Origin of the sequence: Actinosynnema sp. NPDC002837, assembly GCF_040295345.1 — a bacterium.
GTDB lineage: Bacteria > Actinomycetota > Actinomycetes > Mycobacteriales > Pseudonocardiaceae > Actinosynnema.
In genome coordinates this window covers 1-228,232 of the sequence record NZ_JBEOVG010000001.1, presented here as the reverse complement: position 1 = coordinate 228,232, position 228,232 = coordinate 1, and the positions used below count along the sequence as shown (strand labels likewise).

At 72.1% G+C, this 228,232-nt stretch carries 217 protein-coding genes and 2 tRNA genes (1 of these 219 cut by a window edge); 137 read left to right on the top strand and 82 right to left on the bottom strand.

The genetic code is table 11. The features are described 5' to 3' along the window. On the top strand, positions 1–1,322 hold the 3' portion of the coding sequence (locus tag ABTZ99_RS01095; RefSeq protein WP_499607178.1) for an aldehyde dehydrogenase family protein. The gene continues 184 nt to the left of window position 1, outside the view; 1,322 of the gene's 1,506 nt are visible here — the last part of the coding sequence; the start codon falls outside the window, past its left edge; the stop codon is at positions 1,320–1,322. Positions 1,323–1,577: 255 nt separating this feature from the next. On the opposite strand, the gene ABTZ99_RS01090 is transcribed toward ABTZ99_RS01095, so the two are convergent. Continuing rightward, on the bottom strand, positions 1,578–2,582 hold the full coding sequence (locus tag ABTZ99_RS01090; protein ID WP_498775061.1) for an ABC transporter substrate-binding protein: 1,005 nt from the start codon (positions 2,580–2,582) through the stop codon (positions 1,578–1,580). 131 nt (positions 2,583–2,713) lie between these two features. Between ABTZ99_RS01090 and dhaK the strand changes: the two genes are divergently transcribed. The 5 genes from dhaK to ABTZ99_RS01065 all read left to right on the top strand — a co-directional run bounded on the left by dhaK (position 2,714) and on the right by ABTZ99_RS01065 (position 7,550). After that, positions 2,714–3,715 carry a dihydroxyacetone kinase subunit DhaK gene (gene dhaK, locus ABTZ99_RS01085; protein WP_499607174.1) on the top strand — a complete coding sequence of 334 codons (1,002 nt, stop codon included), beginning with the start codon at positions 2,714–2,716 and terminating at the stop codon, positions 3,713–3,715. Beyond that, complete coding sequence (gene dhaL / locus ABTZ99_RS01080; protein WP_498775057.1) at positions 3,715–4,341, top strand: dihydroxyacetone kinase subunit DhaL; 627 nt, start codon at positions 3,715–3,717, stop codon at positions 4,339–4,341. Before dhaK ends, dhaL begins: the two co-directional genes overlap by 1 nt. Beyond that, positions 4,338–4,994, top strand: coding sequence for a dihydroxyacetone kinase phosphoryl donor subunit DhaM (gene dhaM / locus ABTZ99_RS01075; protein WP_498775055.1), 657 nt, complete (start codon positions 4,338–4,340; stop codon positions 4,992–4,994). Before dhaL ends, dhaM begins: the two co-directional genes overlap by 4 nt. A 135-nt stretch (positions 4,995–5,129) precedes the next feature. After that, the gene (locus ABTZ99_RS01070; protein ID WP_499607169.1) at positions 5,130–6,908 is read left to right on the top strand and encodes a 3-hydroxyacyl-CoA dehydrogenase family protein; all 1,779 of its coding nucleotides are present in this window, start codon (positions 5,130–5,132) and stop codon (positions 6,906–6,908) included. Between the two features lie 60 nt (positions 6,909–6,968). Beyond that, on the top strand, positions 6,969–7,550 hold the full coding sequence (locus ABTZ99_RS01065; RefSeq protein WP_498775051.1) for a DUF3558 family protein: 582 nt from the start codon (positions 6,969–6,971) through the stop codon (positions 7,548–7,550). Positions 7,551–7,953: 403 nt separating this feature from the next. On the opposite strand, the gene ABTZ99_RS01060 is transcribed toward ABTZ99_RS01065, so the two are convergent. Both ABTZ99_RS01060 and ABTZ99_RS01055 read right to left on the bottom strand, forming a co-directional pair. Continuing rightward, positions 7,954–8,166, bottom strand: a complete 213-nt coding sequence (locus ABTZ99_RS01060; protein ID WP_498775049.1) for an FmdB family zinc ribbon protein — start codon at positions 8,164–8,166, stop codon at positions 7,954–7,956. 5 nt (positions 8,167–8,171) lie between these two features. Then, positions 8,172–8,588: a hypothetical protein gene (locus ABTZ99_RS01055; RefSeq protein ID WP_499607165.1), complete on the bottom strand. Its 417-nt coding sequence runs from the start codon at positions 8,586–8,588 to the stop codon at positions 8,172–8,174. A gap of 52 nt (positions 8,589–8,640) precedes the next feature. Here ABTZ99_RS01055 and ABTZ99_RS01050 point away from each other — a divergent pair, with 52 nt between their 5' ends. After that, complete coding sequence (locus ABTZ99_RS01050; protein WP_498775045.1) at positions 8,641–8,934, top strand: Rv1322 family protein; 294 nt, start codon at positions 8,641–8,643, stop codon at positions 8,932–8,934. Positions 8,935–9,396: 462 nt separating this feature from the next. Then, positions 9,397–10,155 (top strand): alpha/beta hydrolase, encoded by a 759-nt coding sequence (locus ABTZ99_RS01045; RefSeq protein WP_499607162.1) that lies wholly within the window; start codon positions 9,397–9,399, stop codon positions 10,153–10,155. On the opposite strand, the gene ABTZ99_RS01040 is transcribed toward ABTZ99_RS01045, so the two are convergent. Continuing rightward, positions 10,131–10,667, bottom strand: coding sequence for a GNAT family N-acetyltransferase (locus ABTZ99_RS01040; RefSeq protein ID WP_499607158.1), 537 nt, complete (start codon positions 10,665–10,667; stop codon positions 10,131–10,133). The genes ABTZ99_RS01045 and ABTZ99_RS01040 overlap by 25 nt on opposite strands. Before the next feature lie 37 nt (positions 10,668–10,704). Here ABTZ99_RS01040 and ABTZ99_RS01035 point away from each other — a divergent pair, with 37 nt between their 5' ends. Continuing rightward, positions 10,705–11,415, top strand: coding sequence for an alpha/beta fold hydrolase (locus ABTZ99_RS01035; protein WP_499607155.1), 711 nt, complete (start codon positions 10,705–10,707; stop codon positions 11,413–11,415). Between the two features lie 20 nt (positions 11,416–11,435). Here ABTZ99_RS01035 and ABTZ99_RS01030 read toward each other — a convergent pair whose 3' ends face one another. Further along, positions 11,436–12,665, bottom strand: coding sequence for a chromosome segregation protein (locus tag ABTZ99_RS01030; protein WP_499607151.1), 1,230 nt, complete (start codon positions 12,663–12,665; stop codon positions 11,436–11,438). Positions 12,666–12,734: 69 nt separating this feature from the next. Further along, entirely contained in the window at positions 12,735–14,048 is a 1,314-nt protein-coding gene (ccrA, locus tag ABTZ99_RS01025) for a crotonyl-CoA carboxylase/reductase (RefSeq protein ID WP_498775035.1), read from the bottom strand. 214 nt (positions 14,049–14,262) lie between these two features. On the opposite strand from ccrA, the gene ABTZ99_RS01020 reads away from it, so the two are divergent. After that, positions 14,263–14,625 (top strand): SPW repeat protein, encoded by a 363-nt coding sequence (locus ABTZ99_RS01020; protein ID WP_498775033.1) that lies wholly within the window; start codon positions 14,263–14,265, stop codon positions 14,623–14,625. A 67-nt stretch (positions 14,626–14,692) separates the two neighbouring features. Continuing rightward, on the top strand, positions 14,693–15,250 hold the full coding sequence (locus ABTZ99_RS01015) for a TetR/AcrR family transcriptional regulator (protein WP_498775031.1): 558 nt from the start codon (positions 14,693–14,695) through the stop codon (positions 15,248–15,250). A gap of 32 nt (positions 15,251–15,282) precedes the next feature. Here the strand turns inward: ABTZ99_RS01015 and mce are convergent, their stop codons facing one another. Then, complete coding sequence (gene mce / locus ABTZ99_RS01010) at positions 15,283–15,726, bottom strand: methylmalonyl-CoA epimerase (protein WP_498775029.1); 444 nt, start codon at positions 15,724–15,726, stop codon at positions 15,283–15,285. Between the two features lie 125 nt (positions 15,727–15,851). On the opposite strand from mce, the gene ABTZ99_RS01005 reads away from it, so the two are divergent. From ABTZ99_RS01005 to ABTZ99_RS00990, 4 genes are read left to right on the top strand one after another with little or no spacing between them, the layout of a single operon-like run. After that, positions 15,852–17,048, top strand: coding sequence for an acetyl-CoA C-acetyltransferase (locus tag ABTZ99_RS01005; protein ID WP_498775027.1), 1,197 nt, complete (start codon positions 15,852–15,854; stop codon positions 17,046–17,048). An 11-nt stretch (positions 17,049–17,059) separates the two neighbouring features. Then, a complete protein-coding gene (gene meaB, locus ABTZ99_RS01000) occupies positions 17,060–18,025 on the top strand; it encodes a methylmalonyl Co-A mutase-associated GTPase MeaB (RefSeq protein WP_498775025.1) in 966 nt (321 codons plus the stop codon). After that, positions 18,022–18,606: a hypothetical protein gene (locus ABTZ99_RS00995; RefSeq protein ID WP_498775023.1), complete on the top strand. Its 585-nt coding sequence runs from the start codon at positions 18,022–18,024 to the stop codon at positions 18,604–18,606. The genes meaB and ABTZ99_RS00995 overlap by 4 nt, the downstream gene beginning before the upstream one ends. Then, positions 18,603–19,127 carry a hypothetical protein gene (locus ABTZ99_RS00990; RefSeq protein ID WP_498775021.1) on the top strand — a complete coding sequence of 175 codons (525 nt, stop codon included), beginning with the start codon at positions 18,603–18,605 and terminating at the stop codon, positions 19,125–19,127. The genes ABTZ99_RS00995 and ABTZ99_RS00990 overlap by 4 nt, the downstream gene beginning before the upstream one ends. Here the strand turns inward: ABTZ99_RS00990 and ABTZ99_RS00985 are convergent. Next, the gene (locus ABTZ99_RS00985) at positions 19,099–19,971 is read right to left on the bottom strand and encodes an arylamine N-acetyltransferase family protein (protein ID WP_499607144.1); all 873 of its coding nucleotides are present in this window, start codon (positions 19,969–19,971) and stop codon (positions 19,099–19,101) included. The genes ABTZ99_RS00990 and ABTZ99_RS00985 overlap by 29 nt on opposite strands. Before the next feature lie 115 nt (positions 19,972–20,086). Between ABTZ99_RS00985 and ABTZ99_RS00980 the strand changes: the two genes are divergently transcribed. The 3 genes from ABTZ99_RS00980 to ABTZ99_RS00970 are packed head-to-tail and all read left to right on the top strand — an operon-like array spanning position 20,087 to position 22,769. Beyond that, complete coding sequence (locus tag ABTZ99_RS00980; RefSeq protein WP_498775017.1) at positions 20,087–20,485, top strand: pyridoxamine 5'-phosphate oxidase family protein; 399 nt, start codon at positions 20,087–20,089, stop codon at positions 20,483–20,485. Positions 20,486–20,531: 46 nt separating this feature from the next. Continuing rightward, positions 20,532–22,112, top strand: coding sequence for a sensor histidine kinase (locus ABTZ99_RS00975; protein WP_498775015.1), 1,581 nt, complete (start codon positions 20,532–20,534; stop codon positions 22,110–22,112). A 9-nt stretch (positions 22,113–22,121) separates the two neighbouring features. Beyond that, positions 22,122–22,769: a response regulator gene (locus ABTZ99_RS00970; RefSeq protein ID WP_498775013.1), complete on the top strand. Its 648-nt coding sequence runs from the start codon at positions 22,122–22,124 to the stop codon at positions 22,767–22,769. A 3-nt stretch (positions 22,770–22,772) separates the two neighbouring features. On the opposite strand, the gene ABTZ99_RS00965 is transcribed toward ABTZ99_RS00970, so the two are convergent. Beyond that, on the bottom strand, positions 22,773–24,266 hold the full coding sequence (locus ABTZ99_RS00965; RefSeq protein WP_499607139.1) for an alpha/beta hydrolase: 1,494 nt from the start codon (positions 24,264–24,266) through the stop codon (positions 22,773–22,775). Between the two features lie 129 nt (positions 24,267–24,395). Here ABTZ99_RS00965 and ABTZ99_RS00960 point away from each other — a divergent pair, with 129 nt between their 5' ends. Next, positions 24,396–25,394 (top strand): hypothetical protein, encoded by a 999-nt coding sequence (locus ABTZ99_RS00960; protein ID WP_498775009.1) that lies wholly within the window; start codon positions 24,396–24,398, stop codon positions 25,392–25,394. A gap of 144 nt (positions 25,395–25,538) precedes the next feature. On the opposite strand, the gene ABTZ99_RS00955 is transcribed toward ABTZ99_RS00960, so the two are convergent. Together ABTZ99_RS00955 and ABTZ99_RS00950 are read right to left on the bottom strand one after the other, a co-directional pair. Then, complete coding sequence (locus ABTZ99_RS00955; protein WP_498775007.1) at positions 25,539–26,195, bottom strand: response regulator; 657 nt, start codon at positions 26,193–26,195, stop codon at positions 25,539–25,541. Next, positions 26,183–27,394 (bottom strand): sensor histidine kinase, encoded by a 1,212-nt coding sequence (locus ABTZ99_RS00950; RefSeq protein WP_499607135.1) that lies wholly within the window; start codon positions 27,392–27,394, stop codon positions 26,183–26,185. Before ABTZ99_RS00950 ends, ABTZ99_RS00955 begins: the two co-directional genes overlap by 13 nt. A gap of 279 nt (positions 27,395–27,673) precedes the next feature. Between ABTZ99_RS00950 and ABTZ99_RS00945 the strand changes: the two genes are divergently transcribed. Then, the gene (locus ABTZ99_RS00945; RefSeq protein WP_498775003.1) at positions 27,674–28,813 is read left to right on the top strand and encodes a serine hydrolase domain-containing protein; all 1,140 of its coding nucleotides are present in this window, start codon (positions 27,674–27,676) and stop codon (positions 28,811–28,813) included. Between the two features lie 145 nt (positions 28,814–28,958). Next, positions 28,959–30,182 carry a serine hydrolase domain-containing protein gene (locus ABTZ99_RS00940; protein ID WP_498775001.1) on the top strand — a complete coding sequence of 408 codons (1,224 nt, stop codon included), beginning with the start codon at positions 28,959–28,961 and terminating at the stop codon, positions 30,180–30,182. 219 nt (positions 30,183–30,401) lie between these two features. Here the strand turns inward: ABTZ99_RS00940 and ABTZ99_RS00935 are convergent, their stop codons facing one another. The 5 genes from ABTZ99_RS00935 to ABTZ99_RS00915 form a co-directional block, all read right to left on the bottom strand. After that, positions 30,402–31,349, bottom strand: a complete 948-nt coding sequence (locus ABTZ99_RS00935; protein WP_499607132.1) for an ABC transporter substrate-binding protein — start codon at positions 31,347–31,349, stop codon at positions 30,402–30,404. 72 nt (positions 31,350–31,421) lie between these two features. Continuing rightward, on the bottom strand, positions 31,422–32,414 hold the full coding sequence (locus ABTZ99_RS00930; protein WP_499607129.1) for an ABC transporter permease: 993 nt from the start codon (positions 32,412–32,414) through the stop codon (positions 31,422–31,424). After that, complete coding sequence (locus ABTZ99_RS00925) at positions 32,411–33,172, bottom strand: ATP-binding cassette domain-containing protein (RefSeq protein WP_499607126.1); 762 nt, start codon at positions 33,170–33,172, stop codon at positions 32,411–32,413. Before ABTZ99_RS00925 ends, ABTZ99_RS00930 begins: the two co-directional genes overlap by 4 nt. Before the next feature lie 3 nt (positions 33,173–33,175). Next, a complete protein-coding gene (locus ABTZ99_RS00920) occupies positions 33,176–34,180 on the bottom strand; it encodes a class I mannose-6-phosphate isomerase (protein ID WP_498774993.1) in 1,005 nt (334 codons plus the stop codon). Beyond that, positions 34,177–35,160 carry a LacI family DNA-binding transcriptional regulator gene (locus tag ABTZ99_RS00915; protein WP_498775219.1) on the bottom strand — a complete coding sequence of 328 codons (984 nt, stop codon included), beginning with the start codon at positions 35,158–35,160 and terminating at the stop codon, positions 34,177–34,179. Before ABTZ99_RS00915 ends, ABTZ99_RS00920 begins: the two co-directional genes overlap by 4 nt. 264 nt (positions 35,161–35,424) lie before the next feature. On the opposite strand from ABTZ99_RS00915, the gene ABTZ99_RS00910 reads away from it, so the two are divergent. The 5 genes from ABTZ99_RS00910 to ABTZ99_RS00890 all read left to right on the top strand — a co-directional run bounded on the left by ABTZ99_RS00910 (position 35,425) and on the right by ABTZ99_RS00890 (position 43,408). Continuing rightward, positions 35,425–38,646 carry a GH92 family glycosyl hydrolase gene (locus ABTZ99_RS00910; protein WP_499607123.1) on the top strand — a complete coding sequence of 1,074 codons (3,222 nt, stop codon included), beginning with the start codon at positions 35,425–35,427 and terminating at the stop codon, positions 38,644–38,646. Between the two features lie 15 nt (positions 38,647–38,661). Continuing rightward, positions 38,662–40,896, top strand: coding sequence for a GH92 family glycosyl hydrolase (locus tag ABTZ99_RS00905; RefSeq protein WP_499607120.1), 2,235 nt, complete (start codon positions 38,662–38,664; stop codon positions 40,894–40,896). Between the two features lie 117 nt (positions 40,897–41,013). Continuing rightward, positions 41,014–41,928 (top strand): ABC transporter ATP-binding protein, encoded by a 915-nt coding sequence (locus tag ABTZ99_RS00900; protein WP_498774987.1) that lies wholly within the window; start codon positions 41,014–41,016, stop codon positions 41,926–41,928. Continuing rightward, on the top strand, positions 41,925–42,968 hold the full coding sequence (locus ABTZ99_RS00895; RefSeq protein ID WP_498774985.1) for an ABC transporter permease: 1,044 nt from the start codon (positions 41,925–41,927) through the stop codon (positions 42,966–42,968). The genes ABTZ99_RS00900 and ABTZ99_RS00895 overlap by 4 nt, the downstream gene beginning before the upstream one ends. Before the next feature lie 119 nt (positions 42,969–43,087). Further along, positions 43,088–43,408: a DUF3817 domain-containing protein gene (locus tag ABTZ99_RS00890; RefSeq protein ID WP_498774983.1), complete on the top strand. Its 321-nt coding sequence runs from the start codon at positions 43,088–43,090 to the stop codon at positions 43,406–43,408. Here the strand turns inward: ABTZ99_RS00890 and ABTZ99_RS00885 are convergent. Further along, positions 43,390–44,454 (bottom strand): phosphotransferase, encoded by a 1,065-nt coding sequence (locus tag ABTZ99_RS00885; RefSeq protein WP_498774981.1) that lies wholly within the window; start codon positions 44,452–44,454, stop codon positions 43,390–43,392. The genes ABTZ99_RS00890 and ABTZ99_RS00885 overlap by 19 nt on opposite strands. A 58-nt stretch (positions 44,455–44,512) precedes the next feature. Further along, a complete protein-coding gene (locus ABTZ99_RS00880) occupies positions 44,513–45,016 on the bottom strand; it encodes a MarR family winged helix-turn-helix transcriptional regulator (protein WP_053721863.1) in 504 nt (167 codons plus the stop codon). A 41-nt stretch (positions 45,017–45,057) separates the two neighbouring features. Between ABTZ99_RS00880 and ABTZ99_RS00875 the strand changes: the two genes are divergently transcribed. From ABTZ99_RS00875 to ABTZ99_RS00865, 3 genes are all read left to right on the top strand, one after another. After that, positions 45,058–45,375, top strand: a complete 318-nt coding sequence (locus tag ABTZ99_RS00875) for an MTH1187 family thiamine-binding protein (protein ID WP_498774979.1) — start codon at positions 45,058–45,060, stop codon at positions 45,373–45,375. Positions 45,376–45,400: 25 nt separating this feature from the next. Next, positions 45,401–46,246: an SCO6745 family protein gene (locus tag ABTZ99_RS00870; RefSeq protein WP_499607114.1), complete on the top strand. Its 846-nt coding sequence runs from the start codon at positions 45,401–45,403 to the stop codon at positions 46,244–46,246. Between the two features lie 75 nt (positions 46,247–46,321). Continuing rightward, positions 46,322–47,278, top strand: a complete 957-nt coding sequence (locus ABTZ99_RS00865; RefSeq protein ID WP_498774975.1) for a co-chaperone YbbN — start codon at positions 46,322–46,324, stop codon at positions 47,276–47,278. Positions 47,279–47,991: 713 nt separating this feature from the next. Here ABTZ99_RS00865 and ABTZ99_RS00860 read toward each other — a convergent pair. The 4 genes from ABTZ99_RS00860 to ABTZ99_RS00845 form a co-directional block, all read right to left on the bottom strand. Further along, the gene (locus ABTZ99_RS00860; RefSeq protein WP_498774973.1) at positions 47,992–49,428 is read right to left on the bottom strand and encodes a neutral zinc metallopeptidase; all 1,437 of its coding nucleotides are present in this window, start codon (positions 49,426–49,428) and stop codon (positions 47,992–47,994) included. A gap of 172 nt (positions 49,429–49,600) precedes the next feature. Continuing rightward, a complete protein-coding gene (locus tag ABTZ99_RS00855) occupies positions 49,601–50,014 on the bottom strand; it encodes a nuclear transport factor 2 family protein (protein ID WP_499607109.1) in 414 nt (137 codons plus the stop codon). 81 nt (positions 50,015–50,095) lie between these two features. Further along, entirely contained in the window at positions 50,096–51,472 is a 1,377-nt protein-coding gene (locus tag ABTZ99_RS00850) for a neutral zinc metallopeptidase (protein ID WP_498774969.1), read from the bottom strand. A 26-nt stretch (positions 51,473–51,498) separates the two neighbouring features. Next, the gene (locus tag ABTZ99_RS00845) at positions 51,499–52,698 is read right to left on the bottom strand and encodes an MFS transporter (RefSeq protein ID WP_499607106.1); all 1,200 of its coding nucleotides are present in this window, start codon (positions 52,696–52,698) and stop codon (positions 51,499–51,501) included. Positions 52,699–52,807: 109 nt separating this feature from the next. Here ABTZ99_RS00845 and ABTZ99_RS00840 point away from each other — a divergent pair, with 109 nt between their 5' ends. Next, positions 52,808–53,524: an ArsR/SmtB family transcription factor gene (locus ABTZ99_RS00840; RefSeq protein WP_499607104.1), complete on the top strand. Its 717-nt coding sequence runs from the start codon at positions 52,808–52,810 to the stop codon at positions 53,522–53,524. Here the strand turns inward: ABTZ99_RS00840 and ABTZ99_RS00835 are convergent. The 5 genes from ABTZ99_RS00835 to ABTZ99_RS00815 form a co-directional block, all read right to left on the bottom strand. Further along, positions 53,508–54,305, bottom strand: coding sequence for a class I SAM-dependent methyltransferase (locus tag ABTZ99_RS00835; RefSeq protein WP_498774963.1), 798 nt, complete (start codon positions 54,303–54,305; stop codon positions 53,508–53,510). The two genes, ABTZ99_RS00840 and ABTZ99_RS00835, sit on opposite strands and share 17 nt — an antisense overlap. Before the next feature lie 118 nt (positions 54,306–54,423). Further along, positions 54,424–56,658 carry a 1,4-alpha-glucan branching protein GlgB gene (gene glgB, locus ABTZ99_RS00830; RefSeq protein ID WP_498774961.1) on the bottom strand — a complete coding sequence of 745 codons (2,235 nt, stop codon included), beginning with the start codon at positions 56,656–56,658 and terminating at the stop codon, positions 54,424–54,426. Further along, positions 56,655–57,995, bottom strand: a complete 1,341-nt coding sequence (locus ABTZ99_RS00825) for a maltokinase N-terminal cap-like domain-containing protein (RefSeq protein WP_498774959.1) — start codon at positions 57,993–57,995, stop codon at positions 56,655–56,657. Before ABTZ99_RS00825 ends, glgB begins: the two co-directional genes overlap by 4 nt. Before the next feature lie 5 nt (positions 57,996–58,000). Further along, complete coding sequence (treS, locus tag ABTZ99_RS00820; protein WP_498774957.1) at positions 58,001–59,812, bottom strand: maltose alpha-D-glucosyltransferase; 1,812 nt, start codon at positions 59,810–59,812, stop codon at positions 58,001–58,003. 101 nt (positions 59,813–59,913) lie between these two features. After that, positions 59,914–61,893: an alpha-1,4-glucan--maltose-1-phosphate maltosyltransferase gene (locus tag ABTZ99_RS00815; RefSeq protein ID WP_499607099.1), complete on the bottom strand. Its 1,980-nt coding sequence runs from the start codon at positions 61,891–61,893 to the stop codon at positions 59,914–59,916. Positions 61,894–62,381: 488 nt separating this feature from the next. Between ABTZ99_RS00815 and glgP the strand changes: the two genes are divergently transcribed. From glgP to ABTZ99_RS00800, 3 genes are all read left to right on the top strand, one after another. Beyond that, positions 62,382–64,952: an alpha-glucan family phosphorylase gene (gene glgP / locus ABTZ99_RS00810; RefSeq protein ID WP_498774953.1), complete on the top strand. Its 2,571-nt coding sequence runs from the start codon at positions 62,382–62,384 to the stop codon at positions 64,950–64,952. A gap of 134 nt (positions 64,953–65,086) precedes the next feature. Beyond that, entirely contained in the window at positions 65,087–65,593 is a 507-nt protein-coding gene (locus tag ABTZ99_RS00805) for a hypothetical protein (RefSeq protein WP_498774951.1), read from the top strand. A 13-nt stretch (positions 65,594–65,606) separates the two neighbouring features. Next, a complete protein-coding gene (locus ABTZ99_RS00800) occupies positions 65,607–65,921 on the top strand; it encodes a hypothetical protein (protein ID WP_498774949.1) in 315 nt (104 codons plus the stop codon). An 86-nt stretch (positions 65,922–66,007) separates the two neighbouring features. Here ABTZ99_RS00800 and ABTZ99_RS00795 read toward each other — a convergent pair whose 3' ends face one another. The 4 genes from ABTZ99_RS00795 to glgX all read right to left on the bottom strand — a co-directional run bounded on the left by ABTZ99_RS00795 (position 66,008) and on the right by glgX (position 70,670). Beyond that, a complete protein-coding gene (locus ABTZ99_RS00795) occupies positions 66,008–67,132 on the bottom strand; it encodes a hypothetical protein (protein ID WP_499607096.1) in 1,125 nt (374 codons plus the stop codon). Positions 67,133–67,339: 207 nt separating this feature from the next. Next, positions 67,340–67,726 carry a rhodanese-like domain-containing protein gene (locus ABTZ99_RS00790; protein WP_498774945.1) on the bottom strand — a complete coding sequence of 129 codons (387 nt, stop codon included), beginning with the start codon at positions 67,724–67,726 and terminating at the stop codon, positions 67,340–67,342. Beyond that, positions 67,723–68,301: a cysteine dioxygenase gene (locus tag ABTZ99_RS00785; RefSeq protein WP_498774943.1), complete on the bottom strand. Its 579-nt coding sequence runs from the start codon at positions 68,299–68,301 to the stop codon at positions 67,723–67,725. The genes ABTZ99_RS00790 and ABTZ99_RS00785 overlap by 4 nt, the downstream gene beginning before the upstream one ends. A gap of 260 nt (positions 68,302–68,561) precedes the next feature. Further along, a complete protein-coding gene (gene glgX / locus ABTZ99_RS00780; RefSeq protein ID WP_498774941.1) occupies positions 68,562–70,670 on the bottom strand; it encodes a glycogen debranching protein GlgX in 2,109 nt (702 codons plus the stop codon). Positions 70,671–70,846: 176 nt separating this feature from the next. Here glgX and ABTZ99_RS00775 point away from each other — a divergent pair, with 176 nt between their 5' ends. The 4 genes from ABTZ99_RS00775 to ABTZ99_RS00760 are packed head-to-tail and all read left to right on the top strand — an operon-like array spanning position 70,847 to position 74,536. Further along, positions 70,847–71,623: an ABC transporter ATP-binding protein gene (locus tag ABTZ99_RS00775; RefSeq protein WP_498775216.1), complete on the top strand. Its 777-nt coding sequence runs from the start codon at positions 70,847–70,849 to the stop codon at positions 71,621–71,623. 39 nt (positions 71,624–71,662) lie between these two features. Further along, positions 71,663–72,442: an enoyl-CoA hydratase/isomerase family protein gene (locus ABTZ99_RS00770; protein ID WP_499607091.1), complete on the top strand. Its 780-nt coding sequence runs from the start codon at positions 71,663–71,665 to the stop codon at positions 72,440–72,442. Beyond that, entirely contained in the window at positions 72,432–73,385 is a 954-nt protein-coding gene (locus ABTZ99_RS00765) for a class I SAM-dependent methyltransferase (RefSeq protein ID WP_498774937.1), read from the top strand. The genes ABTZ99_RS00770 and ABTZ99_RS00765 overlap by 11 nt, the downstream gene beginning before the upstream one ends. Next, entirely contained in the window at positions 73,385–74,536 is a 1,152-nt protein-coding gene (locus ABTZ99_RS00760; protein ID WP_499607088.1) for a THUMP-like domain-containing protein, read from the top strand. The genes ABTZ99_RS00765 and ABTZ99_RS00760 overlap by 1 nt, the downstream gene beginning before the upstream one ends. On the opposite strand, the gene ABTZ99_RS00755 is transcribed toward ABTZ99_RS00760, so the two are convergent. Together ABTZ99_RS00755 and ABTZ99_RS00750 are read right to left on the bottom strand one after the other, a co-directional pair. After that, positions 74,510–75,457 (bottom strand): nucleoside hydrolase, encoded by a 948-nt coding sequence (locus ABTZ99_RS00755; RefSeq protein WP_498774933.1) that lies wholly within the window; start codon positions 75,455–75,457, stop codon positions 74,510–74,512. The two genes, ABTZ99_RS00760 and ABTZ99_RS00755, sit on opposite strands and share 27 nt — an antisense overlap. 14 nt (positions 75,458–75,471) lie before the next feature. Continuing rightward, the gene (locus ABTZ99_RS00750) at positions 75,472–76,290 is read right to left on the bottom strand and encodes a hypothetical protein (protein WP_499607085.1); all 819 of its coding nucleotides are present in this window, start codon (positions 76,288–76,290) and stop codon (positions 75,472–75,474) included. A gap of 79 nt (positions 76,291–76,369) precedes the next feature. Between ABTZ99_RS00750 and ABTZ99_RS00745 the strand changes: the two genes are divergently transcribed. Further along, positions 76,370–77,116, top strand: coding sequence for an acyltransferase (locus ABTZ99_RS00745; protein WP_498774929.1), 747 nt, complete (start codon positions 76,370–76,372; stop codon positions 77,114–77,116). Here ABTZ99_RS00745 and ABTZ99_RS00740 read toward each other — a convergent pair. Then, the gene (locus tag ABTZ99_RS00740) at positions 77,113–77,520 is read right to left on the bottom strand and encodes a winged helix-turn-helix transcriptional regulator (protein WP_498774927.1); all 408 of its coding nucleotides are present in this window, start codon (positions 77,518–77,520) and stop codon (positions 77,113–77,115) included. The two genes, ABTZ99_RS00745 and ABTZ99_RS00740, sit on opposite strands and share 4 nt — an antisense overlap. Before the next feature lie 66 nt (positions 77,521–77,586). Here ABTZ99_RS00740 and ABTZ99_RS00735 point away from each other — a divergent pair, with 66 nt between their 5' ends. After that, complete coding sequence (locus ABTZ99_RS00735; protein ID WP_499607082.1) at positions 77,587–78,534, top strand: NADP-dependent oxidoreductase; 948 nt, start codon at positions 77,587–77,589, stop codon at positions 78,532–78,534. Between the two features lie 136 nt (positions 78,535–78,670). Here ABTZ99_RS00735 and ABTZ99_RS00730 read toward each other — a convergent pair whose 3' ends face one another. Further along, positions 78,671–79,921, bottom strand: coding sequence for a glycosyltransferase family 4 protein (locus tag ABTZ99_RS00730; RefSeq protein ID WP_499607079.1), 1,251 nt, complete (start codon positions 79,919–79,921; stop codon positions 78,671–78,673). Between the two features lie 63 nt (positions 79,922–79,984). Here ABTZ99_RS00730 and ABTZ99_RS00725 point away from each other — a divergent pair, with 63 nt between their 5' ends. Next, positions 79,985–80,215 carry a hypothetical protein gene (locus ABTZ99_RS00725; protein WP_499607076.1) on the top strand — a complete coding sequence of 77 codons (231 nt, stop codon included), beginning with the start codon at positions 79,985–79,987 and terminating at the stop codon, positions 80,213–80,215. Here ABTZ99_RS00725 and ABTZ99_RS00720 read toward each other — a convergent pair. Further along, positions 80,208–81,680 carry a 1,4-alpha-glucan branching protein domain-containing protein gene (locus tag ABTZ99_RS00720; RefSeq protein WP_499607073.1) on the bottom strand — a complete coding sequence of 491 codons (1,473 nt, stop codon included), beginning with the start codon at positions 81,678–81,680 and terminating at the stop codon, positions 80,208–80,210. The two genes, ABTZ99_RS00725 and ABTZ99_RS00720, sit on opposite strands and share 8 nt — an antisense overlap. Continuing rightward, positions 81,677–82,423 (bottom strand): class I SAM-dependent methyltransferase, encoded by a 747-nt coding sequence (locus tag ABTZ99_RS00715; RefSeq protein ID WP_499607070.1) that lies wholly within the window; start codon positions 82,421–82,423, stop codon positions 81,677–81,679. The genes ABTZ99_RS00720 and ABTZ99_RS00715 overlap by 4 nt, the downstream gene beginning before the upstream one ends. A gap of 314 nt (positions 82,424–82,737) precedes the next feature. On the opposite strand from ABTZ99_RS00715, the gene ABTZ99_RS00710 reads away from it, so the two are divergent. Together ABTZ99_RS00710 and ABTZ99_RS00705 are read left to right on the top strand one after the other, a co-directional pair. Continuing rightward, on the top strand, positions 82,738–83,892 hold the full coding sequence (locus tag ABTZ99_RS00710; RefSeq protein WP_499607067.1) for a hypothetical protein: 1,155 nt from the start codon (positions 82,738–82,740) through the stop codon (positions 83,890–83,892). Positions 83,893–83,935: 43 nt separating this feature from the next. Next, positions 83,936–84,562 carry a hypothetical protein gene (locus ABTZ99_RS00705; protein ID WP_498774913.1) on the top strand — a complete coding sequence of 209 codons (627 nt, stop codon included), beginning with the start codon at positions 83,936–83,938 and terminating at the stop codon, positions 84,560–84,562. 41 nt (positions 84,563–84,603) lie between these two features. Here the strand turns inward: ABTZ99_RS00705 and ABTZ99_RS00700 are convergent, their stop codons facing one another. Further along, complete coding sequence (locus ABTZ99_RS00700; RefSeq protein ID WP_498774911.1) at positions 84,604–84,747, bottom strand: hypothetical protein; 144 nt, start codon at positions 84,745–84,747, stop codon at positions 84,604–84,606. 58 nt (positions 84,748–84,805) lie between these two features. Further along, a complete protein-coding gene (locus tag ABTZ99_RS00695) occupies positions 84,806–85,648 on the bottom strand; it encodes a DegV family protein (protein WP_498774909.1) in 843 nt (280 codons plus the stop codon). A gap of 279 nt (positions 85,649–85,927) precedes the next feature. Between ABTZ99_RS00695 and ABTZ99_RS00690 the strand changes: the two genes are divergently transcribed. From ABTZ99_RS00690 to ABTZ99_RS00675, 4 genes are all read left to right on the top strand, one after another. Further along, a complete protein-coding gene (locus ABTZ99_RS00690; protein ID WP_498774907.1) occupies positions 85,928–86,710 on the top strand; it encodes an electron transfer flavoprotein subunit beta/FixA family protein in 783 nt (260 codons plus the stop codon). A 14-nt stretch (positions 86,711–86,724) separates the two neighbouring features. Beyond that, a complete protein-coding gene (locus ABTZ99_RS00685) occupies positions 86,725–87,684 on the top strand; it encodes an electron transfer flavoprotein subunit alpha/FixB family protein (protein WP_498774905.1) in 960 nt (319 codons plus the stop codon). A 158-nt stretch (positions 87,685–87,842) separates the two neighbouring features. After that, positions 87,843–88,613, top strand: a complete 771-nt coding sequence (locus tag ABTZ99_RS00680; protein ID WP_498774903.1) for a GNAT family N-acetyltransferase — start codon at positions 87,843–87,845, stop codon at positions 88,611–88,613. Beyond that, positions 88,610–89,476, top strand: coding sequence for a lysophospholipid acyltransferase family protein (locus ABTZ99_RS00675; RefSeq protein ID WP_499607062.1), 867 nt, complete (start codon positions 88,610–88,612; stop codon positions 89,474–89,476). Before ABTZ99_RS00680 ends, ABTZ99_RS00675 begins: the two co-directional genes overlap by 4 nt. Before the next feature lie 57 nt (positions 89,477–89,533). Here ABTZ99_RS00675 and ABTZ99_RS00670 read toward each other — a convergent pair whose 3' ends face one another. After that, on the bottom strand, positions 89,534–89,866 hold the full coding sequence (locus ABTZ99_RS00670) for a hypothetical protein (protein WP_498774899.1): 333 nt from the start codon (positions 89,864–89,866) through the stop codon (positions 89,534–89,536). Between the two features lie 147 nt (positions 89,867–90,013). Here ABTZ99_RS00670 and ABTZ99_RS00665 point away from each other — a divergent pair, with 147 nt between their 5' ends. From ABTZ99_RS00665 to ABTZ99_RS00650, 4 genes are read left to right on the top strand one after another with little or no spacing between them, the layout of a single operon-like run. After that, positions 90,014–91,384 (top strand): MFS transporter, encoded by a 1,371-nt coding sequence (locus ABTZ99_RS00665; RefSeq protein ID WP_498774897.1) that lies wholly within the window; start codon positions 90,014–90,016, stop codon positions 91,382–91,384. Next, entirely contained in the window at positions 91,384–92,571 is a 1,188-nt protein-coding gene (locus ABTZ99_RS00660) for a cysteine desulfurase family protein (protein WP_499607058.1), read from the top strand. The genes ABTZ99_RS00665 and ABTZ99_RS00660 overlap by 1 nt, the downstream gene beginning before the upstream one ends. A gap of 5 nt (positions 92,572–92,576) precedes the next feature. Then, positions 92,577–93,662 (top strand): tRNA 2-thiouridine(34) synthase MnmA, encoded by a 1,086-nt coding sequence (mnmA, locus tag ABTZ99_RS00655; protein ID WP_498774893.1) that lies wholly within the window; start codon positions 92,577–92,579, stop codon positions 93,660–93,662. A 45-nt stretch (positions 93,663–93,707) separates the two neighbouring features. Then, on the top strand, positions 93,708–94,091 hold the full coding sequence (locus ABTZ99_RS00650) for a hypothetical protein (protein WP_498774891.1): 384 nt from the start codon (positions 93,708–93,710) through the stop codon (positions 94,089–94,091). 285 nt (positions 94,092–94,376) lie between these two features. Here ABTZ99_RS00650 and ABTZ99_RS00645 read toward each other — a convergent pair whose 3' ends face one another. Continuing rightward, positions 94,377–95,249, bottom strand: coding sequence for a serine/threonine dehydratase (locus ABTZ99_RS00645; protein WP_498774889.1), 873 nt, complete (start codon positions 95,247–95,249; stop codon positions 94,377–94,379). A 15-nt stretch (positions 95,250–95,264) separates the two neighbouring features. Further along, on the bottom strand, positions 95,265–95,771 hold the full coding sequence (locus ABTZ99_RS00640; protein WP_499607053.1) for a DUF6584 family protein: 507 nt from the start codon (positions 95,769–95,771) through the stop codon (positions 95,265–95,267). 115 nt (positions 95,772–95,886) lie between these two features. On the opposite strand from ABTZ99_RS00640, the gene ABTZ99_RS00635 reads away from it, so the two are divergent. After that, on the top strand, positions 95,887–97,062 hold the full coding sequence (locus tag ABTZ99_RS00635; RefSeq protein WP_499607050.1) for a hypothetical protein: 1,176 nt from the start codon (positions 95,887–95,889) through the stop codon (positions 97,060–97,062). Between the two features lie 63 nt (positions 97,063–97,125). Next, entirely contained in the window at positions 97,126–97,506 is a 381-nt protein-coding gene (locus tag ABTZ99_RS00630) for a hypothetical protein (protein WP_498774883.1), read from the top strand. Here the strand turns inward: ABTZ99_RS00630 and paaI are convergent. Further along, positions 97,469–97,882 carry a hydroxyphenylacetyl-CoA thioesterase PaaI gene (gene paaI, locus ABTZ99_RS00625; RefSeq protein ID WP_498774881.1) on the bottom strand — a complete coding sequence of 138 codons (414 nt, stop codon included), beginning with the start codon at positions 97,880–97,882 and terminating at the stop codon, positions 97,469–97,471. The genes ABTZ99_RS00630 and paaI overlap by 38 nt on opposite strands. A 122-nt stretch (positions 97,883–98,004) precedes the next feature. Between paaI and ABTZ99_RS00620 the strand changes: the two genes are divergently transcribed. Then, positions 98,005–99,762 (top strand): serine hydrolase, encoded by a 1,758-nt coding sequence (locus ABTZ99_RS00620; protein WP_499607047.1) that lies wholly within the window; start codon positions 98,005–98,007, stop codon positions 99,760–99,762. A 65-nt stretch (positions 99,763–99,827) separates the two neighbouring features. Here ABTZ99_RS00620 and ABTZ99_RS00615 read toward each other — a convergent pair whose 3' ends face one another. After that, entirely contained in the window at positions 99,828–101,162 is a 1,335-nt protein-coding gene (locus tag ABTZ99_RS00615; protein WP_498774877.1) for a glycoside hydrolase family 18 protein, read from the bottom strand. A gap of 205 nt (positions 101,163–101,367) precedes the next feature. Between ABTZ99_RS00615 and ABTZ99_RS00610 the strand changes: the two genes are divergently transcribed. After that, entirely contained in the window at positions 101,368–102,378 is a 1,011-nt protein-coding gene (locus ABTZ99_RS00610; RefSeq protein WP_499607043.1) for a methionine synthase, read from the top strand. Positions 102,379–102,384: 6 nt separating this feature from the next. Here the strand turns inward: ABTZ99_RS00610 and ABTZ99_RS00605 are convergent, their stop codons facing one another. Both ABTZ99_RS00605 and ABTZ99_RS00600 read right to left on the bottom strand, forming a co-directional pair. Next, positions 102,385–102,888: a GNAT family N-acetyltransferase gene (locus ABTZ99_RS00605; RefSeq protein ID WP_498774873.1), complete on the bottom strand. Its 504-nt coding sequence runs from the start codon at positions 102,886–102,888 to the stop codon at positions 102,385–102,387. Between the two features lie 11 nt (positions 102,889–102,899). Then, entirely contained in the window at positions 102,900–103,805 is a 906-nt protein-coding gene (locus ABTZ99_RS00600; protein WP_498774871.1) for a LysR family transcriptional regulator, read from the bottom strand. Between the two features lie 72 nt (positions 103,806–103,877). On the opposite strand from ABTZ99_RS00600, the gene ABTZ99_RS00595 reads away from it, so the two are divergent. The 3 genes from ABTZ99_RS00595 to ABTZ99_RS00585 are packed head-to-tail and all read left to right on the top strand — an operon-like array spanning position 103,878 to position 107,165. Beyond that, complete coding sequence (locus tag ABTZ99_RS00595) at positions 103,878–104,507, top strand: succinate dehydrogenase cytochrome b subunit (protein ID WP_498774869.1); 630 nt, start codon at positions 103,878–103,880, stop codon at positions 104,505–104,507. A 1-nt stretch (position 104,508) separates the two neighbouring features. Further along, entirely contained in the window at positions 104,509–106,422 is a 1,914-nt protein-coding gene (locus ABTZ99_RS00590) for a fumarate reductase/succinate dehydrogenase flavoprotein subunit (protein WP_499607038.1), read from the top strand. Beyond that, positions 106,419–107,165, top strand: a complete 747-nt coding sequence (locus tag ABTZ99_RS00585) for a succinate dehydrogenase/fumarate reductase iron-sulfur subunit (protein ID WP_498774865.1) — start codon at positions 106,419–106,421, stop codon at positions 107,163–107,165. Before ABTZ99_RS00590 ends, ABTZ99_RS00585 begins: the two co-directional genes overlap by 4 nt. Here ABTZ99_RS00585 and ABTZ99_RS00580 read toward each other — a convergent pair. Next, positions 107,141–107,989 carry a YeiH family protein gene (locus ABTZ99_RS00580; protein WP_499607035.1) on the bottom strand — a complete coding sequence of 283 codons (849 nt, stop codon included), beginning with the start codon at positions 107,987–107,989 and terminating at the stop codon, positions 107,141–107,143. The genes ABTZ99_RS00585 and ABTZ99_RS00580 overlap by 25 nt on opposite strands. 11 nt (positions 107,990–108,000) lie before the next feature. On the opposite strand from ABTZ99_RS00580, the gene ABTZ99_RS00575 reads away from it, so the two are divergent. From ABTZ99_RS00575 to ligA, 3 genes are read left to right on the top strand one after another with little or no spacing between them, the layout of a single operon-like run. Next, complete coding sequence (locus tag ABTZ99_RS00575; RefSeq protein WP_499607032.1) at positions 108,001–108,933, top strand: LysR substrate-binding domain-containing protein; 933 nt, start codon at positions 108,001–108,003, stop codon at positions 108,931–108,933. A gap of 12 nt (positions 108,934–108,945) precedes the next feature. Then, positions 108,946–109,596 carry a hypothetical protein gene (locus ABTZ99_RS00570; RefSeq protein WP_498774859.1) on the top strand — a complete coding sequence of 217 codons (651 nt, stop codon included), beginning with the start codon at positions 108,946–108,948 and terminating at the stop codon, positions 109,594–109,596. Positions 109,597–109,627: 31 nt separating this feature from the next. Further along, on the top strand, positions 109,628–111,829 hold the full coding sequence (gene ligA / locus ABTZ99_RS00565) for an NAD-dependent DNA ligase LigA (RefSeq protein WP_499607029.1): 2,202 nt from the start codon (positions 109,628–109,630) through the stop codon (positions 111,827–111,829). 610 nt (positions 111,830–112,439) lie between these two features. Here the strand turns inward: ligA and ABTZ99_RS00560 are convergent. Further along, positions 112,440–112,892 carry a phosphatase domain-containing protein gene (locus ABTZ99_RS00560; RefSeq protein WP_498774855.1) on the bottom strand — a complete coding sequence of 151 codons (453 nt, stop codon included), beginning with the start codon at positions 112,890–112,892 and terminating at the stop codon, positions 112,440–112,442. Positions 112,893–113,033: 141 nt separating this feature from the next. On the opposite strand from ABTZ99_RS00560, the gene ABTZ99_RS00555 reads away from it, so the two are divergent. Then, the gene (locus ABTZ99_RS00555; RefSeq protein WP_498775214.1) at positions 113,034–113,540 is read left to right on the top strand and encodes a GNAT family N-acetyltransferase; all 507 of its coding nucleotides are present in this window, start codon (positions 113,034–113,036) and stop codon (positions 113,538–113,540) included. On the opposite strand, the gene ABTZ99_RS00550 is transcribed toward ABTZ99_RS00555, so the two are convergent. Then, positions 113,521–113,931 carry an SWIM zinc finger family protein gene (locus ABTZ99_RS00550; RefSeq protein ID WP_498774853.1) on the bottom strand — a complete coding sequence of 137 codons (411 nt, stop codon included), beginning with the start codon at positions 113,929–113,931 and terminating at the stop codon, positions 113,521–113,523. The two genes, ABTZ99_RS00555 and ABTZ99_RS00550, sit on opposite strands and share 20 nt — an antisense overlap. Positions 113,932–113,957: 26 nt before the next feature. Between ABTZ99_RS00550 and ABTZ99_RS00545 the strand changes: the two genes are divergently transcribed. After that, positions 113,958–114,665, top strand: a complete 708-nt coding sequence (locus tag ABTZ99_RS00545) for a 3-keto-5-aminohexanoate cleavage protein (protein WP_498774851.1) — start codon at positions 113,958–113,960, stop codon at positions 114,663–114,665. Between the two features lie 50 nt (positions 114,666–114,715). After that, positions 114,716–115,354: a LysE family translocator gene (locus ABTZ99_RS00540; protein WP_499607024.1), complete on the top strand. Its 639-nt coding sequence runs from the start codon at positions 114,716–114,718 to the stop codon at positions 115,352–115,354. A gap of 81 nt (positions 115,355–115,435) precedes the next feature. Here ABTZ99_RS00540 and ABTZ99_RS00535 read toward each other — a convergent pair whose 3' ends face one another. Then, positions 115,436–116,089, bottom strand: coding sequence for an ACT domain-containing protein (locus tag ABTZ99_RS00535; protein ID WP_498774847.1), 654 nt, complete (start codon positions 116,087–116,089; stop codon positions 115,436–115,438). Positions 116,090–116,314: 225 nt separating this feature from the next. On the opposite strand from ABTZ99_RS00535, the gene gatC reads away from it, so the two are divergent. The 7 genes from gatC to ABTZ99_RS00500 all read left to right on the top strand — a co-directional run bounded on the left by gatC (position 116,315) and on the right by ABTZ99_RS00500 (position 125,874). Continuing rightward, entirely contained in the window at positions 116,315–116,614 is a 300-nt protein-coding gene (gene gatC, locus ABTZ99_RS00530) for an Asp-tRNA(Asn)/Glu-tRNA(Gln) amidotransferase subunit GatC (RefSeq protein ID WP_015104569.1), read from the top strand. 34 nt (positions 116,615–116,648) lie between these two features. Next, positions 116,649–118,163, top strand: a complete 1,515-nt coding sequence (gene gatA, locus ABTZ99_RS00525) for an Asp-tRNA(Asn)/Glu-tRNA(Gln) amidotransferase subunit GatA (RefSeq protein WP_498774845.1) — start codon at positions 116,649–116,651, stop codon at positions 118,161–118,163. Beyond that, a complete protein-coding gene (locus tag ABTZ99_RS00520; RefSeq protein WP_498774843.1) occupies positions 118,160–118,351 on the top strand; it encodes a hypothetical protein in 192 nt (63 codons plus the stop codon). The genes gatA and ABTZ99_RS00520 overlap by 4 nt, the downstream gene beginning before the upstream one ends. Beyond that, complete coding sequence (gene gatB / locus ABTZ99_RS00515; protein WP_498774841.1) at positions 118,348–119,850, top strand: Asp-tRNA(Asn)/Glu-tRNA(Gln) amidotransferase subunit GatB; 1,503 nt, start codon at positions 118,348–118,350, stop codon at positions 119,848–119,850. The genes ABTZ99_RS00520 and gatB overlap by 4 nt, the downstream gene beginning before the upstream one ends. A gap of 470 nt (positions 119,851–120,320) precedes the next feature. Then, positions 120,321–120,602, top strand: coding sequence for a hypothetical protein (locus ABTZ99_RS00510; RefSeq protein ID WP_499607018.1), 282 nt, complete (start codon positions 120,321–120,323; stop codon positions 120,600–120,602). Between the two features lie 212 nt (positions 120,603–120,814). After that, positions 120,815–123,310: a CHAT domain-containing protein gene (locus ABTZ99_RS00505; protein WP_499607015.1), complete on the top strand. Its 2,496-nt coding sequence runs from the start codon at positions 120,815–120,817 to the stop codon at positions 123,308–123,310. Between the two features lie 95 nt (positions 123,311–123,405). Next, positions 123,406–125,874 (top strand): M14 family zinc carboxypeptidase, encoded by a 2,469-nt coding sequence (locus tag ABTZ99_RS00500; protein WP_499607012.1) that lies wholly within the window; start codon positions 123,406–123,408, stop codon positions 125,872–125,874. 168 nt (positions 125,875–126,042) lie between these two features. On the opposite strand, the gene ABTZ99_RS00495 is transcribed toward ABTZ99_RS00500, so the two are convergent. Both ABTZ99_RS00495 and ABTZ99_RS00490 read right to left on the bottom strand, forming a co-directional pair. After that, positions 126,043–127,227 carry a PQQ-dependent sugar dehydrogenase gene (locus ABTZ99_RS00495; RefSeq protein ID WP_498774833.1) on the bottom strand — a complete coding sequence of 395 codons (1,185 nt, stop codon included), beginning with the start codon at positions 127,225–127,227 and terminating at the stop codon, positions 126,043–126,045. 10 nt (positions 127,228–127,237) lie between these two features. Further along, positions 127,238–128,107: an alpha/beta fold hydrolase gene (locus tag ABTZ99_RS00490; RefSeq protein WP_499607010.1), complete on the bottom strand. Its 870-nt coding sequence runs from the start codon at positions 128,105–128,107 to the stop codon at positions 127,238–127,240. A 30-nt stretch (positions 128,108–128,137) separates the two neighbouring features. On the opposite strand from ABTZ99_RS00490, the gene ABTZ99_RS00485 reads away from it, so the two are divergent. The 3 genes from ABTZ99_RS00485 (at position 128,138) to ABTZ99_RS00475 (ending at position 130,104) form a co-directional block, all read left to right on the top strand. After that, positions 128,138–129,052, top strand: coding sequence for a 2-hydroxyacid dehydrogenase (locus ABTZ99_RS00485; RefSeq protein WP_499607008.1), 915 nt, complete (start codon positions 128,138–128,140; stop codon positions 129,050–129,052). Between the two features lie 72 nt (positions 129,053–129,124). After that, the gene (locus ABTZ99_RS00480) at positions 129,125–129,859 is read left to right on the top strand and encodes a DoxX family protein (protein WP_498774827.1); all 735 of its coding nucleotides are present in this window, start codon (positions 129,125–129,127) and stop codon (positions 129,857–129,859) included. Then, positions 129,859–130,104: a hypothetical protein gene (locus ABTZ99_RS00475; RefSeq protein WP_498774825.1), complete on the top strand. Its 246-nt coding sequence runs from the start codon at positions 129,859–129,861 to the stop codon at positions 130,102–130,104. Before ABTZ99_RS00480 ends, ABTZ99_RS00475 begins: the two co-directional genes overlap by 1 nt. A gap of 57 nt (positions 130,105–130,161) precedes the next feature. Here the strand turns inward: ABTZ99_RS00475 and ilvD are convergent, their stop codons facing one another. From ilvD to ABTZ99_RS00460, 3 genes are all read right to left on the bottom strand, one after another. After that, on the bottom strand, positions 130,162–132,006 hold the full coding sequence (gene ilvD, locus ABTZ99_RS00470; protein ID WP_498774823.1) for a dihydroxy-acid dehydratase: 1,845 nt from the start codon (positions 132,004–132,006) through the stop codon (positions 130,162–130,164). 82 nt (positions 132,007–132,088) lie between these two features. Continuing rightward, the gene (locus tag ABTZ99_RS00465) at positions 132,089–132,523 is read right to left on the bottom strand and encodes a vitamin K epoxide reductase family protein (protein WP_498774821.1); all 435 of its coding nucleotides are present in this window, start codon (positions 132,521–132,523) and stop codon (positions 132,089–132,091) included. After that, complete coding sequence (locus tag ABTZ99_RS00460) at positions 132,520–132,969, bottom strand: PH domain-containing protein (RefSeq protein WP_499607002.1); 450 nt, start codon at positions 132,967–132,969, stop codon at positions 132,520–132,522. Before ABTZ99_RS00460 ends, ABTZ99_RS00465 begins: the two co-directional genes overlap by 4 nt. 287 nt (positions 132,970–133,256) lie before the next feature. Between ABTZ99_RS00460 and ABTZ99_RS00455 the strand changes: the two genes are divergently transcribed. From ABTZ99_RS00455 to cimA, 13 genes are all read left to right on the top strand, one after another. Beyond that, complete coding sequence (locus tag ABTZ99_RS00455) at positions 133,257–135,095, top strand: acetolactate synthase large subunit (RefSeq protein WP_498774817.1); 1,839 nt, start codon at positions 133,257–133,259, stop codon at positions 135,093–135,095. 6 nt (positions 135,096–135,101) lie between these two features. After that, positions 135,102–135,608, top strand: a complete 507-nt coding sequence (gene ilvN, locus ABTZ99_RS00450; RefSeq protein WP_077009444.1) for an acetolactate synthase small subunit — start codon at positions 135,102–135,104, stop codon at positions 135,606–135,608. Between the two features lie 31 nt (positions 135,609–135,639). Further along, positions 135,640–136,653, top strand: coding sequence for a ketol-acid reductoisomerase (ilvC, locus tag ABTZ99_RS00445; RefSeq protein ID WP_498774814.1), 1,014 nt, complete (start codon positions 135,640–135,642; stop codon positions 136,651–136,653). Positions 136,654–136,716: 63 nt separating this feature from the next. Further along, on the top strand, positions 136,717–136,986 hold the full coding sequence (locus ABTZ99_RS00440) for a DUF397 domain-containing protein (protein WP_396541985.1): 270 nt from the start codon (positions 136,717–136,719) through the stop codon (positions 136,984–136,986). Positions 136,987–137,196: 210 nt separating this feature from the next. Beyond that, positions 137,197–137,811, top strand: coding sequence for an RNA polymerase sigma factor (locus ABTZ99_RS00435; protein ID WP_499606998.1), 615 nt, complete (start codon positions 137,197–137,199; stop codon positions 137,809–137,811). Continuing rightward, on the top strand, positions 137,804–138,877 hold the full coding sequence (locus ABTZ99_RS00430; RefSeq protein WP_499606994.1) for a CU044_5270 family protein: 1,074 nt from the start codon (positions 137,804–137,806) through the stop codon (positions 138,875–138,877). The genes ABTZ99_RS00435 and ABTZ99_RS00430 overlap by 8 nt, the downstream gene beginning before the upstream one ends. Positions 138,878–139,199: 322 nt before the next feature. Continuing rightward, positions 139,200–140,789 carry a phosphoglycerate dehydrogenase gene (gene serA, locus ABTZ99_RS00425; protein WP_498774807.1) on the top strand — a complete coding sequence of 530 codons (1,590 nt, stop codon included), beginning with the start codon at positions 139,200–139,202 and terminating at the stop codon, positions 140,787–140,789. A 317-nt stretch (positions 140,790–141,106) separates the two neighbouring features. Beyond that, positions 141,107–144,397: a S8 family peptidase gene (locus ABTZ99_RS00420; RefSeq protein WP_499607270.1), complete on the top strand. Its 3,291-nt coding sequence runs from the start codon at positions 141,107–141,109 to the stop codon at positions 144,395–144,397. A gap of 228 nt (positions 144,398–144,625) precedes the next feature. Then, a complete protein-coding gene (locus tag ABTZ99_RS00415) occupies positions 144,626–145,663 on the top strand; it encodes a 3-isopropylmalate dehydrogenase (RefSeq protein WP_073891631.1) in 1,038 nt (345 codons plus the stop codon). A gap of 437 nt (positions 145,664–146,100) precedes the next feature. Further along, on the top strand, positions 146,101–147,108 hold the full coding sequence (locus tag ABTZ99_RS00410; protein WP_498775209.1) for a FecCD family ABC transporter permease: 1,008 nt from the start codon (positions 146,101–146,103) through the stop codon (positions 147,106–147,108). Further along, on the top strand, positions 147,108–147,845 hold the full coding sequence (locus tag ABTZ99_RS00405; protein WP_498774805.1) for a heme ABC transporter ATP-binding protein: 738 nt from the start codon (positions 147,108–147,110) through the stop codon (positions 147,843–147,845). The genes ABTZ99_RS00410 and ABTZ99_RS00405 overlap by 1 nt, the downstream gene beginning before the upstream one ends. A gap of 13 nt (positions 147,846–147,858) precedes the next feature. Continuing rightward, positions 147,859–148,836, top strand: coding sequence for an ABC transporter substrate-binding protein (locus ABTZ99_RS00400; RefSeq protein ID WP_498774803.1), 978 nt, complete (start codon positions 147,859–147,861; stop codon positions 148,834–148,836). 187 nt (positions 148,837–149,023) lie between these two features. Next, complete coding sequence (gene cimA, locus ABTZ99_RS00395) at positions 149,024–150,619, top strand: citramalate synthase (RefSeq protein ID WP_498774801.1); 1,596 nt, start codon at positions 149,024–149,026, stop codon at positions 150,617–150,619. Here the strand turns inward: cimA and ABTZ99_RS00390 are convergent. Continuing rightward, on the bottom strand, positions 150,600–151,229 hold the full coding sequence (locus ABTZ99_RS00390; RefSeq protein WP_499606990.1) for a S1 family peptidase: 630 nt from the start codon (positions 151,227–151,229) through the stop codon (positions 150,600–150,602). The two genes, cimA and ABTZ99_RS00390, sit on opposite strands and share 20 nt — an antisense overlap. A gap of 57 nt (positions 151,230–151,286) precedes the next feature. On the opposite strand from ABTZ99_RS00390, the gene ABTZ99_RS00385 reads away from it, so the two are divergent. Then, positions 151,287–152,057, top strand: coding sequence for a fumarylacetoacetate hydrolase family protein (locus ABTZ99_RS00385; RefSeq protein ID WP_498774797.1), 771 nt, complete (start codon positions 151,287–151,289; stop codon positions 152,055–152,057). A 2-nt stretch (positions 152,058–152,059) separates the two neighbouring features. Here the strand turns inward: ABTZ99_RS00385 and ABTZ99_RS00380 are convergent, their stop codons facing one another. Then, positions 152,060–153,307, bottom strand: coding sequence for an FAD-dependent oxidoreductase (locus ABTZ99_RS00380; protein ID WP_499606987.1), 1,248 nt, complete (start codon positions 153,305–153,307; stop codon positions 152,060–152,062). Positions 153,308–153,397: 90 nt separating this feature from the next. Here ABTZ99_RS00380 and gltX point away from each other — a divergent pair, with 90 nt between their 5' ends. The 4 genes from gltX (at position 153,398) to ABTZ99_RS00360 (ending at position 156,070) form a co-directional block, all read left to right on the top strand. Continuing rightward, on the top strand, positions 153,398–154,888 hold the full coding sequence (gene gltX, locus ABTZ99_RS00375; RefSeq protein WP_498774793.1) for a glutamate--tRNA ligase: 1,491 nt from the start codon (positions 153,398–153,400) through the stop codon (positions 154,886–154,888). A gap of 104 nt (positions 154,889–154,992) precedes the next feature. Beyond that, positions 154,993–155,730, top strand: coding sequence for an HAD family hydrolase (locus ABTZ99_RS00370; RefSeq protein ID WP_498774791.1), 738 nt, complete (start codon positions 154,993–154,995; stop codon positions 155,728–155,730). Positions 155,731–155,843: 113 nt separating this feature from the next. Next, positions 155,844–155,915 (top strand) — tRNA-Gln (locus tag ABTZ99_RS00365). Between the two features lie 82 nt (positions 155,916–155,997). After that, a tRNA-Glu gene (locus ABTZ99_RS00360) sits at positions 155,998–156,070 on the top strand. A 332-nt stretch (positions 156,071–156,402) separates the two neighbouring features. On the opposite strand, the gene ABTZ99_RS00355 is transcribed toward ABTZ99_RS00360, so the two are convergent. Beyond that, positions 156,403–157,104, bottom strand: coding sequence for an IclR family transcriptional regulator (locus tag ABTZ99_RS00355; RefSeq protein ID WP_230567757.1), 702 nt, complete (start codon positions 157,102–157,104; stop codon positions 156,403–156,405). Between the two features lie 71 nt (positions 157,105–157,175). On the opposite strand from ABTZ99_RS00355, the gene leuC reads away from it, so the two are divergent. From leuC to ABTZ99_RS00340, 3 genes are all read left to right on the top strand, one after another. Then, entirely contained in the window at positions 157,176–158,579 is a 1,404-nt protein-coding gene (gene leuC, locus ABTZ99_RS00350) for a 3-isopropylmalate dehydratase large subunit (RefSeq protein ID WP_498774789.1), read from the top strand. Between the two features lie 17 nt (positions 158,580–158,596). After that, positions 158,597–159,199, top strand: coding sequence for a 3-isopropylmalate dehydratase small subunit (gene leuD / locus ABTZ99_RS00345; protein ID WP_498774788.1), 603 nt, complete (start codon positions 158,597–158,599; stop codon positions 159,197–159,199). A 209-nt stretch (positions 159,200–159,408) separates the two neighbouring features. Next, positions 159,409–160,086: an HU family DNA-binding protein gene (locus tag ABTZ99_RS00340; protein ID WP_498774787.1), complete on the top strand. Its 678-nt coding sequence runs from the start codon at positions 159,409–159,411 to the stop codon at positions 160,084–160,086. A 627-nt stretch (positions 160,087–160,713) separates the two neighbouring features. Here ABTZ99_RS00340 and ABTZ99_RS00335 read toward each other — a convergent pair. The 4 genes from ABTZ99_RS00335 to cofC are packed head-to-tail and all read right to left on the bottom strand — an operon-like array spanning position 160,714 to position 164,851. After that, positions 160,714–161,625: an NUDIX hydrolase gene (locus ABTZ99_RS00335; RefSeq protein ID WP_498775207.1), complete on the bottom strand. Its 912-nt coding sequence runs from the start codon at positions 161,623–161,625 to the stop codon at positions 160,714–160,716. Positions 161,626–161,632: 7 nt separating this feature from the next. Next, positions 161,633–163,933 carry an RNA degradosome polyphosphate kinase gene (locus tag ABTZ99_RS00330; RefSeq protein WP_499606980.1) on the bottom strand — a complete coding sequence of 767 codons (2,301 nt, stop codon included), beginning with the start codon at positions 163,931–163,933 and terminating at the stop codon, positions 161,633–161,635. Positions 163,934–163,992: 59 nt separating this feature from the next. Further along, positions 163,993–164,202 (bottom strand): hypothetical protein, encoded by a 210-nt coding sequence (locus tag ABTZ99_RS00325; RefSeq protein ID WP_498774783.1) that lies wholly within the window; start codon positions 164,200–164,202, stop codon positions 163,993–163,995. A 40-nt stretch (positions 164,203–164,242) separates the two neighbouring features. Continuing rightward, positions 164,243–164,851, bottom strand: coding sequence for a 2-phospho-L-lactate guanylyltransferase (gene cofC, locus ABTZ99_RS00320; RefSeq protein ID WP_498774781.1), 609 nt, complete (start codon positions 164,849–164,851; stop codon positions 164,243–164,245). A gap of 108 nt (positions 164,852–164,959) precedes the next feature. Here cofC and ABTZ99_RS00315 point away from each other — a divergent pair, with 108 nt between their 5' ends. The 4 genes from ABTZ99_RS00315 to ABTZ99_RS00300 all read left to right on the top strand — a co-directional run bounded on the left by ABTZ99_RS00315 (position 164,960) and on the right by ABTZ99_RS00300 (position 168,391). Beyond that, complete coding sequence (locus ABTZ99_RS00315; protein WP_498774779.1) at positions 164,960–165,661, top strand: lysophospholipid acyltransferase family protein; 702 nt, start codon at positions 164,960–164,962, stop codon at positions 165,659–165,661. Between the two features lies 1 nt (position 165,662). Beyond that, complete coding sequence (locus ABTZ99_RS00310; RefSeq protein ID WP_499606976.1) at positions 165,663–166,667, top strand: NAD(P)H-dependent glycerol-3-phosphate dehydrogenase; 1,005 nt, start codon at positions 165,663–165,665, stop codon at positions 166,665–166,667. Further along, complete coding sequence (locus ABTZ99_RS00305; protein WP_498774775.1) at positions 166,664–167,722, top strand: cystathionine gamma-lyase; 1,059 nt, start codon at positions 166,664–166,666, stop codon at positions 167,720–167,722. The genes ABTZ99_RS00310 and ABTZ99_RS00305 overlap by 4 nt, the downstream gene beginning before the upstream one ends. A 201-nt stretch (positions 167,723–167,923) precedes the next feature. Then, entirely contained in the window at positions 167,924–168,391 is a 468-nt protein-coding gene (locus ABTZ99_RS00300) for a cysteine dioxygenase (RefSeq protein WP_498774773.1), read from the top strand. On the opposite strand, the gene ABTZ99_RS00295 is transcribed toward ABTZ99_RS00300, so the two are convergent. Further along, positions 168,375–169,022, bottom strand: a complete 648-nt coding sequence (locus tag ABTZ99_RS00295; RefSeq protein ID WP_498774771.1) for a pyridoxamine 5'-phosphate oxidase family protein — start codon at positions 169,020–169,022, stop codon at positions 168,375–168,377. The two genes, ABTZ99_RS00300 and ABTZ99_RS00295, sit on opposite strands and share 17 nt — an antisense overlap. A gap of 67 nt (positions 169,023–169,089) precedes the next feature. Here ABTZ99_RS00295 and pdxR point away from each other — a divergent pair, with 67 nt between their 5' ends. After that, complete coding sequence (gene pdxR / locus ABTZ99_RS00290; protein WP_499606971.1) at positions 169,090–170,481, top strand: MocR-like pyridoxine biosynthesis transcription factor PdxR; 1,392 nt, start codon at positions 169,090–169,092, stop codon at positions 170,479–170,481. Positions 170,482–170,587: 106 nt separating this feature from the next. Next, complete coding sequence (locus ABTZ99_RS00285) at positions 170,588–171,655, top strand: D-alanine--D-alanine ligase family protein (RefSeq protein ID WP_498774767.1); 1,068 nt, start codon at positions 170,588–170,590, stop codon at positions 171,653–171,655. A gap of 6 nt (positions 171,656–171,661) precedes the next feature. Here the strand turns inward: ABTZ99_RS00285 and ABTZ99_RS00280 are convergent, their stop codons facing one another. Together ABTZ99_RS00280 and ABTZ99_RS00275 are read right to left on the bottom strand one after the other, a co-directional pair. Further along, a complete protein-coding gene (locus ABTZ99_RS00280; RefSeq protein ID WP_499606968.1) occupies positions 171,662–172,222 on the bottom strand; it encodes a DUF3515 domain-containing protein in 561 nt (186 codons plus the stop codon). Positions 172,223–172,242: 20 nt separating this feature from the next. Beyond that, a complete protein-coding gene (locus tag ABTZ99_RS00275; protein WP_015104517.1) occupies positions 172,243–172,476 on the bottom strand; it encodes an Lrp/AsnC family transcriptional regulator in 234 nt (77 codons plus the stop codon). Between the two features lie 97 nt (positions 172,477–172,573). Between ABTZ99_RS00275 and ABTZ99_RS00270 the strand changes: the two genes are divergently transcribed. The 4 genes from ABTZ99_RS00270 to ABTZ99_RS00255 are packed head-to-tail and all read left to right on the top strand — an operon-like array spanning position 172,574 to position 175,251. Beyond that, positions 172,574–173,539 (top strand): thiamine-phosphate kinase, encoded by a 966-nt coding sequence (locus tag ABTZ99_RS00270; RefSeq protein WP_498774763.1) that lies wholly within the window; start codon positions 172,574–172,576, stop codon positions 173,537–173,539. Between the two features lie 14 nt (positions 173,540–173,553). Next, positions 173,554–174,024, top strand: a complete 471-nt coding sequence (locus ABTZ99_RS00265; RefSeq protein WP_498774761.1) for a GNAT family N-acetyltransferase — start codon at positions 173,554–173,556, stop codon at positions 174,022–174,024. Positions 174,025–174,040: 16 nt separating this feature from the next. Beyond that, a complete protein-coding gene (locus ABTZ99_RS00260; protein WP_230567739.1) occupies positions 174,041–174,562 on the top strand; it encodes a gamma carbonic anhydrase family protein in 522 nt (173 codons plus the stop codon). Positions 174,563–174,576: 14 nt separating this feature from the next. Further along, entirely contained in the window at positions 174,577–175,251 is a 675-nt protein-coding gene (locus ABTZ99_RS00255) for a uracil-DNA glycosylase (protein ID WP_498774758.1), read from the top strand. Positions 175,252–175,430: 179 nt separating this feature from the next. On the opposite strand, the gene rpmB is transcribed toward ABTZ99_RS00255, so the two are convergent. After that, entirely contained in the window at positions 175,431–175,622 is a 192-nt protein-coding gene (rpmB, locus tag ABTZ99_RS00250; RefSeq protein ID WP_033437952.1) for a 50S ribosomal protein L28, read from the bottom strand. Between the two features lie 145 nt (positions 175,623–175,767). Here rpmB and ABTZ99_RS00245 point away from each other — a divergent pair, with 145 nt between their 5' ends. From ABTZ99_RS00245 to ABTZ99_RS00235, 3 genes are all read left to right on the top strand, one after another. Next, positions 175,768–177,360, top strand: a complete 1,593-nt coding sequence (locus ABTZ99_RS00245; protein ID WP_498774756.1) for a DAK2 domain-containing protein — start codon at positions 175,768–175,770, stop codon at positions 177,358–177,360. A gap of 14 nt (positions 177,361–177,374) precedes the next feature. After that, entirely contained in the window at positions 177,375–179,594 is a 2,220-nt protein-coding gene (recG, locus tag ABTZ99_RS00240) for an ATP-dependent DNA helicase RecG (protein ID WP_499606961.1), read from the top strand. Positions 179,595–179,943: 349 nt separating this feature from the next. Continuing rightward, positions 179,944–180,753, top strand: coding sequence for an SCO4651 family lipoprotein (locus ABTZ99_RS00235; RefSeq protein ID WP_499606958.1), 810 nt, complete (start codon positions 179,944–179,946; stop codon positions 180,751–180,753). A gap of 45 nt (positions 180,754–180,798) precedes the next feature. On the opposite strand, the gene ABTZ99_RS00230 is transcribed toward ABTZ99_RS00235, so the two are convergent. Next, on the bottom strand, positions 180,799–182,151 hold the full coding sequence (locus ABTZ99_RS00230; RefSeq protein ID WP_499606955.1) for a hypothetical protein: 1,353 nt from the start codon (positions 182,149–182,151) through the stop codon (positions 180,799–180,801). 444 nt (positions 182,152–182,595) lie between these two features. On the opposite strand from ABTZ99_RS00230, the gene ABTZ99_RS00225 reads away from it, so the two are divergent. The 11 genes from ABTZ99_RS00225 to mutM all read left to right on the top strand — a co-directional run bounded on the left by ABTZ99_RS00225 (position 182,596) and on the right by mutM (position 192,723). Continuing rightward, entirely contained in the window at positions 182,596–185,973 is a 3,378-nt protein-coding gene (locus ABTZ99_RS00225; RefSeq protein ID WP_499606953.1) for a pyruvate carboxylase, read from the top strand. A 419-nt stretch (positions 185,974–186,392) separates the two neighbouring features. Continuing rightward, a complete protein-coding gene (locus ABTZ99_RS00220; protein ID WP_499606950.1) occupies positions 186,393–187,481 on the top strand; it encodes an MBL fold metallo-hydrolase in 1,089 nt (362 codons plus the stop codon). 4 nt (positions 187,482–187,485) lie between these two features. Then, positions 187,486–188,052: a 16S rRNA (guanine(966)-N(2))-methyltransferase RsmD gene (gene rsmD, locus ABTZ99_RS00215; protein ID WP_498774744.1), complete on the top strand. Its 567-nt coding sequence runs from the start codon at positions 187,486–187,488 to the stop codon at positions 188,050–188,052. Between the two features lie 54 nt (positions 188,053–188,106). Next, positions 188,107–188,589: a pantetheine-phosphate adenylyltransferase gene (gene coaD, locus ABTZ99_RS00210; RefSeq protein ID WP_498774742.1), complete on the top strand. Its 483-nt coding sequence runs from the start codon at positions 188,107–188,109 to the stop codon at positions 188,587–188,589. A gap of 65 nt (positions 188,590–188,654) precedes the next feature. Then, complete coding sequence (locus ABTZ99_RS00205) at positions 188,655–189,083, top strand: guanyl-specific ribonuclease (protein ID WP_498774740.1); 429 nt, start codon at positions 188,655–188,657, stop codon at positions 189,081–189,083. 87 nt (positions 189,084–189,170) lie between these two features. After that, complete coding sequence (locus ABTZ99_RS00200; protein ID WP_498774738.1) at positions 189,171–189,887, top strand: DivIVA domain-containing protein; 717 nt, start codon at positions 189,171–189,173, stop codon at positions 189,885–189,887. 105 nt (positions 189,888–189,992) lie between these two features. Then, positions 189,993–190,580, top strand: a complete 588-nt coding sequence (locus ABTZ99_RS00195) for a YceD family protein (RefSeq protein WP_498774736.1) — start codon at positions 189,993–189,995, stop codon at positions 190,578–190,580. Between the two features lie 2 nt (positions 190,581–190,582). Beyond that, the gene (rpmF, locus tag ABTZ99_RS00190) at positions 190,583–190,765 is read left to right on the top strand and encodes a 50S ribosomal protein L32 (protein WP_053720453.1); all 183 of its coding nucleotides are present in this window, start codon (positions 190,583–190,585) and stop codon (positions 190,763–190,765) included. A gap of 30 nt (positions 190,766–190,795) precedes the next feature. Further along, positions 190,796–191,617 carry a ribonuclease III gene (gene rnc, locus ABTZ99_RS00185; RefSeq protein ID WP_498774734.1) on the top strand — a complete coding sequence of 274 codons (822 nt, stop codon included), beginning with the start codon at positions 190,796–190,798 and terminating at the stop codon, positions 191,615–191,617. Positions 191,618–191,624: 7 nt separating this feature from the next. Then, on the top strand, positions 191,625–191,855 hold the full coding sequence (locus ABTZ99_RS00180; RefSeq protein WP_498774732.1) for a hypothetical protein: 231 nt from the start codon (positions 191,625–191,627) through the stop codon (positions 191,853–191,855). Between the two features lie 10 nt (positions 191,856–191,865). Further along, positions 191,866–192,723, top strand: a complete 858-nt coding sequence (mutM, locus tag ABTZ99_RS00175) for a bifunctional DNA-formamidopyrimidine glycosylase/DNA-(apurinic or apyrimidinic site) lyase (RefSeq protein WP_499606943.1) — start codon at positions 191,866–191,868, stop codon at positions 192,721–192,723. Between the two features lie 9 nt (positions 192,724–192,732). Here mutM and ABTZ99_RS00170 read toward each other — a convergent pair whose 3' ends face one another. Next, positions 192,733–193,167: a MarR family winged helix-turn-helix transcriptional regulator gene (locus tag ABTZ99_RS00170; RefSeq protein ID WP_498774728.1), complete on the bottom strand. Its 435-nt coding sequence runs from the start codon at positions 193,165–193,167 to the stop codon at positions 192,733–192,735. 254 nt (positions 193,168–193,421) lie between these two features. On the opposite strand from ABTZ99_RS00170, the gene ABTZ99_RS00165 reads away from it, so the two are divergent. Continuing rightward, positions 193,422–194,099: a response regulator gene (locus tag ABTZ99_RS00165; RefSeq protein ID WP_499606940.1), complete on the top strand. Its 678-nt coding sequence runs from the start codon at positions 193,422–193,424 to the stop codon at positions 194,097–194,099. Between the two features lie 144 nt (positions 194,100–194,243). Here the strand turns inward: ABTZ99_RS00165 and ABTZ99_RS00160 are convergent, their stop codons facing one another. Further along, the gene (locus tag ABTZ99_RS00160) at positions 194,244–195,350 is read right to left on the bottom strand and encodes an NAD(P)/FAD-dependent oxidoreductase (RefSeq protein ID WP_499606937.1); all 1,107 of its coding nucleotides are present in this window, start codon (positions 195,348–195,350) and stop codon (positions 194,244–194,246) included. A 69-nt stretch (positions 195,351–195,419) separates the two neighbouring features. On the opposite strand from ABTZ99_RS00160, the gene ABTZ99_RS00155 reads away from it, so the two are divergent. Beyond that, the gene (locus tag ABTZ99_RS00155) at positions 195,420–195,977 is read left to right on the top strand and encodes a GNAT family N-acetyltransferase (RefSeq protein ID WP_498774722.1); all 558 of its coding nucleotides are present in this window, start codon (positions 195,420–195,422) and stop codon (positions 195,975–195,977) included. Here ABTZ99_RS00155 and ABTZ99_RS00150 read toward each other — a convergent pair whose 3' ends face one another. The 3 genes from ABTZ99_RS00150 to ABTZ99_RS00140 all read right to left on the bottom strand — a co-directional run bounded on the left by ABTZ99_RS00150 (position 195,978) and on the right by ABTZ99_RS00140 (position 197,842). Beyond that, positions 195,978–196,457, bottom strand: coding sequence for a hypothetical protein (locus ABTZ99_RS00150; RefSeq protein ID WP_499606934.1), 480 nt, complete (start codon positions 196,455–196,457; stop codon positions 195,978–195,980). Positions 196,458–196,593: 136 nt separating this feature from the next. Continuing rightward, positions 196,594–197,094, bottom strand: a complete 501-nt coding sequence (locus ABTZ99_RS00145) for a hypothetical protein (RefSeq protein ID WP_499606931.1) — start codon at positions 197,092–197,094, stop codon at positions 196,594–196,596. 19 nt (positions 197,095–197,113) lie between these two features. Next, positions 197,114–197,842: a CAP domain-containing protein gene (locus tag ABTZ99_RS00140; RefSeq protein ID WP_498774717.1), complete on the bottom strand. Its 729-nt coding sequence runs from the start codon at positions 197,840–197,842 to the stop codon at positions 197,114–197,116. Positions 197,843–197,879: 37 nt separating this feature from the next. Here ABTZ99_RS00140 and ABTZ99_RS00135 point away from each other — a divergent pair, with 37 nt between their 5' ends. The 5 genes from ABTZ99_RS00135 to ABTZ99_RS00115 all read left to right on the top strand — a co-directional run bounded on the left by ABTZ99_RS00135 (position 197,880) and on the right by ABTZ99_RS00115 (position 205,780). Next, positions 197,880–198,176, top strand: coding sequence for an acylphosphatase (locus ABTZ99_RS00135; protein ID WP_498774715.1), 297 nt, complete (start codon positions 197,880–197,882; stop codon positions 198,174–198,176). A 33-nt stretch (positions 198,177–198,209) separates the two neighbouring features. Beyond that, the gene (locus ABTZ99_RS00130) at positions 198,210–198,716 is read left to right on the top strand and encodes a sigma-70 family RNA polymerase sigma factor (protein WP_498774713.1); all 507 of its coding nucleotides are present in this window, start codon (positions 198,210–198,212) and stop codon (positions 198,714–198,716) included. After that, the gene (locus ABTZ99_RS00125) at positions 198,713–199,357 is read left to right on the top strand and encodes an anti-sigma factor family protein (protein WP_499606926.1); all 645 of its coding nucleotides are present in this window, start codon (positions 198,713–198,715) and stop codon (positions 199,355–199,357) included. The genes ABTZ99_RS00130 and ABTZ99_RS00125 overlap by 4 nt, the downstream gene beginning before the upstream one ends. Before the next feature lie 58 nt (positions 199,358–199,415). Next, positions 199,416–203,168: a chromosome segregation protein SMC gene (gene smc, locus ABTZ99_RS00120; protein WP_498774709.1), complete on the top strand. Its 3,753-nt coding sequence runs from the start codon at positions 199,416–199,418 to the stop codon at positions 203,166–203,168. Between the two features lie 122 nt (positions 203,169–203,290). Next, positions 203,291–205,780, top strand: a complete 2,490-nt coding sequence (locus tag ABTZ99_RS00115; protein ID WP_499606922.1) for an Ig domain-containing protein — start codon at positions 203,291–203,293, stop codon at positions 205,778–205,780. Between the two features lie 183 nt (positions 205,781–205,963). On the opposite strand, the gene ABTZ99_RS00110 is transcribed toward ABTZ99_RS00115, so the two are convergent. The 4 genes from ABTZ99_RS00110 to ABTZ99_RS00095 are packed head-to-tail and all read right to left on the bottom strand — an operon-like array spanning position 205,964 to position 208,817. Further along, entirely contained in the window at positions 205,964–206,662 is a 699-nt protein-coding gene (locus tag ABTZ99_RS00110; RefSeq protein WP_498774705.1) for a lysophospholipid acyltransferase family protein, read from the bottom strand. 15 nt (positions 206,663–206,677) lie between these two features. Next, the gene (locus ABTZ99_RS00105) at positions 206,678–207,013 is read right to left on the bottom strand and encodes a hypothetical protein (RefSeq protein ID WP_053720469.1); all 336 of its coding nucleotides are present in this window, start codon (positions 207,011–207,013) and stop codon (positions 206,678–206,680) included. A 45-nt stretch (positions 207,014–207,058) separates the two neighbouring features. Further along, positions 207,059–208,228 (bottom strand): cytochrome P450, encoded by a 1,170-nt coding sequence (locus tag ABTZ99_RS00100; RefSeq protein WP_498774703.1) that lies wholly within the window; start codon positions 208,226–208,228, stop codon positions 207,059–207,061. Positions 208,229–208,238: 10 nt separating this feature from the next. Continuing rightward, the gene (locus ABTZ99_RS00095; protein ID WP_498774701.1) at positions 208,239–208,817 is read right to left on the bottom strand and encodes a maleylpyruvate isomerase family mycothiol-dependent enzyme; all 579 of its coding nucleotides are present in this window, start codon (positions 208,815–208,817) and stop codon (positions 208,239–208,241) included. Between the two features lie 48 nt (positions 208,818–208,865). Here ABTZ99_RS00095 and ABTZ99_RS00090 point away from each other — a divergent pair, with 48 nt between their 5' ends. Continuing rightward, positions 208,866–209,798 carry a GNAT family N-acetyltransferase gene (locus ABTZ99_RS00090; RefSeq protein WP_498774699.1) on the top strand — a complete coding sequence of 311 codons (933 nt, stop codon included), beginning with the start codon at positions 208,866–208,868 and terminating at the stop codon, positions 209,796–209,798. A 17-nt stretch (positions 209,799–209,815) separates the two neighbouring features. Here ABTZ99_RS00090 and ABTZ99_RS00085 read toward each other — a convergent pair whose 3' ends face one another. Both ABTZ99_RS00085 and ABTZ99_RS00080 read right to left on the bottom strand, forming a co-directional pair. After that, positions 209,816–211,375: a sodium:solute symporter gene (locus ABTZ99_RS00085; RefSeq protein ID WP_498774697.1), complete on the bottom strand. Its 1,560-nt coding sequence runs from the start codon at positions 211,373–211,375 to the stop codon at positions 209,816–209,818. Then, a complete protein-coding gene (locus ABTZ99_RS00080; protein WP_498774695.1) occupies positions 211,362–212,498 on the bottom strand; it encodes an anhydro-N-acetylmuramic acid kinase in 1,137 nt (378 codons plus the stop codon). The genes ABTZ99_RS00085 and ABTZ99_RS00080 overlap by 14 nt, the downstream gene beginning before the upstream one ends. Before the next feature lie 114 nt (positions 212,499–212,612). Here ABTZ99_RS00080 and ftsY point away from each other — a divergent pair, with 114 nt between their 5' ends. Continuing rightward, a complete protein-coding gene (gene ftsY / locus ABTZ99_RS00075) occupies positions 212,613–213,956 on the top strand; it encodes a signal recognition particle-docking protein FtsY (protein ID WP_499606916.1) in 1,344 nt (447 codons plus the stop codon). A gap of 43 nt (positions 213,957–213,999) precedes the next feature. On the opposite strand, the gene ABTZ99_RS00070 is transcribed toward ftsY, so the two are convergent. Continuing rightward, positions 214,000–214,752, bottom strand: a complete 753-nt coding sequence (locus tag ABTZ99_RS00070) for an IclR family transcriptional regulator (RefSeq protein ID WP_498774691.1) — start codon at positions 214,750–214,752, stop codon at positions 214,000–214,002. 84 nt (positions 214,753–214,836) lie between these two features. Between ABTZ99_RS00070 and aceB the strand changes: the two genes are divergently transcribed. The 3 genes from aceB to ABTZ99_RS00055 all read left to right on the top strand — a co-directional run bounded on the left by aceB (position 214,837) and on the right by ABTZ99_RS00055 (position 218,114). Then, a complete protein-coding gene (gene aceB, locus ABTZ99_RS00065) occupies positions 214,837–216,369 on the top strand; it encodes a malate synthase A (protein ID WP_498774689.1) in 1,533 nt (510 codons plus the stop codon). A 2-nt stretch (positions 216,370–216,371) separates the two neighbouring features. Further along, a complete protein-coding gene (locus ABTZ99_RS00060; protein WP_499606911.1) occupies positions 216,372–217,568 on the top strand; it encodes a DUF6986 family protein in 1,197 nt (398 codons plus the stop codon). 75 nt (positions 217,569–217,643) lie between these two features. Then, positions 217,644–218,114, top strand: a complete 471-nt coding sequence (locus ABTZ99_RS00055) for an Imm1 family immunity protein (RefSeq protein ID WP_498774685.1) — start codon at positions 217,644–217,646, stop codon at positions 218,112–218,114. A gap of 41 nt (positions 218,115–218,155) precedes the next feature. Here ABTZ99_RS00055 and pucL read toward each other — a convergent pair whose 3' ends face one another. From pucL to uraD, 3 genes are read right to left on the bottom strand one after another with little or no spacing between them, the layout of a single operon-like run. Continuing rightward, positions 218,156–219,034 carry a factor-independent urate hydroxylase gene (gene pucL, locus ABTZ99_RS00050; protein WP_499606908.1) on the bottom strand — a complete coding sequence of 293 codons (879 nt, stop codon included), beginning with the start codon at positions 219,032–219,034 and terminating at the stop codon, positions 218,156–218,158. Positions 219,035–219,037: 3 nt separating this feature from the next. Further along, a complete protein-coding gene (locus ABTZ99_RS00045; RefSeq protein WP_498774681.1) occupies positions 219,038–219,331 on the bottom strand; it encodes a hydroxyisourate hydrolase in 294 nt (97 codons plus the stop codon). Further along, positions 219,328–219,813: a 2-oxo-4-hydroxy-4-carboxy-5-ureidoimidazoline decarboxylase gene (gene uraD / locus ABTZ99_RS00040; RefSeq protein WP_498774679.1), complete on the bottom strand. Its 486-nt coding sequence runs from the start codon at positions 219,811–219,813 to the stop codon at positions 219,328–219,330. Before uraD ends, ABTZ99_RS00045 begins: the two co-directional genes overlap by 4 nt. Positions 219,814–219,971: 158 nt before the next feature. Between uraD and ABTZ99_RS00035 the strand changes: the two genes are divergently transcribed. The 7 genes from ABTZ99_RS00035 to ABTZ99_RS00005 all read left to right on the top strand — a co-directional run. Beyond that, positions 219,972–220,733 (top strand): hydroxypyruvate isomerase family protein, encoded by a 762-nt coding sequence (locus ABTZ99_RS00035; protein WP_499606905.1) that lies wholly within the window; start codon positions 219,972–219,974, stop codon positions 220,731–220,733. After that, complete coding sequence (locus tag ABTZ99_RS00030) at positions 220,730–221,602, top strand: 2-hydroxy-3-oxopropionate reductase (protein ID WP_499606901.1); 873 nt, start codon at positions 220,730–220,732, stop codon at positions 221,600–221,602. The genes ABTZ99_RS00035 and ABTZ99_RS00030 overlap by 4 nt, the downstream gene beginning before the upstream one ends. Further along, the gene (gene gcl, locus ABTZ99_RS00025) at positions 221,602–223,317 is read left to right on the top strand and encodes a glyoxylate carboligase (protein WP_499606898.1); all 1,716 of its coding nucleotides are present in this window, start codon (positions 221,602–221,604) and stop codon (positions 223,315–223,317) included. The genes ABTZ99_RS00030 and gcl overlap by 1 nt, the downstream gene beginning before the upstream one ends. Further along, the gene (locus ABTZ99_RS00020; RefSeq protein ID WP_499606895.1) at positions 223,314–224,321 is read left to right on the top strand and encodes a glycerate kinase; all 1,008 of its coding nucleotides are present in this window, start codon (positions 223,314–223,316) and stop codon (positions 224,319–224,321) included. Before gcl ends, ABTZ99_RS00020 begins: the two co-directional genes overlap by 4 nt. A gap of 5 nt (positions 224,322–224,326) precedes the next feature. Further along, positions 224,327–225,658: an allantoinase AllB gene (gene allB / locus ABTZ99_RS00015; protein WP_499606892.1), complete on the top strand. Its 1,332-nt coding sequence runs from the start codon at positions 224,327–224,329 to the stop codon at positions 225,656–225,658. Further along, positions 225,655–226,653, top strand: coding sequence for an allantoicase (alc, locus tag ABTZ99_RS00010; protein ID WP_499606889.1), 999 nt, complete (start codon positions 225,655–225,657; stop codon positions 226,651–226,653). Before allB ends, alc begins: the two co-directional genes overlap by 4 nt. Positions 226,654–226,777: 124 nt before the next feature. After that, positions 226,778–228,232: alpha/beta hydrolase (locus ABTZ99_RS00005; protein ID WP_499606886.1), on the top strand; the 1,455-nt coding region annotated here is incomplete at its 3' end.

Genomic DNA, 228,232 nt, shown 5'->3' with positions numbered 1-228,232 from the left:
GCAGGCGGGCGCGGCTCGACGCCTGGCGCAAGGTGCTGCTCAAGCGGTTGGACGAGTTCCAGGTGCTGATCAGCGCCGAGACCGGCAAGTCGGCCGACGACGCGCGGGCCGAGCTGGCGCTGGTGATCGACCACCTGCACTGGGCGGCGAAGCACGCGCCCAGGGTGTTGGGCAAGCGCAAGGTCTCGCCCGGGATGTTGATGTACAACCACGCGGCGACGCTGGAGTACCGGCCGCTGGGCGTGGTCGGCGTGATCGGACCGTGGAACTACCCGGCGTTCACGCCGATGGGGTCGATCGCGTACGCGCTGGCGGCGGGGAACGCGGTGGTGTTCAAGCCGTCGGAGTTCACGCCGGGGGTCGGGGTGTTCCTGGCGTCGACGTTCGGCGAGGTGGTGCCGGAGTTCCCGGTGCTGCAGGTGGTGACCGGGTTCGGTGAGACCGGCGCGGCGTTGTGCACCTCCGGGGTGGACAAGCTGGCGTTCACCGGGTCGACGGCGACGGGCAAGAAGGTGATGGCGGCGTGTGCCGGGTCGTTGACGCCGGTGCTGGTGGAGTGCGGCGGCAAGGATCCGCTGATCGTGGCCGAGGACGCCGACGTCCGGGCGGCGGCGGACGGCGCGGTGTGGGGCGGGATCTTCAACTCCGGGCAGACGTGCGCCGGGGTCGAGCGGGTCTACGTGGCCGACGCGGTGTACGACGAGTTCATCGGGTTGGTGGTGGAGAAGGCGAAGAAGCTGCGGCCCGGTGGCGAGGCCGATGCGCACTTCGGGCCGATCACCATGCCCAAGCAGGTCGACGTGATCCAGTCGCACGTGGCCGACGCGCTGGAGCGGGGCGGCAGGGCGGTGGTCGGCGGGTTGGAGTCGATCCGGCCGCCGTACGTCGAGCCGGTGGTGCTGGTGGACGTGCCCGACGATTCGACCGCGGTGACCGAGGAGACGTTCGGGCCGACGTTGGTGGTCACGCGGGTGGCCGACGCGGACGAGGCGGTCCGGCGGGCCAACTCGCTGGCCTACGGGCTCGGCGCGTCGGTGTTCTCGCGCAACCGGGGGGAGGAGTTGGCGGACAGGCTGCGGTGCGGGATGGTGTCGATCAACTCGGTGTTGGCGTACGCGTCCGTGCCCGGGTTGCCGTTCGGCGGGGTGGGGGATTCGGGGTTCGGGCGGATCCACGGGGAGGACGGGCTGCGGGAGTTCGCCTACGCCCACTCGGTGACTCGGAAGCGGTTCGGCGCCCTGCTGAACCCGATGACGTATGACCGCGGGTCGCGGACTCTGCGGCACGTCGTGCGGTTGGTCCGAGTCCTGTACGGCCGCTGACGGTTGGGTTGGGCGGGGCGGTGGTGGTCTCGTTCGGCTCGATTTGACATGGGGCCCTTACGGGCACCCCAGGCAGGCCGAAGCCGGGCAGGCCTGGCGGACGCTTTTCCGCCAGGCCTGCCCGGCTTCGACCAGCTATGGCACCCGAACCCATGTCAAATCGGGCCTGGGTGCGGCGGTTCCGGGTCCGTTGTGGGCGGGTGGGGCAAGTGGACTCGGTGGGTGAGCTGCGGGGCCGTTGTGGTGCGGTGGGGGTCAGGGTGTGAGGGTTTGTTCGAGGTCGGTGAGGACTTCTTCGGCGGCGAGGACGCCCAGGCCCAGGAACCAGGTTTCGTCGGGGACCGGCTTGGCGTGGTTGGACTTGACGGCGTTCAGGGTTTGCCAGAGCGGGCCGCCGAGGACCTGGCTTTGGGCCGTTTTGGTTTGGTCGCCGTAGGTGCCGATGAGGATCCAGTCGGCGTCTGCTTGGGCGATCTGCTCGGTGCTGACCTCGACGGCCAGGTCGTCCACCTGGCTGGCCGGGGGTTGGGGCAGGCCCGCGTCGATCAGGATCGTGCCGATGAAGCTCTTCTTGGCGTAGAGCCTGATCTTGCCCGGCATGAAGCGGAGCATGGTGATCGTCGGGCGCTTGCCCGCCTTGGACTCGATGGTCTCGCCGACGCGCTTGGCGTGGGCCTCGTAGTCGCCGATGAGCTTCTCGGCCTCGGTGGAGCGGTCGAGGGCGGCGGCGTTCAGGCGGAAGTTCTCCTTCCACGTGTAGCCGGGCCGGGCGGCGAAGACGGTCGGTGCGATTTCCGAGAGCTTCGGGTACTGCTGCTCGGCGCGCAGCTGGGAGCCGATGATGAGGTCGGGCTGGAGCTTGGCGATCGTCTCCAGGTTGAGGCTGGTGATGCCGCCGACGTTCTCCGGGTTGCCCGCCTTGTCGCCGATGTAGCCGGGCATGGTGGGCGCGCCGTCCGGGTAGGCGACGCCGACCGGCTTGATGCCCAGGGCGACGACGTTGTCCAGCTCGCCGCCGTCGAGGACGACGACGCGTTCCGGGCGCTTCTCGATCACGGTCTCGCCCATGGCGTGCTTGATCGTGCGGGGGAACTGGCCGGGTTGGGCGTCGGTGCCGAAGCCGGCGCTCTTCTCGCCCGCCTTGCCGAACTCCGAACCGCCCTGGGCCACCGCGGGTTTGTCGGCGGGCGTCTCGGTCTGGCCGCACGCGGCGAGGGTGAGGGCGGCTGCTAGCAGCGCCGCGATCCTGGTGTTCGACACTCCGGGGTTCCTCCACTACTCCAGGTCACTGACCTGCTGTTCTTAGGGTTGCCTCACCGTAGCTTCCGCTTTCGGGGCCGCTCGCGGTGGAGTAGTAATGGGGTGATCAGCGTCGATCGGGAGGTCCACCCGTGAAGAAGGTCATCAACGATCCGGCGACCGTGGTGGTCGACGCGCTGCGCGGCATGGCGCTCGCGCACGCCGACCTGCTGGAGATCCAGTACGACCCGGCGGTGGTGCTGCGGGCGGACGCGCCGGTGTCGCGGAAGGTGGCCGTCATCTCGGGCGGGGGTTCCGGGCACGAGCCGTTGCACGGCGGGTTCGTCGGGCGGGGGATGCTCGACGCGGCCTGTCCCGGCCCGGTGTTCACGTCGCCCACACCCGATCAGGTGGCGGCGGCCGTGGCGCGGACCGATGGCGGCGCGGGCGCGTTGCTGATCGTGAAGAACTACACGGGTGACGTGCTCAACTTCGAGACGGCTGCTGAGCTGGCGGCGGCTGACGGCGTGGACGTGCGGACGGTCGTCATCGACGACGACGTCGCGGTGAAGGACTCGCTGTACACGGCCGGGCGGCGTGGTGTGGGTGGGACGGTCCTGCTGGAGAAGATCGTCGGGGCCGCGGCCGAACGAGGGGTCGACCTGGACGGGTGCGAGGCGTTGGCGCGGCGGGTCGTCGGGCAGGTGCGGTCGATGGGGTTGGCGTTGACGGCCTGCACGGTGCCGCACGCGGGGGAGCCGTCGTTCACGTTGGCCGACGACGAGATGGAGCTGGGGATCGGGATCCACGGCGAGCCGGGGCGCAGCCGGGTCGCGGTGGGCTCGGCGGACGAGATGGTGAAGGCCCTGCTCGACCCGGTGCTGGAGGACCTCCCGCTCGGCGAGGGCGACCGGGTCCTGCTGTTCACGAACTCGATGGGCGGGACGCCGTTGATCGAGTTGTACTTGGCGCACGGGATCGCGGAGCGGCTGCTGGCGGAGCGGGGCATCGTCGTGGAACGGCGGTTGGTCGGGCCGTACATCACCAGTCTGGAGATGCAGGGGATGAGCTTGACGGTGTTGAAGCTGGACGACGAGATGATCGAGTTGTGGGACGCGCCCGTGCACACCCCGGCGCTGCGGTGGGGCGTCTGATGGACTGCACGGCGGAGTCGGTCGCGGAGGCGATGCGGGCGGTGGCGGCGGTGGTGGTCGAGCACCGCGAGGAGCTGATCCGGTTGGACCGCGAGATCGGCGACGGCGACCACGGCGAGAACATGGCCCGGGGTTTCCGGGCGTTGGAGTCCAAACTGGACGAGGTGCCGTCGTCGCCCGGCGGGGTGCTGCGGTTGGCGGCCACGACGTTGATCTCGACGGTGGGCGGGGCCGCGGGGCCGTTGTACGGGACGGCGTTCCTGCGGGCGGCGACGTCGGTGGGCGATGTCGCCGCGATCGACGGCGCGGCGGTGGCGGCGGCGTTGCACGCGGCGTTGGAGGGGGTGGTGGCGCGGGGGAAGGCGTCTGTGGGCGACAAGACGATGGTGGACGCGCTGACGCCCGCGGTGGCGGCCGCGGAGTCCGTGGCGGCGACCGGCGGCGGGGTGGCGGAGGTGCTGGCGGCGGCTGCCGACGCGGCCGAGCTGGGCGCCGACTCGACGGTGCCGATGGTGGCGCGGAAGGGCCGTGCCTCGTACCTGGGTGAGCGCAGCGCGGGGCACCTGGACCCGGGCGCGCGGTCGACGGCGCTGGTGTTGCGGACGTTGGCGGGGAGGGCGCGGTGATCGGGCTCGTCGTGGTGTCGCACAGCCGGCAGCTGGCCGCGGGTGTCGCCGAGTTGGCCGGGCAGATGGCGCCGACGGTGGCGATCGTGCCGTCCGGTGGTGACGGGTCGGGTGGCCTGGGCACGGATTACGTGGCCGTCGGGGAGGCCATCGCGCAGGCCGATTCCGGGTCAGGGGTCGTGGTCCTGTTCGACCTCGGCAGCGCGAAGATGGTGGCGGACATGGCCGCCGAGGAGGCGGAGGGGTCCGTCGTCGTGGTGGACGCGCCGTTGGTCGAGGGTGCGGTGGCGGCGGCCGTGCGGGCGCAGGGCGGGGCCGGGTTGGCGGAGGTGGCCGCGGCGGCGTCGACCGCCGGGACCGTCACGCCGGCGTCGGTGGCGGAGGGCGATGTCGTGCGGGCGGACGTGGAGCTGACGAACTCGGTGGGGTTGCACGCGCGGCCGGCGGCGCTGGTGGTGCGGGCGTTGGACTCGTTGGACGCGTCGGTGGTGGTGCGGTTCGGCGAGGAGTCGGCGGACGCCAAGAGCGTGCTGGCGTTGATGGGGTTGGGCGCGCCGGGCGGTGCGCGGGTGGAGGTGGTGGCGTCGGGCGTCGACGCGGCGGAGGCCGTGCGGAGGGTGGAGGAACTGGCCGCGCGGGGGTTCGACGAATGAGCGGTTGAGACGCGCCTGGACCGATTACTTGCTCGATACCGATGGTGAAGCTCACGCGCACGAAGCGTGACGGCCGTGGGATAGTCGCGGTCAAGTTACCGTCCGGTAGCCACTCCGGTGAGTGGGAGGTCAACAGTGACGCGCCAGTTCAACACGGTCGGTGTCGTCGGTCTCGGCACGATGGGCGCCGGTATCGCCGAAGTCCTCGCGCGGACCGGCATCACCGTGGTGGCGGTCGACGTGGACGAGGCGGGCCTGGCTCGCGGTCGCGGCCACCTGGACCACTCGACGGACCGCGCGGTGGCGGGCGGCAAGCTGTCGTCGGACGAGCGTGACGCGACGTTGGCCCGCATCTCCTACGCCACGTCGCTGGACGCGTTGGCCGGTGTCGACCTGGTGGTCGAAGCGGTGCCGGAGCGGATGGAGCTCAAGGCCGCCGTGTTCGAGGAGCTGGACCGGATCTGCGGCCCGGACACGGTGTTCGCGTCGAACACCTCGTCGCTGTCGATCACCGAGATCGGTGTCCACACCGGACGGCCGGGCAAGGTCGTCGGCCTGCACTTCTTCAACCCCGCGCCGGTGTTGAAGCTGGTCGAGGTGATCCGCACGGTCGTCACCGAGCCGGACGTGGTGACCGACGTGGTCGCGTTCGCCGAAGGGCTGGGCAAGTCGCCGGTCGTCATCGGGGACCGGGCCGGGTTCATCGCCAACGCGCTGCTGTTCGGCTACCTCAACCACGCGGTGCGGATGTACGAGTCCCGTTACGCGACAAGGGAAGACCTCGACGCCGCCATGCGGTACGGGTGCGGCTACCCCATGGGTCCGCTGGCCGTGCTCGACCTCATCGGGCTGGACACGGCGTACGAGATCCTGGACACGATGTACCACCAGTCGCGCAACCGGCTGCACGCGCCGGCGCCGTTGCTGAAGCAGATGATCACGGCGGGGTTGCTGGGGCGCAAGAGCGGGCGCGGCTTCTACACCTACGACGGGCCGGACTCGCCGGTCGTCGTGCCGGACGTGCTCACGCCGGTCGCGTCGGCGGAGGGCGAGCCCGCGCGCGAGGTGCAGCGGGTCGGTGTGATCGGCACCGGGACGATGGCCACGGGGATCGTCGAGGTGTTCGCCAAGCGCGGGTACGACGTGGTGCTGCGGGCGCGTTCGGAGGAGAAGGCCGACGCGGCGGTGGGCAAGGTGCGCAAGTCGTTGGAGAAGGCGGTCTCGCGGGGCAGGTTGTCGGCGGAGGACCGGGACGCCGCGCTGGCCCGCGTGACGCCGGTCGTCGACTTCGCGGGCCTGGCCGACTGCGACCTCGTGGTCGAGGCGGTGGCCGAGGAGCTGTCGATCAAGAAGGCGGTGTTCGAGGCGCTGGACGAGGTGTGCAAGCCGGGTGCGGTGCTGGCGACCACGACGTCCTCGCTGCCGGTGATCGAGTGCGCCGCCGCGACCGCGCGTCCCGGTGACGTGGTCGGGCTGCACTTCTTCAACCCGGCGCAGGTGATGAAGCTGGTGGAGGTCGTGGAGACGATCTCGACGTCGGCCGATGTCGTGGCCACGGCGCGCCGGGTGTGCCTCGACCTGGGCAAGGTTCCGGTGCACTGCGGCGACCGCGCCGGGTTCATCGTGAACGCGCTGCTGTTCCCGTACCTGAACGACGCGGTGAAGATGCTGGAGGCGCACTACGCGACGGCCGACGACATCGACAACGCGATGAAGGTCGGCTGCTCGTTGCCGATGGGGCCGTTCGAGCTGCTGGACGTGGTCGGGCTGGACGTGTCGCTGGCCATCGAGCGGAGCCTGTACCTGGAGTTCCGCGAGGCCGGGTTCGCGCCCGCGCCGCTGTTGGAGCACCTGGTGAAGGCCGGGCGGCTGGGGCGCAAGACGGGCAAGGGTTTCCGCGATTACGTGTCCTGAGGGGCACGTTTGTGCGGGCTGATGGCGTGTCGGGTTTCGGCGTTTGGCATCGTGGTCACCATGCGGCGTGTGGTGATCTCGCTCCTGGTGGCGGCGTTCGGTCTGACGAGCGCCTGCGCGTACACGGTCAACGGCACCCCGGTGGCGGAGCAGTTGCTCGACGTCGACCCGCCGTTCACGTCGGCTCCGCGCACGCCGACGGGGTCCCCGGACCCGTCCGGTGAGCCGAGCGGGGACGTCGGCGACATCTGCGCGTTGATCGGGTGGAAGGACCTGCCCTACGACGTGCCGGACAAGGGCGCCGAGCCGACGGAGACCGGTTACGACTCGGAGTTCGACCAGTCGTGCAAGTGGCAGACGTCGGTCGGCTCGCTGGACGTGGGCGTGACCTTGCGGTTCCGCGAGGGGCGGTCGATCACGTTGGAGCAGAACAACGGCGAGTTCGACCTGGGTGACCGGAAGGTGACCTACTTCGACCGGACGACGGACACGTCCGTGCAGCCGTCGTGCGTGCTGGTGATGGACTACGCCGGTGGCGGGCTCGGGATCATCGTGATCGACGGGTCGGCTCGTTTCGGCGCGATCTGCGACCAGGGCAAGAAGGTGGCCGAGGTGCTGCTGGAGAAGGAACCGACCGTCTGAGCCGCGTTCGGCTTGCTGCGGTGGTCCCTGCCTGTCCCCGCGTGCCTGTCCCCGGTGTCCGGCTTGCTCGGGTGACCACCGGTTCGCCGGCCTGGCTCGCTGGGCGCGGTTCGCTCGCTCGGTCGGTTAGCAGGCGCAGGACCGGCCGAGGCGAGGCGAAGGTCGAGCGGGTTCGACGCGCGTTCGACCGGCCGCACCTTGGCGTGCGGCGACGGCGGTGGTGATCGCGGTGCTCGCGCGCCCGAGCGCGCACTCGGGCCTCGGCTCAAGCCTGGACCCGGACCTGGGCTCGAACCTGGGCTCGAACCCGCCCAGGTCTCCGGCCACTACCCCCTGGCCACCAGCCCTCAGCCACCGCCCACCAGCCACCGGCCCTTAGCCACTGGCCACTGGTCTGACCGGGTTAGCTGCAGCAGCCGCCGCCGCAGCACCCGCCCCCACCACCGGCGCCACCGGCGGGCGCGTTGGCCTTGCCGCCCAGACCGGCCATGGAGAGCAGCTTCACGGTGTCGTCGTGGCCGTTCGGGCACGGCGCGGGCGCGGAGGCCTCGTCCATCGAGCGCTTCACGTCGAAGGTCGAGCCGCACGCCTTGCAACGGAATTCGTAGGTTGGCACGTCGCTCATTGTCCCTGGCGCGGCGGTGCGAGCACCAGCAAGGGCACCCCAACTGCTGACACCGCGGCGAGCAGGGTCAACAGCGGCAGGCCGTGCACCCAACCCAGGCCGGCGGCGGCCAGGTGGGTGCCGGCGAACGTCGCCACCCACATCCGCGAGCTGGGCCGCAACCACACCGGAGCCAGCGCCGACAGTGCCGTGACCAGCATCAACATCGTCGTGCTCAGCAGCACGCCCTGGCGGAGCCAGCGCGGCTGGCCGACCGGCACGTCCCCCTCCTGCAGGACCTGCCGCGCCTCGTCACCGGCGACGATGTCCGGCGGGGACGGCTCGAAGAGCAGGCCGCGCACCACCGGCACCAAGGTCACGGCCACTTCGATCATCAGGAGCAGGGTTAATACGACCCGTTGCCACTTGCTCACCCAGTGGACCGTAGGCGATCACCCAGGGCGAGCCCGGATACCCTCGCTTCTCGTGCCACGTCGTAACCGCCCGCAACGCCCCGACGAGCCCTCACCCATCGGTGGGCACGGTTGGGCGCGCGCCGAAAGCGCCTCGGACGGCGAGTGGCTGGTGCGCACCGTCTCCGGCAGTTCCACCACCAAGACCTACCGCTGCCCAGGCTGCGACCACGAGATCCGCCCGGGCACCCCGCACATCGTCGCCTGGCCCGCCGGCGACTACGGCTCGGTAGAAGACCGCCGCCACTGGCACCAGGGCTGCTGGACCTCCCGCCGCCGCCGAGGCCCCACCACCCGCCGCTGGTAACGCTCTGTACTGACGGACGGGCAGGGGCGGGCGCGGGTGGGCGGGTGAGAGGGCGGGACGGATCACCGTCCGCCCGCCGCCGGAACCGCCGGATGGAAGGGCGGGCAGCGCGACCGCGAGCCGGACCCCAAGACCGCCAGCCGGACAGCGGGGCTGCCAGCTGGGGAGTGGGGGCGGCTGGACGGCTGTGGGCGGCTGGACGGCGGGGCAGGGCGGACGGCGGTGCAGGGCGGCTGGACGGCGGGGCAGGGCGGACGGCGGTGCAGGGCGGCTGGATGGATGCCGGGGCGGCCGGTGGACGGTTCAGCCTGGCCCGGCTCGGCTCGGCTGAGTCCAGCCCAGCCCGGCCAAGTCAGCCCGACCAAGCCCGACCCGGCTCAGCCCGGTTCGGCTCGGACCGGTTCGGGCCGGTTCGAGCCGTGACTCGGCAGTGGTCGGGTTGGGTGGTGGCACGATGTGGCTGTGGGTGGTGATGTGCCGATCAGGGCCAACACCGTGCTGCCGGCACGCCGGGAAGCGGTGAGGTTGTCGACGGCGGATGGGCTTCGGTTGGTTGGTGAGTTGGCGTTGCCGGTCGACCGGGAGCCGTTGGCCACCGTGGTGTTGTTGCACCCGTTGCCGACGCACGGCGGGATGATGGACTCCCACCTCTACCGCAAGGCGGCTTGGCGGTTGCCCGCGCTGGCCGGCCTTGCGGTGTTGCGGTTCAACACGCGGGGCACGGCCAGTGCGGCCGGGTGCAGTGAGGGCGCGTTCGACCACGCCGTAAGCGAACGGCTGGATGTGGCTGCCGCCCTGGCGTTCGTGGCCGAGCGCGGGTTGCCCTCGGTGTGGCTCGTCGGCTGGTCGTTCGGCACCGACCTCGCACTCATGCACGGGTGCGAGCCGGTGGTCGAGGGCGCCGTGTTGATCTCACCTCCCCTGCGGTGGAGCAAGGCCGAGCACTTGCGCACCTGGGCGCGTGCGGGCAAGCCGGTGGTGTGCCTGGTGCCCGAGTTCGACACCTACCTGCCACCAGCCGAGGCCAGGCGGCGGTTCGGCGCGGAGCTCCCGACCGCGGATGTCATCGACTTCCCCGGCGCCAAGCACCTCATGGTCGGGTACACCGAAGAGGTGCTGGACGCGATCGTGTCCGCGGCCGTACCCGAGGTGCCCACGCCACTGCCGCGCACCTGGTCCGGCCCTCACGAGCAGCATCAGACGGCCATCGCGACCTCCTGACGCCGCCAGACCAGCACCGGATCCCCGGCGGCCCGGCTGTCGCCCACGTGCGCGAAGCCCAGCTTCTCCGCGACGCGCTGGGAGGGCGTGTTGCCGGGGTCGGTGATGATCGTGACCGGACGGTCCGGTCGCGCCCGGCGTGCCCAGTCGATGGCCGCGCGCGCCATCTCCGGTGCGTAGCCGCGCCCCCAGTGCCGGGGGCGGAACCGGTAGAACAGGTTCAACGTCCGCTCGCCGTCCAGCTCGTGGTGCCGCAGGCCGCCGAAGCCGATGACCTCGCCGGTCTCCGGCAGCTCCACGGCCCAGTACCCGATGCCGTCGCGCGCCCAGTGGACCTGCCACTCGGCCAGCATCTTCGCCGCCTGCTCCGCCGACGGTGGCCCCGCCGGGTTGAAGCGGTTCGTCCCCGGATCCGACAGCACCGCGATCGCCGCGCGCACGTCAGCGCGGCCGACGCGTCTGAGCAGGAGGCGGTCGGTGCGCATCTCGTCCGGTTCGGGCGTGGAGGTCATGCGACGAAGCTAGCTCCGGGGTCCGACAATTCCGGGTATGGAAACTGCTCCGCTCGTCCTCCTGCACGCCTTCCCGTTCGACTCACGGATGTGGGACGGGGTGGGTGACCTGCTGAAACCGATCACGCCCGACCAGCGGGGCGGCGATCGTTCACCCGATCTGGTGGCTGTTGCGGACGACGTGCTGCGGTTGCTCGACGAGCGCGGGATCGAACGCGCGGTGCTCGGCGGGTGCTCGATGGGCGGGTACGTGGCGATGGCCGTGCTGCGGCGCGACCCGTCCCGGGTGGCCGGGCTCGTGCTGGCCGACACGCGGGCCGGCGCCGACACGGAGGAGGCGCGGGCGAACCGGCTGACGATGGCCGCACGGGTCGAGGCGGAAGGGCTCGGCTGGGTGCCGGACACGGTCGTGAGCGGGCTGCTCGGACCGGAGCCGGACGAGGCCGTGGTTCGGCGGGTGCGTGAGCTGATCCTCGATCAGGACCCGGCCGAGGTCGTGTGGGCGCAGCGGGCGATGGCCGCGCGGCCGGATTCGACCGGGGTGCTGGCGGAGGTGGACGTGCCCGCGTTGGTGCTGGTGGGGGAGCACGACGCGCTCACGCCGCCCGCGTTGGCCCGCGAGCTGGCCGGGGTGCTGCGGCAGGGCGAGTACGTGGAGCTGCCGGGCGTCGGCCACCTGACGCCGCTGGAGGCGCCGGACGCGTTCGCCGCCGCCGTTGTGGACTGGCGACGGCGCGTCGGCGTGTGAGAGCGGTAGGGCCCCGAGGATCAGCGCTTGGTGGGTTGGGCCTTCGGGCGCGCGATCTTCTGGGTCGGGCCGTCCGGGGCCGGAGAAGGTGAAGAGGTGGGAGAGGGGGAAGGGGCGGAGGCGGGGGGCTTGGCGGCGGTGGCGCCGCCGGTGGGGGCGGCGGCCGGGGTCGGAGCGGCAGCCGGGGTGGAGGCGGGGGTGGCGGTGGCCGCCGGGGTGGGAGAAGAGGCGGGAGCGGGCGGCGCTGGGCGTTCCTCCTCCAGCGGGTCCAGGAGGGGGGTCACGTCGTGCAGGGCGGAGCTCACGGCGTGCAGCTGCTGCGACAGCCGGTTGCGGAGCTGGCGGAGGGCGTCCACCTTCTGGGTCGCCTGGGTGACGCGGCGGTTCGCTTCCTCCGTCGCCTCGCGCACCCGGCGGTTCGCCTCGTCGGTCGCCTCCTGCACGCGGGCCGTGGCCTCGCTGACGGAGTCGTGCCGACGCCGGTTGGCCTCCTCGGTCGCCTCGCGCACCAAGCGCTGCGCCTCGGCGTTCGACGCGGCCTGCTCCTGCGCGATCTGGGCACGCACGCGCGCGGCTTCCTCCGCCGCCTCGCGCAACCGCCGCTCGGCCTCGCCCTTCGACGCCGCCTCCTGCTCGGCCAGCGTCTTCATCGACTCGACCCGCCGGGCCGCCATCGCGATCTCGAAGTCCTCCTCGACCGTGGTCCGGCGCTGGAGCGACTCCTCGTCCAACCGCGCGGCCTCGGCGCGGGCCTCGCCGACCGTCCGCTCGGCCTCGGCCCGCGCCTTCTCCAGCACGCCCCGGTGCTCGGCCTCCATGTCGGCGCGCCGCTGGTCCAGCTCGGCGATCAGCTTCTCGTACCGGGTGCGCAGCACCCCGGCGTCGGCCTCGGCCTTGGCGCGGATGTGCCCGCCCTCGGCCTCGGCCCGCGCCTTGATCTCGTTCGCCTCGTCCTGCGCGAGCCGCAGCATCCGCTGCAACCGCTCGCTCAGGCCCTCCAACGTGGTCGGCGGCAGCGACAGCCGCTCCACCTGGCCGCGCAGCTCCGCGATCTCCGACCGCGCCGCCTCGAGCTGACGGGCCAGGTCGTTGGTCTGCGAGACCGCCGCGTCCCGGTCGGCCGCGAGCAGGCGCAGGTCGGAGTCGAGGCGTTCCAGGTGGTCCTCGACCTGGGCGCGGTCGTACCCGCGCTTGACGATGTCGAAGCCGGATCCCAGGGGGACGAGGTCACGGTCGTCGGCGAGGCCCATGCCGCTCACGCTACCCGCTCCCGATGCGCGGCGGTCACCCGAGCGCCGCACATCAGGGGTGATTTCGCTTTAGACGCCCCGGAAACGGTTGATCGCGTCCAGGTGGGTGGCCCGCAGCTCGTGGTCGCGCACGCCGAGGCCCTCCTCCGGCGCCAACGTCAGCACGCCCACCTTGCCCTGGTGGGCGTTGCGGTGCACGTCGTACGCGGCCTGCCCGGTGTCCTCCATGGAGTACACCTTGGACAGTGTCGGGTGGATCTTCCCCTTGGCGACCAACCGGTTGGCCTCCCAGGCCTCCCGGTAGTTCGCGAAGTGCGAGCCGACGATCCGCTTGAGGTGCATCCACAGGTACCGGTTGTCGTACTGGTGCATGTACCCGCTGGTGGACGCGCACGTCACGATCGTGCCGCCCTTGCGCGTCACGTAGACCGACGCGCCGAACGTCTCCCGGCCGGGGTGCTCGAACACGATGTCCGGGTCGTCGCCGCCGGTCAGCTCGCGGATCTTCGCGCCGAGCCGCTTCCACTCGCGCGGGTCCTGCTCGTGCTCGTCCTTCCAGAACCGGTAGCCCTCGGCGCTGCGGTCGATGATCAGCTCCGCGCCCATCCGGCGGCAGATCTCCGCCTTCTCCGGCGACGACACCACGCACACCGGGGTGGCGCCGCCGTTGAGCGCGAACTGGGTCGCGTAGGAGCCGAGGCCGCCGGACGCGCCCCAGATCAGCACGGTGTCGCCCTGCTTCATGTTCGCGCCGTTGGTGGACACGAGCTGCCGGTAGGCGGTGGAGTTCACCAGGCCGGGTGACGCCGCCTCCTCCCACGTCAGGTGGGCGGGCATCGGCATCAGCTGGTTGGCCTTGACCAGCGCGATCTCGGCGAGGCCGCCGTAGTTGGTCTCGAAGCCCCAGATGCGCTGCTCGGGGTCGAGCATGGTGTCGCTGTGCCCGTCGTGGTGCTCCAGCTGCACGTCGAGGCAGTGCGCGACGACCCGGTCACCGGGCTTCCAGGCGTTCACGCCCGGTCCGGTGCGCAGCACCACGCCCGCGAGGTCGGAGCCGACCACGTGGAACGGCTGGTCGTGCCTGCCGCCGTACTTCTTCAGGAACGCGAACGTCGACAGCGGCTCGAAGATCGAGGTCCACACGGTGTTGTAGTTGATGGCGCTCGCCATCACGGCCACCAGCGCCTCGCCGGGGCCGAGCTCCGGGGTGGCGACCTCGTCGACGTGCAGCGACTTGCGCGGGTCCTTGTCCTTGGTGGCCAAGCCCTCGAACATCTTGACCTCGTCGGCGTGCACCGTCACGCCCCGGTAGCTCTCCGGTACGTCCAGTGATCCGATCGCGTCCAGTTCGTCCGCGAGGATCGCGTCGAGGATCTTCTGCACGGCGTTCCCTCCCAATGGGGGCTTCGGGATGGTCGGGTGTGGCGGGCTCTATGAGGTCCACGCAGGTGGCCGGAGGTTACCCACGGGTAACCGATTCAGAACCGGCGCTGTGAGCCACCGCACTGGCATTTCCCCCGATCGGTCGGTCTTGACCGGGCGGCCAATCAAGCGGAGCATCGAAGCCGTCCGATTGATGAGGACGGAGGTACGAGTCATGGCTAAGGCGTGGACCAGGTGGCAGGACTGGGCCGAGGTCGTCATCGGCGTCCTGGTGCTGCTCTCGCCCCTGGTGGTGGAGACGACCACCGGGGCCATGTGGACGATGATCGTGCTCGGCGCACTGATCGCCATCGACGGCCTCGCGTCGCTCGCGATGCCCGGGATGGTGTACGGCGAGTGGTTCCAGATGGTCCTCGGCGCGCTGCTGTTCATCTCGCCGTGGGTGATGGGCTACAGCGACCTGATGGCGGCGTCCTGGATCTCGTGGGTCGGCGGCGCGCTGACCGTCGCGGCGGGCGCCATGGCGGTCCCGCTGGCGAACGCCGCCCACGGCGGCCGGATCGCCGGCACCGCCTGAGAGTGACGACACCCCGGGCCCGCGGCTGGTCGCCGTGGGCCCGGACCAACGGGAAAGGGCGCAGGCATTGGCAGAGGACTCGTCGGCCCGGGAACGGATCCTGCAAGCGGCCGAGGAGTTGTTCGCCGAGTCGGGTTTCGACGCGACGCCGACCTCGCGCATCGCCGAACGGGCCGCCGTGCCCAAAGGGCTCGTGCACTACTACTTCCGCCGCAAGACCGACCTGCTGGCGGCGCTCGTGCAGCGCCTGCCGGACGGCAACGTCGACGCGCGCCGGGTCGTGGTCGTCGGCGACATCGCGGAGAGCCTGCGCAGGCTGGTCGCCGCGCTGGACGCCCGGCTCGACTCGTCGCCGCTGCTCAGCCACCTGCTGTGGCGCGAGGCGGACACGCACAAGGCGGTCCGCGACGCGCTGCACGAGCGCTACCGGTCGGTGGTGCGGCAGATCCGCAACGTCATCGTGGCGGCCGGTGGCGCGGCGGTGGCGGCGAAGGACGTCGACAGCGCCTCCGCGCTGCTCGGCCTCGCGGTCAGCTACCGGCACTCGGTGGCCCGTCACGCGCCGGACGACGACCGGATGGAACTGGAGCTGACGTTCGTGGCCGCCGCCCTGGAACGCCCGTAGCCGGCGACTCCGGAACGCGCCAGGCGGGCGGCTTAGTGGGTCGGCGCGGGCTCGACGAGCTCCACCAGCACGCCGCCCGCGTCCTTGGGGTGCACGAAGTTGACCCGGCTGTCGGACGTGCCGCGCCGCGCCGCCTCGTACAGCAGCCGCAAGCCCTTGCCGCGCAGCGCCTCCGCCGCCGCGTCCACATCGGACACCCGGTAGGCCAGCTGCTGCAGCCCCGGCCCGGACCGGCCGATGAACTTCGCGATGGTCGACTCCGGCGTCAGCGGCGCGAGCAGTTGCACGGCGGTGCCCGTGCCGTCGTCGCCCGGCGCGCGCAGCATCGCCTCGCGCACGCCCTGCTCCTCGTTGACCTCCTCGTGCGCGACCTCGAGGCCGAAGTGCTCGCGGTGGAACGCGATCGCGGCGTCGAGGTCCGGCACGGCGATGCCGACGTGGTCGATGGCTGTGACGAAACCGCGCAGTTCTTCCATGGCCGGATAGGCTAGTGGCCGAATCGGTGCAGGTCGCCCTGTGCGACGCCTCACAGGGCTACCCTGCGGTAACCGTGGGTATCGTGGCCAGTTAACAACCGCTTACACCCGCTGTGGAGGCCGCTGTGTCCGGTTCCGTGATCGTCGCCGGGGCCCGTACCCCGATGGGGCGACTGCTCGGATCGTTGAAGGACTTCTCCGGCGCCCAGCTCGGTGGCGTCGCGATCAAGGCGGCCCTGGAACGGGCCGGAGTCGCGCCCGAGCAGGTGCAGTACGTGATCATGGGGCAGGTGCTGACCGGTGGCGCGGGGCAGATCCCGGCCCGCCAGGCCGCGGTGAACGCGGGCATCCCCATGACCGTGCCCGCGCTGACGATCAACAAGGTGTGCCTGTCCGGCATCGACGCGATCGCGCTGGCCGACCAACTGATCCGCGCCGGCGAGTTCGACGTCGTGGTGGCGGGCGGTCAGGAGTCGATGACCCAGGCGCCGCACCTGCTGCCCAAGTCGCGCGGCGGGTTCAAGTACGGCGACGTCACGATGATCGACCACATGGCGCACGACGGCCTGTTCTGCGCGTTCGACCAGGTCGCGATGGGCGCCTCCACGGAGAAGTTCAACGCCCGCTACGGCCTGACCCGCGAGGAGCAGGACGCGTTCTCGGCCCGGTCGCACCAGCTGGCCGCCAAGGCCGCGGCGAACGGCGTCTTCGCCGAGGAGATCGCGCCCGTCTCCATCCCGCAGCGCAAGGGCGACCCGGTGCTGGTCGCCACCGACGAGGGCGTGCGCGCCGACACCACCGCGGAGACGCTGGCCAAGCTGCGCCCGGCGTTCGCCTCCGACGGCACGATCACCGCGGGCTCGGCGTCGCAGATCTCCGACGGCGCGGCGGCCGTGGTCGTGATGAGCAAGGCCAAGGCCGAGGAGCTGGGCCTGACCTGGTTGGCCGAGATCGGCGCGCACGGCGTCGTGGCGGGCCCGGACGCCAGCCTGCACGAGCAGCCCGCGAACGCGATCAAGGCCGCGTGCGCGAAGGAGGGCATCGACCCGGCCGACCTGGACCTGGTCGAGATCAACGAGGCGTTCGCCGCGGTCGGCCTGGTCTCCACCCGCGAGCTGGGCGTGCCCGAGGACAAGGTCAACGTCAACGGCGGCGCGATCGCGCTCGGCCACCCGATCGGCATGTCGGGCGCCCGCATCGCGCTGCACCTCGCGCTGGAGCTGAAGCGGCGCGGCGGCGGGGTCGGCGCGGCGGCCCTGTGCGGCGGCGGCGGGCAGGGCGACGCCCTGATCGTCCGCGTGCCCAAGGGCCCCGCTGCCTAGGATCTGCAGGAGTGGCCCGAACCGTTGACGTAGCCGAGCTGGTCGACCGCGCGCGCGAAGGGCAGCCGCGCGCGGTCGCCAGGCTGATCTCGCTCGTCGAGGACGGCGGCCCCCAGCTGCGCGAGGTGGCGGGCGCACTGGCGCCGTTCTGCGGCAACGCGCAGGTCATCGGGTTGACGGGCGCGCCGGGCGTCGGCAAGTCCACGTCGACGTCCGCGCTGGTCGCGGCCTACCGCAGGCGTGGCAAGCGGGTCGGGGTGCTGGCCGTGGACCCGTCGTCGCCGTTCTCCGGCGGCGCGCTGCTCGGCGACCGGGTGCGGATGGGCGAGCACGCCACCGACCCCTGCGTGTTCATCCGGTCCATGGCCACCCGCGGCCACCTGGGCGGGCTGTCCTGGGCCACGCCGCAGGCGTTGCGCGTGCTCGACGCGGCGGGCTGCGACGTGGTGCTGGTCGAGACGGTCGGCGTCGGCCAGTCCGAGGTCGAGGTGGTGTCGCTGGCCGACACCACGGTGGTGCTGCTCGCGCCCGGCATGGGTGACGGCGTGCAGGCCGCGAAGGCGGGCATCCTGGAGATCGCCGACGTGTTCGTGGTCAACAAGGCCGACCGCGACGGCGCCGACCAGACCGCGCGCGACCTCAAGCACATGATCTCGCTGGGCCGCCGGGAGCGGGAAGGCGGGCTGTGGCGGCCTCCCGTGGTGAAGACGGTCGCCTCCCGCGCCGAAGGGCTGGACGAGGTCGTGGACGCGGTCGAGGCGCACCACGCCTGGCTCGTCGAACGCGGTGAGCTGGCACGACGCCGCGCGAACAGGGCCGCGGGCGAGATCGAGGCCATCGCGCTGGAGCGGCTGCGTTCCCGGATCGGCGGATTGCGCGGCGCGTCCGCCCTCGAAACCCTGGCCAAACGGGTCGTGGCGGGTGAGCTGGACCCCTACGCTGCGGCTGACCGACTGGTCGAGGGGGTGGGGGCATGACGACGCCGGTGGTGGTGGACATCGGCACGCGGGACACCCGTCGGGTGATCATCGGCGGGGTGGTCGCCGGTGGGCTCGGGGTGCTTGCACTCGTCGGCGCGGTGAGCGCCTACGCCGACGGCGAGGGCGTCGGCGGGACGATCGCGCTGGTCATCGGGCTCGCGTTCACGGGCATCGCGCTGGGCGCGGTGCTCAACTGGAAGAAGATCTCCCGGCCGCGCAAGCTCGTCTTCGAGGCCCCGGGCGTGCGGTGGGACGACCCGCAAGGCGCGCCGTGGGCCGTGGCGTGGCACGAGCTGGGCGCGGTGCGGATCTCGCGGACGCGGGAACGGGTCGTTAACCCGGCCGACGCCGTGCTGCGCAAGACCATGGTCAGGCTGGACCTGCTGCCCGCCGACCACCAGGCTTTCCGGGACCGGCACGCCGACATGGCGCACCTGGCCCGCGAGGACGGCGCCTACCGGCTGCCGCTGGGCGACGCGGCCGCGTTGGTCCCGGTGGTCGAGCGCGCCGTGCTCGGGTTCGCACCGCACCTGTACCGAGGGGTGCAGGACGAGGGTTTCACTGTGGGGTTGTCGTGAGAGAGATCGAGATTCCCTTCGGCAACCAGGCCGAACGACGTGCCGGGCTGGCGGTCCAGCTCGGCTTCACGCTGTTCGGCGTGCTGCTGATGTTCCTGTCGTACTCCGACGGCCACCTGGCCGCGATGTTCGTCGGGCCGGTGGTCGTGCTCGGCGGCCTGATCGGCGGCGGCGTCTGGCGGGGGAAGGCCCGGCTGCGCCGGCTGGTCGTCGAGCCGCAGGGCCTGCGCTGGGTGGAGAAGGGCAAGACGTGGGCCGTGCCCTGGTACGAGCTGGCCGGGGTGTCGCTGTCCTACGACGCCAAGCCCAAGCCCGCGCTGTGGCTGCACCTCGCGCCGAACGACCCGAGGGCCTTCGCCGCCACGTACCGCAGCGTGCCGACGACCCCGTTCGGCCACTGGGTCCAGCTGCCCGACGACACCGGCAACGACCTGCTCGACCTGGCGCTCAAGCGGCACGCGCCCCAGCTGTACCGGGGGTACGTGACCCACTTCAGCGTCGGTCGGGGCGCTGTGGTGTGACCGAACGGGCGGTCGCCGCCAGGTGCGCCTCGTGCTGGGACACCGCCTTGCGCCACAGCGGTTCGCGGTCGGCCTCGGCGAGGACCAGGCCGTAGACGTCGGCCAGGGCGGTGAACCAGTCGGCCCGGTCCTCCAGCACGGTCTTGGTGGTCGTCTCCTCGATCCGGGACAGGGTCAACGCGCGCAGCACGTCCCAGCCCTCGGCGTCGGTCCGCAGCACGCCGAACGTGCGCACGAACCCCGACTCCGGCGACGTGGACAGGTGCACGTGCCGGTCGGTGAAGTGGTCGAGGCCGACCGCGTCCGGCGCGAAGTGCATGGCGTGGAAGCTCCCGCGCACGTCGTGCCCGAACCGCCACGCGCCCGGCGCCGCCGTCGACGGCCCCAGCTCGAACGCGAACGGGCCCTGGCGGTGGACGCCCGCCCGCAGCGGCAGCGGCGAGTGCAGCCCGTCGCCCAGCCCGGCGTCCACCAGCCAGACGTCGTCGGAGTCCGGCAGGTCGCGGACGGTGAGCGCGAGGTGGCTGCGGCAGATCACCGGCTCGTCGTCCGCCGTCATCTGCACGCCGCCGGGATGCCGGGTCACGTGGTAGCCGAGCGCGCTCAGCAGCTCGGCGAACGCGCCGTTGAGCTGGAAGCAGTACCCGCCGCGGCCCGCCAGCACGCGGGCCGCGGAGTCGAGCGGGTCCAGCGAGGTCACGCGACCGAGCTGGATCTCCACCGTCTCGTACGGCACCCGTTCGGCGAACGCCCGGTGCAGCCGGGTCAACGCCGCCACGCCCGGGGGCTCGGCCTCGCGCAGACCGAGGCGGCGCAGCAGTGCGGTTACGTCGAGTGATGGCATCTGGAAATCCCCCATCCGGGTTGGATGCGTGGAAGCCGGGACTTCCGACTCTAGGCAACGACGATCACAGCGCCGAACGTTTATCCCAGCGACTGGGGCGTGACGAAGAGGTGCGATGTACGACTCCGCTGGACTTCAGGTCCTGTCCCGCGAGGAATGCCTGGAGCTGCTCGGCACGGCCGCCATCGGCCGCCTCGTCTACACCCACATGGCCTTGCCGGTGGTGCACCCCGTCGTGTTCGTGCTCGACGGGGAGTGCGTCGTGCTGCGCGTGCCGGACGGCAGCGCCACCCTCGTCGCCCGGGACACCATCGTCGCGTTCCAGATCGACGACGTCGCGCCCGACCTGTCGCACGGCTGGTCGGTGATGGCGGTCGGGCACGTCACCGAGGTCGAGGAGCAGGTGCGGCTGGCCCGGCTGCGGCAGCTGCCGCTGGCCTCGCGCGGGGTCGGCGGCGGCGACCACTACCTGGTCGTCGACCTGGAGGTGCTGTCGGGCCGTCGCATCCCGTAGCCGGAGGCGTTAACCTCGAAACCTCCGACCCGGAGGGTGGTCTCGGGTGGCCGGATCCCCGGACGCGAACGCCGCGACGCGGCTGGACGGCCTGCTGCGCGAGCTGACCGACCGCACCACCGAGGTGGTCGTCTCGCAGGAGCGGCTGCACCGGCTGCTGGCCGCGGTCGTCTCGCTGGCCAGCGACCTGTCGCTGCCGGACGTGCTGCGCCGCGTCGTGGAGTCCTCGTGCGACCTGGTCGGCGCCCGGTACGGCGCGCTGGCCGTGATCGGGCCGAACCGGCAGCTGCTGGAGTTCACCTACGACGACGGCCACCACAACACCGACTACGAGAAGACCGGGTCCGAGGCGACGACGTTCGACCCGTCCGGTCCCGGCTTCCTCGGCGTGCCGGTGCACGTGCGCGGCTCGGTGTTCGGCAACCTCTACCTCAGCGACAAGGCCGACGGCGCCGACTTCACCCGCGCCGACCGCGAGCTCGTGGTGGCGGTGGCCGCGGCGGCGGGCATCGCGATCGAGAACGCCCGGCTCTACGCGCAGTCGCAGCAGCGGGAGGTGTGGCTGCGCGCGTCGAACGAGGTGACGAACGCGCTGCTCACCGGCACACCGGACCGGGACGCGCTGCGCCTGGTCGCGGTGCGCGCCCGGCTGGCCGCCGACGGCGTGAACGCGCTGCTGGCGCTGCCCGACGTGCAGGGTGAGCTGGCCGCTCGGGTGGTGGACGGCGAGATGCGGGGGTTCAGCGCGATCGGCGAGGGCGGCCCGGCCCACGAGGTGTTCGAGACCGGCAAGGCCAAGGTGCTCGACGGGCTGCCCGGCCAGCGCCGGATCGGGCCGGTGGTGTTCGTGCCGCTGGCCGCCGGGCAACGGGTGCTCGGCGTGCTGATGGTGGCGCGTGCGCGCGAGCAGCGGGCGTTCGACGCCTCCGACGTGGCGCTGGTCGAGTCGTTCGCCCGGCAGGCCGCGCTGATCCTGGAGTTCACCAGGGCCACCGGCGCGGGACGGCGGCTGGCCGTGCTGGAGGACCGCGACCGGATCGCCCGCGACCTGCACGACCTGGTCGTGCAGCGGCTGTTCGGGCTCGGCCTGGGCTTGCAGAGCATGAACGGGCTGGTGGAGCAGCCGATGGTGGCCCAGCGGCTGGCGGACTTCGTCAGCGAGGTCGACCAGACCATCCGGGAGATCCGGCGCACCATCTTCTCGCTCCAGGAGCCGCCCGCCGGCGCGGCCGACCTGCGCGCCCAGCTGATGAAGGTGGTGCAGGAGTCGGCCCGGCTGCTCGGCTTCGAGCCGTCACTGGCGATGGACGGCCCGATCGACTCGGTGGTGCCCGACCACGTGCGGCCGGACCTGCTGGCCACGTTGCGCGAGGCGCTGGCCAACGCGGCGCGGCACGCGTCGGCGAAGAACGTCGAGGTCGAGGTGGTGGTCGACCGGGCGGCGACGAACCTGCGGCTGGTCGTGCGCGACGACGGCGAAGGCCTGCCGCGCGGCCGGGGCGGGCACACCGGCGGCCTGGTGAACATGGCGGCGCGCGCCGCGAGGTGGGACGGTTCGTGCGAGGTCGAGTCGGCCGAGGGCCGGGGTGTAACGCTGACGTGGTCCGTCCCGTTGGTATCGGTGTAGGGAGGGTCCATGTCCATCTCGGTGCTCCTGGTGGACGACCACGAGATCGTCCGGCGCGGACTGCAGCAGCTGCTCGCGGTCGAGTCGGACATCGAGGTGGTCGGTGAGGCGGAGAGCGCCGCCGCGGCCGTGTCCGCCGCCGCGTTCCACCGCCCCGACGTGGCCGTGATCGACGTGCGGCTGCCCGACGGCGACGGCGTGACCGTGTGCCGGGAGATCCGCTCGACGGTCCAGCCGCCGCCCGCGTGCCTGATGCTGACCTCGTACTCCGACGACGAGGCGCTGTTCGGCGCGATCATGGCGGGCGCGGCCGGGTACATGCTCAAGCAGGTCTCCGGCAACGACCTGGTGTCCGCGATCCGCACGCTGGCCGGTGGCGGCTCGCTGCTGCACTCGGGCGTGACCGCGACCGTGCTGCAACGGCTGCGCGGCGGACCGGTCGAGGACCCGCGCTACGCGGCGTTGAGCCCGCAGGAGCGGCGGATCCTCGACCTGATCGCCGAGGGCCTGACCAACCGGCAGATCGCGAACCGGCTGTTCCTGGCCGAGAAGACGGTCAAGAACTACGTCTCCTCGCTGTTGCACAAGCTCGGCTTCGACCGCCGGACCGAGGCCGGTGTCTACGCCGCGCGCCGGCGGCAGGCCGGCGGGATCTAGCGGCTACAGCGGCCAGCCGACCAGCGGTCGCGTGCTGGCGGCGGCGGGCGCGGTCGGGTCGGGCAGGGGCGTTCCCGGGCAGGTCAGGTCGGCCGCCGGCACCCTGCCGTCCACGATGAACGCCTCCACGACCTCGTCCACGCACGGGTTGCCGAAGGCGTAGACGCCGTGGTCGCCCTCGTCGGTCACGGTGAGCATCCGTGAGCCCTCGAAGCCGCGATGCGCGCGTTGGGCGCCTTCCACCGGCGTGGCCGGGTCGCGCACCGACTGCACCATGAGCACCGGCGGCACGCCCTTGCCGGTCGGCTTCTTCAGCTCCAGCGGCGGACGGTCCCAGAACGCGCACGGCGCGAGCCGCTGGTAGAAGCCGTTGAGCGGGTACCGCTCGCCCAGCCGTTCGGCTTCCCGCGCCAACGTGGTCCGGTTGTGCCGGAACTTCGTGTCGTTGCACGTGACGGAGTACAGCGTGGCGCTGGGCGCGTCCGGGTACCGGGCCACGAGCGCCGTCGTGCCGGTCCGCGTGGCCTGCCCGAACGTCACCAGGGCCTGCGCCGCGTCCGCGAACAGCAGCTTGCTGTACTGGGCCCGGGTCAGCACCAGGTCGAGCGCGAAGCCGTCGACCACGGTCCCGTCCGGCAGCGCGAGCGGGTCGGCGGCGAGCTTCGCGCGGGTCGCCTCGTAGGTACGGCGCACCTGCTCGGCGGTCGTGCCCAGGTGGTAGGCGCTGTCGTAGCGGGCCACCCAGGGCAGGAAGTCGGTCCGGAACCGGCGTTCGACGGCGTGGCCGAAGTTGTCGAAGATGTCCTGGAACGTCGAGGTGAAGTCCGGGTTGGAGTCGAGCACGACCTTGTCGACCCGGTCGGGGAAGTAGGTGGCGTAGTGCGCGCCCAGCCAGCTGCCGCCCGAGTAGCCGACCCAGTTGACCTTCTCCCGGCCCAGCAGGCGGCGCAGCAGGTCGAGGTCGTGGACGGTCTGCTCGGTGTTGACCACCTTGCCGAACTCGCCGGACCGGGTCTGGCACGCGGTGGCCTGCAGCTGCGCGGCGTCGTAGAGCAGGTCGGTGTTGGCGCGGCTCCGGTCGCGCGGGTCGGCGACCCCGACCCAGCTGTACCCGCCGCAGGTGACGTTCGTGCTCGCGCCCGTGCCGCGCGGGTCGATGCCGATCACGTCGAGGTCGGCCACCAGCTTGGCGCGCTGCACGTAGAGCAGGGGCAGGCCGCGTCCGGGGCCGCCCGGACCACCCGGGTTGGTCAGCACGACGCCCTTCGCCTGGCCGGAGCGCGCCTTGAGCCGGCTCACCGCGATGGTGATCGTGCGGCCGTCGTCCGGCGTGCGCCAGTCGAACGGCGCCTGGAACGTGCCGCACTCCAGCCCGTCGAGCTCGGCGCACGGCGACCAGGTGATGGTCTGGTCCGGTCCCGGCTCCGCCTGCGCGTACGTCGGCAGGGCCGCCCCGATCAGCGCCGCGGTCACGGCGATGGCGGTTCTCGCTCGCATGGATGTCCCCCTCCGTCGAGGGCTCCACCCCATCGCGCACGTAGGCTGGGGGACAACCGCAGAAAGGCCCTGTTCGGCTCTACGAAAGACTTAGGCCACTCGGGCTCGGAGGAAAGTAAGGTCGCTGGAGTGGGGATTTTCCGGAGGAAGCGGCCTGCCGCGATCGCCCGTGAAGTGGTGCGGGACCACACCTACGACGACGCGATCCTGGACATCGCGGCGGAGGAGATGGACGCGGGCCACCTGAGGGCGGCGACCACGGTGCTCGCGGAGTGCCGGGACGACCCCGAGGTGAGGGCGCTGCGGGTCGAGGTGCTCGGCGAGCACGCCATCGGCCACGCCGACGAGCTGCTGGAGCTGGCGAAGAACAACACCGACCCGGACCTGTGGCTGCTGGCCGGCACGGCGTTCATCCGGGAGGCGTGGGCGATCCGCGGCTCGGGGCGGGCCGACAGCGTCGGCAAGGACCGGTTCAAGGTCTTCTTCGGGACCCTCCGCAAGGCCGTCGGCCCGCTGCACGAGGCCGCGAAGCTCCTGCCGCGCGACGCCGTGCCGTGGGCGCAGCTGCAGACCGCGGGCCTCGGGTTGCAGGTCGACCGGGACCAGAAGGACGAGGTGTGGCGGGAGATCGTGGCGCGGTGCGCGTCGCTGTACCCGGCGCACTGGACGCGGTTGCAGATCCTGGCGTCGAAGTGGGGCGGGTCGGCGGAGGAGATGATGGCGTTCGCGCAGGGCAGCGTCGACGCCGCGCCGCCCGGCGACCCGGTGGTGGCCATGCTGCCGCTGGCGCACTTCGAGATCTTCCTGGAGCAGTTCGAGGACGCCGTGCAGGCGCGGTCGGCGTTGAAGATCGCGACGCTGAAGATGCGCTACTTCACCCGGCACCGCGACGAGATCGCCACGGCGGCCGACAAGTGGGACTCGACCCCGACCAAGCCCCACCCGCGCGCGTTGCAGGCCCACAACCTGTTCGCGGCGGCGTTCGCCCTGGCCGACGACGCGCCCCGGGCGAAGCGCCACCTGCTCGGCATGCGCGACCACGTGCACGACGTGCCCTGGGCGTACGTCGCCTACCTGGCCGACGACCTGGAGAAGGAGTACTCGGAGCTGGCCAACAAGTACCTGTGAGCAGCTCACTTGCCCTTCTTCCGGGCCACTTTCGGCGGGGGTCCACCCACCCGATCCTGCTCAACGCAGTCCGCCGGCGGGCGGTCTCCACGCGCCCGTGTGGAACTCGACCGGAGACCGGTCGTCCGGGCGGCTGCGGTGGCATTACTTCGGTCCGACGCCCTTGAGGTAGCGCAGGACCGCGGTGACGCGCCGGTCGGCCCGGTCATCAGGTGCGAGGTCGAGCTTCGCGAAGATGCTGCGGATGTGCTTGTGCACCCCACCTTCGGTGATGACGAGCCGCTCGGCGATTGCGGCGTTGCCCAATCCCTCGGCCATGAGCGCGAGCACGTCCCGCTCCCGGGGGCTCAACCGTCCCAGCGCGCTGGTGTGCGGGTTGCGTGCCAGCAGTTGCCCCACCACCTCGGGGTCCACCGCAGTGCCACCGCCCGCCACCCGGTGCAGCGCGCTCAGGAACTCCTCGACCCGTCCCACCCGCTCCTTCAGCAGGTAACCGAGCCGGTCGGCACCGGCGGCGAGCAACTCCGTGGCGAACGCCTGCTCCACGTACGCCGAGAGCACGAGCACCGCGAGGCCGGGCCGGAGGCGCCGCGCCTCGACGGCGGCCACGATCCCCTCGTCGGTGTGGGTGGGCGGCATCCGCACGTCGACGATGGCCACGTCCGGCTCGTGCTCGACCACCGCGGCCAGGAACGATCCCGGCGTGTCGGTGGTGGCCACCACGTCGAGCGACTCGGCGCGCAGCAGCAGCGCCAACCCCTCGCGCAGCAGCGGGTCGTCCTCCGCGATCACGATCCGCACGGCAGCTCCACCTCCAGCTTCGTAGGCCCGCCGGGCGGGCTGTCCAGGGTGAGCCGCCCGTCGTACGCCTCGACCCGCCGGCGGATGCCGGACAGGCCCGACCCGCCGCGCTCGTCCGCACCGCCCCGGCCGTCGTCGCAGATCCGCAGCAGCAGCCGATCACCCTCGCGGCGCACCGCCAGCACGGCGCTCGCGGCGCCGCTGTGCTTGGCCACGTTGGAAAGGGATTCGGCCACCACGAAGTAAGCGGTGGCCTCGACCGAGGCCGCGCACCGGCCCGGCACGTCCACCACCACGTCACACGGCACGCCGCAGCTCCCCGCCAGACCTGCCAGCGCATCGGCGAGCCCGCGGTCGGCCAACACCGGGGGCAGGATGCCGCGGACCACCGCGCGCAGCTCGGCGAGCGCCTGTTCGGCGGCGTCCTGCGCCCGGTCCAGCACGGCACCGGCCGCGGCCGGGTCCCGGTCCACGGCCCGCCTCGCGGCGCCGAGCAGCACGGTCACCGCGACCAGCCGGTTCTGCGTGCCGTCGTGCAGCGACCGCTCGATGCGGCGCAGCTCGACGGCGTGCGCGTCGAGAGCGGCGGCTCGGGTGGCGGTCAGCTCGGCGACCCGCAGCGACAGGTCCGCGCCTGCCGGCGGCGCCAACAGGTGCCGGCCCGGCCACTCCTGCGCCCGGACGAGCGCCGGCCCGAGCCCGACGATGAAGGCTGCGCAGGACACGCCGGTCAGCGCCACGGCCAGCGCGCCGCCGAGGTCGGTGACGGCCCAGAAGATGAGGCTGGGGGTGTTGTCCTCGGGCGGCAGCAGGTGGTACCAGAACGGGTACGTCGCGTTCTGCAGCGCCGTGGCCGGCATCGCGAGACCGAGGAACCCGGCCGCCAGGCCGATGGTGGCGTGCAGCGGCAGCCAGGCCAGCTCACGGCGCACGGTCACGTCCCGCAGCGCGTCGCGCACCCCACGCGGCACCGGGCCGGGGACGAGGACGTCGAGCCGGGCTCGTTCCCGGTTCGCGGCCGCTCGCAGCACACGCAGGGCAGCGGGCAGCAGGAGAACGCCCACACCGACGCAGCACAACACCGCGACCACGCCGAGCCAGACCAGGGCGGCCAACGCGAGCAGCGCCGTGCCGAAGCCGCCGACCAAGCGCGCGACAGCGTCGAACGACGCCCGCAGGCGCTTCCACACCTGTGCCATGCCACCCCCGGCCGAACCTTAACCGATCAACACAACCCTGTGGAGCACGCGAATCGACCTGCCGTCCTGGCTTGTCCATCCGAACGACGGCCTCGGGGCGCCACCACCACCTCGGTTGTCCAGCAGGCTGGATTGTCCACGTGGGCGCAGGTGAGCAGCCTGGATCCAACCGGTCGTCGCAGGACCGACGTCTTCCGAGCCCAGGAGTTGTCTGCCTTGTTCGTGTTCTCCTTCCACAAAGATCGCCCCTCCTCCTCGCGATATCGCCGTGCGGCCGCCATGACGGCGGCGGTAGCGGTCACCGCGGGTGCTCTCGCGTTCGCCGGCCCGATCCCGGCGGCCCACACCGAACCCCACACCGAACCCCGCGACGCCATCCAGCAGGGCATGGACAAGCTCGTCGGTGTCGACCGGCACCCCGCAGCGCTGGCCTCCGTCCGGGACCGGCACGGTCGGACCCGCCACTACACCGCCGGGGTCGGCGACCTGCGGACCGGTGGAAAGGTGCCGACGAACGGCAGGGTGCGGATCGGCAGCGCGAGCAAGATGTTCGCCTCCGTCGTGGTGCTGCAGCTCGTCGGGGAGGGCAGGGTGGAGCTCGACGCGTCGATCGAGACGTACCTGCCCGGCCTGGTGCGGGGCAAGGGCATCGACGCCGACCAGATCACGGTCCGCCGACTGCTCCAGCACGACAGCGGCCTGCCCGACTACACCGACTCGATGTTCAAGACCAAGGCCGACTTCCTCCCCTACCAGCACGTCTACCTCGAACCTCGCCAACTCCTCGACCTGGCGAACGCCAGGGAGGACGGGCGTCCCGCCGGCGGTGGTTGGTCCTACAGCAACACGAACTACCTCCTGGCCGGCCTGATCGCCCAGCGGGTCACCGGCCGCCCGTTCGACGAGCTGGTCACCACCCGGGTCATCCAGCGGATCGGCCTGCGCGACACGTACGCGCCCGAAGTCGGCGAGGAGGACATCCGCGGCCGGCACCCCAGGGGTTACCAGCGTGATCCGGCGACTGACGAGCTGGTCGACTTCACGCGGATGGACCCGAGCTGGGGCTGGGCGGCCGGCCACCTGGTCTCCACCCCGGGCGACCTCAACACCTTCCTGCGCGCGCTGCTGGACGGGAAGCTGCTCGAACCGGCCCAGCTGGCGCAGCTGCGCACCACCATCCCGACGGATCCGGAGTCAGGCCGGGGATACGGGCTCGGCGTGTTCAGCACGCCGTTGAGCTGCGGAGGGGTCGCATGGGGCCATGGCGGTGACATCCCGGGCTACTCGACCGTCAACGCGGCCACCGACGACGGTCGCGCGGCGACCGTCGTGGTCACCTCGCTCACCGGGTCGGTGAAGGACGAGTCCGTCGCCGCGGACCGGGGCGCACTCGTCGACGCCGCACTGTGCGCGAACTGACGCCCAGCCGTTCCCCCGACCTCCGCCGGGCATCGACGGGGTAGTGCCAGCTGTACCGGAAGTGTGCAGCACAGGGGATCGTGAGGCGCCGAGGCCGTCACGACACTGGGCGAGTCAATGCAGAACATCCAGTGGGGAGTGTCCCTTGTCGAAGGATTTCAGCCGTCCGACCGAGAACCGCCCGGGCCGCGGCCGGCGTCGTGTGGTCGCCGCGGCGGTGGCGGCGGTGGCGGTCGCCGGGCTCGCGGTGACGAACGTGGCGTCGGCGGGCGCGTTGGACGGCAGGTCGAAGCCGGGGCACGACAAGGCGTTGCAGGCGGGCATGGAAGCGCTGGTCGCCGACGGGTCCCTGCCCGGGATGCTCATGTCGGTGCGGGACCGGAACGGGCGGGTGACGAACTACACCGCCGGGGTGGGTGACATCCGAACGAAGTCGAAGGTGCCGACGGACGGTTACGTCCGGATCGCCAGCATCACGAAGATGTTCACCGCTGTGGCGACCCTGCAGTTGGCAGACGAGGGCAAGCTCGCGCTGGACGACACGGTGGAGAAGTTCCTGCCGGGCGTGGTGCGGGGCACCGGCGACGGTGCGGCGATCGACGGTCGGACGATCACGATCAGGCAACTGCTGAACCACACCAGCGGGATGCCCACCGGGATCCCCTTCATGGCCGACGGGATCCTGCCGGTCAAGGACCGCTACTTCGAGACCCGGGAGATGCTGGACGCGGCGCTGACCCAAGCACCGACGTTCGCGCCGGGGCAGGACAGGGTGTGGGCGTACAGCAATGTCGGCTACATGCTGCTGGGCCTGGTGGCTCAGAAAGCGGCGGGACGCCCCTTCGCCGAGGTGGTCACGAACAAGATCATCGATCGGATCGGGCTGAAGGAGACGTACTACCCGGGTCCGGGCGACCGCGACATCCGTGCCCCGCACCCCCGGGGTTACCTGTTCGCCGAGGACGACAAGGGCGAGCCGATCGCCGGCGAGCTGATCGACATCACCCGGTTCGACCCGTCGATCGCCGGTGCCGCGGGGCAGATGATCGCCACCCCGAGTGACCTGAACAAGTTCCTGGTGGCCCTGCAGGACGGTCGACTGCTCACGCCCGGTCGGCTGGCGGAGATGCGTCAGGCGGTGGAAGCGCCCGGCCTCTTCGAGGGCTGGCGCTACGGTCTGGGCGTCATCGAGATGAAGCTCAGCTGCGGGATCACCGCGTACGGCCACGGCGGCGACGCCGACGGCTTCCAGACCCGCGCCGCCATCACGCCCGACGGCCGGGCGGTCGCCGTCGCCGGGACGAACGACGAAGTCAAGCAGTACGAAGTCATCGCCCTCTTCGACAAGGCCCTGTGCGCCACGAAGTAGAGCCCTGCGCACTTGCCCCGATCACTGGCCGGTGCGGTGGTCCATCCACCGCACCGGCCAGTGGGGCGGAGGACACGAGAACCCCGCGTTCGACTGGCCGCGCCGTGACGACACCCGAGGCGCCACTCCCACCTCGAACAAGATCCGTCCATCCTCGCGCGACCCCGAGCACCTGTGACGCGGGGTGACCGGGTGCCGCGCCCGGTCACCGGCGAGGCGTCAGCAGCGCTGCTTGTAGAAGTACTGCGAGTTGGCTTCCATGTCCGCCTTGGTCAACGCGACCAGGTCCGTCTCGATGTCGCGCTGCACCGGCCGGCCCTCCAGCGCCGCCACGGCCTGCTCGACGCCGGTCCGGCCGATGGTCGCCGGGTCCTGGGCGATCAGGGCCTGCACCGCGCCTCCCCGCAGGTCCTCCACCTGCTTGGGCGAGGCGTCGAACCCGACCAGGTTCACCGCGCCGGTCCTGCCCGCGTTGCGCAACCCGGTCGCCGCGCCCTCGCCCGTGTTCAGGTTCGTCGCGAACACCCCGATCAGGTCCGGGTTGGCCGACAGGGTGGCGGTCACCTTCGACGCCGCCTGGTCCGGCTCGTTGTCGGTGTACTGCTGACCCACGTACTCCAGGTTCGGGTACTTCTTGATCTCCTCCTCGAACCCGGCGGCCCGCGCGTCCGTGGTCGACGTGCCCGCCTTGGTGTTGAGCACCAGCACCGAGCCGGGCTTGCCGCCGACCAGCCCGGCCAACGTCCGCGCGGCCAGCCGCCCGCCCTGCTCGTTGTCCGACGAGATCGTGGCGGAGGCGATCGACGTGTCCTCCAGCTTGGTGTCGACCTCCACGACCTTGATGCCGGCGTCCTTGAGCTGCCGCATCGGCCCGGCCATGGCCTTGTCGTCGGTCGGCGCGATGAGCACCGCGCCCGGCTTGTTCGCCAGCACGCCGGTCACGATCGGGGTCTGCTGGGTGGCGTCGAACTTCGCCGGCGCCTGCACGTCGACCGCGTAGCCCGCCGCCGAGGCGGCCTCCCGGAAACCGCACTCCATCGAGATGTAGAACGGCTCCGCGGCCACGCCGGGGATCAGCACCATCTTCTTCGCGTCACCCGTGCCGCCGGTGTCGCCGATCTGCCCACCACCACCGCAAGCGGTGAGCAACAAAGCTGCGCATAGCATTGAGACGAGAGCAACCGTCTGTCGTCTGATTCTCGGCTCCGCCGATGGTGATGACATGTTCTCCCTCTCCTTTTAGCGCTTGTCGCGAGCCTTTCTGCGCGACTGGTCGAACCACACGGCGGCCACCAGGACCAGCGCGACCGCGATCGGCTGCCAGTACACGTTCACGCCGACGATCACGAACCCCTTGCGCAGCACGGCCGGGATGAACACCCCGAGCACCGTGCCGACCACCGACCCCGCGCCGCCGAACAGGCTCGTGCCGCCGAGCACCACGGCGGCGATCGCGTTGAGGTTGTCGGTGTCGTGCCCGGTGATCGACGCGACCCGGAAGTAGGCCAGCGCCATGAACCCGGCCAGCCCGGCCAGCACGCCCGCCAGCAGGTAGACCCGGACCAGGTGGCGCGTCACCGGGATGCCCGCGCGCCGGGCCGCCTCCTCGTTCGAGCCGATGGCGTACGTGTGCCGCCCGAACGCCGTCGTGCCCAGCACCAGCGCGCCCACCGCCGTCACCGCGGCGGCCACCAGCACCAGGTTCGGCACGCCGAACCACGTGCCGGTGCCCAGGGTGTCGCTGAGCACGTCCGGCACCCCGGCCACGTTCGAGCCGTCGGAGATCAGCTGCCCGGCCCCGAGCGCCGCGCCGAACGACCCGAGCGTCACGATCAGCGGCGGGATGCCGGTGCGCGCGATGAGCAGGCCGTTCACCAGGCCCCACGCGGCGCCGGACGCCAGGGCCACCAGCAGGCCGACCAGCACCACGCCCCACCCGGCGTCGGTCGCGTCGCCGTCGTGCAGGGCGTTCATCGTCATGGCCGACGTGACGCCGGAGAACACCAGCACCGAGCCGACGGACAGGTCGATCCCGGCGGTGACGACCACGTACGTCATGCCGACCGACAGCACCAGCAGCACCGACGTCTCGACCAGCGTCGTCTGCAACGTGAACACGGTCAGCACCGCGTCCGGCCGGAGCGCGCCGAACACCGCGACCAGCACCAGCAGCACCACCGCGATCCACAACGTGTTCGCGCCGACCAGCCGGCGCAGAGCGGCGCGCTTCACGAGTCCTCCTGGGACAACGCGCCGGTCATCGCCCCGACCAGCTCCTCGACCGTGGTGGCCGCCGCGTCGAACCGGGCCACCCGCCGACCGAGCCGCAGCACCTCGACCCGGTCCGCCACGGCCAGCACCTCGGGCATGTTGTGGCTGATCAGCACCACCGCCATGCCCCGGTCGCGCACCCGCCGGATCACGTCGAGCACGCGTTCGCGCTGCACCACGCCCAGCGCCGCGGTCGGCTCGTCCATGAACACCAACCGGCTCGCCCACACCACCGACCGGGCCACCGCGACGCTCTGGCGCTGACCACCCGACAGCGCCCCGATCGGCACGTCCACGTCCGGCAGCGACACCCCGAGGTCCTGGAAGGAGGCCACGGCCCGCCGCCGCATCTCCCGCTTGTCCAGCACGCCGAGCCTGCCGAGCAGCCCGGCGCGGCGCAGCTCCCGGCCCAGGAACAGGTTCGCCGCCGGGTCCAGGTCCGGCGCGACGGCCAGGTCCTGGTACACGGTCTCGATGCCGAGCGCCCGTGCGGACACCGGCGAGTCCAGCGCGACCGGCGCGCCGTCGAACAGGATGGTCCCCGAGTCCGGCCGCTCCACCCCGGACAGGCACTTCACCAGCGTCGACTTGCCCGCGCCGTTGTCACCGACGAGCGCGACCACCTCGCCCGCGTGCGCGGTGAACGAGGCGCCGCGCAGCGCCTCCACGTTCCCGTAGTGCTTCACCAACTCCCGTGCGTCCAGTAACGGCAAGTCCACCTCTCAGCTCCTCGGCACCGATGGCGGCCTGCACCGGACGGCGACCACGTCGCCGGTCACCTCGACCTCGCCCGCCGCGTGCGGCACGACCACCGTGCTGCCCCGGTGCACCGCGACGGGACCCAGCGTGCCGGCGCCCTCCAGCACCACGAACACGCCGAACGAGGGCTCCAGCGCCGCCGTGCCGGACACGTGCAGCCGGTCGGCGCGGAAGAACGGGTCGGCCTGCGCGTCGAACAGGTCCACCGACGGCCCGGTGAGCGCCTGCGTGCGGCGCACGAGGTCGTCGGGCGACTGGGCGCGGCGCTCCAGGCAGTCCAACGCCTTGTCGTAGCCCAGGCCGAGGTGCCCGGCCTCGGCGTCGGCCAGGAAACCCCGCCACTCCAACGTGACCGAGAAGTCCGTCGGCTGCTGGAGCTCGACGATGAACACGCCCTCGCCGATCGCGTGCGGCACGCCGGCGGGCACGAACACCGTGTCACCGGGCGAGACCCGGACCGGGTTCAACGCGGCCAGCATCGCGGCGGAGTCCTGAGTGGACACCCAGTCTGCGGCCACGGCGGCGGGCACGTCGTCGCGGAACCCGATGTACACCGTCGGGTCGGGCCCGGACGTGCCGATGACGATCCACGCCTCGGTCTTGCCGTGCCGGCAGCCCAGGTGGGTGGACGCGAACGCGTCGGACGGGTGGCAGTGCACCGGCAGCCGCTGCCCGGCGTCGAGCAGCTTGACCAGCAGCGCGGTGTCCGCGCCGAACTCCGCCGCGTGCTCCGGGCCCAACCACGCCGCCGGGTCCGCCGCCACCGCGTCGCGCAGCCACCGCCCGTCCGGCAGGCGGGACAACCCCGCCTCGTCCTTGCCGAACTGGGTGGTGGTCGACGCGACCCAGTCCTCGGGCCCGCGGTCGGCCACGTCCCGGCTCCGGAACGCCGCGATGGCCGGACCGCCCCGGTAGAACTGCCGGGGCTGGTTGGCCTCCAGCACGACGGGCTGGGTGTCGGAACTCATGCGGGTACCTCTCCTGATCCACGGGCCACCAACCGGACCGGCAGGACGACGCGGCGCGGTGGGGAGCCGTCGCCGTCCAGTCGGGCGAAGAGCAGGTCCGCCGCTGCCTTGCCGAGCGCGCTCGCGTCGTGCGCGATCACGGTCACCGGCGGCGAGAGCAGGTCGGCCAGCTCGAAGTCGTCGAAGCCCACGAGGGCGGGCCGCACGGCGCTGCCCGCCAACGCGCGCACCGCGTGCACGGTGATCCGGTTGTTGCCGGTCACCACGGCGGTCGCCGGGTCGGCGGCGTTCTGCAGGCCCTGCAACGCCTTGCGCACCGACTCCTCGTCGTGCGGGCCCATGACGACCAGCGACTCGTGGTAGCCGATGCCGGCCCGCAGGCAGCCCTCGCGGTAGCCGCGCAGCCGTTCGTTGGCGGTGAAGATGTCCGGCGCGTCGCCGAGGAACGCGATCCGCCGGTGCCCGAACGACGCCAGGTGCGCGACGGCCTCGGCGGTGCCGCCGATGTTGTCCACCAGCACGGTGTCGGCGACCACGTCGCCCGCCGGCCGGTCCAGGAACACCACCGGCGTGCCCGCCCGCATCTCCGGCACCAGGTACCCGTGCTGCAACCCGGCGGGCACGATCAGCAGGCCGTCCACCCGCCGCGAGCAGAACTCCAGCGACAGCTCGCGCTCCCGCGCCGGGTCCTCGTCGGACGACCCGGTGATCACCTGGCGGCCGCGCAGCCTGGCGATCTCCTCCACCGCGCGCGTGACGCCCGAGTAGAACGGGTTGCCGACGTCCTCCAGCACCAGGCCGACCGTGCCCGTCGACGAGCCGCGGCGCAGGTTGCGCGCGCTGAGGTTGCGCCGGAAGCCGAGCTGGTCGATCGCCGCGAGCACCCGCTCGGCCGTGGCCGGGTGCACGCCTGCCTCGTCGTTCACCACGCGCGAGACGGTCTTGATGCTGACGCCCGCCAGCCGCGCCACGTCGTTCATCGTGGCACGCCGCACCTTGCGGGCGCCTGCCGCGCCGTTCGGGGACAACGTTGTCATAGTGGGCGAATCACACACCCCGCATTAACGGATGTCAACGTCCGGCCCTGTCTCGAACCGGACAACACCCGGCCACGGGGTTGACGACACCCCCGCACGCTCCGCAACCATAGGATTACGGATCGTTCGTGGACAGCGTTGTCAACCATCGGCGAAGCCGGCGATCGGACTGGCGGAGGCGCGCTCATGGGAACCTCGAAGGTGCGGATGACACTCGCCCTCGCGTCGGTGATGGGCCTCTCGGCGGCACTCGCGGTGGCCCATCCGGCGGCCTCGCGGGCGCAGCCGGACGACCTGGCCGAGTGGGTGAACCCGTTCGTCGGCACCCGGCCGGGTGGGCCGGACCACGGCACCGGCGGCGGCGCCGGCAACAACTTCCCCGGCGCGGACGTGCCGTTCGGCATGGTGCAGTGGAGCCCGGACACGGTGACCCGTCAGCACGGCGGTTACGCCTACGAGGACGACCGGATCAAGGGCTTCAGCCTCACCCACCTGTCCGGCGCGGGCTGCTCGACCTACCAGGACATCCCGATCACGCCGTTCGTCGGCGAGGTGACCACGTCGCCCGCGACGGACCCCGACCGGTACGTGTCGACGTTCTCGCACGGCAACGAGTCCGCGTCGCCCGGCTACTACGGGGTGACCCTCGACAGCGGTACCAAGGTCGAGCTGACGGTCACCCAGCGGACGGGCGTCGGCCGGTTCGCCTACCCCGGCGGGCAGCCGTCGACGCTGCTGGTCAACACCTCCGGCTCGATCTCGGGCACGGACGACGCCGAGATCACCATCGGCACGGACACCATCAGCGGCTGGGCGACCAGCGGCCGGTTCTGCGGCGCGGACCACCGCTACCGGGTGTACTTCCACGCCCGGTTCGACCAGCCGTTCGCCTCCGTCGGCACGTGGAAGAACGGCGCGGTCACGCCCGGCCGTTCGACCGAACGCGGCGGCTCGGGCGTGCGCGAAGGCCTCGGCGACGCGCCGAAAACCGTTGAGGCGCAGGGCGAACCCGCCGTCCGGAGCGAGGACACGACGGTGTCGGGGCCGGGTTCGGGCGGTTGGGTGACGTTCGACGACCCGGACGTCACCATGCGCGTCGGCCTGTCGTTCGTCTCGATCGAGGGCGCGAAGAAGAACCTGAGGGCGGAGAGCAACGGCAAGTCGTTCGACGTCGTGCGCGCCGCCGCCCGCCAGGCGTGGAACGACCGGCTCAGCCAGGTCGAGGTCACCGGCGGCACGGACGCCCAGCGCACCACGTTCTACACGGCGCTCTACCACTCCCTGTTGCAGCCCAACGTCTTCTCCGACACCGACGGCCGCTACCCGGGCTTCGACGGCCGCATCCACACCGCCGAGCGCGGTCACGCCGTCTACACCAACTTCTCCGGCTGGGACGTCTACCGCTCGCAGATGCAGCTGCTGTCGCTGCTCGCGCCGGCGGAGGCCTCGGACATGGTCCGCTCGATGGTGGCGTTCGCCGAGCAGGGTGGCGCCTGGGACCGCTGGACGGTGGCCAACGGCTACACCGGCGTCATGGTCGGCGACCCGTACCACGTGATGGTCGCCAGTGCCCACGCGTTCGGGGCGAGGGACTTCGACGCGCGCAAGGCCCTGCTGCTGATGCTGCGCGGGGCGACCCAGCCGACCCAGGGCTACGAGGAACGGCCGGGCCTCACCGAGTACCTGGACGTGGGTTACGTGCCGGTCGGCGTGCGCAACGTCTGGGGCGCGCCCGCGACCACCCTGGAGTACGCGACGGCGGACTTCGCCATCGCCGACCTCGCCCGCCGCTCGGGCGACGGCGCGACCTGGCAGGCGTTCATGCGGCGCGCCCAGTACTGGCAGAACATCTTCAACCCGGCCACCGGCCACACCCAGGCCCGCAACCGGGACGGCTCGTACGTGGAGCCGTTCAAGCCGGGCAGCCCCGACAACTGGGTCGAGGGCAACGCCGCCCAGTACACGTGGATGGTGCCGCACAACGTGCGCGGCCTGTTCACCGCGATGGGCGGCGACGCGGAGGTCCGCGACCGGCTGGACGCGTTCTTCACCAAGCTGAACGCCGGTCCGGACGAGCCGCACGCGTTCCTCGGCAACGAGCCGACCATGCACTCGCCGTGGCTCTACAACTGGGCCGGCGCGCCGGCGAAGACCCAGGCCGTGACGCGGCGCGCGGTGACCGAGCTGTTCGGCCCCGGCCCGGACGGGCTGACGGGCAACGACGACCTCGGCCAGATGTCGTCCTGGTACGTGTGGGCGGCGCTGGGCATGTACCCGGTGATACCCGGCCGGGCCGAGCTGGTGCTCAACAGCCCGCTGTTCAGCGAGGTCACGATCACCCGGCCGAACGGCGCGCCGATCGTGATCAAGGCCTCCGGCAGCGGCGCGTACGTGTCCGAACTCAAGCTCAACGGCCGGGCGCAGACCCGCACGTGGCTGCCGGAGTCGTTCGTGGCCCACGGCGGCACGGTGGAGTTCGGGCTGTCCGAGACGCCCACCACCTGGGGCACGGGCCCCGCCGACGCGCCGCCGTCGTTCCGGGACGGCGAGGTCGGGCAGCAGGCGTACGTGGACCCGGGACGGCTGGTGCTGCCCGCCGGCGGCAGCGGCGCGGTGACCATCGGCGCGCAGGACTTCTCCTGCAACGGCGGCGAGGTGTCATGGACCGCGCAGCCGCCCGCGGGCATCACGCTCACCCCGGCGTCCGGCCGGGTGACGGTCCCGGCGGGGGAGAAGGCCGGTGTCGAGGTCACCGTCGCGGTCGCCGCCGGCACGCCCGAGCAGACCCTGCGCGTGCCGGTGGCGTTCTCCACCGGGCAGCGGTCGACGATCTCGGTGCTGGTGGCCGAGCCGGGCAGCCTGCGCGCGGCGTTCGACAACGTCGGCACGTCGCCGGACGCCGAGCAGGCGATCGGCAACTTCGACGGTGGCGGGTGGAGCTACTCGCGCGAGGCGCTGGCCGCCGCGGGCGTGACACCGGGCGGCACGGTCACCTCCGACGGCCTCGCCTACACCTGGCCCACGTCGCCGGTCGGCGAGGCGGACAACGTGAACGCCTCCGGCGAGACGGTGACGCTCACCGCGCCGGCGGGCGCGGCGAAGCTCGGGCTGCTGGGCAGCGCGGCGGGCGGCAAGGCGTCCGGCACGCTCACCGTCACCTACACCGACGGCAGCGAGCAGACCGCCGAGGTCGGGTTCTCCGACTGGGCGCTGGGCGGCGCGGCGAACCTGCCGCCGTCGTTCGACAACCGGACCGTGGCCACGACGGGTTACCGCAACAACTCCAGCGGGGAGCCGCAGCAGCTCGAGGTGCACGTGTTCGCGACCGCGCCGATCGCGTTGGACGCCGGCAAGCAGGTCCGCTCGGTCACCCTGCCCGCGTCGGTGACCGGCGGGACGTTCCACGTGTTCGCCATCGCGGTGGCGTGACCCTATGGTGGATCGGTGACGGCTGACCCGGTGGAGTCGGTGAACACGTTCATCGGCACGAAGGACGACGGGAACACGTTCCCGGGCGCGTCGATGCCGTTCGGCATGGCCCATTCGAGCCCGATCGGCTCGCACTACGCCGGCTACCGCTACGACGACCCGGTGATCCGCGGGTTCGGGCACTTCTTCCTGTCCGGCGCGGGCTGCTCCGAGCAGGGCGGGCTGGTGTCGATCCTGCCGACCACCGGCCTGCCGCGCACCTTCGACCACCGGGCCTACGGCGCCGCGTACACGCACGAGGGCGAGGTCGGCAAGCCCGGCTACTACCGCGTGCGGCTGGCGTCCGGCATCACGGTGGAGTCGACGGCGACGACCAGGGTGGGCGTCGAGCGGTTCTCGTTCCCGCCCGGCGTGACGCCGCACGTGCTGGTGAACGTGGGCCAGGCGAACGACGGCGAGCCGGTGTTCGCCAGCAGCGTGCGGGTGGTGGACGACCGGACGTTGGCCGGAACCGTGGTGGCGCAGGCGTTCTGCGGCGGGAAGCCGTACACGACCTACTTCACCACGACGTTCGACCGGCCGTTCCGCCGGACCGGCAACTGGGGCGGCGCGGAGGGCGGCGCGGGGCTGCGCGGGCAGTGGGTGGCGTTCGACGACGGCCCGGTGACCGCGGCGACCGCGATCTCGCACGTGGACGCGGACGGCGCCGCGAAGAACCTCGGCGAGGCTCGCGGGCGGACGTTCGACGAGGTGCGCGCTGCGGCCCAGGAGGCCTGGCGGCGCGAGCTGTCGAGCGTCGAGACGTCGTCGGCCGGCGCCGATCGCACGGTCTTCTACACCGCGCTCTACCACGTGCTGCTGCAGCCGTTGACGGGCAACGACGTGGACGGCCGGTACCGCGGGTTCGACGGGCAGGTGCACACCGCCGACGGCTGGACCTACCACGAGTTCTTCTCGCTCTGGGACACCTACCGCGCGCACAACCAGCTGCTGGCGCTGCTGCGGCCGGCGCGGGCGAAGGACATCGCGCGGTCGTTGCTGGCGATCCACGAGCAGGGCGGCTGGCTGCCCCGGTGGGCCTACGCCAACCAGGAGACGAACACCATGACCGGCGACCCGGTCACGCCCTTCCTGGTCGACCTGTGGCGGTTCGGCGCGCTGGCGGGCTTGGAGGAGCGGGCCTACGAGGCGTTGTGGCAGAACGCGACCGGCGTGCCGCCCACGTCGTCGCCGTTCGAGGGCAGGGCGGGCAACCCGTCCTACCTCCGCGAGGGCTTCGTGCAGTACGACAAGCACTTCCGCAAGAAGGGGCAGGACGTCGACCCGCACCACGGCGCTTCGGCGACGTTGGAGTACGCGCTGGCGGACTGCTCGCTGTGGATCATGGCGCTCGCCCTGGGCCACGAGGACGACGCCGAGGTCCTGCGCCGCCGCGGGTTGAACTACCGGGTGCTGTGGGACGCCACGGTGTCCGACCGCGGGTTCACCGGCTTCCCCCGGCCGAAGCTGCGCGACGGCGCGTGGCTCGCGCCGTTCACCCCGCAGGGACCGGACGGCTTCCACGAGGGCACGGCGTGGCAGTACCAGTGGCTGGCGCAGCAGGACGTGCCGGGCCTGGTGGAGCTGCTCGGCGGCCGTGACGCGGCGCTCGCCCGCCTGGACGACTTCTTCGCCTACCCGGACCTGGTGGCGGACCCGGCGGGGACCGTGCGCTCGAAGTGGGTCGTCGGGCCGTACAACTACTACAACCAGTTCCGCTACAACCCGAACAACGAGCCGGACCTGCACGTGCCGTGGATGTACGCGCTGGTGGGGCAGCCGTGGAAGACCTCGGCCGTGGTGCGGGCGGCGCAGACGTTGTTCGTCGACGCGCCGAACGGCGTGACCGGCAACGACGACCTCGGGCAGATGTCGGCCTGGTACGTGCTCAGCGCCCTGGGCCTGTACCCGGTCACGCCGGGCACGGGCGACTTCGTGCTCAACGCGCCGCGGTTCGACCGCGCGGTGATCCACCTGGAGAACGGCCGTGACATCACCATCACGGCGGCCGGCGCGGACCCGTCGAGGTTGCAGTACGTGCGATCGCTCCACGTCGACTCCAAGCCCTGGGAGCAGGTGTACCTGAACGTCGACCGGCTCGACGGCGCGCACCTGGACTACGTCCTCACCGCGGACCCGGCGGAGGCGACGTGGGCGACCCGTCCGACGTCCGCACCGCCCTCTCCCTGCACTGGTGAGCACGTCTCGTAATCGGGTTCGCGCGCACAGCTACCAGGGGATGCGTCGAAAGTCTCGATCGTCGGCTACTTCCGTCGCGAACCGATCGAAGCACCGCCGGCGGCTCCCGGCACGGCTTACCGTCCAGCCATGACAGGGGCACGCATACCGGCCGTCGTGGTTGCCGACATCAGGAAGAGCTACGGCGAGCTGAAGGCGGTGGACGGCGTCTCGTTCACCGTCGCCGAGGGGGAGTTCTTCGGCATCCTGGGACCGAACGGCGCGGGCAAGACCACCACGCTGGAGATCGTCGAGGGCCTGCGCAAGCCCGACGGCGGCCAGGTGACGCTGCTCGGCGAGCAGCCGTGGCCGCGCAACCCGAAGCTGCTGCCGCGCATCGGCGTGCAGCTGCAGGCGTCGAGCTTCTTCGAGAAGCTGACCGCCCGCGAGCAGCTCCAGACGTTCGGCTCGCTGTACGGCGTGAGCCGGCGCAAGGCCGACGAGATGCTGGAGCTCGTCGGCCTGACCGACAAGGCGGACGTGCAGGAGAACAAGCTCTCCGGCGGACAGCGCCAGCGCCTGTCGATCGCGTGCGCCCTCGTGCACGACCCGGACCTCGTGTTCCTGGACGAGCCGACGGCCGCGCTGGACCCGCAGGCCAGGCGCAACCTGTGGGACGTGCTGCGCGCGATCCAGGCCAGGGGCAAGACCATCGTCTACACGACGCACTACCTCGACGAGGCCGAGATCCTGTGCGACCGCGTGGCGATCATGGACCGGGGGCGGATCCTCGCCATGGACGCGCCCGCGACGTTGGTGCGCGGTCTCGACGCGCCCACGCACGTGGTGCTGCAGAAGGGGTCGCTGACGCGTGAGGCGGCGCGTGGCATCACCGGGGTCGACGACGCGCACGAGGACGAGGTGTCGTTGACCATCTCCACCCGCAAGCCCGCGCCGGTGCTGTCGGCGCTCGCCGAGCGCGGCACCCTGGACGGGTTGCAGGTGCGCACGGCCACGTTGGAGGACGTCTTCCTCGACCTGACCGGACGGGAGTACCGCGCATGACCGCGTTCCGGAGCCTGTCGGCCGCGATGATCAAGGGCTTCCTGCGGGACAAGATGACGTTGTTCTTCGTCTTCCTGTTCCCGCTGATGTTCCTCGTCGTGTTCGGCCTGCTGCTCGGCGACTCCGGCAGCGACAAGACCAAGATCGCGGCGGTGGGCGACGGGCCCGTGCTGACGACGTTGGAGCAGACCGGCGCGATCGAGCTGGAGGAGTACGACGACACGGCCGCCGCGCGGCGGAAGGTCGACGACGGCGACCTGCCCGCCGCCGTGGTGGTGTCCGGCGATCGGGTGGAGCTGATCTACGCGGCGAGCGACCAGGTCGCGGCGGGCACCGTGCTGGGGATCGTGTCCGGTGTGGTCGACAAGATCAACCTGGGTGCGGCGGACGTGGCGCCGCGGTTCACGTTGGAGACGAAGTCGGTCGAGGACGCCTCGCTCAAGCCGATCCAGTACCTGACGCCGGGCATCCTGTCGTGGGCGATCTCGTTCTCGGGCGTGTTCGGCTCGGCGCTGACCATGGTGGCGTGGCGGAAGAAGCAGGTGCTGCGGCGGATCCGGCTGGCGCCGGTGAGCACGACGACCGTGCTGACGTCGCGCGTGGTGGTGAGCGTCGGCACGGCGGCCGTGCAGGGCGTGGTGTTCGTGGCGGTGGCGTCGCTGCCGCTGTTCGGGTTGAAGCTGACCGGTCAGTGGTACCTGGCGTTGCCGCTGCTGGTGCTGGGCACGGTCGCGTTCTTCGCGATCGGGATGCTGGTGGGCGCGTTCTGCAAGACGGAGGAGTCGGCGTCCGGGGCGGCGAACATCATCATCATGCCGATGGCGTTCCTGTCGGGCACGTTCTTCCCGCTGGAGAAGGCCCCGGGCTGGCTGCAGACCGTGTCGAACGCCTTCCCGTTGCGCCACATGAACGACGGCATGCTGGACGTCCTGGTGCGCGGCAAGGGCGTGGAGGCCCTCCTCGTCCCCTCGGCCGTCCTGATCGCCTTCACCCTGGTCGTGGGCTTCATCGCCGCCCGCATCTTCCGCTGGGAGGACTGACCGCGAGTCGACCTCCAGGTCCCGCTTGTCGAACACGCGGGACCTGGAGGTCGGGCACGCGTGGGGGTGGGGGTGGGGGTGGGGGTGGGGTGAGGGGGGTCACCGGCCACAATGGGGGCATGCTTAGCAGCGCTGTTGGTCGGTTTCGCCTGCTCGCCCTGGCCGAGGCGGTGTCGTGGGCCGGTCTGCTGATCGGCATGTTCTTCAAGTACGTCGTGGTGGAGAACGAGATCGGCGTCAAGATCTTCGGGCCCGTGCACGGCGCGATCTTCGTCGGCTACGTCCTGGTGACGCTGATGCTGGCGCACCGCTGGGACCGCAAGACGCTCGTCCTCGGCTTGGTCGCGAGCATCCCGCCGTTCGGCACCGTGGTGTTCGAGCGCTGGGCCAACCGCACCGGCCGGCTGGCCGAGACCGAGGCTCAGACCGCCAAGGACTGAGCGCGCGCCAACTCCGCCTCGGGATCACCGAGGTGGTACACGCGCTCACTCGGCTCGATGTTGTCCAGGAACTCCTGGTACACCGCCGCGCCGACGAGGTGTGACGCCGGCCGGGCGTGCCGCAGCGCGCTCGCCGGATCGCTCGACGGGTAGTGGCGCAACCACGCGTCGACCCAGACGCGTTCGACCATCGCCCGCGACTCCGGCGCGACGAACCCGATCAGCCGCGCCGCGTCCAACGCCGGGTGACCCCAGTGCGCGTCACCCCAGTCGAGCACGACACCGCCGGAACGCCAGTTGCCCGGGTGGAAGTCGCCGTGCAGCAAGGTCTCGGGCAACCCGAAGCCCGGCACCCGCACCCCGCGCACCCGCAGCCGCGGCTCACCGGCCAACGCCGCCTGCACCGCCACCCACCGCGGCACGATCCGCTCGACCACGTCCTCACCCGGCTGCCAGCAGTCCACCCCGGGCGCCTCCCCCAGCAGCACCCGCCCGGGCTCGGCCGCGATCAGCTCCGGCGCCAACGACGGGTCGACCGACGCCACCAGCCCGATCACCTCGGCCTCGTCCGCCATGAACGGCGGCGTGCCCTTCGCCCACACGTTCCCGCGCGCGGTCGGCAGCCGGTACAGGCACGACAGGTTCCACGTCTTCACCTGCACGACCGGCCCGGTCACCTCGACGTGCCGCCGCGCCCACCCGACCAGCGCCGCCGGCCCACCGGGACGCGCCCACGCCTGCCGCAACGGGTGATCCGCGAACGCGTGCCGCCCACCGTCCGACAGACCGTCGCCCGACACGCCGTCGCCCGACAGACCGCGGTCCGGCACGCGGTCGGCCTCCACCTGGTAGGTCACCACACCGCCACGCGCCCTCGGCACCGTGGTCCCGACCAGCCGCAACACGCTCGTCGTCACGCCGAGCACCCGGTCCAGGTGCGCGGTCACGGGTTCGACGTCGTTCCACCACGGGCTGTCGACGGTGAACGGCTCCGCCGTGCCGACGAACCGGCCGCCCACCGTCACCAGAGCCCTGATCTCCCGCACGACGTGCAGCGTGGCCGTGCAGGCGGCGCCGTGTCGACCGAATTCGGCCCTCGGAACTTCAGTCCTCGAAGTCGCCGACCGCGCGGCGGACCTTCGCCAGCAGGTCGGTCAGCTGCTCGGTCTGCCGGTCGGTCAGCCCGCGCAACCCGAACTCGACCCCCGTCACGGCTTCCGTGGCCGCCTCGCGCCGGGCGTGCCCGGCCTCGGTGATCTCCACGAGCGTGGTGCGCCGGTCGGTGGGGTGGGGGTTGCGGCGCACGAGTCCGTCGGCTTCCAGCCGGTCCACGATGTTCGTGACGCTCGTCGGGTGCAGCTGGAGCCGTTCGCCCATGACCCGCATCGGCAGGCTGCCCGTGCGGGCGAACGTCAACAGCACCAGCGCCTCGAACCGCGCGAACGTCAACCCGTGCGGCTTGAGGGCGGCGTCCACGGCGGACTGGATGATCTGCTGTACTCGCATGACGCTGGTGACCGCCGCCATCGCCGTCGACGGTCCGATCCGCTTCTCCCACAGCTCGGCGGCGCGCGCGATGGGGTCGAACGGCAGCGGCTGGGACGTCATGCGCCGAAGCTACCAGTGGGTACCCCGACCAGGAGGCAGTAGTGCTCGTCGCGTTCAGTGTCAGCCCGCTCGGCGGGGAGTCGGACGGGGTGGCCGAGGCCGTGGCCCAGGCCGTGCGGGTGGTCCGCGAGTCCGGGCTGCCCAACGAGACCAACGCCATGTTCACGCTGGTCGAGGGCGAGTGGGACGAGGTGATGGCGGTGGTGAAGAAGGCGACGGAGGTCGTGCAGGCCACCGCGCCGCGGGTCAGCCTGGTGCTCAAGGCGGACATCAGGCCCGGCTGGACGGGCCAGCTCACGGCCAAGGTGGAGCGGGTCGAGCAGCACCTGGCGGCCGAGCACGCGGCAGCTGACGAGTAGTCGGACGTCCGACTAACTTGGGGTCATGGAGCCGAGAGACCTGTGGGTCCGCTTCGAGACCTACCACGACGTCACGTACTTCTCGCCCGAATCACGAGCGGTCACCGACGCGCTGGGCTGCAAGGGCGGCTGGATGGGCTACTTCGGCCAGCGCGCGGCGCCGTTGGGCGCGGCGTCGCCGGAGGTCGTGACCGCCGCGTTCTACAGCTTCCACCCGCGCATGGTGGCCCGCGCGCTGCCCGACGCGTGGGACGTGGCCAGTCCCGCCCGCTTCCTGGAGGCACGGCTGGAGGGCGTCGACCGGGCGCTGCGGCGGATGCTGGAGACGCTGGACGTCGCCGAGGCGGCCGACCTGGCCGGGCAGGCGGCGGAGGCCGCGCCGACGGCCGGGCGGGTGCTGGCCGCGGCGAACGGCGTGCTGCCGACTCCGGACGAGCCGCACCTGGCGCTGTGGCAGGCGTGCACGACGTTGCGCGAGTCGCGTGGTGACGGTCACATCGCCGCGCTGGTGGCCGCCGACCTCGCACCGTGCGAGACGTTGGTGCTGTTCAGCGCCGACAAGGGCCTCGACCCGGCGTACATGCGCACCGCGCGTGGCTGGTCGGAGGAGGAGTGGCGGGAAGCCGAAGCGACGCTCACCGAGCGCGGTCTGTTCGACGGCGGCCTCACGCCGGCCGGTCGGGCGTTGCGGGAGGACGTCGAACGGCGCACCGACGAGGCCGCCACCCGTCCGTGGGAAGTTCTCGGCCCGGCGGGCACCGCTCGTTTCGCCGAGTTGACGACCCCGATCGCGCTCCGCCTGGGCCGGTTGAACGAGGCGATGCGGACGAACCCGATGGCGATCGACCCGGTCGCGCAACTCCCCGGCTAGCCGCGCGTGGCCGGCCGCCCGACTCGTGCCAGGATGGAAGGCGTGACAAGGCCAGACCCCCGAAAGACCGCCGCAATGTCCGCCGCGTTGTCCGGGGCGGTCGACCTCGGCGCGCTGAAGGCCCGGGCCGACGCCGCGAGGCAGCGCGCCACCACCCCACCCCCGTCGTCCGGCTCCGGCGGAGCCGTCGGCGGTTCGGACGCCGGTCCGAGCCCGTGGGTGCTGGACGTCACCGAGGCGACGTTCCAGTCGGTCGTCGAACGCTCCCTGGAGATCCCGGTCGTCGTCGAGCTGACCGCGTCGTGGAGCCCCGAGGCGGGCCAGCTCTCACCGGTGCTGGAACGCGCCGCCAGGGCCGGCGGCGGCACCTGGCTGCTGGCCAGGGTCGACCTCGACGCCAACCCGCGCATCGGCCAGGTGTTCGGCGTGCAGTCCGTGCCGACCGTGGTCGCGATCGCCGGCGGCCAGCCCCTGGACGCCTTCGCCGGACCGCTGCCGGAAGCCGAGTTCGGCCAGTGGATCACCCGCCTGCTGGACGCCCTGCGCGACCGGCTGCCGGGCATCAAGGCGGCGGAGGCCAACCGCGCGGCGGCGCCGGGCGCGGAGCCCGTCGCCGAGCCGGAGGACCCCCGCTTCACCGCCGCCGAGGACGCCTTCGAGCAGGGCGACTTCACCGCCGCCGAGGCCGCGTACGAGGCGATCCTGGCCGCCGAACCGGCCAACGCCGAGGCCAAGGCGGCGCTGGCGCAGGTCCGGTTCACGGCCCGGGCCGAGGCGGTGCCCGCGGACGCCACCGCGAAGGCCGACGCCAACCCGGACGACGTGGACGCCCAACTGGCCGCCGCTGACCTGGAGCTGGCGACGAACGACGTCGACCAGGCCTTCAAGCGACTGGTCGACACGGTCCGCCGCGTCTTCGGCGACGACCGCGACCGCGTCCGCGAACACCTGGTGGGCCTGTTCGAACTCTTCCCGCCGGACGACGACCGGGTCGCCAAGGCCCGCCGCAACCTGGCCAGCGCCCTGTTCTGACCGACTCCCGCGCCCGCTCCCGACACGCTCGTCACGCCTGACAGGGGTCCATTCTCCGGACCCCTGTCAAGCGTGATCACAAGCTTGAAAAGCATGTCCTCGCCGGACGGGCAGATCAGCAGGATGACCCCGACTACCGCTGGATGCTGCGGGTCCGTCGTCGGTCCGGGTTTCGTGTCATCCCACCGACCTCCACAAGGGCTACCACACGTATCAAGGGGGGCGCCCACAGTCGAAGCCGCGGGCAAAGGCGAACTACGCCCCCCTTGACACGCGCGGTAGGGCTGCGCCAGGTCGGCGGGATGACACGAAGCCCTCATTTTGGAGAAAGACGCCCAGTGGACGGTCCGGGGGTCGCCGGCGGGCGCGGGGTCGGACGGGCCCGGCGGTGCGGCCGCCGATGCCCTTACCTCCCCAAAGGGAGGGCTTCGTGTCATCCCGCCGACCTGGCTTTGCCCTACCGCACGTGTCAAGGGGGCACATCCCCACCCAACAGGAACAATGGGCTGGAACCGCCCCCTTGACGCGTGTGGTAGCCCGGAGGGAGGTCGGTGGGATGACACGAAACCCGGACCCACAACGGACCCGGCACACCACCACCCAACCAGGAGTCATCCTGCTGATCTGCCCGTCCGGCGAGGACATGCTTTCAAGCTTTTGATCTCTTCGCGCAGCTCGAACCTCGAACCCGAAACCCGAAACCCGAAACCGGCTCAGCCCGCGTACTTGCGGGTGCAGAGCCCGGCACCCTGGTAGAACCCGTCGCGGAACGCCTCGACGCGGGCGAAGCCGGACGGCACCACGGTCCCGTTCACGTCCGCCGCGATCAGGCTCTTGTCGGCCAGCAGCTCCGCCACCGCCTCGTCCAGGTCACCGGACGACAGGCGCAGCCGCGCGCTGCTCTGGGTCGTCGTCCCGGCCCACGCACCGGTCAGGCACGCCGTCCGCAACCCCGCCGCCGGACCCTCCAGCCCGTACCCGGTCGCCTTCTGGATCGACAGCGCGAACCGCGACGCGATCTCGGCGAACGCGGCGAAGTCGCCGATCCCGCCCTTCTGCCCGCGCTTGGGCGGCGTGCCGATCTTCACGAGGTCGGGCAGGTCGATGGAGATCGAGTTCGTCGCCGGGCAGTACGCCGCCGGCGAGGTGTCGCCGCCGTCGGGGCACTCCGCGGACGACGAGGTGGACAAAGCGGGCGGCGTGGCGGCGGCGTCCTTGAAAGCCGCGTGCAGCGACTCCTCCAGCAGTTCGAGCGACCGCTTGTCGTCGACCTTCAGGTTGCCCTTGCCCTGCCCGGTGTCCTGGTCCTGCGAGTCGAACTTCTGCTGCGTGATCCGCGCCTTGATCTCGGCCTCGTCGATCTCCGCGCACCGCGACGGATCACCGGCGAACCCGAACTGGAACGCCGAGACCCGGTCGAACGCGCTGCCGTGCGCGCCCTGCTTCTCGGCCGACGTGCCCGCCGCGTCCCGGATGAAGAACATCGTCGCCAGCACCTGGTTCAACCCGGGCCCGGTCGAGATGCGGAAGTGCTTGGACTTGCCCTCGGCCACCCAGCGGAAGAAGTTGCCCGCGTAGCAGTCGGCCTGCTGCTCCTTGATGATCGACGGCGTGGCCTGGTTGATCCCGCCGATGTCACCGAGCTTGTACTGGATCGCGTGGCCCATCTCGTGCGCCAGCACGGTCACCACCGACATCGGCCCGAACGCGTCGTCCAGCATCGGCAGCAGCTCGCCGCGGTCCCACGCGATCGAGTCGTCCAGCGAGCAGTAGAACGCGTTCGCCACGCCGGCGGTGTTGGTGCGGCAGATCTCGACGCCCTTGCCGTTGGAGTCGTAGGACACCAACCGCTTCACCGGCTCGAACTCCTTGCCGAACCGCGCGGGCAGCTGCTCGGTCCAGTACTCCTCGACGTCGGCCAGCGCGTTGATCGCGAGCCGGTCCATCTCGCCGCCGTCGGCGTTCTCCACCTGCAGGTCGGCGTCCGGCACGCCCGGCTTCGCACCGCTCTCGCCGGTGGTGATGTCCAGCCCGGCCACCTTGGTGACGTCGGGCCGTTCCGACCGCCCTTGGCCGCTCACCGTCTGGGTGCACCCGGTCAACGCCATCGCGGCGGCGAGCGTCGCAGCAACCCAAGCCCGTCGAGCCATGCCAAGCCCCATCCCCGGTCCGTGCCGATCCAAGCCCGAACCCTACTTGGCCGGCTCGCGAAACCAGGCGATGTCCGGCAATTCGCCATCGCGGCCGGAGGACGCCGGCGGCGATGGCGAGTTCGGGCGGGCGGTGAGCGGCCCGTTCGGCGGACAGGTGAACGCGAAGCGATCAGCTCTCGCGCGTCCAGGCGGGGGTGATCCGCACCTCGCGGAGGCGCCAGCCCACCGGCGTCCGCACCGCGCGGTAGCGCTGCCGCAGACCGCCGGTGAAGTGGGGCGCCTGGCCGGCGCGGTAGAGGTACACGGTCGAGTTCGCCGAGGCGGTCGCGTGGTCTCCCTCGACGTCCACCAGCAGATCCGTGGTCGTGTGCTGGGTCTGCTGATCCTCGACGTCGTCCCGGCGCAGGAAGGCGACGACCTCGGCGAGACCGCGGAGTACGCCACCCCGCGGCGAGTGCACCGCCACGTCGTCGGTGAAGACGGTGCCCGCGTCCTCCCACCGCTTCTCGTCGAGCAGACGTGCGAGGCGGGTGGACAGGTCGGCGATCTCGAGGCGGTCGGCGATCAGGGCATCCGTGGACATGGCGTCCCTTTCATTGGCATCTCCAACGTTGGTAACGCCAACAGTACCCGGAATCATTGGCCGCGCCGACGGCCAGTTCGCCTAGGTCAAACCGCAGGCTTTGGTGCCCTCGAACACGCCGCCGCGGAACACCTCGACCCGCTTGAACCCCGGACCGAGCGACGCCGAACCGGTCGCGTCGCGGGCCGCGTAGTCGTAGGCGAGCAGCACCTGCACCGCCTCGTCCAGGTCGCCGGGCGACAGCCCGAAGCCCTTCTGCCGGGTGAACACCTCCCGCGTGTACGCGCCGGCCAGGCACAACGCGCTGGTCGCCGCACGCTCACCGTCGAGGTCCACCTCCACCGCCGCCATCGCGGCCAGCGCGTAACGGCTCGCCAGCAGCACGCCCGTGGCGTAGTCGCCGATCTCGGCGTGCAGCTCGGGCAGGTCGGCCTCGACCTCGAACTCCACCGACTTGTCCGCCGGGCAGTACGCCACCGGGCCCTGGTCGCCGGAGCAGTCCGGCTCCTGCTCGGTCGGCGTGGACTTCGGGTCGGTCCACTTCTTGCCCGCCTGCTCGACCAGTGCCTTGTAGTACAGGTTCAGGTCGGGCGTGACGTTCTCCAGCATCTCGTCGAACGGCAGGTTGCCGCCGCGGTCGCGGTCGTCGGCGGAGGTGAACGCCTGCTGCGTGAACACCCGGTTCTCCGTCGACATGGCCGCGCAGAACTCCGTGCCCTGCTGGTAGCCGTCCTGGAAGGCGGACACGCGGTCGAACGCGTTGCCGTGCGCGGACCGGTCGCTGGCCGAGGTGCCGACCGGGTCGCGGAACGTGATCAGCGCGCCCAGCGCCGAGTCCAGCGTGTCGGAGCCGATGTCGAGGTGCTCGGACTTGCCGTCGTTGACCCACTTGATGAACGCGCCCGCGAAGCAGTCGGCCATCGCCTCGGTGAGGATCGTGGGGAACCGCTGCGGCTCGCGCCGCTCGGCCTCCGGCGTGATGCCCATCCGGTTCTGCACGGCGTGGCCCATCTCGTGCGCCAGCACGATCACCACGGCCGCGTCGCCGAACCGGTCCTTGAGCACGGGCAGCAGCGCGGCGCGGTCCCAGGCGATGGCGTCGGCGCTCGGGCAGTAGAACGCGTTGCCCTCGACGTCGCTCGCCTTCTCGGTGCACGGCGGCGGCTTGGCCGAGGCGTCGGCGGTGTCGACCGAGTAGATGCCGCCCTCGATCGGCTCCCACGGCTCGTCGAACGTGTCCGGGAACGCCTCCTGCCAGAACGTGTCGATGTCGGTGACGGCGGTGGCCGCCAACTGGTCGATCGGGCCGCCGTCGGTGCCCCGGATGAAGCCCGGGTCGACGGTGCCCTTGGTGACGGCCTCACCCGCCACCGGTTTGCCCGGGATCGCCTGGGCACAGGCGCTTGCCGTGAGCAGGACCGTCGCCAGCAGGACCAGCCGAGCCGATACGAGCCGCATTGGCCCATTGTGCCCGCGCCGAACCCCTACGGGGTCGCGTTCGACGTCGTGGCCGGATCACGGGTGCGTGTCGCCCACCTGGTCAACGCCGGCACGGGTGGCGCGACCGCGACCAGGAAGATCACGCCCACGGCGAGCCAACCGCCCGCGCCGAAGCCGCCGAGCGCGAACGTCAGGACGGCGGGCCCGAAGAGCTGCACGGTGGCGGTCGCGGCCTCGTTCACCCCTTGGTAGGCGCCACGCGCGTCGTCACGCATGAGGCTCACCGACAAACCCCAGTTCGCGGCCACGTAACCCAGTTCCCCGACCACGTGCAGCGCCGCCGCGGCCACCACGACCGCCACGACCGCCGCACCCGAGCCGCCCGCGGTCGTGGCGAGCAGGGCGCAGCTCGCGGCGAGGGCGACGCCGGACCGGACCGCCGTGCGCGCGGCCTGGTCCGGGGTGCGGGCGAAGCGCGCGAACGGCACCTGGAACACGGCGATGCCCACCGAGCTGACGACCACCACCACGCCGCTCAGCGCGAGCGGCAGGTCGGTCGAGCGCGACAGCCACAGCGGCAGGCCGGTCGACAGCATCGCCCAGCACAGCGACAGGACCGAGGTGGTCGCGACGACGGCGAGGTAGGGGCGGTCGCCCAGCACGACCCGCGCCCGCGGCGTCGCGCCGACCGGCGACGGCTTGCGCACCGCGAGCGTCGTCACCGCCAGGACCCCGAACGTGAGCGCGTTGCCGGTGATCGCCAGGGCGTAGGCGGAGTGGCTGTCGGCGGTCAGCACCAGGGCGCCGAGCCCGGCCCCGATCGCGTAGCCGACGTGCTGCGCCACGCGCTGCCGCGCCAACGCGCGCACCCTGGCCGCGTTGTCCGTCACCAGACCCGCGATCAACGCCGTCCGCACGGCGTTGCCGCCGTTGGCCGGGGCGGTGAACGCCACCGTCGCCACGAGGAACGACCACGTGCCGTCCACGACCAGGTAGGACGCCATGGCGCACGCCCGCACGAGGGTGATCACCACCAGCACCGACCTCGGGTCGAACCGGTCCGCCAACGCGCCGACCGGCACCGCCGCGAGCAGCCCCGCCGCACCCGCCACCGCCATCCCGACACCCACCGCCACCAGCGGCAACCCGAGCACGCGGGTGAAGAACAACGCCCACGTGTTGAACCACAGGCCGTCGCCGAGCGCCGAGACCCCGCGACCCCACAGCAGCACGCCCAGCCCCATCGGCAGACACCCTTCAGGATCCTATGAACGGTGTCTGCGACCGTAACCCGCCCCCGCTCACGGCCGCAACCAGAGTTCAGGCAAGCGTGAAGGGTGCTAGGGTGCGCTCATGGCTGGATGGATCGACTCCGGCAACGCCGTGCAGGCGTCCGCCGTCGCGCTGGCCCGCGAGCTGTCCGACCCGATCCGGCTCACCGCGCTGCAACTGCTCGCCGCCGAGGGCCCGCACGCGATGGTGCAGCTGGCCGACGCCATGGGCATCTCGCCGCCGCGGTTGGGCAACCACCTGGCCCGCCTGCGCGCCGCCGGCCTGGTCGAGGTCGAGCACACCGGCCGGCACGCCGTCTACCGGGTCGCCCGCGCCGACATCGCCGACGTCCTCACCGCGCTGGCCCGCTACGCCCACCACGACGACCTCACCGCGCCGCGGCGCGCGTCATCGCCGGTGGACGTCGCCCACACGTGCTACGACCACGCGGCCGGCGGTCTGGGGATCGCGGTGTTCACCACCCTGGTCGACGCAGGCGGGCTCGAACCGCCCGACGGCCGCGCCGGCGAACTCGCGCTCGGCGAGGACCTGACCGCGTGGCGCCGCCTCGGCGTCGACCCGCACGCCGTCGCGCCGCGCCGCCGCCTGGCGCTGGCCTGCCTGGACCGCACGCACCGCGTCCCGCACCTGGGCGGCGACCTCGGCCGGCTCGTGCTCGACGCGTTCGTGGCCGACGACCTGGTCCGCCGTCAGGAGGGCACCAGGGAGCTCCTCGTCACCGAACGGGGTGCCGAACGGCTGCCCGAGCTCCTGCCCACCTTCACGCCCGCGCCATGACGCCGCGCACCGCCCACGCCCGCGCGGTGAGCCGGATCGAGCCGTCCGGGTGGGTGGGCAGGCGGGTGCGGAGCAGGTCGCGCAGGGCACGACGCCGGTCCTCGGGCAGGGACGCGGTGTAGCCGGGCGCCGGTCCCTGCCCACCGAGGAACGGCCGCCAGTAGTCGTCGAAGTCGTTGAACACCGTCGGCACCTCCAACGCCTCCACGCGCACCCCGTGCAGCCCGGCGGCGGTCCACAGCCCGCGCAGCGGTTCGGGTCGGCACAGGGGGAAGCGCCTGCCCTCGTGCAGGGCGGCGGCGGCCGGGTCGAGGTCGGTGGCGGCGTCCCAGAAGAAGCGGGTGATCGCCATGCCCTCGGCGTAGTCCCAGACGTAGGCGGCCACCACGCCGCCGGGCGCGGCCACCCTGGTGCACTCGGCGGCGGCCCGCACCGGGTCCGGCACGAAGTTGAGGGCGAGGCCGCTGACCACGGCGTCGAAGGCGTGGTCGGGCAGCGGGAGGGAGCGGGCGTCGCCGACGTGGAAGGCCGCGCGCGGGTCGGTGACCCGGTGCCGCGCGGTGGCCAGGAAGCCCTCGGACGGGTCGACGCCGACGACCTCGGCCGGGTCGGCGATCTTGAGGATCGCGGTGGTCAACGCGCCCGTGCCGCAGCCGATGTCCACCCAGCGACGGGCCGACGGCACGTCCAGCAGTCGGAGGAACCCCCTCGCAACGGGCGCGCTCCAACGCCCGACGTAAGCCTCATACGCCTCGCCGACCGCCCACACCTCGTCCGCCATGGGGCTCAGCATGGCAGGCACCGACCCCCGCGGACGACGTTCCGCACGACCCGGTTCGGTCAGGGCCGGCGCGCCTCCCGGCCGGGTGTCGAGGACCCGGCCGGGCACGGCGCTGCGGTCAGGCGTGGTCGAGGTCGTCCGGGTCGACCGGGCCCTCGACGCCTGCCCGGTCTTCCTCCGTGACGGTCGCGGTGACCGCGGGTGCTTCCGGCGCCAGCCAGAGCACACCCGCCGGCGGCAGCTGGAGCACCGCGGACGCGGGCCGGCCGTGCCACGGGTGCTCCTCCGCCTCCACCACGCCGAAGTTGCCGACGCCGGACCCGCCGTAGACCTCCGAGTCCGTGTTCACCACCTCGCGCCACCGACCCGCGACCGGCAGCCCGACCCGGTAGTCGTGGTGCGGCATGCCGGCGAAGTTCGCCACGCACGCGAGCACCGAGCCGTCCTCGCCGATCCGCAGGAAGCTCAGCACGTTGCCCGCCGAGTCGTTCGCGTCGATCCACGAGAACCCCTCGGGCCGGTTGTCCGCGCTGTACAACGCGGGCGAGCCCCGGTAGACCCGGTTCAGGTCCGCGACCAGCCGGTGCAGACCGCCGTGCAGCGGCGACTCCAGCAGGTGCCAGTCCAGCGACCGGCCCTCCGACCACTCGTCGCGCTGCCCGAACTCGCCGCCCATGAACAGCAGCTGCTTGCCGGGGTGCGCCCACATGAACGCCAGCAGCGACCGCAGCCCCGCCGCCTTGTTCCAGTCGTCGCCGGGCATCCGCTGCCACAACGACCCCTTGCCGTGCACGACCTCGTCGTGCGACAGCGGCAGCACGAAGTTCTCGCTCCACGCGTAGACCAGCGAGAACGTGATCTCGTTGTGGTGGAACGACCGGTGGATGGGCTCGCGCGACAGGTAGTGCAGCGTGTCGTGCATCCAGCCCATGTTCCACTTGAACCCGAACCCGAGGCCGCCCAGGTGCGTCGGCCGCGACACGCCCGGCCACGCCGTCGACTCCTCGGCCACCATCACCACACCGGGGTGGCGCTTGTAGACGGTCGCGTTCAGCTCCTGCAGGAACCGCACCGCGTCCAGGTTCTCCCGCCCGCCGTACTGGTTGGGCAGCCACTGCCCTTCCTGCCGCGAATAGTCCAGGTACAGCATCGAGGCCACCGCGTCGACCCGCAGGCCGTCGATGTGGAACTCCTCGATCCAGAACAGCGCGTTGGCGACCAGGAAGTTGCGCACCTCGTTGCGCCCGAAGTCGAACACCAGCGTGCCCCAGTCCGGGTGCTCGCCCCGGCGCGGGTCCTCGTGCTCGTACAACGCGGTGCCGTCGAACTTCGCCAACGCCCACGAGTCGCGCGGGAAGTGCGCCGGCACCCAGTCCATGATCACGCCGACGCCGCGCTGGTGCAGCACGTCCACGAAGTGCCGGAAGTCGTCCGGCGAGCCGAACCTCGACGTCGGCGCGTAGTACGACGTCACCTGGTAGCCCCACGACCCGCCGAACGGGTGCTCGGCCACCGGCATCAGCTCCACGTGCGTGAACCCGGCGCCCACCACGTAGTCCGCCAGCTCCTCGGCCAGCTCCCGGTAGCCCAGACCCGGCTTCCACGAGCCGAGGTGCACCTCGTACACGCTCATCGGCGCGTTGATCCACTGCGTGGCGTCGCGCCTGGCCCGCCACTCCGCGTCGCCCCACTCGTGCGCGGTCCGGGTGACGACCGACGCGGTCTGCGGCGGCGTCTCGGTGGCGAACGCCATCGGGTCGGCCTTCTCGTGCCACCCGCCGTCGCGGCCGAGGATCCGGAACTTGTACCGGGTGCCCTCCGGGATGCCGGGGATGAAGACCTCCCACACGCCGGACGAGCCGAGCGACCTCATCGGGTTCGCGCGGCCGTCCCAGCCGTCGAAGTCGCCGCACACCCGCACACCGCGCGCGGTCGGCGCCCACACGGCGAACGAGACGCCCGAGACGGTGCCGTTGGGCGTGTCGTAGGTGCGCACCCGCGCGCCCAGCACGTCCCACAGCCGCTCGTGCCGCCCCTCGCCGATCAGGTGCAGGTCGAGCTCGCCGACGGTCGGCAGCCAGCGGTACGGGTCGTCCACCTCGACGACCTGGTCGCCGTACTCGACCACCAGCCGGTAGTCGCCGGGGTGCTCGGGCAGCTCGCCCGCGAACAACCCGTCGGCGACCCGGTCCAGGTCGAAGCGCTTGTCGGCGGCCATCACCGCCACCGCCGTCGCGCCCGGGCGCAGCGCCCGCGCGACCACGCCCTCCGGGACGTGGTGCACGCCGAGCACCGAGTGCGGGTCGTGGTGCGCCCCGGCCAGCAGCCGGTCGACGTCCTCGGGCGAGATCATGACTGCACCGCTCCCTCTCCAGTGATCCGCGCGATCGACGACAGCGGGACCGTCAACCACTCCGGCCTGTTCGCGTGCTCGTACGCGACCTCGTAGACGGCCTTGTCCAGCTCGAACGCCCGCAGCAGGTAGCCCCGCTTGCGCGGGTCGCCGACCGACTCCGACGCCGCCTCCGCGTAGCCCTCGGTGAACGCCGCGCGGTTGCGCCGCGCCCACTCCAGCGCCCGCACGGTCAGCTGGTGGTCCTCCGGCTGGCCGACGAGCAGCTGGTGCGCCGCGTAGTCGAAGGATCGCAGCATCCCCGCCACGTCGCGCAACGGCGAGCGCAGCTCGATGCGCTCGGCCATCGGCGTGCCCGGCTCGCCCTCGAAGTCGATCAGCAGCCACCCCTGCACGGTCCGCAGCACCTGACCGAGGTGCAGGTCGCCGTGGATGTGCTGCACGGCGACCGCGTCCGGTGTCTCCCTGGCCTGCTCGAACGCCTCCCGCAGCGCGGGCACGTACGGCCGCAGCTCCGGCACCGAGTCGACCACCGAGTCCAGCCGCGAGACCATCGCCCGCACGGTCCGGTCGATGTTCTCGGCGTCCGCGGACTGCGTGCCCAGGGCGCGTTCCAGGTCCGCGTGCACGGTCGCCACGGCCTGTCCCAGCCGCTGCGCCTCGCCGGCGAAGTCGCCGCCCACCTCGTCGGCGTGCAGGTCGGCCTCGGCCATCAGGTCGCGCACGCTGGTGGTGGCCATCGCCCAGCCGTCCACCGCGTCCGGCATGAACTGCTGGAGCATGCCGACGGTCGTGGTCCGGCCGTCGAGCCGACCCGTGATCGACCCCAGCGGCTGGGCGATGTGCTCGCACCCGACCTGGCGCAAGGCCCGGTGCAGCACGAGGTCCGGGTTCTCGCCCTGGCTGAGCTTGCGGAACAGCTTGAGGATGTACTGGCTGCCGAACACGATCGAGGTGTTGGACTGCTCGGAGGTGATCGGCCGGCCGCGCAGCCCGGTCTGCAGCTCGACGTCCGGCTCGTGCGCGAACCTCAGGCCCTCCACCTCGACACCCTCGGCGATCAGGTCGAGCAGCACGCCGGTCAGCTCCGGCACGGAGGTGGCGTCGTAGTTGTCCACGTGGTCGGTGACCAGCAGCTGGTAGGGCTCGCGCCGGTCCGGCTGCGCCACCTCCACCACGAGGTGCACCAGCACCGGGTCGGCGGACCGCAGCACCGCCGTCCGCAGCGGGCGGACCGAGGTGACCGGGCGGTCCTTCCCGCCGAACCACCGCTGCGCGGGCAGCCACTCGGGCAGCTCGGCGAGCACCTTGTCGACCAGGTCGTGCGGCTCCGTCACGTCCATCACCTCGGCTCGCTGTCGTCGCCGGCTTCCACGAGCTGGAACCAGTAGAAGCCGTGACCGGGCAAAGTCAGCAGGTAGGGCAGGTCGCCGACGGTCGGGAAGACGACGCCGCCGGTCAGCTCGACCGGCCTGCTGCCGTGGTGCTCCGACAGGTCGAGCTCGACCGGCTGCGGGAACCGCGACAGGTTGTTCACGCACAGCACGACGTCCTCGTGGCCGTCGGGCCGCAGCCACCGCCGCCGGTAGGCCAGCACGCTGGGGTTCGACCCGCCGAGGTCGGTGAAGTCGCCCTCCGCGAACGCGTGGTGCTGCTTGCGCACCTCGATCATCCGCCGCGTCCAGTGCAGCAGCGAGGACTGGTTGTTGAGCTGCGCCTCGACGTTGAGCGCCTGGTAGCCGTACACCGGGTCCATGATCACCGGCAGGTAGATCCGGCCCGGGTCGCAGCTGGAGAACCCCGCGTTGCGGTCCGGGGTCCACTGCATCGGCGTGCGGACCGCGTCGCGGTCGCCCAGCCAGATGTTGTCGCCCATGCCGATCTCGTCACCGTAGTAGAGGACGGGCGAGCCGGGTAGGGACAGCAGCATCGCGGTGAACAGCTCCTGCTGGTTGCGGTCGTTCTCCAGCAGCGGGGCCAGCCGTCGTCTGATGCCGATGTTCGCCTTCATCCGCGGGTCCTTGGCGTACTCCGCGTACATGTAGTCGCGCTCTTCGTCGGTGACCATCTCCAGCGTCAGCTCGTCGTGGTTGCGCAGGAAGATGCCCCACTGGCAGCCGTCGGGGATCTGCGGCGTCTGCGCCAGGATCTCCGAGATCGGGAACCGCGACTCGCGCCGCACGGACATGAAGATGCGCGGCATCAACGGGAAGTGGAACGCCATGTGGCACTCGTCGCCGCCGACCTCGGGGTTGCCGAAGTACTCGACCACGTCCGACGGCCACTGGTTGGCCTCGGCCAGCAGCACCCGGCCGGGGTACTCGTCGTCGACGACCTTGCGGCAGCGCTTGAGGAAGTCGTGGGTCCGCGGCAGGTTCTCGCAGTTCGTGCCCTCCGCCTCGAACAGGTACGGCACGGCGTCGAGCCGGAACCCGTCGATGCCCAGGTCGAGCCAGAACCGCAGGGTGTCCAGCATCGCCTCCTGGACGTGCGGGTTCTCGAAGTTCAGGTCGGGCTGGTGGGAGAAGAACCGGTGCCAGTAGAACTGGCCGCGCACCGGGTCGTAGGTCCAGTTGGACGACTCGGTGTCGACGAAGATGATCCGCGCGTCCGCGTAGCGCTGGTCGTCGTCGCTCCACACGTAGTAGTCGCCGTAGGGGCCGTCGGGGTCGGTCCGCGACTGCTGGAACCACGGGTGCGCGTCGCTGGTGTGGTTGAGCACCAGGTCGGTGATCACCCGGATGCCGCGCCGGTGCGCCTCGTCCAGCAGGTACACGAAGTCCTCGACCGAGCCGAACTCCGGCAGCACCGCGCGGAAGTCGGAGATGTCGTAGCCGCCGTCGCGCAGCGGCGAGGCGTAGAACGGCGGCAGCCACAGGCAGTCGACGCCGAGCCATTCCAGGTAGTCCAACCGGGACGCGAGGCCCCGCAGATCTCCGGTGCCGTCGCCGTTGGAGTCGCTGAACGCGCGCACCAGCACCTCGTAGAACACCGCGCCCTTGAACCAGTCGCGCTCGCGCGGCACGAGTTTGGCCGACCGGAAGTCCTCGGCCTGCGGTTCGACCAGCAGGCCGTCCGCGCCGATGGCCTCGCCGGTGTGCGGCACGTTCTCCAGGCCTACCAGCGCGGCGTCGGGTCGGGCCTCTTCCTGCATGTGTGCTCCACCTCGTCCCACCTCATTGGGGGTGCGTTCGATCGTCCCTCGTGCTCTTCGGCGGGCACGGGGACTGGGTAAAGGGGACCGGGCTGGTTTTTCTAGCTGCTGAACCTGCGTTGCACGCCGACGATGTGCGCCGGGGCGCGCCAGGGTTCGAGGCGGACGTAGTTGGCCTGACCCCAGTCCCAGGTCTCCCCGGACACCTCGTCGTGCGCGATCAGCCGCTCGGGCCAGTCGACGCCGAGCGCGGGCAGGTCCAGCCAGACGGTGCCGTCCTGCGCGTTGTGCGGATCCAGGTTGACCACGACGACGACCGTGTCGCCGGTGCCGGGATCCTGCTTGGAGTAGGCGATCAACGCCGGGTTGTCGACGTGGTGGAACCGGAGTGTTCGCATCTGCCGCAGCGCCGGGTGCGCCCGGCGGATCGCGTTCAGCTTGCGCAACCACGGTTCCAGCGACCGTCCCTCGGCCACCGCCGCCGCGTAGTCGCGGGGGCGGAGCTGGTACTTCTCCGAGTTCAGGTACTCCTCGCTGCCCGGCCGGACGGCCTCGTGCTCGAACAGCTCGTAGCCCGAGTACACACCCCAGGTCGGCGCCATCGTCGCCGCCAGCGCCGCGCGCAGCGCGAACATGCCCGGGCCGCCGTGCTGCAGCGACTCGTGCAGGATGTCGGGGGTGTTGACGAACAGGTTGGGCCGCGCTTCGTCCCAGTGCTCGACCAGTTCGTTGCCGAACTCGGTCAGCTCCTCCTTGGTCGTGCGCCAGGTGAAGTAGGTGTAGCTCTGCGTGAAGCCGAGCTTGGCCAGGCCGTACAGGCGGGCCGGGCGGGTGAACGCCTCGGACAGGAACAGCACGTCGGGGTGCCGGTCCTTGACCGCCCAGATCAGCCACGCCCAGAAGTCCGGCGGCTTGGTGTGCGGGTTGTCGACCCGGAAGATGCTCACCCCGTGGTCGACCCAGTGCAGCACCACGCGCAGCACCTCGTTGTAGAGGCCCTGCGGGTCGTTGTCGAAGTTGACCGGGTAGATGTCCTGGTACTTCTTCGGCGGGTTCTCCGCGTAGGCGATCGAGCCGTCCGGCCGGGTGGTGAACCACTCGGGGTTCTTCAGCACCCACGGGTGGTCGGGGGCGCATTGCAGCGCCAGGTCCAGCGCCACCTCGAGGTTCAGCTCGCGGGCGCGAGCGACGAACGCGTCGAAGTCCTCGATCGTGCCGAGCTCCGGGTGGATCGCGTCGTGCCCGCCCTCGTCCGCGCCGATCGCCCAGGTCGAGCCGGGGTCGTCCTCGGTGGCGGTGAGCGTGTTGTTCGGGCCCTTGCGGTTCACCCGCCCGATCGGGTGGATCGGGGGCAGGTAGGCGACGTCGAAGCCCATGGCCGCGATGCGGTCCAGCTCCTTGGCGGCGGTGACGAACGTGCCGTGCACCGGGACGCCCGACTCGTCCACGCCGCCCGTGCTGCGGGGGAAGAACTCGTACCACGAGCCGAACGCCGCCCGCTCCCGGTCGACCCACACCTTCTGCGGCTTGCCCTTGGTGATCAGCTCGCGGACGGGGTGGTCGTGCATGATCCGGCGGACGTCGCCCGCCAGGGCGGGTGCGACCCGCTCGGCCAGGGGGCGGTGCTCGTCGCGCAGCGCGGTGGCCGCGTTGACCAGCAGCGGCTTGTCCTTGCGCCGGTCGGGGCGGCGGCTGACGCGGTCGAGCAGCAGCGCGCCGCTCTCCAGGTCGTTCGCCAGGTCGTCGGCGCCCTGACCGGCGGCGATCTTGACCTCGACGGCGTGCTGCCAGGTGGCCCAGGGGTCGCTCCAGGCGTCCACGCGGAACGTCCACGAGCCCGTCGCGTCCGGCACGATCGTGGCGGCCCAGCGGTCCAGGCCGACGCCGTGCGGGACCATCCGTGTCTGTCTGGCGACCCGGTCGTTCGGTCCCCGCCACACCACCGTGGCGGCCACGGCGTCGTGGCCCTCGCGCCACACCGTGGCCTCGACCGGGACGTGTTCGCCGACCACGGCCTTCGCCGGGTAGCGACCGCCGCTCACGGTCGGGGAGACATCGTCGATACCGAGTCGTCCGCTCATCGGCAGCGCCCCTCTCACCTGGTGTGACGCTTGCACGGTCAAGTCTGCCCGCAGCGGTGGGACGGCCCACCACCGGGACACCTGTACCCGCTGTTCCTACCCGTTCTGATCGGATTGCACACTTGGCGGTGGCGCCCGTCTCGCGATCCGAGCAGATTCGCAGGCGGTGATCCGCTTCGACCGGGAGCCACGTCGATCTCGATCGAGCGACTAGGGCTCACACGATCGGAGTAGCGCCGGCCGGACCACCCTGCCGCGCCACCCCGCCCTGGCGATCAGCCGCACGCCGGGGTGCCCCCGGCGGCCTCCGACCGCGCCGAGCGCACGCCCCGCCGCCGAACGTGTCCAGGGTTCCGCGTCAACGTTTGCGCACTGTGGGCGAAATAACTTGCAGAGCGCCGTTTGCCCTGGTGAAGCTGTATCGGTCACGGCATCGGTTCGGGTGACCGTTGTCCCGCACCGCTGGATGGGGGATAAGGTCCGACGCCATGCGAGCACTTCGCCGGTTCACCGTCCGAGCCAGCCTGCCCGAGCCGTTGACCGCCCTGGGCACCCTCGCCACGAACCTGCGCTGGACGTGGCACCAGCCCACCCAGGACCTGTTCGCTTCGGTCGACCCAGAGCTGTGGGCCGAGCACGGCGACCCGTTGCGGCTGCTGTCCGTGGTCGCGCCCGACCGCCTCGAAGCCCTCGCCCGTGACGAGCAGTTCCTCGCGCACGCCCGCGCCCTGGCCGACGACCTGCACCGCTACACCACCGGACCGCGCTGGTTCCAGCGCCGCCAGGACGAGATCGCCCAGCGCCGCGAGCACGGCAACCACGACCTGCACCCCCTGCCGACCGCGATCGCCTACTTCTCGATGGAGTTCGGCGTCACCGAGGCCCTGCCGAACTACTCCGGCGGCCTCGGCGTGCTGGCGGGCGACCACCTCAAGGCGGCCTCGGACCTGGGCGTGCCGCTGATCGCGGTCGGCCTGCTCTACCGGTCGGGCTACTTCCGCCAGGCGCTGTCCCTGGACGGCTGGCAGATCGAGCACTACCCGGTGCTCGACCCGCGAGGCCTGCCGCTGGAGCTGCTCACCGAGCCGTCCGGCGCGCCGATCCTCGTGCACGTCGCCATGCCGGGCGACCGGGTGCTGCGCGCCAAGGTGTGGAAGGCGCAGGTCGGCCGCATCCCGCTGCTCCTGCTCGACTCCGACGTCGAGGAGAACGACGACGACCTGCGCGGCGTCACCGACCGCCTCTACGGCGGCGACCAGGACCACCGCATCCGGCAGGAGATCCTGGCCGGCGTGGGCGGCGTCCGCGCCGTGCGCACGTACTGCGACCTGACCGGGCACCCGTCGCCCGAGGTGTTCCACACCAACGAGGGCCACGCGGGCTTCCTCGGCCTGGAGCGCATCCGCGAGCTGGTCACGACCGAGGGCCTGGACTTCGACCAGGCGTTGGCGGCGGTCCGCGCGGGCACGGTGTTCACCACGCACACGCCGGTGCCGGCGGGCATCGACCGGTTCCCGGTCGACCTGGTGCAGCACTACTTCGGCTCCGAGGCCCTGCTGCCGGGCGTGAACACCCAGCGCCTGCTCGCCCTCGGCGCGGAGGACAACCCCGGCCTGTTCAACATGGCGCACATGGGCCTGCGGCTCGCGCAGCGCGCCAACGGCGTCTCCCGGCTGCACGGCACCGTCAGCCGCGACATGTTCCGCGGCCTGTGGCCGGGCTTCGACGCCGCCGAGGTGCCGATCGGCTCGGTCACCAACGGCGTGCACGGCCCGACGTGGGCGGCGACCGAGATGAGCAGGCTCGTCGGCGACACGGAGGAGGCCGGCGTCGGCCTGCACGGGTTCGAACCCGTCACCGACCAGCGGCTGTGGGAGCTGCGCAACGACCTGCGCGGCAAGCTCGTCGACGAGGTCCGCCGCCGCACGCGCGCGTCGTGGTTGCAGCGCGGCGCTTCGGCGTTGGAGCTGGGCTGGACCGACTCGGTGTTCGACCCGGACGTGCTGACCGTCGGCTTCGCCCGCCGCGTGCCGACCTACAAGCGGCTGACGCTGATGCTGCGCGACGCCGAACGGCTGCGCGCGCTCCTGCTGCACCCCGAACGGCCGGTGCAGCTGGTCGTCGCGGGCAAGTCGCACCCCGCCGACGACGGCGGCAAGGCGTTGATCCAGCAGATCGTGCGGTTCGCCGACGACGCGGGCGTGCGGCACCGGATCGTGTTCCTGCCCGACTACGACATGTCCATGGCCCGGTACCTGTACTGGGGTTGCGACGTGTGGCTGAACAACCCGATGCGCCCGCTGGAGGCGTGCGGCACGTCCGGCATGAAGTCGGCGCTCAACGGCGGGCTGAACCTGTCGATCCGCGACGGCTGGTGGGACGAGCTGTACGACGGCAGCAACGGCTGGGCCATCCCGACCGCCGACGGCATCACCGACCCGACCCGGCGTGACGACCTGGAGGCCGCCGCGCTGTACGACCTGCTCGGCAACCAGGTCGCGCCGCTGTTCTACGACCGCGGCGAGGACGGGGTGCCGACGCGGTGGCTGGCGATGGTGCGGCACACGCTGGCCTCGCTCGGCCCGGCGGTGCAGGCGTCGCGGATGGTGCGCGAGTACGTGGAGAACCTGTACGCGCCCGCCGCGTCGTCGGCCGCCTCGGTCGTCGGCGAGGGTTTCCGGGGCGCGAAGGAGCTGGCCGCGTACCGGCAGCGGCTGCGGGCGTCGTGGACCCGGGTGCGGGTGCTGGAGTCGGAGATGTCGCTGAACGGGTCGGTGACGCCGAACCTCGGCTCGCCGGTCGGCGTGCGGGCGCGGATCGAGCTGGCCGGCCTCGAACCGTCCGAAGTGGATGTCCAGGTGGCGTTGGGCCGGGTCGGCGACTCCGACGAGCTGTACGACGTGGTCACGCACGGGATGGACTACGCGGGCAACGGCAACTACGAGATCGAGGTGCCGCTGCCGCACGCCGGCGCCGTCGGCTACACGGTGCGCGTGCTGCCGCGGCACGACCTGCTCGCGTCACCGGCGGAACTCGGTCGGGTCGTGCTGGCCGGCTGAGGTCGCTCGATCAGATGACCGTCGGCGTGACCGGCGGTCATCTGATTCACGCTGGTGTGCCGAGGTTTCTTCGGTCGGGTGAACTCGCGGTTTTCACCGGCAGGTGGCCGCGCGTCCGCGCTTACGCTTCCGCCGTGAGGAAATTCGCAACGATCGGCACGGTGCTCGCCGTCGTGCTCGCCGTGGCCGTCATCCCGGCCGCGTCGGCGCAGCGGCGGTCGGCGGAACCGCCCGCCGCGTGCGCGGGACTGGTGACGCAGCTCGCGGACACGCTCAAGACGGTGGTCGCACCGCTGGCCGCGAACCCGCCGGCGCCGGACAAGGCCGCCGTGCCGCTGGGCGAGGCGCTCCGCGTGCTGGTGGCGATGACGGCCGCGAAGTGCCTGCCGACACCACCGACGACCGCGCCCGCCGAGAGCCGGTTGCACGGGCCGGAGCTGTGCCTGTCGCAGGACCTGGCGATGTTCGCCGGCGCGTTCAGCGTGTTGAGCAAGATCGTGCCCGGCGCCGTGGCGCCGGATCCGGGGAAGCTGCGCGCCGAAGTGCAGACGTGGTTGAAGCTGGTGAACGAGGCCCTGAAGACCTGCGGCCTGCCCGTGCCGGAGGGCGGCATGCCGACCATGCCGGATCAACCCGCATAGATCGGAGTCGGCGATGTGCGGCGTCATCTACCTCGGCGATCGAAGGGTCGAGATCCCTTGCCTGGTGCTGGATCCGCTCTGGTGGCGGCATCCGTGGCCGCCGATCGACTTCACGCAGATCGGTCTGGGCGAGGACACCGCGGGGCCGCTTCCCGAGCCGTGGAAGGTGGAGCTGACCAAGCTCGGTGAGATGTTGGCGGCTGCCGGTCGGTTCAGGGATGACGGGCAGGCTGATCGCCTCGGTGCGGTCATCGTCGAGGTCGGTAACGCCATCGCCGAGCAGGAGCGAGCGGAAGTGCGGTTCGAGTGGGCCGCGCACGTGAGGTAGTGCTGCGCGAAGTCCGACCTGGAGCCGGACTTCCCCGCTCGCACCCGTGACCCGACCGATGCCGCCGGACGCAGCCCCGGCTCCGGTCAGGTGATGTTGAGCCGGGCCGTGGTTTCGGCGACCCGGGGCATCCAGCCGGCGAGTTGTTCGGCCTCGACCAGGCTCGCGCGGGCGGCCGCGTTGTCACCGGCGGCCATGTGGGCGCGGGCGATCGTGGCCAGGGCGTCGGCGCGGGCGAGACCGGTCTCGCTGGTGGCCTTGGCCTGGGTGGCGAGGGCCAGCGCGGTGGCGTGGTCGTGCTCGATCAGGGCGAGTTGGGCCAGCGTGGCCGTGCAGCGGTGGCGGGGGTAGCCGAACTTCATCGCGCCGTCCGCCGCGCGTTTCGCCGCGGGCACGCCGACGTCCGCGGGCAGTTGGCCGCCCTCGACCGCGTTCGCCGTGGAGCCGGCCATCGCGGCGAGCACGAACGCCATGTCGCGCGGCTCCAGGTCGGTGCGCCCGACCAGGCCGCTGACCAGGTGCAACGCCTCGCCGTAGCGGGCGCGCAGCGTCAGCACGGAGGACCGCGCGCCGATCGCGACCAGCAGCGTGGGGTGGCGCTCGACCAGTTCGTCGGCCAGCGCCTCGGCCCGGTCGAGGTCGCCGACTTCGAGCGCGTCGGTGACCTCGTTGACCAGGGGGGTCGCCTCGTACTCGGCCGCCGTGCGGCCGGACACGCGGGGCAGGGCGAACAGGAACCAGCCGGGTGAGGTGGTGCCCGCGCCGCGTCGTGGCCACAGGCCGTTGAGCAGCACGGCCGTGCCCGCGACCGCGAAACCGCGCAGGAACGGCTGATCCGCGTCCGACCAGCCGAGCGCGCCGAGCCAGGCCACCGCCACGACCACCGCGGCCACGACGGCCGACGTGAGCCCGGTCAGCCACAGCCGGCGGCGGACCGGCGCCTTGATCGACGTGAGGCCGACCGACATCAGCAGCGGGATCGTCCGCCACACCACCCGAAGGTGGGGCTTCGTCCACGTGCGGATCTCGCCGCCGACGCCGATCTCGACCAACGGCACCCGCACGTGGAACAGCCGTGCGCCGGCCAGCAGGCCGAGTTGGAGCGCCACGTTGACCGCCCACGTCCCCACCGCGGCCCCGCCGAACGTCGCGACACCCGGCCGCCAGACCACGAGGACGACCAGGGCCAACCCGGTCAGCGCTTTCCACACGAACCTGGAGACGCTGCCGCCGGCCTCCTGGTTCCCGAACGCGGAACTCGGGTGTGCTGAAGGCAGGACCCGCGCGACCTGAAGGATCGACCCGCGGGTCCTGGAGGTTCGACACGCGCGTGTGTCGAACGCTCGGGTCGCGTGTGTCGGACGCTCCGGTCGCGCGGGTCGGACGCTCAGGTACGCCGAGTTCCGCGTTCGGGGCGGTCAGGTGACGGCTTGGGTGGCGCCCGGGCGCACGGGCAGGCCGGCGGCGGCGTAGCCGCGGAAGCCGCCGACCAGGTCCGTCGCACGCGGCAGGCCCACGCGTTGCAGGTCGCGGGCGGCCAGGCTGGAGGCGTAGCCCTCGTTGCACAGCACGACCACGGTGGTGTCGGCGGTGAAGCCGGGGATCCGGTGCTCGCCGTTCGGGTCCAGCCGCCACTCCAGCACGATGCGCTCCACCGGGATCGAGCCGGGGATCTCACCCTCCGCCGCCCGGTCGTGGTGTGGTCTGATGTCGACCACCAGCACGTCCGACAGCCCGGCCAGCTCCTCCGGCGACACGCGGCTCAACGACCGCCGCGCTTGTTCCAGCAACTCCTCGGCACTCACGGACCCTCCTGGTCGGCCAGAACGCGCAGCTGCTCCAACGGCAGCCGCAGGGCGGGCAGCGGCGGGATCTCCCGCGGTATGTCGGCGAGGCTCGCGTACTCCCGGGTCGGCACCAGCGGCGGCGAGTAGGCGTGCACGCTCGCCGCACCGATACTGCCCTGGTTCAGCACCCGGTGCGCACGCCCGGCGCCGAACCCCAACGCGCTGCCCACGGGCCGCCGCGCGCTGCGGATCGGCCCACCGGGGTAGCGGTAGTCCTCCGCCAGCTCACCGGTGAGCACGGTGAACGAGCCCGCCGCGCCACCGTGGTCGTGCGCTTCGGTGCCCTGACCGGGCAGCCAGCTCAGCAGCCACAGCTCGACGCCCCCGGTCAGCCCGAGCCGCGCCCACCAGCGCCGATCGGGGTCGTACCGGAGGACGTCCAGCAGCGGGGTGGTCAGTTCGGCGGCGACGGTGGACGTCAGCTCGCGCAGCTCGCGCGGCGTCCACAGGTCGCGTTCGGGGTGGATGATGTCGCGCAGGAACCGCACGTCCAGCTTCGGGTGCAGGTCGGCGCGCGCGATCGTCGCGGTCACGTGGGTCGCTCCTGATGGCTACGGGTCGGGCGGGGTAGCGATCAAGACGCGACGCGGCGTCAACCAGGTAGGCCGGACCGGCCGCGTCGCGTCCGGCTACACCCGCACGACGCCACCAGCAGGAGGTCGATCGTGCGGTCGCACCAGGTCAGCAACGGGCGGGCCACGCCGGCATCGTGCCACGGATCGGCGCACCGCGCGCACGGCTCTCACCAGGCAGGATCGTGTCGGTGGCGGAGGCAGTCGGTCACCGACACAACTCAGTTCGGCACCCTCAGCAGCAACAGCGAGCGGCCCTCCAGCACGACGGTCGCGCCGGCCGCCAGGCTCTCCCCGGCCGCGGGCGAGCCGTCGGGGGTGGTGGAGTCGATCGTCGGCTCGTAGCGCCCGCCGTACTCGGGTCCCGGCAGCGTGACCTCGACCGGGTCCGCGCCCGCGTGCAGGAGCAGCAGCCACGAGTCGTCCGACACCAGTTCGCCGTCACGCGAGCGGGACAGGCTGTTCGACCCGTCGATCCACATGCCGAGGAACCGGCGGCCCTCGTCGAACCAGTCGGTCTCGGCCATCTCCTCGCCGTCCGGCCGGAACCACACCAGGTCGGGCGCGCCGGACGACGTGGTCCGGCCGTCGAAGAACTGCGGCTGCCGCAACGCGGGCGACGCGCGCCGCACCGCGATCACGCGCCGGGCGAACGCCAGCATCGCCTCGCCCTCGCCGCCGAGCTTCCAGTCCACCCACGACGTCTCGTCGTCCAGGCAGTACGCGTTGTTGTTGCCGCCCTGCGTGCGCCACTGCTCGTCACCGGCGGTCAGCATCGGCGTGCCGGTGGACAGCATCAGCGTGGCGAGCAGGTTGCGCGCCTGCCGGGCCCGCAGCGCCAGCACCTCCGCGTCGTCCGTCTCGCCCTCGACGCCGCAGTTCCACGACCGGTTGTCGTTGGTGCCGTCGCGGTTGTCCTCGCCGTTGGCCAGGTTGTGCTTCTCGTTGTAGGACACGAGGTCGCGCAGCGTGAACCCGTCGTGCGCGGTGATGAAGTTGACCGACTGCCACGGCCGCCGCAGGTCGTCGGCGTACAGGTCGGACGAGCCCGACAACCGGTACGCCAGGTCGCGCACGCTGGTCATGCCGCGCCAGAAGTCGCGCACCGTGTCGCGGTACCGGCCGTTCCACTCGGCCCACTGCACGCCGAAGTCGCCGACCCGGTAGCCGTCGCCGGTGGCGTCCCACGGCTCGGCGATCAGCTTGCACCGCGACAGCACGGGGTCCTGCGTGATCGCGGTGAGCATCGCCGACGCCCGGTCGAACCGGCCGCCGCCGGGCCTGCCCAGCGTGGACGCGAGGTCGAACCGGAAGCCGTCCACGCCCAGCTCGGTGGCCCAGTACCGCAGCGAGTCCGTCACCAGCCGCACGAACTGCGGCGACCCGGCCTCGGTGGTGTTGCCGCAGCCGGTGATGTCGAGCGTGCCGCCGCCGTCGATGTGCAGGTAGTAGCCGGGCGCGTCGAATCCCCGGTAGGACAGCGTCGGACCCTCCGGACCGCCCTCGCACGTGTGGTTGAACACCACGTCGATGATCACTTCGATCTCCGCGTTGTGCAGCGCGGCGACCATCGTGCGGAACTCCTCCACCTCGCGGCCCGGCTCGCTGGCGTAGGCGGGGTGCGGCGCGAAGTAGCTCAGCGGCGAGTAGCCCCAGTAGTTGTGCCTGCCGTCGCGGATCAACGACGGCTCGTCGACGAACGCGTGCACCGGCAGCAGCTCGACCGACGTCACGCCGAGCCGGGTCAGGTGCTCCAGCACGGCCGGGTGCGCCAGCCCCAGGTACGTGCCGCGCTGGTGCTCGGGCACGGCCGGGTGCCGCTTGGTGAACCCCCGCACGTGCAGCTCGTAGACCACCGCCTCCTCGAACGGCACCTCGGGCTTCACGCCGGTGTCCGGCCCGCCGGGCGAGGTGACCACGGACAGCGGCACGCTGCCGAGCGAGTCGACCGGTGACGGTCCGCCGAGCATCGGGTCGTCCACGTAGCCCAGCGCCGCGTCGAGGTCGGACAACGTCCCCGTGATCCGCGTCGCATACGGGTCGACCAACAGCTTCGCCGGGTTGCACCGCAGGCCGCGTGACGGGTCGTACGGCCCGTGCACGCGGTAGCCGTAGCGCTGACCGGGCGTGACGCCGGAGATCAGCCCGTGCCAGACGCCGAACGTGCGCTCGGTCAGCTCGACCCGCTCCTCGGTGCCGTCTTCGCTGATCAGGCACACTTCCACGGCGTGCGCGGGCGGTGCCGAGACCGCGAAGCGCACACCTCCGGCCTCGGGGTGCGCCCCGAGGGGGAACGGTCGGCCCGCGAGCAGGATCGAGTCGGCAGCCATGCGCCCGATCTTTCCAGCACACACGCTCGGTGTGGGCATGAGCGCGCTCAGGTTCACCGACCCCGCCCATACCTCCCCCCACCGGACCACCGGCGGAACGGGGTGCAGAACAATGGCGGCGGCGGCGCATCGACGGGGCGAGGGCAGGCGTGGAAAACGAAGATCTGGTCATCCACATGCAGGGTGTTTCGGTTCGACGTGGCAAGACCACGCTGGTCGGGGACGTCGACTGGAGCGTGGAGCTCGACGAGCGCTGGGTCGTGCTCGGCCCGAACGGCGCCGGCAAGACGACGCTGCTCCGGCTGGCCGGCGCGGAGCTGCACCCGACCAAGGGCAAGGTGCACCTGCTCGGCGAGCGGATCGGCCGGACCGACATGGCCGAGCTGCGGCCCCGGATCGGGCTGTCCTCCTCGGCGTTGAACGGGCGCATCCCGGCCGACGAGAAGGTGGTCGACCTGGTGGTCAGCGCCGGGTACGCGGTGCTGGGGCGCTGGCGCGAGGAGTACGACCGGCTCGACACCGGCCGGGCCAGGCAGCTGCTGGCCACGATGGGCATCGAGCACCTGGCCGACCGCACTTACGGCACGCTGTCCGAGGGCGAGCGCAAGCGCACGCTGATCTCGCGCGCGTTGATGACCGACCCGGAGATGCTGCTGCTCGACGAGCCCGCGGCGGGCCTGGACCTGGGCGGCCGCGAGGACCTGGTCGCCCGGCTGTCCGAGCTGGCGATGGACCCGGACGCGCCGGCGACGGTGCTGGTCACGCACCACGTGGAGGAGATCCCGCCCGGCTTCACGCACGCGCTGCTGCTGCGTGACGGCGGCATCGTGGCGCAGGGCCTGCTGGCCGACGTGCTGACCGAGGAGAACCTCTCGAAGACGTTCGACCAGCCGCTGGAGCTCCAACGGTCGGGTGACAGGTACTTCGCCCGCCGGAAAACTACCGAGGGGTAACCTGCGAGGCGCACCGACGTCAGGGTCGAGGAGGACCGCGTGGCTGAGTTCGTGAGGCTCGAAGTCGAGGACGGGATCGGCACCATCCGGCTGGACCGCCCGCCGATGAACGCGCTCAACCGGCAGGTCCAGGAGGAGATCCGGTCCGCCGCGCTGGAGGCCGCCGACCGGGCCGACGTCTACTCGGTGATCGTCTACGGCGGGCCGAAGGTGTTCGCGGCGGGCGCGGACATCAAGGAGATGGCCGAGCTGTCCTACGCCGAGATGGCGGCCCGCGCGGGCGCGTTCACCTCGGCGCTGCGCGCGGTGGAGGAGATCCCCAAGCCGACCGTGGCCGCCATCACCGGGTACGCCCTGGGCGGCGGGTTCGAGCTGGCGCTGTGCGCGGACCGGCGGATCGCGGGCGACAACGCCAAGGTCGGCCAGCCGGAGATCCTGCTCGGCGTCATCCCCGGCATGGGCGGCACGCAGCGCCTGCCGCGGCTGATCGGGCCGTCGCGCGCCAAGGACCTGATCTACACCGGCCGGTTCGTGGGCGCCGAGGAGGCGTTGCGCATCGGCATGGTGGACGAGGTCGTGGCGCCCGACGACGTCTACGGGGCGGCGAAGCGGTGGGCCGGCCAGTTCGTGAACGGCCCGGTGCGCGCCTACGCCGCCGCGAAGGCCGCGATCGACGGCGGGTTGGACACCGACCTCGGCAGCGGGCTGAAGCTGGAGAGCCAGCTGTTCGCGGCGATGTTCGCCACCGAGGACCAGAAGACCGGCATGGCGTCGTTCATCGAGAACGGCCCGGGGAAGGCGAAGTTCAGTGGCCGTTGATCCCAAGCCCAACCCGCACGCCACCGCCGAGGAGATCGAGGCGGCGTACAAAGACCCCAAGCTCGCGAACGTGCTCTACCACGACTGGGAAGCGGGCACGTACGACGAGAAGTGGTCGATCTCCTACGACGAGCGCTGCATCACCTACGCCACGGACCGGTTCCGCGCGGTCGCGGGTGACACCGGGCCGTACGAGCACGCGTTGGAGCTGGGCTGCGGCACGGGGTTCTTCCTGCTCAACCTGATGCAGGGCGGCGTGATCAAGCGCGGCTCGGTGACCGACCTGTCGCCGGGCATGGTCGAGGTGGCGCTGCGCAACGCCGGGCAGCTGGGGCTGCCGGTCGACGGCCGGGTGGCCGACGCCGAGCGCATCCCGTACGACGACGACACGTTCGACCTGGTGGTGGGGCACGCCGTGCTGCACCACATCCCGGACGTGCCCGCCGCGATGCGCGAGGTGCTGCGGGTGCTCAAGCCGGGCGGCAAGTTCGTGTTCGCGGGCGACCCGACGAACGTGGGCAACCTCTACGCCCGCAACCTCGGCCGGCTGACCTGGTGGCTGACCACCAACGTGACCAAGCTGGCCCCGCTCAACGACTGGCGCCGGCCGCAGGAGGAGCTGGACGAGTCCTCGCGGGCCGCGGCGCTGGAGGCCGTGGTCGACCTGCACACGTTCGACCCGTCGGACCTGGAGCGGACCGCGCGCGGCGCCGGCGCGGTCGGCGTGCGCGCGGTGACCGAGGAGCTGTCGGCGGCGTTGTTCGGCTGGCCGGTGCGCACGTTCGAGGCCGCCGTGCCGCGCGAGAAGCTGGGCTTCGGGTGGGCGATGTTCGCCTACAAGACCTGGCAGCGGCTGTCCTGGGTGGACGAGAACGTGCTGGCCAAGGTGCTGCCGCGCGAGCTGTTCTACAACGTCTCCGTGACGGGTCGCAAGCCGGTCTAGTGGCCTACGCCTTCAGCCTCGACGACGTGGCGTACCTGCGTTCGGACGCCGGGCGCGCCGCGTTGTCGGCGCTGGCCGACCTGCCGCTGACGCCCGCGTCGCGGCTGGCGGACGTGAACCGGGCCAGGCAGGTCTCGCCGACGCGCTTCGCGGCGGTGCTGGAGACGGTGCTGTTGCGGCGCAAGGCGGTCGCGAAGGTCGGTTTCGCCGACGGGCTGTTCACCTCCGACGCGTTGCAGCAGGCCACCGCCCACCCGGTGGCGGTGCACCGGGCACGTCGCTTCCGCGGTCGGGCGCACGACGTGACCTGCTCGATCGGGGCGGACCTGGCGGCGTTGCCCGAGGGTTCCATCGGGTCGGACCTGGACCCGGTGCGGCTGGCCATGGCGCGGCACAACCTGGGTGACGCGGTGCCGTTGGTGCGCGCGGACGCGTTGCGACCGGTGTCGCGCGGCACGGCGGTGCTCGCCGACCCGGCGCGGCGGGACGCGAGCGGGCGGCGCACGTGGCGGCCCTCGGACTTCGCGCCGCCGTTGGACGAGCTGGCGGAGGCCTACGCGGACCGCGACCTGGCGGTGAAGTGCGCGCCGGGCGTCGACTTCGCGGTCGCGCCGTGGGCGGACGAGGTCGAGCTGGTGTCGTTGGACGGGCAGGTGCGCGAGGCGTGCCTGTGGACGCGCGGCCTGGCCACGCCCGGCGTGTCGCGGCGGGCGACCGTGCTGCGGTCGGACGGTCCGGAGTGGACGGTCACGTCCGCCGACCCCGACGACTGCGGTGTGCGCGAGCCGGACGAGTGGCTGGTCGACCCGGACGGCGCGGTGGTGCGGGCCGGGCTGGTGCGGCACTACGCGGCCCGGCACGGGTTGGCGCAGCTGGACGAGCGGATCGCCTACCTGACCGGACCCACGCCGCCGCCGGGCGTGCGCGCGTTCCGGGTGGTGGAGCACGGGCACTACAGCGAGAAGGCGTTGCGGTCCGTGCTGCGGGCGCACGACGTGGGCCGGCTGGAGATCCTGGTGCGCGGGCTGGACGTGGACCCGAACGCGCTGCGGCCGAGGCTGAAGCTGTCCGGGTCGGCGGAGGCGACCGTGGCGCTGACGCGCATCGGCCGCCGTCCCGTCTACCTACTCGCGCACGCCGAGCGCACCTAGCCGCTCGAAGAGGAACGCGCGCAGGCCGTCGAGGTCGGCGTCCAGCGTGATGTCGAGCGTCTTGGGCGCCTCCACCTCCAGTCGCCGGTCCACCACGAGCGCGCCCCGGTTCGGGCCGTAGGAGCAGTCGACGTCCACCGGGAACGGCGTGCCGCTCAGGATGCCGGGCCGCACCGCCTCGGCCACCGCGACCGCGTCGTGCACCGCCATGCCGTCCCAGCCGAGGAAACGCCGGTAGGTCTCCAGGTAGGAGGGCGTGAGGCCGACCAGCGTGGCGGCGACCCGCGACGTCTTCGCCAGCGCGTCCAGCCACTCGGCGCTGACCGCGCAGCGGCGGGTCAGGTCCATCGGCACCAGCGTCGTGGGCACGTCCTCCTCGACCAGCACGCGGCGGGCGGCCTCGGGGTCGCTCCAGACGTTGAACTCGGCCGTGGCGGTGACGTTGCCGCCGCTCACCCCGCCGCCCATGACGACGAGCCTGCCGATCTTCGGCTTGAGGCCGGGGTGGGCGGCCAGCAGCAGCGCGATGTTGGTGAGCGGGCCGATGGGGACGATCGTGACGGGTCGGTCGGCCTGGTCGAGCAGGTCGCGCAGCAGCGTGACGGCGTCGCGCCCGTCGGGGCCTCGGGTGGCTTCCGGCAGCGTGTCGGCGTACCCGGAGAGTCCGTCCTTGCCGTGGGCGCTGGACAGGTGCGGGTGGGGGTGGACCAGCGGCCGGGACGCGCCGACGCCCACCGGCACGTCGTCGCGGCCCAGGAGCGCCAGCAGCCGCAGGGCGTTGCGCGTGGTGTTCTCCAGCGACACGTTGCCGAAGACGGTGGTCACCCCGATCAGGTCGACCTCGGGGCTGGCGGCGGCGAGGGCGAGGGCGAACGCGTCGTCCACGCCGGGGTCGGTGTCGATGATGAGGGGTGTCGTCACGGCACCATCCTGGATCACGGCCGGCACCGGGGCAGCAGCGGCGGGTTGGGCTTGCGGTGGATCGCCAGCTTGTAGGCCGGGGTCACCAGCACGTCGCCGATCGTGCCGGGCCGCACGTCGGTGAGCGTGCACAGGGTCCGGCCCCGGACCGAGTCCTGCCGCAGGATCTCCGGCCGGCGCGTGTCGTGCGCGATGAACGTCAGGTCGTGGTCGCCGGACTCGACCACGTAGCCCACCGACCGCGTGCCGTCGGTCCGCTCGACCGCCTCGACGGGCAGCCAGAACTGCACGCCGTGGAAGTTGATCGCGAGGGTGCACGCGGTCAGCGGGATGGCCAGCACGGCCGTCACCCAGCGGCGGCTGAAGCCGTGCTCCTCCCGCATGCCCCTGATCTCCAGCCAGGTGACCGCCACGCCGGCCAGCATCATCCCGGCCAACAGCAGCGGGAGCAGGGCGCAGGACAGGACGGCCGCCGCGAAGAGGGCGCCGCGGACCACGCGGCTCTTCCTGGTCTTGGGCACCACGGCGTACAGCGCGACGAACGCGAAGGCGGGCAGCACCATGAACGTGGGGCTGAAGGCGCTGAACGCGACCGCGGCGAAGTCGATGTGCCGCGCGACGATCCGGACCAGTCGGAGGTCGAAGTCGGCGAACAGCAGCGCCTTGAGCACCACCATGGCGATCGGGACGCCGGTGAGGAGCAGCGCGGCCAGCTCGAACCAGCTCCACGACCTCCCCGGTAACCGCTCGGCGGCGCGGCGGCCCCGCCCCGCCCCGACCCGGCTGAGCCTGGACCGGTCGGCGGGACGCCGGCGAACCCGGATCGGTGGCACGCGCTTCCCCCAGTGGTGCGTTCGACGGCACGGCGACCTGGCACTTTAGCGGTCGGAGGTGGAAGTTAGAGTGCCATTCGTGACGAGCATGTGGGGTGCCCCGGTGTGGACGAGGTGGCGCCGGTCGCGCCGCGATCCGGCGCAGGCCAGGTTCCTCACCCTGGCGTCGTTGCGCTGGGTCCTGCGGCACCGCGCGTACACGCCCTGGTACCTCGTGCGGTACTGGCGGTTGCTGAAGTTCCGGGTCGCGAACCCGCACGTGGTGCTGCGCGGCATGGTGTTCCTGGGCAAGAAGGTCGACCTGCACTGCCGCCCCGGCTACGGCCGGCTGGAGATCGGGCGCTGGGTGCACATCGGCGACGGCAACGCCATCCGCTGCCACGAGGGTTCGCTGCGGATCGGCGACAAGGCCGTGTTCGGCAAGGACAACACGGTGAACTGCTACCTCGACGTGGAGATCGGCGCGGCCACGCTGATCGCCGACTGGGTCTACGTCTGCGACTTCGACCACGTCACGGCGGACGTCACGCTGCCGATCAAGGACCAGGGCATCGTGAAGTCGCCGGTGCGCATCGGGCCGGACTGCTGGCTCGGCACGAAGGTCACCGTCACCCGCGGCACGCGGATCGGGCGCGGCTGCGTGATCGGCGCGCACGCCGTGGTGCGCGGCGACGTGCCGGACTTCAAGATCGCCGTGGGCATCCCGGCGAAGGTCGTCAAGGACCGCCGCGCGGACTACGAGGCCGACGCCGTGCGCCGCGCCGCCGTCGCCGACATGGCGCGCAAGGCGCAGGAAGCCCTCGAGCAGTCCCGCAACGGCTCCTAGACGGGCTGGAGCTCCTCGCCCGCCTTGCGGTCGTACTCCTCCTGCGCGGCGCGGATGTCGTCGATGTGGGTCTCCGACCACACCCTGATCGCGTCCATCAGGCCGCCCACGTTGTCACCCAGCGGCGTGAGGCTGTACTCGACGCGCGGCGGCACGCTCGGGTAGACGGCGCGGTGCACGAGCCCGGCCCGTTCCAGGTCCCGCAGGGTCTGGGTGAGCATCTTCTGGGTGATGCCGTCGAGGCGTCGCCGGAGCTCGCCGAAGCGCAGGGTGCCGGGGCGCAAGCCTCCGATCACCAGGCACACCCACTTGTTGGTGAGCAGGTCGAGCACGGCTCGTGACGCGCACGTGCGGAGGTAGGCGTCCGCGCCGCCGTGAGCGCGCAGGTCAGGGGTGGTATACACGAGGTACCTAATTACCATTCAGGTGCCTACTTCACAAGAGGTACCACTGAAGATGATCCTTTGACCATGACGAACGAGATGCGAGCGGTGATGGTCGAGGCCTTCGGCGGGCCCGAGGTCATGGAGGTGCGGACGGTCGCGCGGCCGGAGCCGGCGCGGGACGAGATCGTGGTCGAGGTGCGCGCGGCCGGCGTGAACCCGTTCGACTGGAACGTGCGGCGGCACGGCTACTGGTTCACCACGCCGTGGGTGCCCGGCTGGGACGTCTCCGGCGTCGTGGTGGACGTGCCGGCGGGTGAGAACCGGTTCCGGGTCGGCGACGAGGTGTTCGGCATGCCCCACCTGCCGCGCGAGGCCGGCGCGTACGCCGAGTACGTGGCCGCGCCCGCGCGCCACTTCGCCCGCAAGCCCGCCGGCCTCGACCACGTGCACGCGGCGGCCCTGCCGCTGGCCGCGCTCACCGCGTGGCAGGCCCTCACCGAGGCCGCCGACGTCAAGCCGGGCGACCGGGTGCTGGTCCACGCCGCCGCGGGCGGTGTCGGGCACGTCGCCGTGCAGCTGGCGAAGTCGCTCGGGGCGTGGGTGATCGGCACCGCGCGCGCCGGCAAGCACGACCTGCTGCGCGAGCTGGGCGTCGACGAGCCGGTGGACTACACGACGCGGGACTTCGGCGAGCTGCGGGACGTCGACGTGGTGCTCGACCTGATCGGCGGCGACTACGAGCGCCGGTCGATGGGCGTGCTCAAGCCCGGCGGGCTGTACATCGGCCTGCCGGACCCGACCCGGCTGCCCGCCCTCCGCGTCATGGCGGACGAGCTGGGCGTGCGCGCGGCGGTCGTGTCCGTGGTGCCGGACCACGCCGTGCTGGAGCACGTGGCCGGACTGGTGGAGCGCGGCGAGCTGAGGGCGGTCGTCGCCGAGACCTTCCCGCTGGCGGACGTCGTCAAGGCGCACGAGGTCGGCGAGGCGAACCGGACCACCGGCAAGCTGGTGCTCACCGTCTCGGACCGCTGACCCCGCGTCCACGGCGAGGCGCTCGGCCCAGGACGCGCGGTCGGCGGTGGCCAGGGCGTCGTCGTGCGGCGAGAGCGCGGCGGACGCCCGGACCACGGCCGGCGCCGACGGCGTGCTCTCGGCGCATGGCGGAGGACTAGAGGAACACGTTGCCGGTCGGGATCTTGGGGCGGCCCAGCGTCGGGTGGGCCCGGACGGTCGTGGAGCGGTAGACCGCGGCCGTGTCCTCGGCGATCTTCGACCAGTCGAAGTCCGTGGCCAGGCGGGACTTCGCGGCGCGGGCCCGGCGGACGGCGGCGGGGCGGTCGTCCAGCACCGACCGGACCGCGCCGGCCAGGGCCTCGGTGTCGCCGGGGGCGAAGGACAGGCCCGTCACGCCGTCCAGGACGACCTCGCCGAGGCCGCCGGCGGTGGACGCGACGAGAGGCGTGCCGGCCGCCGCGGCTTCCAGCGCGACGATGCCGAACGGCTCGTACTTGCTCGGCAGCACGACCGCGTCCGCCGCCGCCAACGCCGCCGCCAGCGCCCGGTCCGACAGGTGGCCGACGAAGTCCACCGCCCGGCGCACCTTGTGCTTGCGCGCCTGCTCCACGAGCCAGTCCCGGTGCGTGCCGGTGCCCGCCACGACCAACCGGGTGCCCGGGTGGATCCGGCGGATCCGGGGCAGGGCGGCGATCAGGTCCTGCACGCCCTTCTCCCACTCCAGCCGCCCGAAGAACAGCAGCAGCGGCGCACCCGAAGGGCTGTGCGCGGCACGCGCGGCGGCCACGTCGGACGCCCGGACCCGCCACCGGCGGGGCTCGATGCCGTTGTGCAGCACGGTGACCGATGACGGCTCCACCTCGAACAGGTGCGCCACCTCCGTCCGCATCGCCGACGAGCACGTGATCAGCGCGTCCGCCCGGTTCGCCAGCCACCACTCGACCGAGTGCACCTGCTGGTTCAACGTCTGCGACAGCCACCCGCTGTGCCGACCGGCCTCGGTCGCGTGCACGGTCGCCACCAGCGGCGCGCCGCACTCCTCGGCCAGCGCGATCGCGGGGTGCGTGACCAGCCAGTCGTGCGCGTGCACGACGTCCGGCCGCCAGCCGCGCAGCAGCGCCAACCCGGCCCGCGTCATCGCGTGACCCATCGCCAGCGTCCACGCCACCAGGTCCCGCTCGAACACCAGGTGCGTCGGGTCCTCGGCCACCCGGATCAGCCGCACGCCGTCGACCACGGTGTCGGACGTGGGGTGCGTGACCGCGTCCGTCCCCGAGGGCTGCCGGCACAGCACGACCACGTCGTGCCCCTGCGCCGCCAGGTGCCCGGCCAGCGCGTGCACGTGCCGGCCCAAACCGCCGACGACGACCGGCGGGTACTCCCAGGACAACATCAGCACGCGCATGGGCCATCCTCGCATCTCTGCACCGCTACCCTGGGAAGCTCCGGAGGAATCGGGGGCACGGTCATGCAGCCTTGGGTCTGGGCGGTCCTGTTCTGCGCCGCGGTGCTGGCGATCGGGTTCGTGGTCGACCGGAGGGCCCGGGCCCGGCGCGCCGGCCTCGAACGACCCGCCGACACGAAGGGCCGCTCGAAGGCGGACCCGGTGGTGCAGGCCCGGATCGACAACCCCGGTTCGGCGGGCGTCGCGCACCGCCAGCACGGCAACGACCTCTCGGGCGGCGGGGGCCTCAACTAGCCAGCCCCCGCGCGTCGAGGTGGCCGAACGGACCGTCGACCAGGCGCAGTTCGGCCGCCCGCGCACGACCGCGTCCCGCCCGCCGCAGCGCGACGAGCTCGGCGAACCGGTCCGCGTGCACCTTGGCCCGGTACCGGGCGTAGTCGGCGGCCGAGTCCTTGGTGACCATGAACGCCCAGTCGCTGGACAACGCCAGCAACGCCTCCCGCACGGCCTGGTCGGCGACCGGGTCGCGCACCGCGCCGGACAGGTCCAGCGCGAGCAGTTCCCGCTGCACCTCCGCGTTGCCGTGCACGATGTCGCCGACCTGCGGCCCGTTCCACACCTGCCAGTCCTTGCCCGAGCCCCACGACGACGGCGGCACGTCGACCGGCGCGCCGACGTGCCCGGCCTCGACCGCGCCGCGCAACGTCGTGACCAGCACCCCGGCCTCGGGCAGCTGCCGCAGCACCGCTTCCAGCCACGCCGGGCCCTCGTGCCACCAGTGCCCGTACAGCTCGGTGTCGTACGCAGCGACCACCAGGGACGGCTCGCCGTGCTGCTCCTTCAACGCGCGCAGCCGCCGCACCACCGTGTCCACGAAGTCCGCCGCGTGCCGCCGCACGGCCTCCGCCGCCAGGTCCGGGTCGTAGGGCCGCTTGTCGGCCGGCTCGACCTTCTTGCCCGTCACCCGCGACGGCTTGAGCCCGCTGGGGTGGTCGTAGGTGTGGAAGTCCCGGTACGCCGGGTCGCCCGGGTAGCCGACCTTGGGCGACCACACCCGGTAGGACACCTCCAGGTCGCGCCCGAAGGCCACCACGTCCGAAGTGCCGACCGGCCGGCCCGCGGCGGTGTCGCCGCGCAGCGCCGGGCCGTCCACCAGGAACCGCCGCACGCCCGCCCGCGCGTAGTCGTGCTCCATGCCGGGGGCGTACGCGCATTCCGGCGCCCAGATGCCCTCGGGCGTCGACCCGATCCGCTGCGCGGTGTCGACCAACCCGGTGCGCAACGAGAACGCCCGCAGCCGCGGGTCGAGCAACGGCTGGAACGGGTGCGCGGCCGGACCACCGAGCAGCTCGATCGTGCGGGAGTCCACAAGGGACCGGAGCACGGGTGAGAAACCGTGCCGCCACCGCGTTTCGAAGCGGTCCAACGCCCACGCCGACGCGCGGTGCTCGCGTGCCGCCAGGTCCGGCAGCCGGGACGACGCGCTGTGCGCGCGCAGCTGCCAGTTGCCCAGCCAGTCGTGCAGGCCCCGCAGGCTGTACGGGTCGTCGAGCTGCGCGGCCAGGACCGGCGTGACGCCCAGCGTCAGCACGTCCTCGCGGCCCTCGGCGGCGAACCGCTCCAGCAGGTCCACCACGGGCAGGTACGAGTGCGCCCACGCCTGGTACAGCCACTCCTCGCCGACCGGCCAGGCGCCGTGGTGCGCCAGCCACGGCAGGTGGCTGTGCAGGACCAGGCAGAACGTCCCCTCGCGCGTCACGGGCGCACCGCCACGGCGACGAGGTCCAGGCTCGCGTCCAGCTCGTCGGTCGTGATCTCGAAGTCCTCGCTGCGCACGGACGCCACGGCGGCCAGCAGGTCGTCGGGCCACGTGCCGCCGTCCACCACCACGGCCACCTGCGCGTCGATGACCGAACCGCCGAACCGCTCGTCCAGCGCGCGCAACGCCGGGCCGTGCCGCAGCCCGGCCAGCAGCTCGACCCGCAGCCCCGCGCCGACCAGCAGCCCGTGCAGCTCGGCCGGCGCCAGCTCGCGGGTGTGGAAGGGGTTCAGCGGTGTGTCGCGGCCGGGGGAGAAGGTGATCCGGTTCGGCGTGGTGACCAGCAACCTGCCGCCGGGCCGCAGCACCCGCGCGCACTCGGCCAGGAAGCCCTCCTGGTCCCACAGGTGCTCGATGACCTGGAGGTTCGCCACCACGTCCACGCTCTCGTCGCGCATCGGCAGCGACGCCAGGTTGCCGCGCAGCACCGAGAGCTCCGGGTACGCCCGGTGCGCGTGCGCCGCGGTCAGCCGGTCGTAGTCGAGCGCGACGACCCGCGCGGCGTGCCCGGCGATCAGCGCGGCGCCGTAGCCCTCGCCGCAGCCCGCCTCCAGCACGACCGCGCCGACGCAGTGCCGGACCAGGTCCAGGTACGCCGCCTCGTGGCGCCTGAACCAGTAGTTCTCCTCGGCGATCCCGGGCACGGTGCGCTCACCGGTGAGGGGCAGCGGCTCGACGGTCACCCGGCCAGCGTAGTTGCCCGTTACTCGCTGGTAGGCATCGCCTGTCCGTTAGGGCGTCACTGTTTCGTGTGAACTTTTCCCCGCACTACGGCGGTCTTTTGTTGCTCTGCGCATTCACAATACGCCGGTTGATTCCGGGTAAATGACTCCATCGGGTGACCTGCGTCAAATTCGCCGTGATCTTCCCTGATGGTGTTTCCCCTGCAAGCGCGGTGCTTGGACCGCGTCGCACCAGGGTAGTCGTGGGTGGTCATGTGCCGCTTGGGTGCCTTACGCTCGTACCCTCGGCCAATCTTCGAACGAGCGGGGCCGCCATGGGTGCGAAAGAGCCGGACATTGTTCCGCTGCACGCGGGTTTCGACGTGGTCTACCGGGGTTTCCACCGCCGACAGGTGATCGAGCACCTGGAGAACCTGGACGAGCAGCTCAAGTACACGACCCTCGACCGGGCCGAGGCCCTGGCCCAGGCCGCCGACCTGCGCAAGCTGCTCGAGATGACCAGGAGCGACCTGGACGCGGCCCGTGCCCGCATCGAACGGCTGGAGATGTCGCCCAACACGACCTCCGGCGCGTCCGAGCGCCTGCACCGGATGCTGACGCTCGCCGAGGACGAGGCGAACGACCTGCGGGTGCGCGCCGAGCGCGACACCGCGGCGATGCGCGAGCGCACCGAGGCCGAGCTGGCCGACCTGCGGCGCCAGGTCGAGGAGGAGCTGGCCGCGCGGCGGGCCGAGGTCGAGGCGCACGCGCGCGACCGGCGCGAGGCGGCCGACCTGCGTGCCGCCGACCTGGATCAGCGGGAGGTCGACCTGGAACGTCGTCAGGTCGAGGTCGAGGCGCACCTCCGGGCCCGCGCGGAGGAGGTGGAGGCCGAGTGCGTCGCCGTGATGGCGAAGGCGCAGCAGGACGCGGAGCAGGTGCTGCGGGAGGCCGCCGAGCGGTGTGCCCAGCTGGAGGCCGAGTCCGACGCCAAGCGCGCCAAGGCGCAGAACTTCTTCGAGCTCACCATGAACCGCCGGCGCAACGAGGCCCAGCAGCACTTCGCCGAGCAGGAGGAGCTGGCGAAGGCGCGGGCGGCGTTCCTGATCAAGCTCGCGGCCCGCGAGGCGAACCGGCGGATCGCGGAGATCCAGCGGCAGTCCGACGACTTGCGCGAACTGCGCCACCTGGTGGCCGTGCAGCTGGCGTCGGCGCGCGTCGCGCTGGAGGAAGCGGCCGACAAGGTGCCCAACCTGATCCCGGAGCAGACGACCGTCGAGCAGGCGAGTGCGGGCGAGACGGGTGTGGGCCAAGCGGGCGCGGGTCAGGCCGGCGCGGTACAGCCGGGTGCCGGCGAGGCGAGTGCGGCGCAGGCGGGGGTCGGGCACGCGGACGGGGAGCCGGTCGAACCGATCGCCGCCGAGGCGATCGTCGCCGGGAAGTCGAAGGGCGAGCAGGCGGACACCGACGACCAGCGCGTCGGTGCCTGATGGCGGCAGCGCCGGCGGACCGCCGGTCGAGTGAGGATGGGTGATGTCCGGGGTGGCGGTCGTGGTCGGGTTGTGCGCCTTGTCGTTCGCGGCGGGCTGCGTGCTGACGGCGTTCATGCTCCGCCGGGACCAACCACCCGAACCGGTCCCGCAACCGGCGCCCGCCCCGCCGATGCCCCTGTTCGAACCGCAGTTCCCGCCGGAGGACTACGCGACCAAACCGATCCACCGCAACCCGGTGATGGGCATCCCGACCGCGCTGCCCGCACCGGAACGCCCCATCCCGCGCCCGAACCTGGTCGCGGTCCCGGACCCGGTGTCGCACAACGGGAAACCCGCGCGCCAGGACGAAGTGCGCCGGATGCACGTGGTCCGCACCGAGCCCGCTGATGCGGCTGATGTCGAGTCGGCCGAGCCGGTTCCCGAAGCGGCCGAGTCCGCCGAACCTTCCGAGACCGCCGAGACCGCGGAACGAGCCGAGACCGCCGACCTGGGAGAGCGCACCGAGCCTGCCGACCCGGCCGAGACCGTCGAGCCGGACTCCGAACCCGGCTCCGAACCCGGCTCGGAAGCAAGCGTCGAACCGACGGTCATCCAGGTGGTGGCCCGGCCCGAGCCCGTCGTGGTCCCGCGCGCGTTCGAAGCGGCCCGCCGGGAATCCAACCGGTAGCGGGCCGCTGAACGGCGGTGCTCAGTACGTCGGTACGCGGGTCAGCGCTTGCGCAACTTGCGCAGCAGTTGCTGTGCCTTGGCCTTGTTGCGGGGGTCGCGCGCCGCGTGCTTGACCTGCTCGGTGACCCGGCGGCCCTGCGGACTGCGGGCGAACGCGGCGAGTTTGCTGAACAGAGATGCCATGTCCACCTCCTTCCCTGTCCGCTCAACGCTCAAACCCCGCAAGGAGTTCCCAACCCGGCTAAACCGGCGAAACGGTCACGCCCACCGCGCCCGGCCCGACGTGCGCGCCGATCGCCGAGCTGACCTGGGTCACCAGGAACCGCCGCACGTTCGGCAGCTTCGCGCGCAGCTGGTCGAGCACGGTCCTGGCGCGGTCGGCCGCGTCGAAGTGCTCGACCGCGATGTCGACCACCTCCTTGCCCGCCCGCTTGACCGCGGTGTCGATCAGCTTGCGGATGGCCCGCTCCGCGCCGAGCACCTTGTCCAGCGGCGTGATCTGCCCGTCGGCGACGGTCAGCAGCGGCTTCATCGACAGCGCCGAGCCGAGCAGGGCGGCGGCCTTGCCGATCCGCCCACCGCGCTGCAGGTACTCCAACGTGTCCACGTAGATCAGCTCGGTGCTGCGCCGGACGCTGTGCTGCGCGGCGGACAGCACGCGGTTCGCGTCACCGCCGGCGGCGGCCACGGTGGCGGCGGCGACCACCGCGTACCCGAGGCTCATGCCGCACGTCTGCGTGTCCACCACGTGCACCGGCACCTGCACCTGCGCGGCCGCCTGCCGGGCCGCCTCCACGGTCTTCGACAGCCCGGTCGACACGTGCAGCGACACGATCGCCTCGGCGCCGGAGGCCGCCGCGTCGGCGTAGTTCCAGAAGAACGCGCCGGGGTCGGGTGGCGCGGTGGCCACGTCGAGCTGCCCGCGCAGGGCGTCCACGAGCTTCGGCACGGGCACGCGGACCTCGTCGTCCACCCAGTCCCCGATGCGCACCTGGATCTGCGCGACGGTCACGCCGAGCTTCTCGGTCAACTGGGGCGGCAGGCAGGCGGTGGAGTCGGTGACAATCGCTACTCGCCGTGGCATGCGTTCGAACCTAGCCGAGTAGGGGGAGGGTCTGTAACGCCGTCGCGCGGACTGCCGACAATGTCCGAATGGCCCGGTGAGCGCCAGTGAGCATCATCACCCGCAGTGGGTGCTTGCTGCCGTTTGCACCTCTGCTACCGGTGGGTAACATCCAGGTGGCAGACACCACCATGCCAATGCGGCGATGACATGGCAGGGTCACGAACAATCCGGCGACCGCAGGCAACTACCGTCGCCCACCCACGTCGCCGCCCGTCCGCAGGAGGTCGAAGAGGACCCATGAACATTGTCGTCCTGGTCAAGCAGGTGCCCGACACCTGGTCCGAGCGCAAGCTCGCCGACGCCGACCACACCCTCGACCGCGAGTCCGCGGACGCCGTGCTCGACGAGATCAACGAGCGCGCCGTGGAAGAGGCGCTGCTGCTCCAGGAGGCGCACGGCGGCGAGGTGACCGTCGTCGCGATGGGTCCCGACCGCGCGACCGACGCGATCCGCAAGGCGCTCTCCATGGGTGCGGACAAGGCCGTGCACGTCTCCGACGAGGCCCTGCACGGTTCCGACGCGCTCACCACCGCCAAGGTGCTGGCCAAGGCCATCGGCACGATCGAGGGCTTCGACCTGGTCATCGCGGGCAACGAGGCCACCGACGGCCGCGCGGGCGCGGTGCCCGCGATGCTGGCGGAGCTGCTGGGCGTGCCGCAGGTGACGCAGGTGCGCAAGCTCACCGTCGAAGGCGGCACGGTCAAGGCGGAGCGGGAGACCGACGAGGGCGTCGCGCACCTCGAAGCGAGCCTGCCCGCCGTGGTCAGCGTGAACGAGAAGATCAACGAGCCGCGGTACCCGTCGTTCAAGGGCATCATGGCGGCGAAGAAGAAGCCGGTCACCAAGCTCGCGGTCGCCGACCTGGGGCTGGACGCGGGCGAGGTCGGCCTCGGCGCGGCCTGGTCGCAGGTGCTGGAGTCGGCCCCGAAGCCGCCGCGCGGCGCCGGTCAGCGTGTCGAGGACTCGGGTGACGGCGGTTCGAAGATCGCCGCGTACCTGGTCGACCAGAAGCTCATCTGAAGGCGAGGAATCCAATGTCTGAGGTACTCGTCCTCGTCGACCACGTCGACGGCGAGGTCAAGAAGGTCACCTATGAGCTTCTATCCGCCGCGCGCCGTCTCGGCGAGCCGGCCGCGGTGGTGGTCGGATCGCCCGGGACGGCGGGCAAGGTGAGGGAGTCGCTGGGCCGCTACGGCGCGGTGAAGGTGTACGCGGTGGAGTCCGACGACGCGGCGAACCACCTGGTCACGCCGAAGGTGGACGCGCTCGCCGCGATCGCGGCCACCGCGTCGCCCGCCGCCGTGCTGGTGTCGGCGACGTTGGAGGGCAAGGAGGTCGCGGGCCGGCTGGCCGTGCGCCTGGACTCCGGGCTGCTCTACGACGCCGTGGACCTCGACGGCGAGGGCGTCGCCACGCAGTCGATCTTCGGTGGCGCGTACGTGGTCAAGTCCAAGGTCACCAAGGGCGTGCCGGTCATCGCCGTGCGCCCCGGCGGTGTCGAGGCGTCCGAGTCGCCCGCGGACGCGGTCGAGCAGGCCGTCGAGGCGCCCGCCGCGAACCCGGCGCTGGTCACCAGGGTGACCGGGCGCGAGCCGGTCGCCGGTGGCGACCGCCCCGAGCTGACCGAGGCGTCGGTCGTCGTGTCCGGTGGTCGTGGCGTGGGCAGCGCGGAGAGCTTCGAGGTCGTGGAGAAGCTGGCCGACAGCCTCGGCGCGGCGGTCGGCGCGTCCCGGGCCGCCGTGGACTCCGGCTACTACCCGCACCAGTTCCAGGTCGGCCAGACCGGCAAGACGGTCTCGCCGCAGCTGTACATCGCGCTGGGCATCTCCGGCGCGATCCAGCACCGGGCGGGCATGCAGACGTCCAAGACCATCGTCGCGGTCAATAAGGACCCGGAGGCGCCGATCTTCGAGATCGCCGACTTCGGCGTGGTCGGCGACCTGTTCGCGGTCGCGCCGCAGCTGACCGACGAGGTCGGCAAGCGCAAGGGCTGACCTGCGGGTTCGTTCGCAGTCCCGGTCGAGGGCCGCTCCGCTTCGCGCGGGGCGGCCCTCGTGCCGTCGGCGGCCTCACCGTGCCTTAACCGACCTGCCACTGAGGCGTCATCGGAACGACCTGCTCCCGGTCGCCAACCGGTCGGTAGACCAGACCCATGACGCAGCCGCAACTGCTTGTCAGCACCGGTGACGCCGCTACCGACGCGCCGCGCTACTCCCTGCTGGTCGCGCGTGACAGCGACGAGGTCGTGGCCGCGCAGCGGCTGCGGCACCAGGTGTTCGCCTCCGAGATGGGCGCCGTGCTGCACAGCTCCGTGCCGGGGCACGACGTCGACTACTTCGACCGGTTCTGCGACCACCTGGTCGTGCGCGACGACCGGACCGGCGACATCGTCGGCACCTACCGGATGCTGCCGCCCGAGCGCGCCGCCGAGGCTGGCCGGCTGTACTCCGACGGCGAGTTCGACCTGTCCGCCCTCGACGCCCTGCGGCCCTCGCTCGTGGAGACCGGCCGGTCGTGCGTGCACCCCGACCACCGCAACGGGGCCGTGGTGTCGCTGGTGTGGGCCGGCATCGCCCGGTACATGCTGCTGTCCGGGCACTCGTGGCTGATCGGCTGCGCCTCCGTGCCGCTGCACGACGGCGGCTCGTTCGCGGCGGGGGTGTGGGACGTCGTGCGGGCCAAGCACCACGCGCCCGAGGAGTACCGGGTGGAGCCGCTGACGCCGTGGGACGTCGACGCCGTGGCGCGGCCGGACCGGACCGTGCTGCCGCCGTTGCTGAAGGGCTACCTGCGGCTGGGCGCGTGGGTGTGCGGGCGGCCCGCGCTGGACGCCGACTTCGGCGTGGCCGACCTGCCCGTGCTGCTCGGGATGGACCGGGTCGACCAGCGCTACCTGAAGTTCTTCCTCGGGGAGACGGCGTGAGCAAGCACGCGTGGATGCCCGTGTCGCCGTGCGGCGACGGGTGCGTGGACCACTCGACGGCGTCGGTCGGCCGGGTCCGGGTGGCGTGGCGGGTGCTGGCCGCCTTGGCCGTGATGCTGTCCGGGCTGTTCGTGGTGCTCGCCGTCCTGTGCGTGCGCGGGCAGGCGCGTTCGGCGCTGCTGCGGCGCTGGTTCCGAGCCCTGCTCGGCGCGTTCGGCGTGCGGCTGCGGCAGGTCGGGCCGGTGTTCCAGGACAACCCGGGACGTGGCGTGCTGGTGGTGTCCAACCACGTGTCCTGGCTGGACGAGCTGGCGATCGACGCGGTGCAGCCCATCAGGATGGTGGCCAAGCGGGACATCCGGGACTGGCCGGTGCTCGGCAGGCTGATCACCGCCGCCCGCACGGTGTACCTGGACCGGGAGCGGCTGTCGCTGCTGCCCGGGACGGTGGCCGAGCTGGCGGCGGCGCTGCGGGAGGGCGCGGCGGTGGGCATCCACGCCGAGGGCACGACGTGGTGCGGCGTGGCGTCCGGGCGCTACCGGCCGGCGCTGTTCCAGGCCGCGCTGGACGCCGGTGTGCCCGTGCGGCCGGTGGTGCTGCGGTACTCGCAGGGTTCGGAGACGTCCACCCGGCCCGCGTTCGTGGGTTCCGACACGCTGGTCGACTCGATGCGGCGGGTGCTGCGCTCGCGCGGGCTGGTGGTGGAGGTGCGCGTGCTGGACGAGGTCGCGCCCGGTCGGGCGGCGACGCGCCGCGAGCTGGCGGCGCTCGTGCAGCAGGAGGCCGAACGGGTGGCGCACGGGGCGGTAGAGGTGCCCTCGCCGCGCCGGCACGCCGCCGTGACGACCGCTCAGGCCGCCTGACGGGTCCGCGGGTGGCCTGGCTCCTGGGGGCAGGCCACCCGCCGGCTCAGGGGAACCTCAGCAGGCCTTCACCGACACGGCGTGGACCCGGCCGGAGATGTTGTAGATGGTGACCTTGCCCCAGCCGCCGCTCTTGGTCACGTTGTAGGTGTAGCCCGACTGCACCCGCTGGCTGCGCTTCGCGCCGGCCGGGACGTTCGACTCCTGCACGACGAGCGTGCCCGACTTCGACCCGCTGGCGTAGATGATCGAGTACAGCCGGGCGCCGCTGCAGTTGTTGGTCCAGTTGATGTAGCCGTAGCTCGCGGCGGACGCGGGAACCGCCGTGACGGCGAGTCCGCCGAGGGCCAGGCCCAGCGACGCGAGCAGGACGGTCAAGCGTTGACGCACGGGTTCTCCTTCGGGCACGAATGGATCACCCGCGAAGCTAATGCCGTGACACCGCCCGCCACGTCGGTCGTTCGCACCACACGGTCCCCGCCGGACTGCGTCATATTGCCTTGACCTCCACCCAGGTGGAGGTTGAACCATTGGCCCGTGACGACGACGACCGACACCCCCGCCAAGAGCAACCTGTGGACACCTGAACGGCGGGGCCCGACGGTCGGGATCATCCTGCTCGTCACGCTGCTCGCGTTCGAGAACATGGGCGTCAGCACGGCGATGCCGCGCATGGTCGCCGACCTCGACGGCAACGACCTGTACGCGTGGCCGTTCCTGGCGTTCCTCGCCGCGAGCGTGGTGGCCACCGTCCTGTCCGGACGGCTCAGCGACCTGCGCGGGCCTCGGCCGTCGCTGCTGGTTGGCCCCGCGCTGTTCCTGGTCGGCCTGGTCGTCGCCGGCCTCGCGCAGGACATGCCGGTGCTGCTGCTGGGGCGCGTGCTGCAGGGCATCGGCGGCGGCGCGCAGGTGGTCGCGGTCTACGTCCTGATCGGCCTGGTCTACCCGGAACGGGACCGGCCGGCGGTGTTCGGCCTGCTCGCGTCGGCGTGGGTGGTGCCGTCGCTCGTGGGACCGGCGCTGTCCGGGTGGCTGACCGAGACGCTGAGCTGGCGGTGGGTGTTCCTTGGGCTGGCGCCCTTCGTGCTGATCGGCGTGCTGCTGCTGGTCCCCGTGCTGCGGAACCTGCCGCCGCACACCCCCGACGAGAACACCCGGCGCGGACTGCCCCTGGCCGCGCTCGGCGCCGGGTTCGGCGTCGCGGCGCTGAGCTGGGCGGCCCAGCACCCCACCGGCGTCAACCTGGTGATCGGCCTGGCCGGGCTGGTCGCGCTGGCGCCCGCGCTGCGCGTGCTGCTGCCCGCGGGCACGCTCACCGCGCGCCGCGGCCTGCCGGTCACGATCCTGGCCCGCGCGCTGCTGGCGGGCTCGTTCTTCGCCGCCGAGGCGTTCATCCCGCTGACGCTGACCGCCGTGCACGGCTACTCGGCCATCGCCGCCGGCATCCCGCTCACGCTCAGCGCGCTGGGCTGGTCCAGCGCCGCCTGGTGGCAGTCGCGCAAGCCGGACATCCCGCGCGAGAAGCTCGTGCGGTGGGGGTTCGTGCTCAACGCGGTGGGTATCACCGGAGTGACGCTCATCGCACCGTCGTGGGGTCCGGCGTGGGCCACCCCGGTGCTGTGGGCGGTCGCCGGAGCGGGGATGGGGCTGGCCATGTCGAGCTTGAGCGTGCTCACGCTGGGCGCGTCGTCCGAGGTCGACCGGGGGTTCAACTCCTCGGCCCTGCAGATCAGCGACATGCTCGGCTCGGCGCTGCTGGTCGGCCTCGGCGGTGTGCTGGTCACCACCTTCGCCTCGGCCGCCGCGCCCACGGCCGCCGTGGTGCCGTTCGACCTGCTGATGGCGGGCGTCGCGGTGCTCGGTGCGGTGCTCGCGGGACGTCTGGGCCGGGCTACCCTGGAAAGCTGATGGCCTACTTCGACCACGCCGCCACGACCCCCATGCTCCCCGAGGCGATCGAGGCGATGACTCGGGCGTTGTCCACCACGGGCAACGCCTCGTCGTTGCACACCTCGGGCCGGCGGGCGCGGCGGCTGGTGGAGGAGGCGCGGGAGGACATCGCGGACGCCCTGGGCGCGCGACCCTCCGAGGTGATCTTCACCAGCGGCGGCACGGAGAGCGACAACCTCGCGGTCAAGGGCGTCTACTGGGCCCGCCGCACGTCCCGGCGCCGCCGGGTGGTGGCGTCGTCGGTCGAGCACCACGCCGTGCTGGACGCCGTGCAGTGGCTGGTCGAGCACGAGGGCGCCGAGGTCACCTGGTTGGAGCCCGACGGGCTCGGCCGGATCCGGCCCGAGGCGCTGCGCGACGCGTTGGACGACGACGTCGCCCTGGTCACCGCGATGTGGGCGAACAACGAGGTCGGCACGATCAACCCGGTGCGCGAGCTGGCCGCGCTGGCCGCCGACCGCGCGGTGCCGTTCCACACCGACGCGGTGCAGGCCGTCGGCGCGGTGCCGGTGGACTTCACCGACTCGGGCGCGTCCGCGTTGACGCTGACCGGCCACAAGCTCGGCGGCCCGTACGGCGTCGGCGTGCTGCTGCTGGGGCGTGACGTGGCGACGACGCCCGTGCTGCACGGCGGCGGGCAGGAGCGGGAGGTGCGGTCCGGCACGCTGGACGTGCCGTCGATCGTGGCCCTCGCCGCGGCGGTGCGGCACGCGGTGTCCCACCAGGTCGAGGCCGCCGCCGAGCTCGCCGCGCTGCGCGACGAGCTGGTGGCGTCGGTGCGGCGCGTGGTGCCGGACGTCGAGGTGAACGGCGACCCGGTGCACCGGCTGCCCGGCAACGCGCACCTGACGTTCCCCGGCTGCGAGGGCGACAGCCTGCTCATGCTGCTGGACGCCAAGGGCGTCGAGTGCTCCACCGGCTCGGCCTGCACGGCGGGTGTGGCGCAGCCCAGCCACGTGCTGCTGGCCATGGGCGTGGACCCGGTCCTGGCCCGCGGCTCGCTGCGGTTCTCGCTGGGCCACACGTCCACGGCGGCGGACGTGCGCGAACTGGCCGAGGTGATCGGCCCGGTGGTCGACCGCGCCCGCACGGCGGGCATCGCGGGGTTGAAGAGGCTTGCGGGCAAGGCGACGGCGGAGGTGTGACGGGCATGCGGGTGCTGGCGGCGATGAGCGGCGGGGTGGACTCCGCCGTGGCTGCGGCGCGGGCGGTGGCGGCGGGGCACGAGGTGACCGGCGTGCACCTGGCGCTGTCGGCGAAGCCCGGCACGCTGCGCACCGGCGCGCGCGGCTGCTGCACCATCGAGGACGCCCGGGACGCGCGGCGCGCGGCGGACGTGCTCGGCATCCCGTTCTACGTCTGGGACTTCGCGGAGCGGTTCACCGAGGAGGTCGTGGACGAGTTCGTGGCCGAGTACGCGGCCGGCCGCACGCCCAACCCGTGCCTGCGGTGCAACGAGAAGATCAAGTTCGAGGCGCTGCTGGACAAGGCGATCGCGCTCGGCTTCGACGCGGTCGCGACCGGGCACTACGCCCGGCTGTCCACTGTGGACGGTGTGCTGGAGCTGCGCCGCTCGGCCGACGACGGCAAGGACCAGTCGTACGTGCTGGCGTCGTTGACGCACGAGCAGCTGGCGCACGCGATGTTCCCGCTGGGCGACTCGACCAAGGCGCAGGTGCGCGTCGAGGCCGCCGAGCGCGGGCTCCAGGTCGCGGAGAAGCCCGACAGCCACGACATCTGCTTCATCCCTGATGGCGACACTCAAGGGTTCCTGACCAGGAAGCTCGGCGAGCAGCCCGGCGTCCTGGTCGACGACGAGACCGGCGCGGTGCTCGGGCGGCACGTCGGCGTGCACGAGTTCACCGTCGGCCAGCGCAAGGGCCTCGGCATCGACGCGCCCGCGCCCGACGGGCGGCCCCGGTACGTGCTGTCGCTGGAGCCGGTGACCGGCACCGTGCGGGTCGGCGCGGCGGAGAAGCTCCAGGTGACGGAGATCGTCGCTCAGCGGCCCGTGACGCGGGTCACGTTCGACGGTCCGGTCGAGTGCGTGGCGCAGGTGCGGGCGCACGGCGGTCTCGCACCTGCGGTGGCCGAAGTTGTCGGTGGAGAGCTGCTGGTCCGCCTCCGCACGCCGTTGAGCGGCGTCGCCCCTGGTCAGGCGGTCGCGGTGTACCGGGAGGACGCGGCGGCGGGCGACTTGGTGCTCGCCAGCGCCACCATCAGTTCGACGCGTTGAGGTCCGGCTTGTTGTTTTGTCGGTGTCGCCTGCGACACTGCGTGCGTGCCGTATGACAACGCACGACGCCGGAGGTCGCTGGTGGACATCGGGATCCGGGTGAGGGTGCTCTCGAGCAAGCTCGACCACCCGTCCGCGCAACGTCTCGACGCGGAGCAGTTCGAACGGCTGCGCGCGGAGGTCCGCACGCTGCGCTGGGTGGTCCGGGAGCGCCTGCACCGGCCCGAGTGGGCCGACCTGATCGCCGAGGTGGAGGCCATGGTGGAACGGGTGGAAGGGCTCGACCCGGCGCTCGCGCTGGAGGTCGAGGTGCCGCCGCAGGCGGGCGGGTCGCTGGGGCGCGTGGCGCCGGACCGCGGTTCGGCCGAGCGGGGATCGGCCCAGCCGGGCGACCGGGTGCCGCTGAGCGGTCGGACGAACGCGTTGTAGGCCGCCGTGGCGCCGCTGGGGGCGCGGTAGGCGATCGGGACGAGGACGACGGGTCCGGGCGCGGTGGCGCTCGGACCACCTCGTGAGCCTCACCGCCCGCGCCGGCAGCGACCGCCGCGCCGTGCGGGCTGGAGTCGCCAGGTCGTGCCGGCGGCAATCGCCGCGCCGTGGGCTGACGCTTCCCGCGAGGTCGCGAACGGTCTGCCGCCCGCGGAGCGGCCGATCCGACCCGAGCCAGGCAATCGAGCCGCCGGCCGTGGAGCAGCGGCGATCCGACACCGCCTATCAGGCCGTCCAGTCGGTGTTCGCGCCGCACAGCACCACGCACGCCAGCTCGCCCGGCACCTGCCCGGCCAGCCACGCGGCGAACGGCACGGCCGCCGCCGGTTCCACGGCCAGCCGGAACTCCTCCCAGAGCCGGTCGCGCGCGGCCAGGATCTCGGCGTCGGGCACGAGCACCGACGTCACGGGGTGCGTGCTCAGAATCTCGAACGGGACGTCGCCGACCCGGGTGGCGCCCAGCGCCGAGGCGGCGACCGAGACCACCTCGGAGTCCACGGGCTCGCCCGCGGCCAGCGCGTGGTGCAGGGCGCAGCACCGCTCCGGCTCCACCGCGACCGTGAGGCGACCCGACGCCAGCGCCGTGCCCGCGGCCAGCCCGCCACCGCCCACGGCGACCGCGATCGCGTCCACGTCCGGCGCGTCCTCGACCACCTCGGCGGCCACCGTGCCCTGGCCCGCCACGACGATCGGGTCGTTGTAGGCCTCGACGTAGAAGCCGGGCGTCTCGCGGGCCGCCAGCACCGCCTCGGCGTACGTGTCGCCGTGCCGGATCAGCTTCGCGCCCGCCGCCTCGATCCGCCGCACCTTGCCCTCCGGCGCGCTCACCGGCACGAACACCGTGGCGTGCAGCCCGAGCAGTTGCGCGGCCTTCGCCACGCCGAGGCCGTGGTTGCCGCCGGACGCCGTGACCACCCGATCCGGTGACCCGCCGGCGAGCAGGGTGTTGAGCGCGCCGCGCAGCTTGAACGAGCCGGTGAGCTGGAGGTGCTCGAGCTTGAGCACGATCGGCCTGCCGTCGACCTCGGTGCGCCACAACGGCGTGCGGCGGGCGTGCGGGCGGATGCGGTCAGCGGCGGCGGCGACGTCGGGGGTCATGCCTCCAGCATGCGCTCATCCGGCTGACCACCTGTAGACCCACATGACCAGCGTCACCGCGCCGACCACGAAGCACAGCAGCACGATCACCAGGCCTACCAGCACCAGCACGTTCGTGCCCCAGGACGAGTCGCGGTCGTCGGCCACCGCCAGCTCGGCCCGCAACTGCTCGTTGGCCGCGGTCCGCAACGCCACCAGCCGTTCCCTGGCGGTCTCGGTCGACGCGCCGGCCTCGCCGCTGGTCCAGTTCATCGCCCGCAGCCGCGCCAACGGCGTGCGGTAGGCGCGTTCGAACGCCGCCACCTCCGCCTCGTCGCGCACCTCGGACAGGTAGCTCCACCGCCCGGCCTGCGCCGCGTCGCCGAGCAGCCGGCACACCTCGGCGAGGCGCTCGCGCAGGTCCAGCCGGTCGGGGTAGCTGGCGACGAGCCCGACCAGCCGCTGTCGCGCCCGCAGGACACTGGCCAGGTCACCGCGTTCGACCTCTGCGGCGGCCTTGCGGAGCGTCGGCTCGAGCGGCATGAGCGACATCGTCCCAGCACGGGCAACCGCGCGGTGACCTCGTCCCGGCATCGGGAGTCGAATCCGCACGACCGAGTGCCTCGGGGGAGGGCGCCGGGCGCTCTAGGATTTCCGGGTGATCGCGGTATCGGTGGTGACGTTCGGCCTGGCCTGGTGGCTGGGGCTGTACCTGCTCGTGCGCGATCCCCGCAAGCGGCTGCTCCAGCGTGCCTCGATCGGGTTGCTCGCCTACGCGCTGGTGATCGTCCTCCCGCTGCCGGCGATGGCGATGGCGGTGCCGGCGGTGGCGTGGACCGGGGTCGTCGTGTGCTGGCTGCCGGTGCGCTACGACCGCTGGTGGCGGTACAGCGCGCTGCCGTTGCTGGTGGCGGCCTACTTCGCGCCGGTGGTGGTGCTGATCCCGTTGGCCGCGGCCCTGGTGCTGTGCCTGCGGGTGCGGCGGGCGTTGCTGGGGGCGGCGACGATCCTGTTCGGGCTCAGCTGCGCGTTGTTGCTGGTGGACGTGCTGCCTCCGCCGCTGGTGATCGCGTCGGCCGGGTTCGACCTGCTGGTGTTCGGCGTGATCGTGGCGGTGGCGGACGCGTTCGACGAGGGTGAGGCGATCCGCGCGGACATGGTGCGCTCGCTGCTCACGTCGGCGGGGCTGGCGGCGGTGTTCGGCGGGCAGGTGGCGTTGTTCCTGGACGACCGGCTGGTGCCGCTGCTGTTCGGCACGGTCGCCGCCGCGATCGCGGTGCAGGTGCTGGCCAACCCGCTGGCGTTGCTGGTGGACCGGGTCGCGGTGCCCGAGGTGGCCGCCTCGCGCGCGGAGCTGCGCGACGCCGCCGAGTCGCTGCCCCGGCGCGCCCCGCTCGACCCGACCGAATTCGTGAAGCTGACCAGGCGTGCGTTGAGCAATTACGGCGACCTCGGGAAGTTGGTCGCGAGCCCGTTGACGGAATTGCCGGTGATCGACGCCCGGCTCGCCGCGCGGGGTGCGTCGGACCAACCGCTGGAACGCGCGGCCGAGCTGAAGTCGTTGTTGCTGGAGAGCATCTGCCGGCTCAAACCGCGCGACGGCGAGTTCGGCACCAGCGACGAATGGCGGCACTACAACGCGCTGTACTTCTACTACGTGGTCGGCATCCGCCCGTACAGCAGGCGCACCAAGCGCGAGGGCCTCGACCCGGAGGCGCGGCGGGCGCTGGCGTGGTTCGTCAACCAGGTGCCGGAGCGGACGCTGCACAACTGGCAGAACGCGGGGGCGAAGTTGGTGGCCGAGGACTTGTCCGCCCAGGTCGAGGCGTCCTGACTGGCAGGCGTTGGCAGTGTTCGGCGTACCGCCGGCAGTGCCGCCGACCCTAACTTCCGAGCCATGACGACGACTCAGGTCCGCAACGACAACCTCCTCCGCTTCGCCCTCAAGCTCGACGGTGTCGCCTCGGGCGGGCTCGGCTTGATCGCACTGGTGTTCAACGACCTGCACACGGGATTGCCGAACGGGCTCGTGATCGGGCTCAGCGTTTTCCTGCTCGCCTACGGCGTCGGTGTTTTCCTCTTGGGCATGCGCCCCATCCGCCCGCTGGTCGCGGTGGTGATCATCGGCAATTCGGTGTGGGTGCTGGACAGCTTCCTGACCGCTTTCGCGGGCTGGTTCCCCGTGACCGGGCTGGGCGTTTTCCTGATCGTCGCCCAAGCGGTCGCCGTGATGGGCTTCATCACCCTCCAGGTGCTGGGTCTGCGCCGTTCGGCCTGAGCGTCCGGCTCCGGCCGCGGAACTCCGCCACCACCTCGTCGCCCCGGCGCACGGTGATGTCGTAGATCCCGCTCCGCCCGAACCGGACCCGCTCCACGGCCTCGGCCACCAGTTCGTCCCCCTGGTGGACGGGGGCGATGAAGTCGATCTCCGCCTGCGCCGCCACGGTCACCGAGCCGTGGCGGTTGCACGCGCAGGCGAAGGCGGTGTCGGCGAGCAGGAACACGTACCCGCCGTGGCCGATCCCGTGCCCGTTGACCATCCGGTCGGTGACGGTCATGGCCAGCGTGGCCGTGCCGTCACCGAGTTCGAGCGCCCTGATGCCGAGCGCGGTCGACGCGGCGTCGTTGGCGAGCATCTCCGCTGGTCCGTTCATCCCTGCACTGTAAAGCGGCGGTGTCAGCGGTCGTGTCAGCCCGGTGACCGCCCGGTGTCAGGACGGCGGGCGATCGTGGTTCCCGTCAGCAGGTCAGCCCGAACGAACACCCGGAGAGCACGATGCAGACGTTCGACACCCCCGCCCCGATCGCCACCGTCCTGGACATCCCCGCCGGGCGCGTCCAGTTCATCGCCGCCGACCGGGTCGACACCACCGTCGAGGTGCTGCCGGCGGACGCCGCGAAGCGCCGCGACGTGAAGGCGGCGGAGCAGACGACCGTCACCTACGGCGACGGCGTGCTGCGGATCGAGACGCCGACGGGCAACCAGGTCCTCGGCCCGTCCGGTTCGGTCGCGGTGACGGTCCGGCTGCCCGCCGGCTCGCGGGTCGAGGCGAAGGCCGCCGCCGCGGAGTTCCGGGGCGTGGGACGGCTCGGCGACGTCGCGTTCGACGGCGCGCACGGCGTGATCACGCTCGACGAGGCCGACAGCGTCCACCTCACCGCGCACGCCGGTGACGTCTCGGTCGGCCGCTTGGGCGGCCCGGCCGTGATCAGCACCCAGAAAGGCGACATCCGCATCGCCGAGGCCGTGCGCGGCACCGTGACGCTGTCCACCCAGGCGGGCGGGATCTCGATCGGCGCCGCGCACGGCGTCTCGGCCACCCTGAACGCCGGCACGTCCTACGGCCGGATCCACAACGCGCTCGTGAACACCGGTGGCTCCGCCGACCGGCTCGACATCCGCGCCACCACGTCCTACGGCGACATCACCGCCCACAGCCTGCCTGGCGACCAGCGGCCGGACCGGCCGGACTTGCAGCAGGCCGCGCAGGCGGTCGTCGACGCGGGTTTCGCCGGAGTGGAACTGCGCGTGCACGACGAGCAGGGTGACTGGGTCGGTCGCGCCGGGGTGAGCGAGCTGGGCGGGACCGCCGAGCCGCCCGCCGACGGGCAGGTGTGGGCGGGCAGCGTCAGCAAGCCGTTCACCGCGACCGTGGTGCTGCAACTCGTGGCCGAGGGCAGGATCGGGCTGGACAGCCCGGTCGCCGACCGCCTGCCCGAGCTCGGGCTGGACGAGCGGATCACGGTGCGGATGCTGCTGCGGCACACCAGCGGCCTGTACAACTACACCGGCGACGTCGAGCCGGACGGGACGTTCGCGATGGGGCTGCCCTCGACCGGCAAGGCGTGGGTGGACAACCGGTTCCACTCCTACCGGCCCGAGGAACTGGTGCGGTTCGCGTTGGCCAAGCCGGCGCGCTTCGAGCCGGGGACGGACCAGAGCTACGCCAACACCAACTACACGCTGGCCCTGCTGCTGATCGAGAAGCTCACCGGCCGCTCCTACGCCGAGGAGGTGCGGCAGCGGATCATCGAGCCGCTCGGCCTCACGGGCACCGTGGTGTCGACCGACTCACCGGACCTCCCCGGCCCGCACCCCCGCGGCTACTACCGCTACCAGGACGCCGGCGAGTGGAAGGTCGTCGACGTCAGCCGTCAGAACCCATCCCTGTTGGCCGGCGCCGGCGACCTGATCTCGACCGCCAAGGACCTGGCCAAGTTCATCTCCGCCCTGCTGCGCGGCGAGCTCCTCCCGGCCCCTCTCCTGGCCGAGATGACCACCCCGCACGGCAAGCTGAACCTCGGCCTGGGCCTCTGGATCCAAGACCTCGGCCCGCACGGCACCATCGTCCACCACAACGGCGGCGCCCCGGGCGGCTACGGCGCCCTGATGATCAGCACCCCCGACGGCCACAAGACCCTGACCGCATCCGTGACCACCGGCGACATCGACCCGGCCGGCGTGTTCCCCACGGCGTTGGACGGCCTCATCAAGGCGGTGTTCTGCACCGAGCAGCCTCAGCCAACCGCCTGACCCCTCAACCCCGACCCGGCCGCGCCGAGCTCCCACCGAGCCCGGCGCGGCCGTTCACGTGCGGGTCAGGCGGTGAAGCCCTTGAAGATGTTCGTGAACTCGTACTGGGTCTGGCTGATGCTGCTGCACGTCGGCGAGATGCCGCCGCCCGGGCAGCCGCCGTTGTCCCGGCCCACCGACCAGAAGCCCAGCAGGCCGATGCGGTTCGTGTTGGCCCACGCCACCAGCTTCCGCGCGTGCGCCTGGGTGAAGACCTTGCCGTTGAAATTGCGGCCGATCATCGGGGTCACGCCGAGCAGCCGCTTCAGCTCCGCGTCCGACTTGGCGGGCCAGATCTGCTTCAGCTGCCGCAGGCTGCTCTCGGCGGCGGCGATGACGGCGTCGCCCCAGTCGGCGCGGGAGGAGCCGAACTCCATGGTCATGGGGTTGACGAGGACGGTCAGGCCCTTGGCGGCCGCGTTCTGCAGGATCTGCACCGAGTACGGGTCCATGCCGTAGTCGTCGCCCTGCACGCGCATCGTGTAGCTGATCGACGTGCCGCGCTCGGTCTGCAGGCGCTTCAAGGCGGTGTTCACCAGGTCGTGCGGGATGGTGGCCTCGACGTCGACGTCCAGGTGGTTGCTGCCGACCGCGTCGAGCACCTTCTTGTACGCCGCCAACAACGCGTCCGCGGTGGAGCACGAGTACTCCAGGTACGGCCCGGCGGCGCCTCCGGTCGCCACGATCACGTCACCGCCCATGGCCTTCAGCGCACGCACGTCGTTGACGATCCGGCTGTCGTGCAACGGGATCGTGCCGCCCCACGACGGGTTGCAGCCGCTGCTGTCCGCGAGCGCGAAGGCGAGCGTGAACACCTTCTGGCCGGTGGCGCGGGCGACCGACTCCAGCGACGGCGTCGGCATGGTGATGTCCACGTACGGCGCGGACTTCAGGCTGCCGGGGAGAGGTGGTTGGTCCGAAGTAGTGGTCGTCGTCGTAGTTGTGGTGGTAGTCGTGGTGCCGCCGGTGCAGGGTTGGCCGTTGAGCTTGCAGTTGGCGGGCAGGCCCGTGCCGTTCACCAGGAACCCGAACGACGTGGACGCGCCCGCCGCGAGCCCGCCGTTGTACTCACGGTTGGTGAACGTGTGGTGCGAGCCGCTGCTGGTCAGCGTCGCGTCCCAGTACGAGCCGGGCGAACTGCCCGCCGGCAGGTCGAACTCGACCTTCCACCCGGACACCGCGCTCGACCCCGCGGTGACGGTGAACTTGCCCTGGTAGCCCGAACTCCACGTGGAGTCCTGGGTGAACACGGCCGTCGGGGTCGGCGCCGCGCCCGCGGGGGCGGCGAGCAGCAGACCGGCGGTGACGGCGGCGGTGGCGCCTGCCGCGAGTGCGGCCAGGCTCGTGCGCTTGAGGGACATGGGCACCTACTCCCGTGCAGGGGGGACGGGGTGGGAGTGGTGCGGGAGCGCGGGGCGCGGCACGCCCCCACACCACGTCGTGGCGGTGCCCGCGAACACCGTCGGCACCGACAAGGTGACCGTAGGTGGACTGGACCACCTCGTCAATGGGTCTAGACCTTTTCGGTCACGAACGGCCGACCGCCCGTAGTGGGAGACTGTCCGGGTGGATGCCCTCCCTTGGTCCGCCGGCGCCGCGACCGGCGTCGGCTCGCTACCCGGAACCGACCCGCTGGAGGCCGCCAGGATCGTTCTCGGCGAACTCCCCGACCTCCCTCACCTGCCCGAACTCCCCGCCCGGGGCGTCGGGGCGGACATGATCGGCCGCGCCGCCGCGCTCCTGGTCGACCTGCCGGTCGAGGTGGTCCCGTCCGGCTGGCGGACCGCCGCGCACGCCGGCAAGGACCACCGGCGCGCGGTCGACCTGCTGCGCCGCGACCTGGACGCGTTCGAGGAGGCCGCCGAGCCCGCGCCGCCGTCGGTCGTCAAGGTGCAGTCCGCCGGACCGTGGACGCTCGCCGCGAGCGTCGAGCTGCCGCGCGGCCACCGGGTGCTGACCGACCGGGGCGCGCTGCGCGAGCACGCCGAGTCGCTGGTCGAAGGCCTCAACCGGCACGTCGCCGAGGTCGCCAAGCGCACCGGCGCGAAGGTCGTCGTGCAGCTGGACGAACCGGCGCTGCCCGCCGTGCTCAAGGGCCTGCTGCCGACGCCGTCCAAGCTCGGCACCGTCGCCGCCGTCCCCGAGCCGGACGCCCGGGCCCTGCTCCAGACCGTGATCGACGGCCTCGACGCGGACGTGATCGTGCACTGCTGCGCCCCGGCCCCGCCAGTGACGCTGATCCGGCAGGCGGGCGCGCGGGCGGTCTCGTTCGACGTCACGATCCTCGACGACACGATGTGGGACGAGCTCGGCGAGGCGTGGGAGGAGAAGACCCAGCTGTTCCTGGGCCTGGCCCCGAGCACCGACCCGACCACCCCGAGGACGCTGAGGTCGCTGGCCCAGCCCGCGTTGGACCTGGTGGACCGGCTCGGTTTCCCGCGGTCGATCCTGGGCACGCACGCGGTGCCGACGCCGACGTGCGGCATGGCGGGCGCGAGCGCGAAGTGGGTGCGACGGGCGTTGGCGCTGACGCGTGACGTGGGCAAGGCGTTCGTGGAGCCGCCCGAGGACTGGTGACCCCGCCTACAGGTCGCTGAACGGCGCGGCGTAGGTGAAAGGCCCGGTGAGGGCCGGCGTGTAGGCGGACAGGGCCCTGGCCTGGAAGTACGGGGCCCAGTCCGGGTCCGGCGGCGTGATGCCGTAGGTCGACGCCAGCGCAAAACCGAAGCGGGAGTAGTAGGCCGGGTCGCCCAGGAGGATCACCAACGGCTCGTCGAGGGCGTCGGCGGCGCCCAGGACGGTGTGCATCAGGGCCTTGCCGACGCCGGAGCGCTGGTGGGCGGGCAGCACGCTCAGCGGGCCGAGGCCCAGCGCGGGAGCTCCGCCCACGGACCCGCGCGTGCACACGACGTGACCGACCACGGCGCCGTCCACCTCGGCGACCAGGGACAGGGCCGGGATCCAGCCGGGGTCCGCCCGCAGCGCCGCGACCAGCCCCACCTCACCGCCCGGTCGCGCCGCGAACGCGGCCTCCGTCACGTCGTGGACGGCCTGGATGTCGGCGGTGGTCTCGCGTCGGATCAGCACGACACAGCACCTTACGACCCCACCAGGTGAACCCCCGAGGGCATTTCCGCACCGCGCAGGAACGCCAGCAGCACGCTCTGGAACGCGCGCCCGGCCGACGTCGGCGCCACGTCGGTCCGATGCGCCAGGGCCACCGTCCGCGTGGTCGCCGGGGTCAGCGGCGTCCCGTGCAACGACCGCGTGGCCAGCACCGTGCTCGGCACGATCGCCACCCCCAACCCCACCTCCACGAACCGCAGCACGGCGTCCATCTCCCCGCCCTCCACCGCGAACCGCGGCTCGAACCCCGCCTGCCGGCACGCCGCCAACGTCGTCTCCCGCAGGTCGTACCCCGGCCGGAACATCACCAGCGGCTGCTCGCGCAGGTCCGTCAACCGCATCCGGGGCACGCCCAGCGGCGCCGCCGACGCCACCACCAGCTCCTCCCGCAGCACCGGCACCACCGTCAACGCCCGGTCCGCGTCCGCCGGCGACACGATCACCAGCGCCAGGTCGAGCTGCCCCGCCTCCAGCGCCGCCACCAGGTCGCGCGACCCGCCCTCCGTCACCGACACCTGGATCCCGGGGTACGCGTCGTGGTAGCGCTTGATCACGTCCGCGAACAGGCTGACGCACAGGCTCGGCGTCGCACCGACCCGCACCCGCCCCCGCCGCAGCCCCACCAGCTCGGCCACCTCGAGCCGCGCCGTGTCCACATCGGACAGGATCCGGGCGGCCACCGGCAGCAGCGCCTCACCCGCCGGCGTCAACGTGACGTTCCCGCGCGCCCGGCTGAACAGCTCCGCGCCCAGCTCCTTCTCCAGCGCGTGGATCTGCTTGGACAGTGAGGGCTGCGCCACACGCGCCTCCGCCGCCGCGCGCGTGAAGTGCCGCGTCCGGGCCACTGCCAGGAAGTACACGAGCTGCTGCAGCGTCATAGCCCCAGGCTATCTTCAGGCAGCTCACGATGTATTGGACGACTCGTCACACCGGTTCCTAGCGTCAGCGACGTGGACACGATCGGGCTCTACCGCACCACCGTCGGCAAGAAAGTCGTCATGGCGGTCACCGGCGCCGGACTGCTGCTGTACGTCGTCGTGCACATGCTCGGCAACCTGACCGTCTTCTCCGGCGCGGACGCGATCGACGGCTACGGCCGGTGGCTGCGCGAGATCGGCGCGGTCTGGCCGACGCGGGTCGCCCTGCTCGCGTGCGTGGGACTGCACTTCGCCGCCGCCTACCAACTGACCGCGAAGGCGCGCAGGGCCAAGGGCCGGTACGAGCACCGCCGACGCGTCCAGGGCAGCTACGCGGCCCGCACCATGCGCTGGGGCGGCGTGATCATCGCCCTGTTCGTGGTCTACCACCTGCTCGACCTCACCGCCGGGTGGCTCAACCCCCACGGCGTGCCCGGCGAGATCCACGCGAACGTCGTCGCCGACTTCCAGCACTGGTACGTGGTGCTGGCGTACGCGGTGGCCGTGCTCGCGCTGGGCTTCCACATCCGCCACGGCGTGTGGAGCGCCACGCAGACCCTCGGCGTCACCACCTCGCGCGTCATCGGCCTCGGCGTCGCCGTGGTCGTCTGCGCCGGTTTCCTCTCCGTTCCCTTCGCCGTCTTCACCGGATTGGTGAGCTGACATGTCCTACACCGAAGGCGCGCCGATCGCCGACCAGCGCGTGCCCGCCGGGCCGATCGAGACCCGCTGGGACCGCCGCCGCTTCTCCGCCCGCCTGGTCAACCCCGCGAACCGGCGCAACCGCAGCGTGATCGTGGTGGGCACCGGCCTCGCGGGCGGCTCGGCCGCGGCGACGTTGGCCGAGCTCGGCTACCAGGTCAAGTCGTTCTGCTACCAGGACAGCCCGCGCCGCGCGCACAGCATCGCCGCGCAGGGCGGCATCAACGCGGCCAAGAACTACCGCAACGACGGCGACAGCGTGCACCGGCTGTTCTACGACACGGTCAAGGGCGGCGACTTCCGCTCCCGCGAGTCGAACGTGCACCGGTTGGCGCAGATCAGCGTCGAGATCATCGACCAGTGCGTGGCGCAGGGCGTGCCGTTCGCCCGCGAGTACGGCGGCCTGCTCGACACCAGGTCGTTCGGCGGCGCGCAGGTCTCCCGCACGTTCTACGCCCGCGGCCAGACCGGCCAGCAACTCCTCCTCGGGGCCTACCAGGCCTTGGAACGGCAGATCGCCGCCGGACGCGTCGAGATGCACCCGCGCACCGAGATGCTCGACCTCATCGTGGTGGACGACCGGGCGCGCGGGATCGTCGTGCGCGACCTCGTCAGCGGCGCGGTGTCCACCCACTTCGCGGACGCCGTCGTGCTCGCCACCGGCGGCTACGGCAACGTGTTCCACCTCTCCACCAACGCCAAGGGCTGCAACACCACCGCGATCTGGCGGGCGCACCGGCGCGGCGCGCTGTTCGCCAACCCGTGCTTCACCCAGATCCACCCGACGTGCATCCCGATCAGCGGCGATCACCAGTCGAAGCTCACACTGATGAGTGAATCCCTGCGCAACGACGGCCGCGTGTGGGTGCCGCGCGACCAGCACGACACGCGTGCGCCGAACGACATCCCCGAGGCCGACCGGGACTACTTCCTGGAACGCATGTACCCGGCGTTCGGCAACCTCGTGCCGCGCGACATCGCGTCCAGGGCCGCCAAGAACATCTCCGACGAGAAGCGCGGCGTCTACCTCGACTTCGCCGACGCCATCCGCCGACTCGGGGCGCTCGCCGTCGAGCAGCGCTACGGGAACCTGTTCGAGATGTACCAGCGGATCACCGGCGACGACCCGTACCGGACGCCGATGCGCATCTACCCGGCCGTGCACTACACGATGGGCGGGCTGTGGGTCGACTACGACCTGCGTGCCACGATCCCCGGCCTGTACGTGATCGGCGAGGCGAACTTCTCCGACCACGGCGCGAACCGGCTGGGCGCGTCGGCGCTGATGCAGGGCCTGGCGGACGGCTACTTCGTGCTGCCCGGCGTGATCGGCGACTACCTGGCCGACGCGCCGTTCGGGCCACTCGACGACAGTCACCCGGTCGTGGCCGACACGGTGTCCGAGGTGCGCGGTCGGGTGAAGACGTTGCTGGCCGTGAACGGTGACCGCACGGTCGAGTCGTTCCACCGCGAGCTCGGCCGGCTGATGTGGGACGAGTGCGGCATGGAGCGCGACGAGGCGGGGCTGCGCAAGGCGTTGGAGCGGATCCCCGAGCTGCGCGAGGAGTTCTGGCGGCGGGTGAAGGTGCCCGGCGACGGTGAGCGGCTCAACCAGGAGCTGGAGAAGGCCGGCCGGGTCGCGGACTTCTTCGAGCTGGCGGAGCTGATGTGCGTGGACGCCCTGCACCGCGCCGAGTCGTGCGGCGGGCACTTCCGGTCGGAGAGCCAGACGCCGGACGGCGAGGCGTTGCGGGACGACGCGAACTACTCCTACGTCGCCGCGTGGGAGTACACGGGCGTGGGCCGACCACCCGTGCTGCACAAGGAAGAGCTGGTCTTCGACCACGTCACGCCGAGCACCCGGAGCTACTCGTGAAGCTGACCCTGCGGATCTGGCGGCAGAGCGGCGCCACCGGGCGCCTGGTGGAGTACGCCATGGACGACCTGTCGCCGGACATGTCGTTCCTCGAAGCGCTGGACGTGCTCAACGAGCGGTTGATCACGTCCGGGCAGGAGCCGGTGGCGTTCGACCACGACTGCCGCGAGGGCATCTGCGGCATGTGCGGGATGATGATCAACGGGATGGCGCACGGGCCGGAGAAGGCCACCACGGCGTGCCAGCTGCACCTGCGGCACTTCCGCGACGGCGACGTGGTGACCGTGGAGCCGTGGCGGGCCGAGCCGTTCCCGGTGGTGCGCGACCTGGTGGTGGACCGGTCGGCGTTCGACCGGATCGTGGCGGCCGGCGGGTACATCAGCGTGCCCGCGGGGTCCGCGCCGGACGCCCACGCGACGCCCGTGCCCAAGCCGGACGCGGACACGGCGTTCGAGGCGGCGGCGTGCATCGGCTGCGGCGCGTGCGTGGCGGCGTGCCCCAACGGGTCCGCGATGCTGTTCACCGCCGCGAAGGCCACCCACCTCGGCGTGCTGCCGCAGGGTCAGCCGGAGCGGTACTCGCGGGCGCGGGACATGGTCGCCGAGCACGACGCGTCGGGCTTCGGCGGCTGCACGAACACCGGCGAGTGCACGTCGGCGTGCCCCAAGGGCATCCCGCTGACCACCATCGCCCGGCTCAACGCCGACCTGCTGCGCGCTCACACCACCCGCAGCGACAGGTAACCCGTCCCGCACACCAGGAGCGTGGAGAGCAGCCCCAGGAGGAGCGCCCTGGGGCTGGTCCGCACGAGGCTCTTGAGCCGCACCGACGTGCCCAGGCCGAACAGCGCGGCGGCCAGCACGACCGTCGTCGCGGTACCGGCCACGTCCACGACAGCAGCCGGCACCAGCGGGCTGACCAGCATCAACGCCAGGAAGCCGAGCAGGAAGCCGGGCACCGGCGGAGCGCCGCGACCGCCGACACCGGCCACGATCGGCGCCAACAACGCCACCCGCCCGAGCTTCACCGCCATCGCCGTCGCCAGACCGCCGGCCGGTGCGGCGGCGGCCACCTGCGCCACCTCGTGCACGCTCAGCCCGATCCACTGCGGTGAGGCGTGCAGCAGCGGCAACGCGACCATCGCCAGCGTGCCGTAGAGCGTGACGAGGGCGACGCTGGTGGCCACGTGCTCGTCCTCGCGGTCGACCCGCCCCTCGACGGCGGCGATGGCCGACGCGCCGCAGATCGAGAAACCGCTGGCCACGAGGATGTACAGGCCGCGTGGCAGGCGCAGCCAGCGGCCGAGCAGCACCGTGCCGAAGAACGTCACCGAGACCGTGGCCAGGATCGCCACCAGAACGCCCGGTCCCAGGTTGAGGAGTTGCACGACGGACAGTTGCAGACCGAGCAGCACCACCCCGGTGCGCAGCAGCTTGCGCGTGACGCCGCTCAGATCCGGCAGGCGTCCACCCACCAGCACACCCAGGACCAACGCGGCGATCAGCACACCGTCCAGCCTCCGTCGGCGCGGGTGCTTCCGGTAGGCGGCAGTCGACCCCGCGGTCATACCCTGGGGCTATGACCCCGGACCTCGAATCGCTGCGCCTGCTGGTGCTCGTCGGGGAGCTGGGCAGCCTCGGCCGGGCCGCCGAGCAGCTCGGCATCGCGCAACCGTCGGCGAGCAAGCGGCTGTCCACCCTGGAACGGCGACTCGGCGTCGTGCTGGTCGACCGGGGCCGGCGCGGCTCCGTGCTCACGCCCGCCGGCGTGGTGGTGACCGAACGGGCGCGGCGGGTGCTGGACGAGGTCGCCGGGCTCGTGGAGGGCGCACGGGCGCTGCGGTCGGCGCAGGAGGCCGAGCTGCGGGTCGCCGCGAGCATGACCGTGGCCGAGCACCTCGCGCCGAGCTGGATCGGCGAACTGCGCCGCGCCCGACCCGACCTGCGCGTGGGACTGCGGGTGACCAACTCGGAGACGGTCGTCGCCCTCGTCCGCGACGGCGCGGTCGACCTCGGGTTCGTCGAAGCGCCAGGCCCCCTACCAGGGCTTTCGTCGCGGGAAGTGGCCGTGGACCGGCTCGCGGTGATCGTCGCGCCCGGCCACCCGTGGGCCCGCCGGCGACGGCCGCTCACCCCGCCGGAACTGGCCGCGACACCGCTCGTGATGCGCGAACGCGGCTCCGGCACCCGCGACACGCTCGACCGGGCGTTGCCCGACGCGTGCCCGCCCGCGCTGGAACTCGGCTCCACCACGGCGGTGCGCGGCGCGGTGGTCGCCGGCGTCGCCCCCGCCGTGCTGAGCGTGCTCGCCGTGGACGTCGACCTCGCCGAGGGCCGACTGGTCGAAGTGCCCGCGGAACTCGACCTCCGACGCGTGCTGCGCGCCGTGTGGCCCGGCGGGCGCAAGCTCGTGGGACCCGCCGCGGAACTCCTCGCCGTGGCCGACCGCCGCGGCCGGCCGCCGCGGTCCGGCGCCGCCGCGGATCCGGGCACGGCCGCGGTCCGGCCGTAGTTCAATGGAGCCATGAGCTGGTTCCGCCGACGCACCGAACCCGAACCCGCGCCCGTCCACCTGCCCAACCCGGCCGAGGCCGCGGTGGCGTTCTGGCAGGAGTGGTTCGAGCTGCTGCCGACCGTGAGCGCGGCCCTGGGCGACGGCGAACCGTTCCGCGTGGAGGGCGACCTGGGCGCGATGGTCGCCGCCATGCACCCCGACCTGGAGTTCTCCCTCGAACGCGGCCACCGCGCGATCTACGCCCTGGTGATCACCGGCCGTGAAGACCCGAAGCTGCGGCCCTACACCGACGCGTGGATCGCCGCCGCGCCGGCCGAGGACATGATCTGGGAGTACCACGACTCGGTGCCCGCGGTGCCGGACCCGACCCTGGTCACCATCAACCTCGGACCGCGCCGGATGCGCCTGGCCGACGTGCGGGTGGTCGCGCAGGTCTCGGACGGCCTGGTGGACGTCGCCGTCTACCACCCGGAGTTCGCCGGCCTCGACGACAAGGCCAGGCAGACCATGACGTTCCTGCCCTTGGACGTCACGCTCGGTGAGCGACTGGCCGGTGAACGACTCGGCCGGGTGGAAACCGCGTCCGCCGAGCCGGAGGGCACGATCGGCCTGCTGGAACTGCGCGACCTGGTCCGGGCGATCGCCGAGGATCCCTCCTGAAATTGTCGGACCCCCTCGATACCCTCATGCCGTGACCAGCAGCGACTCGTTGAACCCGGCCCAGGCTCCCGCCGAGGGCGTCGAGGACGTGCCCGTCGACGCGCGCGTGCGGCACGCCGCGTTGGCCGAGGTGGTGCGCGGGCACCAGTTCCGCTACTACGTCCTCGACTCGCCGACGGTCAGTGACGGCGAGTTCGACGCGCTGCTCCGGGAGTTGGAGGCGCTGGAGCAGGCGCACCCCGGGCTCGCCACGCCCGATTCGCCCACGCAGCTCGTCGGCGGCACGTTCTCGACCGAGTTCAAGGCGGTCGACCACCTGGAGCGGATGCTCAGCCTCGACAACGTGTTCTCGGCCGAGGAGCTGCAGGGCTGGTTCGAGCGGGTGCGCAAGGAGGTCGGGGCGGACGCGCACTTCCTGTGCGAGCTGAAGGTCGACGGCCTGGCGATCAACCTGCTCTACGAGCACGGGGTGCTGGTGCGCGCGTTGACCCGGGGTGACGGGCGGACCGGCGAGGACGTGACGCTCAACGTCCGCACCCTGGAGGACGTCCCGGATGTGCTGAGGGGCACCGACGAGTACCCCGTGCCCGAGCTGGTCGAGGTGCGCGGCGAGGTGTTCTTCGCCGTGGAGGACTTCCTGGAGCTGAACGCACGGCTGGTGGAGGCGGGCAGACCACCGTTCGCGAACCCGCGCAACACCGCCGCCGGGTCGTTGCGGCAGAAGGACCCGAAGGTGACGGCGTCGCGCCGGCTGCGGATGATCTGCCACGGGCTCGGCAAGCGCGAGGGGTTCGAGCTCACCCGGCAGTCCGAGGCGTACGAGGCGCTGAAGGCGTGGGGGCTGCCGGTGTCGCCGCACACCGCGGTGCTGAGCACGTTCGAGGAGATCAGCGCGCACGTCGCGCACTGGGGCGAGCACCGGCACGACGCCGTGCACGAGATCGACGGCGTGGTCGTCAAGGTGGACGAGGTGTCGTTGCAGCGGCGGCTCGGCAGCACGTCGCGCGCGCCGCGGTGGGCGATCGCGTTCAAGTACCCGCCGGAGGAGGCCACGACCACCCTGCTGGACATCAAGGTGCAGGTCGGCCGCACGGGCCGCGTGACGCCGTTCGCGGTGATGGAGCCGGTGAAGGTGGCGGGTTCGACGGTCGCCCGCGCCACCTTGCACAACGCCAGCGAGGTCAAGCGCAAGGGTGTGCTGATCGGCGACCGCATCGTGATCCGCAAGGCCGGCGACGTGATCCCCGAGGTGCTGGGGCCGGTGATCGACGCCCGGCCCGATGACGCCTACGCGTTCGAGATGCCCCTGACGTGCCCCGAGTGCGGGCACGAGTTGCGCCCGATGAAGGAAGCGGACGTCGACATCCGGTGCCCCAACGCGGCCGGGTGCCCGGGTCAGCTGCGCGAGCGGTTGGCGTACCTGGCGTCGCGGTCGGCGTTGGACATCGAGGTGCTGGGCTTCGAGGCGGCGGCGGCGCTGGTCGACTCCCCGGTGTACGGCGACGAGGGCGACCTGTTCGACCTCGACGCGGAGAAGCTGGCGCGGGTCGCCCTGTTCCGCACCAAGGACGGCGAGCTGACCGCGAACGCCGTGAAGCTGCTGGACAACCTGGAGACGGTCAAGCAGCGTCCACTGTGGAGAGTCCTGGTCGCCCTGTCCATCCGCCACGTGGGCCCCACCGCGGCCCGTGCGCTGGCGCGGGAGTTCGGTTCCCTGGACCGCATCGTCGCCGCGACGGAGGAGGAACTGGCCGCCGCCGAGGGGGTGGGCCCGACCATCGCCACGGCCGTGCGCGAGTGGGTCGAGACACCGTGGCGTCAAGCCGTCGTGGCGAAGTGGCAGGCCGCGGGGGTGCGGATGGCCGAGGAACGGGACACTTCGGTCCCGCGCAACCTGGAGGGGTTGTCGATCGTGGTGACGGGTTCGCTGGAGACGTTCTCGAGGGACGAGGCCAAGGAGGCGATCCTGTCGCGCGGCGGCAAGGCGGCGGGTTCGGTGTCGAAGAAGACGGCGTTCGTCGTCGTGGGCGAGTCGCCGGGTTCCAAGGCGGAGAAGGCGGAACAGCTGAAGGTCCCGATCCTGGACGAAGCAGGCTTCCGCATCCTGCTGACGAGCGGACCGGAAGCCGCCACCAAGGTCGCCACCATCGCCGAGGACCCCACCGAAGACCCCACCGAAGACCTCGCCGACCCCCCACCTCTCACCGACCACTCCACCACCCCCACCACCTAACCTCAACCCCCACGCCGCCCTGACCAGCAACTTCCCCAACTACACCAACCACGACCGAGTGATCACGATAGGAGGACCAAATCAAAACACCGTTATCCGCCACCTGAAACGTCGGTTGAAACAACGAGGCCGGCAACCAACCCGCGCCCCATCCCACCAACCCCCGCCCCAACCCAACCCGGCCGGCCACTCCAAGCAGCCAGCCACTCCAGGCAGCCAGCCACTCCAAGCAGCCGGCCACTCCAAGCAACTGACCGCTCCAGGCAGCCAGCCACTCCAAGCAGCCGGCCGCTCCAGACAGACGGTGGTCGTCTCCCGGAACTCCCTCCAGCCCGTGCTTCCGGCCAACGTCGCCCGCAGCACCTCACTTCTGCGCCTCGCCGTCCAGCGAAACCCGCCCGCCGCGGCGCAGCCCGCCCACCGCGGCACAGTCCGCCCACCGCGCCGCAACCCGATCAACGGGTCCTGCTCGGCCAACGGGTCCCGCTCTGCCAACCCTCCAACCCTCCACCCCCCGCAAGGGCATGACAGCTCGCGCGAGCGTCCTCCTCGGTGAGGTGTCAGGGATGTCGCCCACCAACACAGCCCGGCGAGAACGGCCGCCAAGCGGTTAACCCGCCGACGTCACATTCGGGAAGCGTGCGACCCACCGCTTCTGCCACGGCGTTTCCACCGCACGCCGGTTGTAGTTGGTCCGCGCCCACGCCACCGCGTCACCCGACGGGACGCCCGCCAGCACGGCCAGGCACGCGATCACGGTGCCCGTCCGCCCGACCCCGCCGCCGCACGCCACCTCGACCCGCGCACCGGCGACGGCCCGTGCGTGCAGGTCCCTGATCAGCACGACGGCGTCCGCCGGTGCCTTCGGCAGCCGGAAGTCCGGCCACTCGACCCACTCGTGCTTCCACGAAGGAGCGTCCACGCGGGCCATCACCGCGCGTCGCATCCGAGGCGATCCCAAGTACAGGCCGTAGTCGGGCGTGCCCTCAGGTGTGGGGTTCCGCAAGCCCCGACCGCGCACGAGAGCGCCGTCGGGCAGTTCGATCGCACCGGGAAGGCTCATCGCCCCATCATCGCGACCCGCAGTCTTGCGGCCAAAGGCAGGTGCCGCGGACGACATCGGGCCGGAATCTTGATCGCACCGTGTCGGGGCAGTTGTCTGGACGACAATCGGGGACTGTCCGATGACGTGGAAGGGAACCAGATGGCCGACATCGTGGTGAGGCCCGCCAGGGAAGACGAGTGGGCGGCGGCGGGTGCGATCACCGTGGCCGCCTACCAGGCCGACCGCCACATCGACAGCCACACCGGCGGGTACGCCGACACGCTGGTCGATACGCGCACCCGTGCCCGCGAGGCGGAACTGCTGGTGGCGGTGGACGTCGAGAACACCGTGCTCGGCACCGTCACGGTGGTCCGGCCCGGCACCCCCTACGCCGAGGTCAGCAAGGACGGCGAAGTGGAGTTCCGGATGCTCGCGGTCAGCCCGTCGGCACGGGGCCGTGGCGTCGGCGAAGCGCTGGTGCGCGCGGTGATCGTGCGGGCGCGCGAGCTCGGCGCACACCGGCTGGTGATGAGCAGCTCCGAGCACATGACCACGGCGCACCGCCTCTACCAGCGGCTCGGTTTCCAACGACGTCCCGATCGCGACTGGCGGCCGGTGCCCGGCGTGGACGTGACCGCGCTCGGGTTCAGCCTCGAACTCGCATGATCTCGTCGCGCAGCGAGCGGTCCCGCGCGGCCCGGTCGTAGAGCAGTTCCACCAGCGTCGCGTGGTCGAGCTCGGCGAGGCGGACGCGCAGCTCCTCGTCCTCCGCGTCCGGCGGCGGCACGGTCAGGCCCCGTTCCAGCAGCACCAGGCCGACCGCGACGCAGTGCTTGCAGAAGAAGCCCTGCGACCCGTACGGGCAAGTGCACGCGCCGGCCAGGCGGGTGTCGTCCCACTGGAGCGTCACCCGGTACTCGGCCGCGCCGACCACGACGCCTTCCACGTGCCGCGAGCGCACGGCCAGCTCGACCACGGCGTCCCGGTAGGTCAGCCCGCGCCAGTACGACTTGGCGCCCGCGTGGTGGCGCAGCAGGGCTGAGGTCAGCGTCGGCATGGCGGTATCCAACACCTTGTGGTTCGGTGGGTTTCGTGCTCCAGGCCTGTCTGAACGGCGCCCGGGAGCCGGGCAGCCACCCTAGTGTGCCGATCACGCCGCAGCAGCTGGCGGCCGACGCCGCGGCGTGCGGCGAGCTGGGCGTGACGTCCTTCCACGTGCACCCGCGCGACGTGGTGGGCTTGGAGGTGCTGGCCGGCCCGGAGGTCGCCACTTCGGTGTCCGTGGTGCGGTCCCTGGTGCCGCACGCGGAGATCGGCGTGACGACCGGCGCGTGGATCGTGCCGGACCCCGTGCGGCGGGCGGAGCTGGTGCGCGGGTGGGCGGGGCTGGCGGCGGGACGTCCGGACTTCGCGTCGGTCAACGTCCACGAGGACGGGTGGCTCGCCGTCGCGGAGGCGTTGCACGACGCGGGCATCGGCATCGAGCTGGGCGTGTTCCACGTCGAGGCGGCGCGGACGTTGCTGGAGGTCGGCGTGCCGCCGGGGACGGTGCGGGTGCTGGCGGAGGTGCAGCCGGGGGAGACCCCGGAGGACGCGGCACGGCTGCTCGACCTGCTGGGGCCGCTCGGGGCGCCGATCCTGCTGCACGGCGAGGACGACAGCGCGTGGCCGGTGCTGGACTACGCGGTGACGCGCGGGCTGGACACCCGGATCGGCCTCGAGGACACGCTCACCTCGCGTGACGGCACGCCGGCCGCGGACAACGCGCAGCTGGTGGAGCTGGCTCTCTGAGGCGGGAAAACCACTGGTAGCGCGGTCGCGTGCCGTGGTTTCGTTGCGCCATGGTGTCCACCGACCGGCTTCTCGCCTTCGCGGCCATGTCGTTCCTGCTGATCGTGATACCGGGGCCCAGCGTCCTGTTCGTGGTCGGGCGGGCGTTGGCGCAGGGTCGCCGGGCCGCGTTGATCACGGTCCTGGGGAACACGCTCGGCGCCTACGCCCTGGTCGTGGCCGTCGCGTTCGGCGTCGGGGCGATCGTCGAGCGGTCGGCGGTCGTGTTCATGACGTTGAAGCTGGCCGGCGCCGCGTACCTGGTCTACCTGGGGGTGAAGGCGGTGCGGCAGCGCGCGTCGCTGCACGCGACGTTCACCGCCGGCGGTCCGGCGCGGGGCGGGCTGCGCACGTTGTGGGAGGGCTTCGCGGTCGGCGTGGCGAATCCCAAGACGATCGTGTTCTTCGCCGCCGTGCTGCCGCAGTTCGTCGACCGCGCGCAAGGCCACGTCGTCGCCCAGATGCTGCTGCTCGGGCTGGTGTTCAACCTCATCGCGGTGGCGTCCGACAGCGTCTGGGGCCTCGCCGCCGCCACCGCCCGGACGTGGTTCGCCCGCTCACCCCGCCGGCTGGCCCTGGTGGGCGGCGCCGGGGGCCTGGCCATGATCGGCCTGGGCGTCACCATCGCCACCACGGGCCGCCAGGACTGACCGCCCGCGTGGCGAACCTCCAGGACCGCCGAATTCACCGGACGTGGAACTCGGGGGTCCTGAGCGTTCGACCGGCGCGGGTCAGTCGGGGAGGACGACGGAGACGATGCCGGCCAGGTGCGCCAGGCGGGCGACTTCGGCGGCGCGGAACATCGGGCCGCCCGGGCGGCCCACCAGCAGGACGCGGTCCGGCTTGCCCAGCGGGGTGGCGGCCAGCTCGGTGCCCAGTTCCTGCCACGTCTCCGGCACCCACGAGTCCTCGCCGTCCAGGACGGTGGCACGGGCCAGGGGCAGCCACGGCGGGGTCTGCAGCTTGGTCTCCGGAGCGGCCGAGGAGGAGGTCAGGCGGTGCACGGCGCCGCCGTCCCACGACACGACCACCGCCCACCCCGCGCGGATGATCTTCGGCACGCCCTCGGTGAACACCGCGAGCCCGTTGCGGGGGTCCTCGGCGACCTCCTCCACCAGCTCCAGCTCGCGGTGGGTGTCCAGCACGCCGGCGTACGGCCGGACCGCGTCCACCTCGACGCCTTCGATGGACTCCGCGGCCGTGATCAGCACGTCGGGCAGCCGCCCGGACGGCAGCTCGACCACCAGGTCGTCGATGGCCAGGCCCGCCCCGCGCTCCACCACGTCCACGCTGAGGATGTCGGCCCCGATCTCGCCGAGCGCGGAGGCGACCGCGCCCAGGGTGCCGGGACGGTCCGGGAGCTGGACCCGGATCAGGAAGGACACGGTGCACGCCTCCAAAGGCTGTGGTGGAGCATCGAGGTGGAAACTCGCCGGTCGATGATTCTCGCAGACGCAGCTTCGCTTTCCGACCCACCAGGCGCGTTGCGCGCGGGTAAAATCGCGCACCCACGCGCGCGAGCGCGGGTAACCCGGTCGGAGGTCGGCCTGACCAGCCAATAGACTCGGCAGGTCCCAAATCCGAAAAACCGACCCACGGGGGTTGACGAGGTGCCCAGCATCTCCCGCGACGAGGTCGCGCACCTGGCCCGCTTGGCGAGGCTCGCCGTCACCGACGACGAGCTGGACCTGTTCGCCGGCCAGCTCGACGTGATCCTGCAGTCGGTGGCCACGGTGGGCGACATCGCCACCGCGGACATCCCGCCCACTTCGCACGCCGTTCCGCTGACCAACGTGTTCCGCGAGGACGTGGTGCGTCCCAGCCTCGGTCAGCAGCAGGCGCTCGCGGGCGCCCCCGCCGCCGAGGACGGACGCTTCCGCGTGCCCCGCATCCTGGGGGAGGAAGCATGACCGCCGACGTTATCTTCCGCGCGGAGGCGGAATCATGAACAGTCTGATCCGCAGCACCGCCGCCGAGCTCGCGGCCAAGATCGCGAGCCGCGAGGTCTCCGCGGTGGAGGTCGCCCAGGCGCACCTCGACCGGATCGCCGAGGTCGACGGCGCGGTCAACGCGTTCCTGCACGTCGACACCGAGGGCGCGCTCGAGGCCGCCCGCAAGGTCGACGACGACATCGCCGCCGGCGCGCACGTCGGTCCGCTGGCGGGCGTGCCGATCGCGCTCAAGGACGTGCTCACCACCGAGGGCGTGCCGACCACGGTCGGCTCGAAGATCCTCGAAGGCTGGGTCCCGCCCTACGACGCCACGGTCACGCGCAGGCTGAAGGAAGCCGGCGTGGTGATCCTCGGCAAGACCAACATGGACGAGTTCGCGATGGGCTCCTCCACCGAGAACTCCGCGTACGGCCCGACCCGCAACCCGTGGGACCTGGACCGCATCCCGGGTGGCTCGGGCGGCGGCTCGGCGGCGGCGCTGGCCGCGTTCCAGGCGCCGCTGTCGATCGGCACGGACACCGGCGGCTCGATCCGCCAGCCCGGCGCGGTCACCGGCACGGTCGGCGTGAAGCCCACCTACGGCGGTGTGTCCCGGTACGGGCTGGTGGCGTTCTCGTCCTCGCTGGACCAGGCCGGGCCGTGCGCCCGCACGGTGCTGGACGCGGCCCTGCTGCACGAGGTCATCGCCGGGTACGACCCGATGGACTCCACCTCGATCAACGCACCCGTCCCGCCCGTGGTGGCCGCCGCGCGCGAGGGCGCGAACGGCGACCTGTCCGGCGTGCGCGTCGGCGTGGTCACGCAGTTCAGCGGCGAGGGCTACCAGCCCGGCGTGCTGCGCAGCTTCGAGGCGGCCGTGGCGCAGCTCAAGCAGCTCGGCGCGGAGGTCGTCGAGGTCTCGTGCCCGAGCTTCGACTACGCGCTGCCCGCGTACTACCTGATCGCGCCGAGCGAGGCGTCGTCCAACCTGGCCCGCTTCGACGCGATGCGCTACGGCATCCGCGTGGGCGACGACGGCACCCGCAGCGCCGAGGAGGTCATGTCGCTGACCCGCGAGGCCGGTTTCGGCCCCGAGGTGAAGCGGCGCATCATGATCGGCACGTACGCGCTGTCGTCGGGCTACTACGACGCCTACTACGGCTCGGCGCAGAAGGTGCGCACGCTGATCAGCCGCGACTTCGAGGCCGCGTTCGCCACCGTGGACGTGCTGGTCTCGCCGACCACGCCGACCACCGCGTTCCCGATCGGCGAGCGCACCGGCGACCCGATGGCGATGTACAAGGCCGACCTGTGCACGATCCCGGCGAACCTGGCCGGCAACGCCGCGATGAGCGTCCCGAGCGGACTGTCCGACGAGGACGGCCTGCCGGTGGGCCTGCAGATCATGGCGCCCGCGTTGCAGGACCACCGGATGTACCGGGTGGCGGCGGCGTACGAGGTGGCTCGGGACGCGGCGCTGGGCGCGACGGTGATCAGCGGCGTGCCGCAGTTGGCGGGTGTGCGGTGAAGCGGGCCCGTACGGTGCTGGCCCTCGTCGGCGCCGCGGGCGCGGCGACCAGCGCGTTCTCCACGTTGAAGGCGGCTCGCGGCAAGAACGACAAGCTCGCCCTGGCCAACGCGGCGGCGAGCATCCTGGTGGCGATCACGGGCGCGGCGCTGGCCGTGCGGGGTCTGCGGAAGGACGGGAAGGCATGACGTCGGTGCACGAGCTGATGGACTACGCCGAGGTCATCGAGCGCTTCGACCCGGTGCTGGGGTTGGAGGTGCACGTCGAGCTGCACACCAACACCAAGATGTTCTGCGGCTGCGCGAACGTCTTCGGCGGCGAGCCGAACACGCAGGTCTGCCCGGTCTGCCTGGGCATGCCCGGCGCGCTGCCCGCGGTCAACGGCACGGCGGTGGAGTCGGCGATCCGGATCGGGCTGGCGCTCAACTGCGAGATCGCCGAGTGGTGCCGGTTCGCCCGGAAGAACTACTTCTACCCGGACATGCCGAAGAACTTCCAGACCTCGCAGTACGACGAGCCGATCGCGTTCAACGGCTTCCTGGACGTGACGCTGGACGACGGCTCGCTGTTCCGGGTCGAGATCGAGCGCGCGCACATGGAGGAGGACACCGGCAAGTCGCTGCACGTCGGCGGCTCGGACGGCCGCATCCACGGCGCGGAGCACTCGCTGCTGGACTACAACCGCGCCGGCGTGCCGCTGATCGAGATCGTCACCAAGCCGATCACGGGCACCGGCGAGCGCGCGCCCGAGGTGGCGCGCGCCTACGTCACCGCGTTGCGCGACCTGTTGAAGGCGCTCGACGTGTCGGACGTGCGGATGGACCAGGGTTCGCTGCGCTGCGACGCGAACGTGTCGCTGATGGCCAAGGACGCGACCGAGTTCGGCACGCGCACCGAGACCAAGAACGTGAACTCGCTGCGCAGCGTCGAGCGGGCGGTGCGGTTCGAGATGACCCGCCAGGCGGCGCTGCTGGCGGCCGGCGGCACGATCACGCAGGAGACCAGGCACTTCGACGAGTCGACGGGGTCCACCTCGTCGGGCCGCACGAAGGAGACCGCGGAGGACTACCGGTACTTCCCGGAGCCCGACCTGGTGCCCATCGCGCCCTCGCGCGAGTGGGTGGAGGAGCTGCGCGGCACGCTGCCGGAGCTGCCGTGGGAGCGCCGCAAGCGCGTGCAGCAGGAGTGGTCGCTGACCGACGCCGAGCTGCGCGACCTGGTCAACGCGGGCGCGGTGGACCTGGTGGCGGCCACGGTGGAGGCGGGCGCGACGCCCGCCGAGGCCCGGTCGTGGTGGGTGGCCTACCTGACCAAGGAGGCCAACGCCCGCGGCGTCGAGCTGGCCGAGCTCGGCATCACGCCGGCGCAGATCGCGCGGGTCATCGCGCTGGTGAACGCCGGTGAGCTGACCAACAAGCTCGCGCGCGAGGTCGTCACGGGCGTGCTGGACGGCGAGGGCGAGCCCGAGGCCGTCGTCGAGGCGCGCGGCCTGAAGGTCGTCTCGGACGACTCCGCGCTGGAGAAGGCGGTGGACGAGGCGCTGGCGGCGCAGCCGGACGTGGCGGCGAAGATCCGCGACGGCAAGGTGGCGGCGGCCGGCGCGATCGTCGGCGCGGTGATGAAGGCGACGAAGGGTCAGGCGGACGCGAAGCGCGTGCGCGAGCTGATCATCGCCCGCTGTTCGTAGGGGTCGGTTCGGCGGTGGGTCGGTGTCGCGGTCGCGGCGCCGCCCCACCGCCGTTTTCGCGTCCGCGGGGGATGGGTCCACGCGGGAGCGGTCCATTCGGGATTCGTCCTACTCGGACACTGTTCGTCACCATTTCGGGACGGCCCGTGTCCGAACCGGAAATGACCCGGGTGTGATTCCACGTCGGACGGACCGGGTGGACGCGCCTTATTGCGGACCCTGGGTGCCTGCAGCCTGTTAACACATTCCTCCATTCGAGTGGTAACACTTTCCGAACGGCCCCTCCCGTGCTGGTCAGCGAAGCTCAAGATCGACACGTTGGTCGCTCTCGGTAAATTTCCACCTCCCCAGGTGCGTCCATCTGTGTAAGGCTTGGGCCGTTCGGCAGGGCCGGGGGGCCACCGAAACGACCTGGATCAGCCGCCGAGGATCCCCCGATCAGGGGGTCCCGTTGTAGGGGAGGCAACGTCATGACCCGCACTGACCCGAAGCTCGTCGCCGAGATCGACGCCATCGAGGGCGACGTCGTCGACGGGGCCGTCGACACCGATCAGAGCACCACGGACCTGGTCGACATCGGTGGGCTGGAGCCGACCGGCGGCCCGTACAAGCCGACCACCGACGACCCCGAGGTCGAGCGGCTCGTCAAGCCGATGGGCGGCCCCTACAAGCCGACCGGTGACCCGGAGACGAACGGTGGCCCGTACAAGCCGACCACCGACGAGCCGGCGGCCGTCACCCAGACGAAGTAATACGGGTCGCCGACAATCACGGTGACGTCACGCTGAATGCCGCCGGCCACAGGTCGGCGGCATTCCTCTGCCGCTTGTGATCTCATATGAGCGTGCCTGGCGAAACGCGTGGCTCCTCCGGACCGGATCACGCCGTCAGACGGGCCCGGCAGTTGCACCGCCGCGCGCTGGACGCGGCCACCGCCGACCGCCACCCGTCCGCCATCCGGCAGATGCGGAGGGGTCTGGCGCTGCTGGAGGTGCCCGGGATCGACCCGCAGGAACGCCTCGAGGTCCGCACCCGGCTGCTCAACACGCTGGCGTTCTGCCTGGCCGAGACGGGCAAGGTCGACGACGGCCTCACCCAGCTCGCCGGCGTCGACGCCGAGCTCGCCGGGCTGCGGGACGAGGAGCTGCGCGCCCACCTGTCGACCCTGGTCAACCTCAACCGCGCGGCCCTGCTGTGCCGGGTCGGCCGCATCGACGAGGGCATCGCCCAGCTCGACCGCGAGATCGAGCGCAGCGCACGGCGCCTGCCCGAGCACGCCGACCCCGAAGCCGTCGACCTGCTCGCGCTGGCCCTGTCCAACCGGGGCAACGCGCACGGCGAGGTGCACCGCTACGACAAGGCCGCCCGCGACCTCGACCGCGCGGTCGAGCTCGCCGACGCGCACGGCCTGCCCCTGCGCGCCGCGATCGCCAAGCACGCGCTGGGCAACGCCGTGCAGCGCGCCGGCGACATCCCGGCCGCCCTGCGCCACTACCACGAGGCCAACCGGGCGTTCCAGGACCTCGAACCCGGCCTGCTGCTGCGCCTGCGCATCGACCAGGCCGAGGCGATGATCAGCGTCGGCCTGGCCGACGAGGCGGGCCGGCTGCTGGACGAGGTGCTGCCGGAGCTGCGCCGCCAGCGCATCGGGCAGGACGTCGCCGAGGCCGAGCTGTTCCGCGCGGCGGCGGCGTTGCAGGACGGGGACCTCGTCCTGGCCCGGCGGATGGCGACCTCGGCGCAGCGCAAGCTGGTCCGGCGCGGCAGCCCGGCGTGGGCGGCGGTGGCGGGGCTGATCGCGTTGCGGGTGGACGTGGTCCGCGCGCTCGGCTCCCGGCGCCCGGTCGCCGGGGTGGTGCGCCGGGCGGTCGAGCTGTCCGCCGAGCTGTCCGCGTTGAAGCTGCACGACCAGTCGGCGTTCGCGCTGGTGCTGGCCGCACGGCTGGAGATCCGGCGCGGCGACCCGGACCGCGGCGCCGACCTGCTGCGCAGCGTGCCCAAGACGCGCCGGATCACGCCGATCGACCACCGGATGCTGCTGCGGCTGTGCCGGGCGGAGCTGGCGCTGGCCCGCGGCAACCAGCGGGTGGCGCTGGCGCAGGCCAAGGCGGGGCTGGCCGAGCTGGGCCGGATGCGGGACCGGCTCGGCGGGCTGGAGCTGGTGTCCGGCACCGCCGTGCACGGCCGTGAGCTGGGCGAACTCGCCGTGCGCCTGGTGCTGGGCGGCACGGACTCGGCGGCCAACGCCAAGCGCCTGTTCACCTGGCTGGAGCGCACCAGGGCGCAGCTGTACCGGTACGACCCGGCCGTGTCCACTGTGGACTCCGAGCTGGGCGAGCGGATCGCCGAGGTGCGCACGCTGAGCCGGGCCCTGCTGCGGGCCCGGCTGGACGGCCTGCCGACCGGTGAGCTGGAGTCGCGGCTCAAGGCGAGCCAGCGCGCCGCCACCCGGATGGGCTGGAGCGCCAGCCCGTGGGGCACGCCGCGCCCCGTCGTCACGCCCGAGGAGGTGCTGTCCCGGCTGGACGGGCGGGCGATGGTGAGCTTCGCGGTGTCCGGCGACGAGCTGATCGCCGTGGTGTTCGCGGGCGCCCGCGTGCGCATGGTGCGCCTCGGGTCGGCCGCCGACGCCACCGAGGGCGCGCGCCGCCTGCACGCCGACCTCAACGCGCTCGCGCCCGACCACCTGCCGCCGCCGTTGGTCGAGGTCATCTCGGCGTCCGCGCGCCGTGAGGCGGAGAAGCTGGACCGGCTGCTGCTCGGCCCGCTGGCGCCGATGATCGGCGACCGGTCGCTGGTCGTGGTGCCGACCGGCGCGCTGTACGTGGTGCCGTGGGGCGTGCTGCCCACCTGCGTGAACCGGCCGACGACGGCGGTCCCGTCGGCCACCGCGTGGGTGTCGGCGATCCGCCAGGAGCGCGACCACGTCGAGGGCGTGCTGCTGGTGCGCGGTCCCGGCTTGCAGGCCGCGCAGGGCGAGATCGACCGGCTCGCGGGCTACCACGGCGACGCGAAGCTGCTCGGCGTCGACGAGGCCAAGGTCGGCGCGGTGCTGGAGGCGTTGGACGGGGTCGAGCTGGCGCACATCGCCGCGCACGGCGAGCACGAGCCGGAGAACGCGCTGTTCTCCCGGCTGGAGCTGGTGGACGGCGCGATGTTCGCGCACGAGGTCGGCCGGGTGCGCCGCCCGCCGCACCAGGTCGTGCTGGCCGCGTGCGAGCTGGCGCTCAACCGGGTGCGGCCCGGCGACGAGCCGCTCGGGTTCGCGGGCGCGTTGCTGGCAGGCGGCGCGCGGACGGTGATCGCCGCGTCCAGCCGGGTCGGCGACCAGCCCTCGGCGGCGGCGATGGCCGACTTCCACCGCAACCTCGCGGGCGGCGCGTCGCCCGCGGTCGCGCTGGCCGAGGCGGTCGCGGTCGACCCGCTGCGTCGCCCGTTCGTGTGCCTCGGTTCGGGGTAGCGCGGCTGACCAGCCATTCGACCGGTTGACCTGGATCACCCGCACCCACTAGTCAGGGTGGAGGAGTTCCTCGGCGATCACCCCTAGGGGGCCCGGTGCGCTGGTTGACGCTCACGGTGCTGTTGCTGGCCACGATGACCACCCCCGCGACCGCCGCGCCCGATGCCGGCCGGGCGCACGAGCCGGGCAACGGGCCCGAGCGCAACCAGGTCGCCGCCGTCGACCCGCCGCTGCACGCCACCGCGCGCGGCGACAACCGGCCCGACGCCAACCCCGGCTACCCGCGCCGCACGCTGCTCCGCGCGTACCCGGAGGACCAGGCCGACCGGGCGATCAAGCTGGGCCTCGCGCCGTACCACGCGCTCGCGCCGCGCCTCAACGACCTGCAACGGCGCAGCGACCGGGTGTCCGTCGAGGTCGTCGGCCGCTCCACGCTGGGCCGCGACCTCTACCTGGTCACGCTCACCGCGCCGGAGACGCCGGCGGAGACCCGAAGGCAGGACGCGTGGCGCGACCGGATCGAGAACGACCCGACCCGCGCCGCCCGCGACATCTTCCTCCGCACCGGCTACAAGGCCCCGGTGTGGATCAACGCCAACATCCACGGCGACGAGTGGGAGGGCACCGACGGCGCGCTGCGCGTGATCGAGGACCTCGCCTCCGACCCGGCCGCCGGTGACTTCCTGCGCCGCCACCGGGTCTACGTGAACCTGACCGCGAACCCGGACGGCCGGGTGGCCGGCACGCGCGCCAACGCGACCGGGTTCGACCTCAACCGCGACTTCGTCACCTCGTCGCAGCCGGAGTCGCGGGCGATGCGGGACGTCGTCAAGCGCATCCAGCCCCTGCTGGTGCTCGACGAGCACGGCTACGTGGCCAACACGCTGATCGAGCCGACCACGCCGCCGCACGGCCAGAACTACGACTTCGACCTCTACATCGGGCACGGCTACGCGGGCGGCCTGCGGATGGAGGACGCGGTCCAGGCGCTCGGCCACCCCGAGGCGGCCTCGCCGGAGATCCCGTTCCGCGACTACGAGCCGGGCGTGTGGGACGGCTGGGCGCCGATCTACACCGCGCAGTACTCGATGTACCACGGCGCGGTGTCCTACACGATCGAGATCCCCATGCGCGTGAACCGGGGCGACTACACGACCCAGCCGGTGACGGAGTTGCGGCGGCGTTCGGCCATCAACACGGACGTCGTCGAGGCGACGATCCGCAGCGCGCTCACGTACGTGAACGAACACCGGTCCGCCATGGTGGACAACCAGATCGAGATGTTCCGCCGCGGCCTGGCGGGCGAGCCGCAGCGGGCCGTGCCGGACGGCTTCGTGCCCGGCTTCGGCTCCGAAGATCGCTACACCACGGAGTTCCCGCGCGGGTACGTCATACCGGTGGGTGACGGGCAGCGGTCCGGGCAGGCCGCCGCACGGCTGGTCGACCACCTGGTGGCGCACGACGTCCGGGTGAAGCGCGCCGACCGACCGTTCACGCTGGGTGAGCGCTCCTACCCGGCCGGGTCCTACGTGGTGGACCTGCACCAGCCGAAACGGGCGCTGGCGAACGTGATGCTGGAGGCGGGCCGGGACATCTCCGCCACCGTGCCGGTCATGTACGACATCAGCGGCTGGAGCCACCGGCTGCTGTGGGGCGCGTCGGTGGACGTCGTGCGGGACGGGCCGCTGGACGTGCGCGGGCGGGAGGTGTCGGCGGCGTCGCCCTCGGGCTCGCTGCGGGCGCCCGAGGGCAGCGACCTGGCGCTCGTGCTGGCCGACGGCAAGGACGTGGCGGCGGTGAACGACCTGCTCGCGCGGGGTGTCGGGCTGCGCAGGCAGGACGACGGCACGATCGTGGTGCCCGCGTCGGCGCGGTCGGCGGCCGAGGAGGTGTCGGACCGGTACGGGGCGCGGTTCACGGCGGCGGCGCCGGGCGGTGCGCCGCTGCGGCGTCCCGTGGTGGCGGGCGCGGTCGCGGCCGACGAGCTGAAGGCGTTGCGGGACATGGGCTTCGACATCCGGCCGGTGTCGACGGCGGTGCTGGAGCAGGGGTTCGACCTGTCCGGTGTCGACGTGCTGCTCGTGTCGTCGGGGTTGCGGTACGACCAGCTCGGCGCACCGGCCAGGGCGGCGGTGGACGGGTTCCTGGCGCGCGGCGGCGTGGTGACGCGCGGCGCGACGGGTGTGCGGTTCAACGCCGACGCCGGGGTGCTGCCGGTGCGCGCGGTCGCGGGCCGGGAGGACGCGAACGGCGTCGTCTCGGTGGTGGACGAGGCGGGCGCGGTGGGCCACTCGTTCGTCTACGCGCCGTACTGGTTCACCGACCTCGGGGCGGGCGTGAGCGCGCGGCAGCGGTACCAGGCGCTCGTCGCCGGGCACTGGGCGGCCCGCCCGGACGGCTCGGGGGGCAGCCGTGACGCGGCCGGGCAGGCGGCGGTCGTCGCGGGCACGTCGCCGCGGGGCGCGCGGGCGGTGCTGTTCGGCACCGAACCGCTGTTCCGCGACCACCCGAAGGGCCTGTACGCGCAGGTGGCGGACGCCATCTACCGCACCACGGCCCCCTGACCGCGCTGCGACACCTGACCCGCGCTGCGACACCGGACCGGACCGCGACACCCGACCGGACCGCGACACGCCACCGCACCGCGAGGCCTTGGCCGGACCGCGATACGCCACCGGACCGTGAGGCCCTGACCGCGCTGCGACACGCCACCGCACCGCGAGGCCCGGACGTCAGTCCTTGCCGCCGACGGGGCCGCCCTGGCGCACGATGATCACCACGCGGTCGTCGCTGGAGACCGGCGCGCCGCCCTGGTTCTTGTTCACCGTGCCGGCCAGCGCGGTCGTGTCGTCCAGCATCAGCAGCGGACCGAGGCGGCCGAAGCCGTCCTCGCCGTGCATGCTCGCCTCGGGCTTGCCGGTGAAGCTGCCGTCCGGGTTCATCGGCAGGTTGAGCACGCCCGGGGTGGCGCTCGCGGCCACCATCACGGCGTTCGAGAACGACGCGCAGCCGGCGACGCCCGGGCGCTCGGGCCACGACCACGCCGGGTCGCCCAGCGCCTTGCCCGGCTCGACCCGGTACAGCAGGTCGGCGGTCGCGCCCGCGTCGGTCACCCACGCCTTCGTGCCGTCGCCGGACACGCACAGCCCGCCGGGCGACTTCAGGCCGCTCGCCAGCACCCGGGAGCCCGCCGTCGGGTTGCCGCGCGCGGGCTGGCCCGTGGCGTCGATCCGCAGCACCTTCCCGGCCAGCGAGTTCGGGTCGGCCGCCGCGCCGGGGTTGCCCGCGTTGCCCGTGGCCACCAGCAACGCGCCGGTGCGGTCGTAGGCGAGCACGCCCCGGTTGCCGGTCGGGCCCTTCGGGATGCCGGTCAGCACGGGCTTGGGCACGTCGCCCGGCGCGATCCGCAGCACCCGGTTGTCGGTCGCGGTGGTCACGTACACGAAGACCAACTGGTCCTCGGCGTACGTCGGCGACAGCGTGAGCCCGGTGAGCCCGCCGTCGCCCGCCGCGTCCACCTCGAGCTTCGCCACCTCGACCGGGTCGACGTCCTTGGTCACCTTGAGCAGCCGCCCGGTGGTGCGCTCGGTGGCCAGCGCCGTCACCGCGCCGGTGGTCTGGTTGACGTCGGTCAGCGCCACGCCGGAGATCGGGTTCAGGCACGTGCCGACCACGGCGGGGTTGAAGTCCTTGCAGCCCTGCGGCGGTGGCACGGGCGTCGGCTGCTGACCGGGCTGCTGGCCGCCGACGGGACCCTTCGGCAGCTCGCCGGGCAGCTCGGGCACCGGCCCGGCCTGCGGCGTCAACTGCTGGGCCGCGCTCCACCCGGCCGGTCCCGGCTGCTCGGGGAAGCTCGCGCAGCCCGCGGCCAGCAGGCCGAGGGCCGAACCGATCAGCACTCCACGCAGTCGCGACACGAGACCCAGGTTAAGCGCGTGGCCGTGAACGCGAGGTGAGCGGCCCTTCCACGTCCTCGTGCACGGCCCGGCGCACGGCGTCGGCCCGGTCGAGCAGGAGCTCCAGCTCCTCCGCCACCACCCGCGGGTCCTCCAGCGGGAGGAAGTGCGTGTTCGGCAGCACCCGCACCCTGGCCTGCGGCAGGGCGGCGACGGGGCCGAGCACGCCGTCGGCCGAGGCCAGGAAGTCGTACCGGCCCGCCAGCACCGTTGTGGGGCACGTCACGCCGGTCAGGTCGAGCCGGGGCGTGCGGCCCAGCGCCAGCGCGAGGGTGAGGTACCAGCCCCAGTCGTGCCGGAGGTAGCGGCGCAGCGACCCGAGCAGCGGCCCGCCGACGTCCGGCACCGGCACGCGGTGCAGCACGGCGTCCAGCAGGGGCGCGGCGGCCTTCAACGCCGTCAGCCCGCCCACGCCGAGCAGCCGCCGCACCGGCTCCGGCACGCCGGGGATGCCGAACACGCTCGCGAACGTGTCGCCCGGCGCGCCCGTGACCAGCAGCAGGCCGCTCACCCGGTCCGGGTGCCGCAACGCCAGCGCGGCGGCCACCGTCACGCCCATCGACCAGCCCATCACCACGCACCGCTCGACGCCGCCGTCGTCCAGCACGGCCAGCGCGTCGGCGACGTGGTCGGCCAGCTCGACGCGGGACGGGTCGGCCGGCCGGTCCGAGTCGAGGGTGCCGCGGTGGTACCAGCCGTGCACGCGGGCCGACGGCAGCTCCGGCCACGCCGTCGGCACGGCGCCGAGGCCGTGGCTGAGCAGCACGTCCGGCCCGTCCGCGTCGGTGCGCCACAACCTGATCCGCGTGCCGTCCGCGGAGAAGACGTCGTGCTCCCGCATGGCGGCAAGTGTGCCGTAACGTGCGGTCCCGTGAGCCTCACCGTGCTGGTCCCCGACGACCTGGGTGTCCGCGTGCTGTCCGACGTGGAGGGCGTGCGGCCCGTCCGCTACGAGCCGGGGCAGCCGCTGCCCGCCGAGGCCGCCCACGCGGAGGTCCTGGTGCCGAAGTTCCTGCTGGGCACGGACCCGCGCGACGTGTTCGGCCAGCTGCCGGCGCTGAAGCTGGTGCAGCTGCTGTCGGCGGGCGCCGAGCGGTTCATCGGCGTCGTACCCGATGGTGTGATGCTGTCGACGTGCCGCGGCGCGCACGGCGGCAGCACGGCGGAGTGGGCGATCGGCGCGCTGCTCGCGATCTACCGGGACTTCCCGGTGTTCGAGCGGGCCAGGCAGGAACGCCGCTGGGACTACCACCTCACGGAGACGTTGCAGGGCAAGGAGGTGCTCGTGGTCGGCGCGGGCGACCTCGGCGAGCAGTTCCGGCGCAGGCTGGAGCCGTTCGACGCGACCGCGACCCTGGTCGGCCGCACCGCCCGGCCCGGCGTGCACGGCGTGGACGAGCTGCCCGACCTGCTCGGCCGGTTCGACGCGGTGCTGGTCGTGGTGCCGCTGACCGAGGAGACCACCGGGATGGTGGACGCGAAGTTCCTCTCCCGGATGAAGGACGGCGCGATCCTGGTCAACGCGGCGCGCGGCGCGGTGGTCGACACCGGCGCGTTGATGGCCGAGCTGTCCTCGGGGCGGCTGCGCGCGGCGCTGGACGTGACCGACCCGGAGCCGCTGCCGTCGGACCATCCACTGTGGACCGCGCCGGGCCTGTTCCTCACGCCGCACGTGGCCGGCAGCTGCACGGGCCACGCCGAGCGCGCGTACGCCGTGGTGGCCGCCGAGGTCGACCGGTTCGCCCGCGGCGAGCGGCCGCGGAACCTGGTCAAGGGCGACTATTAGCCCATTCGGGTGAATTCGGTCGGCTGAACGGACGCTCGCGGACGTCGTCCGAACCTCCTAACGTGCGGGTGCGTGGCTACTCACGACGACCGCTCGAGGACATCTGGCGGCTACTCCGACGACGGGTTCTACTCGACGAGTGGCGTTGGCGGAGGAGTTCACCACTTCGACGACGGCACGCGGACGATCGACGGCGACGCGTTCGGCAAGGACACCAAGGGCTTCGACGCCTCCGGCTACACGCCGATCGCGGACTTGGAGGACAAGCCCGCTTCCCACTACGACACGTTCGAGGACGAGGACGAGCGCAAGCAGTTCGGCTGGAGCGCCAGTGCCGACATCGGCCTGCTGGTGCTGCGGCTGGCGCTGGGCGGCGCGTTCGTCATGCACGGCCTGCAGAAGGTGTTCGGCCTGTTCGGCGGGCCGGGCATCGACGGGTTCGCCCAGTACCTCCAGTCCACCGGGTTCCGCGAGGCCCGGATCCTGGCCTGGGTCACCGGCATCACCGAGCTCGGCGGTGGTGCCCTGCTCATCTTCGGCCTGTTCACGCCGCTCGCGGCGGCCGGTGTGCTCGGCGTGATGGCGAACGTCATCGCCCTGAAGTACCGGGGCGGCTTCTTCGCGCCCAACGGCGTCGAGCTGGAGGCGGTGTACGCGGCGATGGCGTTCGCGACGCTGTTCGCCGGCCCCGGCCGGGCCGCCCTGGACTACAACCGCAGCTGGTTCCGCCACCCGCTGCTGTCCGGTTTCATCTGCCTGGTGATCGCGGCCGGCGCCACCGCGGCCACGCTCTACGTCTTCCGGTAGTGGACCAGCGGGTCGTGGTGGCGGGCTTGCAGCTCGCGCTCGTGGTGGTCGGGGTGCCGGTGGTCTACCTGGTCGCGTTCCCGATCGGCCTCACCGCGCGCTCGCTGCTGCCGCCCGTCGGGTTGCTCGCGGGCCTGGTCGTGGGCGGGTTGGTGGCCACCAGGGCGCGAAGACCCGTCGTCGGGCCGCTGGCCGGGTGGGCGGTGTTCCTCGCCGCCCTGGCCGCGGTCCGGCTGCTCGGCTAGGCCGTCGACCAGCGAAAACCCGGCCGGTGAAGGATGTCCGGCCGGGTTTTCCCGCACCTACTTGTTCACGTCCCGCACCGCGCCCGTGGATGCGTCCGTCGCCATCCGGGCGTAGGCGCGCAGCGCCGCGGTCACCGGGCGGACCCGGTCGACCGGCTGCCACGGCCGCTCCGACGCCTCCACCTTGGCCCGCCGCTCGGCCAGCGTGGTCTCGTCCACCAGCAGCTCCAGCCGCCGCTCGTGGACGTCGATCAGGATTCGGTCGCCGTCCTGGACCAGGCCGATCACGCCGCCGCCCGCCGCCTCCGGCGAGACGTGGCCGATCGCCAGGCCCGACGTGCCGCCGGAGAACCGGCCGTCGGTGATCAACGCGCACTTGCGGCCGAGGCCCGCGCCCTTCAGGAACGCGGTCGGGTGCAGCATCTCCTGCATGCCCGGCCCGCCCGCGGGGCCCTCGTAGCGGACCACGAGCACGTCACCGGGCTGGATCTCCTTCTTCAGGATCGCCGAGACGGCCTCCTCCTGGGACTCGACCACGCGCGCCGGCCCCTCGAAGTGCCACAGCTCCTCGTCGATGCCCGCCGCCTTGATGATCGCGCCGCGCTCGGCCAGGTTGCCCCGCAGCACGGCCAGGCCGCCGTCCTTGGTGTACGCGTGCTCGACGTCGCGGATGCAGCCGCCCGCCGCGTCCGTGTCCAGCTTCGACCACCGGTTGGACGTGGAGAACGCCTGCGTCGTGCGCACACCGCCCGGCGCCGCGTGGAACAGCTCGACGGCCCGCGGCGACGGCGACGGGGCCCGCACGTCCCACTCGCCCAGCCACGACGCCAGGTCCGGGCTGTGCACGGTGTGCACGTCCTCGTTGAGCAGGCCGGCCCGCCACAGCTCGCCGAGCAGGGCCGGGATGCCGCCCGCCCGGTGCACGTCCTCCATGTGGTAGTCCGAGTTCGGCGACACCTTCGACAGGCACGGCACGCGGCGGCTCAGCGCGTCGATGTCGGCCAGCGTGAAGTCGATCTCGCCCTCGCGCGCGGCGGCGAGGATGTGCAGCACGGTGTTCGTGGAGCCGCCCATCGCCATGTCCAGCGCCATGGCGTTCTCGAACGCCTTGCGGTTCGCGATCGAGCGCGGCAGCACCGACTCGTCGTCCTGCTCGTAGTACCGCTTGCACAGCTCCACGACCGTGCGGCCGGCCTCGGCGAACAGCTCGCGGCGCGCGGCGTGCGTGGCCAGCGTGGAGCCGTTGCCCGGCAGCGCGAGGCCCAGCGCCTCGGTGAGGCAGTTCATCGAGTTCGCGGTGAACATGCCCGAGCACGAGCCGCAGGTCGGGCACGCCGACCGCTCGACCTCGGCCAACCCGGCCTCGTCCACGTCCGGCGAGGCGGACGCGGAGATCGCGGTGATCAGGTCGGTCGGCGCGACGGCGACGCCGTCCACCACGACCGCCTTGCCGGCCTCCATCGGCCCGCCCGAGACGAACACCACGGGGATGTCGAGCCGCATCGCCGCGTTGAGCATGCCGGGCGTGATCTTGTCGCAGTTGGAGATGCACACGATCGCGTCGGCCTGGTGCGCGTTGACCATGTACTCGACGGAGTCGGCGATGATCTCCCGCGACGGCAGGGAGTAGAGCATCCCGCCGTGGCCCATCGCGATGCCGTCGTCGACCGCGATGGTGTGGAACTCGCGCGGCACCCCGCCGGCCTCGCGGATCGCCTCGGCCACGATGTCCCCGAGGTCGCGCAGGTGCACGTGCCCCGGCACGAACTGCGTGTAGGAGTTGGCGATGGCCACGATCGGCTTGCCGAAATCGCTGTCGGTCATGCCGGTCGCGCGCCACAGCGCGCGTGCGCCCGCGGCGTTGCGGCCGTGGGTGGTGGTGCGGGAACGGAGCGGTGGCACGGCTCCTCCAGAGGTCTTTGCCAAGAAGAGAATCGCGAACGACGCGCGCGGGGTGTGGGGCGCGGAAAGCGGGAGCGGTGCCTCAGAGATTACTCCGCCGCAACGCCCCGACGACCAGCACGGCGGCGAGCGCGAGCGTGATGACGTGCACAGCCGTGCACCACAGGCAGATCTTCCCGATCAGCAGGAACTCGGCGGCCACCAGGTACACCACGAACAGCACGCCGACGCCGACGGACACCAGCCGCGCCCAGTGCAGCGCCTCGTTGCGCCAGGCGAACGGCAGGCAGGCCACGGTCATGAACGCGAAGAACACCAGGCCCAGCACCGCGACCGGGATGCCGAACAGTTCCGACTGCTCGCTGGTGGTCACCGTGCCGCAGTCGATCACCTCGCCCTCGGCGCACAGCAGCGCGCCCGCGCTGAAGTGCGCGACCGTGAGGTAGGCCGAGACCGCGAGCCCCGCCAGCGACAGCACCAGGCTGAGGACGGGCACCCACTGTGTGCGAGAACTCACCCGTCGGACTTTACGGGCGGCGGCGTTTCGTCCTGGTCAGGCCCGGCGGGCTCCTCCTCGGCCGCCGCGGCCTCTGGCACGGCCGTCGGATCGGCCACCCGACCGCCGCTGACCTGCGACAACACCGGCAGGTGCGCGGCGCGCACGGCGGGCAGCCGGACGAGCGAGCCGTCCGCGAGCACCGCCGACAACCACCCCTTCGGGACCACCTTGATCGCCTTCACGTCCGACCACGGCACCTCGCGCGCGCCGAACGTGCCGCGCGCCACGATCCGCTCGCCGTCCACGGTCGTCCGGTTGCGCAGCACCCACCACGCGAACGCCGCCGGCAGCAGGTAGAGGACCTGGAGACCCGGCACGCCCCACGCGACGGGCGTCGCGCAGATGGCCGCGGACCCGGCCGCGAGCAGGGCCGGTGTGGGGATGCGGAACACGACTTTCGGCACGAATCGAGATGCTGCCACCCATCGTCCGAGCGGGTGACTCCGGCCCGCGTCCACGCACGTGCGGGCTTCCACCATCCGGGAGTGCCGTCCCGCACAGTTGACGCTCCACCTCCTTGACGGTTAACGTCAGCCCCATGCAGCGCAACCTCGTTCTCGTACTTCCCAGGCGCGTCGACGCCTAGGCATTCGAGCTTGCGTCGACGCGCGACCCTCGTGCGACCCGTTCGGGTTGGCGAGGGTTTTTTCGTGCCCGGACCGTGCATTCTCCTTACCCACGAGGCAGACAGATGACCAGCGCAACCTCGCGACCGGCTCCCGGAGAGTCGTCGTCGCCCCGCCCTGGACCGCGGCCGAAACCGGCCCCGCCGAGCGGCGCTCCCATCCGCGTGACCGGTGCCCAGTCCCTCGTCCGCTCGCTGGAGGCAGTGGGCTGCGAAGTGGTCTTCGGCATTCCCGGCGGCACGATCCTGCCTGCCTACGACCCCCTCCTCGACTCCACCAAGGTGCGCCACATCCTGGTCCGCCACGAGCAGGGCGCGGGCCACGCCGCCACCGGGTACGCCCAGGCCACCGGCAAGGTCGGCGTCTGCATGGCGACCTCGGGGCCGGGTGCGACGAACCTCGTCACGCCCCTCGCGGACGCCAACATGGACTCCGTCCCGGTGGTCGCCATCACCGGCCAGCAGTCCCGCCCGCTGATCGGCACCGACGCGTTCCAGGAAGCCGACATCTGCGGCATCACGATGCCGATCACCAAGCACAACTTCCTCGTCACCGACGCCGCGGACATCCCGCGCGCCATCGCCGAGGCGTTCCACCTGGCCGCCACCGGCCGACCCGGCCCCGTCCTGGTGGACATCCCCAAGGACGTGCTGCAGGAGATGACCTCGTTCTCCTGGCCGCCGGAGCTGCGCCTGCCCGGTTACCGGCCGACGACCCGGCCGCACGGCAAGCAGGTGCGCGAGGCCGCGAAGCTGATCGCCGCGGCCCGTCGCCCCGTCCTGTACGTCGGCGGCGGCGTGATCAAGGCCGAGGCGTCGGCCGAGCTGCTGGAGCTGGCCGAGTCCACCGGCATCCCGGTGGTGACCACGCTGATGGCGCGCGGCGCGTTCCCCGACTCGCACCCGCAGCACATGGGCATGCCCGGCATGCACGGCACGGTCGGCGCGGTCGCCGCGATGCAGAAGTCGGACCTGCTGATCGCGCTGGGCGCGCGATTCGACGACCGGGTCACCGGCCAGCTGTCCACGTTCGCGCCGGACGCGCAGGTCGTGCACGCCGACATCGACCCGGCCGAGATCTCGAAGAACCGCCGCGCGGACGTGCCGATCGTGGGCGACTGCAAGGAGATCATCCGCGACCTGGTCGACGCGGTGCGCGCGGAGAAGGAGAACTCGGCCCGCACGGTCGACCTGGCGCCGTGGTGGGAGCAGCTCGACGCGCTGCGCGAGACGTTCCCGCTGGGCTACGACTGGCCCGAGGACGGCACGCTGTCCCCGCAGTTCGTGATCGAGCGGATCGGCCTGCTGACCCCGCCGGACACCCTGTTCACCGCGGGCGTCGGCCAGCACCAGATGTGGGCCGCGCAGTTCGTGAAGTACGAGCGCCCGCGCACGTGGATCAACTCCGGCGGCCTGGGCACGATGGGCTACGCGGTGCCCGCCGCGATGGGCGCGAAGGCCGGCGTGCCGGACGTCCAGGTGTGGGCGATCGACGGCGACGGCTGCTTCCAGATGACCAACCAGGAGCTGGCCACCTGCGCCATCGAGGGCATCCCGATCAAGGTCGCGGTCATCAACAACGGCAACCTGGGCATGGTCCGGCAGTGGCAGACGCTGTTCTACGGCGAGCGCTACTCCAGCACCGACCTGGGCACGCACAAGCACCGCATCCCCGACTTCAAGCTGCTCGCCGAGGCCTACGGCTGCGCCGGCCTGCGCGCGGAGTCGCGCGAGCAGGTCGACCCGGTCATCCAGCAGGCCATGGAGATCAACGACCGGCCGGTCGTCATCGACTTCGTGGTCGGCAAGGACGCCCAGGTGTGGCCCATGGTGGCCGCCGGCACCGGCAACAGCGAGATCATGGCCGCGCGTGGCATCCGCCCGCTGTTCGACGAGGACGAGTGACCCCTGATGACTAGGCACACCCTGAGCGTTCTGGTCGAGGACAAGCCCGGTGTCCTCGCCCGTGTGGCGGGTCTGTTCTCGCGGCGCGGCTTCAACATCGAGTCGCTGGCCGTCGGCCGCACCGAGCACCCGGACATCTCCCGGATGACCATCGTGGTGTCGGTCGAGGAGCTGCCGCTGGAGCAGGTCACCAAGCAGCTCAACAAGCTCATCAACGTCATCAAGATCGTCGAGCTCGAGCCCGCCGCGTCGGTCCAGCGGCAGCTCCTGCTCGTCAAGGTGCGCGCCGACGCGACGGTGCGCAGCCAGGTCCTCGAGACGGTGCAGCTCTTCCGCGCGAAGGTCGTCGACGTCTCCCCGGAGGCGGTCACCGTCGAGGCCACCGGCACGTCTGAGAAGCTCGACGCGCTGCTGCGGATGCTGGAGCCCTACGGGCTCCGCGAGATCGTCCAGTCCGGCATGGTCGCCATCGGCCGTGGCGCCCGCTCCATCACCGCGACCGCGGTGCGCTGATTTTCCAGTTCCGAGGAAGGAAGTACCACCAGTGAGCGTCGAGATCTTCTACGACGACGATGCCGACCTGAGCATCATCCAGGGGCGCAAGGTCGCGGTCATCGGCTACGGCAGCCAGGGTCACGCGCACGCGCTGAGCCTGCGCGACTCGGGCGTCGACGTCCGGATCGGCCTGCCCGAGGGCTCCAAGTCCCGCGCCAAGGCCGAGGAGGAGGGCCTGCCGGTCGGCACGCCCGCCGAGGTCTCCGCCGAGGCCGACCTGATCATGATCCTGGCGCCGGACACCGCGCAGCGGCACATCTACGCCAACGACATCGCGCCGAACCTGAAGGACGGCGACGCGGTCTTCTTCGGCCACGGCTTCAACATCCGCTACGGCCTGATCACCGTGCCGTCCAATGTGGATGTCGCGATGGTCGCGCCGAAGGGCCCCGGCCACCTGGTGCGCCGCCAGTTCGTCGACGGCAAGGGCGTGCCCGCGCTGATCGCGGTCGAGCAGGACGCCTCCGGCACCGCGCAGGCGTTGGCGCTGTCCTACGCCAAGGGCATCGGCGGCACGCGCGCGGGCGTCATCAAGACGACGTTCAAGGAGGAGACCGAGACCGACCTGTTCGGTGAGCAGGCCGTGCTCTGCGGTGGCACGTCCGCGCTGGTGCAGGCCGGTTTCGAGGTGCTGACCGAGGCCGGTTACGCGCCCGAGGTCGCCTACTTCGAGTGCCTGCACGAGCTGAAGCTCATCGTGGACCTCATGTACGAGGGCGGCATCGCCCGGATGCGGTACTCGATCTCCGACACCGCCGAGTTCGGCGACCTCACCCGCGGCCCGCGCGTCATCACGGCGGGGGTCAAGGAGGAGATGCGCAAGATCCTGGGCGAGATCCAGGACGGCACCTTCGCCACCGAGTGGGTGAACGAGGACGACGCCGGCCGCGGCAACTACAAGAAGTTGCAGCAGGAGGGCGAGCAGCACCCGATCGAGGAGGTCGGCAAGAAGCTGCGCGGCCTGATGTCCTGGGTCGACCGCCCCATCACCGAAACGGCGTAAGATCAGCGGTTTTTTCACCCGGGCCCGCGGTTTCGACCGCGGGCCCGGGTATACCTAGGCCCCATGACCGACAGCGCGCCCATCTACGACGACAAGGCCCACGTCCGGGGCAACCTCGACCTCGGCGGAGCCGAGTGGATCCGCAGCGACGAGGGCGCGGAGGACGAGGAGGAGCACGTCGAGATCGCGTTCGTCGAGCACACCGACGGCGTGACCTACACGGCGATGCGCAACTCCGCCCACCCCGACGGCCCGGTCCTGGTGTTCACCCCCGCCGAGTGGGAGGCCTTCATCCTCGGCGTCAAGGACGGCGAGTTCGACGAACCCTGGTGACGCGCCACCCGCGCTCCCAGCCTCCGAACCGCGCGCGTCCCGCGTTCCCGCCGCGCGTGTCGAACGTTCAGGACGGCCGTGCCGAACGTTCGCGTACCCCGAGTCCACCGTTCCCGTCGGCGGCGCGGTCGTGGTGCCCGCCGGTGGACGGGGTGTCGCAGGACACGTCGGTCCCGTGAAGGGCCCGGTGGCCCGCGGGCAAGTAGGGGCATGACGAGGACGACTGCGAGCGCGGCGGGGCCTGGCCCGGGGCCGCCGCTCGACGACGACCCGGACCTGTCGGGGCCGGATCCGGGAGCGGTGTTCGGGCGGCTCTTCGACGACCACGCCGGGTCGCTGCACGCCTACCTGGCCCGTCGGGTCGGGGACCAGACCGCCGACGACCTGGTGTCGGAGACGTTCCTGGTGGCGTTGCAGCAACGGCACACCTACGACCCGGAACGCGCCGGCGTGCGGCCGTGGTTGTACGGGATCGCCAGCAACCTGCTGCGGCGCCACGTGCGGCGAGAGGTCCGGGGCTGGCGCGCCAGGGCCCGGGTGGCGGGGTCGGAACGGGCGCAGGCGGAGTCGCCCGAGGTGCGCACGACCGAGCGGGTCACCGCGCAGCAGCGGATCCGGCGGCTGGCCGGTGCGCTGGCCGCGCTGGAACCGGGGGACCGGGACGTGCTGCTGCTGACGTCATGGGGTCACCTGAGCTCGACCGAGGTGGCCCAGGCCCTGGGCATCCCGGTGGGCACGGTCTACTCGCGCCTGCACCGGGTGCGTCGGTGGCTGCGATCACACGGTTCCGGTGCGACCGGTGGAGCGGAGGACGGCGATGCGTGAAGGGGATCGGGGCGGGGTCCGGCAGGTGTGGACCGAGGACGAGCTCGACCGCGCGCTGACCGGGCTGTACCTGGAGGTCGAGACCGATCAACGGGGTCTGGCCGGAGTGCGTGAGCACGTGGTGGCGGCGGCGGACGGCCAAGCCGGGCCGCGGCCGGGCCAGGTCGAGGCAGGGGAGGGAAGGCGGCGGCCGTTGCGCCGATGGTTGGCCGCGGCGGCCGCGGTCGCGGTGCTCGTGACCGCGGGCGTGCTCGCGCCGACGGTGTTGTTCTCCGACAGCACCGCCACGGCGCAAGCGCGGGAGGCGTTGACCAGCGCCGCCGACCTCGCCGCACGGGCCGAGGACCCGGTGCTGACCGACGGCCGGTACCGCTACGTGGCCACCCACGCCTGGTGGATGAGGACGACGGGCACGGAGGGCGAGAGCTTCTCCTTCCTCAACGAGAACGTCGTCGAGACCTGGATCCCCGCCGACCCGGGCGGGGAGTGGCTGCGGCGACGCGGGGAGACCGGCAACCGCAAGTGGGTCGTGGGCACCGAGGCCGAAGCCCGTGCGGCGGGGGCCGTCATCGAGGAGCTGCCGTGGCCGGAGCAGCGCGCCAAGGGCGGCGTCTTCACCGCGGGGGCCCCCGAGCACGGCAACTGGCAGTTCCCCGAGCCGGAGTTCCTCGCCGGCCTGCCCACCGACCCCGAGCGGCTGTACGAGCGGTTGCGCCAGGACAGCGGGGGCGGGAAGCGATCGCTGGTCTACGCCGCCGACGCGTTGCGCACCGGTCTGCTGCCCGCCGCGGCCCGCGCGACCCTGCTGCGGGCGTTGACCCACCTGCCCGGACTGGACGTCACGGATGGCGCCGCCGACCTCGACGGCCGCCGGGGCGTGGCGCTGGGCATCTCCGAGGACGGGGAGCGCCAGGAGATCATCATCGACCCCGGCACGGGCGAGGTGATCGGGGAGCGCACGGTGTCCGACTCGATGTTCGCCGGCATCCCGAGGGGCACCGTCACCGGCTACTCCTCCACCACCACGGCGGTGGTCGACGGCATCGGGACCAAGCCGACCCGTTGATCCGGTGGCAGCCCGGTGGTGGGCGCGGACCCGAGCCCACCACCGGGCTGTCGTCGGTCGGTCGACGGCCGGGGCACCGGCGGACTTCGCCGAGGGGCGACCGCCCCGGCACCGGGCCCTCCCCGCGCGACCGGGGCGCTTCGCGGGACGCGCGTACCGTGTTCCAGCAGGTGAAACGGGGCACCCGGGTGTCAACCGCCGGGCGGGTGCTGACTATGCTCGTTAACAACCCGGACACATTGCCGTGGCCGGCCGGCGCGGGTGACGACCTGCTCGACGGCCCCGCGCTCCCCACCCGTTCACACCTCCGGGAGCGACGTCCGTGACCAAGCCCGTTGTCCTCATCGCCGAGAAGCTCGCACCGTCCGTTCTCGACGTCTTCGGTGATGGCATCGAGGTGCGCCACGTCGACGGCACCGACCGTCCCGCGCTGCTCGAAGCCGTCGCCGACGCCGACGCACTCCTGGTCCGCTCCGCCACCAAGGTGAACGCCGAGGTCTTCAAGGCCACCACCAAGCTGAAGGTCGTCGCCCGCGCGGGCGTCGGGCTCGACAACGTCGAGGTGCCCGCCGCCACCGAGCGCGGCGTCATGGTGGTCAACGCGCCCACCTCCAACATCGTCAGCGCCGCCGAGCACGCGGTCGCCCTGCTGCTCGCCACCGCGCGCCAGATCCCGGCCGCGCACGCCACGCTGCAGAACCACGAGTGGAAGCGCAGCAAGTTCAACGGCGTCGAGGTCCAGGGCAAGACCGTCGGCGTGGTGGGGCTGGGCAAGATCGGCCAGCTGTTCGCCGCGCGCATCGCGGCCTTCGGCACCGAGCTCATCGCCTACGACCCGTACGTCAGCGCCGCCCGCGCCGCGCAGCTCGGCATCGAGCTGGTGACGCTGGAGGAGCTGCTGGAGCGCGCCGACTTCATCTCCATCCACCTGCCGAAGACCCCGGAGACCAAGGGCCTGATCGGCGCCGAGCAGCTGGCCAAGGCCAAGCGCGGCGTGATCATCGTCAACGCCGCCCGCGGCGGTCTGGTCGACGAGGAGGCGCTGGCCGAGGCCGTGAAGGAGGGCCAGGTCGGCGGCGCGGGCATCGACGTGTTCTCCACCGAGCCCACCACCGAGAGCCCGCTGTTCGGCCTGCCGAACGTCGTCGTAACGCCGCACCTGGGCGCGTCGACGACGGAGGCGCAGGACCGGGCGGGCACGGACGTGGCCAAGTCGGTGCTGCTCGCGCTGGCCGGCGACTTCGTGCCGGACGCGGTGAACGTGCAGGGCGGCGGCGTGGTCGGCGAGGAGGTCCGCCCGTACCTGCCGCTGGTGCAGAAGCTGGGCACGGTGGTCGCGGCGCTGAGCGCGAAGGCCCCGACGAGCGTCACCGTCGAGGTGCGCGGCGAACTGTCCAACGAGGACGTCGCGGTGCTGCCGCTGGCCGCGCTGCGCGGCGTGTTCTCCAGCGTGGTCGAGGAGCAGGTCACCTTCGTCAACGCGCCCGCGCTGGCCACCTCGCTCGGCGTGAGCGTCGACCTGCTCAAGGAGCCGGAGAGCGCCAACCACCGCAGCCTGGTCACGGTGCGCGCGGTGCAGGCGGACGGCGCGGTCATCACGGTGTCCGGCACGCTCACGGGGCTGGACCAGGTCGAGAAGCTGGTCGGCATCAACGGCCGCGGCTTCGACCTGCGCGCCGAGGGCAACGTGCTGCTGCTGGAGTACCCGGACCGGCCGGGCGTGATGGGCGCGGTCGGCACGCTGCTCGGCGAGGCCGGCGTGAACGTCGAGGCCGCCCAGATCAGCCAGACCAAGGACGGCGCGGACGCGTTCATGCTGCTGCGCGTCGACCGCCCGGTGGACACCGCGGTGCTCGACCCGATCGGCGCAGCCGTCGGCGCGCGCACGGTGCGCTCGGTCAACTTCGAGTGATCGGCTAGTCCCCGAAACGGAGTAACGCCGCCGAGACCTGTCGATGTATATCGTCGCAGGTCTCGGCGGCGTCACAGTTAACCGTTAGTTGTCAAAACTGTGGTTGCCGTCACTCGTATGGGCTAACTGATCAGCTCGATCGAGCGATTAGGTTCCTCGCACGAGGTTGACCCGGTGCCGTAGAGGGCACGGCACCACGCGGGCAGTGCCCCCACTGGAGAAGACGCTGCCTGCCCGGTCGAATCCGACCTCGCTTGGGGCACGTTGTGAGCCGATCTCGCGTTTTCGCCAGATCTGCCGTACCGGTGTTGGCCGCGATGCTCGTCGCCGGGTCCACCGCCGGTACCGCACTGGCCGCGGAAGATCCACTGGCACCGTCCGTCGCGAACGCGCGCGGTCTGGATGCGGGCAAGTTGCAGTTGAAGGTGTCCGACCGGCTGACGGCCGCCAAGGGCAGGGTCACCGCGTTCGTGGAGTTGGAGGCCAAACCGGCCGTCGACGCGTTCGCCGAGCAGACCAGCCAGGGCGCCACGAAGCAGCAGGCCAAGGACGCCGCCAAGGCCACGAAGAACGACACCGGCCGGGTCACCGACGTCGTCGTCGACGCCTTGAAGGGCAAGGACTCCGCCACCAGGGAGCTGTTCCGCACCGCGAACGGCGTGCCCGGTGTGGTCGTGCAGGCCGACGCCGCGAAGGTGCGCGAGCTGGCCCAGCGCGCGGACGTGAAGTCCGTGCGCACCGTGGTGCCGAAGAAGCGCCAGAACTCCAGCGCCGTGCAGCTGACGAACACGCTCAAGGCGTGGCAGGAGTACGGCAAACTCGGTGACGACACCCGCGTCGGCATCATCGACACGGGCATCGACTACACCCACAGCGACTTCGCGGGCCCCGGCACCATCGAGGCGTTCCAGGCGATCGACGAGACCAAGGTCGACGCCTCGTACTTCCCGACCGCCAAGGTGGTCGGCGGCTACGACTTCGTGGGCAACGCCTACGACGGCGAGAGCGACGACCCGGCGATCAACACCCCGAAGCCGGACCCGAACCCGCTCGACTGCAACGGCCACGGCTCGCACGTCGCCGGCACCGCCGCGGGCTTCGGCGTCAACGCCGACGGCTCCACCTTCAAGGGTGACTACACCAAGCTCACCCCCGAGGCGCTGGACGCGATGCGCATCGGCCCCGGCACCGCGCCGAAGGCCCTGCTGTTCGCGCTGAAGGTGTTCGGCTGCGAGGGTTCGACCAACGTCACCGCGCAGGCCCTGGACTGGGCGCTCGACCCCGACGGCGACGGCGACTTCTCCGACCACCTCGACGTGGTCAACCTGTCGCTCGGCTCGGACTACGGCGCGCCGGACGACCCGGACAGCCTGTTCGTGCGCAAGCTCAACGCCTCCGGCGTGCTGACCGTGTTCTCCGCGGGCAACGGCGGCGACCTGTACGACATCGGCGGCTCGCCGGGCAGCACCCCCGAGGCGCTGACCGTGGCCAGCACCCGTGACGCGTACGTGCTGCGCGACGCGGTCGAGGTCACCGCGCCCGCCGGCTCCGCCGGGTCGAAGCCCGGCCAGTACAGCGTGGCCTACAACTACGAGGGCGCGAACGTCAGCGGCTCCGTCGTGGCGATGAGCGACGCGGCCAACAAGGACGGCTGCCTGCCGTTCTCGGCCGCGGACAAGGCCGCCGTCGCGGGCAAGATGGTGTGGCTCGAGTGGGACGACAACGACGCCACGCGTCGCTGCGGCTCGGTCGGCCGGAGCAACAACGCCACCGCCGCGGGCGCCATCGGCGCGCTGTTCACCTCGAACCTGGAGCACTTCAACGCGGGCATCTCCGGCAACGCGGCGATCCCGGTGTTCCAGCTGACCGGCTCGGCGACCGCGGCGCTGCGCCCGGCGCTGGCCGCGGGCACGCTGGCCGTCCGCCAGTCGGGCGACCTGCGCACCTCGCTGCCCACCTACGACCAGTCCATCAGCGACACCCCGAGCTCGTTCACCTCGCGTGGCGTGCGCGGCCCGGTCGTGAAGCCGGACGTGGCCGCGCCCGGCGACTCCATCGCCTCCGCGCTGGTCGGCTCGGGCAACAAGACGATGGTCAACTCGGGCACGTCGATGGCCGCGCCGCACATCGCCGGCATCGCCGCGCTCGTGCGCCAGGTCCACCCGGACTGGACGACCGAAGAGGTCAAGGCCGCCGTCATGAACACCGCGGGCCACGACGTGAAGGCCGACGGCAAGACCTACGCGCCCAACCGCGTCGGCGCCGGCCGCGTCGACGGCAAGGCCGCGGTCGAGAACCAGGTCCTCGCGTACGTGCAGGACAACCCGGGCTCGGTGTCGGCGTCGTTCGGCACGGTCGAGGTGGCCGCGCCGGTCAGCCTCACCAAGACCATCAAGGTGGTCAACAAGTCCACCAAGTGGGTCGACTACACCGTGGGCTACGAGGCGCTGACCCAGATCCCGGGCGTGCGCTACGAGCTGTCCGCGAACACCGTGCGGCTCAGCCCGCGCGGCATCGCCCGGATCACCGTGACGCTGAAGATCGACGACCCGGCGGCGCTGCGCAAGACCGCCGACCCGACGATCGAGGCGAACCACCTCGACGTGCCGCGCCAGTACCTGGCCGACGCGTCGGGCCGGGTCGTGCTCACGCCGAAGTCCGGCTCCGCGGTGTCCCTGCGGGTGCCGGTGTACTCCGCGCCGAAGCCGGTGGCGGACATCGCCGTGGCCAACGGCGTGCGGGTCAACGGCAAGGGCCAGGGCGTGCTGAACCTGACCGGCCGGGGCGTCGACCAGGGCGCCTACCGGTCCCTGGTGAGCGTGCTGGAGCTGCAGGCGTCCTCGCCGCAGCTGCCCGAGTGCCGCCGCAACGTCACCGACAACTGCGTGCTGAACGACACCGCCAAGGGCGGCGACCTGCGGCACGTGGGCGTGGCCTCGACCGCGCCGCTGGCCAAGGCGCAGGGCAGGCCGCAGGACGCGATGCTCGCGTTCGGCCTCTCCACCTGGGGCAACTGGTACAACCTGGGCAGCAACACCATCCCGTTCGTCGACGTCGACACCAACGGTGACGGCACGTTCGACTACGAGGTCTACGCGACCAAGCTGACCGACACCGACCTGCTGGTCGCGGCCACGGTGGACCTGAACACGGGCGCCACGGTCGACCTCCAGGGCGTCAACGGCCAGTTCGGCGACGTCGACACCAACGTGTTCGACACGAACGTGGTGGTCCTGCCCGTGCTGCTGTCGGCGCTGGGCATCGACGCCTCGGCGGACACGTCGCGGATCAGCTACCAGGTCGGCGTGGCCGGGTACTACGTGGCCCCGGGCTCGTCCAACGGCCTGGTCGACGCGATCGCGAGCCCGCTGTCGTTCGACCCGCTCAAGCCGGGCCTGTGGGTGCAGGGCGGTGGCGACCCCGCGCTGTCCTACCTGGCGCGTCCGGCCACCGCGCTGGTGGTCAACCACGACGCCGAGGCCGCGGCGGCCGACGGCGCGGACAGCCTGCTGGTCCTGCACCACCACAACGCCTCGGGTGACAAGGCGGACGTGGTGAAGGTGCGGGCGAGGTCGACGGTCGGCGTGGCCGTCCGCCCAGTGGCCTGATCGTCGTGCACCGCTCTGGCCGGTCGGGGGTTGCCCCGGCCGGCCAGAGCCGTTTAAGCGCATCGGGTGACGCCCGAACGGGTGCACTGGACCGTTCGGGTGTCCCGCAGTCCGGGAGACATGACCACGGAGGGGTGTTCCGAGTGCGGTTTCACGGCCTCGGACCGGTAGCCTTTCGCAATGGAAACTAGTCCCGTGCAATGGGACTGATACCTGGGAGGTGTGTGGATGCGGCTCGCAGTGATCCCAGGAGACGGGATCGGGCCCGAGGTCGTCGCCGAGGCCCTGAAGGTGCTCGGTGAGGTCGTTCCAGCGGCTGAGATCACCCGCTACGACCTCGGCGCGGCGCGCTGGCACGCCACAGGTGAGTTGCTGCCGGAGTCCGTGCTCGGGGAACTCCGCCAGCACGACGCGATCCTGCTCGGCGCCGTGGGCGACCCGTCGGTGCCGAGCGGAATCCTGGAACGCGGCCTGTTGCTGCGGCTCCGGTTCGAGCTCGACCACCACGTGAACCTGCGCCCGGCCCGGCTCTACCCCGGTGTGCGCAGCCCGATCGCCGACCCGCCCGAGATCGACATGGTGGTGGTGCGCGAGGGCACGGAGGGGCTGTACGCCGGCAACGGCGGCCTCCTGCGCAAGGACACGCCGCACGAGATCGCGACCGAGGTGTCGATCAACACGTCGTTCGGCGTGGAGCGGGTGGTGCGCGACGCGTTCGCCCGTGCCGCGAACCGGCCGCGCAAGCACCTCACGCTCGTGCACAAGACCAACGTGCTCACGCACGCCGGGTCGTTGTGGTCGCGCGTGGTGGAGGAGGTGTCGTTGCAGCACCCCGACGTGACGGTGGCCTACCAGCACGTGGACGCGGCGACGATCCACCTGGTCACCGACCCGGGCCGGTACGACGTGATCGTGACGGACAACCTGTTCGGCGACATCCTGACCGACCTGGCGGCGGCCGTGACCGGCGGCATCGGGCTGGCGGCGTCGGGCAACCTCGACGTGACCAGGCGCAACCCGAGCATGTTCGAGCCGGTGCACGGCAGCGCGCCGGACATCGCCGGGCAGGGCATCGCCGACCCGACGGCCGCGGTGCTGTCGGTGGCGCTGATGCTCGACCACCTGGGCGAGTCGGAGGCGGCGCGGCGGATCGAGGCGTCGGTGGCGTTCGACCTGGCCACCCGCGACCACTCGTCGCCGGGCGCGACCTACGCGGTGGGCGACCGCCTGGCCGCCCTGGTCTCCTCGAACGTGAGGACGGCCTAGCCGCGAGCGCACTACGTGATCAGGGCCACCACGGCGACGTCGTGGTGGCCCTGACCGCGTCTCGGGCCGTAGGGTCGCCGGAGCCGCCCGTGGGGGAAGTCCGGTCGAATTCCGGCGCTGACCCGCAACGGTAGGCCGGACGTCGTGCTGCACGACGTCCGGCGAGCCCGATCACCCGTGGGCGGTGGGAAGAAGCTCCAACTCCTGCCGTGGTCTGCGGGACGGGTGCGCCGGCCTGCCGCGAGCGGGTGCGGGTGGCCGGTCTGGGCCACCCGTCCGAAAGGCGACCGGTGACCTCCACCAGCAACCGGGGCAACACCGACCACACCCCGCCGCCGACACCGCCCACCCCGCCGGCACCGGGCACCGCGCCGACCCGCCGCCGCCCACCGACGACGAGCACCCCGTCGGCGCCGCGTCGGCCGCCCACCGGGGGCCTGTGCCTGGTCCTCGCCGCCGTCCTCGCCGCCTCGGTCGTCGCCGGCGTCGCGCTCGGACCGGTGAGCATCCCGTTCGGCGACGTCCTGCGCTTCCTCGCCGCCGCGCTCACCGGCGGCACGATCGACGCCGCCGAAGCGGGCCCCTACCGGATCGTCTGGGACATCCGCCTGCCCCGCGTCCTGCTCGCCGCCGTCGTCGGCGCCGGCCTGTCCGTGGTCGGCGTCGCCATCCAGGCCATGGTCCGCAACGCCCTGGCCGACCCGTACGTGCTGGGCATCTCCTCCGGCGCGAGCGTCGGCGCCACCGCCGTCGTGACCACGGGCCTGTTCGCCTCGCTCGGCATCTACGCCCTGTCCACGGCCGCGTTCCTCGCCGCGCTCGCCGCGATGGCCCTGGTCTACGTGGTCGCCGGCCGCGACCTCGCCCCGCTGCGCCTGGTCCTCACCGGCACCGCCCTGGCCTACGGCTTCTCCGCCGTCGCCATGCTGCTGGTCTTCCAGTCGCCACGCGGCGAGGCCGCGCGCGCCGCGATGTTCTGGCTGCTGGGCAGCCTCGGCGGCGTCACGTGGGGTTCGCTGCCCGTCGCCGCGGCGGTCGTGCTGGCCGGCGTCGCCTACCTCCGGACCCGCGCCAAGCACCTCAACGCCCTCTCCATGGGCGACGAGACCGCCACCACCCTCGGCATCGACGTCTCCCGCACCCGCAAGGCGCTGTTCGGCGTCACGGCCGCCATGACCGGCGTGCTGGTCGCGGTCAGCGGCGCGGTCGGGTTCGTCGGCCTCATGCTGCCGCACCTGGTCCGCCTCACGGTCGGCGCGGACCACCGCAAGGTGCTGGCCGTCGCACCGCTCGCGGGCGCGTGCTTCCTGATCTGGGTGGACGTCGCCGCACGCCTGCTCGCCGCGCCCGAGGAGCTGCCGCTGGGCGTCATCACGGCCGCGCTGGGCGTGCCGTGCTTCATCCTGCTCATGCGCCGCCGCGGCTACGTGTTCGGCGGCCGCTGATGGACGTCCGGCTCGAAGACCTCACCGTCACCGACATCCTGCACGGCGTCGACCTGCACGCCCCGGAGCACGAGGTGCACGGCATCGTCGGACCCAACGGCAGCGGCAAGTCCACTGCGCTGCGCTGCGTGTACCGGGCGCTCGCGCCGTCCGGGGGAGTGGTCCGCCTCGGCGGCCGGGACGTCGCCGCGATGAAGGTCCGCGACACCGCCGAGCACCTCGCCGCGCTCACCCAGGACAGCCACGTCGAGTTCGACTTCACCGTCACCGAGGTCGTCGCGATGGGACGCCTCCCGCACCGCGGCACGCCCGAGCACGACGACGAAGTGGTGGCCGGAGCACTGTCCCGCGTGGACGCCTCGCACCTCGCCCACCGGGGCTTCCTCAGCCTGTCCGGCGGCGAGCGCCAGCGCGTCCTCATCGCACGCGCCCTCGCCCAGCAGCCGAAGGTGCTGGTCCTGGACGAGCCCACCAACCACCTCGACATCAGCCACCAGCTCGCCGTCCTGTCGCTGGTCCGGAGCCTGCACGTGACCGTCCTCGCGGTCCTGCACGACCTCAACCTCGCCGCCGCCTACTGCGACCGCCTGCACGTGCTCGACCACGGCCGCGTGGTGCGCAGCGGCACACCGGACGAAGTGCTCACCCCCGAGGTGCTGCGCGAGGTCTTCGACGTCCGGGCGCACGTCGTCCGCCACCCCACCAGCGGCGCGCCCCAACTGCTGTTCGAACACTAGGGAGCCCACCGAAGTGAAGAAGCTCGTCGCCCTCGCCCTCCTCCTCACGACGGGCTGCGGCGCGCAGATCGCGCCCACCGCCGCCACCGACAGGGTCACCGTCACCAACTGCGGCCAGGAGGTCTCGTACGCGAAACCGTCCCGTGTGGTCACCAACGACACCGGCATCGCCGAGCTCATGTTCGCGCTCGGCCTCGGCGACCGGATGGCCGGTTACGTGATCGGCGGCGGCCAGGCGCGCGACGTCGCCTCCTCACCGTGGAAGGCGGACTTCGACCGCGTGCCCAACCTCGGCGAGCAGATCACCAAGGAACTCGTCCAGGGCGCCAAGGCGGACTTCGTGTTCGCGGGCTGGAACTACGGCTTCTCCGAGGCGACCGGCTTCACCCCGGACGCCCTCGCCGACCTCGGCATCGCCACCTACCAGCTCACCGAGGCGTGCCGCAACGGCGTCGGCAAGCAGCGCGGCATCATGCCGCCGCTGGACGCCCTCTACACCGACCTGCGCAACCTGGGCCGCGTGTTCGGCGTGGAGCGGAAGGCCGAGGACCTGATCGCGGGCTACCGCGAGCAGGTGCGGGACGCCGAGCAGCTGGTCGGGCAGCACCGGCCGAAGGTCTTCCTCTACGACAGCGGCCTCGACCAGCCGTTCACCTCCGGCCGCAACGCCGCGCCGCACGACATCATCGGCAAGGCCGGCGGCGACAACGTCTTCGGCGACCTCGACGACAGCTGGACCACGGTCGGCTGGGAGGCCGTCGTCGACCGCGCGCCGGACGTCGTGCTGATCAACGACTACGCCGACGGCGAGGCGACGACACCGGACGAGAAGCGGGCGTTCCTGGAGTCCTACCCGCCGCTCGCCGACGTGCCCGCCATCAAGGCGAAGCGGTTCTTCGTGCTGCCGTACGCGGCCCTGGTGGAAAGCCCGCGCAACCCGGCCGCCATCGCCGCGTTCGCGAGGTTCCTGGCCGATAGCTACCACCCATAGTGTGGGACAACCCGTCCGTGGCTTGGTATCCGCGGACGGGTTGTGGCACCATCGGCCCGTGGCTCTCCACACCGTGATCATTATTTCTGAGCGCGTCGGGTAGTGCTTCCTCGAAGCACCCGGCGCGCCGACCTCTCGCATCCTGCGGGGGGTCTTTTTGTTTTCCAAGATCTCTAGGAGCCCTCTCGTGACCCCCCTCGGCGATTCATTCCACGTCTTCGACACGACCCTGCGGGACGGTGCCCAGCGCGAGGGCATCTCCTACTCGGTCAACGACAAGCTGGCCGTCGCCCGCCTGCTCGACTCGCTCGGCGTCGGCTTCATCGAGGGTGGCTGGCCGGGCGCCATGCCGAAGGACACGGAGTTCTTCGCCCGGGCGGCGGAGGGGGAGCTCACGCTCAAGCACGCGCAGCTCGTCGCGTTCGGCTCGACCCGCAAGGCGGGCGTCAAGGTCGAGCAGGACGCGCAGGTCAGGGCCCTGCTGGAGGCCCGGACGCCGGTCGTGACGCTGGTCGCCAAGTCCGACCGCAGGCACATCGAACGGGCCCTGCGCACGGACGTGGCGGAGAACTGCGCGATGGTCCGCGACACCGTCGCGTTCCTGGTGAACGAGGGCCGCCGGGTCTTCGTCGACGCCGAGCACTTCTTCGACGGCTTCGCCTACGACCCCGACACCGCGCTGCGCGTGCTGGAGTCCGCAGTGGAGGGTGGCGCGGACGTCGTCGTGCTGTGCGACACCAACGGCGGCCGGCTGCCCCTCGGCCTGGCCGAGACCGTCGCCGACGTCATCGCCCGGACGGGCTTCCGGGTCGGCATCCACTGCCAGGACGACACGTCCTGCGCGGTGGCCAACACCGTCGCCGCGGTGCAGGCGGGGGCGACCCACGTCCAGTGCACCGCGAACGGCTACGGCGAGCGAGCGGGCAACGCGGACCTGTTCGCCGTCGTCGGGAACCTCGTGACCAAGCTCGGCCTGCAGGTGCTACCGCACGAATCGCTGGCCGAGCTCACCCGGGTCTCCCATGCGCTGGCCGAGATCGCGAACATCGCACCCGACACCCACCAGGCCTACGTCGGGTCGTCGGCCTTCGCCCACAAGGCGGGGCTGCACGCGAGCGCGATCAAGGTGGATCCGGAGCTGTACAACCACATCGATCCGGACACCGTCGGCAACGACATGCGGGTGCTGGTCACCGAGATGGCGGGTCGGGCCAGTCTCGAGCTCAAGGGACGTGAGCTCGGGATCGACCTGACCCGCCGGCCCGAGGCGCTCACCAACGTGGTGCGCAAGGTGAAGGAGCTGGAGGCGGGCGGCTGGTCGTTCGAGGCCGCCGACGCCTCCCTGGAACTGCTCCTCAAGGCCGAGCTGTCCGATCTGGACGCGCCACCGTTCGTGCTGGAGTCGTACCGCGTGGTGCTCGACCACCACCAGGACGGCTCGATCGTGTCCGAGGCCACGGTCAAGGTGCACGTGGCGGGCGAGCGCGTCATCGCCACCGCCGAGGGCAACGGCCCGGTGCACGCGCTGGACGCCGCGCTGCGCAAGGCGCTCCTGCCCCACCTGTCGTGGTTGGACGCGGTGGAGCTGAACGACTACAAGGTGCGCATCCTGACCGATCAGCACGGCACCGACGCCGTCACCCGCGTCCTCGTGGAGTCCACCGACGGCGAGCGCGAGTGGACCACCGTGGGCGTGCACGGCAACATCGTCGAGGCCAGCTGGCTCGCCCTGTGCGACGCGCTCGTGCACAAGGCGCTGCGGGTCAGCCCGTCACGAGCGTGAGGCGCTCGGCGGCCAGGACGCGGTTGAGCGGCTCGAAGTAGGACGAGCCGCCGACCGAGCAGTTGCCGCTGCCGCCCAGCGAGTGGCCCTGGGCCTGCGAGCCGGTGAAGATCGGGGCCCACTGGTCGCCGGGCTCGGTGCACACGTTCGTCCGCGTCAGCCCGTAGACGACCCCTTCCGGGTAGTTGACCGTGACGTTCTTGGCCTGCACGGTGCCGCACCGCAGCCCGGTGGTGCGGCCCGCCGCGCACACCGACCCGCCGACCGGCGTCTCCGCCGAGCCGGTGATGACACCGGTGCGCCCGGCGATGGTGGGCCGCTGGACCCAGGCGGCGGTGTTCGTGATCCGGACGATCGCGTAGGTCGTCCGGACCGCGACCACCGGACCTATGTCCACCATGTTGGGCCCGCGGACGACCGTGCCGACGATCCCGCACGACGGCGGCACGATCAGGAAGCCGCGGGCGTTGAAGCCGTTGGCGCAGCGCCCGCCGTTGTACGCGTAGAGGGGCGTGCCCGCTTCCAGCGGGGTCGGCAGGGCGGCGGTGGTCGCGGCGGCCGGCGCGGCGGCGGCGGCGAGCAGGGTGAGCACGAGCAGCAGGGTTCGCATCCCTCCGACGCTAGGCACGCACGGTGGGGATTCAAGCCGCCGGTTAGGGTGATCTCCGTGCGCATTGCCCGTATCGCCCAACCCGACGGCCTGGCCTTCGCCGCGATCGAAGGCGACGGCGACGACCTCACCGCGGTCGAGATCGCCGACGACCCCTTCGCCAACCCCACGTTCACCGGTCGCCGCTGGCCGCTGGCCGACGTCCGCCTGCTGGCGCCGTTCCTGCCGCCCAAGATCGTGGCGATCGGCCGCAACTACGCCGAGCACGCCGCCGAGCTGGGCAACGAGGTGCCCGCGGAACCGCTGATGTTCCTCAAGCCCAACACCGCGGTGATCGGGCCGAACGCGGACATCAAGCTGCCCGCGGTGTCCGAGCGGGTCGACTTCGAGGGCGAGCTGGCCGTCGTCGTCGGCGTCGGCGGCCGGGACATCCCCGCCTCACGGGCCCGCCAGTCGATCCTCGGCTACACGATCGCCAACGACGTCACCGCGCGCGACCTGCAGAAGACCGACGGCCAGTGGACGCGGGCCAAGGGCTTCGACACGTTCTGCCCGCTGGGCCCGTGGGTGGAGACCGAGTTCGACCCGTCCGACGTGGCCATCCGCACCGAGGTGGACGGCGTGGTCAAGCAGGACTCGCGCACCTCGCTGCTGCTGCACGACATCCCCGAGCTGATCGAGTACATCTCCTCGGTGATGACCCTGCGACCGCTGGACGTGATCCTCACCGGCACCCCCGCCGGCGTCGGCCCGCTGACCGCCGGCCAGACCGTCTCGGTGACCGTCGAGGGCCTCGGCACGCTGACGAACACCGTCACCAACCGCTGAGCTCAGCTGCGCTCGATGCGCTCGGGCGCGCGCCGTGCGAACCGCGGCGCGTGCTCGGGCCGCAGCCCGATCGCCACCAGGTAGGCGGGCACGCCCTGCAGCCGCGGGAACCGCCCCATCAGCCGGACCGGCAGCGGCGGCCGCCCCGGCGCGGCGCTCGACGTGCCGGTGAGCGTCGGCTTGAGGAACGAGTCCTGGATCCGCCGCTGGATCGCCTGGGTCACCGCCGTGGGCAGCCACCGCCTGCGCCGCACCTTCGCCAGCACCTTCGGGTCCAGCCGGCCGCGGCGCAGCGGCGCGGCGACGAGCGTCGCGGCGGCCACCGCGTCCTGCACGGCCAGGTTGATGCCGACGCCGCCGATGGGCGACATGGCGTGCGCCGCGTCACCGATGCACAGCGCGCCGTCGGCGTGCCAGCGCCGCAGGCGGTCGAGCTTCACGTCCAGCAGCTTCACGTCGTCCAGCGACTCGACGGTCTCCATCCGCTCCGCCAGCCACGGCACCAGCTCCACCACCCGCTGCCGGAACGCGGCGATCCCCTCCGCCCGCAGCAGCTCGTCGGTGCCCTTGCGGATGAGGTACGCGCACTGGAAGTAGTCGCCCCGGGGGATCAGCACCATGGCCTGGCCCTGCGTGAACCGGCCGGTGGCGCCGCTGAGCTCGCCGGGGTCGCGCGGCAGCCGGAACCACCACACGTCCATCGGCGCGCCGAACTCGTGCACCGGCAGCCCGAGCTGCTCCCGCACCAGCGAACGCCGTCCGTCGGCCGCGATGACCAGGTCGGCCGCCAGCTCGCCGGTCTCGCCGCCCGGCGTGCGGTAGCGGACGCCGGTCACCTTGCCGCCGCTCCTGAGCAGCCCGGTGAACTCGGTGTTCATCCGCAGCGCGAACGTCGGCTCGCGCTTGCCCGCGTCGGCGAGCAGGTCCAGGAAGTCCCACTGCGGCACGAACGCGATGTGCTTGTGCCGCCCGGGCAGCCGGGTGAGGTCGCCCATCGTCTGCGGGCCGCTGTCCAGCAGCACCTGCACCTTGTCCACGAGCTGGTGCGGCACCTCGGCGAACGACGGCCCCAGGCCCAGCTCGTCCAGCAGCGTCAACGTCGACGCGTGCACCGTGTCGCCGCGGAAGTCGCGCAGGAAGTCGCCGTGCTTCTCCAGCACCGTCACCTCGACACCGGCCCTGGCCAGCAACAACCCGGCCACCATGCCCGCCGGGCCGCCCCCGACGACCACGACACCAGTCCTCTCCATGATCCACCCCTCTGCTTTTCAACACCGGTTGAATAAGTTCAGGATGCTCCTGCGCGGCGTCGCGGTCAAGCCCGATACGCTGATCGGGTCATGAGCGCATCAGCAGCATCTCCAGAGGTCCGCGTCCGCTTCTGCCCGTCGCCGACCGGCACGCCCCACGTGGGGCTCATCCGCACCGCCCTGTTCAACTGGGCGTACGCCCGCCACACCGGCGGCTCCGTGGTGTTCCGGATCGAGGACACCGACGCGGCCCGCGACTCCGAGGAGTCGTACCTCTCGCTGCTGGAAGCCATGCGCTGGCTGGGCCTGGACTGGGACGAGGGCCCCGAGATCGGCGGCCCGCACGCGCCCTACCGGCAGAGCCAGCGGCGCGACCTGTACGACGACATCGCCAAGCGCCTGTTCGAGGCGGGCGAGCTGTACGAGTCGTTCTCCACGGCCGAGGAGATCGAGGCCCGGCGCAAGGCCGCCGGTCAGGACCCGAAGCTGGGCTACGACGGCCACGACCGCGGCCTGACCGAGGAGCAGCGGGCCGCGTTCCGCGCCGAGGGCCGTCAGCCGGTGCTGCGCCTGAAGATGCCCGACGAGGACATCACGTGGGACGACCTGGTGCGCGGTGAGATCACGTTCAAGGCGGGCAGCACGCCCGACCCGGTGCTCGTGCGCGCCAACGGCGACCCGCTGTACCCGTTCGTGAACCCGGTCGACGACGCCCTGATGGGCATCACGCACGTGCTGCGCGGCGAGGACCTGCTCCCGTCGACCCCCCGCCAGATCGCGCTGTACCGGGCGTTGACCCGGATCGGCGTCACCACGTTCACGCCGCGGTTCGGGCACCTGCCGTACGTGATGGGCGAGGGCAACAAGAAGCTGTCCAAGCGCGACCCGCAGTCGAACCTGTTCCTCTACCGCGACCGCGGTTTCCTGCCCGAGGGCCTGCTGAACTACCTCGCGCTGCTCGGCTGGTCCATCGCCGACGACCGCGACATCTTCAGCGTGGCCGAGCTGGTCGAGGCGTTCGAGCTGGAGAAGGTCAGCCTCAACCCGGCCCGCTTCGACCTGAAGAAGGCCGAGGCGATCAACGCCACGCACCTGCGCGCGCTGCCGGTCGAGGACTTCGTCAGCCGCGTGCTGCCCTACCTGGTCAAGGACGGCGTGCTGCCCGCCGAGCCGACGCCCGAGCAGGTCGCCCTGCTGTCGGGCGTCGCGCCGCTGGTGCAGGAGCGGCTCGTGGTGCTGTCCGAGGCGTCCGGGATGGTGCGGTTCCTGTTCGCCGCGGAGGAGGACTTCGCCCCCGAGGAGGACTCGGCGGCCAAGGCCCTCGGCCCGGACGCCCGGCCCGTGCTCGAGGCGAGCATCGCCGCCCTGGAATCGCTTCCGGAGTGGACGACGGCCGCCGTCGAGGAGGCGCTGAAGGTGTCGCTTGTGGACGGATTGGGCCTCAAACCGCGCAAGGCCTACGCGCCGGTGCGGGTCGCCGTGACGGGCCGTACCGTCTCGCCACCACTCTACGAATCCATGGAACTACTGGGTCGGAGTCGCTCGATCGGGCGATTGCGCCGCGCGCTCGGGGCAATCTGACTGGTTCGTTCGGGCGGTTCAGGGGTGCTTGACCGTGCAAGAACCCATAGATATCACCTCTCTGGTCGAGTCGGACGAGGGGTGACCGCACCTAGCCTCACGGGGTGACAACCGCAGCCCCGACTTTCACCCCTCGGAGAACCGGCGAGATCCGGGCCGTGTGCCTCGACGTCGACGACACCCTCGTCGACTACAGCACCTCGTCCCGGGCCGCCCTGGCCGCGATGGTCGGCAACGCCGACGCCTGGCCGCTGTGGCAGCGCATCACGGACGAGCACTGCGAACGCCTCCTCGCCGGCGAGCTCGAGTACGAGACGATGCGCAACATCCGCACCCGCGCCTTCTTCGCGGCCCTGGGCGAGGAGTTGGACCAGGACGAGGCGACCCGCCGGGAACTGCTGCGGCAGGAAGTCCTCGCGTCCGGCTGGCGGCTGTTCCCCGACGTCGTGCCGTGCCTGGAGTGGCTGCGGGCCACCGGTCTGCCCATGGCGGCCGTGAGCAACGCCTCAGGGCGCCACCAGCGGGTGAAGATCGCCTCGCTGGGGCTCGCGCAGTACTTCGACACGGTCCTCATCGCCGGCGAGGTCGGCGCGGCGAAACCGGACCGGGTGATCTTCGACACCGCGTGCGCGGACCTGGGCGTCGACCTGGGTGACACGGTGCACATCGGCGACCGCCTGCACGCCGACGCGATCGGCGCGCGCGACGCCGGCATGAAGGGCGTGTGGCTGAACCGCCAGGGCCCGCGCGAAGGCGCGCTGCCCGCCGGCATCGCCGCCATCAGCAGCCTCGCTGAGCTGCCGGAACTCCTCGTCTGCGAGCTCTCGACCGCCTCGGCGTGACCCCGATTTCCGTTCCGCCGGGTACGTGGTCTAGTATTCCTCCCGGCGGAACGGAGAGGCCCCCCAAAGGTCAACGGAGTCAAGACCGACGGGGAGTCGAACCGGGAAACCAATGGGGTATGGTGTAATTGGCAGCACGACTGATTCTGGTTCAGTTAGTCTAGGTTCGAGTCCTGGTACCCCAGCTGCGAAGTGGCAAATCGAGTGTGGTAAGCTACTCGCAACGCAGGACAGCAAGACATGATAAAGTGAATATCGAAAGTTCCTGGCCCCGTCGTCTAGCGGCCTAGGACGCCGCCCTCTCAAGGCGGTAGCGTGGGTTCGAATCCCATCGGGGCTACAGATCAGGGAGATCCCTGTTTCGCTGACGCGAAACGGGGATCTTTCGCATTTACACCGGGGGTGCGACCCCCGGACCCCGCGCAGGAGGGCTTCGCCCCCTGCACCCCCGGCGTCGGTTGGTGCCGTGTTCGGGGTCGGAGGGCCGCTGGCGGTTGGCAGCGGTGGTGAGTTGGATTCGTGCCCACGGTGCCGGCACTCGGTGAGTTGGGTGCCCCCGCCTGGTGCTGGTGGCGGGGGCGGTCCGAGGACTGGTGAGCGGGCCGGGCCCGGCTGCTGGGCAGAGCTGCGGGTGGCCGGTGGGCGGGAGCCCGATCAGTGCGAGCCAGGCTGTCAGAGGCGCGATTGGAGGGCTTCGGCGGCGGCCAGGAGGTCGGCGGCCCAGCGGGCGCCCGGGCGGCGGCCCATGCGGTCGATGGGGCCCGAAACCGAGACCGCGGCGACGACCGTGCCCGTGCTGTCGCGGACCGGGGCGGAAACCGAGGCTACGCCCGGTTCGCGTTCCGCTACCGATTGCGCCCAGCCGCGGCGGCGGACTTCCAACAATGTGCGCTCGCCGTAAACGGCGTCGGCGAGAACGGAACGTTGAGTTCCGGGATCGGCCCACGCCGCCAATACCTTCGCGCCGGATCCCGCCGTCATCGGCAATCGCGCGCCGATCGGCACGGTGTCGCGCAAACCACTCGGTGGTTCCGCGGAGGACACGCAGATCCGCTGCATCCCGTCCCGCCGGTACAACTGGACGCTCTCGCCCGTGATGTCGCGCAACCTCGGCAACACCGAGGACGCCGCGTCGAGCAGCGGGTCGGTGGCCCCGCCCGCCAACTCCGCCAGTGCCGCGCCCGGGCGCCAGCGGCCGTCGGAACCCCGTCGCAGCAACCGGTGCACCTCGAGCCCGACCGCCAACCTGTGCGCGGTAGCCCTCGGCAAGCCCGTCCGGTTGCACAACTCGGCGAGCCCACACGGATCCTTTGCGACGGCGTTCAAGACGGCCACTGCCTTGTCGAGCACGCCGATCCCGCTATGCTGTCCCACAAGCCGATACTAACTTCCCACTGTCTGGGAAGTCCAGATCTATCGACTGTCCAGATCTTGGGAGAGTTGCGATGAGCCGCACGCTCGCGGAGAAGGTGTGGGAAGCACACGTCGTGCGCCACGGCAGTGGCGCGGAGCCGGACCTGCTCTACATCGACCTCCACCTGCTGCATGAAGTGACCAGCCCGCAGGCGTTCGACGGCCTGCGCCTGGCGGGGCGAGGGCTCCGCCGCCCGGACCTCACGATCGCCACCGAGGACCACAACGTCCCGACGGTCGACATCGAGCTCCCCATCGCCGACCCGGTCTCGCGCACGCAGGTCGAGACGCTGCGCAAGAACTGCGCGGAGTTCGGCGTGCGGCTGCACCCGATGGGCGACGCCGAGCAGGGCATCGTGCACGTCGTCGGCCCGCAGCTGGGCCTGACCCAGCCCGGCATGACGGTGGTCTGCGGTGACAGCCACACGTCGACGCACGGCGCGTTCGGCGCGCTGGCGTTCGGCATCGGCACGTCCGAGGTGGAGCACGTGATGGCCACCCAGACGCTGCCGCTGCGGCCGTTCAAGACCATGGCCGTCACCGTGGACGGCGAGCTGAAGCCCGGCGTCACGGCCAAGGACATCATCCTCGCGGTGATCGCGAAGATCGGCACCGGCGGCGGCCAGGGCTACGTCCTGGAGTACCGGGGCAGCGCGATCGAGGCGCTGTCCATGGAAGCGCGCATGACCGTGTGCAACATGTCGATCGAGGCGGGCGCCCGCGCGGGGATGATCGCGCCGGACCAGACCACGTTCGACTACATCAAGGGCCGTCCGCACGCGCCGGCCGGCGCGGACTGGGACGCGGCCGTCGAGTACTGGAAGACCCTGCGCACCGACGACGACGCCGAGTTCGACGCCGAGGTCCGCCTCGACGCCGACGAGCTCACGCCGTTCGTGACCTGGGGCACCAACCCGGGCCAGGGCCTGCCGCTGGGCGCGGCCGTGCCGGACCCCGAGACCATCGTCGACGAGAACGAGCGGGTGGCCGCCGAGAAGGCGCTGACCTACATGGGGCTGGAGCCGGGCACCCCGCTGCGCGACATCCACGTCGACACGGTGTTCCTCGGCTCGTGCACCAACGGCCGGATCGAGGACCTGCGCGCGGCGGCGGACGTCCTGCGCGGCCACAAGGTCGCCGACGGCGTGCGGATGCTCGTCGTGCCCGGGTCCATGCGGGTCCGCGCGCAGGCCGAGACCGAAGGGCTGCACGAAGTGTTCTTGGCGGCCGGCGCCGAGTGGCGCCAGGCCGGTTGCTCGATGTGCCTGGGCATGAACCCGGACCAGCTCAAGCCGGGCGAGCGCAGCGCGTCGACCTCCAACCGCAACTTCGAGGGCAGGCAGGGCAAGGGTGGGCGCACCCACCTGGTTTCGCCACTCGTGGCCGCCGCCACCGCCGTCCGCGGCACGCTGTCGTCGCCCGCCGACCTGGTCTGAAGGGAGTCTCACCGAACATGGATGCGTTCACCAGGCACACCGGGGTCGGCGTTCCGCTGCGCAGGTCCAACGTGGACACCGACCAGATCATCCCGGCCGTCTACCTCAAGCGCGTGACCCGCACGGGCTTCGAGGACGGCCTGTTCGCCGCCTGGCGCGGTGACGAGCAGTTCGTGCTCAACCAGGAAGCCTTCCGGGCGGGCAGCGTGCTCGTCGCCGGGCCCGATTTCGGCACCGGGTCGTCCCGCGAGCACGCCGTGTGGGCGCTCATGGATTACGGCTTCCGGGTGGTCATCTCGTCCCGGTTCGCCGACATCTTCCGGGGCAACGCGGGCAAGCAGGGCCTCGTGGCGGCCCAGTGCGAGCAGTCCGATGTCGAATTGCTGTGGAAGCTGCTCGAGAACGAGCCCGGCACCGAGGTGACCGTCGACCTCACCCTGAACACGGTTGTGGCGAAGGACTTCACCGCCCCCTTCACCGTCGACGAGTACACCCGCTGGCGGCTGCTGGAGGGATTGGACGACATCGCCCTGACCCTCCGGCACGCCGACGACATCGCGGAGTTCGAGCAGCGCAGGCAGGGTTGGTTGCCGACTACCGATCCGCTGCCCGCGGGGTGACCGGCGAAGGGGTCGGATTCCCCCCGAACAGCGGGAATCCGGCCCCTTCGATCCCTCCGCCGGCCGCCCGGGTGTCCCTCGACAGGTCGTAATTGCCCACGCCACAACAAGAAATCTGGCGTGGCGATTGGTATTTCCTTGCATATGGGCTTACCGTGGGCAATCAGTCGGCCCGACTAGGGCCGTGAGCGTCCTGGGAGGGACTGAAGGTGAACAAGGCCCAGCTCATCGAGGCGCTCGCCGAGCGCCTTGGCGACAAGAAGAACGCGGCTGCCGCTGTCGACGGCATCGTCGACGTCATCGTCCGCAGCGTCCACAAGGGCGAGAAGGTCAACATCACCGGTTTCGGTGTCTTCGAGAAGCGTGCCCGTGCGGCGCGCACCGCTCGCAACCCGCGCACCGGTGAGACCGTGAAGGTCAAGAAGACCAACGTTCCCGCGTTCCGCGCGGGTTCGACGTTCAAGGACGTCATCAGCGGCACGAAGAAGCTGCCGCGCGTCACGGCCGCCAAGCCCGCCGCCGCGGCGGCGAAGCCTGCTGCCGCGACGAAGGCGCCGGCGACCCGCAGCACCACCGCTCGTGCCACCACTGCGCGTGCGACGCGCAGCACCGGCACGGCCACGCGTGCTGCTGCGGCAGCCACCAAGGCACCGGCGACCCGCCGGACCGCCGCGGCCGCGAAGCCCGCCGCCACCGCCACCAAGGCCGCGCCTGCGAAGAGCACCGCGACCAAGGCCACCGCCGCGAAGGCGACGACGGCGAAGGCGACCGCGGCGAAGCCCGCGGCGGCCAAGAAGGCCACCACGGCCAAGGCGACGACGGCGAAGGCCACCACGGCCGCAGCCGCGAAGCCCGCGGCGAAGAAGGCCCCGGCCAAGAAGAAGTGAAGTCGGGCCGGGTGATCACCGGCCAGGCACGCAACACACGCTCAGGGCCCGGTGCGGACGCGCACCGGGCCCTGAGCGCTGTTCTACCCTTGGTGCGCCGTTCCGATCCGCCACGGGCGTTCTGAGCCCCGTTTCCGCGCCCCTGCGGACGGCCTCTTCACCTCGGAACCCCGAACCTCTTCTCCTCGCCCTCCCGCACCCTCGCGTGTCCTACGTCCAGGACCCCCGAGTCGAACGCCCGGAACGGGGTGGGGCGCGGCTTGAACCTGTGAGCGCTCGGCGCTTCGAACGTGCGATATGCGACCTGGACGCGTGGGTGTTTCGCGCTCGGAACGCGCGGGGCGCGGCGTGGACGCGTGGGTGTTTCGCGCTCGGAACACGCGGGGCGCGGTCGGGTCGGCGAGTGTGTTCGGCCACTCGGATAGAGCAGTCCGGTCGGCCGTCGTGCCGGCCCCGAAACCCGGCGTTCGCGCGGTGGAGATGCTTCGCAGGGGTCCCCGCCGGGGGATCCCCGGTTTTCATGCTGCCGGCTCGGTCTGACGATTTCGGCCCGGTTCGGGCCGCCTGTGGAGAACTCACCGTGCCCGGACGGACTCCCGGCGTGACCCGACCGGACTAGTGGAGGTGTCAGGCGGTGGGCGCGGGCAGGGCGGTGGGGAAGTAGTGGGCCGAGACCAGGCGCGGCCAGGACCGGTGCGAGTCCGAAGTGGACCAGCCCGGCTCCGGCCGGCGGAACGCCAGCAGCCACGCGCTGCCCTTCTTGCACGGCGTGCCGCCCAACGACAGACCGCCCAGGTCGGCGAGGGTGGCGACGACGTCCGGGATCACACCGCCCTGGCTGCACACGACCGGCGTGCCGGCCCCGTCCGCGATCTCCAGCAGGCGCACCAACCCGGCCTCGCGGTCCGGCCAGTACCCCTCCTCGGACAACCGCGGCTCCAGCAGCACGCCGACACCCAGGTCCTCCGCCACCCCCTGAACGGTCTCCACGCACCGCACCCGAGGCGCGGAGTGCACCCGTGACGGACCCCACAACGGCAGCATCGACCGCAACCCGCCGGCCTGCCGCCACCCCGCCGAGCTCAACGGCCGCAGGTCGTCGTCACCCGGCCAGTGGTCGCGCTTGCCCGCCTTCGCGTGCCGCACCAGCAACACCGTCGCCAACTCCGCCGGCTCCGCCGCGAACGCCGCCAGCACCGAGCGGTCGGTGTCCGACGTCACCAGCGAAGCCGCCTCGGCGACCGGCAGCCACCGCAGCTCGTCCACCTCGTCGTTCGGCGCGAACGCACCCGACGCGACCCGCGCGCTGAAGTAGTCCACGACCTTCGGCCTGCCGAAAGCCCGGTACGACACCTGGCACAGGTACCGACCCAGCACGGCGTGGAACCCGGTCTCCTCCAGCACCTCGCGCACCGCCGCCGCGGGCACGGTCTCGCCGGGGTCCACCTTGCCCTTGGGCAGGGACCAGTCGTCATAACGCGGCCGGTGCACGACCGCCACGGAACCCTCGCGCCACAGCACGGCGCCGGCTGCCCGGATCACCGGCTCACCCGATCGCGCGGCGGTTGCGCAGCATCTCGGTCTGGTGGTCGCGCACCCTGCTGCCGTCCGCCGGCGACGCCTCCCACTCGCCGTCCGGCTGCAGCACCCAGCACCGCGTGGTCGGCTCCAACGCCGAGTCCATCATCGCGTCGAGCTGCGCGGTGAGCTTCGGGTCGGTCACCCGCAGCTGCACCTCCACCCGCCGGTCCAGGTTGCGGTGCATCATGTCGGCGCTGCCGATCCAGTGCTCGGCCGAGCCGACGAAGTGGAACACCCGCGAGTGCTCCAGGAACCGGCCCAGGATGGACCGGACGTGGATGTTCTCCGACAGCCCCTTGATGCCAGGCTTCAGCGCGCACACCCCGCGCACGACCACGTCCACCCGCACGCCAGCCTGCGACGCCCGGTACAGCGAGTCGATGACCTGCTCGTCCACCAGCGAGTTCACCTTGATGCGCACACCGGCCGGCGCGCCCGCCCGCGCGTGCTCGATCTCGCGCTCGATGCGCTCCACGATCCCGCGCCGCACGCCGTAGGGCGCGACGAGGAGGCTGCGGTAGTGGTCCTGCCGGGCGTACCCGGTGAGCACGTTGAACAGGTCGGTGAGGTCCGCGCCGATGGTCGGCTCGGCGGTGAGGATGCCGATGTCCTCGTACAGCCGGGCCGTCTTCGGGTTGTAGTTGCCGGTGCCGATGTGGCAGTACCGCTGGATCCGCGAGCCCTCCTGGCGCACCACCAAGGAGGTCTTGCAGTGCGTCTTGAGCCCCATCAGGCCGTAGACGACGTGCACGCCCGCCTTCTCCAGCGCACGCGCCCACTTGATGTTCGCCTGCTCGTCGAACCGCGCCTTGATCTCCACCAGCGCCACGACCTGCTTGCCCGCCTCGGCCGCGTCGATCAGCGCGTCGACGATCGGCGAGTCGCCCGACGTGCGGTACAGCGTCTGCTTGATGGCCAGCACGCGCGGGTCGGCCGCCGCCTGCTCGATGAACCGCTGCACGGACGTGGAGAACGAGTCGTACGGGTGGTGCACCAGCACGTCGCCCTCCCGGAGGGTGGCGAAGATGCTCTTGGGCGTCTCGCGCTCGCCGAACGCCGAGTGCGTCGCGGGCACGAACGGCGCGTCCTTGAGCTGCTTGCGGTCCACGCTGTAGAGCTGCCACAGGCAGGACAGGTCGAGCAGGCCGGGCACCTGGACCACGTCGTGCGGGTCGACCTCCAGCTCGCGCAGCAGCCGTTCCAGCATGTGCTCGGTCATGTCGTCGGCGATCTCCAGCCGCACCGGCGGCCCGAACCGGCGGCGCGCCAGCTCCCGCTCCAACGACTTGAGCAGGTCCTCGTCCTGGTCCTCCTCTACCTCCAGGTCGGCGTTGCGGGTCACCCGGAACGCGTGGCACTCGATGACCTGCATGCCGGCGAACAGCTCGCCGAGGTGCGCCGCGATGAGCTCCTCCAGCGGCAGGAAGGTCGCCGTCGGGCTGGTCCGGTCGCTCTCCACGCGGACCAGGCGCGGCACGTTGTCCGGCACCTTGATGCGCGCGAACCGCTCCGCGCCGCCCTCCGGGTCGCGGACGGTGATGGCGAGGTTCAGCGAGAGGCCGGAGATGTAGGGGAACGGGTGCGCCGCGTCCACGGCCAGCGGCGTGAGCACCGGGAAGACCTGGTCGGTGAAGTAGTTCGACAGCCGCAACTGCTCGAAGTCGGTCAACTGCGCCCAGTTGACGATGCTGATGGCGTGCTTCTCCAGCTCCGGCTGGATGTGGTCGAGGAACGCCCTGGCGTGCTGCTCGACCAGCTCCTGGGTGCGCTTGGAGATGTTGGACAGCTGCTCGCGCGGGGTGAGCCCGTCCGCGCTGCGCACGGACAGGCCGGTCTCGTCGCGGCGCTTCAGGCCCGCGACCCGGACCATGTAGAACTCGTCCAGGTTCGAGGCGAAGATGGCCAGGAACTTCGCCCGCTCCAGCAACGGCTGGGAGGCGTCCTCGGCCAGCGCGAGCACCCTGGCGTTGAAGTCCAACCAGGACAGCTCCCGGTTGAAGTACCGGTCGTCGGGCAGGTCGGCCTGCGCCTCGGTGGCCGTGACCGCGGGTGGTGAGCTCGGGAACGACCGGGACGCGCCGTCGGCCGGCTGCGGCGCCGGTTGCTGCGCCGCCGTCGTGCCCGCGCGCGTGCCGGCGGCGCCGCGGCGGGTGGCCGGGCGCGGCCGGCGGCGGGGGGTGCTCGCGGCCGGCGTGGTCCGCGGCGTCCTCGTCCGTCGCTTGGGCGCGGGCTGGTCGGGGGTGTCGTCCGTGCTCACGATCAGCATTGTTCCCCAATACGGGCGGCCGCGCGCTGAGCTGAGCCGACGAGGAAGTGAACTCCGCGTCACACCGGGCGGAGCACGCCCCGCACCTCACCGGCGGCATCCCGCACGAGGGTGACCCGTTGGCCGGGTCGCAGCGAGCGCCAGCCGCCTTCGGCGACGGCTTCGGCCGACACGTCCACGAGCACGCCGTCGTCGCGCAGCACGGTGGCCGAGCCGTCCGGGTGCTGGGCGCTCACCGTGGCCTGCTCGTGTTCGGCGGGGTGGGTCACGGGGCAGAAGGTAGTCGATCGCCGGCGTTCCCGAGCGGGCTCAGCCGCCGACGGGGGTGAGGGCGGCGGCGGTGCGCGGGCCCAGGCCGAGGTCCGCGGCGAGGCGCAAGTCGTCGGCGGTGTCGACGTCGTGGCGCAGCGACGGCCACGGGCCCCGCAAGGGCGTGGCGCCCGAGGCCGCGTGGGCGGCGGCGGAACCGACGCCGAAGGCCGGGGCGAGGTCGCCGCCGGGGGACGAGAGCAGGAGGGTCGTTCCGGTTCCCTGGCGGTCCGGGCAGAACGAACGGCCGTCGGCGGTGGCCAGCGCGGCGGCGAGGTCGGTGGTCCGGAGGGCGGGCAGGTCGGCTTGCAGGGCGCCGACCACGGAGGTGGAGTCGCGGGACCGGAGCACGGCGAAGCCGTGGCGCAGGGACTCGTTGAGCCCTTCGGGGCCGGGGATCGACTCGACGCCGAGCGCTCGCAGCTCCGCCACGACGGACGGGTCGGACGTGACGGCCACCACACGGCGCACGGCCGGCAGCGCCGCGGAGATCGTGTCCAACGCGAAGGCCAGGGCCAGCGCCGGCCGGTCCAGCCGGGTGCCGACCAGCCGGGTCTTGGCCCGGTGCAGGGTCTTGACCGGGACCACCAGGTCGACGTCGGCTCCCACCCCGCCATACTCCCGGATGCCGGCTGGACCTGGCCAGGGGCCCAGGGCTGATTGTCGCCCCTGGCGACGTGGTGAAGACTCCAGGTCCACGACGAAGAGGGAGTGCACGTGGCCAAGGAGAAGGGCGGCTTCTGGGTCGGGCTCGCCGCGGCGGTCTTCTACCCCGCCACCGCGCTGATCGCGCGGCGGCGCAACGAGGGCGCGGAGCGGGTTCCCCGGACGGGCGGTGCGCTCATCGTGATGAACCACGTGTCGCACCTGGACCCGGTCTACGACGCCGTCTTCACGCACAAGCAGGGGCGCGTGCCGCACTTCCTCGCCAAGCACAGCCTGTGGAACGTGCCGTTCGTCGGCATGGTCGTCAAGGGCGCCCGGCAGATCCCGGTGTACCGGGGCACGGCCGACGCGCAGCAGAGCCTGCGCGCCGCGCACGAGGCCCTGGAGCAGGGGCTGGTCGTGATCATCTACCCCGAGGGCACGATCACGCGCGACCCGGACGGCTGGCCGATGGCCTCGCGGACGGGTGTGGCGCGGCTCGCGCTGGAGCACGACGTGCCGGTGCTGCCCGCGGCGCGGTGGGGCACGCGCGAGGTGTACGACCACTACCGGAAGAAGTTCCGGCCGTTCCCGCGCAAGACGGTGGTGACGAAGGTGGGCCCGCCGGTCGACCTGGACGACTACCGGAGCAGGCCGCAGAACCTGGCGCTGCTGCGCGAGGTGACCGACGTGCTGATGAACGAGGTGAAGGACCTGCTCGCGGACATCCGCCAGGAGCAGGCGCCCGACGGCTTCTACACCAAGAAGGCCTGACGTGGACCGGGTCGCGGTGCTGGGCGCCGGGTCGTGGGGCACCGCTTTCGCGAAGGTGCTCGCGGACTCCGGCACGGACGTGGTGCTGTGGGCGCGGCGCGCCGACGTGGCCGACGCCATCTCGGCGGAGCGGGTCAACGCCGACTACCTGCCGGGCGTGACGCTGCCCCCGAACCTGACCGCCACGTCGGACGCGAAGAAGGCGTTGGCCGGCGCGGGGGCAGTGGTGCTGGCGGTGCCGAGCCAGACGCTGCGGGAGAACCTGAGCGGCTGGCGGCCGTGGCTGCCGGCGGGCGCGACGCTGGTCAGCCTGGCCAAGGGCGTCGAGCTGGGCACGTTGAAGCGGATGAGCGAGGTGGTCCGCGAGGTCGCCGGGGTGCCGGAGGACCAGGTCGCGGTGGTGTCCGGGCCGAACCTGGCCAAGGAGATCGCGGCCGAGCAGCCGACCGCGACGGTCATCGCGTGCACCGACCACGATCGCGCGGTGGCGTTGCAGCACGCGTGCTCGAACTCGTACTTCCGGCCGTACACGAACGTCGACGTGGTGGGCTGCGAGCTCGGTGGCGCGTGCAAGAACGTGATCGCGCTGGCGTGCGGCATGGCGGCGGGCATGGGGTTCGGGGACAACACGATGGCCTCGATCATCACCCGCGGTCTCGCCGAGACGGCGCGGTTGGGCGCGGCGCTGGGCGCGGACCCGTTGACGTTCGCCGGGTTGGCCGGGCTGGGCGACCTGGTGGCCACGTGCGCCTCGCCGCTGTCGCGCAACCGGTCGTTCGGGGAACGGCTGGGGCGCGGTGACTCGCTGGCGCAGGCGCAGGAGGCCGCGCACGGCCAGGTCGCCGAGGGCGTGAAGTCGTGCTCGTCGATCCGGGAGCTGGCCGCGCGGGTCGGCGTGGACATGCCGATCACCGACGGTGTGCACCAGGTGTGCCACGAGGGGTTGGACCCCCGTGTGCTGACGGCGGCGCTGCTCGGCCGCGAGCGGAAGGCGGAACGGCAATGACCTGGGGTGACGGCACGCGGGTCGTGCACTCGACGCCGGCGGTGCAGGGCGAGCCGTTCCTGGCCGGTCCCGTGTTCGCCTCCGCCTACCACCTGGGTGGCGCCGACACCTACGGGCGGGCGCACAACCCGACCTGGCGGGCGTTGGAGGTGGCGCTGGGCGAGTTGGACGGCGGCACGACCGTGCTGTTCCCGTCCGGGATGGCGGCGATCTCGACGTTCCTGCGGGTCGTGCTCGCGCCCGGCGACGTGGTGGCGCTGCCGGGCGACGGCTACTACCTGACGCGCACGTTGGCCGCCGAGATGCCGGTGGAGGTGGTGGAGGTGCCGACGGCCGGGCCGTACCCGTCGTTCGAGGGCGTGCGGTTGGTGCTGCTGGAGTCGCCGTCGAACCCCGGTCTGGACGTGTGCGACATCACCGCGCTGGTGGAGGCGGCGCACGCGGCGGGCGCGCTGGTGGCGGTGGACAACACGACCGCGACGCCGTTGGGGCAGCAACCGCTGCTGCTGGGCGCGGACGCGGTGGTGAGCAGCGACACGAAGGCCGTCGCCGGGCACAGCGACGTGCTGCTGGGCCACGTGTCCACGTCGGATCCGGGGTTGGCGGAACGGGTGCGCGCGGCGCGGACGACCGGCGGCGCGATCCCCGGGCCGTTCGAGGCGTGGCTGGCGCACCGGGGTCTCGGCACGCTCGACCTGCGGTTGAGCCGGCAGGCGGCGAACGCGGCGGCGCTCTACGAGGTGCTCAAGGACCACCCGGCGGTCAGCGGGCTGCGGTGGCCGGGCGCCCCGGAGGACCCCGCGCACGAGGTCGCGTCGCGGCAGATGCGGCGGTTCGGCGGCGTGCTGACGTTCGTGCTGGCGGACGAGCGCGCGGTGGCGTCCTTCCTGGAGCGGTCACGGCTGGTGTTCGCGAGCACGAGCTTCGGCGGCCTGCACACGAGCCTGGACCGGCGGGCGCAGTGGGGCGACCCGGTGCCCGAGGGCCTGGTGCGGCTGTCCGCGGGCTGCGAGGACACCGCCGACCTCGTCGAGGACGTGCTCCGGTCACTCTGACGGGTCCACTGCGTGGGAGGGCTTGCGTGGCGGCGAACCGGCTGCCACCCTCGTCACCATGTCTTTTCGCGCCATGACCGACGGGCGGGGTCACATCGACCTCCGCCTGGTCGCCAGCGCGCTCTGTCCTTCCCGGTGATCGTCTCGCGTCCCGCGGGCCCGTGAGGCCCGCACACGTCACCGAGTGCCGAGAAGGACATCATGTTCGCCGTTCCGGAGAACACCATCGCCCTGCCCCAGTCGCACGCCGCGCTGCACCCCGTGCGGATCGCGCTCGACACGGCGGCACGGCGCGAGCGCTGGGCCCACCTGCTCCGCTACGACCCCGAGACCCGCTTCGCCGCGCTGGTCGACCGCACCGACGAGCAGGAGGTGTGGCTGATGAGCTGGTTGCCCGGCCAGCACGCCGACCTGCACGACCACGGCGTCACCAGCGGCGCGTTCACCGTGGTCAGCGGCTCGTTGACGGAGGTGGTCACGCCGGGCCCGGCCCAGGTGCTGCACCACCTCGTGGCGGGCCAGTCGCGGGTGTTCGGGCCGGGGTACGCGCACCAGGTGCGCAACGACGGCGTCGACCCCGCCGTCACGATCCACGTGTTCCGCGACGGCGGGCGCACCGTGCGGCCCGTGCGGTTCGACCCGGTCTCGGGGACTACGTCCGCGCGGTGACGTGCGGCGGGACGTCCCAGTCGCCGACCAGCGCCGGGTCCGGCTCGGGCTCGCCCCACGCGGTGCGCAGCGGCAGCACGCCCGCCCAGCGCGCGTTGGCGGCGACGTCCTCGTCCTCGTCGCCGGGCGGGCCGCTGCGGATCTTCACCGACGCCTCGGTCAGGTCGAGCGACAGCACGGAGGTCGCGGCCAGCTCCTTCGGCGTCGGCGGGCGGGCGTAGTCCCACGAGCCGGGCGCGATGTGCTCGGTGAGCACGCGCAGGGCGTGCAGCTTGGCGTCCGGGTCGGTGACGGGGACGGCGGTGCCGTGGACGACGGCGGCGCGGTAGTTCATCGAGTGGTCGAACACCGAGCGGGCGTAGACCACGCCGTCCAGGATCGTGACGGCGACGCACACGGGCACGCCCGTCGAGGCCTCGCGGAGGCTGCGCGCGCCGGTCGAGCCGTGCAGGTAGAGGGTGTCGCCGTCGCGGCCGTAGCCGGTGGGCAGCACGAGCGGCGCGTCGTCCACGACGACGGCCAGGTGGCAGACGAGGGCGGCGTCGAGGACGGCGTGCAGCGCCTCGCGTTCGGTGACGGCGCGGTTGCGCCCGCGCTTGATGGTGCTGCGGTCCGTCGGTGACAACGTCATGGGAGGAGCTTGTCGGGTAAAGTGGCCCTCTTCAAGTGCCAATTCTCGGCGTTTCGAGGAGGCCACTATGGCGGAGACGGCGTTGGCGGTGGTGCTGGACCGCGAGTCGGCCGAACCGCTGGCGGTGCAGCTCGCGGACGCCCTGCGCGCGGCGGCGGGCGACGGGCGGCTGCGCAGCGGTGACCGGCTGCCCTCGACCCGGGCGTTGGCCGAGCGGCTCGGCGTGAGCCGGACCGTGACAGCGGCAGCATACGAGCAGCTGCACGCCGAGGGTTGGATCGCCGGACGGCACGGGTCGGGCACCTACGTGACGACCACGCCGCCGGGCGCGTTGAAGGCGCGGGCCCGGCGGGTGGCGGCGCCCGCCGCGCCGGTGGACGTGGTGGACCTCGCGCCCGGCGCGCCGTGGGCCGAGGGGTTGGACCGGGCGGCCTGGCGGCGGGCGTGGCGGGCGGCGGCGGACGTGCAGCCGTTGTTCCGGCCGGCGCGGGGCGGGTTGCCGGAGTACCGGGCGGTGGTGGCGGAGCACCTGTTGCGGCACCGGGGGTTGGCGGTGCGCGGCGGGTTGCGGGAGGAGCTGGTGCTGGCGACCGGCGGGACCACGGCGGCGTTGGTGGAGCTGGGGTCGGCCGTGCTGCGGCCGGGCGACGTGGTGGCGGTGGAGGAGCCGGGGTACCAGCGGGCGGTGTGGGCGTTGCGGTCGGCCGGGGTGAAGGTCGTGCAGGCGCCCGTGGACGCCGAGGGGTTGTTGGTGGAGGCCGTGCCGCCGGGTGTCCGCGGCGTCTACTGCTCGCCCGCGCACCAGTACCCGATGGGCGGGCGGATGTCGGCGGCGCGGCGGGTGGCGCTGGTGGAGCGGGCGCGGGCGGAGGGGTGGCTGGTCGTCGAGGACGACTACGACGGCGAGCTGCGCTACGACGTCGCGCCGTTGCCGTTGCTGGCGGCGTTGGCGCCGGACGTGGTGGTGCACCTGGGCACGACGAGCAAGATCCTCACGCCGACGCTGGGCGCGGGGTGGATGGTGGCGCCCGAGCCGATCGCGGCGGAGGTGATGGCGCACCGCGACCGGACCGGCACCAGCCCGTCCGCGGCGGGGCAGCGGGTCCTGGTCGAGCTGGCGCGCAACGGCGACCTGGGGCGGCACCTCCGCAAGCTCCGGCGTGAGCTGTCCGAACGGCGTGCGCTGCTGTCGGCGGCGTTCGCCGAGGCCGGGATCCCCGTGCTGGGCGACGACGCGGGCGCGCACATCGTTGTGCCGCTGCCGTCGGCCCAGGCGGAGCGGGACGTGCTGGCCGAGGCGCACGACCGCGGCCTGCGCCTGGACGGCCTCGGCCGCCACCACGCCGGCCGGCCGAAGGTGCACGGCGCCGCGATCGGCTACAGCGCCTGCTCGCGCGACCAGCTGACCGCGGCGATCCCCGACCTGCTCCGCATCCTCGCCACCCACACCCCGTCCTGAACGCCGAACGTTCAGGTACCGCGTGTCGAGCGTTCGAGACCCCGAGTTCTGCGCTCGGGTGTCCGGTGCGGGTGGCGGGTTACGCCATCCGGGTAGGGTCCGAGCCATGACACAGCGCAAGACCAAGGTCGCCGTGGTGTTCGGCGGGCGCAGCAGCGAGCACATGGTCTCCTGCCTGTCCGCCGGCAGTGTCCTGCCGCACCTGGACCGGGACAGGTTCGACGTCGTGCCCGTCGGCATCACCGAAACGGGCGCGTGGGTGATCGGCGCCGACGACACCAAGGCGCTCGAAGTGCGCGACCGGCAGCTGCCCACCGTCAACGCGCTGGTCCCCGTGTCCGGCAGCGAACTCGTGCCCGTGGCGCCCAACGACGTGCTGGCCGACGTGGAGGTCGTGTTCCCCGTCCTGCACGGCGCGTGGGGCGAGGACGGCACCATCCAGGGCCTGCTGGAACTGGCCGACATCCCGTACGTGGGACCGGGTGTGCTGGCCAGCGCGGTCGCCATGGACAAGGAGTTCACCAAGCGCCTGCTCAAGGGCGCGGGCCTGCCGGTCGGCGAGTTCGCCGTGCTGCGCCGCGAGCAGGAGACCCTGGCCGAGCCGGACCGGGAGCGGTTGGGGCTGCCCGTCTTCGTCAAGCCCGCGCGCGCCGGGTCGTCCGTCGGCATCTCGAAGGTCGTCGACTGGGCCCACCTGGACAGCGCGATCGCGTTGGCGCGCAAGACCGACCCGAAGGTGATCATCGAGGCCGCCGTCTCCGGCCGCGAGGTCGAGTGCGGCGTGCTGGAGTTCCCGGACGGCCGGGTCGAGGCGTCGCTGCCCGCCGAGCTGCGCATCGTCGGCGGCGCGGTCGACTGGTACGACTTCGACGCCAAGTACCTCGACGACGTGTGCGAGTTCGACATCCCCGCCAAGCTGGACGAGCACGTCACCCGCGACCTGCGCGAGATGGCCGTCGCCGCGTTCCGCGCGCTGGACTGCCAGGGCCTGGCCCGGGTCGACTTCTTCGTCACCGACTACGACGAGCTCGTGGTCAACGAGGTCAACACCATGCCCGGCTTCACGCCGATCTCGATGTACCCGCGGATGTGGGCCGAGACGGGCGTGGACTACCCGGCGCTGCTGACCACGCTGGTCGAGACCGCGATCGCCCGCGGCACGGGCCTGCGCTAGGCCGCGCTAGCCCCTGGTGTCCACGGGGCCCTTGGCGAGGGTGTCCCGGATCGTGGTCGAGACGTCCTGCAGGGGCCCCGTGCCCGAGTCCGACGGCACGGTCAGCGCCACGTACACGGGCCGGTCCACCACGTACCAGGTGGCCGAACCGCCCTCGGGCACCTCGAGCCACTGCACGTCCGAGATCAGCCGCAGCGCGGAGGTCGGGGTGAGGTCACCGGGGCGGTCCAGCCCGCACCGCAGCACGACGGGCTCGTGGTGCGCGTCACCCCACGCCACCGCGCCGGCCGGTGCGGGTGCGGCCAGTTCGCGGCGGGGCAGCGTGACGCCGCTGGACACCAGCTGCGCGGGCAGCGCACCCAGCAGCGCCGTGCACTCGTCCGACCCGGCCTCCGGCGCGGGCACCGGCACGAGCGCGACGGGCCCGGTGTGGACGGGGGGCGGGTCCGCGGAGTCGTCGCCGAGGAAGAGACCCGCCGCCGCGACGCCCGCCACGAGCAGCGCCGTCAGCCCGAGGACGACGACGAGCACCGGTCGGGGGAGCGGGGGAGCGGGTTCCTGTGCCACCCGGCTATGACAGCACGGACCTACAGGTGGACCACCGGACAGGTCAGCGTCCGGGTGATGCCCTCCACGTTCTGGATGCGGGCGACCACCAGTTGCCCCAACTGGTCGACGGTGTCGGCCTCGGCGCGGACGATGACGTCGTACGGGCCGGTGACGTCTTCCGCGGTGGCCACACCGGGGATGCCGGAGATCTCCGCCGCAACGGCGGCTGCCTTCCCGACCTCGGTCTGGATGAGGATGTATGCGTGCACCACGGCGTGCCCCTTCGTCGCGACAGGTTAGGTCGGGGTAGGAACGTGCACAGCAACGTACCCCAGTTGGGGTTCCGAATGCTCAGAACGGGAGGCAATCTTGCGTCCGGAGCCGCCGCGCAACGCGGACACGGTCGCTGAGGTGGGTGAGTTCGGTCTCATCCGCCGGGTGACGGCAGGTCGGACGCAGCCGCCCACCACCCTGCTCGGGCCGGGTGACGACGCGGCTGTGGTCGCGGCGCCCGACGGCCGCGTGGTGGTGTCCACCGACGTGCTGGTCGAAGGTGTCCACTTCAGACTCGACTGGTCGTCTCCCGAGCAGGTGGGGCGCAAGGCGGCGGCCGTGAACCTGGCCGACGTGGTGGCCATGGGCGCGATGCCGACGGCCCTGCTGATCGGCCTCGCGTGCCCGGCCGACACGCCGTCCTCCGTGGTGGAGGGGATCACCGCCGGGCTGTGGCAGGAGGCGACCGTCGCGGGCGCCGGAGTGGTGGGCGGCGACATGGTGTCGTCCGCGACACTGGTGATCTCCGTTACCGCGATGGGTGACATGGGCGGGTTGGAGCCCGTCACCCGTTCAGGCGCACAGGTGGGTGATGTCGTCGCGGTCTGCGGACGGCTCGGCTGGGCGGCGGGCGGGTTGGCCGTGCTGCAGCGCGGGTTCCGGTCGCCGGTCGCGGTCGTCGGCGCGCAGCGGAACCCCGAACCCCCTTACGAGGCCGGGCCCCAGGCCGCCGCGGCGGGCGCCACGGCGATGATCGACGTGTCGGACGGCCTGCTGGCCGACCTGGGGCACATCGCGGACGAGTCGGGCATCGGCATCGACATCCGCACGGAACTGCTGGAGGTCCACCCGCGGCTGATCGACGTCGCGGCGGCGCTCGGGGCGGACGCGCGGCACTGGGCGCTGACCGGTGGCGAGGATCACGCGCTGGCGGCGACGTTCCCCGAACCGGGGGCCGTTCCCGAGGGCTGGCGCACGATCGGCACGGTCCGGCACGGCAGCGGCGTGACCGTCGACGGGCGCGCGTACGAGAAACCCCCTGGCTGGGAGCACTGGCGGTAGGTAGCCTCGCGTTTGTGGAACTATGCACGCTCGCGTATGACCATCCAGACTCGGTCAAGCTGATCGCCGACCTCCAGCAGGTCTACGTGGACCGCTACGGCGAGGGCGACGTCACGCCGGTCGACCCGGCCGAGTTCGCCGCGCCGCTGGGGCACTTCGTGGTCGGGTACCTCGACGGCGTGCCGGTGGCGTGCGGCGGGTGGCGGGCGCACGACGTGGCCAAGCACTCGTTGCGCCCCGGCGACGCCGAGATCAAGCGCATGTACGTGGGCGAAGCGCTGCGCGGGCGCGGACTGGCGCGGATCGTGCTGACGTCGCTGGAGACGGCGGCCCGGGCGGTCGGGCGCAGGCGCATGGTGCTGGAGACCGGGTTGCGCCAGCCCGAGGCGATCGGGCTGTACCAGGCCAATGGATACGCGCGCATCGACAACTTCGGCGTCTACCGGGATGATCCCGAAAGCCTTTGCTTCGCGAAGGATCTCTGAGGGCCGGGAGGACCGCATGGCGATCTACGCGTTGGGTGACTTCGAGCCGGTGATCCACCCGGACGCCTACGTGCACCCCGACGCGACGGTGATCGGCGACGTGCGGATCGGCGCGCACGCGTCGGTGTGGCCGCAGGCCGTGCTGCGCGGCGACTACGGGCGCATCGAGGTCGGCGCGCGGACGTCGATCCAGGACGGCACGGTCGTGCACTGCACCGAGGTCCACCCGACGCTGATCGGCGCGGAGTGCGTCGTCGGGCACAACGTGCACATCGAGGGCGCGACCATCGCCGACCGGTGCCTGATCGCCTCGGGGTCGGTGGTGCTCAACGGGTCCGTGGTGGAGACCGGCGCGATCGTCGGCGCGGGCGCGGTGGTGTCGTTCGAGGGCCACGTGCCCGCCCGGTCGATGGCGCTCGGCGTGCCCGCCCGCGTGCGCGAGGGGTACGTCGTGCCGGACGGCGCGTGGCAGTTCGCCGTGGACAAGTACGTGAACAACATCTTGCTGTACCGCAAGGAACTGCGACGCCTGGACTGAGGTAGGGTCCCGCCGTGGCACGTCCGCTTGAGGAGATCATGGAAGCCGGCTGGGCCGCGGCACTCGCGCCCGTGGCCGATCGCATCGCCGCGATGGGCGAGTTCCTGCGGGCGGAGGTGGCCGCGGGGCGGACATACCTGCCCGCCGGGGAGAACGTCCTGCGGGCGTTCCAGCAGCCGTTCCACTCCGTCCGGGTGCTGATCGTCGGCCAGGACCCGTACCCGACGCCGGGGCACGCGGTCGGGCTGAGCTTCTCGGTGTCGCCGGAGACCCGGCCCATCCCGAAGAGCCTGATCAACATCTACACCGAGTACGTGGCCGACCTGGGCCACCCCAAGCCCGCCAACGGCGACCTGACCCCGTGGACCGAGCGCGGCGTGCTGCTGCTCAACCGGGCGCTGACGGTGCAGCCGGGCAAGTCCAACTCCCACCGCAACAAGGGCTGGGAGCCGGTGACCGAGCAGGCGATCAAGGCGCTGGCCGAGCGGGACGCGCCGCTGGTCGCGATCCTGTGGGGCAGCCAGGCGCGCGCCCTCAAGCCGCTGCTGGGCGCCGACCGCTGCGTGGAGTCGGTCCACCCGAGCCCGCTGTCCGCGGCGGGCGGCTTCTTCGGCTCGCGGCCGTTCAGCAAGGCCAACGAGCTGCTGGTGAAGCAGGGCGCCGAGCCGATCGACTGGAAGCTGCCCTAGCCCGCCGACGGGTTTCCGCCACGGCCGGTGACGCCGGCCGTGGACGGGTCGCCGACTGGAGCGCGGACGTCTCCCGCACGTGCTCGGTGGCCCCAAGCCCGCGAAGAACGGCCCCCAGACGCCGAAAGGCCCCCGGAACGTGGTTCCGGGGGCCTTTCGCCAAGCTCAGGCGCGGGTCATCAGCCGCGCACCACCTTGCCCGCCTTCAGGCACGAGGTGCACACGTTCAGCCGCTGCCGCGTCGAAGAGGAAACCTTCGCGCGCACGGTCTGAATGTTCGGGTTCCACCGGCGGTTCGTCTTCCGGTGGGAGTGCGAGACAGAATGGCCGAAGCCCGGCCCCTTGCCACAGACGTCGCACACGGCAGCCACGTCAGCCACTCCTTAAGGTTCCTGATCGATACTCACGCCCCGGCGGGCGCGCAAGCGTGCACAAGCCTCAGCCGGGCATGGCAACCCAGACAGGGTAGCCGGTGGCGCGTTCTGCCACCAAACCGGGTCGAATACCCTCGCCGGCATGCAGGCTCTCGATGCGGTCGCGGTGCGCCAGTGGGCGGACGCCTGCGTTCGGTCCCTGGACGCCCACCGGGAGGACATCGATCGCATCAACGTGTTCCCCGTGCCGGACGGCGACACCGGGACCAACCTGCTCCAGACGATGCGCTCGGCGTTGGACGCGCTGCTCAGGACACCCGTGGACACGGTCGGCGCGGCGTTGGGCGCGCTCGCGCGGGGTGCGCTGGCCGGTGCGCGGGGCAACTCCGGGGTGATCCTGTCGCAGGTGCTGCGCGGCCTGGCGGAGGCCGCTCAAGGCGCCTCCACGGCGTCCGGCGCGTCGTTGCGGCGGGCGTTGTGGCGGGCCGACGAACTGGCCACCGCCGCGGTCTCGGAGCCGGTCGCGGGCACCGTGCTCTCCGTGCTGCACGCGGCGGCCGAGGCGGCCCGCGACTGCGCGTCCGACGACCTGGACGAGGTGGTCACGGTCGCGGCGAAGGCGGGCGCCGAGGCGTTGGCCGACACACCGCGCCAGCTGACCGCGCTGGCCCGGGCCGGTGTGGTCGACGCGGGCGGGCGGGGGTTGGTCGTGCTGCTGGACACGTTGGCGGCGGTGATCACCGGGCGGGTCGTCGAGGACGTGCCGGTCGTCGCCACGGTGCCGCGCGAGCCGCTGACCACCGCTCGGGAGGCCGGGTCGGCGGAGTTCGAGTACGAGGTCATGTACCTGCTGGACGGCTCGCCGGACGTGGAGGCGCTGAAGGCCGAGCTGACGGCCATCGGCGACTGCGTGTCCGTGGTCGGCGACGGCGACGCGCTGTGGACCGTGCACGTGCACTGCAACGACATCGGCGCGGCGGTGGAGGCGGGCATCCGGGCCGGCCGGCCGCACCGGATCACGGTGGCGCGCTTCGCCGACCAGATCGCCGCCCAGGCCCCGCGGTTCGTGCGCGACCGGGCGATCGTCGTGCTGGTCGAGGGCGAGGGCGCGGCGGAGCTGTTCCGGTCCGAGGGCGCGGTGGTGTTCGAGCCCGGTGACGAGGTGACGGCGGCCGACCTGCTGGCCGTGGTGGTGGGCACGCGGGCGCGGCAGGTGACCGTGCTGCCCGGCGACCCGACGTGGCGCGAACCGCTGGACGAGGCCGTCACGCAGGCCGTCGCCGCAGGTCAGGACGTCGTGGTCGTGCCGACGTTCTCGCCGGTGCAGGCGCTGGCGGCGCTGGCCGTGCACTCGCCGTCCCGGCGCGCCGGTGACGACGTGGTCGCCATGGCCGAGGCGGCGGCGGCCACCCGGCGCGGCGAGGTCGCGGTGTCCGACCGGGAGGCGATCACCTGGGTCGGCCGGTGCCGTCCCGGCGACCTGCTCGGCATGGTGGACGGCGAGGTCGTGCTGATCGAGCCCGACCCGGCCGGCGTGGGCGCGCTGGCGTGCCGGCTGGTCGACCGGATGCTCGCCAGCGGCGGCGAGCTGGTCACCGTGCTGTGGGGACGGGCCGCCCCGGACGGCGTCGAGCGGGTGCTGGAAGATCACCTGCGCGTCGCCCACCCGGAGGTCGAGCTCGCCGCGTACCCGGGCGGGCAGCGCGACGCGCTGCTGACTGTCGGTGTCGAGTAGTTGAATAGGCCGGGATGACGACCTTCGACGAGAAGCTGGTGTCGGTGCTCGGCAAGAAGAGCGCCGACGCGCTGGAGGCCGGGCTCGGCCTGACCACCGTCGGCGAGCTGCTGCGCCACTACCCGCGCCGGTACGACGAGCGCGGCAAGCTGACCGAGATCGCCGGGCTGGAGCTGGGCGAGCACGTCACCGTGCAGGCGCGGGTCAAGAGCGCGCGGCAGCGGCGGATGAAGTCGCGCAGCGGCGAGCTGCTGGAGGCCGTGATCACCGACGGCACCAGCGACCTGCACCTGGTGTTCTTCGGGCGCGGCTCGCGCAAGGTCGAGCGGGAGCTGCTGCCGGGGCGCGAGGCGATGTTCGCGGGCAAGGTCGGCATGTTCAACGGCAAGCTCCAGCTCGCGCACCCCGACTACCAGGTGCTCGACGGCGAGGGCGTGGCGGCGGCGGACTTCGCCGGGGCGATGATCCCGGTCTACCCGGCGGCGCAGGGCATCCAGTCGTGGAACGTCTCCAACTGCGTCGAGCAGGTCCTCGCGGTGTGGGACGGGGTGGCGGACGACCCGCTGCCGGAGTCGTTGCGGGCCGAGCGCGGGCTGATCGGGCTGGAGAAGGCGCTGCGCGACATCCACCGGCCGGACGGCTGGGCCGCGATCACCGTCGCGCAGCAGCGGTTGAAGTGGGACGAGGCGCTGGCGGTCCAGCTGACGCTGGCGCAGCGCCGCCGTTCGGCGACGGCCCGTCCCGCGCCCGCGTGCCCGCCCCGGGACGGCCTGGTGCGCGACGCGTTCGAGGCGCGGCTGCCGTTCGAGCTGACGGCGGGGCAGCGCGAGGTCGGCGAGCAGATCGTCCGGGACCTGTCCGGCGAGCACCCGATGAACCGGCTGCTGCAAGGAGAGGTCGGCTCGGGCAAGACGATAGTGGCGCTGCGGGCGATGTTGCAGGTCGTCGACGCCGGGCGGCAGGCGGCGATGCTCGCGCCGACCGAGGTGCTCGCGGCCCAGCACGCGCGGTCGTTGCGCGAGTTGCTCGGCGACCTCGGGCAGGCAGGTGAGCTGGGCGGGGCCGAGCACGCGACGCGGGTGACGCTGCTGACCGGGTCGATGGCGACGGCGGCGCGGAAGCGGGCGTTGCTGGAGATCGTGTCCGGCGAGGCCGGGATCGTGGTCGGCACGCACGCGTTGATCCAGGACAAGGTCGAGTTCGCGGACCTGGGGCTGGTCGTGGTGGACGAGCAGCACCGGTTCGGCGTGGAGCAGCGGGCCGCGCTGAGCGGGCGTGCGGGCGGGTCGACGCCGCACGTGCTGGTGATGACCGCCACGCCGATCCCGCGCACGGTGGCGATGACGGTGTACGGCGACCTGGAGGTGTCCGCGCTGCGCGAGCTGCCGCAGGGGCGTTCGCCGATCAGCACGTCCGTGGTGCCCGTGGCCCAGAAGCCGGGCTGGCTGGACCGGGCCTGGCAGCGGATCCACGAGGAGGTCGGCAAGGGCCACCAGGTGTACGTGGTGTGCCCGCGCATCGGCGACGGCGAAGCGGAGGACGGCGGGGAGGTCCCCCCGAAAGAAGGGCCGGGCAAGGAGTCCGCCAAGGGTTCGCCGAAGGACGACGGCTCCGACCGCAGGCCGCCGCTCGCGGTGGTGGACGTGGCGAACAAGCTGGCCGAGGGGCCGTTGCGCGGGCTGCGGATCGACATCCTGCACGGCCGGATGGCACCGGAGGACAAGGACGCCGTGATGCGGGCGTTCGCGGCGAACGAGGTGCAGGTGCTCGTCGCCACGACCGTGGTCGAGGTCGGCGTGAACGTGCCCAACGCCACCGTCATGGTGATCATGGATGCCGACCGGTTCGGGGTCAGCCAGCTGCACCAGCTGCGCGGACGGGTCGGGCGGGGCAGCGCGCCGGGGCTGTGCCTGCTGGTCACCGAGATGCCCGACGGCACGTCGACGATGGAGCGGCTGCGGGCGGTGGAGTCCACTTTGGATGGTTTCGAGTTGGCGCAGCTCGACCTGGAGCTGCGGCGCGAGGGCGACATCCTCGGCGCGGCGCAGTCCGGGAAGCGGTCGGGGCTGAAGATGCTGTCGCTGCTGCGCGACGAGGACGTGATCGCCGAGGCCCGGGTGGTGGCGCAGGAGGTCGTGGAGGTGGACCCGGAGCTGACCGGGAACCCGGGGTTGGCCGGGCTCGTCGCGGGGCTGTTGGACGACGAGCGGGCGGAGTACCTGGAGAAGGCGTAGGCCGCTCGGTGGCCGGTGGCGGGGTGGCCGGTGGCGGGGTGGCCGGTGGGCGGGGTGGCCGGTGGGCGGGGTGGCCGGTGGGCGGGGTGGCCGGTGGGCGGGGTGGCCGGTGGCGGGGTGGCCGGTGGCGGGGTGGTCGGTGGGCGGGGTGGTCGGTGGGCGGGGTGGCCGGTGGCGGGGTGGTCGGTGGGCGGGGTGGTCGGTGGGCTGGGCGGTGGCCAGGTGGCCGCTGGGCGGTGGCGGGTGGCCCGGTGCCCGGGGGGCCGAGTCGGCTCGGGGTTCGGACGACTGGTCAGCCCGGTGCGGGTGCGTGGGGAAGGGCCGGCCGGCCTGTTGGTTACCCTGGCTTGTGCGCCGATTCCTGCTCGCCCTGGTTCCGTTGGTGCTCGTCGCCTGCACGGCGGCGCCCGCCGGTGACCAGGCCCCGACCACGTCCTCGCTGCCCAAGGGCGATCTGGCGGTCCTCGCCGAACGCATCGGGCAACGGCAGGCGGAGCTGGGCACGGCGACGTTCCACACCGAGAATTTCGCCTCGGACGGGCAGGCCACCGAGGTGCGCAACGTGGTGGACGGCACGCTGAGGCGTGACGGCGACGGCGTGACCGGCTCGATGACGATGGACGTGTCGACCGGCGGTCAGCCGAAGAAGATCGCGCTGGTGCTCGTGCGCGACGGCACGTACGTGCAGGTCGAGGGCGCGCCGATGCCCGCGGGCAAGAAGTGGGGCTTCTACCCGTCGGCCAGCGGTGGCGAGGTGTCCGCGTTGCTGCGCGGCTTCGGGCCGAGCGCGACGCCGGGCGCGGAGCTGGACTACGTGCAGCCGCGGGCGGCGTTGATCGTGGGCCGGTCCTCCGAGCAGGTGGACGGCGTGCCGACGACGCGGTTCGACCTGGTGGTCGACGCGTTGAAGATGGCGAAGGTCATCGAGGACCAGGACATCCAGCTGCAGCACACCCAGCTGGCCGAGTACGGGGTGACGATCTCGGCGTCGGTGTGGGTGGACGACACCAGCGCGCCGGTGCGGGCCGAGTACCGGTTCGAGCTGGACGGCAAGGTCGTGAAGCAGTCGACCACCCGGTTCCGCGGGTGGGGCGAGCCGGTCGAGATCACCGTGCCGGCGCCGGGTGAGGTCGTGCCGGCCGACCAGCTGCCCCAGTAGCCGGCTGCCCGGTAACCAGCTGTCCCTGTGAGCGGGGGCGCGGACCTACTTGGACTGCCTGCCCTTGGGTACCGGCAGCTGGGTGGTCGGCTGCTCCGACGGGTCGACGTCCTTGGCCTTGGTGGCGGGCTTGCCGTCGGCCGGCTTGGGGTGGGGAGGCCTGGTGTCGGCCGGCTTGCTGTCGGCGGGCTTCGGGCCGGCGGGCTTGGCGGGCACGGGCTTGGGGGTCGCCGGTTTGGTCGGCGCGTCGCCGGCGTCGGCGGTGTTGGTCGCCTTGTCGGCGGCACGGTCGGCGGCCGCGTCGGCGGGTTGGTCGTCGGCCGCGGCTTCCTCGTCCAGCGGGGTGAGCGTGGCCACCGCCAGGGACACCGCTTCCTGCGCCGCGGCGAACTGCTCGCTCAACGCGCGGTGCACGCGGTGCAGCTCGGCCAGCTTCTCGTCGGCCGCCGTGGTGCGGCGGTCGGCGTGGGCGTCGGCCTCGGTGATGGTCTTCTTCGCGTGGGCGTCGGCTTCGGTGACCGTCTGCTCGGCGCGGGCGTCGGCTTCGGAGATGGTCTTCTCGGCGAGCGCGTTCGCCTCGGTGACGGTCTTCTCGGCGAGGGCGTTCGCCTCGCTCACCGCCTTCTCCGCCTTGGCCAGCGCCTCGGACTCCAGCTCGGCGACCTGCTTCTCGGTCTCCGCGCGCAGCGCCGCCGCCTCGGCCTGAGCGGCTTCGAGGAGCTTCGTGGCCTCGGCCTTGGCCTCGACCACGTGCACCTCGTGCTCCTTGCGGAGCTTGGTGCGCAGCTCGTCGTACTCCTTGTCGAGGTCGTCGTGGTAGCCCTTGTACTTCTGCTCCAGCTCGACCCGCTTCGCCTCGAGCTCGGCGGTCTTGGCCTCGAACTCCCCGGTGAGCTTCTCGCGGTCGGCGCGGGACTCCGCCATCAACGCCTCGTGCTCGGCGGTCAGCTTGGCCCGCAGCTCCTCGTGGGAGCGCTCCAGCTCGGCCCGGCGCTCGTCGAACTGCCGCTCCAGCTCGGTGGTCCGCTGCTGGTGGGCGGCCTCCAGCTGCCGCCGCCGGTCCTCCAGCTCGCCCATCGCGCGGTGGTGCGCCGCCTTGCCCTCGGCCGCCGCCCGCTCGGCCTCGGCGCGGGTGGCGTTGGCCTGGTCGAGCGCGGCCTTGCGGATGTCGGCGATCTCCTCCTCGGCCAACGTCATCATCACGCGCACGCGCTCGGTGACGTTGGACGCGCTGGAAGGGCTCGCGGCCAGCTTGCCCAGCTGGGACTTGACCTTGTCAAGCTCGGCGCGGGTGGAGTTGAGCAGTTTGCCCAGCTCCGCGACCTGGGCCGACGCCGCTTCCCGGGCCCGGTTCGAGTTCTTGAGGTCGAACTCGAGCCGCGTCACCCGTTCGTTCACCTGACGCTGGTTGTACCCGCGCAGTACGACGTCGAAATGGGTGCGGGCAGCAGGCTGCCCAGTCCCTTCAGCCCCGGCCATGGGCCAACCCTACCGAGAAGTCGCCGCCCGTAGTCACCCGATGCAGCGAACGCACCGTAACGAGTCGGTGATCCACCGTGCGGGGCGAACGCCGGTCGGCGGGCGGTGGGGTATGGGTCCCGCCGCGCGGACGTCAATCCGCCGCACGCGTGGGGGCTGCGCCGCGCGACCTCGCAAGGGAGAATCCCGGGGCGTGATCCCAGGTCGCGCCCGCCTTGACCGGAGGAGTGACCGATCACGATGACGTCCGTCACGTGGGATGGAACTCCCGAGGGGCGGGAAGCGCACGGTAGCGTGCCTTGATTCATCGAGTCCCGCCCGCGCTCGGGCGGGACTCGCCGAGTAACCGGGAGGGAACGCCGCATGTTCCGCAAGGTTCTTGTCGCCAACCGCGGCGAGATCGCGATCCGGGCCTTTCGCGCTGCCTACGAACTGGGCGCCGGCACGGTTGCCGTCTTCCCCCACGAGGACCGCAACTCCCTGCACCGGCTGAAGGCCGACGAGTCGTACGAGATCGGCGAGCCCGGCCACCCCGTCCGGGCCTACCTGTCCGTCGAGGAGATCATCAAGGCGGCGCGCAAGGCGGGCGCCGACGCGGTCTACCCCGGCTACGGGTTCCTCTCCGAGAACCCCGAGCTGGCCAAGGCCTGCGCGGACGCCGGCATCACGTTCGTCGGCCCGCCCTCGGACGTGCTCGAGCTGACCGGCAACAAGGCGCGCGCGATCGCCGCGGCCCGTGCCGCCGGCCTGCCGGTGCTCAAGTCCAGCGAGCCGTCCAGCGACATCGACGCCCTGGTCCGGGCCGCCGAGGACATCGCGTTCCCGGTCTTCGTGAAGGCCGTCGCGGGCGGTGGCGGGCGCGGCATGCGGCGGGTGGAAGCCCCCGCCGCGCTCCGGGAAGCCCTGGAAGCCGCGTCACGCGAGGCGGAGTCGGCGTTCGGCGACCCGACGGTGTTCCTGGAGCAGGCCGTGGTCGAGCCGCGGCACATCGAGGTGCAGATCCTCGCCGACGGCGAGGGCAACGTGATCCACCTGTTCGAGCGCGACTGCTCGGTGCAGCGCCGCCACCAGAAGGTCATCGAGATCGCGCCCGCGCCGAACCTGGACCCCGGGCTGCGCGACCGGATCTGCGCCGACGCCGTCAAGTTCGCCCGGCACATCGGCTACCGCAACGCCGGCACCGTCGAGTTCCTGCTCGACCCGAACGGCAACTACGTCTTCATCGAGATGAACCCCCGCATCCAGGTCGAGCACACGGTCACCGAAGAGGTCACCGACGTCGACCTGGTGCAGTCGCAGATGCGCATCGCGAGCGGCGAGACGCTGGACGACCTCGGCCTGAGCCAGGAGACCGTGCAGCTGCGCGGCGCGGCCCTGCAGTGCCGCATCACCACGGAGGACCCGGCCAACGGCTTCCGCCCGGACACCGGCATGATCAGCGCCTACCGCTCGCCGGGCGGCTCGGGCATCCGGCTGGACGGCGGCACGACCGGCGCGGGCACGGTCATCGGCGCGCACTTCGACTCGATGCTGGTCAAGCTGTCGTGCCGCGGCCGGACGTTCTCCGCCGCGGTGGCCCGCGCGCGGCGCGCGGTGGCCGAGTTCCGCATCCGCGGCGTGTCCACGAACATCCCGTTCATCCAGGCGGTGCTGGACGACCCGGACTTCTTCGAGGGCCGGGTCACGACGTCGTTCATCGAGAAGCGCCCCCACCTGCTGACGGCGCGGCACTCCGCCGACCGCGGCACGCGGATGCTGACCTACCTGGCCGACGTGACGGTGAACAAGCCGAACGGCCCGCGCCCGTCCGTCGTGGACCCGAGGGTGAAGCTGCCGGTGGTCGACCTGAACGCCGAGCCGCCGGCGGGGTCGAAGCAGAAGCTGGACGAGCTGGGGCCGGAGGGCTTCGCCCGCTGGCTGCGGGAGAGCAAGGCGCTGGCCGTCACCGACACCACGTTCCGCGACGCGCACCAGTCGTTGTTGGCGACGCGGGTGCGGACGAAGGACCTGCTGGCGATCGCGCCGCACGTGGCGCGGATGGCGCCGCAGCTGCTGTCGTTGGAGGCGTGGGGCGGCGCGACGTACGACGTGGCGCTGCGGTTCCTGGCCGAGGACCCGTGGGAGCGGCTGGCGGCGCTGCGCGAGGCGGTGCCGAACATCACGCTGCAGATGCTGCTGCGCGGCCGGAACACGGTGGGCTACACGCCGTACCCCGAGGCGGTGACCAGCGCGTTCGTCGAGGAAGCGACGAAGACGGGTATTGACATCTTCCGGATCTTCGACGCGCTCAACGACGTGGAGCAGATGCGGCCGGCGATCGAGGCGGTGCGCGAGACCGGCACGGCGCTGGCCGAGGTGTGCCTGTGCTACACCTCGGACCTCTCGAACCCGGACGAGCGGATCTACACGCTCGACTACTACCTCAAGCTGGCCGAGCAGATCGTGGGCGCCGGTGCGCACGTCCTCGCGGTGAAGGACATGGCGGGCCTGCTGCGCCCGCCGGCGGCGGCGCGGTTGGTGACGGCGCTGCGCAAGGAGTTCGACCTGCCGGTGCACCTGCACACGCACGACACGGCGGGTGGGCAGCTCGCCACCTACCTGGCGGCCATCCAGTCCGGGGTGGACGCGGTGGACGGCGCGGTGGCGTCGATGGCGGGCACGACGTCGCAGCCGCCGTTGTCGGCGATCGTGGCGGCGACGGACTACACGGACCGGGCGACCGGTCTGGACCTGCGCGCGGTGTGCGACCTGGAGCCGTACTGGGAGTCGGTGCGCAAGGTCTACGCGCCGTTCGAGTCGGGGATCCCCGGTCCGACAGGGCGGGTGTACTCGCACGAGATCCCCGGTGGGCAGCTGTCGAACCTGCGGACGCAGGCGGTCGCGCTCGGGCTCGGGCAGAAGTTCGAGGAGATCGAGTCCATGTACGCGGCGGCCGACCGGATGCTCGGTCGGCTGGTGAAGGTGACGCCGTCGTCCAAGGTGGTGGGCGACCTGGCGTTGCACCTGGTCGGAGCGGGTGTCTCGCCGAAGGAGTTCGAGGCGGACCCGGGTCGGTTCGACATCCCGGCGTCGGTGATCGGGTTCCTGCACGGTGAGCTGGGCGACCCGCCCGGCGGGTGGCCGGAGCCGTTCCGGAGCAAGGCGTTGCAGGGGCGTGCCGCGCCGAAGGGCGTGGCGGAGCTGACCGACGACGACCTGAAGGGCTTGGAGCACGACCGGCGGGCGACGCTCAACAGGTTGCTGTTCCCGGCGCCGACGAAGGAGTTCCAGGCGCACCGGGAGGCGTACGGCGACACGAGTGTGCTGGGCAGCAAGGACTTCTTCTACGGGCTCAAGCCGGGGGAGGAGTACCAGGTCGACCTGGAGCCCGGGGTGCGGCTGCTGATCGGGCTGGAGGCCATCGGTGAGGCGGACGAGCGCGGTATCCGCACGGTGATGGCGACGTTGAACGGGCAGTTGCGGCCGATCCAGGTGCGCGACCGGTCGATCGCGGCCGAGGTGCCGGTGGCGGAGAAGGCGGACCGGGGCAACCCGGGGCACGTCGCGGCGCCGTTCGCCGGGGTCGTCACGCCCAGCGTGGCGGAGGACGAGCAGGTCGAGGTCGGGCAGACGATCGCGACGATCGAGGCGATGAAGATGGAGGCCGCGATCACGGCGCCCAAGGCCGGGCGGGTCAAGCGGCTCGCGGTGCGTGGGGTGCAGCAGGTCGAGGGTGGGGATTTGTTGATCGTGCTGGAGTGAGGTGGGCCGGCTCGGGTTTGGGCTGGACCGGGTTGAGGTCGGCTCGGGTTTGGGCGGCTCCGGTGCGGGTTGAGCCGGCTCGGGGTTGGGCTGGCGCCGGGCAGGTCACTTCCGGCTCGATTTGACATGGGGCCCTTACGGGCACCCCAGGCAGGCCAAAGCCGGGCAGGCATGGCGGAAAAAGCACCCGCCAAGCCTGCCCGGCTTCGTCCAGCCTATGGCACCCGAACCCATGTCAAATCGGGCCTAGGTGCTGGTGTTCCGGGTCCGTTGTGGTGGTGGATCAGCTGTTGCGGCGGGCGTGGTTCCGGAGGCCGTGGTTCCGGCGCGATGTGCGGAAAGCGGAGCGGGCTTGAGTGTTCGCGGCCACATCGGGCGTTCGGGGGAACCGGGGGGTTCGGGGCGGCGTTGGTCGTGGCATGAAGAAGGTCGCTGTCGGGTTGTTCGCTCTCACGGCCGGTGTTGTTGCCTGGGCGGCGCGGGATGTGTCGTTGGCGTTGGGTGGGAAGCCCGGTGGGGAGCGGGTGCGGCGGTCGCCCCGGTATCGCGACGGGAAGTTCCACAACGCGGCGAGCACGCGGACGATGCCGGACGGCGCGGCGGGGACCGTGCGGGAGATGTTCTTCGGTGGGCAGCAGCGGCGGCCCGTCGGTGAGGTGCCGTTGGTGCCGCCGACCGTTGGTTCGGCGGACGGGTTGCACATCACCTGGTACGGGCACGCGTCGACGTTGGTGGAGATCGACGGGGCGCGGGTGTTGATCGACCCCGTGTGGAGTGACCGGGTCTCACCGTCGCAAGTGGTCGGTCCGCGTCGGTTGCACCCCGTGCCGCACTCGTTGCCCGAGGTGGGGCCGGTGGACGCGGTGGTGATCTCGCACGACCACTACGACCACCTCGACCTGGCGACGGTGCGGGCGTTGACCGCGGACACGGACGCGGTGTTCGTGGTGCCGCTCGGCATCGGGGCGCACCTGCGCCGGTGGGACGTGCCCGAGCACCGGGTCGTGGAACTGGACTGGGACGAGTCGCACGAGGTGGCCGGCGTCACGTTGGTGGCCACGGCGGCGCAGCACTTCTCCGGCCGCGGCTTCCAGCGGGACAACACGCTGTGGGCGTCGTGGGTTCTGAAGGGGCCGGCGCACCGGGTCTACTACAGCGGCGACACCGGTTACTTCGACGGTTATCGGGCGATCGGCGAGGAGCACGGTCCGTTCGACGCCTCTTTGATCCAGATCGGTGCTTACGGGCCCGGTTGGCCGGACATCCACATGACGCCGGAAGAAGGCGTCACGGCGCATCGGGACGTGCGGGGTGGCCTCTTGATCCCGGTGCACTGGGCGACCTTCAACCTGGCGTTCCACGACTGGTCCGAGCCGGTCGACCGGGTGTGGCGCGAGGCGAAGGCGCACGGGGTGCCGTTGGCCGTGCCGCGGCCCGGCGAGCGGATCGACGTGGAGCAGCCGCCGGAGGTCGACGGGTGGTGGCAGGCGCTCGCGGTGGGACGATGACCCGGTGACCAGGATTGTCGCGGGCGCCGCCGGTGGCCGCCGGCTGCAAGTGCCGCCGAGGGGTACCCGTCCCACCTCCGACCGGGTTCGCGAGGCGTTGTTCAGCTCGTTGGAGACGCTGCTCGACCTCGACGGCGCGGTGGTGCTCGACCTGTACGCGGGGTCGGGGGCGCTCGGGTTCGAGGCGTTGTCGCGGGGTGCGGTGAGCGCCACGTTCGTGGAGTCGGACAAGCGGGCTGCCGAAGTCCTGAAGAGCAACGCCAAGGTGGTCGCGCTGCCCGGCGCGACGGTGGTGAACCGCACCGCGGAGGCCGTGGTGGGCGGTGTGGCGGAGGTGGCGTGCGACGTCGTCTTCGCCGATCCGCCCTACGCGGTGACGGACGGGCAGCTCAACCGGCTCCTCGCGGCGCTGGTCACGAACGGTTGGACGAAACCGGGGTCGCTGATCGTCGTGGAACGCGACGCGCGCAGTCCTGAACCGATTTGGCCGAGTCCGGTGGAATCGTTGCGCAGCAAGCGATACGGCGACACGGCGCTGCACTGGGCCGAACAGGTCGACGCCTCCGGGTGATGCCGACCACGCACCGGAGTGGACGCGTCCGATCGGGTGCTACCGTCCGAAACCATGACGCGTGCCGTGTGCCCCGGCTCCTACGACCCGGCCACCAACGGACACCTGGACATCATCGGCAGAGCGGCGAAGCTCTACGACGAGGTCGTCGTCGCCGTGCTCATCAACAAGACCAAGAAGACGTTGTTCTCGGTGGAAGAGCGCACGGAGATGCTGCGCGAGGTCACCTCGCAGTGGCCGAACGTCCGCGTCGACTCCTGGCACGGCCTGCTGGTCGACTACTGCCGGGAGAACGACGTCCAGGCCATCATCAAGGGCCTGCGCGCGGTCAGCGACTACGACTACGAGCTGCAGATGGCGCAGATGAACTACCAGCTCAGCGGGGTCGAGACGCTGTTCATGCCGACGAACCCGATCTACAGCTTCCTGGCCAGCTCCCTGGTCAAGGACGTGGCGACCTACGGCGGCGACGTGACGAGCCTGGTGCCGCCGTCGATCAAGGACCGGCTCACGGCCAGGCGCGCAGAGGGTCGTTGACCGGTCACGGTCCGTTAACTTGAGGACCGCCTCTTCGTCGCTGGGTGCGGTTAGCGTTCACTGGCATGAGCGAGATCACATCGCGCACCGCGAAGGTGCTGCTCTCCCTGCTGCTGGTCCTCGCGGGCACGTTCACCACCTCGACCCAGGCGGTCGCGGCCGAGTCGGTCGCGGTCGCGCAGGCCGCGTGCGGTGACACGTCCGGTTTCCGCAAGGTCGCCCTCTCCGCCCTGCCCGTCCAGGCGACCGACACCGTCAGGTTGGTCCAGCGGGGCGGGCCGTACCCGTATCCGCAGGACAACCAGACCTTCTACAACCGCGAGGGCATCCTCCCGGCGTGCTCGACCGGCTACTACCGGGAGTACACGGTCAAGACGCCCGGGGTCTCCACCCGCGGCGCGCGGCGGATCGTGACCGGCAACGCCACCCCGAAGCTGTACTTCTACACGTCGGACCACTACGCGAGCTTCGTCCTGGTGGACATCACCCGTTAGCCGGACACGCCCTGCCGATCTCCCGGCGGCGAAGAGATCGGCAGGGCACACTAGGACGGGTACTGCTGTGGGCGCGAGGAGTGTGACGTGTACCGGGTGTTCGAGGCCCTCGACGAGCTGGTCACGATCGTCGAGGAAGCGCGTGGCGTGCCGATGACCTCCGGGTGCGTCGTGCCGCGCGGCGACGTGCTCGAACTCCTCGACGACGTGCGCGACGCCATCCCCGCGGAGCTGGACGACGCCCAGGACGTGCTCGACCACCGCGACGAGCTGGTCGGCAAGGCGCAGCACGACGCGGACCAGGCGCTGAGCAAGGCGCGGTCGGACTCCGAGCGGATGGTCGCCGAGGCGCAGCACGAGGCCGAGCGGATGCTGTCCGAGGCCCGGGCCCGGGCCGAGCGGATGGTCGCCGAGGCCGAGGACCAGGCGCAGCGCACCGTCTCCGCGGGCCGCCAGGAGTACGAGGACCTGGTGGGCCGGGCGCACGCCGAGGCCGACCGCATGGTCCAGGCGGGCCGGGCCAACTACGAGCGCGCGATCGAGGAGGGCCGGGCGGAGCAGGCGCGCCTGGTCGACGGGACCGAGGTCGTGCAGGCCGCGCACGCCGAGGCCGCCCGCGTGCTGGACGCCGCCCAGACGGAGGCGATCCGGCTGCGCAGCGAGTGCGACGCGTACGTGGACGGCAAGCTGGCCGACTTCGAGGACCTGCTCGCGCACACCCTGCGCAGCGTCGGGAAGGGTCGCTCGCACCTGCGCGGCCCGGCCGTCGCGAGCGCCGCGGCGCCGTTCGACTACCACGAATGACCCGACCGGACGACGCCCCGACCAGCCGATTTCACGTGGACGCCCGTTGTCCCGTACCCTTGACCGGCTGGTCGTGGTAAGTCCCCGACGGCAACACCAAACATCATGTCTGAGCATCGTCACGCCTCCGCGCGTCCCACAGCGACCGGGCCCTGGGTCATCGACACCAGGGACCTCGGGCGTCGTGCGGGCTCCAGCCGCGGGGTGCGCCGGACGGTGCCCGCTGAGGGCGTCGGCCTGCTCGGCGTGATCGCGGTGCCGGCGGGGGGCAACGTCGAACTCGACCTCCTGCTGGAGTCGGTGGTCGAAGGCGTGCTCGTGACGGGCACGGCCGCGACGGTGGTCGAAGGCGAGTGCTCGCGCTGCCTCGACCCGCTGTCCGCGGAGGTCGAGGTGGAGCTGACCGAGCTGTACGCGTACCCGGACAGCACCACCGACGAGACGACCGAAGAGGACGAGGTCAGCCGTCTGCACGACGACCTGATCGACCTCGAACCCGTGGTGCGCGACGCCATCGTGCTCGCGCTGCCACAGGTGCCGCTGTGCTCGCCGGACTGCCTCGGGCTGTGCGTCGACTGCGGCGGCAGGCTGGCTGATCTCGGCCCCGACCACGGGCATGAGACGATTGACCCCCGTTGGGCCGCCCTCCAAGAGCGGTTCGACGGGAATCGTGACAATCCAGAGGAGAACTAGTCGTGGCCGTCCCGAAGCGGAAGATGTCGCGCTCGAACACGCGCTCGCGCCGCGCTCAGTGGAAGACCAGTGCTGTGCACCTGGTGGCTTGCCAGAACAGGGCCTGCCGCCAGCCGAAGCCGCAGCACATCGCCTGCCCGGCCTGTGGCCAGTACGACGGCCGCCAGGTCGTCCAGCCGGCCTGATCACCCCTCTGGCGAAGGTAGCGGCGAATCGTGGGGGGTAGGTCGTCGCGCGGTCGGTCCGCCGACCGCGCCCCGTTGCTCGAAGCGCTCGGCGTCCCGTTGGACGCCGAGCTGCTGACGCTCGCGCTCACACACCGGTCGTACGCGTACGAGAACGGCGGACTGCCGCCGAACGAGCGACTGGAATTCCTCGGCGACGCGGTGCTCGGCCTCGTCGTCACCGATCACCTGTACCGCACGCACCCCGAGCTGCCCGAGGGCCAGCTCGCCAAGCTCCGCGCGAGCGTGGTGAACATGCACGCCCTGGCGGGCGTGGCCAGGGGTCTCGGCGACGACGGGTTGGGCGGGCACCTCCTGCTCGGTCGCGGCGAGGAGCTGACCGGCGGCAGGGACAAGGCGAGCATCCTCGCGGACGGCCTGGAAGCCGTCATCGGCGCGGTGTACCTGCAGTTCGGCATCGAAACCGCGCGCCAACTCGTTCACCACCTGTTCGACCCGCTGTTGGCCGAAGCGCCGCTGCGAGGTGCTGGACTGGACTGGAAGACGAGTCTCCAGGAGCTGACCGCGTCCGCCGGCCTGGGCGTCCCCGAGTACCGGGTGGACGACCAGGGCCCCGACCACCGCAAGGAGTTCACCGCGACGGTGCTCGTCGGTGGACAGGCCTACGGGACCGGTGACGGGCGCACGAAGAAGGAAGCCGAGCAGAAGGCGGCCGCGGCCGCCTACCGCGTGCTGCAGGAACGGGTCCGCGCCGAGGAGACCGGCGCGTCCGGGAACGGCCACGCACCCGGCTCGGCCACGCAGGCTTCACCCCAAGCTTCACCTCAGGCTTCACCTACTCAGGAAGACTGACGCCGAAATGTATGCCACGAACGTCCGGACGAACCGGCGCGCGCGCCACGCGCGTCCGTCCCGCCCGCTGAACGCCAGCCGCAACGGCGGCATCCAGGGCCTGGTCCTCGTGCGCGACACCGCCCAGGCGGGCGGCTGGGTGCTCAAGCCGACCAAGCCGCAGGCCGCCGCCTACCAGATGCTCGAAGAGCTGGAGCAGGCCGAGGCCGCCGCCGCCGAGCGCGAGTCCGAGGACTGATCACCCGCCGGTGCCCGAGCTGCCCGAGGTAGAGGTCGTCCGCCGAGGTCTGCACGAGCACGTCGCGGGGAGGACCGTCGAAGCGGTAGAAGTCCTCCACCCACGCGCGATCCGCCGACACCTGCCCGGTGCGGCGGATTTCGCCATGCGCCTGACCGGTCAGCGACTGGAGGCCGCGCGCCGTCGCGGCAAGTACCTGTGGGTCGACCTGTCGGGCGGCGACGCCATGCTCGCGCACCTCGGCATGAGCGGCCAGATGCTGGTCCAGCCCGTCGGCGCGCCCGACGAGAAGCACCTGCGGGTGCGGGTCCGGTTCGCCGACGGCGGCCCGGAGCTGCGGTTCGTCGACCAGCGCACGTTCGGCGGGTTGGCGTTGGCGGAGATCGTCGAGGTCGACGGCGCCCGGCTGCCGAAGCCGGTGGCGCACATCGCGCGCGACCCGATGGACCCGGCCTTCGACCCGGACGCGGCGGTCGCGGCGTTGCGGAAGCGGCGGACCGAGGTCAAGCGCGCGTTGCTCGACCAGACGCTCGTCTCCGGCGTGGGGAACATCTACGCCGACGAGGCGCTGTGGCGGGCCGGGCTGCACGGGTTGCGGCCCGTGGACAAGCTGACCAGGCCCAAGGCCGCCGAGCTGCTCGCGCACGCCACGCAGGTGATGCACGAGGCGCTCGGCGAGGGCGGGACGTCGTTCGACGCGCTCTACGTCAACGTGAACGGCCAGTCGGGCTACTTCGACCGGTCACTGGCCGTGTACGGGCGGGAGAACGAGCCGTGCCGGCGGTGCGGGACGGCGATCCGGCGCGAGCCGTTCATGAACCGCTCGTCCTACTCGTGCCCGCGCTGCCAGCCCCGGCCGAGGGGCTGACGGCCGGGCTCACCGCGCCGGGTCGGCGAGCCTGCGCAGCACGGGCGTGACCGCTCGGAGCGCGTCGCGCTCGGCCGGCTCCAACCGGGCGATCCGTTCGGACAACAGCTCCGCCTCGCCGTGCGCGAGGGACAGGATGGTCTCCCGGCCGAGGCCGGTCAGCTCGACGATCGTGGCCCGCCCGTCGGCCGGATCGGATTCGCGGCGCACCAGGCCGCTCGATTCCAGGCCCGTCACCACCGTGGTCGCCGTCGGCTGCGAGCACAGCGCCCGCACCGCGATCTCGCCGATCCTCATCGGCCCCTGCGACGCGAGTTCCGCGAGCACCAGCAGCTGGGTGGGCTGCAGGCGCCGGACGGACGCGGACTGGCGCAGGCTGCGGATCAGCCGGTGCACGGCGACCACGAGTTGTAACGCGTCCTGATTAGTCACACTGGTGGTCATCAGACCTCCTCGTGGCTCACCGTGAGTGAGCAAGTGTCCGAATTCGGACAGGACATTCGCACTTTCGCAGTACGGCTGTCCAGGGAATGGATTCATTCGCACCCGGATGTACTCACGCTTTCCGCACCGATGCGGAGAAGGACGCGTCAAAACGGCATAAAGGGAGAACAGAACCGCATCAAGGGCCCGTCAGGAAGTTCGCCGAACGTAGTCGGGCACGGTGGGCGCGCGAGGTCCGGGCGTAGTGTCTCAGCGTGACAAAGGTGCTGGTCGTCGATGACGAGCCGCAGATCGTGCGGGCGTTGCGGATCAACCTGTCGGCCCGCGGCTACTCGGTCCTGACCGCGCACGACGGCACGACGGCGCTCAAGGCGGCGGCCGAGGGCAAGCCGGACGTGGTGGTGCTCGACCTCGGGCTGCCGGACGTGGACGGCAGCGAGGTGATCGCGGGTCTGCGCGGCTGGACGACCGTGCCGATCATCGTGCTGTCCGCGCGGGTCGACTCCGCCGACAAGGTGCAGGCGCTGGACGCGGGCGCCGACGACTACGTGACCAAGCCGTTCGGGATGGACGAGCTGCTGGCCAGGCTGCGGGCGGCGGTGCGGCGCTCGGCGGTGGCGGAGGGCGAGGACGCGGTCGTGGAGACGGCGTCGTTCACGGTCGACCTGGCGGCGAAGAAGGTGCGCCGAGCCGGCGTCGAGGTGCACCTGACGCCGACGGAGTGGGGCCTGCTGGAGATCCTGGCCCGCAACCGCGGCCGGCTGGTGGCGCAGAAGCAGCTGCTGCAGGAGGTGTGGGGCCCGGCGTACGCGAAGGAGACCCACTACCTGCGCGTGTACCTGGCCCAGTTGCGGCGCAAGCTGGAGCCCGAGCCGGCGCGTCCGCGGCACCTGGTGACCGAGCCCGGCATGGGCTACCGGTTCGAGGTCTAGCGCACGTCCGGAGAGGGCTGCCCCGCCGCCACGGAGACCTGCAGGCCCGGTCGTCCGTCGTAGCCGAGGGCTGATTCTGCGCCGCGTCGGCCGACGATCTGCGCGCGTCGGCCGACGCGGTATGGGCCGCGGCCCCGTGACCGCTCAACCCGCCGGCATCGTGGGGTGGCGCTGGAACGCCAGGGCGGTGCGCACCACCAGCTCCTTGGTGATGGCCGCCGCACGGCCGGTGAGCACGCGTTCCTTGGGGCGGTCGTCGGCGTCCACGAACTGGATCAGGGCGTCCCTTCGACCGAGGCTGATGCACCGGATGCGGTACCGGAAGTCGAGCCGATCGGCCGGCTGCCCGCCGTCGAGCCGCTTCGCCAGCGCCCGCACGGCCTGCTGCGACGTCGGCAGGCCGGTCGCGCACGCCATGCGCAGTTCGAGGCCGTCGTGCCGCTTCATCGCGGCGGCGTCGCCGATGCCCTGGACGTCCGGGTGCGAGATCGACGTCAACGTCTGGTCGACCAGCATCCGACCGCGGTCGTCCACCGCGAACCCGGCCCGTGCGGCCAGGTCCGGCACGGCGAAACCGGCCGTCCAGACGACGGTGTCGGCGGCGACGAGCTCGTCGGCGCCGAGCACCAGGCCGTCGGCGCGGACCTCGGTGACGTGCGCGTGGTCGCGGACCCGGACGCCGAGCCGGTCGAACACCTCGCGCACGTGCCGCCTGCCCTTGTCCGACAGGGCATCGCCGAAGCCGCCGGCGGTGACCAGCACCACGTCCAGGTCGGGGCGCGACTCGGCCAGCTCGGAGGCGGCCTCGATGCCGGTCAGCCCGCCGCCCGTGACGGCGACCGTGCGCGCGGTCTTCAGCGCCACGGCCAGCTCCTGCGCGTCCTCCCGGGTGGAGAGGGCGTGCGCGTGCTCGGCCGCGCCCGGGACGCCGGCCAGGTCGGCGTGGCTGCCCAGCGCGTAGATCAGCCGGTCGTAGGCCAGCGCGCCGTCGGTGAGCCGGACCTTGCGCGCGTCGGGGTCGATGTCGGTGACCCGGTCGACCACCAGCTCGACCCCGGTGCCCTTGAGGACGTCGGCGAGCGGGACGTCGCGCAGCCGCTGCCCGGTCGCGAACTGGTGCAGCCGGACCCGTTCGACGAACCGGTCCCGCGCGTTGACGAGCGTGACCCGCGAGTCGGTCCACTTCGCCGCCAGCTTGGCCGCGGCCAGACCCGCGTAACCCGCACCGACCACCACGATGTGCTCTGCCATGTTCGGCTCCTTTCGCCTGTCAGAGGAGCGAAACGGGAGCGTCGGGTGTGACGGCTTAGGGTGTGAAGCGTGTCACCGGTTTCCCTGATCCACACCTGGCAAGTGCCCGCGCCGGCGCTCGTCGCGGCCCGCGAGCTGCTCGACGAGGCGTTCGACGGCGATTTCGGCGACGAGGACTGGGAGCACAGCCTGGGCGGCGTGCACGCCTTCGTCTGGGACGGCGACGAGCTGATCGGCCACGGCGCCGTCGTGCAGCGTCGGTTGCTGCACGTACGCCGGGTCGCGGGTGTCCCGCACCCGACCCGCGCGCTGCGGGCCGGGTACGTGGAAGGCGTCGCGGTGCGTGCGGACCGACGTCGTCAGGGCGTGGGCGGGGTGGTGATGGCCGCGCTGGAGGACGTCGTGCGCGGCGCGTACCCCCTCGGCGCCCTCAGCGCGTCGGAGGAGGGCCAGGAGTTCTACGCGGCGCGGGGGTGGCAGCGCTGGCGGGGCAGGACGTTCGCGATGACGCCGACCGGGGTCGAGCGCACCGAGGAAGAGGACGACGGGGTCTTCGTCCTGCCGGTCGTGCCGCTCGACCTGACGGGCGACCTCGCGTGCGACTGGCGTGACGGCGACGTCTGGTAGCTACGGCTCGCCGGTTTCGTCCTCGTCGTCCTTGGTCGTCGGCGTGGTGGCGCTGGTCGACGCGGAGGACGACGGCGAGGGCGGGCGGTAGGACGCCGGCGGGTTGCTCGGCGGCTGGGCGGTGAGCCGGGGTTCGGACGACGTCGCCGCGCTGGTCCCCGGCGCCGGGTCCGCCGCCGGTGGTGTCCCGTTCTCCGGTGTGGAGCCCGGCTCCTTGCGCGGCGGCTGCTCGCCCGCGCGCTTGGACACGGTGACCACCAGCGTGGCCGTCCTCGCGTCCGGCGCGGCGGCGTCCGGCGCGTCCTCGGTCGTCAGCACCTCGACCTCGGGCACCGGCGGTGGCGAGGCCGTCGACCCGCCGCCGGTCAGCACCGACGCGAGGGTGGCGATCACGGTGGCGACGACGGCGCCGCCCGCGGCGAGCAGCACGACCGCGGTGATCTTCTTCTTCGGCGGCGCGGTCTGGTCTTCCTCGAACACACCATCTCCCTGTGGGGGATCCGGACGGATGGTCAGTGTTCGGGTTATCGGCCGCTCAGGCCGCCTACCTCAACGTTCGGGCGGTCCACCACACGATGGTGTGGCGGACCGTCACCGACCGCGGATGATCTCGTTACTAGCTGGCGCTGTTGGTCGTCGTGGTGGTCGTCGGTGCAGTCGTGGTGGTGGTCGTCGTCGTGATCACGGGCGGCGTCGTGGTGGTGGTCGTCGTGACCACCGGCGGCGTCGTGGTGGTCGTCGGCTGGGGCTGGGGGTCGTCCACCACCGTGGTCGTGGTGGTGCCGTCCGGCCGGGTCACCGTGGTCACGCGGGTGCGGCGCGACGTGGTCGTCGTCGTGGTCGCGTCGGTCGTCGTGGTGGTCGACTCCGCGGTGGTGGTCATGCTGACCGAGGAGGACGACGACGTGCGCGGCGCCGTGCTGAGGGTGCTGCGGGACACGACGTCCTCGCGCGGCAGCTGGTTGGCGGGCGACGCGTCCGGGGTCGCGCCCGCCAGGGACGCGATGGTGGCGAAGATCGTCGACACGGCGACACCGGACGCGGCCAGCAGCACGTGGGGCGACACGCGCGGGCGGGTGCGCTCGGGCTCCGGGGTCTCGTACAACGGTTCTCCCATGGTCTGTCGGACGTCGTCTCTACCAGCCGAAGTTCTGGGTCCAGTACCAGCCGCGGGTGTCCAGGCCCACGCCGATGGTGGTGAACCCGCAGTTCAGGATGTTGCGGCGGTGCCCGTCGGAGTTCATCCAGGCCTTCATGACCTGCTCGGCGGACCGCTGGCCCATGGCGATGTTCTCCCCGCCGGGGCTCGGGTAGCCCGCGGCGCGCATGCGCTGGGCGAAGTCGACGCCCTCGGGGGTCGTGTGCGAGAAGTAGTCGCGCTGGGCCATGTCGGCGCTGTGGCCCTGCGCGGCCTTGACCACCCGGTCGTCCACCGCCAGCGGCTTGCAGCCGGCGAGGTCGCGCGCCTCGTTCACCAGGGCGACGACCTGCTGCGCCTGCGTCGTGTCGGCGGGCGGGGTCGTCGTCGTGGGCGCGGGCGACGGCTCGGACGTCGTGGTCGTCGGCTCCGTCGTCGTGGTGGTGGTCGTGGTCGTGGTGGTCGTCTCGGTGGTGGTCACCGTGGACGGCGGCGCCTCGGTGGTGGTCGGCCGGACCTCCGGCTCACGGCTCTGCGCGGGCCCGCCCACACCCCCGACCCCGCCGACGCCGATGTTGTCGGAACCGCCGCGCTGTGCTGCGCTTTCCCCGACGAACGGGGCGAGCTGTTCCGGGTTGGCGACGGCGACGCCGGTCGCACCGGCCGCGCCGAGGAGCAGGCCGACGAGTCCGCCGATCACGGACCGGTTACCGCGCCGTGCTGTCACGGTCGCGCACCGTACCACTAACGGGTGAAATGACAGGATGGCTCTTGTGGCTGGAGTAGAGCAGACCGTGCGCCTGACCGCCTGGGTGCGGGGTCACGTGCAGGGTGTCGGTTTCCGGTGGTGGACTCGCGCCAGGGCGCTTGAGCTGGGACTTGTCGGTTCGGCGTCCAACCTGCGTGACGGCCGGGTCGAGGTGAACGCCGAAGGTTCGGAGGCCGCGTGCCGGGAGCTGCTGACTGCGTTGCGTTCGGGTGATACCCCCGGTCGGGTGGACTCGATCGTGGAGCGCTGGTCGGAGGCCCGCGGCGGCTTCACGGGTTTCGTGGAGCGTTGAACGCCGAGGGGCCCGATGGCGTAGTACATCGATGTGGACCGTGGCGAAGATGTCGTCAGGCAGCTGTACGGCCGTTGGCGCGGCCCGCTGCACGGCTACGTCCTGCGTCTGGTCGGCGGTGACCACCAGCAGGCGGAGGACGTCGTCCAGGAGACGTTGCTGCGGGCGTGGCGGCACGTCGACGAGCTGACACCCGCCGACGCGGGCCCGTGGCTGTACACCGTGGCCAGGAACCTGGTCATCTCCGGCTTCCGCAAGCGCGGCGGCCGCAACAGCGAGGTGCAGATCGAACCGGGCGACCTGCCGCCGGTCGCGGACGAGGTGGAGCACGTCCTGCAGAGCTGGCAGGTCGCGGAGGTGCTGCGCGCGCTCAGCGCCGACCACCGCAACGTGGTGATCGAGCTGTACTACCGGCGGCGTTCGGTGGCGGAGGCGGCCGCGGTGCTGGGCATCCCGCCCGGCACGGTCAAGTCGCGCTGCTTCTACGCCCTGCGGGCGCTGCGGGACGCGTTGGAGGAGCGGGGGGTGACGGAGTCGTGAGCTGCGCGGAGACCGTGGCGCTCGGCGCCTACCTGCTCGGCTCGCTCGACCCGGCGGAGCGGTCGTCGTTCGAGCGGCACGTGCGCGGTTGCGCCGCCTGCCGGCGGGAGATGGTCCGGTTGGCCCCGCTGCCCGGGTTGCTCGGCCAGGTGCAGCTGTCGGACCTGGAGCTGCCGTTCGACGACCCCGCGCCCGATCCCGACCTGCGACCGCTGCCGCCCGCGCCCGAACCGGCGCACGTGCCCGCGGCGGGACGGCGGAGACGGTGGCCGGTGCTGGTCGGCACCGCCGCGCTCGTCGTGCTCGTGGCGCTGGGCGTGCTCCTGGTGCCGCGGCTGACCGGGGACGACGCCGTGACGTGGCACGCCGCCGACGCCGCGTCCGGCGTGGTGGCCACCGCGGACCTCGTCGGCAAGTCGTGGGGGACCGAGCTGTGGATGAGCATCGAGAACATGCCCAAGGGCACGAGGTGCAAGCTGATCGTCCACGACCGGGCCGGGCGGACCGAGATCGGCGGCTGGTGGGGCACCGACCACGCCCCGGACGAGCGGATCCCCGGCGCCACGTCGTTCCCGGTCGGGGAGATCGAACGGCTCGACCTCGTGGTCGACATGTTGGTCCTGGTCTCGGTCCGGCCGTGATCGCGCAGGTCAGCGTGCCGCCGACTGGTTCGCGGCCCGCACGGGTACTCTGCCCCGCGTGCACCTCAAGAGCCTGACGCTGAAGGGGTTCAAGTCCTTCGCCTCGGCTACCACGCTGCGCTTCGAGCCGGGGATCACCTGCGTCGTCGGACCGAACGGCTCGGGCAAGTCGAACGTGCTCGACGCGCTGCGCTGGGTGATGGGCACGCAGGGCGCGAAGGACCTGCGCGGCGGCAAGATGGAGGACGTCATCTTCGCCGGCACGTCCGGCCGCGCGCCGCTGGGCCGCGCCGAGGTGACGCTGACCATCGACAACTCCGACGGCGCGCTGCCGATCGACTACGTCGAGGTGTCGATCACCCGCCGGATGTTCCGCGAGGGCGCCACCGAGTACGAGATCAACGGCAACTCCTGCCGGCTGATGGACATCCAGGAACTGCTCAGCGACTCCGGCATCGGCCGCGAGATGCACGTGATCGTCGGCCAGGGCCAGCTCGCCGCGATCCTGGAGTCCAAGCCCGAGGAGCGGCGCGCGTTCGTCGAGGAGGCCGCGGGCGTCCTGAAGCACCGCAAGCGCAAGGAGAAGGCGCTGCGGAAGCTGGAGGCGATGCAGGCGAACCTGACCCGCCTGACCGACCTCACCGCCGAGCTGCGCCGCCAGCTCAAGCCGTTGGGCAAGCAGGCCGAGATCGCGCGGCGCGCGCAGGTCGTGCAGTCGGAGCTGCGGGACGCGCGGATGCGCCTGCTGGCCGACGACCTGGTGACGCAGCGCGAGGCGTTGGCGCGCGAGGAGCAGGACGAGGCCGCCGCCCGCGCCCGCCGGGCCGAGGTGGAGAAGTCGCTGCAGCAGGCCCAGGTGCAGCAGAACGAGCTGGAGGACCAGGTCGCGGCCGACGCGCCGAAGCTCCAGCAGGCCCAGGACACCTGGTACCGGCTGTCGGCGTTGGAGGAACGGCTGCGCGGCACGGTGCGGCTGGCCGTCGAGCGGGAGCGGCACCTGTCGGCGGCGGTGGACGCGCCGCGCGGCGGGCGTGACCCGGACGAGCTGGACGCCGAGGCCGAGCAGACCGCGGAGCTGGAGCAGGAGCTCCAGGACGGCGTGACCGAGGCCCGGGTGGGGCTGGCGGAGGCCGTGGAGACGCGGGCCGAGCTGGAGCGCATGGTGTCCGCGGCGGAGAAGGCGCACCTGGCCGCGGTGCGGGCGATCGCCGACCGGCGCGAGGGCCTGGCCCGGCTGTCCGGTCAGGTGGAGGCGCTGCGGTCGAAGACGAGCGCGACCGCCGAGGAGATCGAGCGGATGTCGGTCGCGCTGGCCGAGGCGGTCGAGCGGTCGGAGGTCGTGCAGCAGGAGCTGGCCGAGGCCCGTGAGGTGACCGGGACCGAGGACGAGGACGACGTCGGGCTCGACGAGCGGCACCGGCTGGCGGTGGAGTCCGACGACGCCGCGCGCCGCCGGGTCGAGGAGCTGGTCAAGGCCGAGCGGACGGCCGAGCGGGACATCGCGTCGTGGAAGGCACGGGTGGACGCGCTGTCGCTGGGCCTGACCCGCAAGGACGGCGCGGGCGCGTTGCTGGCGTCGCGGCTGCCCGGGTTGCTGGGCTCGGTCGCGGCGCTGCTGACCGTGGAGCCGGGCGCGGAGGTCGCGCTGGCGGCGGCGCTGGGCCCGATCGCGGACGCGGTCGCGGTGGCGTCCGGCGCGGACGCGGTGGCGGCGCTGGAGCTGTTGAAGGAGCAGGACACCGGTCGGGCCGGGGTGCTGGTGGGCGGCGCGCCGGTGAGCGTCGACCGGTCCGGGTGGCCGTCGTTGCCGTCGGACGCGCGGTGGGCCGTGGACGTGGTGCAGGCGCCGGAGCCGCTGCGGCCCGCGTTGCACCGCGCGTTGGACCGGGTCGTGGTGGTGGACTCGCTGGCCACCGCGCGCGGGTTGGTGGAAGCGCACCCGTCGGTGCGCGCGGTGACCCGTGACGGCGACGTGCTCGGCGCGGACTGGGCGGTCGGCGGGTCCGGGCGCAGTCAGAGCGTCATCGAGGTCCAGGCCGCGGTGGACGAGGCTTCGGAGAAGCTGGCGCTGGCCGAGCGCGCGCTGGAGCAGTCCACGGCCGCTCTTGAGGGCGCACGGGCCGAGCAGCAGGCACGGCGTGCCGAGGTCGCCGCGGTGAAGGAGCAGCTCAACGAGGCCAAGGTGCGGCGCGCCCGGTCGTCGGAGCGGCTGAACCGGCTGGCCGCGGCGGTGCGCTCGGCCGAGGCCGAGGTGGAGCGCGTGCGGGCGCAGCGGGCGAAGGTCGAGGCGGCCCGCGAGGAGAACCTGCTCAAGCTCGGCGAGCTGGAAGAACGCCTGCTGGTGGCGGAGGAGCAGCCGCTGGACGACGAGCCGGACACGTCCCACCGCGACGAGATGGCGGCCGAGCTGGCCGCCGCGCGCCAGGGCGAGGTGGACGCCCGGCTGGCGTTGCGGACCGCCGAGGAGCGCGCCCGAGCGTTGCAGGGCAAGGCGGAGGGGCTGCGCCGGGCGGCGCGTGCCGAGCGCGAGGCGCGGGAACGCGCCCAGCGCGCCCACGCCGCCCGGGCCAGGGGCGCGGTCGTGGCGAAGGCCGTGGTGCGGGGCGGCGAGGTCGCGCTGGAGCGGATCGCCGCGTCGTTGGGCCGGGCGGCGCGGGAACGTGACGCGGCGCAGGAGCGCAAGGCGCGGCGCGAGACGTACCTGGCGCAGGTGCGCAACCTCGTCCGCGAGATGTCGGTGGAGCTGGAGAAGCTGACCGACGCCGTGCACCGCGACGAGGTGCTGCGGGCCGAGCAGCGGATGCGCATCGAGCAGCTGGAGACCAAGGTCGCCGAGGAGTTCGGCATCGGCCTGGAGGACCTGGTCGCCGAGTACGGCCCGGACGTGTTCATCCCGCCGTCGCAGCAGGAGGTGGCCGAGTACGAGGCGGCCAAGGAGCGCGGCGAAATGGTCACCGCGCCGCAGCCGATGCCGTACGACCGGGACACGCAGGCGCGGCGGGCCAAGCGCGCCGAGCGGGACCTGTCGCTGCTGGGCAAGGTCAACCCGCTGGCGCTGGAGGAGTTCGCGGCGCTGGAGGAGCGCTACAAGTTCCTGTCCAACCAGCTGGAGGACATCAAGGCGACGCGGCGCGACCTGCTGACCGTGGTGAAGGAGGTCGACGACAAGATCCTGGAGGTCTTCACGTCGGCCTACGAGGACGTCGCGCGCGAGTTCGAGGTCGTGTTCAAGGTGCTGTTCCCCGGTGGCGAGGGACGGCTGGTGCTGACCGAGCCGGACGACATGCTGACCACCGGCATCGAGCTGGAGGCCAGGCCGCCGGGCAAGAAGGTCAAGCGGCTGTCGCTGTTGTCGGGTGGCGAGAAGTCGCTGGCGGCGGTGGCTATGCTGGTCGCCATCTTCCGGGCGCGGCCGTCGCCGTTCTACGTGATGGACGAGGTCGAGGCGGCGTTGGACGACACCAACCTGCACCGGCTGATCAGCCTGTTCGAGCAGCTGCGCGAGCACTCGCAGCTGCTGATCATCACGCACCAGAAGCCGACGATGGAGATCGCCGACGCGCTGTACGGCGTCTCGATGCGCGGTGACGGCATCAGCCAGGTGATCTCCCAGCGCCTGCGGGGCGAGGACAAGCCGAAGCGCGCCAAGGCCGCACCGAAGGCCGCCGCGGCCATCGCCGCCGACGCCGCTGCGGACGTCGAGGTCGTGCCCGGTGACGCCGTCGACGCCGCTGGGGAAGCCGCCGCCGAGGACGCGCCGGTCGCCGAGGACGCGCCCGTCATCGAGCCCGGATCGACCTCGCCCGCCTAGGACCGGACCCGTAACGGGCGTTCCCCGGCGGTCGACTTCGTGATCAAGGGGAGTGCCCGGCCGCCGTGCGGCGGCCCGTGGGCGCGCGGTCACGAGGGGGTTCGATGCGTTGGTGGTCATGGGTGGGAGCGGTCCTGTCCGCGGTTCTGGTGACCGGGGTGCTGCTCCCCGCGGCGGCACGAGCGGGAGCCACGACGCCTTACGCGTTCGAGGACCGGGCCTACACGCCGGTCACGCCGACGCGAATCCTCGACACCCGTAGCGGCCTCGGCGCGCCGGCGGGCCCGGTCGGCCGGCAGGGTCGGGTCGACGTGCGGACGGCGGGGCGCGGCGGGGTGCCCGCCACGGGCGTGGCCGCGGTCGCGATCAACCTGACCGGCACCGAGCCGACCGCCACCACCCACGTGATCGCCTACCCGGCCGGTGACACCAGGCCGACGGCCAGCAACCTGAACCTGGTCGCCGGCCAGACCGCGCCCAACGCGGTGGTCGTCAAGCTCGGCGCGGACGGCTCGATCAGCCTCTACAACAACGACGGGTCGGTGCACCTGATCGTCGACGTGGTCGGCTGGTTCGCCCACGTCCCCGACTTCACCGCCACCCGGCCCGCGCGCCTGCTCGACACCCGCTCGGGCCTCGGCGCCCCGGCGGGCAAGGTGGGTCCGCGCGGCAGCGTCGACCTGGACGTGACCGGCGTGGGCGGTGTGCCCGCCGCGGGCGTCGGCGCGGTGGTGGTCAACCTGACCGGGACGGAAGCCACCGAGGGCACGCACGTCATCACCCACGCGAAGGGCACCCCGAGGCCGTCGACCAGCACCCTCAACGTGGTCGCCGGGCAGACCGTGCCGAACCTGGCGGTCGTCGAGGTCGGTGCGGACGGCAGCATCAGCCTCTACAACAACGCGGGTTCGATCCACCTCTTGGTCGACGTCGTCGGCTGGTTCGCGATCGGCGCGGACTACGGCGGTGTCGCGCCGACCCGCCTCTTCGACAGCCGCACCGATCACCCCGTCCGGGAGGTCGGGGGCGTGGACGTCGAGGTCGCCGGTCAGGGCGGTGTGCCCGCGGTGGGCGTGGGCGCGGTCGTGCTCAACGTGACCGCGACCGAGGCGAACCGCAGCACCTACGTGACCGCGGCTCCGGTGGAGAACCCCTTCCCGCGGATCAGCAACGTGAACGTCGAGCCGGGGCAGACCGCGTCGAACCTGGTGGTCGTCGAGCTCGGCCCCTCGGGCCGGGTGCACCTGCACTCCTGGAAGAGCGACGTCCACCTCGTCGTCGACGTCGTCGGGTGGTTGTCGGTCGGCGTCAGCGCCGCGGTCGACAAGCCGGACGGGACCGAGATCATCGCGCCCTCGCGCGTGACCGCCGTGTCCGGCGCGGACGTCACGCTGACCGGTGCGCCGCCCGCCGCGGGCACCGTCGTGTTCGTCGCGCCCGGCTCGGCGACCACCGGCCGCGGCCTGCTCGGCCGGGTCACCGGGGCGACCGCCGGCGACGGCGTCACCACGGTCCACACCCAGCCGGTGATGATCACCGAGGCCTTCCCGTCCGGGCGGGTGGCGGGCAGCGTCGACACCCGGTCCCTGATGCCCGACGCCCTGCCGTCACCGGCGAAGGTGCTCGCCGGCCCGGCGATCGTCGCCGGTCCCGGAGGCCGGGTCCGGGTCACCGCGCGCGACCTCGTCGCGCAGTGCCAGGAAGGTACGGGGGAGGCCGACGCCGACCTGTCGGTCCACGCCCGGGCCCTCGTCCACGCCGAATGGGGCGCCGACGGCGTCCGGAGCGTGCGGACGGCCTTCGAGTTCGACCTCGACGGCTCGCTCACCGCGGTCGTGGCCGGGCACGCCGCGCCCACGACGGCGTGCCGGTTCGAGGTGGGCCCCGACATCCCGCTCGGCACGATCTGGGGCTTCACCCCCAGCGCGCGCAACGTGCTGGACGTGCGGTTGTCGGGCGGCGTCCCGGAGACGGTCGACGTCAGCGGGCACGTCCGGGTCGGTGCGCACCACGTGCGCGGCAGTGACGTCCAGTGGCTCCACGACGGCGACGTGCGGGGTACGCGGACCACGGCCACCATCGCTGTGGACGGCAGCGTGGAGGTGCTCTTCGCGCCGCGCGGATCCATGGCGTTCGGCTCCGTCGCCGGTCCGTCGTTCGTCGGCGGCATGTACGCCGACTCGACCACGTCGGTCATCGGCGACCCGTGGTGGTACAGCGTGTTCGGGGTGCGGGCAGCGGCGGACTTCGACGTCGACGGCTGGTTCCCCGTCGCGCCCGCCACGCTCCCGGTGTCGCGGGGCCCGTGGACCGACTCCTACAACAACTACGGGTTCTGGCCCGGACCGCGCATGGTGTCCGGTCCGCTGAAACCGGCCGTGGTCGGCGCCGCCTACGTCTCGTCCCTGAACCTCAGGACCGGCCAAAGCGCGACCGTGGGCCCGAGCGTCGTCGAGGGCGCCCTCCCACCGGGCCTGCTCATGATGCCGGAGACGGGCGTGCTGCGCGGCACCCCCACCGCCGCCGGCGAGTACAGGTTCACCGTGGAAGCCGGTGACGTCAGGGGGCACCGGGTGCGGGCCACGTTCACCCTGCCGGTGAACCCGGCGTAGGCGGGCGACTTCGAGGACCGGCTCCGGGCGCGCGTCGAGGACGGGCGCCCGGAGCCGGTCGCGTGATGGCCTGGTTGCCCGAGCACCGCGAGGTGTGGCGCGAGCGGGCTCTGGCGCGGCGGGGAGGGCCGGGCGTCGCCGACCTCCGAACGGCGGCTGACGGCGTCGGTGGAAGGCCCGGCCTCAGCGGTCGTCGAGGCGCTTGGCCTCTTCCGGGGTCGGCGCGGCGCCGCCGAGGTGGGCCGGTTGCCACCACTGGCCCTCGCCCGACTCCGGGTAACGGGCCTGGGCGTCGTCCAGCAGGTCCTGCATCCGCTCGCGCAGCGCGGCGTCCGTGGTCGGCTCCACCGGCTCGCCGACGATGATCGTGATCGGCACGTGCCGCTGGGTCAGCGACTTCGGCCTGCCCTTCGTCCACAGGCGTTGCGTGCCCCACACCGCCGTCGGCAGCAACGGCACACCGGCCTCGGCCGCCAGCCGCACCGCGCCGCTCTTCACGTCCTTGACCGTGAACGACCGGCTGATCGTGGCCTCGGGGAAGATCCCCACGACCTCACCGGACCGCAGCGCGTCCAGCGCCTGCTGGTAGGACGCCTGGCCGGCGGCCCGGTCCACCGGGATGTGGTGCATCCCGCGCATGAGCGGGCCGGACACGCGGTGCTTGAACACCTCGTGCTTGGCCATGAACCGGACCAACCTGCGCGCGGGCAGCGCGCCGTAGCCGGCGAAGATGAAATCGAGGTAGGAGACGTGGTTCGAGGCCAGCACGGCCCCGCCGGTGGTCGGCACGTGCTCCGCGCCCTCCACGGTGATCCGCATGTCGAGCACGCGGAACATCAGTTTGGCCGCGGCGATCACCGGCGGGTACACGCGATCTGGCATGAACCCCAGCGTACGTTACTCGTCAGTAGTGCGATCGTGTTCGCGCACCACCCGTGGAACGCCGGCCAGGTCCTCCTCATTGCACAGCAGCTTGAGGGCGTAGTACGGCGAACCCTTGGTGTCGTCGTAGTCCAGGTGGACCGCGATCACGTCGACCGCTTCACCGAGCCAGTCCTGTGTCTGCCGCAGCCAGGAGGCCGCGCGCTCCAACGCGCTCGGCAGGTCGTCGTCGCGGAACTCGACCGGCCGATAGGGGACCTCCTGCACGGTGTCCCGCTGGTTGGCAGGCATCGGTAGGTCTACCGCCACCCCGCTGTCGTTGAGTTCGAGTTGGATCGTTTCCTCGCTCACGCTCCCAGGGTTCCCCAACGCGAAACGCGCGGCAATAGATGTCGGTCATCCGAGGCTGACCGGCAACTCGGCCAGGCCGCTGACCAGGACCCTCCGCCAGGCCAGCTCCTCGACCGGTCGGGCCGCCCGCAGCCCCGGGAACCGCCGCAGCAGCACCAGCAGCGCCTCCTGGAGCTCGATCCGCGCCAACTGCGCGCCGAGGCAGAAGTGCGGGCCGATCCCGAGCGCCAGGTGCTGGTTGGGCGTGCGCGCGAGATCCAGCGCGTCCGGCTCGGCGAACGCGCGCGGGTCGCGGTTGGCCGAGCCGATGGACGCCATCACGCCCTCGCCCGCCCGCACGAGCACGCCCGCGACCTCCACGTCCTCCAGCGCCACCCGCAGCTGCCCGACCTCGCTGAGCCGGGTGAACCTCATCAGCTCCTCGACCGCGCTCGGCACCAGCGCCGGATCGCCGAGCAGCCGTTCCCACTGCGACCGGTCGCGCAGCAGGGTGGCGACGAAGCTGGTGATCTGGTTGGCCGACGTCTCGTGCCCCGCGACCAGCAGGTTCAACGCGAACGCGACCAGCTCGTCGTGCGTCAGCGACGTCGCGCACAGCTCGTCGAGCAGGTCGTCCGACCTCGGCTCCCGCCGTTTCGCCGCGACCAGGTCGCCCATGTACGCCAACAGGCTCTCCATCGCCGCCTCTACCCGCGGCCGCTCGGCCATCTCCAGGCTGTACGCCAGCTCGATCCACTCCCGGAACCGCTCGCGGTCCTCGTAGGGCACGCCGAGCAGCGTGCAGATGACCTGGATCGGCAACGGCAGCGCGTACACCTGCCGCAGGTCGGCGCCGTCCACCACGTCGTCGGCGAGCCGTTCGCACAGCTCGCGCACCCACGGCCGGGTCCGCGAGATCGTCCGGTGCGAGAACGCGCCGGACACGAGCTTGCGCAGCCGGGTGTGCTCGGGCGGGTCGGTGGTCGGCAGGGTGCCGGGCAGCGGCCGGGACACGCCGACCCTGGGCGCGCCCGCCGCCACGACGCCCGCCCGGGAGAACCTCGGGTCGGCCAGCACCAGCTTCACGTCGTCGTAGCGGGTGACCAGCCACACCTCGGCGCCCGCGAGCGTGCGGACCCGGACCACCGGCGACTCGTCCCGCAGCCGCGCCCACGTCGGCGAGGGGTCGAAGGCGAAGGCGTCGGCGAAGGGGATGTCGAGGACGTCGTCCGTCATGACCTCAACGCTAGGAGCCGAGGGGAGCGCAGTGCCAGCGCCATCCGGTGCGCTTCGGCAGGTCGTCGAGCGGCACGCGGCCGTTCGCCCACAGCAGCGTCCGCGCCGGGTCGCCGCCGGTCGGCGCCTCGGGGAACATCCGGACCAGCACCTTGCGCGCGAGGTCGGGCGGGATCGCGAACTCGCACCCGAGGCCGCGGGCCGCGTCGTGGGTGTGCACCAGCATCTCGTCGCACCCCATGCCGGCGAACCCCGCCGCGTCCGCCAGGCCCCACGGGTGCCAGCCCAGGGCGTCCGCCGGTGTCGCGTCGACCACCGCCGCCAGCACCGCCGCGAACGACCGCAGCGTGCGCACCAGGTCGGCGGGCGAGGAGTCGGGTCGCACTCCCACCTCGGCCGTGCTCAGCTCGACGGGTCCGGCGGCGAGGTCCGCGGCGTACCAGAGCAGGCAGTCGCAGGCGTGGGCGACGGTCTGCGCGACCGTCCAGTCCATGCCCGGCACGGCCACCGCCCAGTCCCGATCCGCCACGCCGTCGAGGAACGCCGCGCACCGCTCGGCGACCTCCATCACGTCCCGCCCGTCCACCACCGAAAACTCCCTCGCGTCGAGCCGACCTCGCGGGTGACCATTCCAGACATGTACGACATCCGTCCCGCCGCCCAGGACGACCTGGACGCCGTCCTCGCGCTGGTCCTGCGGTTGCAGGCCGACGACGCGCACCACATCGGCTACCTCGGCGAGACGCTCGGCGACATCTCCGCGGAGCTGGCCGAGTTCGAGCCGGACTGGGCCGCGTGCACCGTGGTCGCCACCGACGACTCGGGCTGGGTCGTCGGCGCGCTCAGCGTCGAGGTCGACGCCGAGTCCGGCCGCGCCTACCTGCACGGACCGTTCGTCGACGTGCCGGTCAACCACCCGGCGGGCAGCCGGATCTGGGACCAGACCGCCGACGCGCTCTATTCGGCGGCCCTACCGCTGCTCGACGGCGTCACCGACCGCGAGCTGCTCGGCCACACCGGGCACCGGCGGCTGGCCGCGTTCGCCGAGCGGCACCGCTTCGCCGCCGCGCGGGCGTGCGGCATCCACGTCCTCGACGGCGACGGCCTGCGCGGCCTGCTGCTGCGCGAGGCGAGCTGCCCGCGCACCGGCCCGGCCCGCGAGATGCGGGTCCTGCCGACCGACCGCGCCGTGCACGAGGCGGTGGCCGTGCTGCACGAGCGGTGCTTCCCCAAGACCTACCTGTCCGGGCGCAAACTCGTGGACGCCGCCCGACGGCACACCGTGGTGGTGGCCATGGACGGCGACCGCGTGCTCGGCTACGCCTCGGGCAAGGCCGAGCCGAGCGAGTTCTACCTGGACTTCGTGGCCGTGGAACCGGACGTGCGCGGGCAGGGCGTCGGCGCGGCGCTGGTCACCGAGCTGGTCTGGAAGCTGGCGGAGAAGTCCGGGGCACGACCGCAGGCCGCCGCCGCGATACTGGCCGGCAACCGCTCCTCCCAACGGCTCTTCGACCGGCTCGGCTTCCGCCTCCACCTCGAACTCGTCGCCTACCGCGCCAACGCCGCCTGAGCGCCGACCAGGGCGGACTAGGACGCCTTGGCCGACACCACGTCGCCCTGCACGTCCGGCGGCTGGTAACCCTTGTGCCGCAACGACATCAAGCCGCCCACGACCAACGTCACCAGCACCCCGAGCACCGTGTACCAGGGGTAGGCCAGCGACACGATCTTCTGCGCGGGCGCCGCCGGCGAGAAGTCGATCGCCAGGGTCGCCTCCGGCCCGACGAACTTCACGCCCAGGATCACGAAGGCCATCACGACCACCGTGACGACGAACGCGACGATCGCGTCGAGCTCCTTGGCCTTGCGGAACACCAGCCCGAGCAGGAACGCGCCGAGCAGCGCGCCGTAGGTGAACCCGGCGATCGACAGGCCCTGCTCCACGATCGGGTTGCCGCGGCGGGTGAGCGTGGCGAACAGCCCGGCGCACACGATCAGCAGCCCGGCCCAGACCACCGTCCAGATCCGACCCTGCTTGAACACCTCCGCCTCGCTCATCGGCCGCCGCACCACGCGCTGCACGATGTCCGTCACGGTCGAGGAGGCCAGCGCGCCCAACGACGACGACAGCGCCGCCGCCAGGATGCCCGCGATCACGAACCCGGACAGGCCCGACGGCATGTCGTTGACGATGAAGTTGGCGAACAGCTCGTCGTTGTTGTTGAGCCCGAGGTCCTTGACCGGGTTGGCCGCCTTGTAGAACGCCCACAGCATCACGCCGATGAACAGGAACAGCGCGAACTGGAGGAACACCACGACACCGCTGGCGATCAACGCCTTCTGCGCCGAGCGCACGTCCTTCGTGGCCATCAGCCGCTGCACGATGAGCTGGTCCGCGCCGTGCGAGGCCATGGACAGCACCGCGCCGCCGATGAACGCGACGACGATCGCGTAGGGCGAGGTGAACGCGCTGGCGTTGAAGTCGAGGACCTGGAACTTGCCCGCGTCGGCGGCACTGGCGAACCACCCGTCGGGCAGCTTGCCGTTCAGCACCAGGATCACCGCGAACGCGCCGACGACGTACCAGAGCATCTGGATCGCGTCGACCCACACCACGGCCCGCACGCCGCCGAGGAAGCTGTAGACGACCATCGCGACGCCGAGCGCCGCCACGATCACCCAGTACGACACGTCCACGCCGTACGCGACGAGCACGACCTTGATCGGGATGGCGGTGGCGAACAGCCGCAGGCCGTCCGCCAGCAGCCGGGTGACGAGGAACGTCAGCGAGGCCGTGCTCTGGATGTTGCGCCCGAACCGCTTGCCGAGGAAGCCGTACGCGGTGATCAGCTCGCCCGCGATGTACTTCGGCAGCAGCACGAACGACACCACGATCCGGCCGATCAGGTAGCCGATGGCCAGCGACAGGAACGTCATCGTCCCCAGGTAGGCGACCGTCGGCACGCTCAGCACGGTCAGCGTGGACGTCTCCGCCGACACCACCGACACGCACACGACCCACCACGAGATGCGGCGCTCGCTGACGAAGTAGTCGGTGGCGGAGCGCTGGCGCCCGGCGATCCACACGCCCAGCAGCGGCATGCCCACCAGGAACAGCACGATGATGCCGACATCAAGTGCGCGCATGGCCTCTCCCATCCGACTGCCTCTCACGGCGGCCGATCGTCAATCCCGTCACGGCGGTGATCACGGGCTCGGGCAGGCGCAGCGGGTAGCGGCCGGGGGTGATCGACCCCAGCGGGCGCGGGCCGGCGGCGCCGGTGGCGGACGGCACGTTCGCGGGCAGACCGTGCCAGGTCAGGAAGCCGAGCAGGGCGGCGAGGTAGGCCTCCTTGCCCGCGGCGGGCAGCCCCAGCTCGTCGCTCGTGCGCAGGTCCACGAGCCGTCCCAACGACTCGACCAGCACGGGGTTGCGCATCCCGCCGCCGGAGCCGATGACGGTGCCCTCGCACTCGGCGGCGATCGTGCGCGCGGTGAGCTCGGTCAGCGTGGCCAGCAGGTCCTCGGCGGGCATGGTCAGGCCCTCGGTGACGCGGTCCAGGTAGGCGCGGTTGAAGTGCTCCTTGCCGGTCGACTTGGGCGCGGGGAGGCCGTAGTACGGGTCGGCCAGCAGGCGGTCGAGCAGCTCGGCGCGCACCCGGCCGCGACCGGCGAACTCGCCGTCGGTGTCCTGGTTCCGCAGGCCGCCGGACAGGACGGTCATCGCGGCGTCCATCAGCGCGTTGCCCGGTCCGGTGTCGTAGGCGATCACACCTTCGGGCGAAACCTTGGTGACGTTGGCGATGCCGCCGATGTTCAACGCGGTCGCCGGCCCGTCGAAGTCGGCCAGCCACAGCGCGTCCAGGGTGCTCGCCAGCGGCGCGCCGTGACCGCCCGCGGCGACGTCGCGGACCCGCAGGTCGGAGACGACCGGCAGGCCGGTGGCTTCGGCTATCCACGCGGGCTGGCCGAGCTGGAGCGTGCCGAGGCAGCGGCCGTCCTCGACCCAGTGGTGCACGGTCTGGCCCAGCGACGACACCAGGTCGCCCTCGTACCGGGCGGCGACCTCGGCGAACGCCTGGCCGAGCCGGGTGTCGAGCGCGCACAGCTCGGCGGCGCTGGTCGGCGGCCTGCGCAGGTCCTCCGGGAACGGGTGCTCGGCGTGCTCGACCGGGGTCAGCACGACCGTGCGGCCGGCCAGGGACAGGTCGGCGACGGCCACGTCGATGGCGTCCATCGACGTGCCCGAGATGAGCCCGATCACCTTCACGCCCTGTGGTCTATTCCACACTGCACGCTCGCGCAAGAGTGTTCGTTGGAAAGTTGCCTGAAATCAACCTGGTTCGTTGATCGCCAACATATGGTGGCGTGCGAGGATTGCGCCGTGTCCACCACGTCCCTGATCTGGATCATCGTCGTCGTCGCGGCCCTGCTCGCGGTCGCCCTCGTGACGGGCGTCGTGCTGGCGCGGCGCCGGCGGATCAGCCTCACCGAGCCCGAGCAGGACAAGCAGGACAAGCCGGCCAAGGGCGGTTACCAGGCCGGCGGCGCCATCACGTTCAACGCGACCGCGCCGCCGGTGGCGGAACCGACCAGGCCGGCCGAGCCCGTGGAGCGCGCCGGCGCGTCGCCCGCTGCCACGCCCGCTCCCGTCGAGCACCCGGTCGCCGAGCGGACCGAGGTCGACGGCCAGCCGGGCGTCGGTGACGACGCGGCGGTGCCGCGCGACTCGGTCAAGCGCGGGTTCGTCGAGGTCGAGCTGCCCGAAGAGGCTTCCGAGATCGAGGAGATCGAGCCGACCTCCGGTCGGTTGGAGCGCCTGCGCGGACGGCTGTCGCGGTCGCGGTCGACGTTCGGGCAGAGCCTGCTGGGGCTGCTCGGCGCGGGTGACCTGGACGAGGACTCGTGGACGGACATCGAGGACACGCTGCTGATGGCGGACCTCGGCGCGGCGATCACGGACCAGATCGTGACGGCGCTGCGCGAGCAGATCGTGGCGCGTGGCGTGCGCACGTCCGAGGACGCGCGGGCGTTGCTGCGGGACGTGCTGGTCGACGCGCTGCACCCGGAGATGGTTCGCGCGGTGAACGCGCTGCCGCACGCCGACGGCGCGTCCGGGCCGAAGCCCGCCGTGGTGCTGGTGGTGGGCGTGAACGGCGTGGGCAAGACCACGACGACGGGCAAGCTGGCCCGGGTGCTGGTGGCCGACGGCCGCACGGTGCTGCTGGGCGCGGCGGACACCTTCCGCGCGGCGGCGGCCGATCAGCTGGAGACGTGGGGTTCGCGCGTGGGCGCGACGACCGTGCGGGGGGCCGAGGGCGCGGACCCGGCTTCGGTGGCGTTCGAGGCGGTCAAGCGCGGCGTCGTCGACGGCGTGGACACCGTGCTGATCGACACGGCGGGCCGGCTGCACACCAAGACCGGCCTGATGGACGAGCTGGGCAAGGTCAAGCGCGTGGTGGAGAAGCAGGCGGAGGTGGACGAGGTGCTCCTCGTGCTCGACGCCACCACCGGGCAGAACGGCCTGACCCAGGCGCGGGTGTTCGCCGAGGTGGTCGACGTGACCGGCATCGTGCTGACCAAGCTGGACGGCACCGCCAAGGGCGGCATCGTGTTCCAGGTCCAACGCGAGCTGGGCGTGCCCGTGAAGCTCGTGGGCCTCGGCGAGGGCGCCGACCACCTGGCCCCCTTCGAACCGACCGCCTTCGTCGACGCCCTCCTCAACTGACCCCGCGCGTCCTACCTCCGGACCGCGCGCGGTCTGGGGTGGGTCAGGTGGGGGAGCTGGTGGAGAGGCGGGTGGCGGTGGCCAGGACTTCCGGGATGATCCGGGGCAGCGAGTCCTTGGTCAGGCGGCTGTCGGGGCCCGAGACGGAGACGGCGGCCAGGGTCGGTGCGCCGTGCAGCGGAACGGCGACGCAGCGCACGCCCAGCTCCTGCTCGCTCTCGTCCAGCGCGTAGCCCTGTTCGGCGATCTGGTCCAACGACGCCAGCAGCACGTCCGGGTCGGTGATGGTGTTCGGCGTGTACGCGGGCAGGCCGGTGCGGGCCAGCAGGGCGCGCACCTCGTCGCGCGGCAGCTGCGACAGCATCGCCTTGCCCACGCCCGTGCCGTGCGGCAGCAGCCGCCGACCCACCTCGGTGAACATCCGCATCGAGTGCCGTGACGGCACCTGCGCCACGTACACCACCTCGTCACCGTCCAGCACGGCCAGGTTCGCGGTCTCCTCCACCTGGTCCACCAACTGCGCCAGCAACGGCCGCGCCCACGTGCCGAACTGCCGCGACGCGCTCTCGCCGAGCCGGATCAGCCGGGACCCGAGCGTGTACCGGCGGTTGCTGTTCTGCCGCACGTACCCCAGCGTGACAAGGGTGCGGATCAGCCGGTGGATGGTCGGCAGCGGCAGGCCGGAGGTGGCGGCGAGCTCGGACAGGCTCGCCTCGCCACCCGCGTCGGCCAGGCGTTCCAGCAGGTCGAAGGCGCGTTGGAGCGACTGGACGCCGCCCGTGGACTCTCGTGCCACCGACACCACTCCTTCGTTGCCGTTCCGCGTGGTGAAAACTATAGTCCGCGAAGTAGAAACCGACTCGGAACGAGGTGGGCTTCCATGTCCGGTGTTCGCGTCCTCGGTGGCGAAGTCGAGCGCGGGGACGAGATCCTCACGCCGGACGCGCTGGAGTTCGTGGCCGAGCTGCACCGCGCGTTCGCGCTCGAGCACGCCGCCCTGATGCGCCGCCGCGCGGACCGCCGCCCGCTGGGCTTCCTGCCGGAGACGAAGGCGATCCGCGACGGTGACTGGCGGGTCGCCGAGGCGCCCGAGCCGCTGCGCGACCGGCGGGTGGAGATCACCGGCCCCACCGAGCGCAAGATGACCGTCAACGCGCTGAACTCCGGCGCGAAGGTCTGGCTGGCCGACCTGGAGGACGCCAACACCCCGCACTGGCACAACGTCGTCTCCGGCCAGGTCAACCTCTACGACGCGGCCCGCGGCACGGTCGAGCACACCTCGCCGGAGGGCAAGCACTACACCCTGCGCGACGACGTGGCCCGGCCGACGATCGTGGTCCGCCCCCGCGGCTGGCACCTGCCCGAGCGGCACGTCGAGGTCGACGGCAGGCCCGCCATCGGCGCGCTGGTCGACTTCGGCCTGCACTTCTTCCACAACGCCGAACTCGGCCGGCCGTACTACTACCTGCCGAAGATGGAGAGCCACCTCGAAGCCCGGCTCTGGAACGACGTCTTCACCGCCGCCCAGCGCCGGCTCGGCGTCCCGCACGGCACGATCCGCGCGACCGTGCTGATCGAGACGATCCCCGCCGCGTTCGAGATGGACGAGATCCTCTACGAGCTGCGCGAGCACGCGTCCGGCCTGAACGCGGGCCGCTGGGACTACCTGTTCAGCGTCATCAAGTACTTCCGCGACGCCGGCCGGGACTTCGTGCTGCCCGACCGCAACAGCATCACGATGACCGTGCCGTTCATGCGCGCCTACACCGAACTGCTGGTGCGCACCTGCCACAAGCGCGGCGCGTTCGCGATGGGCGGCATGGCGGCGTTCATCCCGAACCGGCGCGACCCGGAGGTCACCCGCGCGGCGCTGGCGAAGGTGCGCGACGACAAGCGGCGCGAGGCGGGCGACGGGTTCGACGGCTCGTGGGTGGCGCACCCCGACCTGGTGCCGGTGTGCGCGGAGATCTTCGACCAGAAATTCTCCGACAAGCCCAACCAGCTCGACGAGCTGCGGCCCGAGGTGTCCGTCACCGCCGAGCAGCTGCTGGACTTCAAGTCGGCCGGCGGCGGCGCGACGCGCGCGGGCGTGGAGTCCGCCGTGGACGTCGGCGTGCGGTACCTGCTGTCCTGGCTGGGCGGCAACGGCGCGGCGGCCATCCACAACCTGATGGAGGACGCCGCCACCGCCGAGATCTCCCGCTCGCAGCTGTGGCAGTGGGTGCACAACGACGTCGTGCTGGACGACGGCACGCCCGTCACCGCCGAGCTGGTCCGCACCGTGCTCGCGCAGGTGCGGGACAAGCTCGAGGGCGAGCACCTCGACCTGGCCGTGGAGCTGTTCGAGCAGGTCGCGCTGTCCGACGAGTTCGTGGACTTCCTGACCCTGCCCGCCTACGAGCGGATCGGCTGACGGTGCCGCGCACGTCGTTGTCGGCCGACGCGGTGCGCGCGGTCACCGCGCGGCTGTCCGATGTGGAGCTTCGTGCGCCGGCGGGTCGCCAACCCGTGCACACCTGCTACGTGCCCGCCGACCGGGTGAGCCCGGCCACGCTCGGCGACTGGGGCGCGCAAGCGCTTGCGGCGCTGGACGAGCACGCGCCGCACGGCCTGGCGGACGTGCTCGACCTCGCGCCGGACGTGGCGGAGGTCGTGCACGGGCGCGTGCGGGCGAAGCTGGGCGGCGAACCGGTGGAGGACCTGCGGATCGACTTCGAGGACGGCTACGGCGTCCGCTCCGACGCGGAGGAGGACTCCGACGCCGAGCGCACCGCGCTCGTCGTGCGGGACTGGCTGCGCGACGGCACGGCGCCGCTGCGGTTCGGGCTGCGGATGAAGTCGTTCGACACGAGGGCCCTGCGCGAGCGCGGCATCCGGACGCTGGACGTCTTCCTCACCGCGCTGGGCGAGGCGCCCGAGGGCTTCGTGATCACGTTCCCGAAGGTCACCTCGGTGGCGCAGGTGGAGGTGCTCGGCGACGTCCTGGACCTGTTCGGGCTGCCGCTCCGGTTCGAGGTCCAGGTCGAGACGACGCAGTCGATCGTCGACCGCGAAGGCCGGTTGGCCCTGCCCCGGTTCATCGAGGCGGGCCGCGGCCGGGTCACCGGGCTGCACTTCGGCACGTACGACTACACGGCGGCCTGCGGCCTGGGCGCGGCGCACCAGCACCTGGCGCACGGGGCGTGCGACTTCGCGCGCAACGTGATGCAGGTGTCCGCGGCCGGCACGGGCGTCGCGCTGTCGGACGGTTCCACCAACGTGCTGCCGGTCGGCGAGGACGTGCACGAGGGCTGGCGCACGCACTACCGGCTGGTGCGGCGTTCGTTGGCGCACGGCTTCTACCAGGGCTGGGACCTGCACCCGGCGCAACTGGTGACCAGGTACGCGGCCGTGCACGCGTTCTACCTGGAAGGGGTGGACGCGGACGCGCGCCGGCTCAAGGCGTACGTGGCGCGGGCCGGCGGCTCGGTGCTGGACGAGCCCGCGACCGCGCAGGCGCTGTCCACGTCGTTTCTCCGCGCCTTGGACTGCGGTGCCCTGGACGAGGACGAAGTCCACCGTGCGACGGGACTCACCGTGACCGAATTGCAGGCTCTAGCCAGAAGAGAGTGATCGTGGCATCGCTGGATGGGGTGATCCTCAAACCAGCGAAAAGCCGAATCACGCGACACCGGTCAGTGTGTGTCCATGACCATGCGAGCCGGGTTGTGGACCGGGCTGCCGGACCTGGAGCGGGCGGAGTTCCGCTACCAGGTGGTGGCGTGCGCGGCGGACGTGGACGTGCTGATCGCCGCCCTGGCGCGGCCCGAGTGCAACGACGGGATGCTGGAGCACTTCGGCCGCGCGCCCGACGCCGAGGGGGAGAGCGACCACAACCTGGTGCTCGCCGTCCGCGGCGCGTGGGGCTACCTGAACTACGTGGACGACGAGTTCACCGGCTGGCCCAAGGGCGAGCCGGACGCGCCGTACGTGGACGAGACCTACACCGACTTCCCGCCGGGCGTGGCCGTGCCGCTGACGACGTACCGCGAGATCCTGCTGGAGTTCATGTTCACCGCCCGCCGGCCGACCGTCGTGGACTGGTACGAGGAGGCCGACCTGTTCCACGCCTGGCGGTTGCAGCGCATGGCCCTGCACAAGAAGGTGACGGGCCACTAGACCGTGCTCCCCGGTCCGGGAGCACGGTCCGCGACCCGCTTTCAGAACGTCGGCAGGGTGTGCCAGGCCGAGCCGGCGTCCTCCGCGTCGTCACGCAGCACGGCGCCCTCGATCAGCCCGTACGGCCGGTCGGCGGCGTAGAACACCTCGTTGTCGTTCTCCAGCCCGAACGGCGACAGGTCCACCGCGAAGTGGTGCTTGTTCGGCATCGACAGCCGCACCTCCGCCACCTCCGGCCGGGCCCGCAGCACCGCCTCGCCCATCGCGTACAGGGTCTGCTGCAACGACAGGCTGTGCTTGGCCGCGAACGCGGCCAGCAGCAGCCGGCGGATCTCGGCGAAGCTCTTCGCCCAGTCGATCCCGTCGCCCTGGTAGCGCCACCGCGCGGTGACCGAGGTGGCCAGGATCCGGTCGTAGGTCTCCTTCAACGTCGTGTACTCGTCACGCGGGAAGCCGTGGAACTCCGACCCGGTCGACTTGAGCACCACCATGTCCCGCACGCCCGACACCACCCACGCGCGCTCGCCCTCGACCGTCACCGCGGTCGTGCGCTTCTCGTTGCTGCCTTGCACGAACGAGTGGTCGTTGCCCTCGATGCGCTCCCACGCGTGCTCGTCGACGAGCACGCGGGCGCCGGTGATCGCCTCCTGCGACGAGACGAAGTGCCGGCCCAGGCGCAGCGCGAAGTCCTCGATCTCGCCGACCGGCGCCTGCTTGGCGAAGGCGTAGACGGTGTTCTTCTGCGTGTCGGTCGCCAGCACCTTCGAGTTGTCGCCGGTCAGGTGGGTGTCCGCCAGGTCGCCGCGCAGGGAGGTGCCGACCGTGAGGTCCTTGATGGTGTGCACGGGGCCGTTGCGGGTCACCGTGACGAGGCGGTTCTCCGCCTTCCCGTACTGGTTGGGCCCCAGGACGATGGCCATCGGTCAGCTCCCTCGGTAGGTCGTGAACGCGTACGGGCTCAACAGGATCGGCACGTGCAGGTGCGGCGGGTCGCCGGTGACCCGGAACGCGACGGTGACCTCCGGGTAGAACGGCGTGTCGACCTCGAACGTCAGCCGGTGCACGCCGGGCGACAGCTCGCGCGCGAACCGCAGCCGGCCGTCGTCGTCGGTGACGCCCTCGGCCAGCACCTCGCCGTCGCGCGCCAACCGGACCGGCACGCCGACGCGCGGCCGGCCGGCCTCGGCGTCGAGCACGTGGGTGGACAGCGTCGTCATGCCAGCACCTTCCTCAGCCGCAGCGCCGCGATCTTCGCCAGCTCCCGGTTCACCACGCGCAGCTCCACGTCCGGCGGGTTGGCCATCCTCTCGGCCAGGTCGGCCAGCATCCGCTCACCGCTCAGCCCGGTCGCGCACACCAGGTAGATGTGCCCGAACCGGTCCTCGTAGGCGGCGTTGGCGGCGAAGAGCCGGTCGCCGAGGGACGCGCCGACGCCGGACTGCTCGTCGGCCGACCACTTCGCGGCCACCCCGCCCCCCGAGGCCTGCTCCCCGATGCGCGGGTGACCGCCGATGGCGGTCAGGACCTCGTCGTCGGTCAGGTCCGCGTGCCGGTCCGAGGCGGCGAGCAGCGCGTCCACGTCGGCGTAGGGGCGGCCGGCGAGCAGCGCGTCGACCCAGCGCGGCACGGCGAGGCAGTCGGTGAGCAGGGGGCGGAGCTCGGCCGCGGGCGCGGAGTTGAACCCTTCCAGATCGGGCACCAAGGCTCCCTTTTCTGTATCGCGGAATCACCTTTCCGCAAGGAGGGACGGTACGAGCGCGCCTCCGAGCGTGTCAACAGTCTTGCGCCGCCGTCGAGGACCTGCCTAGTCTCTCGATGTACGGAAGTTAGCTTCCGCATTGTGGAAGGAAGCTCCTCATGCGCTACGACGTCAACCTGTCGATCCTGTTCACCGACCTACCGGTGCTGGAACGACCCGCCGCGGCTCGGGCGGCCGGGTTCGACGCGGTCGAGTTCTGGTGGCCGTTCGCCGAAGCCGTGCCCCCGTCCCGCGAGATCGAGGCGTTCGAGGCGGCCGTCGCCGACGCGGGCGTGCGGCTCGTCGGGCTCAACTTCTTCGCGGGCGACCTGCCCGCCGGCGACCGGGGCCTGGTGGCGTGGCCCGGGAGGCAGTCGGAGTTCCGCGCCAACGTCGAGATCGCGGCCGGCATCGCGGGCCGGCTCGGCTGCCGCGCGTTCAACGCCCTGCACGGCAACTTCCCCACCACGGACACCGCGCTGGACAACCTCGCGTACGCCGCCGACGTGGCCGCGGAGATCGGCGCGGTGGTCCTGGTGGAGCCGCTCTCCGGCGCGCCGGAGTACCCGCTGCTCACCGCCGCGGACGCGCTGGAGGTCGTCGACCAGGTCGGCCGCGACAACGTGGCGCTGCTGGCCGACCTCTACCACCTCGCCGTCAACGGGGACGACCTCGACGCCGTCGTCTCCGACCACGTGGACCGCATCGGCCACGTGCAGATCGCCGACGCGCCGGGCCGCGGCGAGCCGGGCACGGGACAGCTCGACGTCTTCGGCTACCTGGCCAAGCTCGAGGCCAACGGCTACCAGGGCTACGTCGGCCTGGAGTACCACGCGCGGACCGGCGGCTTCGACTGGCTCACCGAGGAGGGACGGCGATGAGCAGGATCGGGTTCATCGGCCTGGGCATCATGGGCACGCCCATGTCCGCGCACCTGGTCGCCGCGGGGCACCGGGTCACCGGCTTCGACCTGAGCCGGGACGCGCTCGACAAGCTGACCGCGGCGGGCGGCACGGCGGCGGCGAGCGCGCGTGACGCGGTGGCGGACGCCGAAGTCGTCATCACCATGCTGCCCGACCACCCGCAGGTGGAAGACGTCGTCCTGGGCACGGTCCTCGACGCGGTCGACCGGGGTGCGCTCCTGGTCGACATGAGCACCATCCGCCCGGAGACGTCCCTCGCCGTGGCCGAGGAGGGCGCGAAGCGCGGCGTCCGCGTGCTCGACGCGCCGGTGTCCGGCGGTGAGACCGGCGCGCGGCAGGCCACCTTGTCGATCATGGTCGGGGGTGGCGAGGCCGACTTCGCCGCCGCGAAACCGGTCCTCGACGTGCTGGGCAAGACCGTCGTCCACGTCGGCCCGCACGGCGCGGGCCAGGTGGTGAAGGCCGCGAACCAGCTCGTGGTCGGCGGCATCTACGCCCTGGTGGCCGAGGCGATCGTGCTGCTGGAGGCCTCCGGGGTGGACGCCAAGGCGGGTCTGGACGTCCTCGCCGGCGGGCTGGCCGCCAACCGGGTCCTGGACCTCAAGCGCGACGCGATGATCGCGCGCGAGTTCCAGCCGGGTTTCCGCATCGACCTGCACCACAAGGACATGGGGATCGCGCTGGCCGCGGCCCGCCAGGTCGACCTCGCACTACCGGTGACGGGGCTGATCGCCCAGCTCATCGCGTCCGGCCGGGCACAGGGGTACGGATCCCTCGACCACTCGGCGTTGTTGAAGGTCATCGAGAACCTGTCCGGGAGGGCCTGATGGCTCGGGTACCCGTCATGCAAGCGGTCGTGGAGGTCCTCAAGAGCGAGGGGGTCGACACGGTCTTCGGCTGCCCCGGAGCGGCGATCCTGCCGCTCTACAAGGCGATGGAGGAAGACGGCGCGATCGAGCACCTGATCGTGCGGCACGAGGAAGGCGCCACGCACATGGCCGACGGCTGGTCGCGCACGACCGGCAACGTCGGCGTGGCCATCGGCACGTCCGGCCCGGCCGGCACCAACATGATCACCGGCCTCTACACCGCGCAGGCCGACTCCGTGCCGATCCTGTGCGTCACCGGGCAGGCGGCCACGTCCAAGCTGCACCAGGAGGCGTTCCAGGCGGTCGACATCGTGGCGGTCGCCGCGCCCGTGACCAAGTGGGCGGTGCAGGTCAAGGAGGCCGCGCAGGCGCCGTGGATCTTCCGGGAGGCGTTCCGGATCGCGCGGTCCGGCCGGCCGGGACCGGTGCTGATCGACCTGCCGATCGACGTGCAGAAGCAGGAGATCGAGTGGGACCACACCATCGACGCGCCGCTGCCCGTCACCCGGCCGCAACCGCACCCGGCCCGCGTGGCCCGGGCGTTGGACCTGCTCCTGGCCGCCGAACGGCCGTTGCTCCTCGCGGGCGGCGGCGTGATCCTCGCCGAGGCGCACGAGGAGCTGCTGGCGGTGGCCGAGCACCTGAACGTGCCGATCCAGGCCACGTTGATGGGCAAGGGCGCGGTCGACGAGGACCACCCGCTGTACGCGGGCATGACGGGCATCCAGACGTCCCAGCGGTACGGCAACGCGTCGTTCCTGGAGAGCGACCTGGTGGTGGCGCTGGGCGCGCGCTTCGGCGACCGGCACACGGGTGACCTGGCGACGTACCGGGGCGACCGGAAGTTCGTCCACGTCGACGTCGAGCCGACGCAGCTCGGCAAGGTCTTCGGGCCCGACCTGGGCGTGGTCTCGGACGTGAAGGCGTTCCTGCGGGCGTTGCTCACCCTGGCGAAGGCCAGGACCGGTCCCCGGCCGGACAACGCCTGGACGGCGCGGACCCGCGAGCTGAAGGCGACCCTGTTGCGCCGCGAGGACTTCGACACCGTGCCGGTGAAAGCGCCGCGGGTGTTCAAGGAGATCAACGAGTTCTACGGCCCGGACACCTACTTCGTCACCGCGATCGGGCTTTACCAGATCTGGTCCGGCCAGCACCAGAAGGCGCACAAACCCCGGCACTACCAGGTGTGCGGGCAGGCCGGGCCGCTCGGCTGGGAGATACCGGCCGCGATCGGCGTGAAGAAGGCGCTCAAGGACACCGACCCGGCCGCCGAGGTGGTGGGGATCGTCGGGGACTACTCGTTCCAGTTCCTGGTGGAGGAGCTGGCCGTCGGCGCCCAGTACGACGTGCCGTTCGTGCTGATCATGCTGAACAACGAGTACCTGGGCCTGATCCGGATGGCCGAGGACCACGGCGGCTACGACATGGAGTACCAGGTCGACATCCATTACGACACCGTCGGGTCGGACAACGTCAAGATCATGGAGGCCTACGGGTGCTCCGGCACCAGGGTCACCGAGCCGGGGCAGATCCGGGAGGGCCTGGCGTGGGCGCGCAAGGAGGCCGAGCGCACCAGCCGTCCCGTCCTGGTCGAGATCATGATCGAACGCGAGGGCAACACCGCCAACGGCACGTCGATCGCCGCCGTTCGCGAGTACGAAGAGGTGCCGTGACGGGGCACGTCGTCGTCGCGCCCGACAAGTTCAAGGGCACGCTCACCGCGCCGCGCGTGGCCGCCGCCGTCGCGCACGGCCTGCGGGACGTGGTCCCCGACCTGGACGTGCGCTGCCTGCCGGTGGCCGACGGCGGCGACGGCACGGTGGACGCCGCCGTCGCCGCCGGGTTCGTCCGGGTCGGCCGGTGGGTCACCGGACCCGTCGGCAGGCCGGTCCCGGCGAGCTTCGCGGTGCGCGGCGACACGGCGGTGGTCGAGGTGGCCGCGGCCGCCGGCTCCGCCCTGCTGGACCGTCCCGCTCCGATGACGGCGACCAGCAGGGGCGTCGGCGAGCTGCTGCGCTCCGCCCACGACCTGGGCTGCCGACGGCTGGTCCTGGGCGTGGGCGGCAGCGCGTGCACCGACGGCGGCAAGGGGATGCTCGACGGGCTCGGCGGTCGGGACCTGCGCGACGTCGAGCTGATCCTGGCCACCGACGTCGACAACCCCCTCCTGGGGCCGCACGGCGCGGCGGCGGTCTACGGCCCGCAGAAGGGCGCGACCCCGCGCCAGGTCGAGGAGCTGGAGGCCAGGCTCCGGGACTGGGCCGACGAGGTCGACCCGTCCTACGCCGACCACCCCGGCGCGGGCGCGGCCGGCGGCATCGGGTTCGCCGCGCTGGCCGTGCTCGGCGCGACCAGGCGAGCGGGCATCGACGTGGTGCTCGACCTGGTCGGGTTCGCCGACCACCTGCCCGGCGCCCGGCTGGTGATCACCGGCGAGGGCTCGCTCGACCACCAGACCGCGCGCGGCAAGGCGCCGGCGGGCGTGGCGAGGGCGGCGGGCGGCGTGCCCGTCGTGGCGGTGGCCGGCCGGTGCGCCGTCGACCCGGCGGAGCTCGGCCTCGACGCCGCCTACGCCCTGCTGGACGTCGAGCCCGACCTGCGGCGCTGCCTGGCCGAACCGGAACCGGTCCTGCGACGTCTGGCCGGTCGCATCGCCGCCGACCGGCTGGGAGAGTGACGTGCATGGACCTGGTGCTGCGCGCTGCCCGAGTGATCACGCCGGACGGCGAACGCCGCGCCGACGTCGGCGTCGCGGACGGTCGGATCGTCGAGGTGGCCGACCGCCTGGACGCCGGGACCGTCGTGACGCTCGCCGACGACGAAGTGCTGCTGCCCGGCCTGGTCGACACGCACGTCCACGTGAACGACCCGGGCCGCAGCGACTGGGAGGGCTTCGAGAGCGCGACCAGGGCGGCGGCGGCCGGCGGCGTCACCACGATCATCGACATGCCGCTCAACAGCCTGCCGCCGACGACCACCGTCGCCGCCCTGAAGGCCAAGCGGGAGGCGGCGCGGGACAAGGCGCACGTGGACGTCGGGTTCTGGGGCGGCATCGTGCCGACGAACCTGGACGACCTGGAGGAGTTGCACGACGCCGGCGTGTTCGGCTTCAAGTGCTTCCTGATCCACTCGGGCGTGGACGAGTTCCCGCACGTCAGCGAGGACGAGCTGCGCGCGGCCCTGCTGCGGCTGCGCGGACGTGACGCCCTCACGATCGTGCACGCCGAGGACCCGCTCGAGGTCACCGACCCCGGTCCCGGCTACCGCGCCTTCCTCGACTCCCGACCGCACCGGGCCGAGCAGCACGCCATCACCACCGTGGTCGACCTGGCCAACGAGACCAAGGCCAGGCTGCACGTGCTGCACCTGTCCAGCGGCGAGGCGGTGCGGCAGGTGCGGATCGCCAAGGACCTCGGGCTGCGGCTGACCGCCGAGACGTGCCCGCACTACCTGACGTTCGTCGCGGAGGAGATCGGCGACACCGCCACGGAGTTCAAGTGCTGCCCGCCGATCCGTGACGCGGCCAACCGCGAGCAGCTCTGGCGCGCGTTGGGCGAGAACCTGATCGACCTGGTCGTCACCGACCACTCGCCGTGCACGCCGGAGCTGAAGGAGGGCGACTTCGCCACCGCGTGGGGCGGTATCGCGAGCCTGCAGCTGGGCCTGTCCGCGGTGTGGACCCAGGCCAGGCAGCGCGGGCACGCGCTGACCGACGTGGTCCGGTGGATGGCCACCAACCCGGCCGACCTGGTCGGGCTGGGCGCCAAGGGCCGCATCGCGCCCGGCGCGGACGCCGACTTCTGCGTGTTCGCGCCGGACGACGCGTTCGTCGTGGACCGCGCCGCGCTGCGCCACCGCAACCCCGTCACGCCCTACCACGGCCGTCCGCTGGCGGGCGTGGTGCGGCAGACGTGGCTGCGCGGTCGGCCGATCGACGACCGGCCGCGCGGCCGGCTGCTGAGCAACCTCGGCCGAGCCGAGGACCGGATGGACCGGACACGAGGAGACGCATGACGGAAGTCCCCGGCTGGACCCGACTGCCCGACCTGGCCTGCCGCGCGGTCGGCGGCAGCGTGCTGTGGGCCAACGACGAGTTCTTCGCCGAGCGCGAGAACCTGATCCGCGCCACCGAGCCGGAGTACCGGACCTACACGTTCGGGCACAAGGGCCAGGTCTACGACGGGTGGGAGACGCGCCGCCGCCGGGAGGCGGGCGAGGACCACGCGATCGTCCGGCTCGGCCTGCCGGGCGTGATCAAGGGCGTCGTGGTCGACACCGCGTTCTTCAAGGGCAACTACCCGCCGTTCGCCTCCGTCGAGGCCACCTCCGCCACGGGCTACCCGGCGCCCGACGAGCTGGCCGGCTGGGAGACCGTGGTGCCCAGGTCGCCGCTCGAAGGCGACCGCAAGCACTACTTCGAGGTGTCCGCGCACCGCCGCTACACGCACGTCCGGCTCACCATCCACCCGGACGGCGGGGTGGCCAGGCTGCGCGTGTTCGGCACGCCCGTGGCCGACCCGGACCTGATCGTGCCGGACGCGCTGGACCTGGCCGCGCTGGAGAACGGCGCGTCGATCACGGGGTGCAGCAACATGTTCTACAGCGCCCCGGGCAACCTCATCGCGCCCGGTCAGGCCACCGTCATGGGCGAGGGCTGGGAAACCGCGCGCCGGCGTGACGACGGCAACGACTGGGTCGAGGTGGAGCTGGCCGCGCCCGGCGTCATCCGGCTCGCGGAGCTGGACACCAGCCACTTCAAGGGCAACGCGCCGGGCTGGGCGTCGGTCCGGGGCCGCGACGCGCGCACCGGCGCGGAGTTCGACGTGCTGCCGCGCACCCGGCTCCAGCCAGACACCCGGCACCGCTTCCGCGTGGAGAACGCCGCCGAGGCCACCCACGCGCGGCTCGACATCTACCCGGACGGCGGGATGGCACGGCTGCGGCTGTTCGGCCGGTTGACCCCTGACGGTCTCAGGGTGATCACCCAGCGCTACCAGGACTTGCGCTGAAAGGCGTCGAAGTTGTCAGCCCTTGGGCTGATTGTCGGTGAGACTTCAGTCGGTTGTGGGGGGTTCGGCTGCCCTGGAAGCCTGCGAAAACCCGATTGGGTGAACAGGAACTAGGGAGGAACCTGTGCGACCGATCATCAGGGCGCTCGGCGGTGTCGCCACCGCGTTGGCGCTCGCAGTCGGCACGACGTCGGTGGCGTCGGCCGAAACGCAGCCGGCGGCGCCCGGCGCGGGCGGGATCGACTGGCGGCCGTGCCCGGAACTGGCCGAGGTGGAGTGCGGCACGCTGAGCCTGCCGATCGACTGGGCGAAGCCGGGCGGTGAGAAGTTCGACCTCGCGGTGGCCCGCCGCAAGGCCACCGACCCCGCGAAGCGGATCGGGGTCCTGGTCGTCAACCCGGGCGGTCCGGGCGGCTCGGGCGTGAACTTCGCGCTGGGGGCGGACGGCTACTTCAGCCCCGAGGTGCAGCAGCGCTTCGACATCATCGGGTTCGACCCGCGCGGCGTCGCGCGCAGCCAAGCCGTCCGGTGCTCCGTGGACGTGTTGCGCGCGCAGCCGTCGATCTACCCGACCGACCAGCGGGGGTTCGACGCGCTCGCCGCGTACAACCGCGAGCTGGCCGCCGACTGCCGCGAGCACAGCGGCCCGATCTACGACCACGCCGACACCGGCGCCGTGGTCAAGGACATCGACGCGCTGCGCGCGGCGCTCGGCGAGCGGAAGATCAACTACTACGGCCTGTCCTACGGCACGCTCATCGGCCAGCAGTACGCCGAGGAGTTCGGGCGCCACATCCGCGCCATGGTGATCGACTCGAACATGGACCACAGCCTCGGCACGTGGCGGTTCAACGAGACCGAGGCCGCGACCGCCGAGGACTCGTTCCGCGAGTTCGTGGCGTGGTGCGACCGCACCGAGACCTGCGCCCTGCACGGCCAGGACGTGGCGAAGGTGTGGGACGACCTGCTGGCCCGCGCCGACCGGGGCGAGATCGCCGACCCGTTCGACCCCGACCGCAAGGTGTCCGCCGACGACATCATCGGCGCCGCGTTCGGCGCGTTCTACGGCCCGGACTGGCAGCCGCTGTCGGAGTTCCTGGTCGAGCTCGGCGCGGGCACGCCCGCGTCGGCCTTCGCGGCGGAGGAGACGGCGAACAACCCGTTCCCGGCCGTGTTCTGCCAGGACTGGGCCATCCGCATCAAGGACCACCGCCAGTTCTCCGCCCTGGTCGACCGCGCCCGGCAGCTCGCGCCGCACATGCGCGGCTCGTCGCTCGGGCACACCGCCATGGCGGGCTGCGTCGGGCTGCCGGAGCGGGTCAACAACCCGCAGCACCGGCTGAAGATCAAGGACGCGCCGCAGATCCTCATGCTGAACGCGCTGCACGACCCCGCCACCGGTTACGAGTGGGCCGCCAACGCGCACCGGCAGAGCCGCCACACCACGGTCCTGCTGACCTACGAGGGCTGGGGCCACGGCGTCTACGACCGCAGCGACTGCACCCGCGGCGCGACGGACGACTACCTGGTCGACCTGAAGACGCCCCGACCCGGTGCGCGGTGCGCGGCCGTCGAGCCC

Coding starts and splice junctions, on each gene's coding strand:
- ABTZ99_RS00890 (WP_498774983.1), top strand. CDS start 43,088: ATGCTTAGCAGCGCTGTTGGTCGGTTTCGCCTGCTCGCCCTGGCCGAG.
- ABTZ99_RS00630 (WP_498774883.1), top strand. CDS start 97,126: ATGACGACGACTCAGGTCCGCAACGACAACCTCCTCCGCTTCGCCCTC.
- ABTZ99_RS01020 (WP_498775033.1), top strand. CDS start 14,263: ATGGCTAAGGCGTGGACCAGGTGGCAGGACTGGGCCGAGGTCGTCATC.
- dhaL (WP_498775057.1), top strand. CDS start 3,715: ATGGACTGCACGGCGGAGTCGGTCGCGGAGGCGATGCGGGCGGTGGCG.
- ABTZ99_RS01035 (WP_499607155.1), top strand. CDS start 10,705: ATGGAAACTGCTCCGCTCGTCCTCCTGCACGCCTTCCCGTTCGACTCA.
- mce (WP_498775029.1), bottom strand. CDS start 15,726: ATGGAAGAACTGCGCGGTTTCGTCACAGCCATCGACCACGTCGGCATC.
- ABTZ99_RS00035 (WP_499606905.1), top strand. CDS start 219,972: ATGCGCTACGACGTCAACCTGTCGATCCTGTTCACCGACCTACCGGTG.
- ABTZ99_RS00260 (WP_230567739.1), top strand. CDS start 174,041: ATGGCGATCTACGCGTTGGGTGACTTCGAGCCGGTGATCCACCCGGAC.
- ABTZ99_RS01065 (WP_498775051.1), top strand. CDS start 6,969: ATGCGGCGTGTGGTGATCTCGCTCCTGGTGGCGGCGTTCGGTCTGACG.
- ABTZ99_RS00570 (WP_498774859.1), top strand. CDS start 108,946: ATGAGCTGGTTCCGCCGACGCACCGAACCCGAACCCGCGCCCGTCCAC.
- ABTZ99_RS00145 (WP_499606931.1), bottom strand. CDS start 197,094: ATGGGAGAACCGTTGTACGAGACCCCGGAGCCCGAGCGCACCCGCCCG.
- mnmA (WP_498774893.1), top strand. CDS start 92,577: ATGCGGGTGCTGGCGGCGATGAGCGGCGGGGTGGACTCCGCCGTGGCT.
- ABTZ99_RS00725 (WP_499607076.1), top strand. CDS start 79,985: ATGCAGCCTTGGGTCTGGGCGGTCCTGTTCTGCGCCGCGGTGCTGGCG.
- ABTZ99_RS00680 (WP_498774903.1), top strand. CDS start 87,843: ATGACGCAGCCGCAACTGCTTGTCAGCACCGGTGACGCCGCTACCGAC.
- ABTZ99_RS00085 (WP_498774697.1), bottom strand. CDS start 211,375: ATGCGCGCACTTGATGTCGGCATCATCGTGCTGTTCCTGGTGGGCATG.
- ABTZ99_RS00220 (WP_499606950.1), top strand. CDS start 186,393: ATGAAGAAGGTCGCTGTCGGGTTGTTCGCTCTCACGGCCGGTGTTGTT.
- ABTZ99_RS00775 (WP_498775216.1), top strand. CDS start 70,847: ATGCAGGGTGTTTCGGTTCGACGTGGCAAGACCACGCTGGTCGGGGAC.
- ABTZ99_RS00920 (WP_498774993.1), bottom strand. CDS start 34,180: ATGAGTTCCGACACCCAGCCCGTCGTGCTGGAGGCCAACCAGCCCCGG.
- ABTZ99_RS00620 (WP_499607047.1), top strand. CDS start 98,005: ATGCAGACGTTCGACACCCCCGCCCCGATCGCCACCGTCCTGGACATC.
- ABTZ99_RS00970 (WP_498775013.1), top strand. CDS start 22,122: ATGTCCATCTCGGTGCTCCTGGTGGACGACCACGAGATCGTCCGGCGC.
- allB (WP_499606892.1), top strand. CDS start 224,327: ATGGACCTGGTGCTGCGCGCTGCCCGAGTGATCACGCCGGACGGCGAA.
- gatB (WP_498774841.1), top strand. CDS start 118,348: ATGACGTCGGTGCACGAGCTGATGGACTACGCCGAGGTCATCGAGCGC.
- ABTZ99_RS00415 (WP_073891631.1), top strand. CDS start 144,626: ATGCGGCTCGCAGTGATCCCAGGAGACGGGATCGGGCCCGAGGTCGTC.
- ABTZ99_RS00965 (WP_499607139.1), bottom strand. CDS start 24,266: ATGCGAGCGAGAACCGCCATCGCCGTGACCGCGGCGCTGATCGGGGCG.
- ABTZ99_RS00225 (WP_499606953.1), top strand. CDS start 182,596: ATGTTCCGCAAGGTTCTTGTCGCCAACCGCGGCGAGATCGCGATCCGG.
- ABTZ99_RS00865 (WP_498774975.1), top strand. CDS start 46,322: ATGTCCGCCGCGTTGTCCGGGGCGGTCGACCTCGGCGCGCTGAAGGCC.
- ABTZ99_RS00160 (WP_499606937.1), bottom strand. CDS start 195,350: ATGGCAGAGCACATCGTGGTGGTCGGTGCGGGTTACGCGGGTCTGGCC.
- ABTZ99_RS00505 (WP_499607015.1), top strand. CDS start 120,815: ATGCGGAGGGGTCTGGCGCTGCTGGAGGTGCCCGGGATCGACCCGCAG.
- ABTZ99_RS00880 (WP_053721863.1), bottom strand. CDS start 45,016: ATGACGTCCCAGCCGCTGCCGTTCGACCCCATCGCGCGCGCCGCCGAG.
- ABTZ99_RS00560 (WP_498774855.1), bottom strand. CDS start 112,892: ATGAGCCTTCCCGGTGCGATCGAACTGCCCGACGGCGCTCTCGTGCGC.
- ABTZ99_RS00660 (WP_499607058.1), top strand. CDS start 91,384: ATGGCCTACTTCGACCACGCCGCCACGACCCCCATGCTCCCCGAGGCG.
- ABTZ99_RS00430 (WP_499606994.1), top strand. CDS start 137,804: ATGCGTGAAGGGGATCGGGGCGGGGTCCGGCAGGTGTGGACCGAGGAC.
- gcl (WP_499606898.1), top strand. CDS start 221,602: ATGGCTCGGGTACCCGTCATGCAAGCGGTCGTGGAGGTCCTCAAGAGC.
- ilvN (WP_077009444.1), top strand. CDS start 135,102: ATGACTAGGCACACCCTGAGCGTTCTGGTCGAGGACAAGCCCGGTGTC.
- ABTZ99_RS00855 (WP_499607109.1), bottom strand. CDS start 50,014: ATGTCCACGGATGCCCTGATCGCCGACCGCCTCGAGATCGCCGACCTG.
- ABTZ99_RS00935 (WP_499607132.1), bottom strand. CDS start 31,349: ATGCTATGCGCAGCTTTGTTGCTCACCGCTTGCGGTGGTGGTGGGCAG.
- ABTZ99_RS00440 (WP_396541985.1), top strand. CDS start 136,717: ATGACCGACAGCGCGCCCATCTACGACGACAAGGCCCACGTCCGGGGC.
- ABTZ99_RS00490 (WP_499607010.1), bottom strand. CDS start 128,107: ATGCGGGAGCACGACGTCTTCTCCGCGGACGGCACGCGGATCAGGTTG.
- ABTZ99_RS00435 (WP_499606998.1), top strand. CDS start 137,197: ATGACGAGGACGACTGCGAGCGCGGCGGGGCCTGGCCCGGGGCCGCCG.
- ABTZ99_RS00180 (WP_498774732.1), top strand. CDS start 191,625: ATGTATGCCACGAACGTCCGGACGAACCGGCGCGCGCGCCACGCGCGT.
- glgB (WP_498774961.1), bottom strand. CDS start 56,658: ATGATCTCGCCCGAGGACGTCGACCGGCTGCTGGCCGGGGCGCACCAC.
- ABTZ99_RS00950 (WP_499607135.1), bottom strand. CDS start 27,394: ATGGCACAGGTGTGGAAGCGCCTGCGGGCGTCGTTCGACGCTGTCGCG.
- ABTZ99_RS00900 (WP_498774987.1), top strand. CDS start 41,014: ATGACAGGGGCACGCATACCGGCCGTCGTGGTTGCCGACATCAGGAAG.
- ABTZ99_RS00870 (WP_499607114.1), top strand. CDS start 45,401: ATGGAGCCGAGAGACCTGTGGGTCCGCTTCGAGACCTACCACGACGTC.
- ABTZ99_RS01030 (WP_499607151.1), bottom strand. CDS start 12,665: ATGGGCCTCGCCGACGACCGTGACCTCGTCCCCCTGGGATCCGGCTTC.
- ABTZ99_RS00390 (WP_499606990.1), bottom strand. CDS start 151,229: ATGCGAACCCTGCTGCTCGTGCTCACCCTGCTCGCCGCCGCCGCCGCG.
- ABTZ99_RS00735 (WP_499607082.1), top strand. CDS start 77,587: ATGACGAACGAGATGCGAGCGGTGATGGTCGAGGCCTTCGGCGGGCCC.
- ABTZ99_RS00615 (WP_498774877.1), bottom strand. CDS start 101,162: ATGTCCCTCAAGCGCACGAGCCTGGCCGCACTCGCGGCAGGCGCCACC.
- leuC (WP_498774789.1), top strand. CDS start 157,176: ATGAGCCGCACGCTCGCGGAGAAGGTGTGGGAAGCACACGTCGTGCGC.
- pucL (WP_499606908.1), bottom strand. CDS start 219,034: ATGGCCATCGTCCTGGGGCCCAACCAGTACGGGAAGGCGGAGAACCGC.
- ABTZ99_RS00380 (WP_499606987.1), bottom strand. CDS start 153,307: ATGGAGAGGACTGGTGTCGTGGTCGTCGGGGGCGGCCCGGCGGGCATG.
- ABTZ99_RS00090 (WP_498774699.1), top strand. CDS start 208,866: ATGTACGACATCCGTCCCGCCGCCCAGGACGACCTGGACGCCGTCCTC.
- ABTZ99_RS00685 (WP_498774905.1), top strand. CDS start 86,725: ATGTCTGAGGTACTCGTCCTCGTCGACCACGTCGACGGCGAGGTCAAG.
- gatA (WP_498774845.1), top strand. CDS start 116,649: ATGAACAGTCTGATCCGCAGCACCGCCGCCGAGCTCGCGGCCAAGATC.
- ABTZ99_RS00995 (WP_498775023.1), top strand. CDS start 18,022: ATGACGACGCCGGTGGTGGTGGACATCGGCACGCGGGACACCCGTCGG.
- glgX (WP_498774941.1), bottom strand. CDS start 70,670: ATGGCTGCCGACTCGATCCTGCTCGCGGGCCGACCGTTCCCCCTCGGG.
- ABTZ99_RS00330 (WP_499606980.1), bottom strand. CDS start 163,933: ATGCTGATCGTGAGCACGGACGACACCCCCGACCAGCCCGCGCCCAAG.
- ABTZ99_RS00205 (WP_498774740.1), top strand. CDS start 188,655: ATGAGCGAGATCACATCGCGCACCGCGAAGGTGCTGCTCTCCCTGCTG.
- ABTZ99_RS00705 (WP_498774913.1), top strand. CDS start 83,936: ATGTCCGGGGTGGCGGTCGTGGTCGGGTTGTGCGCCTTGTCGTTCGCG.
- ABTZ99_RS00840 (WP_499607104.1), top strand. CDS start 52,808: ATGGCTGGATGGATCGACTCCGGCAACGCCGTGCAGGCGTCCGCCGTC.
- ABTZ99_RS00170 (WP_498774728.1), bottom strand. CDS start 193,167: ATGACCACCAGTGTGACTAATCAGGACGCGTTACAACTCGTGGTCGCC.
- ABTZ99_RS00540 (WP_499607024.1), top strand. CDS start 114,716: ATGGTGTCCACCGACCGGCTTCTCGCCTTCGCGGCCATGTCGTTCCTG.
- ABTZ99_RS00110 (WP_498774705.1), bottom strand. CDS start 206,662: ATGCCAGATCGCGTGTACCCGCCGGTGATCGCCGCGGCCAAACTGATG.
- ABTZ99_RS01040 (WP_499607158.1), bottom strand. CDS start 10,667: ATGACCTCCACGCCCGAACCGGACGAGATGCGCACCGACCGCCTCCTG.
- ABTZ99_RS00895 (WP_498774985.1), top strand. CDS start 41,925: ATGACCGCGTTCCGGAGCCTGTCGGCCGCGATGATCAAGGGCTTCCTG.
- ABTZ99_RS00305 (WP_498774775.1), top strand. CDS start 166,664: ATGACCTGGGGTGACGGCACGCGGGTCGTGCACTCGACGCCGGCGGTG.
- ABTZ99_RS00550 (WP_498774853.1), bottom strand. CDS start 113,931: ATGCCGACGCTGACCTCAGCCCTGCTGCGCCACCACGCGGGCGCCAAG.
- ABTZ99_RS00580 (WP_499607035.1), bottom strand. CDS start 107,989: ATGACCGCGGGGTCGACTGCCGCCTACCGGAAGCACCCGCGCCGACGG.
- ABTZ99_RS00915 (WP_498775219.1), bottom strand. CDS start 35,160: ATGAACGACGTGGCGCGGCTGGCGGGCGTCAGCATCAAGACCGTCTCG.
- ABTZ99_RS00730 (WP_499607079.1), bottom strand. CDS start 79,921: ATGCGCGTGCTGATGTTGTCCTGGGAGTACCCGCCGGTCGTCGTCGGC.
- treS (WP_498774957.1), bottom strand. CDS start 59,812: ATGCAGGAAGAGGCCCGACCCGACGCCGCGCTGGTAGGCCTGGAGAAC.
- ABTZ99_RS00135 (WP_498774715.1), top strand. CDS start 197,880: ATGGCTCTTGTGGCTGGAGTAGAGCAGACCGTGCGCCTGACCGCCTGG.
- coaD (WP_498774742.1), top strand. CDS start 188,107: ATGACGCGTGCCGTGTGCCCCGGCTCCTACGACCCGGCCACCAACGGA.
- ABTZ99_RS00195 (WP_498774736.1), top strand. CDS start 189,993: ATGTCTGAGCATCGTCACGCCTCCGCGCGTCCCACAGCGACCGGGCCC.
- ABTZ99_RS00245 (WP_498774756.1), top strand. CDS start 175,768: ATGCAGGCTCTCGATGCGGTCGCGGTGCGCCAGTGGGCGGACGCCTGC.
- ABTZ99_RS00300 (WP_498774773.1), top strand. CDS start 167,924: ATGTTCGCCGTTCCGGAGAACACCATCGCCCTGCCCCAGTCGCACGCC.
- ABTZ99_RS00910 (WP_499607123.1), top strand. CDS start 35,425: ATGACACTCGCCCTCGCGTCGGTGATGGGCCTCTCGGCGGCACTCGCG.
- leuD (WP_498774788.1), top strand. CDS start 158,597: ATGGATGCGTTCACCAGGCACACCGGGGTCGGCGTTCCGCTGCGCAGG.
- ABTZ99_RS00700 (WP_498774911.1), bottom strand. CDS start 84,747: ATGGCATCTCTGTTCAGCAAACTCGCCGCGTTCGCCCGCAGTCCGCAG.
- ABTZ99_RS00510 (WP_499607018.1), top strand. CDS start 120,321: ATGACCCGCACTGACCCGAAGCTCGTCGCCGAGATCGACGCCATCGAG.
- ABTZ99_RS00945 (WP_498775003.1), top strand. CDS start 27,674: ATGACGGCGGCGGTAGCGGTCACCGCGGGTGCTCTCGCGTTCGCCGGC.
- ABTZ99_RS00815 (WP_499607099.1), bottom strand. CDS start 61,893: ATGAGCGGACGACTCGGTATCGACGATGTCTCCCCGACCGTGAGCGGC.
- ABTZ99_RS00555 (WP_498775214.1), top strand. CDS start 113,034: ATGGCCGACATCGTGGTGAGGCCCGCCAGGGAAGACGAGTGGGCGGCG.
- ABTZ99_RS00860 (WP_498774973.1), bottom strand. CDS start 49,428: ATGGCTCGACGGGCTTGGGTTGCTGCGACGCTCGCCGCCGCGATGGCG.
- ABTZ99_RS00690 (WP_498774907.1), top strand. CDS start 85,928: ATGAACATTGTCGTCCTGGTCAAGCAGGTGCCCGACACCTGGTCCGAG.
- ABTZ99_RS00575 (WP_499607032.1), top strand. CDS start 108,001: ATGACCCCGGACCTCGAATCGCTGCGCCTGCTGGTGCTCGTCGGGGAG.
- ABTZ99_RS00695 (WP_498774909.1), bottom strand. CDS start 85,648: ATGCCACGGCGAGTAGCGATTGTCACCGACTCCACCGCCTGCCTGCCG.
- ABTZ99_RS00835 (WP_498774963.1), bottom strand. CDS start 54,305: ATGGCGGACGAGGTGTGGGCGGTCGGCGAGGCGTATGAGGCTTACGTC.
- pdxR (WP_499606971.1), top strand. CDS start 169,090: ATGGCGGAGACGGCGTTGGCGGTGGTGCTGGACCGCGAGTCGGCCGAA.
- ABTZ99_RS00600 (WP_498774871.1), bottom strand. CDS start 103,805: ATGACGCTGCAGCAGCTCGTGTACTTCCTGGCAGTGGCCCGGACGCGG.
- recG (WP_499606961.1), top strand. CDS start 177,375: ATGACGACCTTCGACGAGAAGCTGGTGTCGGTGCTCGGCAAGAAGAGC.
- ABTZ99_RS00030 (WP_499606901.1), top strand. CDS start 220,730: ATGAGCAGGATCGGGTTCATCGGCCTGGGCATCATGGGCACGCCCATG.
- ABTZ99_RS00640 (WP_499607053.1), bottom strand. CDS start 95,771: ATGCCGCTCGAGCCGACGCTCCGCAAGGCCGCCGCAGAGGTCGAACGC.
- ABTZ99_RS00055 (WP_498774685.1), top strand. CDS start 217,644: ATGACCATGCGAGCCGGGTTGTGGACCGGGCTGCCGGACCTGGAGCGG.
- ABTZ99_RS00710 (WP_499607067.1), top strand. CDS start 82,738: ATGGGTGCGAAAGAGCCGGACATTGTTCCGCTGCACGCGGGTTTCGAC.
- ABTZ99_RS00045 (WP_498774681.1), bottom strand. CDS start 219,331: ATGACGACGCTGTCCACCCACGTGCTCGACGCCGAGGCCGGCCGGCCG.
- paaI (WP_498774881.1), bottom strand. CDS start 97,882: ATGAACGGACCAGCGGAGATGCTCGCCAACGACGCCGCGTCGACCGCG.
- ABTZ99_RS00405 (WP_498774805.1), top strand. CDS start 147,108: ATGGACGTCCGGCTCGAAGACCTCACCGTCACCGACATCCTGCACGGC.
- alc (WP_499606889.1), top strand. CDS start 225,655: ATGACGGAAGTCCCCGGCTGGACCCGACTGCCCGACCTGGCCTGCCGC.
- ABTZ99_RS00980 (WP_498775017.1), top strand. CDS start 20,087: ATGTACGACTCCGCTGGACTTCAGGTCCTGTCCCGCGAGGAATGCCTG.
- ABTZ99_RS00285 (WP_498774767.1), top strand. CDS start 170,588: ATGACACAGCGCAAGACCAAGGTCGCCGTGGTGTTCGGCGGGCGCAGC.
- gltX (WP_498774793.1), top strand. CDS start 153,398: ATGAGCGCATCAGCAGCATCTCCAGAGGTCCGCGTCCGCTTCTGCCCG.
- ABTZ99_RS00100 (WP_498774703.1), bottom strand. CDS start 208,228: ATGACGGACGACGTCCTCGACATCCCCTTCGCCGACGCCTTCGCCTTC.
- ABTZ99_RS00800 (WP_498774949.1), top strand. CDS start 65,607: ATGTGCGGCGTCATCTACCTCGGCGATCGAAGGGTCGAGATCCCTTGC.
- ABTZ99_RS00420 (WP_499607270.1), top strand. CDS start 141,107: ATGCTCGTCGCCGGGTCCACCGCCGGTACCGCACTGGCCGCGGAAGAT.
- ABTZ99_RS00455 (WP_498774817.1), top strand. CDS start 133,257: ATGACCAGCGCAACCTCGCGACCGGCTCCCGGAGAGTCGTCGTCGCCC.
- glgP (WP_498774953.1), top strand. CDS start 62,382: ATGCGAGCACTTCGCCGGTTCACCGTCCGAGCCAGCCTGCCCGAGCCG.
- ABTZ99_RS00985 (WP_499607144.1), bottom strand. CDS start 19,971: ATGCCATCACTCGACGTAACCGCACTGCTGCGCCGCCTCGGTCTGCGC.
- ABTZ99_RS00645 (WP_498774889.1), bottom strand. CDS start 95,249: ATGACCCCCGACGTCGCCGCCGCCGCTGACCGCATCCGCCCGCACGCC.
- ABTZ99_RS00590 (WP_499607038.1), top strand. CDS start 104,509: ATGTCCTACACCGAAGGCGCGCCGATCGCCGACCAGCGCGTGCCCGCC.
- ABTZ99_RS00845 (WP_499607106.1), bottom strand. CDS start 52,698: ATGGGGCTGGGCGTGCTGCTGTGGGGTCGCGGGGTCTCGGCGCTCGGC.
- ABTZ99_RS00295 (WP_498774771.1), bottom strand. CDS start 169,022: ATGACGTTGTCACCGACGGACCGCAGCACCATCAAGCGCGGGCGCAAC.
- ABTZ99_RS00850 (WP_498774969.1), bottom strand. CDS start 51,472: ATGCGGCTCGTATCGGCTCGGCTGGTCCTGCTGGCGACGGTCCTGCTC.
- aceB (WP_498774689.1), top strand. CDS start 214,837: ATGTCCGGTGTTCGCGTCCTCGGTGGCGAAGTCGAGCGCGGGGACGAG.